The organism is Sphingomonas sp. Marseille-Q8236 (genome assembly GCF_965112005.1).
Genome location: NZ_CBCOPO010000001.1, coordinates 2,217,822 through 2,448,507, shown reverse-complemented (window position 1 = coordinate 2,448,507; position 230,686 = coordinate 2,217,822). Strand labels below are relative to the sequence as shown.

Here is a 230,686-nt window from a genome sequence, read left to right as displayed (position 1 = left end):
TCGGGAAGCCCTGCATCACGCGATCAACCCAAAATGGCCCAGGTGACGGCCGCGGTCAGGCCGATCAACATGACGAAGGCATAGCTGTAGAGGTATCCCGTCTGGAAGCGCGCCGCACCCTTGCTGCCTTGCTGGATAAGCCAGGCAACGCCGTTGGGGCCGAAGCGGTCGATCGTCTTCTCGTCGCCACGGTGCCACAGGAACCGGCCGATCGCGAAAGCGGGGCGCACGAAGAGGAATTGGTAGATCTCGTCGAAATACCATTTGTTGAGGAGGAAGCGGTACAGGATGCGGAACTGGTCCGCGAACTTGGCCGGGGATTCCGGCGCACGGATATAGGTCAGATACGCGGTCAGCAGACCGAGCAGCATCACCACCGTCGCCGACAGCTTCACCCACACCGGCACGCCGTGCATCGAGTGCATGAGGTGCTCGTTGAAGGCGATCGCGCCCTTCCAATAGCTCTCGCCCGACTCCGGCTCGATGAACCAGCCGTGGAAGACGAAGCCCGCCGCGATCGCGCCGATTGACAGGACGATCAGCGGGATCAGCATGACCAGCGGGCTCTCATGCGGATGATAGCCACCCGTGCCCTCGGGCAGTTCCTCCTGCGACGGACCATGGACGTGCGGCTCGTCGCCGGCATCCTCGTTCGCCGGGTGCGGATCATGGGTATGCTCATGATCGCCATGCCCGTGCGCGTCGTGCAGCGCGTGCTGGATATGCTCCGACGCGACCCAGCGCGGCTTGCCCCAGAAGGTCAGGAACATCAGGCGCCACGAATAGAAGCTGGTCAGCAGCGCGGCGATCACGCCCGCCCAGAAGGCGAAGCCCGAACCACCCGCATAGGCGACCTCGATGATCGCGTCCTTCGAGTGGAAGCCCGCAAAACCGAACGCCATCGGATTGCCGAACAGAGCCGGGATACCGACGCCGGTGATCGCCAGCGTACCCATCATCATCGCCCAGAAGGTGAGCGGGATGTGGCGACGCAGGCCGCCATAGTAACGCATGTCCTGCTCGTGGTGCATCGCATGGATCACCGAGCCCGCACCCAGGAACAGCAGCGCCTTGAAGAAGGCGTGGGTGAACAGGTGGAACATCGCCGCGCCGTACGCGCCGACGCCGGCCGCGAAGAACATATAGCCGAGCTGCGAACAGGTCGAATAGGCGATGACGCGCTTGATGTCGGTCTGCACCGTGCCGACGGTGGCGGCAAAGAAGCAGGTGCAGGCGCCAATCACGGTGATGACAGCCAATGCGGTCGGCGACGTTTCGAACATCGGCGACAGGCGGCACACCATGAACACGCCCGCGGTCACCATGGTCGCGGCGTGGATCAACGCCGACACTGGGGTCGGGCCTTCCATCGCGTCCGGCAGCCAGGTGTGGAGGCCGAGCTGCGCCGACTTGCCCATCGCGCCGACGAACAGCAGCAGGCAGAGCACGGTCATCGTGTCGAAACGATAGCCCAGGAAGCCGATGGTCGAACCGGCCATGCCGGGGGCCGCCGCCAGGATCGCCGGGATCGAGACGGTCCCGAACACCAGGAAGGTGCCGAAGATGCCGAGCATGAAGCCGAGGTCGCCGACGCGGTTGACGACGAACGCCTTGATCGCGGCGGCATTGGCCGAGGGCTTGCGGAACCAGAAGCCGATCAGCAGGTAGGACGCGAGACCCACGCCTTCCCAGCCGAAGAACATCTGGACCAGATTGTCCGCCGTCACGAGCATCAGCATCGCGAAAGTGAAGAGGCAGAGATAGGCGAAGAAGCGCGGCTGATCCGGCTCCTCGCTCATATAGCCCCAGCTATAAAGGTGGACGAGCGCCGAGACGCTGGTGATGACCACCAGCATGATCGCCGTCAGCGAGTCGACGCGCAGCGCCCAGTCGACCGACATGGTGCCGCTGGTGATCCAATGGAGCACCGGCGTAACCGTCGCGACATTGGCGCCCGACAGATAGCCGATGAAGATCGGCCAGGACAGCGCACAGGAAATGAGCAGCGCGCCGGTCGTGACGACCTTGGCGGGCACGTTCCCGATGGCCTTGTTGCCGAACCCCGCAATGGCGGCGGCCAGCAACGGCAGGAAGACGATAGCGAGGATCAACCCGATTACCCCTTCATCCGGTTGACATCGTCGACCGCGATGGTGCCGCGGCCACGGAAATAGATGACCAGGATCGCCAGACCGATCGCCGATTCACCGGCGGCCACGGTCAGCACGAACATGGCGAAGACCTGTCCCACCAGATCCTGAAGCGCGGCCGAAAAGGCGACCAGGTTCAGGTTCACGGCGAGCAGGATGAGCTCGATCGCCATGAGGATGACGATCAGGTTCTTCCGGTTGAGGAAGATACCCAGCACCCCCATGGTGAACAGGATCGCTGCAACGACCAGATAATGGACGAGACCGATCGTCACAGTTCCACCCCCTGCCCGATGGGCTGATTGATGTTGCGGATCGCCTCATGCGGCTGACGCGCATTCTGCTTGGCGATGTTCTGCGGACGGACGCCGCCGCGCTTGCGATGCGTGAGCACGATCGCGCCGATCATCGCGACGAGCAGGACCAGGCCCGCACCCTCGAAGATGAACAGATAGCGCATGTACAGCAGGTTGCCGATCGCCTGGATGTTGGACACCTCCGGCGCGATCGGGGCCGCACGGGCCGCCAGTTGCACGCCGCCGACGCTCCACGCCTGGAAGGCGATGATGACCTCGGCCAGCAGGGCGATGGCGAGTGCCAGGCCCAGCGGCAGATAGCGCGCAAAGCCCGCCCGCATCGCCGCGACCTCGATATCGAGCATCATGACGACGAAGAGGAACAACACCGCGACCGCGCCCACATAGACGATGACGAGCAGCATCGCGATGAACTCGGCCCCGCACAGCACCATGAGGCCCGCAGCGTTGAAGAACGCCAGGATCAGCCACATGACCGAGTGCACCGGATTGCGCGACGCGATCGTGAGCCCTGCGGACACGATCACCACGGTCGCGAAAATATAGAAGGCGATAGCCTGTATCACTGCCTGTCAGGCCCCTTTTCTGTCCGCCCCGAACCGTTGGTCGCGGGCTTTAACGGTACGGCGCATCGGCGGCAAGGTTCGCCGCGATCGCGCTTTCCCAGCGGTCACCGTTATCGAGCAACTTCGACTTGTCGTAGATCAGCTCTTCGCGGGTCTCGGTCGAAAATTCGAAGTTCGGACCCTCGACAATGGCGTCCACGGGGCAGGCCTCCTGGCACAGCCCGCAATAGATGCACTTGGTCATGTCGATGTCATAGCGCGTCGTGCGGCGGCTGCCGTCGTCGCGGGGTTCCGCCTCGATCGTAATCGCCTGGGCGGGGCAGATCGCCTCGCACAGCTTGCACGCGATGCACCGCTCCTCGCCATTGGGGTAGCGACGCAGCGCGTGCTCACCCCGGAAGCGCGGAGAGATCGGGTTCTTCTCGAACGGATAGTTGATCGTCGCCTTCGGCTTGAAGAAGTAGCGAAGGGTCAGCGCATGGCCCTTCACGAACTCCCACAGCGTAAAAGCCTTGACGTACTGAGCGACGCTCATGCCGGAACTCCCACGCGCGCATACATCAGCACGCCAGACACCAAGAATACCCAGAACAGCGACACCGGCAGGAACACCTTCCAGCCCAGCCGCATCAGCTGGTCGTACCGATAGCGCGGTACGGTCGCCTTCACCCAGGAAAACACGAAGAAGAAGAAGCACATCTTCAAGAGCAGCCAGACGATACCCGGCACGGCATAAAGCGGTGCCCAGTCGAGCGGCGGCAGATAGCCACCCCAGAACAGGATCGCGTTCAGCGCGCACATCAGGATGACGTTGGCATACTCACCCAGCCAGAACAGCGCGAACGACATCGAGCTATATTCGGTCTGGTAACCCGCGACGAGCTCCGACTCCGCTTCGGTCAGGTCGAACGGTGCGCGCTGCGTCTCGGCCAGCGCCGAGATGAAGAACATCACCGCCATCGGGAACAGCAGCGGGTTGAGGAAGAAGCCGTTGACCGGAATCCCCAGCACGCTCTTCTGCGCCTCGACGATGTCGGTCAGGTTGAAGCTGCCCGACCACATCACGACCGAAATCAGGATGAAGCCGATCGCGACCTCATAGGACACCATCTGCGCGGCCGCACGAAGCGCCGAGTAGAAGGGATATTTCGAGTTCGAGGCCCAGCCCGACAGGATCACGCCGTACACGCCCAGCGACGAGGCGGCGAGGACGTACAGCAGGCCGACATTGATGTTGGCGACGACCACGCCCGGCTGGAACGGCACCACCGCCCAGACGATCAGCGCGACCGTGAAGGTGATGATCGGCGCCAGCAGGAACAGCCCGCGATTGGCGGCGGCCGGAACGATGGTTTCCTGAAGGAAAACCTTCAGACCGTCGGCGAAGGACTGGAGCAGACCGAAGGGGCCGACCACGTTCGGACCACGGCGCAGCGCCATCGCCGCCCAGATCTTGCGGTCGACATAGATGACCATCGCCACCGCCAGCATCAGCGGCAGCGCGATCGCCAGGATCCCGACCAAAGTCGCGATCGTCCAGGCCCAGCCATAAGGAAGGCCAAGCGTCGTGTTGAAAAACGCGGTCACTCCGCTGCCTCCGCATAGCTTTCACCATGGACCAGTTCGGCCGAGCAGCGCTGCATCGTCGGGCTGGCGCGGCAGATCGCGTTGGTGAGGTAGAAGTCCTTGATCGGATAGCCCTCGATCGTGCCCGACGCGGTCGCGTTCAGCGACGGCGCGGCCCAGTCGAAGGTGACGAGACCGACCTGGCCCAGCGCGGGAACCTCGGCCGCCATCGCGGCGCGGAGTTCATCGAGCGTGTCGAACTGCAGCGTCTGGCCCAGAACCTCGGACAGCGCGCGGAAGATGGTCCAGTCGTCGCGCGCGTCGCCCGGTGCGAACACCGCGCGCTCGCCACGCTGCACCCGGCCTTCGAGGTTGACCCAGGTGCCCGACTTCTCGGCATAGGTCGCGCCCGGCAGGATGACATCGGCGTGATGCGCACCCTTGTCGCCATGATGGCCGACGAACACCTTGAAGCTGCTGCCGAACTTGGCGAAATCGACCTCGTCGGCGCCCAGGAAGAAGGCGAGCTTCGGCGCGGCCGCGACCACGTCGGCGATGCCGCCCTTCTGCGCATAGCCGAGCATCAGACCACCCATGCGCGCGGCCGCCATATGGACGACATTATAGCCGTTCCAGGCCGAACCGTCTTCCAGCGTGCGCACCAGATTGAACTGGTCGACCAGCTTCAGGCTCGCGCCATGCGCGCCCTTGATCGCACCGCCACCGACGACGACCATCGGACGCGCGGCCTTGCCGAACAACTCGGTCACTGCCTCGGGCAGGTTGCCCAGCACCGACAGGTCGGCGCCCAGCCACTCGACCTTGTAGGTCAGGTCGGTTTCGGGGCCGATGGCGAAGACCTTCGCGCCCTTCTTGATCGCCTTGCGGATACGGGTGTTCACCAGCGGCGCTTCCCAGCGCAGATTGGTGCCGATCAGCAGGATCGCGTCGGCGCGCTCGACGCCCGCGATGGTCGTGTTGAAGTTGACCGCGGCCAGGCTCGACGTGTCGTAATCCATGCCGGTCTGACGGCCTTCGAGCAGGCTCGAGCCCATCTTGGCCAGCAGCGCCTTGGCGGCGAACATCGTCTCGCAATCGACCTGATCGCCAGCGATCGCGGCAACGCTCGAACCGGCGTTCACGTCACGGATCGCGGCGAAGGCCTCGTCCCAGGTGGCGGGCACCAGCTTGCCGTCGCGGCGAATGAACGGTCGGTCGAGACGACGACGGACCAAGCCGTCGATCGCATGACGCGTCTTGTCGCTCGCCCACTCCTCGTTCACTTCGTCATTGATGCGCGGCACGCAGCGCAGCACCTGACGACCACGGCTGTCGAGGCGGATGTTGGTGCCGACCGCGTCCATCACGTCGATGGCGAGCGACTTCTTCAGCTCCCAGGGACGCGCCTCGAACGCATAGGGCTTGGACGTCAGCGCGCCCACCGGGCACAGGTCGACGACATTGCCCGACAGTTCGCTCGACACGGCCTGTTCGAGATAGGACGTGATCTGCATATTCTCGCCGCGATAAATCGCGCCGATTTCCTCCACGCCCGCGACCTCTTCCGCGAAGCGGACGCAGCGGGTGCACTGGATGCAGCGGGTCATGACCGTCTTGACGATCGGACCCATGTACTTCTCGGTGACGGCCCGCTTGTTCTCGTCATAGCGGCTATGGCCCTTGCCATAGGCCATGGACTGATCCTGCAGGTCGCACTCGCCGCCCTGATCGCAGATCGGGCAGTCCAGCGGGTGATTGATCAGCAGGAATTCCATCACGCCTTCGCGCGCGGCCTTCACCATCGGGGTGGTGGTGAAGATTTCCTGATTCTCGGCCGCCGGAAGCGCACACGACGCCTGCGGCTTGGGGGGCCCAGGCTTCACCTCGACCAGGCACATGCGGCAATTGCCCGCGATGGACAGCCGCTCATGATAGCAGAAGCGCGGGATTTCCTTGCCCGCAAGCTCGCAGGCCTGCAGCACGGTGGCGCCCTGGGGCACCTCGATCTCGACGCCGTCGACTTTGACCTTAGGCATTATTCGGCAGCTTCCATCATCGGGGCGTTGCCGCCCGTCTCGCCTTTGCGTTCGCGGATCCGGCGTTCCATCTCCGGGCGGAAGTGGCGGATCAGGCCCTGGATCGGCCAGGCCGCCGCGTCGCCGAGCGCGCAGATGGTGTGGCCTTCGACCTGCTTCGTCACCTGGAACAACGTGTCGATCTCGGAGACGTCGGCATCGCCGGTGCGCATCCGCTCCATCACGCGCCACATCCAGCCGGTGCCTTCACGGCACGGCGTGCACTGGCCACAGCTTTCATGCTTGTAGAAATAGGACAGACGGCTGATCGCGCGGACGATGTCGGTCGACTTGTCCATGACGATCACGGCCGCCGTGCCCAGGCCCGATCCGACCGCCTTCAGGCCGTCGAAATCCATCGGCGCGTCCATGATCTCGGCGGCGGGCACCAGCGGCACCGACGAACCGCCCGGGATCACCGCGAGCAGATTGTCCCAGCCGCCGCGAATGCCGCCGCAATGCTTCTCGATCAGCTCACGGAAGCTGATCGACATGCTTTCCTCGACCACGCAGGGGCGATCGACATGGCCGGAGATCTGGAAAAGCTTGGTGCCCTTGTTGTTCTCGCGCCCGAAGGAGGAGAACCACTCAGCGCCGCGCCGCAGGATCGTCGGGGCGACCGCGATCGACTCGACATTGTTGACCGTGGTCGGGCAGCCATAGAGGCCCGCACCCGCCGGGAAAGGCGGCTTCAGGCGCGGCTGGCCCTTCTTGCCCTCCAGGCTTTCGATCATCGCGGTCTCTTCGCCGCAGATGTAAGCGCCAGCGCCGCGATGGACGAAGACGTCGAAGTCATAGCCCGAGCCACAGGCATTCTTGCCCAGGAAACCCCGGTCATACGCCTCGGCCACGGCTGCGAACAGCGTCTCGGCCTCGCGGATATATTCGCCGCGAATATAGATATAGGCCGCCCGCGCGCGCATCGCGAAGCCCGCGACCAGCGCGCCCTCGATCAGCTTGTGCGGATCGTGGCGGATGATTTCGCGGTCCTTACACGAACCCGGCTCGGACTCGTCGGCGTTGATGACCAGGAAGCTCGGCCGGTCGGGACGCGGTTCCTTGGGCATGAAGCTCCACTTCATGCCGGTCGGGAAGCCCGCACCGCCGCGCCCGCGCAGACCCGACGCCTTGATGACGTCGATGATCTTGTCCTGGCCGAGCTCCAGCAGCGCCTTGGTATTGTCCCAATCGCCGCGCTTCATCGCCGCGTCGACGTTCCACGGCTGATAGCCGTAGAGATTGGTGAAAATGCGGTCCTTGTCAGCGAGCATTATGCGCCCCACTCCCCGCGATAGTCGTGATTGTCGCCGACCATGGCGGTCAGCGTGGTCGGACCGCCGATCGGCTCGACCGTGTGACGACCTGGCTCCTGCGTGCCGGTCTTGGGGCTCTCGCCGCGTGCCAGCGCTTCCAGGATCGAGACCGTGCGGTCGTAATCCAGATCCTCGAAATTGTCGTCATTGATCTGGACCATCGGCGCGGAGGCGCAATTGCCCATGCACTCGACCTCGGTCAGCGTGAACAGGCCGTCGGGCGTGGTCTTGCCCTTGATCAGCCCCTTGTTCTTGCACGCCGCCAGCACGTCGTCCGACCCGCGCAACATGCACGGCGTCGTGCCGCAAACCTGGACGTGATAGCGACCGACCGGCGCCAGGTTGAACATCGTGTAGAAGGTCGCGACCTCATAGATGCGCATGTACGCGACACCCAGCTGGCGCGCGACGAACTCGATCACCGGCACGGGCAGCCAGCCCTGGGTATGCGTCTCCGCGCCCACCTGGCGCTGCGCCAGATCAAGGAACGGGATCGAGCAGGACTGTTCGCGGCCCTTGGGATAGCGCGCGAGGATCTCGTTCGCCTTCTTCTGGTTCTCGTCCGTCCAGGCGAAATTGCCCCAGCGGGCGCGGACTTCGGCCTCGTCGGGAATGATGGCTGCGTCGGCCATTAGCGAATGAACTCCACGCGCGACACCTTGTCGTTCTCGAAGGAATAGATGGACATGACCTCGAACGCCTCGCCACCCGGCGCGCGTTCGACCTTTTCATGCAGCAGCACGGTCTGACCGAACGCCTGGTCGGCCACGATCTCGGCGCGGTTCTGCGGGAACTGCGCGAACATCGCCTTCAGCCCCGAACGAACGCCCTCGCGACCGTCGCGCAGGACGGCGCCGCGATAGCCCGCCTCGCAGGCATCTTCGGTCATCAGCGCGACATAGGCGTCGGCGTCCTGTGCATTGTAATGCGCGACCATCTGGCGGCCGATCGCGATGCGCGCAGGCGTGTCGATCGCGCTCAACGGTCGCACTCCCCGAACACGATGTCCATCGCGCCCAGGATCGCGGTCGTGTCGGCCAGCATATGCCCCTTGGACATGAATTCCATGGCCTGGAGATGGCTGAATGCGGTCGGCCGGATCTTGCAGCGATAGGGTTTGTTCGATCCGTCGGAGACGAGATACACGCCGAACTCGCCCTTGGGGCTTTCGGTCGCGACATACACCTCACCGGCGGGGACGTGATACCCTTCGGTATAGAGCTTGAAGTGGTGGATCAGCGCTTCCATCGAGCGCTTCATCTCACCGCGCTTGGGCGGCGTGACCTTGCGGTCGGTGGCGAGCACCGGCCCCTCGGGCATCTGCGCCAGGCACTGCTTCATGATGCGGGCCGACTGGCGCACTTCCTCGACGCGCACCATGAACCGGTCATAGCAGTCGCCGCTGGTGCCCACCGGCACGTCGAAGTCCACCTTGTCGTAGGCGTCATAGGGCTGCGACTTGCGCAGGTCCCACGGAATGCCCGAGCCGCGGATCATCGGGCCGGAGAAGCCCCACTTGATCGCGTCCTCACGGTTCACCACCGCGATGTCGACATTGCGCTGCTTGAAGATGCGGTTGTTGGCGACCAGACCGATCGCATCCTCGAACAGCTGCGGCAGACGGGTATCGAGCCAGTCGGCGATATCAGTCAACAGCTTGAGCGGCACGTCCTGGTGGACGCCACCGACGCGGAAGTAATTCGCATGCATGCGCGCGCCCGAGGCGCGCTCATAGAAGTTCATGCAGTCTTCGCGGATTTCGAACATCCACAGGTTCGGCGTCATCGCGCCGACGTCCATCACATGGCTGCCCAGATTGAGCATGTGGTTCGAAATACGCGTCAGCTCGGCAAAGAACGTCCGCAGATATTGCGCACGCAGCGGCACTTCGAGGTCGAGCAGTTTCTCGACCGCGAGCACATAGCTGTGCTCCATGCACATCGGCGAGCAGTAATCGAGGCGATCGAAATAGGGCAGCGCCTGCGAATAGGTCTTGTACTCGATCAGCTTCTCGGTGCCGCGATGCAGCAGGCCGACATGCGGATCGACCCGTTCGACGATCTCGCCGTCCAGCTCCATGACAAGGCGAAGCACGCCGTGCGCCGCCGGATGCTGCGGACCGAAGTTGATCGTATAGTTCTGGATCGACACGTCGCCCGTGGTCGGGTCGACGGCATCGGTCTTGTGGAGCAGTTCGTCGACATAGTCGCTCACTGGTTCTGTCCTCCGCCCTTGCTCGGCACGACGTCCGGATCCTGGGGCTTGTCCTCGGCCTTGTTGCCCGGATGCGGCTGACCCGCGCCCGTCTGCTTGGGGCTCTCGGTGGTCTTGGTTTCGGGCGCGTTGGCGGCGGCCGTCTTGTCCGGCGCGGCATCGGCCTTCTTCACCGCATCCGCACTTGCTGGGGTTTGCGCGCCCTTGCCCTGCGGCTGGGCGCCCTTCTCGTCGCCCGGCAGGACGTATTCGGCGCCTTCCCACGGGCTCTGGAAGTCGAAATTGCGAAAATCCTGGGCCAGCTTCACCGGCTCGTAGACGACGCGCTTTTCCTCTTCCGAGTAACGCAGCTCGGTATAGCCGGTCAGCGGGAAGTCCTTGCGCAGCGGATGGCCGCGGAAGCCGTAATCGGTCAGGATGCGACGCAGGTCGCTATTGCCCGAGAACAGAACGCCGTACAGGTCATAGACCTCACGCTCTAGCCAGCCCGCGACCGGCCACAGGCCCGTCACCGACGGCACCGGCTTGTCCTCGTCGGTCGAGACATGGACGTGCAGGCGGTGGTTGCGGGTCAGCGACAACAGGCAATAGACCACCTCGAAACGCTCGTCGCGTTCCGGATAGTCGACACCGGCGATCTCCATGAGCTGCTGATATTCCAGCCCCTTGGCGTCGCGAAGCGCGGTCATCGCCGAAACGAGGTTCGCACGGTCCACGACCAGCGCGACTTCGCCGACATGATCGCGCGCATCGAGCAACCATGGCCCGAGAGCAGCGCGGGCCGCATCGATCACGCCATCGTTCGAGGCGAAACGGGGAGCAGGCGCCCTCACCGTTCGATGCTCCCGGCGCGGCGGATCTTCCGCTGCAACTGCATCACGCCGTACAGCAGCGCTTCGGCGGTCGGCGGGCAGCCGGGGACATAGATGTCCACGGGCACGATCCGGTCACAGCCGCGCACCACCGAATAGCTGTAATGATAATAGCCGCCGCCATTGGCGCAGCTTCCCATCGAGATGACATATTTCGGGTTCGACATCTGGTCGTACACACGACGCAGCGCCGGGGCCATCTTGTTGCACAGCGTACCCGCGACGATCATCACGTCCGACTGGCGCGGAGACGCGCGCGGCGCGGCACCGAAGCGCTCCATGTCGTAACGCGGCATGTTGACGTGGATCATCTCCACCGCGCAGCATGCCAGACCAAAGGTCATCCACCAGAGCGAGCCGGTGCGCGCCCATTGGAAAAGCTCCTCGGTCGAGGTGACGAGGAAGCCCTTGTCGGTCAGTTCGCCGTTCAGCCCGTCGAAAAAGCCCTGATCGGGCTGAATGACGGCCTGGCCATCATGGACGACTCCGCCATGGGCCTGCGGCTTGAACTCAACCGGACCGGAGTGAAGATTTACTCCCAATCCAACGCTCCCTTCTTCCACGCATAGACGAGACCCAGCGCGAGCTCGCCGATGAAGATCATCATCGAAAACCAGGCGGTCCAGCCGAGGCTGAAGACGCTCACCGCCCAGGGGTACAGAAACGCCGCTTCCAGATCGAAGATGATGAACAGGATCGCGACGAGGTAGAAACGCACGTCGAACTGGCTGCGCGGGTCTTCGAACGCGGGGAAGCCGCATTCATATTCGGACAGCTTCTGCTCGTTGGGCTTATGCGCACCGGTGAGGCGCGCCACGAGCATCGGCAGAAACACAAAGGCCGTCGACAGTGCCAGGGCAACGCCCAGGAACAGGAGGATCGGCAGATATTGCGACAGATCGACCAAGTTTTCTCTCGCAGATGCGGAACTGGATGCGGATGGCTTTAGGCCGATGAACCCGCCGGAGCAAGCCAGCGGAGGCATGAGAATGAATCGCAACTGAACGGTGCCATTCACCCCATTCGACAGATTTTTACATGGGAATTGAGAGGTTTAAGCGCAATAGCTGCAAGCGATTGCGCTTAAAATCCCTTCATTCGTCAACGCAGCGCGTTCGCCAGAAGCTTGTGGAGCTTGGAATGCAGCCCCTCATTGGCCGCCAGATACTCGCCACGTTCGAGCGACTTGTCGCTGCCCCGGAAGTCGCTGACGAAACCGCCCGCTTCTCGCACCAGCAGCATGCCAGCCGCCGCGTCCCAGGGCTTGAGGCCCGATTCCCAGAAACCGTCATAACGGCCCGCAGCAACCCAGGCGAGGTCGAGCGCGGCCGAGCCGAAGCGGCGGATGCCGGCGACCTGCGGCGCGATCGCACCAAAAATGCGACTCCACTGGACGAAATCGCCATGCCCCAGGAACGGGATGCCGGTGGAGATCAACGCCTCGGACAGATCGCGGCGCGATGACACGCGCAGGCGACCGTCCTGCAACCACGCGCCCCGGCCCTTCTCTGCCCAGAAGCTTTCATCGGTCAGCGGCTGATAGATCAGGCCCGTCGTGACCTCACGCTTGCCGTTCGCCAGCGGCTCCTCGACCGCGATCGAGATGGCGAAATGCGGGATGCCGTGCAGGAAGTTGGAAGTGCCGTCGAGCGGATCGATGATGAAGCGCGGCTTGGACGGATCGCCTTTGACCTCGCCGCCCTCTTCCATCAGGAAGTTCCAATCGGGGCGCGCCTTCTTCAGCTCTTCGAAGACGGTTTCCTCGGCGCGCTTGTCGGCCATCGAGACGAAGTCGGCGGGCCCCTTGCGGCTGACCTGGAGGTGCTGGACCTCGTTGAAGTCGCGGCGGAGACGCGGGGCGGCCTTGCGCGCGGCGCGTTCCATGATGGTGAGAAGCCCGGAGTGCGAGGCCATGATCGTCCTTTCGGTCGCGCCGCTGCATCTCGGGCGCTGCAAGTGAAAAGGCCCGCCGCGAACGACGGGCCGGGACGGCGGATGACGGGGTCGCGCTCAAGCCGCGCCGGTCATCCACCGATACCGATTAGTCCGCGCGGCGGACGTAGGTCTGTTCGTACACGTCGACCACGATACGCGTGCCGCTGGCGATGTGCGGCGGCACCATCACGCGGACGCCATTGTCGAGGATGGCGGGCTTGTACGACGAGGAGGCGGTCTGCCCCTTCACCACGGCGTCGGCCTCGACGATCGTCGCTTCGATCTGGTCGGGAAGCTGGACCGAGATCGGCTTTTCCTCGTGCAGTTCCATCACGACGTCCATGCCGTCCTGAAGGAATGCGGCGGCGTCACCCAGCAGGTCGCGCGGCAGCGTGATCTGCTCATAGCTTTCCTTGTCCATGAAGGTCAGGTCGTCACCCTCGGCGAACAGGAACTGGAAGTCCTTGGTGTCCAGACGGACGCGCTCGACCGTCTCGGCGGAGCGGAAGCGGACGTTCGTCTTGCGGCCGTCGATGAGGTTCTTCATCTCGACCTGCATATACGCACCGCCCTTGCCGGGCTGGGTGTGCTGAATCTTCACGGCGCGCCAGATGCCGCCTTCATACTCGATGATGTTGCCGGGACGAATGTCCACGCCGCTGATCTTCATGGGTCTTCAACCTGCTGGAAAGAGCGAAGGATGCCGGGGCGAAAACGCAGCCCGGCGGTCCGTGTCGGCCGCTTTAGCTCGAAGCGGTCTTTCCGGCAAGCAGCGGATAGGGATCGACCGGCTCCCCCTGGTACCAGGCGTCGCCAGCGCGCATCCAGCTCACTCCGAAATGCAGATGGGTGTTGCCCGCCCCCGCATTGCCGCTGTCCCCGACATAGCCGACGACCTGCCCCTGCCGCACACGCTGCCCCTCGGCGATGTCCGCCGCATAGCCTTGCAGATGCGCGTAATAGAGGCTCCAGCGGCGATCGATAGAGCGGATATAGAGGGTGTGACCTCCACGGTCGCTGTCGAACAGCTTTTCGATCGTTCCCGGCAAGGCGGCGACGACCGGCGTGCCCGCAGGGGCCATCAGGTCCAGCCCCTGATGCTTCCGCGCCCCACCCTCGCGCGGGTCGCCCCAGTCCTGATGCAAAGAGGCCACGGGATAATCGGCGATCGGCATGGCCAGCGCCGCCGCGCTTCCCGCCGCCGCCTGTTTTTCGGGCGCTGCGACCTCGGGTACGACAACGTCGCCCGAACCGAAGGACAGCATCGACAGAAAGCCACCGACCCCGATCACGATCAGGGCCAGCATCACCCAGCCGAAACGCGACAGCGGCCCCCTGCCCCCGCCACGCCTCATCGTGCTAGGGTCGCCGGGCCGTCGGAGGATGCCTGCGCCGCCGGGGCGGGCGACGGGTGGGTTGCAACCGCGACCAACGCCATCAACACGCCGCCGCCCATCGCGATTGCCAGTCTCTTCACGCCCGCTCCTCAGGTCAGTGGATCGATCCCGAAGTAAACGCAGGCCATGGCCGCTTGTTTCCGTTGCGCAACGGATGACGCCGCGGGCGTCAGCGCAAGACCTCGCCAAAGGCTTTGATCGCCGCCGCTTCGTCGCCGTTCCACACTGCGCCCGAGACAGCGAGGAAATCCGCTCCCGCCTTGACCAACGGCGCCGCATTGGCGGGCGTGATCCCGCCGATCGCGACGCAGGGCAGTTCGAACAGCGCGGACCACCAGGACAGCACCACCGGTTCGGGGCGATGCTTCGTTTCCTTGGTCGTGGTCGGGTAAAAGGCCCCGAAGGCGACATAGTCCGCTCCGGCCTCGCCCGCCTCCATCGCCAGATGGCGGCTGTCATGGCAGGTCACGCCGATCTGGACCGAGGGGCCCAGCACATCGCGGGCTTCGCGCGCGTCGCCATCCTCCTGGCCAAGATGCACCCCGTCCGCACCCAGCCGCTTGGCGAGGCTGATGCTGTCATTGACGATGAACGCCACCTCGCGATCGGCACAAATGCGCTGAAGCGGTTCGGCCAGCTTGGCGGCGCTATGCTGATCCACATCCTTCACGCGGAACTGAAAGGCCGCGACCGGCCCGGCGTCGAGCGCGCGTGCGAGACGATCGGCGAAACCGCCGGTCACGTCGAGCGGCGAGATCAGGTAAAGCTGGCAAGGGGGCCGCCGCACATCGCGGGTGAAGGCCGCGGCAAAATTGGGATCGAGCGGGCCTAGGGGATCATCATCAAGCGTCATGGCGCTCTCCCTAGCGCCTGTCGCCCCCGCCGTCACCTGTGACGAGCGGAGGGAATGGGCGTCCCGGTTCCCCAACCGGAACGCCCAAACCTGCCAAGAACTTATTCTTCGTTCTTGTAGATCGCGACCAGCTTGTCGAGCATCGCCAACGCCTCGTCGCGCGGGCGCTGGAAGGTGTTGCGGCCGATGATCGAGCCGTTGCCGCCGCCATCGCGAATGTCTCGCGCATCCTGATAGACGGCGTCCGCGCCCTTCGCCGCACCGCCCGAGAAGACGACGATCCGACGGCCCGCAAAGCTCGACTCGACGACATGGCGCACGCGGTCGGCCTGGTTGGACCAATCGGTGCCTTCATAGGCGGACTTCGCCTCGGCCTGTTCGATATGGGCGGTGGGCAGCTTTACCTTGATGATATGCGCGCCGAGTTGCGCCGCCATGTGCGCGGCATAGGCCCCGACATCGAGCGCCAGTTCGCCGTCCTTGGTCAGCTTGCCGCCACGCGGATAGCTCCAGATGACGGTGGCCAGACCCGCCTCGCGCGCCTCGGCCGACAGGATCGCGATCTGGTCCATCGCGTCGAAAATGCCGTCCGAGCCCGGATAGATGGTGAAGCCGATCGCCGCGCAGCCCAGCCGCACCGCGTCCTGCACGCTGCCCGTCACGGCTTGCGTGATCGAAGTGCCCCAGCTGTTCGAGCTGTTGATCTTCAGGATGGTCGGGATCTGGCCCGCGAACGTGTCCGCCCCGGCCTCCAGCATCCCCAGCGGCGCGGCATAGGCCGACAGCCCGGCGTCGATCGCCAGTTGGAAATGGTAGTGCGGGTCATAGGCGGGCGGGTTGATCGCGAAGCTGCGCGCGGGGCCATGCTCGAAACCCTGGTCGACCGGCAGGATGATCAGCTTGCCGGTGCCCCCCAGCCGTCCCTGCATCAGGATGCGCGCCAGATTGGCCTTCACGGCCGCGGGCGTGGCTTCATATTTGTCGAGAATGGCCTTCACGGTCGGGGTCATCGATTCTCTCCAGATTGGGTTTGGGGAACGGGTCAGAGCATCAGCCAGCGGCGCAGGGCCTGATCGACCTGCTCCATCCGGGTGGGCGAGGCATGGCCGAGCAGTTTGACGATATGATTGCGCGGGATGGACAGGATCTTGTCGACCTGCACTTCGCACTCGACGGTCAGCCCGGTATGCTCGCGTGGGGAAAAGGCGACGCGGAACAGCGCCTCGCCCCCCACGACCGAGGTCATCGGACAGACGGTGATCGTGTTGTGGGTTTCGTTGTAAAGGTCGGACTGGACGACCAGAAACGGGCGATGATCGCCCCCTTCTCCCGTCGTCGCGAGCACGATGGCGGCGTGCGAAATCTTCATGCATCCGCCTCCTGTGCCAGCGCGTTCCAAAAGGCGAAATCCTCCGGCGTGTCGCGCTTCGACGCGCGGGTCGACTGGCGACGGGCCTCGCGGCGATACGCCTCGTCATGCAGGTCGACATAGCGCCGCACCGCTTCGCGCGCGATGTCGCTCTTGCTGCGGCCCTGCGTCCGCGCCACGGCCGCCAGCCGTTCTTCCAATTCGGTGTCGAGACGGACGCCGAGCATCGCCACTCCTTCGTTTAACACGTTCAACGTAGCAAGTCCGACAAGTCGGATCAAGCGCCCTTGACGGCACAAAGTGCACGGGATCATTCTGATGCAGGGCAGATTGGGGAGAAGATCGGGATGAACGGATTTCGCTGGGCGCTGGCCGCCATGCTGGCCGTGACGCCCGCCGCATCCCCGGTCGTCGCCAAATCCGCACCCCAGGTCGGCGAAATGGCACCCGATTTCGAGCTGACGCTGATCGACGGCAGCCATGTCCGGCTGGCGGATCTGCGCGGACAGGTGGTGGTGCTGAACTTCTGGGCGACATGGTGCGGACCGTGCCGGGCAGAACTGCCGCTGCTCGACCAATATTATCGCATCCAGGCGCCGCATGGCCTGAAGGTCTTTGCGATCGCCACCGAGGACTCGCTGCCGCTCTACAAGCTGAAGCCGTTGTTCGCCGCGATGACGATGCCATCGGCGCGACGGATCAAGGGGCCCTATGCCACGTTGGGCGCGGTGCCAACCAATTACATCATCGATCGCAGCGGGCGGGTCCGCTACGCCAAGGCCGCCGCGTTCGGACTGAGCGACCTTAACCAGTTGCTGGTGCCGCTTCTAAAGGAAACCCCGCCGCCAGCGGCGACGGGGTCGTAAAGACCAATCTTAGCACCACCCCGGCGAAGGCCGGGGTCTAGTTTCGGCGGACGATGTGGCGCGCGGTCCGCAAAGGACTTTGTCACAAACGCCTAGCAACTGGACCCCGGCCTTCGCCGGGGTGGACACATCCATTAATGAACGCGTCCCACTTACTCGCTTATGTCAAACGTCACGCGATCAGCGCGGCGACGCCCGGCAGGTCCTGGCCTTCCATCCATTCCAGGAACGCGCCGCCCGCGGTCGAGACGAAGCTGAACTGCGTCCCCACGCCCGCCTGGTTGAGCGCGGCGACGGTGTCGCCACCGCCCGCGACCGAAACGAGGCTGCCATCCTGGGTCAGCGCCGCCGCCGTCTTGGCGAGCGCGACGGTCGCCATGTCGAAGGGCGGCGTCTCGAACGCGCCGAGCGGGCCGTTCCAGACGAGCGTGCGGCAGTTCTTCAGCACATCGCCCAGCGCCTCGACCGCATTGGGGCCCAGGTCGAGGATCATCTCGTCGGCGGCGACCTCGTGCACGTTGACGGTGCGCGTCGCGGGGTTCGGCTTGAACTCCTTGGCGACCACCACGTCATAAGGCAGGTGGACGGTGCAGCCCGCCTTGTCGGCGGCGTCGAGGATCTCCTCGGCGGTGCCGGTCAGGTCATGCTCGCACAGCGACTTGCCCACATCGACCCCACGCGCGGCGAGGAAGGTGTTGGCCATGCCGCCGCCGATGATGAGGTGGTCGACCTTGCCGACCAGATGCTTGAGGACCGCGAGCTTGGTCGAGACCTTGGCTCCGCCGACCACCGCCGCGACCGGATGCTGCGGATTGCCCAGCGCCTTTTCCAGTGCGTCGAGTTCGGCCTCCATCGCGCGGCCCGCGAACGCCGGAAGCTGGCGCGCCAGTCCCTCGGTCGAGACATGCGCGCGGTGCGCCGCCGAGAAGGCGTCGTTGACGTAGAAGTCGCCCAGCCTGGCGATCTGCGCCGCCAGTTCGGGATCGTTCTTTTCCTCACCGGCATGGAAGCGCGTATTCTCAAGGATCGCGATATCGCCGGGGTTCAGCGTCGCGACCGCCGCTTCCGCCGCCTCACCCGCGACATCGTCGATGAAGCGGACCGGACGGCCCAGCACGTCGCTATAGGGCTGGGTCAGCATCGCCAGCGAATAGTCGGGGTTACGCTGCCCCTTGGGGCGGCCGAAATGGGCGAGGACCAGGACGATCGCGCCCTTGTCGGCCAGTTCGGTCACGGTCGCGATCGTCGCGCGCAGGCGGGTGTCGTCGGTCACGCGGCCATCGGCCATAGGCACGTTCAGATCCTCGCGGACCAGCACGCGCTTGCCCTGGACATCGCCCATATCGTCGAGCGTCTTGAAGGCCTTGGTCATGATTCCTCGATCCTGATGTTATCGCCGATGCGGATCGTGCCACCCTCGATCACGCGGGTGCATACGCCACCGCGCCAGTCGGGCCTGAGGGCCGCCTGCAATCCGTCGGCGATCGCGTCCATGCGGTGGCACGGATCGCATTCCATGGTGATTTCCAGAAGGACGGGCCCGATACGCAGCCGGGTACCCGGAATTTGGGGAAGGTCGAAATCCTCGACCAGCAGATTCGCACGGCGCGCCTGCCAGGGGATGTCGCGGTCGATCTCGGCAAGTGCGGCGTCCCAGTCGGCCCGCTCGATCAGCGTCACCTGACGCCGCCCGCGCCCGCCAGGCTTCACCCGGCCGCGACAGTCACCTTCGATGCCGCCCGCCAGGGTGACGATGGCGGCATCGATCACCTCCATCGGCCCCTTCGGCACGGCATGGCGGGCGATGCCGGTCAGACGCCCGGTCATCGCCCGCCCGTCGGTCATTAGAGGAACTTCGCCATCGCGGTCGCGGTATCGACCATGCGGTTCGAGAAGCCCCATTCATTGTCGTACCACGACACGACGCGCACCAGCTTGCCGTCGATCACCGCCGTCTCCAGGCTGTCGACGGTCGAGGACTGCGGCGAGTGCATCAGGTCGATCGACACCAGCGGCTCGTCCGAGAAGACCAGCACGCCCTTCAGCGGACCGTCTTCCGACGCCGCCTTCAGGATCGCGTTGACCTCTTCCTTGGTCGTGTCGCGCGCCGGGGTGAAGGTCAGGTCGACCAGGCTGACGTCGGGCACCGGCACGCGGATGGCCGAGCCGTCCAGCTTGCCCTTCAGTTCCGGCAGAACCTCGCCCACCGCGCGGGCAGCACCCGTGGTGGTCGGGATCATCGACATGGCGGCGGCGCGGGCGCGACGCAGATCGGGGTGGATCTGGTCGAGGATCTTCTGGTCGTTGGTATAGGCGTGGACCGTCGTCATCAGGCCACGCTCGATCCCGATCGCATCGTTCAGCACCTTGGCGACCGGCGCCAGGCAGTTGGTGGTGCACGAGGCGTTCGACACGATGGTGTGGTCGGCGGTCAGCTTGTCATGGTTGACGCCGTAGACGACGGTCAGGTCAACATTCTTGCCGGGGGCCGAGATCAGCACCTTCTTCGCGCCCGCCGCGATATGCTTCTCGCACGACGCCTTGTCGGTGAAGAAGCCGGTGCACTCCAGGACCAGGTCGACGCCCAGTTCCTTGTGCGGCAGGTTCGCGGGGTCGCGCTCGGCGGTGACGCGGATGCGCTTACCGTCGATCACGATGTCGTTGCCGTCGGCCGACACCTCGCCCGGATAGCGGCCATGGACGCTGTCGCGGCTGAACAGCCAGGCGTTGGACTTGGCGTCGGCGAGATCGTTGATCGCGACGAGTTCCAAGGCGTCGCTACCACGCTCCAGGATGGCGCGCGCGACCAGTCGACCGATGCGGCCGAAACCATTGATTGCAACCTTGACCGTCATGCCAGCAAGCTCCTGTCTCATACGGGCACTGCCTGGACGGCACCGCCCCCGGTTGGATGGTGAAAACGGGCACATCCCGCGATTCCATCGTTCACGCCACGCCTTTCGGAGCCGATGGGTTCGCTGTCAACCGCCCGGCGACCTCCGATCGTCCAATTGCGGGTTGCCGCGTCAAGCCATCCTGCTAAGCCGCTCTTATGCCCGAACCCATTGCCGACGATGTCCTCTCCTCCGTCGAGCGGATCGACCGCGCGATCGCCCGCATCGAACAGGCGATCCGTACGCGCGCGGCCAAGGAGGATGCCCTTGCCCGCCGCCACGCCGCGCTCAAGGCGCGCATGGCCGACGCCGTGTCCGCACTCGACGACGTGATCAGCCGGGGGAGCGCCGCCTGATGGCCGAAGTCACGATCATGATCGGCGACCGTCCCCACACCGTCTATTGCCAGGACGGCGGCGAGGCGCGTGTCCATATGCTGGGCCAGATGCTCGACCAGCGCTGGCCGGCGGCACTGCGCGCGTCGGGGGGCCATAATGGCGAGCGCGCGCTGCTGTTCGTCGCGTTGATGCTGGCCGACGCGCTGGAAGAGGCGGAGCGCCGCCCCCCCGCCGGCGCCGCCGTCAGCGAGGCCGCCCTCGCCCGCATTGCCGAACGGTTGGAAGGGCTGGCCGATGCGCTGGATCCCGAAGGACGCGGGGACGCCCTTGAGTAACGCGTCGCCAGCGACTACATGGGTCGGCGGCGGGCTCTGCCCGGTACGAGCCACGATAATCCCTGAGGCTATTCTTCATCCAAGGGGGCTGTCCCTGCCCGGATCCTGGTCCGACGTACATGGTCCCCACCTGACGTATTGGGCGTCAGTGGATATTACGGCAAACGGCCATGGCGGTCCCGCCACCCGCCCCTTTTCGACATGACCGACAAACGCGCCCTCCGCGCCCGGATGCGGGCGATACGCGATGCGCACGGCCCCGGCCTGCTGCCGGTGGCGCGGCCCTTTCTGGACCGCCTTCTCCCCCATCAGATCGTCGCGGCCTATCGCCCCCTGGGGGCGGAGGCGGACCCGGCGCTGTGGGTCGAGGCGGCGCTGCATGCCGGAGCGACGATCGCCCTTCCTCATGTGACCGACCGGGACAGCCCGATCCGCTTCCTGCGATGGGCGGACGGGGAGCATTTGAGCGTCGGCGCCTTCGGCCTTCACCAGCCCTCCCCCGATGCCCCGGAATGCGCCCCCGACATCATCCTGACGCCGCTGGTCGGCTTCGATCGGCGTGGCAACCGACTGGGCCAAGGTGCCGGCCATTATGATCGCGCCTTCGCCGCCCATCCGGGTGCCTGGAGGGTCGGCATCGCCTGGAGCGTGCAGGAGGCCGAAGCGCTGACGCCGGATCCCTGGGACGTGCCGCTGCACGCTATCGCGACAGAGTCGGAATGGATCGTCCCATGACCCCCAGTTGGCGCAAACCCGCCGGAATGCTGTTGATCGTTGCAATCATCATCGTCTGGGCGATGCTGGTCGCCAGCCTGTCGGCGGTGGTCGGTCAGTGGCATTGGGTGCTGCAACTGGCCTTTTATATCGTCGCCGGGATCGTCTGGATCACGCCGATGAAGCCGCTGCTGCGTTGGATGGAGGGGGGCCGGGGTTAGGGTTTCCCTTGGCCTTCGACTGCGCTCGGGCTGAACGGCTGTTTTGGCATGGCTGGTCCCAGACTCCGCTCAGCCTGAGTGAAGTCGAAGGCCACGAGCCATCACCAAATATGCAGCCATCACCAAATATGCAGGCTGATAACGAAAACGCCATCCCGAAGGATGGCGCGAGTGACGGGGCTCGAACCCGCGACCTCCGGCGTGACAGGCCGGCGCTCTAACCAACTGAGCTACACCCGCTTGAAAGCCATATGACGCTAAACAGATTAGCATCGGCCCTTTCGGGGATTTCGACATTTTCAGCCATTCCGGTGAGGGAATGGCGCGAGTGACGGGGCTCGAACCCGCGACCTCCGGCGTGACAGGCCGGCGCTCTAACCAACTGAGCTACACCCGCTGAAAGCGTCGAGGCGCGCCAACTAGGCGAGCCTCCCGAACCTGTCAACGCCTCATTTTCAACTTTCTTGCGGAACGTCTTCCGGGTCGCTGTCGCGGTCGAGATAGGTCAGCGTGCCGTGCTCGAACAGGAAGCCCGCAATATCGGGCTTGCCCGCCGCCTTGAGCACGGTCTGCAGGATGATCAGCAGCGGCACGGCCAGCAATGCCCCTGCCGTTCCCCACACCCATCCCCAGAAGCTGAGGGAGACCAAGATCAGGATCGGGCTGATGGTCAGGCGATGCCCGACGACCAGCGGGGTAATCAGATTCGCCTCGACCAGATGCATGCCATACATGATCGCGGGCGGCGCCAGCGCGACCCAGATGTCGCTGAACGTCATCAGCCCCCCGACCGCCAGCAGCAGCGCACCGATCACCGGCCCGAAATAGGGGATGTAGTTGAGCAGCGCGACGATACCGCCCCACATCAGCGGATAGGGCATGCCGAACAGCGACAAGGCGCCCGCCACCGCGCCGCCCAGCGCGAGGTTGATGATGGTGATGGTGCCCAGATAGGCCGACACATCGTCCACCACGTCCTGGATCACCCGCGCGGTCGCCATCGCGCCGTCGAAGCTGGTCCGCCCGCGAATCGTCTCGCGCCGCATCCGCGTCCAGCCCGACAGGACGAAGAAGACGACGAGGACGCCGAACAGGAACTGGACGATCAGCGTCGGGGCCGAGGTCGCGGCAAGCTCCAGGATCGAACTGGGCGGCGACACCGCGCTGGTCTGGGGCTGGCGGATCGGGGTCGAGGCGACCTGCCGCAGCGCCTTGTTCACATAGCGCTCGAGATTGGAATAGAGGTCGAGCAGCGGCGCCAGATTGTCCTGGATGCGCCCGATCCGGCTGGGCAGCAGGCGGAAGAAGTCGGTCGCGGGCACGATGATCGCCGCCAGCGCGATATTGGCGACGATCAGGAACAGCAGGACGCACATCAGCGCGGCCAGTGGCGACGGCACCCGCCGTCGCTCCAGCCATTCGAGAATGGGAACAAGCGCGATCGCGATGACCAGTGCGGTGGTCAGCGGCAGGAAGAATTCCGCCCCCTCCTTCAACGCAAAGGGCAGCGCCAGCGTGAACCCAGCCCCCGCCGTCAGGGTCAGCCCGGCGAGCAGACGATCACGACGCATCGCGATCCGCATCGCCTCGCGCGAGCCCATGCCTGCGGGGGTTCCCAGGATCGAATCGCCGGCGATCGGCCCCTTGGCGGTCGCGTCATCGTGAACGTCACTCATGACGTCACGTTAGCGGCTTTCCCCTCTTAGAAAAGCCGCTAACGCCCAAGCGAGATGACGTTTGTGTCATGTGGCGCACCATGGCCGATGCGCAGGGGCTTACCAGGCGCGGGGGATCCCGCCGGTCCGCTCCGCCACCGCATTTTCGATGGACTGAAGCTGTGTGCGGGTCAGCACCCCCGCCTCCATCAAATGACGCATCAGTTCCTCGGTCAACGCCGCCAGAAAGTGCAGCTCCGCGCGCTCCGACGCCCCATCTTCGTTCAATGCGTCCATCACCAACTCCCGGATCCGATCGTCGGGGACTGTGTAACCGCGCGCCCGCGACCGTCAAAGTATCTTTTCGGCAAGAGGCATGAGCGGTTGACGTTTACGTCAAGGATAACCATCACCGCCGGATGGATCATCGAACGCCCCCCTCCCCCGAAAGGCTCGCCCAGGGCCTGGTCGCGCTTCTGGATGTCGAGGAGATCGATACCGACCTGTACCGCGGCGCTCGCCGCCCCGGTGGCGAAGGGCGGGTGTTCGGGGGGCAGGTGATCGCGCAGGCGCTTCAGGCGGCGCAGCGTTCGACGGATGCCCCGCGCACCGCCCATTCGCTCCATGCCTATTTCATGCGGCCGGGCGACGAGCGCTATCCGATCATCTACCGCGTGGAGCGCGATTTCGAGGGGCGCAGCTTTGCGACGCGGCGCGTGATCGCGATGCAGAAGGGCAAGCCGATCCTCAATATGGCCTGCTCCTTCCAGACGCCGGAGGACGGGCTGCATCATCAGGACGCGATGCCCGATGTGCCCGCGCCCGACACCTTGACGCCCGAAGCGGCGTTGCTCGATGAACTCGGGGACCAGATACCCGCCCCGCTTCATGCCTTTCTGTCCCGTCCTCGCCCGATCGAGCTCCGCCCCGTCGACCCGCGCCAATTGCTCCAGCCCGAGCCGCGCGCGCCCCGTCAGTCGATCTGGTTCCGGGTGGTCGCCCCGGTCGGCGACGATCCGACGCTGCACCGGGCGATCCTGGCCTATGCCAGCGACTTCGCGCTGCTGGGCACCTCGACCCTGCCGCACGGCGTCCACTGGCTGATCGATGACATGCAGACGGCCAGCCTCGATCACGCGCTGTGGCTGCACGAACCGTTCCGTGCGGACGAATGGCTGCTCTACACGACCGACAGCCCTTGGGCGGGGCATGCGCGTGGGTTCAACCGCGGACGCATCTTTGCGGCCGACGGCCGATTGGTCGCCAGCGTCGCGCAGGAAGGATTGATCCGCCTCCGCTCGCCCAAGACCGGCGATTAACCGCGCTGCATCTTACGCGCCGTCCGGGCGGCGCCGCTCATCCCCTCCTCCGGGGCAAAGGAAGAAATGGGGTTTGTCGACCTTCGTAACAACGGTGACGCGATCCAAGGCGCAATCGACTCCAGTCCGGCCATACCCCGAATTGGATTGCGCAGGGGCAATGGGCCGCACCGGTTCCGAATGTCGCAAAAGGGCGATGACCGGGGGCGCTTTTCGCTTTAAGCTCTGCCGGTCCCTCGCCGATGGAGCATGCGACGGACGGGTATCGAGAGGGTGGCGGGAATGACGGCGACGTCCGTCGACGAAGGGCAGAGCACCGAGCGCTATAAGCAAAAGCGGGACGCCATTCTGGCGGCGGCGGCGCAGGCGATCAACGAGCAGTCGGCCAAGGGCATGACCTTTGCCGATGTCGCGCAGCGTGTGGGGCTGAACACCACCAGCGTCACCTATTATTTCCGCCGCAAGGACGAGCTGGCGGCGGCGGCGTTCGAACATACGCTGGACCGACTGCTCGACATGCTGGGGCAAGCCGCCAAGGCCCCGACGCCGCAGGCCCGCGTCGCACGCTATCTGGCGATCAACATGGAACGGCTCGCCCGGATCGAACGCGGCGAGGAAGCGCCCTTTGCCGTGCTGTCCGACCTGCGCGCCATGGAAGAGCCGATCCGCGGCCGGTTGATGGCGGGCTGGCAAAAGGTGTTCCGCGCGACCCGGAGCCTATGGGGCCCCGCGGCCAGCCGCGCGCAGACCGACCTGTACGGCGCGCGCGCCCATGTCCTGTTGGAAAACACCTTCTGGCTGCCGATCTGGCTGGTCCGGTACGAACTGGACCAGTTCCCGCGTGTCGAGGAACGGCTGCTCGACGTGTTGACCCATGGCATCGCGGCCCAGGGATCGACCTGGTCTCCCGCCATGCTCGACCTGGACGAGCGGATGGCCCAGCGGACCGAGCCGGGGCGCGAGGCGTTTCTGCTGGCGGCGACCCGGCTGATCAACCAGCTCGGCTATCGCGGGGCGAGCGTGCAGCGGATCGCCAGCGAGCTGAACGTCACCAAGGGCAGCTTCTACCACCATCTCGACGCGAAGGACGATCTGGTCGCGGCCTGTTACCGCCGCAGCTTCGACACGATCACCGCCGCGCAGCAGCTTGCCGATGCGGCGGGGGGCAGTCACTGGCACCGGCTGTCCAGCGCCATCGCGACGCTGCTCGACGTGCAGTTCGCCGAGCGGGGGCCGCTGCTGCGCACCACCGCGCTCGCCAGCCTGCCGGGCGATGTACGCGCCGCGATGGTCGAACGCTCCAACCGGATCGCCCGGCGCTATGCGGGCACGATCATGGACGGCGTGGCGGAAGGATCGATGCGCGCGGTCGATGCGCTGATCGCGGCGCAGGCATTGATGGCGATCCAGAACGCGGCGTTCGACATGCGCAAATGGGCGGGCACGATGGAGCGGCCCCATGCCATCGCGCTGTACGCCTCGACCATCCTCTATGGCATGTTCGACGACCGCTTCCTGACCTGACCGGGTGTGAAACCCGCACAATTTGCGACAATTGGACCGCACCGCCGACATGATCGGGCGACAGCGATCCGCGAAAAGGGGCATCGACCGGAAGGGCGTTTCCCCTTCCCTTCGCAAAGGACATGCCACCATGCGAAAGACCCTGATCGGCCTTTCCCTCGCCACGTTGCTGACCGCCACAGCCGCACAGGCGCAGACGGATGCGCCCCCACCTCCGCCGCGCGGCCATATGGGCGGCGGCATGATGGGACTGCGCCCCGATGCATCGGGCAACATCACCCGCGCCGCCGCCATCGCCGCCGCCGACCAGCGCTTTGCCGCGATGGATGCCAATCACGACGGCACCGTCACTCCGGACGAGATGCGGGCCTATCGCGATCAGCGTCGCGCCGAGTGGCAGCAGCGCCGCCCCGATGGCGACCGCCCCGACCGGGCGGGCCGTCCCGAGCGCCCCGCGCCCCAGCCCATCACGGCCGAGGCCTTCCGCGCCCGCGCCGTCGCAATGTTCGACCGTCTCGACACCAATCATGACGGCCGTATCGACGCGGCCGAACGCGCCGCCGCTCCCAGGTTCGGAGGCCGCCGCCATCACGGCGACATGGCCCCCGGCGCTCAGCCGGCCCCGCAGGACGACTGAGCCGACAGGCGGGGCGACCGGCCCTCCCACCGGCCGCCCCGCTTGCGAGGCTCGCCTGCCATGCTAGACCCTTCCCCCATGTCCGACACGCCGCACCTGCTGCTCGTCGATGACGAGCGTTCGATCCGCGAACCGCTCGCCGTCTATTTGACCAAACAGGGGTTCCGCGTGACCCAGGCGGGCGATGCCGCCTCGGCCCGTACCCGGCTGGCCGCCTATGCGATCGACCTCGTCATCCTCGACATCATGATGCCGGGAGAGGACGGCCTGTCGCTGTGCCGCCATATCGCGGCGACCAGCGAAGTGCCCGTCATCCTCCTGACCGCGCGGGCCGAGGAGACCGATCGCATCGTCGGGCTGGAAATGGGCGCGGACGATTATGTTGTGAAGCCCTTTTCGCCGCGCGAACTGGCGACCCGGGCCAAGGTCGTGCTGCGTCGAACCCAGGCCGGCGGCGCGCGGCTCCATGCGCCGGATAGCGGCTCCTATGCCTTTGCGGGCTGGGTGCTGAAATCGGGCGAGCGGTCGCTGGTCGATCGGGAAGGCGTGTCGGTGATGCTGTCGACCGGGGAATATAACCTCCTCCTCGCGCTGGTCAGCCGCCCGCGCCAGGTGCTGACCCGCGACCAGTTGCTCGACCTGACCCAGGGGCGCGAGGCCGCCGCCTTCGACCGCGCGATCGACAATCAGGTCAGCCGTCTGCGCCGCAAGATCGAGGCGGACCCCAAATCGCCCGAGATCATCAAGACGGTCTGGGGCGGCGGCTATACGCTCGCCGCGGAGGTCACCCGCCTGTGAGGCCGAGCAAGTCCATGAGCCCGACCCCGTGACGCTGCGTTTCTGGCCGCGTCGGCTGGCCGCGCAGATGGCACTGCTGCTCGCCATAGCCTTGTTTGTGGCGCAGGCGATCAGCTTCACGCTGCTGCTGCGCGAGCGGCGCAGCCTGTTGCTCGAACAGACATCCGGGCCCGCCATCGCCCGGCTGAACGACGCGATCGAGCGGGCGGCGAGCGGCAAGGCCTTGTCCCCCGATCGTGGCCGCGTGCGGGCGTCGCTGAACAATCCGATCCACCCCCGGTTGCCGCGCGTGCCCGAGGTGGAGACGCTGATCCGCGAGGGGCTGTCCGAATCCGGGCATCCGGTCGTCCGTGTCGTCACCGGCGTCCGCCCCTTCAAGCCGGAGGATTTCGACTGGCCGCGCCGCAAGTTCGACCGGCGGCGTATACCGGCCGAGGAGCTGTTGATCGCCGTCCAGCGAAAGGACGGTAGCTGGCTGGTGACGCGATCCTTCTGGCCGCGCGACGGCCTCTACCTGGTCTGGCGACTGATCGCGCAGACGCTGATCCTCTACGGCGTCATCCTATTGCCGGTGTTGTGGATCGGACGGCGCATCTCCCGCCCGTTGCGCGACCTGACCCGTGCGGCGGAGCGATTCGACCCGCGCGAACCGGGCGCACCCATCCCCGAACAGGGGCCGCTCGACGTGTCGGGCCTGATCGCCGCGTTCAACGCGCTGCGCCTGCGGATCGGCGCGATGCTGGAGGAAAAGGACCGGATGCTAGGCGCGATCGGCCATGACCTGCGCACGCCGCTCGCCGCGCTGCGCGTCCGCATCGAATCGGTCGAGGACGAGCAGGACCGGCTGCGCATGGCGGACACCATCGCCGAGATGAACAAGACGCTGGAGGACATCCTGTCGCTCGCGCGCGTCGGGCGGCCCAGCGAGGCGGAGACCGATGTCGACCTGAACGCGCTGGTCGATGCGGTGGTCGCGGACTTTCACGATCTGGGACAGGATGTGACTTTCGAGGAGGGCGGGCGTCTGCGGCTGAAGCTGCGTCCTTCGTTGATGCGGCGGGCGGTGCGCAACCTGATCGAGAATGCCGTCAAATATGGCCATGCCGCCGATGTCCGCATCGATGCCCAGGCCGATCACGTCGCGATCATCGTCGCCGATCAGGGCCCCGGCATCGCGCCCGATCAGTGGGAGACGGTATTCGATCCCTTCATCCGCCTGGAAAACTCGCGCAATCGCGATACAGGCGGGATCGGGCTGGGTCTGGCGCTCGCCCGTTCGATCGTGCGCGAGGCGGGAGGCGACGTTCGCCTCGCCAACCGGGCCGAGGGTGGTCTGGCTGCGACGATCACCCTCCCCCGTTGATCAGGCGTCTCGCGCCACCCGCAGCATGGCAAGCGCCGCCAGCCCCATCACCGCCGCCGCAATCGCCATCGCCCAAACCAGATTGTCGGGGAAGAAATGGCCGACGACCGCACCCATGATCGATGACACGATCAGTTGCGGCAGGACGATAAAGATATTGAACAACCCCATGTAAATGCCAAGCTTTTCGGCCGGCAGCGCCGCCGACAGCATGGCATAGGGCATGGTCAGGATCGAGGCCCAGGCAATACCGACCAGCACCATCGAACCGATCAGCAGCCAAGCATCGTCGATGAACAGGAACGAGGCGAACCCCGCCGCGCCGCATAGCAGCCCCAGAACATGGGTATTGCGCCGCCCGACAGCCCGAGCCAGCGGCGGCAAGGCGAAGGCCCAGAGCGTCGCGACACCGCTATAGACCGCGAAGAGCACGCCCACCCAGTTCGCACCCTCGTTGAACGCCGCGCTGCTCGGGTCGCTGGTATGGAACACCCGCGCCGCGACGATCGGCGTGGTGTAGATCCACATGATGAACAGCGCCGACCAGGTGAAGAACTGGACCAGCGCCAGCCGCTTCATCGTCGCGGGCATGGCGGCGAGATCGGCGAGGATCTGGCTGAGCGCATTGCCGCCCCGCCCACCCCGGACGAACGCCGCGCTGACGATTTGCGCCAGCCCGAATGCGATCAGACCGCCGCCGAGCAGATAGACCGGCTTGTCCAGCCCGAACGCGCTTACTGCCACGCTGATCGCCACGCCCGCGAGGATCCATAAAGGCGCAGCACCGATCCGGTCCGAGGGGACGGCATCGCTCCGCGTCGCCTGCCCTTCGTCGCGATCGGCAAAGGCGGCGATCTGCTCGGGCGAATATTCGCGCGTGGTCAGCACCGTCCACAGCACCGCTAGGAACAGCGCCGCCGCGCCGATATAGAAACCATAGCGAACAGAAGGCGGCACCTCCCCCGGTGCCGCGACATTGGCGACATGGAAGACATCGGTCAGCACCATCGGCGCCAGCGACCCCAGCACCGCGCCTGCGCCGATGAACCCGGTCTGGAAGGCATAGCCCGCCGTCCGCTGGCGGCTGGGTAGCATATCGCCGACAAAGGCGCGGAACGGCTCCATCGAGACGTTGAGCGAAGCGTCGAGCAGCCATAGCAGCATCGCCGCCGCGACCAGCCCGCCCGCATTGGGCATGCCCAGCAGCGCCAGCGTCGCCAGCACCGCGCCCGCCAGAAAATAGGGCCGCCGCCGCCCGAAACGTCCCCAAGTCCGGTCGCTATAATGGCCGATCACCGGCTGGACGAGCAGCCCGGTCAGCGGCGCGGCGATCCACAGGAACGCCAGGTCCTTCTCCGCCGTCCCCAGCGACTGGAAGATGCGGCTGACATTGGCGTTCTGCAGCGCGAAGCCGATCTGTATCCCGAAAAAGCCGAAGGAGGTGTTCCACAGCCCCCGAAAGCCCTGACGCGGCTTTTCCATAACCCCTCCTCGTCGTTCTGATTATTATTGTCGTCGTTACGGCCGCACGCTCGATCCGCGTACGACCAGCGTGGCGGGCAACAGCATCGCGGTGCGCGGTTTGCCCGCAATTTCCGCGAGTAGCGCGCGGACCAGCAACCGCCCGGCGGCCGCGGCGTCCTGCACCACCGTGGTCAGCGGCGGATGCGCGAAGCTGGCCGCCGGAATATCGTCGAAGCCCACCACCGAGACATCGCCCGGCACGCGCAATCCCGCCTCCGCCAGCACCCGCATCGCCGCCAGCGCGATCAGGTCGCTGGCCGCCATGATCCCGTCGAACGCGTGGCCCCGCGCCAGCAATTGCCGCGCGGCCCGCTCGCCCTCTTCCTCGCTGGAGATCGCGCCGACCTGCAAACCGGGATCGCAGACCAGATCGGCCTCGGCCAGCGCATCGCGATAGCCGCGATAGCGGTCGTGAAATTCGGGGTAGTGATCGGTCGCATCGCCCAGAAACGCGATCCGCCTGCGCCCCTGCGCCACCAGATGCCGCGTCGCCGCCAGCGCGCCCGCATGATTGTCGCAGCCGATGGTCAGCCCCGGCTGCCCCGGTGCGACCGAGCCCCAACGCACGAAATGGGTGCCCCGCGCGACCAATTGTTCGAGCTGCTCTCGATAATCGGCATAGTCGCCATAGCCGAGCAGGATCAGCCCGTCGGCGCGGTGGCTGTCCTCATATTCGGCCTGCCAGTCGCTCTCGCCATTCTGGAACGAGACGAGCAGGTCGTAACCGACCTCGGCGCAGCTCTCCATGATCGAGCCCAACATGCCAAGAAAGAAGGGATTGATCAGCGTCTGCCCCGGCGAAGGATCGCGGAACAGCAGCAGCGCCAGCGTGCGCGTCTGCCCGCTGCGCAGATTGGAGGCGGCACGATCGACCGTATAGTTCAGCGTCTTGGCGATCGCCTCGATCCGGGCACGCGTGGCGGCGCTGACCGAGGGGCTGCCGCGCAGCGCACGGCTGACCGTCGGCTGCGACACGCCCGCCAGTTGCGCGATATCGAACGATGTGGGCTTTCGCTGGCCGACCAAGATCAGGGCATCCTCCTCGCCCCCGCATACCGGCTTTGTCCATCCGGGTTAAGCGCGAGCCCTGTCGTAATAATGCAACAGGCCGATATGGCCGCATTGAATACGTATGCGGCTTTGTTGGCTTTCTCCGTCATCGATTTCACAGGGGGGCAACAACCATACCCGTTCGTCGAACAGAGACGGGGTTTCCTGGAGGGGATTTCATGACGGTTCGCCTTGTGGCGCCGGCCGATGCCGCGCGCTCGTTCCTGAAGCTCGGCGTCAGCACGCTGGCCATGGTCATCGCCGCACCCGCATTCGCGCAGGCCTCGACCACGCTGCCCGACCCGGCCGCCAGCACCACCGCCGCCAATCCCAATGACGGGGCCGCCGCCGATCCGCAGGCGCAGGATGGCGCGGGCTCGGGCGACATCGTCGTCACCGGCTTTCGCGCCGCGCTGGAAAACGCCGTCGCCGAGAAGAAGAACCGCGACCTCGTCGTCGAGTCCGTCTCGGCGGAGGATATCGGCAAGCTGCCCGACGCCTCGATCGCGGAATCCATCGCCCGCTTGCCCGGTGTGACGTCGCAGCGGGTCAATGGCCGCTCCAACGCCATTTCGATCCGCGGCTTCGCGCCCGATTTCTCGACCACCCTGCTCAACGGCCGCGAGCAGACCTCCACCGGCGACAATCGCGCGGTCGAATATGACCAGTACCCCGCCGAAGTCGTCAACCAGGTGCTGATCTACAAGACCGCCAATGCCGGGCTGATCGGCCAGGGCCTGTCGGGCACGGTCGACCTGCGGACCATCCGCCCGCTCGACTATGGCAAGCGCGTCTTCTCGGTCGGCGCGCGCGGCACCTATGCCGATATCGGCAAGCTGAACGCCGGATCGAAGGACTTCGGCTATCGCGCCTCGGCCACCTATGTCGACCAGTTCGCCGACGACACGATCGGCGTGGCGCTGTCCGCCAGCTATCTGAACGAGCCGTACCAGATTCAGGAAGGCAATGCCTGGGGCTATGCGCCGGTCACGGTGAACGGCGCCTCGGCCAATGTCATCGGCGGCTCCAAATCCTATGTCACCTCGACCACGCTGAAGCGCCTGGGCCTTTCGGGCACGCTCCAGTGGAAAATGAGCGACACCTTCACCAGCACGCTCGACGGTTTCTATTCCGACTTCAACGACGATCAGATCAAGCGCGGCATCGAGCTGCCGCTGGCCTGGGGCAGCGGCACGACGCTGACCAATCCGACCGTCAGCAACGGCCTCGTCACCTCAGGCACGTTCAACAATGTCGAGGGCGTGGTCCGCAACGACTCGTTCCAGCGTACCGCCAAGCTCTATTCGTTCGGCTATAACGGCAAGTATAAGGGCGATGACGGCTGGAGCGCGTTCATCGACCTCAGCTATTCGCGCACCGATCGCGACGAGGTGACGCTGGAAACCTATAGCGGCACCGGATACGGCCAGGGCAGTGGCGCGACCGATACGATCGGTTTCACCACCGGACGCAACGGCACGGTCTTCAAGCCGACGCTGAACTATTCCGACCCCAATCTGATCCAGCTGACCGATCCGCTGGGTTGGGGCGGCACGACGCGGCAGGCGGGCTATTTCAACGACCGCAAGATCACCGATGAGATCAAGCAATACCGGGTCGAGATCGAACGCGAGGTCGAAACGCCGATCATCCACGCCATCCGCTTCGGCCTGAACTATACCGACCACAGCAAATCGCTGGCGCCCAACGAATCCTTCGTCACGCTGCCGAACGGGGCGACCATCGCGCCGCTGCCCCAGCAATATCGCCAGACGCCGACCGACCTGACCTATCTGGGTCTGGGACCGATGCTCAGCTATGATCCGCGTGCGCTGCTGGCGGGCGGGGTCTACACGCTGACGCCCAATACCAGCGCGGACGTCCCCGCCAAGGCGTACACCACGACCGAACATCTGATGACCGCCTATCTCCAGACCGATCTGCGCGCGCAGATCGGCGCAGCGGAGCTGACCGGCAATATCGGCGTGCAGGCGGTCGGGACCGAGCAGAAGTCGCGCGGCCTGATCTATAACGGATCGGGCTATACCAACATCGTCCAGGGCGACGATTATTGGGACATCCTGCCCAGCGCGAACCTGTCGCTCCGTTTGCCCAGCGACTGGGTGTTCCGCGTTGCCGCCGCGCGCCAGATGATGCGGCCGCGCTTCGACGACATGCGCGTCGCCCTGTCCTATGGCTTCGACGCGGCGCAGGGAATCATCTCGGGCAATGGCGGCAATCCCTATCTCCGCCCGATCCGTTCCAACTCGTTCGACGTCACGGTCGAGAAGTATTTCGGCACGCGCGGCTATCTGGCGGCACAGGGATTCTACAAGGATCTCAAGAGCTTCGTTTACAATCTTGAGCAGCCTTACAACTATGCCGGCCTCCCCCTGCCCGCCGCCGTGCCCGTCGGCACGCCGACCCAGGGGCGTATCACTCAGCCGATCAACGGCACGGGCGGCACCATCTATGGCGTAGAACTGGCGGGCACCTTGCCGCTCGGCCAGGTGGCCAGCTTCCTCGATGGCTTCGGCCTGACGGGCGGCGGCTCCTATACCAAGACGGAGATCGTACCGACCCCAGGCGGCGAGCCCGAGGACATTCCCGGCTATTCGCGCTGGGTAGCGAACGGCACCGCCTTTTTCGAGAAATGGGGCCTGAATATCCGTGGGTCGGTCCGCTACCGCTCAACCTTCGTGGGTGAACTGTCGGGCTTCGGCGCCAACCGCGTCCGCCGCCGCGCCATCGACGAGACGATCGTCGACGGGCAGATCGGCTATGACTTCCAGGATGGCACCTTCAAGGGCCTGTCGCTGTTCGTCCAGGGCCAGAACCTGACCGACACGCCGTTCGTCACCACCAATGGCGGACAGCGCGATCAGGTGATCGACTATCAGAGCTATGGCCGCCGGTTCCTGGCCGGGTTTACCTATCGCTTCTGATGCCCCGAGCCCCGCGCCGGCACTGCCCGGCGCGGGACGCCCGAATGTGAGACGCCCCATGGACGCCGCCTCTTCCGCAGACCGTATCGCCCGCCGGGTCGTGATCGTCGGCGGCGGCACCGCCGGATGGATGGCTGCGGCGGCGCTGGCGCGGTTCGTGCCCGCCTCCACGCGTATCACCCTGATCGAATCCGAGGCGATCGGCACGGTCGGCGTGGGCGAGGCGACGATCCCCGGCATCCGCCTATTCAACCAGATGCTGGGTCTGAACGAAGCCGCCTTCCTTCGCGAGACGAACGGCAGCTTCAAGCTGGGCATAAGGTTCGAAGGCTGGTCGGGCGAGGGCAGCGGCTATCTCCATGCCTTTGGCAGCATCGGGCGCGGGCTGGGGCTGGTGCCTTTCCATCATTACTGGCTGCGGGGCGGCGGGGCGGCGAACCCCGCCTCGCTCTGGGGTCACATGCCGAGCGCGCAAGCCGCAATGGCGGGCCGCTTCGCCCCCGATCCCGGCCGCCCCGAACTGCCGAGCGGCCTGGCCTGGGCCTATCATTTCGACGCCAGCCTCTATGCCGCGCTGCTCCGCCGTCATGCGGAGGCGGCGGGGGTGGTGCGGATCGAAGGCAGGATCGGGTCGGTCGCACGCGATACGGGCGGACGGATCGACCATGTCGTTCTGGAGGGCGGCCACCGCGAGGCGGGCGACCTGTTCATCGACTGCACCGGCTTTCGCGCGCTACTGATCGGCGAGACGCTGGCCGAGCCGTTCGAGGACTGGTCCGAGCTGCTGCCGTGCGACCGCGCGCTGGCGGTGGCGGGCGAGCGGAGCAGTCCCCTGCCCCCTTATACCCGCGCCATCGCGCATGGCGCGGGGTGGCGCTGGCGCATTCCGCTTCAGCATCGGACCGGCAATGGACTGGTCTATGACAGCCGCCATCTGTCGGACGACGAGGCGGCCGACCGGCTGCTCTCGGCGCTCCATGGCGAGGCGGTGGGGGAGCCGCGCCTGCTGGCCTTCACGACCGGACGGCGGCGGCGCGCCTGGGTGGGCAATTGCGTCGCGCTCGGACTGGCGGCGGGGTTTCTGGAGCCGCTGGAATCGACCAGCATCCACCTGATTCAATCGGGCATCGCCCGGCTATTGGAATTCTGGCCGGGGGCGACGCTCCAGCCTATCGAGATCGACGCCTATAATCGTCTGACCGAGGCCGAATGGCTGGGGATCCGCGACATGCTGATCCTCCATTACCATGCCAATGCCCGCTCCGAGCCCTTCTGGACCGAGCGGCGGGCGGTGCCCCTTCCGGACGGCCTGGCCGCGCGGATCGCCTTATTCCGAACCAGTGGCCGCGTGCTTCGCGATGCCGAAGAGCTGTTTGCCGAACCCGCCTGGGTCCAGGTGCTGGTCGGTCAGGGCATTTTGCCCTCCGGCCATCACGCGCTGGCCGATGCGCTGTCCACAGATGAGCTGGACGACTTCCTGACCCTCACCCGGCGTCACGCCGCGCAGGTGGCTGCTCGGCTGCCCGCGCACGACGCCTTGTTCGCCGCCCATTGCGCCGCCCCCGTCCAAAAGGTCTGCCCATGAAAAAGCTCCTGCTCGCCTTGCTTGCCACCGCCACGCCCTTGGCGGCGCAGGATTATCGCCAGCGTCTGCCACAGGACGAAGTGATCTATTTCGTCCTGCCGGACCGGTTCGAGAATGGCGATCCGTCGAACGATCGCGGCGGCCTGAAAGGCGGGCCGCTGACCACCGGTTTCGATCCGACGCATAAGGGCTTCTACCATGGCGGCGACCTGAAAGGGCTGACCCGGCGGCTCGACTATATTCAGGGGCTGGGCGCGACCGCGATCTGGCTCGGGCCGATCTTCAAGAACAAGGCCGTGCAGGGCGCAAAGGGGCGGGAAAGCGCCGGCTATCACGGCTACTGGATCACCGACTTCACCACGGTCGATCCGCACCTGGGAAGCGAAGCCGATCTGCACGCCTTTGTCGATGCCGCGCATGCGCGGGGGATGAAGGTCTATATGGATATCATCGTCAACCACACGGCCGACGTGATCCAGTATCGCGAATGCGCGGAAGGCTCGCCCTGTCCGTATCGCGACCGTGCGACCTGGCCCTATCAGCGACGCGGCGGCGTGAAGGGAGCGGCGATCAATTCCGGCTTCGTCGGTGACGATGTGCAGTCGGCGGCGAACTTTACGAAGCTGACCGACCCGACCTATGCCTATACCCCGTATGTCCCGGCGGGCGAGAAGAATGCCAAGACGCCCGCCTGGCTGAACGATCCGATCTATTACCACAATCGTGGCAACACGACCTTCGAGGACGAAAGCGCCACGACCGGCGATTTCTCGGGCCTGGACGATCTCTACACCGAGAATCCGCGCGTGATCGCGGGGATGATCGACATTTACGGCAGCTGGATCGACCGGTTCGGCATCGACGGCTACCGCATCGACACCGCCAAGCATGTGAACCCCGAATTCTGGCGCAGCTTCGTCCCCGCCATGCTGGATCGCGCCAAGGCCAAAGGGATTCCGAACTTCCACATCTTCGGCGAGGTGACGGCGGGCATGGAGCCCGGCTATCTCGCGCGCTGGACCAAGATCGCCGATTATCCGGCGGTCCTCGACTTCGCCTTCATGAATGCGGTGATCCAGACGGTCGCGGAGAACAAGCCGACCCGCACGCTCGCCAGCCTGTTCGAAGGCGACGTCCTCTATGCCAAGGGCGAGGCGACGGCAGACATATTGCCGACCTTCCTCGGCAATCACGATCATGGCCGCTTCGCGCGCGACGTGCGGGTCGCCAACCCCAATGCCTCGGAGGAGGAAATCCTGAAGCGCGTCGAACTGGGCCATGCGATGTTGCTGACCCTGCGCGGGGTGCCGACCATCTATTCGGGCGACGAACAGGGTTTCGCGGGCGACGGCAATGACCAGGATTCGCGCGAGGACATGTTCGCCAGCAAGGTCGCCAGCTATAATGACAACCGGCTGGTCGGTACGACCAAGACGACCGCGACCGACAGCTTCGTGCTCGGCCATCCGCTGTATCGTGAGATCGCCACCCTTGCCCGCCTGCGCACCGCCAACCCGGCTTTGACGAGGGGGCGGCAGGTCATCCGCGCGCGCGGCGATGCGCCGGGGCTGTTCGCGGTCTCACGCTTCGATCCCGACACGGGGCGCGAATATGTGATCGCCTTCAACACCTCGGCCAAGCCCATCGCGCAGGCCGTACAGGTCGAAACGGCATCGCAACGTTTCGTGACCATGGCTGGCACCTGTGCCCCGGCTGCCGCCGCACCGGGGAGCCTGATGTTGGAATTGCCCGCCTTCGGCTATGCCGTCTGTGCGGCGGAGACCCGTTGATGACCGAGACTGCCCGCATCGCTCCGCGCCCCTGGTGGAAGGGCGCGGTGATCTATCAGATTTACCCCCGCAGCTTTGCCGACAGCAATGGCGACGGCATCGGCGACCTGCCGGGCATCACTGCCCGGCTGGACCATGTCGCCAGCCTGGGCGTCGATGCGATCTGGCTGTCGCCCTTCTTCACCTCGCCGATGAAGGATTTCGGCTATGACGTGGCCGATTATCGCGACGTCGATCCGATCTTCGGCACGCTTCGCGATTTCGACGCGCTGGTCGCCCGCGCGCACGAACTGGGGCTGAAGGTCGTCATCGACCAGGTGTACAGCCACACTTCCGACGAACATCCCTGGTTCACCGAAAGCCGGTCCAGCTGCACCAATGCGCGCGCCGACTGGTATGTCTGGGCCGATCCCAAGCCCGACGGCTCGCCGCCGTCCAACTGGCAGTCGGTGTTCGGCGGCCCCGCCTGGACCTGGGACGCGCGGCGCGGGCAATATTATCTGCACAATTTCCTGAAGGAGCAGCCACAGCTTCACGTCCACCATCCGGACGTGCAGGCCGAATTGCTGGCAACCGCGCGTTTCTGGCTTGACCGGGGCGTGGACGGCTTCCGGCTGGATGCGATCAACTTCATGATGCACGAGCCGACCCTGCGGGATAACCCGCCCGCACCCGACACGGGCAAGACGCGGACCCGGCCGTTCGACTTCCAGCTAAAGCTCTACAACCAGAGCCATGCCGATATCGTGCCCTTCCTGGAGCGGATCCGCGCCACGCTGGACGGCTATGGCGACCGCTTCACCGTGGCCGAGGTCGGCGGTGACGAGGCCGAACTCGAGATGAAGCTGTTCACCGCCGGAGATCACCGGCTGAACACCGCCTATGGCTTCGATTTCCTCTATGCCGACCGGCTGACCCCGCGCATCGTCGCCGAGGCGGTCGCGAAATGGCCCGCCGAGCCGGGGGTGGGCTGGCCGAGCTGGGCGTTCGAGAACCATGACGCGCCGCGCGCCGTGTCGCGCTGGACCACGCCGGAGCATCGCGACGCGTTCGCTCGGATGAAGATGCTGTTGCTGCTGTCCCTGCGCGGCAATGCCTTTGTCTATCAAGGCGAAGAGCTGGGGCTGACTCAGGTGGATGTCCCCTTCGAGCGGTTGGTCGACCCGGAAGCCATCGCCAACTGGCCGCTGACCCTGTCGCGCGATGGCGTGCGCACGCCGATGCCGTGGAGCAGCAATGCGATCAACGGCGGCTTCTCGGATGCCGAACCATGGTTGCCGGTCGGGCCGGATCACGCCGCGCTGGCGGTCAACCGACAGGATGGCGATCCGGACTCGCTGCTGAACCTCACCCGCCGCCTCGTCCGCTTGCGCGCCGACACACCCGCTTTGGCGGTCGGCGACCTGACGGTGCTGCATGCCGACGACCAGCTACTCGCCTTCGAGCGGCGCGAGGGCGACCAGCACCTGCTCTGCCTGTTCAATCTGGGCGACACGCCTGTCCAGCTTCCCGCCGCCCTGCCACGGGGCGGGCGGGTACTGGTCCAGATCAATAACGCCACCGACGAACGCCTGGGTGCGTTCGGGGCGGCGATCCGGGAGATGACTGCATGAAGACGACCATTGCCTTGGGGCTCGGCCTGATCGCCGGAGCGGCGCAGGCCCAGAACGGCCCCGCCGATCCGGCGGTCAACGAGACGTTCAAATTCGCCAAGCCCGCCGGACAGCCCGACGCGATCGAAACCTCGCCGAACGGACAGATCACCGTGCAGGTGTCGACCGACAATGACGGGCGCGCAGTCTATATGATCGCCAGGGCCGGCAAGACGATCGTCGCCCCCTCACGGCTGGGGATGATGTTCACCGACGCGCCCAAGATCGAGCGGGGGCTGAAGATCGAGACCGTCACCCATGCCAAGTCGGACACGAGTTGGACCCAGCCTTGGGGCGAGTGGCGCACCATCCGCGACAACCACCGCGAGATGCGCGTCCGCCTGATGGAGTCGAGCGCGCTCCATCGCCGCTATGACGTGGTGTTCCGGGTGCAGGACGACGGTGTCGGCTTCCGCTACGAATTTCCCGAGCAGCAGGCGCTCCCCAAGGCGAACATCGCCGAGGAACTGACCGAGTTCAACATCGCCCAGGGCGGCACCGCCTGGTGGAAGCCCGCCTTCCTGTGGAACCGCGAGGAATATCTCTACAACCGCACGCCCATTACCGCGGTCGGCACGGCGGCGACGCCGATCACCATGAAGCTCGACGACGGCACGCACATCGCCATCCATGAGGCGGCGCTGGTCGACTATGCCAGTATGGCGGTGATGAAGACCGAGGGGAACGGGTTCAAGGCGGTCCTCACTCCCGGCTCGGGCGCGCCCAAGGTGATAAAGACCGGCGCGTGGACGACGCCGTGGCGGACCTTCCTGATCGCACCCGATGCGGGCGGCCTCTATATGAGCCACCTGATGCTCAACCTGAACGAGCCCAACAGGCTGGGCGACGTGTCCTGGGTGAAGCCGGGCAAGTTCGTCGGCGTCTGGTGGAAGATGATCAAGGGCGAATGGAGCTGGGCGCGCGGGCCGCGCCACGGTGCCACCACCGCCAATGTGAAGACCTATATCGACTTCGCGTCGAAATACGGCATCCCCGGCGTTCTGGTCGAGGGATGGAATATCGGCTGGGACGGCGACTGGGCGGGCAATGGCTCGGCGATGCAGTTCGCCACCCCGGCGGAGGACTTCGACGCCGACGCGCTGGCGAAATATGCGAAATCCAAGGGCGTCTCGCTGATCGGCCATCACGAGACCGGCGGCGCGGCCAGCCATTATGAGAGCCAGTTCGACCCGGCCTTCAAATTCGCCGCCGATCATGGCGAGCATGTCGTCAAGACGGGCTATGTCGCCGATGCCGGGCAGATCGAGCGGATGAACGCGGACGGCTCGGTGTCGCGCGAGTGGCATGAGGGCCAGTGGATGGTGAACCACCATCTCCGCGTTCTTCAGGCAGCCGCGAAGTACAAGGTGTCGATCGACAGCCACGAACCGGTCAAGGATACGGGTCTGCGCCGCACCTATCCCAACTGGCTGGCGCGCGAGGGTTCGCGGGGCATGGAATATAATGCCTGGCCCGGCAAGAACCCGCCCGAGCATGAGGCGAACCTGGCCTTCACCCGGATGCTGGAAGGGCCGATGGACTTCACGCCCGGCGTGCTGAGCCTGACGGGCAGCGACAACAGCCCGATCCAGTCGACCATCGCCAAGCAGCTGGCACTGTATGTGGTGCTCTACTCGCCGGTGCAGATGGCGGCCGACACGCCGGAGAATTACGCGAAATATCCGGAAGCCTTCCGCTTCATCGCGGATGTGCCGGTGGACTGGGAGGACAGCCGCGTGCTGAACGGCGAAGTCGGCGATTACGTAACCTTCGCACGGCGCGACCGTAAAAGCCGCGACTGGTATATCGGGTCGATCACCGACGAGAATGCACGTGAGCTGACCGTCACGCTCGACTTCCTCGATCCGGGCAAGTCCTATGAGGCAAAGGTCTATAAGGACGGCCCCGGCGCGACCTATGCAACCGATGCGCGGCACTCGATCGCGTTCGAGACCAAGTGGGTGAAGAAGGGCGACACGCTGACCCTGTCGCTGGCCCCCGGCGGCGGCCAGGCGATCCGGTTGAAAGCGCTTTGATACGGCAAGGCCCCTCCATCGTTTGATGGAGGGGCCTCCCTTTCTCAACCGTCGCCCCAGCGCAGGCTGGGGCCTTCCTCGATGCGATGTCCAACGTCGAAAAAGATCCCAGCCTTCGCTGGGATGACGGGTACGGTTACTTCGTCGGGAAGCCGCGCTGCTTGAGCAGCGCATTCACATCCGGGTCACGGCCCCGGAACGCGCGATAGGCCTCGGCGCGGTCGGTCTCGTTCCCCGTCGACAACAGCACCCGCGCAAAGCGGTCTGCCGTCGCCTTGTCCCACGGGCTGCCCGCTTCCTCGAACGCGGCGAAGGTGTCGGCGTCCATCGTCTCCGACCAGAGATAGCTGTAATAGCCCGCCGAATAGCTGTCGGACGAGAACAGGTGATTGAACTGCGGCAGGCGGTGCCGCATCACCAGCTCCTTCGGCATCCCGATCTCGCGCAGCGTCGTCGCCTCGAACACCGCCGGATCGACCACGCCGTCGGGCACGGTGTGCAGCTTCATGTCGACGATCGCCGAGGACAGATATTCGGTCGTCGCAAAGCCCTGGTTGAAGGTCTCCGACGCCTTGATCTTGTCGAGCAGCGCCTGCGGCATGGGCTGGCCGGTCTTGTAGTGGCGGGCGTACTTGTCCAGCACGTCGCGGGTCAGCAGCCAATGCTCGTTCACCTGGCTGGGATATTCCACGAAGTCGCGCGGCGTGCCCGCCAGCCCCGGATAGGTGACGTTCTGGAGCATCGCATGGATCGCGTGGCCGAATTCGTGGAACAGCGTCTCGGCATCGTCCAGGCTGATGAGGACCGGCTCGCCGGGCGCGCCCTTGGCGAAATTATTGTTGTTGGACGACAGGACATTCTGCACCGGCGGCAGGTTGCGCTGGCCGCGATAGGTGTTGGCCCAGGCGCCCGAACGCTTGCCGGTCCGCGCGAAATCGTCGCGGTAGAACAGGCCGACTTCCTTGCCATTCCGCGTCACATGCCAGACGCGCATGTTCGGCTCGAACACCGGCACCGTGCCGGTGATCTCCTGGAACTCCAGCCCATAGAGCCGGTTCGCGGCGTAGAGCGAACCCTGGATGATATTGTTCAGCTCGAAATAGGGCTTTAGCTCGGCCTGATCGAGGTCATAGCGGCTCTTGCGGACCTTCTCCTGATAGAAGCGATAGTCCCAGGGCTCGATGGTGATCTTGGCGCCGTCCTTATCCGCGATCGCCTGCATGTCGCGAACCTCTTCGGCGACGCGCGCCTTGGCGGCGGGCCAGACGCGCATCATCAGGTCCATCGCGGCGGCCGGGGTCTTGGCCATGGTGTCCTGCATTCGCCAGTCGGCATGCGTCTTGAAGCCCAGCAGGTGCGCACGGTTGGCACGCAGCCGGACGATACGGGCGATGGTCGCCTTGGTATCGTTGATGTCGCCATTGTCGCCGCGCTTGGTGAAGGCGCGCCACACCTGCTCACGCAGCGCCCGGTCGGTGGCGAAGGTCAGCACCGGGTCGACCGCCGAGCGGGTGTTGACGATCGCCCAGCCCTGCTGCCCGCGCTCGGCCGCCGCGGCCTTGGCGACCGCCTTCACGCTGTCGGGCAGCCCCGCAAGGCGCGCCTCGTCGGTGACGATGATCGCGGTGCCTTCGTCCGCCAGCAGTCGCTGCGAGAACTCGCTGAAATTGATCGCCAGATTCTGGTTGAAGGCGGACAACTCGGCCTTTTGCGCCGGGGTCAGCTTCGCCCCCTGCCGCACGAAGCTGTCATAGGTGCGCGTGACCAGCCGCTTCTGCTGCGCGTCCAGCCCGGACGTGTTGCGTGTCCGGTAGATCGCCTCGATCCGGGCGAACAGCTTGGGGTTGAAGGTGATCTCGTCCGACGCCTTGGACAGTTTGGGCGACCATTCGCGGTCCAGCGCTTGGTAGGCCGGATTGTTCATGTTGCCGGTCATCACCCCGAACAGCGTCATCACGCGGTTCAGCGTCTGTCCGGCATTCTGCATCGGCACAAAGGTATTGGCGAAAGTTGGCTTGGCGGGATTGTTGGCGATCCGGTCATATTCCTGCCTGCGCTCGGCCAGCGCCGCCTCGAACGCCGCCGGGAACAGCTCGGGCTTTACCTTGTCCCAGGGCGGCACCCCGCCATAGGGGCCGGTCCAGGGAGCGATCAGGGGATTGGAAGCGGTGGCCTGGGTGGCTTGCGGCGGCTGGGCGATGGCGGATGTGGTCATTAGAGCCGCCAAGGCGGCGGCAAGGGACAGGTGACGCAAAGTGAACTCCCGGTCATGACAAACGCGTCATCACCATAAGCCACGGAACAGTCGGGTAAAAGTCCGCCACGGTCCTAAGCGCGTCAACGCTTGACCTGCTTCTCCGCCAGAAGCGCCGCGGCCACCAGCCCCTCCCCCGTCGCGCGCGCCGCCGTCGGGGTCATCGAAACTGCCACGCCATTGGGACCGTCGAGCATGACGATCCCACACTCGGCCGTCGCCAGCCCGGCATCCTCGTGCACATTGGACATGTCCGAGGTCTCCGTCATGCCCCCGGCCCTTCCAGGGTCGGCCCGCCCCCATAAAGATAGGCAGGATCGAAATCGGCCAACGCGGTCAGCGCCTCGATATCGCGGATATGCACCTCCCCGCTGCGGAAGATCATTAGCCCACGCTCGCGCACCGACCGCAACACGCGGTTCAGGTGGACCGGCGTCACGCCCGCCGCTTCCGCCAGATCAATCTGGGTGACCGGAAAACGAAACAGACCATCGTTCACCAAGCCGACCATCGAGAGCCGAGCATGAAGCTCGCAAAAGAGATGCGCGACCCGGCCATCGGCCTCCAGCCGGCCGAGCCGGAACACCCATTCGCGGTGCATCGCCGCGTCGAGAAGCGTCGAGAACCACAATAGCCGCGTCAGCCGGGGGTAATGTGCGACAATCTGCTCCAGCCGATCATGGCCGACCAGCGCCACTCGTGCCGGCGTCAATGTCGCAACGTCATGGTCCAGATGGCGCATGGCAAAGCCGTGCAGATCGACAAAATCGCCGGGTACATGAAAGGCGACGATCTGCCGATTGCCCTGGCGATCGTCCATGTAACGGCACATCACGCCTTCGAGCAGCAGGCTGCTGTGGCGAACACGCTCGTCCCGGCGGACGACGATGGTGCGCGCAGGAATATCGCGCACCTCATCGACGCTATTCTCCAGCGTCACGACTTCGTCGGGCGTCATCGCCTCGCGCCCGCGTTCCTTCAGGAACAGGCCGGTCAGCGAAGGACGATCAATACTCGGCCTTGGCTGTCTCAGCGTATCGATGGCGGACACCGACATGGCGCGATCCCTCCCGTGGCAGACGGAAAGCAAATCCACGGCCGGGGCAAAGGGTTCCGTCCCCTTCCGGAGTGATTACCCGCCGGTCGGCCTGCCCGTCGGATGAACCGGCCGTGCCTCCTCCAGAGGCTGGTCGGGATGATGGCGGTTGCTGCGCACCGATGCCCAGAAGGACAGGCCGATCAGCGTCGCCCCGATCAGCCCGGTGATCGTCTCGGGGATATGGAACCGCACCGACAGCAGCATGATCGCGGCCAGCGCGACGATCGCGTAGAAGGCGCCATGCTCCAGATAGCGATACTGGGTCAGCGTTCCCTTATCGACCAGCATGATGGTCATCGACCGGACGAACATCGCTCCGATGCCCAGGCCCAGCGCGATGATGAACAGGTTGTTCGAAAGAGCGAACGCGCCGATCACGCCGTCGAAGGAAAAGCTGGCGTCCAGCACCTCCAGATACAGGAAGGCGGCAAAGCCCGAACGTGCGGCGGCCCCGGCCAAGGCATCGCCATCCCCTTCCAGCAGCACGCCGATCGCATGGACCGCGATATAGGTCAGCAGGCCGAAGATACCGGAGGTCAGGAAGGTCATCGCGTCTTCGGCCGGAATGAACTGGCCGATACCGTATAGCGCGAGCAAGACGATGCCCATCGCCAGCCCCGAAATGTCGCGAAGTGCGGCCAGTGGACGCTCGATCGGGCCGATCCAATGCTCCTTCTTCTCGTCATCGAGGAAGAAATTGAGCCCGACCATCGCCAGGAAGCTGCCGCCAAAGCCCGAAATGCCGACATGGGCGGAGGTGATGATCTGTTCGTAACGAACCGGGTCTCCGGCGGCGAGCTTCACCGCCTCGACCGGTCCCATATGCGCGGCGATGGCGACGATGGCGAGCGGAAAGACGATCCGCATGCCGAAGACCGCGATCAAAATGCCCCAGGTCAGGAAGCGGTGACGCCATTTGTCGTCCATGTCGCGCAGGACCGTGGCGTTGACGACCGCATTGTCGAAGGACAGCGAGACTTCCAGCACGCCCAGCACCAGCACGATCCACAACACGCCCAGCGTGCCGGGCAGGCTTCCCGTACTCTGGAACCCCAGCCAGGCGGCTATCGCCAGGCAGAGCGCCGTGAAGAGAAACGAACCCTTATAATATTTCAGCAGCACACACGGCTCCCTGTCGCTGACGCCCCGATCTATCGCCCGGCCCGCATGGCTTCCGACACGCGCAACGCGATCCAGCGGTCGGACGGTAAAGTCCGGACCACTGGATTGGTTCAATCGGGCAGAGGCTCTATCGTCGCGAACGGGGATCGCGACAAGCGCCGATCAGATGCGCAGGTCGTCGCCCATAAGCTGTTCCGAAATCTGTCCGGCGATACGGCGCAGTTCGGCCAATGCCTCTTCCTGGGTGGCGAGACCATCGACGATCCGGACGAAGGGGACCGTCAGCACGGCACAGGCGCACGTGCTCCGCACGATCGGCGCGGCCAGCTCGACCATGCCGAGCAGTTCGCCGCTTTCGGACTGGGCAAAGCCCTGCCGCTTCAGGGTGTCCGCTTTCTCGCGCAATTGTCCGAGAGCCCGCTCGGACAGGGGGGGATCGAAAAGCCCTTCCCATTCGCGGCGGGTCGCTTCCGGCTGAAACGCGTAAAGCAGGATCCCTGAGGGCGTTTCATGCATTGCGCGGCGATAACCGACACGAACCGAAACGCCGACCACCGTGTCCGCCTCCATACGGGCGATCACCGACGAACAAGACCCCGAGGGTATGGCGAGGTAGCAGGATTGGCCGATACGGTCGGCCAGCAGCCGCATCGGCGGAAGAGCCTGTTCCATCAGGCTGCGGACCGGCGGCCGCTTCAGGCCGAGATGGAACAGGCGCGAGGTCATGACATAACCATCGGGCCCCTGCGTCACGTAACCGCGATGTTCGAGCACCTGAATCATCCGGAACAACTCGCCGGTCGAGCGCCCCAGCCGGTTGACGATCGCGCTCATCGTCAGGGGATTTTCCTCGGCGGAGAGCAGTTCGAGGATATCGAGTCCCTTTTCCAGCGCCGGCGCGCGGTAAAGGCGCTTATCGTCGACGGTGCCAACCGTATCCGTACTCAACTACACTTCTCCACGACGATGGAACGACCATCGGTCGAAATCGCCTGAAATGACTTTTTGTGCCGCTTACTCCGATCTTTCAAAGAGGGTCAATATCGTTAACCTTTGAGTTTAAACGATTAACCGACCAGCAGATGGACGACATTTTTTCCAGCGCGCGCCAGACCACGCACGGCCGGCGGAAGATCGGGCGCCAACCTGCCCTCGTCCCTCAATTCGACACGCCAGCGCCCGGCATAATGGGCCGACGCAACGATATTCTCCGCGCCGCCAACCGCCTTGACCAAGACATCGGGCAGGGTTGCCGATGCCGCAACGGCGGCAGGCTCCGTGCTGGTGACGATCGGCGACGGCACGGCGCGGTCGGCGGAGGCTGGGATTGGCCCGGAATCGATGGCGGCGCGCATCTCCATCGCCACCGTGTCGGCCACCGGGCCCAGCACCACCTGGACGCCATTGGCGGACGGACGCAGGATTCCCCGCGCGCCGAGACGCTTCAGTCCGGGCTCATCGACCTTGGCGGGATCGGACACGATCAGGCGCAGGCGGGTGGTGCAGGCCGCCACCTCGGTCAGATTGGCGCTGCCACCCATCGCGGCGACGAAGGATGCGCCCCGTCCGCCCGCGACCTGAGCAGCCGCCACCTCGCCCTGGTCGCCTTCGACCGCAGCGTCCACGTCACGCCCCGGCGTCTGGAGGTTCCAACGGCGGATGGCGAAGCGGAACACGGCATAATAGAGGATCGCATACACCGCGCCGATCGGGATCAGCAGCAGCGGCTTGGTCGCCTTGCCGAAATTGATGACATAGTCGAACAGACCGGCCGAGAAGGTATAGCCCAGCCGCACGCCCAGCGCGTTCATCACCGCTTCCGACACGCCGGTCAGGATCGCATGGAAGGCGTAGAGGACCGGGGCCAGGAACATGAAGCTGAACTCGATCGGCTCGGTCACGCCGGTCAGGAACGACATCAGCGCCAGGCTGAAGAGCATGCCGCCCACGGCCTTCTTCCGCTCCGGCAGCGCCTCATGATACATGGCGAGGCAGGCGGCGGGCAGGCCGAACATCATGACGGGAAAGAAGCCGCTCATGAACGCGCCCGCCGTCGGATCGCCCGCGAAGAAGCGGGTCAGATCGCCGGTCTTGCCCTGATAATCGCCCACGACGAAATAGGCGACGGTGTTCAGGATATGGTGCAGGCCGGTGACGACCAGCAGACGGTTGAGCACACCAAAGGCGAACAGCCCCAGCCCGCCCGCCTGGACGATACCCTGGCTCATCGCATCGATGCCCGCATTGACGGGACCGAACGCCACGCCCAGCAACGCCGCCAGCCCCAGTCCGGCAATGCCCGAGATGATCGGGACGAACCGGCGACCACCGAAAAAGGCCAGATATTCCGGCATCTTGATCGCGGCGAAGCGGTTGTAGAAGCTGCCGCCGATCAGACCGGCGACGATCCCGACCGGCACGTCGAAACGGTGGACCGACTTGGTCCGCCACGCCGCCTCGACGGTCGCGGCGATGTCCTTGGCCAGCCCCGCCCCGGTTCCCGCAGGCGGCACGACCAGCGTCTCGGCGCCCTTGATGGTGACCAGATAGCAGGTAATCCCCGCCAGTGCCGCCGCGCCATTGCCGTCGCGGGCAAAGGCGGTGGCGACGCCGACCGCGAACAACAGACCCAGATTGTCGAAGATCGCATTGCCCGCATTCGCCATGAAGGCGATGTTCAGCATGTCCGGCTGGCCGAGGCGCAGCAGCAGCCCCGCCACCGGCAGGACCGCGATGGGCAGCATCAGCGCCCGCCCGAGCGATTGAAGCGAGGCCATGGGCGAGCTCATGCGCCGATCTCCTGAAGCATCTTGGTGATATGCGCGCGAACCGCCGCGGCAGAGGGCAGCGCCAGCGCCTGCATCGCCGCCGCACGACAACGGGCAAGATCGAGTTTGCCGACCAGCGCCTTGATCGCGGCGACCCGCGCGGGGGGCACCGACAATTCGGTCACGCCCAGCCCCAGCAGGATCGGCACCGCCAACCGGTCGGCAGCCAGCGACCCGCACACCCCGACCGGCGTGTCATGCCGCCCTGCCCCGTCACAGGTCGCGCTGATCAACCGCAGCACCGCCGGATGGAGCCCATCGACCCCCGCCGCCACCGCCGCGTTGCCGCGATCCATGGCCAGCGTATATTGCGTCAGGTCGTTGGTGCCGATCGAAAAGAAATCGGCCTTGCGCGCAAGAATATCGGCGGAGATCGCCGCTGCCGGGGTCTCGATCATGACGCCGACCTCGGCCTTGCCGCCCTGTCGCTCAACGACCGCGCGAACCGCCTCCAGTTCGGACAGGCTGGCGACCATCGGGGCCATGATCCGGCATGGCTGGCGCACCGACAGGATCGCGCCGACCTGATCCTCCAGCAATTGCGGATCGGCTAGCGCAACGCGGATGCCGCGCAGGCCCAGCGCCGGATTTTCCTCGATGGGCAGGTCCATATAGGGCGCGGGCTTGTCGCCACCGACATCGAGCAGCCGGACGATCATCGGCCGATCGCCCAGCGCGTCGGCGATCGCCTGATAATCGCGCGCCTGCTCCTCGCGGGTCGGCGCGGTCGCGCGTTCCAGAAAGAGGAATTCCGTGCGCAGCAGGCCACAGCCCTCCGCGCCTTCCTTCACCGCCGCCTCGGCATCGCCGACCGAGCCCAGATTGGCGAACATCTCGATCCGCGTACCGTCCAGCGTGCGGCAGGGCCCCTGCGCGGCGCGCGCGGCCTCCATCTCGGCCTTGCGGCGGGCGATCGTGTCGCGCACCTGGCTTTGCGCATCCTGATCGGGTTCGGGGTCGATCAACCCGCGATCGGCGTCGAGGACGATGACGCGGCCATCCTCCAGCGTCACCAGAGGATCGCCGAACGCCACCGCCATGGGCAGGCCCATGCCCGCCGCCAATATGGCCGCGTGCGAGGTCGGCCCGCCCTTGACCAGCGCGATCCCCGCGACCTTTTCGGCATCGAGCGCCGCGACCTGACTGGGGAGCAGGTCCTCCGCGACCAGAATCGCGCCTACGGGAACGCTCGGGCCCTCAATCGGCAATCCCGCCAGCGCGGCGAGGACATGGCGTTCCAGATCGCGCAGATCGTCGGCGCGCTCGGCAATGCGTCGGTCGCCACTCGACATCAGGACCGCGACCTGTTCGGCAATAGCCTCCTGCCAGGCGACACCGGCGCTGAGGCCCCGACCGATGGCAGCGAGCGCCGCCTCGGTCAGTGTGGGATCGGCCAGCATCGCGCCATGCGCCGCCATCACGCCGCCCCGTGCACCACCGGCCGCCGCCGCCTGCACCAGCCCTTCTCGAACCCGCGTCAGCGCGTCGGTCAGCTTGGCGGTTTCCTCCTCCGGCGAACCGGCCAGCGTCTCGACCGGAATGGCGGCGCGGGTCAGCCGATGGATTGGGCCCACCGCCAACCCCGGCGCGGCGGGAACACCGCCCAGCCCCGGCCCTTCGGCACGGGCGGGCTCGGGCGCGTCGACCGGTGTCTCCTCCGGCGTGGCGTCACCCAGAAACGCGATGACATCGGCCATTGCGGCGGCGGCCTGCGTACCCGTCGCCTCTATCCGAACAGTCGTACCGTGGCTCAGGCCCAGGCCGAGCAAGCCGACCGCGCTGAGCGCGGAGGCGTGGCGATCGCCATGGAACAGCGTGACCTTCGCCTCATGCCGCCGCACCGCCTCGACCAATCGCGCGGCGGGGCGGGCATGGAGGCCGTGCGACAGCGCGACGACCGTCTCCTGAACCAGAGCCTCGCCATCTTCCTGGGCCTCCGCAGCCTGCACGGCCAGCGGTACGACGCGCAACAGGGGATCGCCGACCGCAACCAGACCTTGCGCGATCGGCTCGACGCCATAACGCGTGGCATCGGCGACGATGATCGGCGTCACCACGGCGGGCGCGTTCCGAACCAGATGGTCGAGGTCGAAGCGGATCAGCGGCTGTCCCGCCAGCACCTTCGCCCCCGCCTGCACCTGCGGCGTCAGCCCCTTGCCGCCCAGCGACACGGTGTCGATCCCGATATGGCAGATCAGCTCGAACCCTTCGGTGCTGCGCAGCGTCACCGCGTGTCCCGCCTCGTGCACGGTCAGCACGACGGCATCGCAGGGGGCGCACAGCGCATCGTTCACCGGATCGATCGCGATCCCGTCGCCCAGCATCTTTTCGGCGAAAACCGGGTCAGGCACCTGCGCCAGCGGCGTCACCCAACCCGACAGAGGGGCAAAAATGGTCAGGTCACTCATTGCACGTCACTTTCGCCAAATCGCATCCCTTTGTCGGTAAAGCGCGCGCCGCCAATCAGCGGTCGCGCACCGACACCCGGCCCAATAGACCGCTTTCGACATTGCCCAGCGCGGCCACGATCAGGACGATCGTCCGCTTGCCCGGTCCCGGCGCCAGTGGCGCGACCAGCGGGCCGGGCTGCGGATCACGCTTCTCGGCGACCATCACTCCATCGACCCACAGGCTGGCCATGCCGCCGACCGAGCCGAAGCGGATCTCCCCGCCCCGCGCCGCCACCGCATGGCGCGGCGTGACGATGGTGCGATAGACGCGGTAACCCGCCGCCTCCGCCGGGGTGGGCGTACCCGCCCGGACAAAGGCCCAACCATTATTGTCGTTCGACGCAGGCGCGAAATCGGGCGAGGGCTTGGCATCCTGCCGCTTCGACCGGCGCCAGTCGCGCAGGTCCATATCGCCTGCAGCCAGCGGCACCTGCGCGCGCGGGGCCACACCCAGTCGGTCGAGCCGCAGGCTGGCAGGCCTCAACCCGTCCGCCGTCGCGCGGATCGTGATCCGCCCGCGCCCGGCATCGGGCCGCACGATCATCTGCGCCAGACCATTGAACAGCGAGCGCTGAAGGCCCTTTTCCGGCTCGTGGCTGTTCGGATCGCCATTGCCCACACCGATGATCGCGCCGCCGTCGATGGTGAAGCGGGTCATGAGATTGGCGGTGGGAACATGACGCCCCTTGGCGTCGACCGCGTCGATGGTGATCGCCTGCGCATCCTCGGTATCGCCCGCCATCACTGTCCGCGCGGGAGTCAGGCGGAGCGCGACCGGTGCGCCGGTGGTCTCATGCGCGGCGCGTGCCACCTCGCGCCCGCCGCGATAGGCGATCGCCTCGATCCGGCCGGGCGCATAGGGCACGGTCCATTCATTGCCCATCAGCCGGTCGACCGCCGCCTCACCCACCGTCTTGCCGTTCAGGCGCAGGACGACGCGTTCGGCATTGGACAGGACCATGACCTTGGTCGGCCTGCCCTCGCGCCCCGGCCAGGTCCAGTGCGGCGCGATCGCCACGACGGCCTCGTCATCGACCCAGGCGGCGCGGTGGATGTCGAACGCGGTCTTGGGGAAACCGCAAAGGTCCATGATGCCGAAGAAGCTGGCGATGGTCGGCCATTCATAGGGCGTCGGCTCGCCATGATAGTCGAAGCCGGTCCAGACGAACCCGCCCGCGACATAGGGCCGGTCGGCGATCTTCTTCCACGCGACACGGTGCGTCGCGCCCCAGCTCGCCGCCTCGTCGTCATAGCTCGACGCGATATGGCGGGCGGGATCGCTTTCGAACGCCCCGCGCGTCATGAAGGCGCTGGTATCCTCCGAGCTGGTCGTCGGCTTGGTCGGATTGAGCTGATGATAGCGGTCGTAGTCGCCCTGGTAATAGTTGAACCCGGTCACATCGACGACCTGCGCGACGTTTACGGGATTGAAGAACGCACCGTTCATCGCCGCCGTCACCGGGCGGCTGTCGTCCAGCGCGCGCACCCAGTGCGCCATGCGCTTGACCATCTCGACGCCCGAGGGCGTGCCCTGCATCGGTTCCTCGTTGAACACCGACCACAGGATGACGCTGGGATGGTTGCGGTCGCGGCGGACCAGCCATTCGAGCTGGGCACGGAATTCGGGGGCCGGATTGAACTGCCGGTTCTCGTCCATCACCACCAGGCCGAGGCGATCGCACCAATCAAGCAGTTCGGGCGTCGGCGCATTGTGGCTGGACCGGACCGCGTTGCAGCCCATCGCCTTCAACCGCTCCAGTCGCCAGCCGATCAGCGCGTCGGGGATCGCGGTACCCACACCCGCATGATCCTGATGCAGGCAGACGCCCTTTAGCTTGACCGGCTTGTCGTTGAGGAAAAAGCCCTTGTCCGCATCGAAGCGGATGGTGCGGAACCCGATGGGCACGCGCCGCTGATCGACCATCCCTCCATCACGCATCAGCCGTACGTCGAGCGTGTAGAGCGTCGGCCGCTCGATCGACCACAGTGCGGGGTCGGCGACCGGCAGGTCGAGGCCCGCCGTCCCTTCCTCCAGCGACGCCACGCTGGCCTGCGCCTGGCCCTGGGCGACGACGCGACCTTGCGGATCGAGCAGCCGCGCTTCGACCGTGACCTTGGTTTCGGTGGGGGCGATGCTGGTCAGGGTGGTGGTGACGGGGACGTGCCAGCTGCCGTCGGCGCGGCGGCGGGGGTCGCCATGCACGCCATCGGTCGCGATCGATACCGGTGCGTAATCGCCCAGCCAGACATGGCGGTAGAGCCCGGCGCCCTCATACCACCAACCCTCCATGGCGTTGGCGTCCACCCGGACCGCGACGACGTTGGCCTCATCACCAAAGCGGGCGAACGGCGTCAGGTCGATGCGCACCGCGCTATAGCCCGAGAAGTTGTGCGAAACGACGCTGCCATTGACCCAGATGGTCGCGTTGGTCGCGATGCCGCCGAATTCCAGTTCGATCCGGCGTCCGCGAAGCGCGGGGTCGAGACGGAAGGTGCGCCGATACCAGCCGATCCCGCGCGGGCGATAGCCTTGCGCGACATTGGCGGTCTTTTCGAACGGCTGGAACGAGGCCCAGTCGTGCGGCAGATCGACCGACTGCCATTCGCTGTCGTCATAATCGACCGCCGCCGCACCGCGCGCATTGCCCGCCTTGACCGAGGCATAGGTCGCGTCATGCGTCTCCAGCGGCGCGGGTTCGACCTCCCCTTCATGGAACAGCCAGCCCCGATCCATCAGTACACGAGCAGGGTCCTGCATCGGCAGCGCGGCGGGCAAGGCGTTCACCGGCGTCGGCATCGGAAGCGCGCCGGCACCGTCCGCCGGGCGGCGCTGTGCGGCGAAGACCGGGACGGGCGCGATGCCGCCGACCAGTCCTACGACGGCGCTGCTCAGCAGCAGCTCGCGGCGCGCGATCGTCATGCCGCGACGGTCTCGGCGCTGGCGATCCGCGTTTCGACGGGTTTGAGCGCGGCGTCGAGCACCACCCAATCGGCCCGCAGCCCCGCTCGAAGCGCGCCCCGCTCATGCGACAGCCCCAGGAACGCGGCCGGATGGGTCGCGGCCATGGCGGCGGCCTGATCGACCGTGATCCGCAACTGTTCGACCGCATTGGCGACCGCAGACCCCATGTCGAGATCGGAGCCCGCCAGCGTGCCATCGGCATAGGTGCACTTGCCGCCGGACACATCGATATGGCGACCGTGCAGCACGAAGTCCTTTTCGACCGCTCCGACCGACGACATGGCGTCGGTGACCAGCATCAGCCGGTCGAACGGACGTGCCTTCAACGCCAGTCGGAGCATAGGCGCGGCGACGTGGAAACCGTCGATGATGAGGCCGCTATAGGGGCGCGGATCGTCGAGCGTCGCGCCCGCAAGGCCGGGCACCCGCTGCTGCATCGCGGGCATGGCGTTGAACAAATGGGTGATGCCCGACAGGCCGACATCGAACGCCGCCATCGCCTGCTCATAGCTGGCTTCGCTATGCCCCGCGCTGACCAGGACGCCCGCCTGGACCAGCCGCTCGACCGTCGAGACCGGCACGCGTTCGGGGGCGATGGTGAGCATCACCTTGCCACGGCGCGGGCGGGTCAGGACCGCGACCATCTCTTCGTCCAGATCGCGGAAGCGGCTCGGGTCATGAATGCCCTTGCGCGCCGGATTGAGCACCGGCCCCTCGACATGGATGCCGACGATGCCGAGCACCTTGGCTTCGATCGCTTCATCGATGGCGTCGAGCGCACGGGCAATCTTGTCGGGCGTCTCGCTGACCAGGGTCGGCAGCATCGCGGTGGTGCCATAGACGGCGTGCGCCGCCGCCATGGCCGCGATGCCGTCCACGTCGAGCCGGTCGTTGAACAGCACGCCGCCGCCGCCATTGACCTGGGTGTCGATATAACCCGGGACGACCCAGCCGCCATTCAGGTCGATCGCGTCGCCCGAACCCTCGACCGCGCCGATGGCGGCGATCCGGTCGCCCTCCACCACGATCTCCACACCCGGCAGGACACCGCCCGAAGTCGCGACATGGCCGTTGATGAAGCGGAAGCGGGTCATAGCGTGCGGGTCACTTTCTGCAGATGCGGCGGGGAGTCGGGGTCCATGCCACGGGCAAGGGCCAGAGCCTCGACCATGCGGTAGAAGCTGGCGAGCATCGCGATCGGCTCCAGTGCGGGGTGGCCCGCGACCATCGGCAACGCGCCTCCCTGCCCCGCGACGAACGGCTTGGCGCCGCGCTGCTCGAACTGGTCGGCAACCGCGCGCACATCTTCGCCCGCGATGTCGGAGGTGGCGAAGCCCAGCACCGAATAGCCTGGCTCCACGATCCGCATCGGGCCGTGGCGGACTTCGGCGGCGCTGAACGGCTCGGCCTGAATCGAACAGGTTTCCTTCAGCTTCAGCGCGGCTTCCTGCGCCACGCCGTAACCATAGCCGCGCCCCAGCACGAACATCTGGCTGACCTCGCGCAGGCCGTCCACGGCAGCCGACCAGTCGAGGCCGAGCGCCTGTTCGACCTGCCCCGGCAGATCGGCGAGCGCGGCTTCCAGCGTCTCGTCACCGGCCCAGGCGGCGGCCAGCTGCGCCAGACCCGCCAGCGCGGTCAGGCAGGACTTGGTGGCGGCGACGGCCTTTTCGGGACCGGCCGACAGCGGCAGGAAGGTATCGGCGCCGGTCGCCAGCGGCGATTCCTCGTCATTGACCAGCGCAACGATGTGCGCGCCGCCCGCGCGATACGCCTCGACCGTCGCCAGCAGGTCCGGGCTGCGACCCGATTGCGAGATGGCGATGACCAGCGCGCCCTGCACCTTCATGGTCGTCTCGAAGATCGACGCGACAGAGGGAGCGGCGGAGGAGACCGGTACACCCGTCTTGGTCTCCAATATATATTTGCCATAGGTCGCGGCGTGATCCGACGACCCACGGGCGATGGTGATGATCACCGGCGGCGGGGCGGCACGCAGCCGCTCGGCCAGCGCCCTGACGGTCGGCGCATTGCGCGCGAGCAGCCGGGCGATCGCCTCCGGCGCCTCGCCCGCTTCCGCTCCCATCAGGGTGCCGGCATCCGCACTTCCGGCGGTCATCACATCAGACATCGGTTAACTCCGCGACGAAATCATAGGCATCACCGCGATAGAAGGACTGGGTATATTCCACCGCCCGTCCATCGCGCAGGAATCCGCGCCGCTCGATCAATAGGCCCGCATGGCCCGGATCGACGTTCAGCATCTTGGCATGGTCCGCCCCGAACGGCACCGCACGCAGCCTTTGCAGTGCGCGCACCGGCCGGTGCCCCGCCCGCTCCAGCGCGGCGTAGAGTGACCGGTCCACCGCCTCGATCGATGGCAAGGCAAAGCCCGCAATGGCCGACAATTCGATCGCCATCGGCACCTCGTCGGCGAAGCGCACACGCTGGAACCGATAGACCGGCGCGCCCGGCGACAGCCCCAGCGACATCGCCTCTTCGGGCGTGACGGTGCCGGGTGCGCGGCTGACCCATTGGCTGCTCGGGGTACGGCCCCGCGCGATCATGTCCTCCGAGAAGGAAGACAGCTTGGAAAAGCTCTTTTCGACGCGACCGGCGACGAAGGTGCCCGCACCGCGCCGCCGCGTCAGAAGCCCCTCCTCGACGAGACCGCCGATCGCCTTGCGCACCGTGATCCGCGACACGTCATATTCGATCGCCAGATCGCGTTCGGCGGGAATGGCATCATCCTCGGCCAGCACATTGCCGTTGATCGCATCGCGCAACAACTGCTGAAGCTGAAGGTATAACGGCGCGGGGTTCCCCTTTCGGAAAGAGCCGACCTGCGCCGAGAATGTCATGGCCGCGCCATCCCCCTTTGCCCTCGCGTCACTCATGCCGCGCACCGCTTCGACGACTGGTCTATCGCAGCCCCATCGACCGGGCAATAGGTATTATATATGGCATACATTGGATTTTACCCTCTCTCGATAGCCTGACGGATGGCGGTGATGCGGGCGGGGTCGGTTCGACGCCGTTGACCCGATGCGAAACCCATCGCTTCGATCCGCGAATCCCCCCATGGTTCGCGAATACTGGCGGAGGCATGGACCGCATCGACGCCGGTCCTGGCGATCAGTTGCGCCGCATTGTCCGCCGAAACCCCCGACCCGGCGATGATCGCAACGCGGCCATTCGCCGCCGCGACCATGTCTGCGATCACGGCAGCACCCTGCTCCGCCGTCGCTGCGCCGCCTGAGGTGAGAATATGATCATAGCCCAGACCAGCCGCCGCCTCGACCGCAGCGACCGGATCGGCGACCAGATCGACCGCGCGATGGAGCACGATCGCCACGTCCTTCGCCACGTCGCGCCAGCGGGCCAATATGTCGAGGTCGAGCCGGTGGTCGTCCGCCATCGCTCCGACCACGACGCCAGCAACACCCTGCGCCACCATGCGCCGGATTTCCTCGGTCGCCACGGCGACATCACCCGCGTCATAGCGAAAGTCGCCGTCGCGGGGGCGCACCATCGCATGAACCGGAACGCCGGAGTCCACCGCACAGGCGACCAGCGCCGCCGACGGGGTCAACCCACCCAGTGCAAGCGCACCGCATAGCTCGATCCGGTCGCCCCCGGCCGCCGCCACGGCGGCAATGCCGTCAGCATCGTCGACGCAAATTTCCAACAGCGTCGATCCACATCGCGACAATGGTGTCGCCATCGTCTGCATCCCCCAGAAAATTCTTCAGCCGCCGCTCCGCCCCTCGCCACGGCAGACGCCAGGATTCTGTCATTTAAGCAGCCCAAGACGCAATGCGCCAGTATAATGGTCTCATAAGGTCGACGACAAACTTTTCCCGTTTTCGGACCAATGTCATTTTGGTTACAGACTGGTATGATTGAAATATAAGGCAGACTCTCGACCAAGTGGGATACTCCACCCTCTCATCTTGTAACGCACATCGCCTCGCTGCGCGGCGTAACGCACATAAGAGGGGATTTCGGCATGTCGGGCGCTCGCACCATCATCCTGAACGACGATGCGTCGAGCCGATCCTGTCAAGAGGGCAGCCCGTGCGGCACCCAGGATTGCGCCCCTGCTGTCCGCCGGACCAAGCTGACCGACTACGCAGAGAAGCCGCACGACAAGACCTACTGCCAGATCGAGGCAAGCAGACACCGTCTGGCCGTCTTCTATAAGAATGATCGGACCTATACAGCGTCGGTGAGCGTACGTTTCCAGGGGAACGCTTTCCCACGACGATGCGAGACAGCCCCGTCGACCATGGGACTGACGGGCTTTTCATCTGCGTGACTTGAAGGAGTCATCGAAATGCTGCGCGTCTGTCACCGATCTGCGACGCGGGCGTAACAGATGACGGGCATGACAGGCGGGACGCCAAGCGTGGGGAACGCCGATGCCGATGACCAGCATAACGATGGATGGTTCGCTGCACGAAGACGCCGCCATTCTCGACTTCATCCCTCGCGCGCCGGTGACGCCCGAACCCGAAGGCCATGAGCGCCGCCGGTATCGCACCATCTGGATCTCGGACGTCCATCTCGGCACGCGGGGCTGCAATGCGGAGATGCTGATCGACTTTCTCGACCATGTCGATAGCGAGACCATGTATCTGGTCGGCGACATGATCGACGGCTGGCGGCTGAAGAAGAAATTCTACTGGCCCGCCGCGCATAATGACGTGGTGTGGCGGCTGCTCAAGCGCGCCAAGCGGGGCACCCGCGTCGTCTATATTCCCGGCAATCACGACGAGATCTTCCGCCAGTTCACCGGCATGGATTTCGGCGGCATCGCCATCTGCCGCAAGGCGATCCACGAGACGGCGGATGGCCGCCGCCTGCTGATCCTGCACGGCGACGAGTTCGACGCGATCACGCTGGCGCATCGCTGGCTCGCCCATGTCGGAGACTTCGCCTATACTGCGCTGATGGAGGTGAACCGCTGGGTCAACATCGTCCGCCGGTGGATGAAGCGCCCCTATTGGTCGTTGTCGAAGCACGCCAAGGCCAAGGTGAAGAACGCCGTCGCCTTCATCTCGCATTTCGAGGAGGTCGTCGCCCATGCGGCGGGTGCGCGCGGCGTCGACGGCGTGGTGTGCGGGCATATCCACACCGCGGAAATTCGCGAGATCGGCGGCGTTACCTATTATAATGACGGCGACTGGGTGGAAGGCTGCACCGCACTGGTCGAGCATTTCGACGGCACGATGGAAATCCTCCATTGGGGCGACGAGATGGAGGCTCGCCGCCAGCAGCCCATGGCGGCCGCCATCGCCGCCTGAGCGAAGGGAAACGGCATGCGCATTGCGATCGTCACCGATGCCTGGTCCCCACAGGTGAATGGCGTGGTCCGCACGCTGCAGTCGGTGACGGCGGAGCTGCGGGCAATGGGCCATGATCTGTCGATCATCTCGCCCGATCTCTACGCCTCGGTGCCCTGCCCCACCTATTCCGAGATACGGCTGGCGATGCCGGGCCCGGGCGTGGTCGGGCGGACGCTGGGCGCGTTTCGCCCCGATGCGATCCATATCGCGACCGAGGGACCATTGGGGCTGCGCGCACGGCGATGGTGCCTGTCTCGCGGTCTGCCCTTCACCACCGCCTATCACACCCAGTTCCCCGAATATGTCGCCGCGCGGATCAGGGCGATCAGCCCCGAACTGGTATGGCGCTATGTCCGCTGGTTCCATGCGCCCTCGTCCGCGATCCTGGCCTCGACGCCCAGCGTGGCGGCGGCGCTGGCCGCGCATGACCTGCCGCAAAGTCGCCATTGGGGGCGCGGGGTCGATACTGCCCTTTTCCGCCCCGATGGTCCGCGCGACGCGTTCGTCCGCGCATTGCCCGATCCGGTACAGCTTTATGCGGGGCGGGTCGCGGTGGAGAAGAACATCGCCGCCTTCCTGGCGACCGATGCGCCGGGCTCCAAGGTCGTGGTCGGGGATGGTCCGGCGCGCGCTACGCTGGCTGCGGAATATCCGCACGTGCATTTCCTGGGTGCGAAATTCGGCGAGGAACTGGCGGCGATCTACCGTGCTGCCGATGTGTTCGTCTTTCCCAGCCGTACCGACACATTCGGGCTGGTGATGATCGAGGCGCTGGCCTGCGGCACGCCGGTCGCCGCGCTGCCGGTCCAGGGGCCGCTCGACGTGCTCACCCCCGAAGTCGGCGTGATGGACGAAGCGCTGGACGTGGCCATTGCCGGGGCGCTGAGCCGTGATCGCGACACCTGCGCCGCTTATGGGCAGGGCTTCACCTGGCAGGCGAGCGCGGAGCAGTTCCTTGCGGCACTCGCCCCCATCAACCACCCCCTGCGCGCGGCGGCGTAGATCCTTCTCGGCATGGGTCATGGCGAAATTCGCCGCACCGTCCCGTTAAGGCCGAAATCCGTTGGGGAGGCGTCAGCCACTTCCCCCTCGTGGGCGTGCTTCGCCAGCTTTGCTGGGCTTCTTGCTCTGGGAAGGTCGGGCCGACACATGCATCAACTTGGAAAACCCGTTTAACGGGTTGAACCAGGCTTGCCGCCCATGTCATTCATGGGCCTCGCGCGATTCGGTGCGGGACTTGCCCGCCTGTCGCTGATCCGTTGGCCGTGCCGCTTGTCGCCATGGCCGCTCCAACCGCTGCACCCGAAAGGTCCCCGATTGGACGTCGTCACGCTTAGCCTTTTCCTCCTCCTCGCCGTGGTGTTGAGTGGGATCATCTCCCGCCTGCTGCCCTCGGCGCTGCCCCGCCCGCTGGTCCAGATCGCACTCGGCGCGGTGATCGGTGGCATCGCGCAGATCCGGGTGGAGCTCGATCCCGAAATCTTCTTCCTGCTGTTCGTGCCGCCTCTGCTGTTTCTCGATGGCTGGCGCATTCCGAAGGACGAACTGTTTCGCGACGCGGGGGCGGTGTTGGGACTGGCCCTGGGACTGGTGTTCCTGACCGTGCTGGGCATGGGTCTGTTCATCCACTGGATGATCCCGGCCATGCCCTATGCCGTCGCCTTCGCGCTGGCCGCCGTGGTGTCGCCGACCGATCCGATCGCGGTGTCGGCCATCGCGCAAAAGGCCCCCATTCCCAAGCGCATGATGCACATCCTCGAAGGGGAATCGCTGCTCAACGATGCGTCGGGTCTGGTCTGCCTGCGCTTCGCGGTGGCAGCCGCGCTGACGGGAGCGTTCTCGCTGACCGGAGCAGGGCTGACCTTCCTGTGGATGGCGATCTCCGGGGTCGGCCTGGGCGTGGGGATCGCCTGGGGCACGATCACCGCCAAGGGGCTGTTTGCGCGCCGGTTCGGCGACGACAGCGGATCGAACATTCTGGTCAGCCTGCTGATCCCCTTTGCCGCCTATCTGGTCGCCGAACATATCGAGAGTTCGGGCGTGCTGGCGGCGGCGGCGGCGGGTATTGCCATGTCGTTCACCAACGTGTCGTCGGGGGCCAAGGCCGCCACCCGCATCCGGCGGCAGGCGGTGTGGGACATGCTGCAATTCACGCTGAACGGCATCATCTTCGTGCTGCTGGGCGAGCAATTGCCGCAGGTCTTCGCCGGCGCGCGTGACACGGTGATGCTGACCGGGCATCACAGCATCTGGTGGCTGGGGCTGTATGTGCTGGCCATCGTCGCGGGCCTGGCGGCGTTGCGCTTCGCCTGGACCTGGGTCGCACTGCGCCTGACCCTGTTCCGACATCGCAACAATCCGCAGCATACCAGTCCGCCGCGCCGTGTCATCACCGCCATGTCGGTGGCGGGCGCGCGCGGCGCGATCACGCTGGCGGGCGCGCTGACCCTGCCGCTGACGCTGACCGACGGCACGCCTTTTCCCGCGCGTGATCTGGTCATTTTCCTGGCATGCGGGGTCATCCTCTCGTCGCTGGTCATCGCCAGCCTGACTTTGCCGCTGCTGTTGCGCGGCCTCGCCCTGCCCAATGAGGATGCCGCCAGCGAGCTCGACCGGACCCGGCTCGCTGCCGCCAAGGCCGCGATTGCGGAATTGGAGCGCCTCCAGCATGAAATGGCCGAGGGCCGCGACGATGCCGACCAATATGTCGAGATCGCCTCGCGCCTGATGGACGGCTATCGCAGCCGGATCGACACGCTGGAGGGCGATGTGGACCCCGATGCCCGCCGCTTCGAGGAGGTGGAGCGCAAGATGCGGTTGGCCGCGATCCGGGCTGAACGGCGGGTGGTGTTCGAACTGCTCAACGCCCGCATGATCGGTTCCGCCACCGCACAGCGACTGGGGCGCGAACTCGACCTGATCGATACCCGCCTGTCCGCCCAAAGCTGAGCCCGACCATCATCTTTGCGCTTGCGCTAAGGCGAAATTTATCGTGTCTCGCCAATGGATTTTGCATCAGGGGGGTGGGATGCACGGTAACGTCGGGGAAAGCTGCCTGAATTGTGGCGCGACGCTGGTCGGCCATTATTGCCACGCATGCGGCCAATCCTCGCATATCCATCGCACATTGGGCGCGTGGTGGCATGATTTCAGCCACGGCGTGCTGCATATCGAGGGGCAGGTCTGGCGCACCATCGCCTTCCTCGTCACCCGCCCGGGCGAGCTGACCCGCCGCTATATCGCGGGCGAGCGGCGGCGTTTCCTGTCACCATTGGCGCTGTATCTGTTCAGCGTCTTCCTGCTCTATATCGCCTATTCGATCCTGGGCGGCTTCGCGACGTTGAAAGCCCCCGATACGCAGGAGGCCGCGACCGAAATCCATGCCAAGGCGGTCGCCACCCAGGCGCAGATCGCCGCGCTCGATCGACAGCGTCCTGCCATTGTCGCCAACAAGGGCGATGTCGCCGCCATCGACAAGGAACGTGCGCGCCTGGCCGAACGCTATCGCCAGCTCGACCTGACCAGCGCCGCGCTCGGGAGCGGATCGGTCACCGGTGCGCCCACCGGCAACGCAGAACATCATGCCCCCGTCATGACCGGCTGGAAATCGCTCGACGAGAAGCTGGCCCATGCCGCGCGCGATCCGGAGTTCCTCCTCTTCAAGATGGAGGCAAATGGCTATAAATTCTCCTGGGCGCTAATCCTGCTGTCGATGCCGTTCATGGGGCTGTTCTTCATCTGGAAACGCGGCGTCGCGATGTTCGATCATGCCGTCTTCGTCACCTATTCGCTCAGCTTCGTCAGCCTGCTGACGGTGGTGATGATTCTGTGGGTGAAGCTGGCGCACCTGCCGGGGGAGGCGATGCTGATGCTCGCCTTTCCGGTGCATCTCTTCGCCCAGACGCGTGGCGCCTATGGTCTGGGATGGGTGACCAGCCTGTTCATGACGGTGGCGCTGTGCGTGATGGCGGCGACCGTTTTGCTGATCTGGGTGATCGGCTTGCTGGCGCTCGGCATCGCACACTGACACCGCCAATCGGTTGCAGCGCCGAGACGAATTGTTTGACACGATAAAAGGGTGGACGCCCCCGATCCGCCTTGTCATGATACCAAAACATACCATGAGAATACCGGCGCAAGATAAGCCGGTGGATTGAAGGGGACGCGGGGTGGCGAGGAAGAGCCTGACGATAGGGGGGATTTTGCCCATCGGCTTGGCGCGCCCCACTCCCTTCACCAGGCGCGATCGGCGCCCATCTTCCAAGGTCTTCGCCGCGTCGGACCGGCGCCCGCGAAGCCGCCAGCTTTCGGGGAAATCGTCTTGAAACATCGCCTCGGCCTGATCCTGGCCGCGCTCGCCCTCCCCTTCCCCGCGCTGGCCGCGCCCAAGACGGTGGCGACGCTCGACCATTGGCAGGTGCGGATCGACCCCAGCGATGCCGATGCCGCCCGCGCGCATCCACAGGCGGCGAACTGGCTGACCGCGACGGTCCCGGGCAGCGTGCAGCAGAACCTGATCGCCGCGCATATCGTCCCCGATCCCTATCAGGGCGCGAACGAAGCCCCGATCCAATGGGCGGGCCTGACCGGCTGGCAATATCGCACCACGCTGGACGTCACGCCGGAGATGCTGCGCCGCGATCATCTCGACCTGGTGTTCGACGGGCTGGACACCTTCGCGACCGTGACCGTCAACGGCCAGAAGCTGCTCTCCGCCGACAATGCCCATCGCCGCTGGCGCGCCGATGCCAAGCCGCTGCTCAAGGCCGGCGCGAACGAGGTGGTCGTGACCTTCGCCTCGCCGATCAAGACGCTCCAGCCGATGGTGCTAGCCGAGAAGAACCCGCTGCCCGGCGAATATGACTCCCCTTATGGCGACGAGCCTAAGGGCAAGCAGACCTCGCCCTATATCCGTAAACCCAAATATCAATATGGCTGGGACTGGGCGCCGCGCATCGTCGATGTGGGCATCTGGCGGCCCGCCCGGCTGGAGGCGTGGGACGCCGCGCGGATCGACAATCTGCGCATCGAGCAGGAGGCGCTGACCGATGCCGAGGCGCGCATCCTCGCCCGCGCCTCGGTGGTCGCCGACCGTGCGCAGACCGGCCGGATGGACGTGACCGTCACCGGCCCTGACGGCCGCCGTATCCGGGTAAAGCGCGATGTGGCGCTACAGCCGGGTGAGAACGATGTGGTCGTCCCCGTCTCGATCACCCGCCCACAGCGTTGGCAGCCGATCGGCTTCGGCGCACCTCCGCTCTACACGGTGGCCGCCACGCTGGCGGGCGCGGATTCGGTCGAGAAGCGCACCGGACTGCGCACCGTCGAGCTGGTCCGCAAGGACGGCAGCTTCGGGCTGAAGGTCAACGGCAACGTCATCTTCGCCAAGGGGACCAACGTCATCCCCTTCGACGCCTTCCCCGCGCGCGTCCCTGCCGCGACGGAGCGGGCTATGCTGGAGAAGGCCGCCAAGGCCAATATGAACATGGTCCGCGTCTGGGGCGGCGGCTATTATCCCGAACATAGCTTCTACGACGCCGCCGACGAGCTGGGCCTGATGGTCTGGCAGGACTTCATGTTCGGCGGCAGCGTGACGCCCCCCGACGCCCAGTTCCGCGAGAATGTTCGCATCGAGGCGGAAGAGCAGGTCGCGCGCCTGCAATCGCATCCCTCGCTGGTCATCTGGGCGGGCAATAACGAGGTGCTGTCGGGCTGGGAGAACTGGTCGGATCGCAAGGCGTTCAAGAAGGCGGTCGGCCCCGACGAGCAGGAGCGGATCGGCACCGGCATGGCCGTGCTGTTCGACCGCGTGCTGCGCGAGGCGGTGACGAAGAACTCGCCCGGCATCCCCTATTGGCCGGGCTCCCCCTCGACCGATTATGAAGCGCCGACCGACACCGACAAGGATGGCGACCGGCATTTCTGGGACGTCTGGTCGGGTTCCAAGCCGATCGAGCGCTACACGGATAGCTGCCCGCGCTTCATGTCCGAATATGGCTTTCAGGCCTTTCCCGACCTGTCGACCATCGCGACCTTCGCCGACCCCACCGATTTCCGCATCGACAGCCCGGTCATGAAGGCGCACCAGAAGTTCCTGGCGGGCGAAGGCAATGACCGCATCACCTTCTACCTGAAGCAGAATCTGCGCGATCCGCGCAACTTCGCCGATCTGGTCTATCTATCCCAGGCGATGCAGGCCCGCGCCATCGGTCTGGCCGCGCGCCATCACCGCGCCTGTCGTCCGGTGACGCTGGGTTCGCTCTATTGGCAGCTCAACGATAGCTGGCCCGCGATCAGTTGGTCGAGCATCGACTGGACCGGGCATGACAAGATGCTCCAGCATGAGGTCCGCCGCTTCTTCGCGCCCCAGACCATCGTTGCGGAGAGCAAGCCCGGGGTGACGCGGATCGCCCTGGTCTCCGACGCGACGACGCCCAAGCCGCTCGGCTGGCGCATCACCGGATATGGCATGGATGGCCGCAAGCTGGGCTCGCAATCGGGCAGCGTAACCATGGCCCCCGCCTCGGCCAGCGATGTCGCGATGATCCCCGACGCGACGCTGTTCGCCGGGGCAGCGCCGGAGAGCAGCTACGCCGTCGCCGAACTGTTCGACGGGGACACGGTGATCGCGCGCCAGATCGTCGAGCGGAAGGTGCCGCGCGACATGCTCTACCCCGCGCCGGGCATAACCGCGCGCTGGGCGGGCAAGCAACTGACGCTGACCGCGCGCAACCTCGCGCGCCAGGTGCAGGTCAATTTCGGCACCGTCGCCGCCGAGCCTTCCGACGACGGCTTCGACCTGTTGCCGGGCGAGAGCATCACGCTCACCATCCAGAGCGACGCGGACGCCGCCACCCTGGCGCGTACGCTTGCCATCTACACCCTCGGTCCGAAGGACGCCCAGTGATCCCCTTCCTTCTCCTTGCCGCCGCCGGTCAGGCCGCTGCCCCCGCTCCCGCCCTTCCCGAAGCCGCGCGCAAGCTGACCGTCGAGCAAAAGGCGGCGCAACTGGTCAACGAGGCCCCCGCCGAACCCGCGCTCGACCTGCCCGCCTATGACTGGTGGAGCGAGGGTCTGCACGGCATCGCACGCAACGGGCCGTCGACCGTCTTTCCGCAGGCGATGGGCATGGCCGCGACCTGGGATCCCGCGCTGATCCAGAAGGTCGGCGACGTCGTCGCGACCGAGGCCCGCGCCAAGTTCAACAGCCAGCCGCTGAACGCCGATCGCGGCCTCTATCAGGGGCTGACCATCTGGTCGCCCAATATCAACATCTTCCGCGATCCGCGCTGGGGCCGGGGCCAGGAAACCTATGGCGAGGACCCGTTCCTCACCAGCCGGATCGGCATCGCCTTCGTGCGTGGCCTGCAGGGACCGGACCTGAAACATCCCAAGGTCGTCGCGACCGTCAAGCATCTGGCGGTCCATTCGGGACCAGAGGGCGGTCGCGACAGCTTTGACGTGATGGTGTCCCCACGCGATCTGGAGGCGACCTACCTCCCCGCCTTCCGCGCGACGATCACCGAGGGGCAGGCGCTGTCGCTGATGTGCGCCTATAATGCGATCCACGGCACGCCGGTCTGCGCCAATCCGATGCTGCTGACCGAGCGCTTGCGCGGCGACTGGGGTTTCAACGGGCTGGTGGTGTCGGACTGCGACGCGGTCGGCAATATCTGGATGTTCCACCATGCCCAGCCCGATGCGCCTGCGGCGGCGGCGGCGGCCCTGCGCGCCGGAACAGACCTGAACTGCGGCAAGGCCTATCTCTCGCTACCGCAAGCGGTCACGCGCGGCCTGATTTCCGAAGGCGAGATCGACACCGCACTGGCTCGCGCGTTGGCAGTGCGGCGAATGCTGACGGTCGACAGCCCCTGGAGCCGGATCAAGCCCAACCAGCTCGGCACCGCCGCCAACCGTGCACTGGCGTTGGAGACGGCACGCAAGGGCATCATCCTGCTCGACAATCCGAACGACCTGTTGCCGCTCAAGGGCAAGCGGATCGCGGTCTTCGGGGCCAATGCCGATGATCTGGGCGTGCTGGAGGGCAATTATCACGGCACCGCGATCAACCCGGTGACGCCGCTCGAGGGCATTCGCGCGAAGTTCGGTCGCGACATCCGCTACGCCCAAGGATCGGTGCTGGCCGAGGGCGCCTTTGTGGGCGTGCCCGAGACGGCGCTGTCGAGCAACGGCAAGACCGGCCTGACGGTCGAGACGATGGGCGCGAACGGCCAATGGGCGGCCACCGGACAGGACCGCCGCATCGACTTCAACTATACCAAGACCGCGCCCTTCCAGCGCCGCTGGACCGGCACGCTGACCCCGCCGGGTCCCGGCCAGTATCGCTTGCGGCTCGATGGTCCGGCCTGCTGGCACGCCTGCCCCGCGCATGATGCGGTCAAGCTGTATGTCGACGATCAGCTGGTCATCGACGACGTGATCGGCGGCAAGAAGCTGGAAACCACGATCGACGGCACTGCGCCGCGCCGCATCCGGGTCGAGATCGATCACAAGGGCGGCGACGAAGGTTTCCGCCTGCAATGGCTCCCGCCCGCCGAAGCGCTTCAGGCCGAGGCGCTGAAGGTGGCGGGCGACGCCGATGTGCTGGTCGCGATAGTCGGCCTGTCGCCCGATCTGGAGGGCGAGGCACTGGGCGTCTCGGTCCCCGGCTTCGCAGGCGGCGACCGGACCGACATCGTGCTGCCCGAGATGCAGCGCAAGCTGCTCGCCGCGCTTCAGGCGACGGGCAAGCCGGTGGTCGCGGTGGTCGTCTCGGGCTCGGCGGTGTCGCTCGGTGACATCAAGCCCGCCGCGACGCTGGCCGCCTTCTATCCCGGCGCCGAGGGCGGTACCGCGCTGGCCGAGATCCTGGCGGGCGACGTGAACCCGTCGGGCCGTTTGCCGGTGACCATCTATCAATCGACCGCCGACCTGCCCGCCTTTGCCGATTACGGCATGAAGGAGCGGACCTATCGCTACTTCACCGGCAAGCCCGCCTGGGGCTTCGGCCATGGGCTCAGCTATACCCGGTTCGATTATGGCCAGCCGACCGTGACGGCGAGCGTCGCGGCGGGCCAGCCGGTCGAGGTTGCGGTGCAGCTTCGCAACACCGGCGCGCGAGCGGGTGAGGAAGTGACGCAGGCCTATCTCGTCCCGCCCGCCACGGGCGAGACGCTGGTGATGACCGACCCCGTGCTGCAACGCCAGTTGGTCGGCTTCACGCGCGTCGCGCTCAAGCCCGGTCAGGCGGGAACGGCGCGCTTCACCATCGATCCGCGCCTGATGAGCCAAGTTTGGCGCGACGGCAGCCGCCGTATCCTGCCGGGCACGTACAACCTCTATATCGGCGGCGGCCAGCCGGGTGACGGCGCGGGCCAGTGGACGCAGTTCACCGTGACAGGCAACGCTCAGGATCTGCCGAAATGACGCCCAACCGCCGCGAACTCATGGCTGGCGCCGCGGCCTTCGCCGCGACGCCGGCCTTCGCCGCCGCGCCCGGCTTCGTCAGCAAGCGTCCCCCGGTCGCCGAGCGCCGCTTCGTATCTAAGGCGGTCGAGGCGGAGATCACCCGCATCTCGAAGATGATCGCCGATCCCGAACTCCGCTGGATGTTCGGGAACTGCTATCCCAACACGCTCGACACCACCGTGCTGTCGCTGGGCGAGGTGAACGGCAAGCCGGACGCCTTCGTCATCACCGGCGACATTCCTTGCCTCTGGTTGCGGGATTCGGCGGCGCAGCTACGGCCCTATCTGCATCTGGTGAAGCGCGATCCCGCGCTCGGGCGGCTGTTCCGGGGGCTGATCGGGCGGCAGGCGCGGTCGATCCTGATCGACCCCTATGCCAATGCCTTCATGCAGGACCCGAACGCCAAGACGAACCTAAGCTGGGCGTTGAAGGACGATACCGAGATGAAGCCTGGCGTCGCCGAGCGGAAGTGGGAAATCGACTCGCTCTGCTACGCGATCCGGCTGGCGTACGGCTATTGGCGCGAGACGGGCGACACCACGCCGTTCGACGCGGAGTGGAAGGCCTCTGCGCGGTCGATCGTGAAGACCTTCCGCGAGCAGCAGCGCAAGGACGGCCTGGGCCCCTATCGCTTCCGCCGCTCCGCACCTGAGCCGACCGAGACGCTCTATCGCGGCTATGGCCTGCCGACCCGACCCAACGGCATGATCCATTCGGGCTTCCGCCCCTCGGACGATGCGTGTCTGTACGAACAGTTCGTGCCCGCCAACCTGTTCGCAATGACGACGCTGCGCGAACTGGCGGCCCTGTCGAATGCGGTCGGGGAGCCGACGCTGGCCCAGGATGCGACTGCGCTCGCCGGCGAAGTGGAAGCCGCGCTTAGGCAGCACGGCACCATGACGCTGCCGAACGGACAGACGGTCTGGGCCTATGAGGTCGATGGTTACGGCAATGCCGTCTTCATGGACGATGCCAATGTCCCCTCGCTTTCGGGGCTGGCCTATCTCGGCTGCGTCGACCCGGCCGATCCGCTTTGGCAACGTACCGTCTCCGCGTGTTGGAGCAAGGACAATCCCTGGTATTTCGAGGGGGCCGCGATCAGCGGGATCGGGGGTCCGCATACCGGGCCGGGACAGGTCTGGCCGATGTCGGTCATCACCCGCGCGCTGACCTCGACCGATCCGGCATTGCTGCGCGACAGCCTGGCGATGATCCGCCGGTCGCACGGCGGCACCGGCTTCATTCACGAGGGGGTCGATATCTACGATCCGACCAAATTCACGCGCGACTGGTTCGCCTGGGCCAATGGTCTGTTCGGCGAACTGATCGTCCACATCGCGGCGACCCGGCCGCAGGTACTTCGAGAGACGTTCGCATGATGTTCAGCCGCCGCTCGCTCCTTGCCGGGACCGCGCTCGCCGCGCTTCCCCTTCGCGGTGTCATGGCAAGCCTGCCCGCGCTGCCGACCCGGCCCAACCTGTTCGTCGGGACGGGCGGCGATGGCCATACCTATCCCGGCGCGGTCCTGCCCTTCGGCATGGTGCAGTTGAGTCCCGATACCGATGTCGAGCGCTGGGACACCTGCTCGGGCTATCACCATGGCGACAGCTCGATCATGGGGTTCAGCCATACCCATTTGTCGGGCACGGGCATCGGCGACATGCTGGACGTGCTGGTCGTGCCGACGCGCGGGGAGCTGAAACTGGTGCCGGGTCCGCTGTCCGACCCGGATGCGGGCTATCGCCAGCGTTACTCCGACGAGATGGCCGAGCCCGGCTATTACCGCGTCAAGCTGGAGTCCGGAGTGCTGGCCGAACTGACCGCGACGGCGCGGACCGGCTGGCATCGCTACACCTATCCCAAGGGCCCCGGGCATGTCCTGATCGACCTGTCGCATCTCGTCCTGGACAAGACCGACGAGAAGCCGCTGATCACCGATGCCGAGATCACCATCGAACCCGATGGCACGATCACCGGCACGCGCCGCGTGTTCCGCTGGGCCAAGGGGCGGCGCATCTTCTTTGCGATGCAATTGTCCAAGAAGCCGAGCAGGGTCCAGCTTTACGGCGACGGCGATACGCCCGCCACGGGCACCGCCGTCAAGGGCAACCGCCTGAAGGCCGCGCTGCATTTCGACGAATTGGGCGATGCGCCGCTGCTGATCCGATGCGGCATTTCGGCGGTCGATGTGGCAGGAGCCAAGGCCAATCTGGCGGCAGAGGCCTCGCATTGGGATTTCGGTCGCGTCCTGGAAACGGCGCAACGCCATTGGGCGACCGCGCTGGGCGGGGTCCGGGTCGAGGGCGGGACCGAGGATCAACGAACGATCCTGGCCTCCGCCAATTACCATACGCTGATCGCGCCGACGCTCTTTTCGGATGTGGACGGGCGCTATGTCGGGCTGGACGGACAGGTGCACAGGCTGCCCGCCGGGCAGTTCGCCTATAGCACCTTCTCCACCTGGGATACCTATCGCGCGCTGCATCCCTGGCTGATCCTGACCCAGCCCGAGCAGGCCAGGAAGCTGATCGAGGATGTGATCCGCCAGACCCAGCGCAGCGCCTATGGCCCGCCGGTCTGGACGCTCCAGGGCAAGGAGACGGGGATCATGATCGGCTGGCACGGCACGCCGATCATGGCCGAGGCGATGGTGAAGGGCATTCCGGCCGATTATGCCGCCGCCTGGCCCGGCATCGCCAAGCGCAGCTTCGACTTTTCCGCGCCCGATCTGGACAATAGCAAGGGCCGCGACCTGTATGACGCCAAGGGCTATGTCCCCGCCGACATCTGGTTCGAGAGCGTCAGCCGGACGCAGGAATATGCCTATGACGACTGGGCCGCGTCGCACATCGCACGCAAGGCGGGCGCCACCGCGCAAGCCGATCGGCTGCTCAAGCGCTCGGGCAATTGGCGCAACGTCATCGACCCGACGATCGGCTTCGCCCGCCCGCGCTTCAACGACGGCAGTTGGTGGAAGGATTACGACCCCATCCAGCTCGGCCATATGCCCAAGCCCTGGTGGCGCGACTATACCGAGGCCAATGGCTGGCAGGCGACGTTCCTCAACCAGCATGACGTCTATGGCCTGATCCGCCACATGGGCGGCGATGCGGAGTTCGAGGCCAAGCTCGACGGCCTGTTCAACGCGCCCTCGACCCTGCCCAAAAACGCGCCGCCAGACATTTCCGGACTGGTCGGCCAATATGCCCATGGCAACGAGCCCGACCAGCACGCCGCCTATCTCTATGCCTATGTCGGTGCGCCGTGGAAGACGCAGAGGATGGTCCGCCGCCTGCTGACCGAGATGTACAAGAACGCGCCCGACGGCATCATCGGCAATGACGATTGCGGCCAGATGAGCGCATGGTTCCTCTTCTCCTCGCTCGGCTTCTACCCGGTCGATCCGGTCAGCGGCGCCTATGTCTTCGGCGGACCGCTGTTCGACCGGGCGCAGGTGGCGATGGGCGGGGGCAGGACGCTGACGGTCGAGGCGAAGGGCAATGGCCCGGACGCGCCTTATGTGCAGTCGGTGACATGGAATGGCCGCCCCTGGACCAAGAGCTGGATCGACCATGCCACCCTGTCCAAAGGCGGCACCCTGTCCTTCACCATGGGCGCGCAGCCGAACCGCGCCTTTGGCCGCGATCCGAAGGATCGCCCGCCTTCCTTCGACCACAAGCCCGCCTGACCTTTCCCGGAGCCGCATTGAAGATGATCGATTTCTCCCGCCGCGCCGTCCTCGCCTCCGGGCTGGTCGCGTCCGCCACGCCCGCCATGGCGAAAGCCGGACCGGAAGCGCCCGCCCCCTATGGCGCCATCCCCTCGGCGCGGCAGTGGCGTTGGCATCAGCGCGAGCAATATGCGTTCATCCACTTCGCCATGAACACCTTCACCGACAAGGAATGGGGTTATGGCGACGAAGACCCCAAGACGTTCAATCCCAGTGATTTCAGCGCCGACCAGATCGTCGGAGCGGCCAAGGCAGGCAATTTGAAGGGCATCATCCTGACGGCGAAGCACCATGACGGCTTCTGCCTGTGGCCGACCCGGCTGACGGAGCATTGCATCCGCAACTCGCCGTACAAGGACGGAAAGGGCGATATCGTCCGCGAGATGTCGGACGCCTGCAAGCGCGCCGGGCTCGCCTTCGGCATCTATCTGTCGCCCTGGGACCGCAATCGGGCCGATTATGGCCGCCCGTCTTATGTGGAATATTTCCGCAAACAGGTGGTCGAACTCTGCACCGGTTATGGCGAGCTGTTCGAATTCTGGTTCGACGGCGCCAATGGCGGCGATGGCTATTATGGTGGTGCGCGCGAGACGCGGCAGATCGACGCGCCCAAATATTACAACTGGCCCTCGATCATCGCGCTGGTCCATCAATATCAGCCCATGGCGTGCACCTTCGATCCGCTGGGTGCCGATATTCGCTGGGTCGGCAGTGAGGACGGCATCGCGGGCGATCCCTGCTGGCCGACCATGCCGAACCACCCTTATGTCCAGTCGGAAGGCAATTCGGGCGTGCGCGGCGGCGCGCTGTGGTGGCCCGCCGAGACCAACACCTCGATCCGGCCCGGCTGGTTCTATCACGCCGACGAGGATTCCAAGGTCCGGTCGCCTGAGAATCTCATCGGCTATTTCGACACCTCGGTCGCGCGCGGCACCAATATGAACCTGAACCTGCCGCCCGACCGGCGCGGCCGCATCCCCGATCAGGACGTGAAGATCCTGAAGAGCTTCGGCGATGCGATCCGCGCCAGCTTCGCGGCCGACCTGGCGCAAGGCGCGGTGGCGAGCGCCAGCCATGTGCGCGGCAAGGGCTATGAAGCGACCAAGGTCCTCGACGGCAACCGCGACACCTATTGGTCGGCCCCCGATAGCGTGACCACCCCCAGCCTGACGCTCGACCTGCCGCCCGGTCGCAGCTTCGACCTGATCCGCATCCGCGAATATCTGCCGCTCGGCGTGCGGGTCACGCGCTTCGCGGTCGATGCCGAGGTGAACGGCCGGTGGCAGCAGCTTGCCGAGCATGAGTGCATCAGCGCGCAGCGGATCATCCGCCTGCCCGCCCCCGTCACCGCGCGCCGCGTCCGCCTGCGCATCGTCGAGGCGCCCGTCTGTCCGGCGATCAGCGAGGTCTCGCTGTTCCAAAGCGTCGCGCCGGTGCCCGTCCCCGCGATCGTCTCGAGCGACCCGACCGTGCTCGATACCAAGGGCTGGACCATCGTCTCGGCCAGTGCGCCGGGTGCGGAAAAGCTGCTCGACAATGACGCCAAGACCATCTGGATCCAGCCCGCGCCGACGCCGGGCAAGGCCGCCAGCGTCACGGTCGATATGGGTCAGGTCCGCGATGTCGCGGGCTTCAGCCTGACCCCCTCGCGCCAGGTCATGGTCGATGCCGCCCCGCCACGCGGCTATGTCGCGGAGACGAGCGTCGACGGAAAGAACTGGACCCCAGCGGGTTCGGGCGAATTTTCCAACATCGCCTATGCGCTCTCGACCCAGCGCCTGCCCTTCACCAGCGTCCGGCCGGTCCGCTATCTGCGGCTGACCTTCGCCGAAATGTCCAAGCCGGCCGAGAAGCTGGCGATCGCCGGGATCGGCGGTTTCACCAAGCGGTAAACCCACGCCGCTCATCATCCCATCCGCGAGGGCGGGGTGGCGAGCAGCACCATCCGGTGGGAGCCGCGTCGCAGCGGTTCGTCCGCGACTGCCCCATATTATTCGCCGATGTCATGACGCTACAGCGCGAGCCGGTCGCCCGGTTCGTGGAGCGCATCCCCCTTCGGTGCCGGGGGGATCTGAAGGCATTCGCGTATGACCGGCCCGCCGGCGAACAGGGATACGTCGGGAAAGCACGTACAATTGATAAAGATCAAGATTGGGATGGCCGGACCCGCCTTCCAGATGTCCTTTGATATTTCACGCCAAGTCCCGGGAGCTAATCAATATTAACAACGTTGTCGCTCCAAAACGAAAGGGGCGAGATTGTTCATCCTGCATTTGGCGCTTGGCGGCTGCCTGAAATCCCCGCCTGTCCATTATGGCATCACGGCCGACACGGGCGGACATATCGCCTATATCCTGGATGCAGCGCTCGCTCAGGCGGACAATATTGATGTTGATCAAGTTTCGATCGTCACCCGAATGTTTGCTGGCGATGGACTCGACCGCGAACATGGCCTGCCCAGTGAGCGCCTGTCGCCCAAGCTGACCATCGATCGGATCGCCACCGGCGATCATCGCTACCTGGAAAAGGAAGCGTTGGCGGACGACCTGTCCGCCTTTGCCGAGGCGTTCTGCGCGCATCTGGAACGGCTGCCCCGGCTGCCCGATGTGATCCACGCGCATTTCTCGGACGCGGCTGCGGTGGCGGCCGAAGCACCGCGGCGTTTCGCCATCCCCTTCGTCTACACGCCCCACGCTCTGGGGATCGACAAGCGCAAGCATCAGGGTCATTGCCCCGCGCTAGACGGGCGGATCGCCGCCGAACGCAGCGCCATCGCCGGAGCCGACGCGATCATCGTCTCGACCCGCGACGAAGCCGAGCGGCAGGTCCATGCCTATGCCGCCCCGGTCACGGGCCGAATCCACTGCATCCCGCCGGGGGTGCCCAGCCGCGATGCCAGCCCGATCAGCCGCCCCTCGCTGGCCGAGCGGCTCGACACGATGCTGCACGATCCGGCCAAGCCCATAATTCTGGCGATCGCGCGGCCGGTCGCCAAGAAGAATCTCGGGGGCCTCGCGCGCGCCTATGCCGCCTCGCCCGCGTTGCGCGAGGCCGCCAATCTCGTCATTCTGGCCGGACAGCATGACGGCCCCGGATCGCCCGAGGAACGCACCGTTCTGGCCGAGCTTCAGGCGCTGGCGCAAAGCGCCGAGCTTCAAGGACGCTTTGCCCTGCCCCCCGAACATGACGGTCATGACGTCGCGGCGCTATACGACCGCGCGGCACGCGGCGGCGTCTTCGTCAACGCGGCGCTTCACGAACCATTTGGCCTGACCCTGATCGAAGCCGCAGCGGCCGGCGTGCCGGTCGTCGCGACCCGGCATGGCGGCCCGAGCGAGATCGTGGGGTCCCTGGACCACGGACTGCTGATCGAGCCCACCGATGAACACGCCATTGCGCAGGCGTGCCTGACCATCCTGTCGGATCGCGAATGCCATGCCCGGATGAGCCAGGCCGGGCGTTCCGGTGCGGCACGTTACGACTGGGGTCGCTATGCCACCGAGTCCATCGCGCTCTATACCCGGTTGCCGCGCGCGCCGGGCCTGTTGGCGAGCGACATCGACCATACGCTGACCGGTTGCCCGGCGGGTGCGCATGGCTTTGCCGAATGGCGACGCGCGAGCGGCCTGCCCTTCGTGGTGGCGACGGGACGGTCCTTCGCCATGGCCCGCGCGATCCTGTCGCAATGGGGCCTGCCCGAACCCGATGCCTTCATCACCGATGTCGGTACGCGGATCATGCTGAAGGGTCCGCGCGGCTGGAGCGAGTGCCCGCTCTTTTCCGCCCGGCTCGATCAGGGATGGGATCGCAAGGCGGTGGTCGCCGCGCTCAAGCCGTTGCGCTTGCGGCCACAGCCACGCGATACCGCCGGTCCGCACAAGCTCAGCTTTTTCGGGACGGCGGAGGATGCCGCACGGGTCCGCGCCGCGCTGGCCGAACATGGTATCGCCGCCAAGACCGTCTTTTCGCATGGCCGGCTGATCGACGTGCTGGCCCCATTGGGGGGCAAGGCCGCGGCGGTCGCTGCCTATGCGCGGCGGTTGAACCTGCCGCTCGGTGCGTGCATCGCGGCGGGGGACAGTGGCAATGACGTCGACATGCTGGAGGCCTGTGGCCACGCTATCGTCGTCGGCAATGCCAGCGACGAGCTGGACGGACTGCCCCCGCGCGAAGGGCTGATGCGGGTCGCCGCCCATCACGCGCAGGGCGTGCTGGAAGGGTTGGAGCGGCTGGGTCTGGCCGATGCCAGGGCCGCCATCGGCACCAGCCGCACCCCGATACGGGCCAGCGCGGCATGACCCGACCCTTTGGCTATTTCGTCCATCATCAAGGGCGCGGTCATGCCGAACGCTGTGCCGCGATCCTGAACGCGCTGCCGCCCGAGCGGCCCGTGACGGTCTTTTGCGCACGCGACGACATTTTCCCAACACTGCCACCCCAGGCCGAGCTGATCGTCATCCCCTCGCTGTTCGAACCGACGGGGCTGGAGGCGCGGGGCATGGACGGGGTGCCGACCCCGGATACGTTGCACTGCGCACCGCTGGGGTGGCCGGGGATCCGGCATGCGATGGCGGTGATCGCGGGATGGTTCGACCGTGCCGACCCCGCACTCATGATCTGCGACGTGTCGGCGGAGATCGCGCAACTCGCGCGCATCTGTTCGGTGCCGCATGTGAAGGTGCTGCAACATGGCGACCGGAGCGATCCGGGCCACCGCGCCGCCTATGACGGAGCCGCCGGGCTGCTCGCGGCCTTTGACGAAGCGCTGGCCCAGCCCGAATGGGACGCCGCGATGCGCGCCAAGACCTGTTTCGCCGGAGGCCTTGGCGTCGATACCCGCGTGCCTGAGCGCGAGCTGGCGCGTCAGCGGATCGGCGTCGGTGCGGACGAAGAGGTGATATTGGTGCTGTCCGGCGGCGGCGGCGGCGGCTTTGCGCAGGCTCCCCTGGGCGTCGGCGCGCGCAGCCGCCCCGGTGCGCGCTGGATCACCATCGGCCCGGTAGTGCGCGACTGGCATGCGACCGAGCCCGCCAATATCGAACATCGCGGCTGGGTCGACAATCCGGCGGATCATGTCGCCGCCGCCGATCTCGTCATCGCCTCGACCGGCAACACCACCTGCCAGCAGATCCTGGCCGCCGCCCGCCCCTGGCTCGCCATCCCCGAATGGCGCTATTTCGACGAACAGCATCGCAAGGCCGAAGCGCTGGCAGCAGCGGGCGTCGCATGCGTCCGGCCGCACCTACCCTCTTCTGCGCAGAGCTGGTCCGCCGCTTTGGCCGAGACCCGCGCCGGTCATCGCCCCGCCGCTCAGCGCGCGATGATCGCCGACACGCCCGCGCAAGACGCCGCCGATTGGCTGGAGGCGCTGGCCGTGCGGCTATGGCCCACCGAACTCGATCTTTCCCCCGCCACCAATCCCGCCGGAGCCCGTTCATGATCTCGGTCGTCACTCTTGCCGGGGGACGCCCCGAACACCTGCGCAACGTCGTGCTGGGGCTCGGTCGTCAGACGCAACTGCCGACCGAACTGATCGTCGCGGTCATGCAGGACGACGCCTATGACCTTCCCGCCGCCCCCTTCCCCATTCGCCAGATGCGGGTGTCGGGCCCCCGACTCCCGCTGGCGCAGGCGCGCAACGCGGCGGCACGCGCCGCGGTCGGGGACAAGCTGGTCTTCCTCGATATGGATTGCATCCCGACGCCCGGCCTGATCGCGGAATATGACCGCTATCTGGACGAGATGGACGGGCTGATGATGGGTGAGGTCATGTATCTGCCAGGCGGCGCGACCCAAGGCGATTGGCAGTACGAGGACTTTGCCGCGCGCGCGGTCCGCCATTCCGACCGGCGCGGCCCCCCGCCCGAAGGGATTGAGCGGTGCGAGGATTATCGCTGCTTCTGGTCGCTCAATTTCGCGATGCGGCGCGACACCTTCCTGGCGACCGGCGGGTTCGACGAGCGCTATTCGGGCTATGGTGGCGAAGACACGGACTTCGGCAAGGTCGTGGACAAGGCTGGCGTGCCGATCGCCTGGATCAAGGGCGGCCTCGCCTATCACCAATACCATCCCCACCATATGCCGCCCGTCCACCATATCGACAGCGTGGTCCGCAATGCCGAGTTGTTCGAAGAGAAATGGGGATACCGGACCATGGGCCATTGGCTGCACGCCTTTCGCCTGATGGGGCTGATCGACGACACGCCGGGCCGCCCGATCCGCATCCTGCGCCAGCCGGATGCCGACGACCTGACCCTGACCGGGCAACAGAGCCATCAGCCCTATGCCAACACCGCCAGCGTCATCCGCCTGCTGGAGGAACGCGCCGCCAGCGCTCAGGTCGCGGCATGAGGATCGCGCTGCTCGCGCATGTCCGCCAGCCGATCCGCCAGCCCTTTCTGGGCGGGATGGAGGCACATGGCTGGTATCTGGCCGAGGGGCTGGCGGCGCGCGGGCATGAAGTGGTGCTGTTCGCCAGTGGCGACAGCGACCCGCGCTTCGCCATCGATCCGGTCCTGCCGGAGCATTATGAAGCGGTCTTCCCCTGGGCCGAGCATCGCGGCAAGCCCGAGCTGATCGCGCATGTCGATCGCGGCTATGCCGATGCCTGCGACCGGATCGCGCGCGGCGGGTTCGACGTGGTGCATAACAACAGCCTGCATCGCTTCCCCCTGGAGCCGCGCCGGACGGCGGTGACGCCGACCGTCACCTCGCTCCACGTCCCGCCCTATGATGCGCTTCACCATTTCGTCCGGGTCAGCCCGGCTCCGACCCACCGGCTGACCGTCACCTCGGCCAGCCAGTTGCGCGCCTGGTGGCCCGAGGACGCACCGCCGGAGGCATCGGTCCTGCACAATGCGATCGACCCCGCCGCCTGGCCCTTCGTCCCCGTCGGGAATGGAGAGGCGGTGTGGTGCGGCCGGATCACCCCGAATAAGGGCCCGCATCTGGCGATCGACGCCGCACGGATCGCGGGCCTGCCGCTGACCCTGTTCGGCGCGGTCGAGGACCCGGATTATTGGGCGGCGGAGGTCGAGCCCCGGCTGGGCGGCGCGATCCGCTATGGCGGGCATCTGGACGGTGCGCGGCTGGCGGCGGAACTGGGCCAAGCCTCCGTCTTCGTCTTCACGCCCTGCTGGGACGAGCCGTTCGGCCTGGTCGCGATCGAGGCGATGGCATGCGGCCTGCCCGTTGCGGCGTTCGATCAGGGCGCGGCGCGCGAAGTGGTCGGCGACGCCGGATGCATCGCGCCGGCGGGCGATGCGGCGGCGCTGGCACAGGCGATCCTCACCGCGACCGCCGTTCCGCGCCGCAACGCCCGCCGCCGGGTTGAGATGCATTTCGCCCGCGACCTGTGGCTCGATCGGTGCGAGGCGCTTTACGCCAGCGTCCGCAACGCTGCGCCGAGCGCTATCGCCGCATGACCACCGACGTCGTCGAACGCCAACGGACCCGATTACTTGACCTGTATCGCCGGCATGTCCGCCCCGGCGAACCCTATGCCCTGGTCGATTTCCCCGATCACCCCAATGTCGGCGACAGCGCGATCTGGCTGGGCGAGGTGACCTGCCTGCATGACATCGGTGCCGGCGATCCAGCCTATGTCTGCCGGTGGGACGATTTTGATGAGGACGCGTTACGCCGCGCCTGCCCCACCGGGCCGATCCTGATCCATGGCGGCGGCAATCTGGGCGACATCTGGCCGCATCACCAGCATTTTCGCGAAACGATCCTGACCCGTTTCCGCGACCGCCGGGTCATCCAGCTTCCCCAATCGATCCATTTCCGCGATCCTGGCCAGCGCGACCGTTTCGCGCGCGTGGCAGGCGGGCATCTCGACTTCCACCTTTATGTCCGCGACACGGCAAGCGTCGCCTTGGCGGAGCGTCATTTCGATTGCCCGGTGCAGCTCGCTCCCGACTCTGCCTTCGGGTTGGGCGCGTTGGTGCGGCCCGTCGATCCGGATTGTCGCCACCTGATGCTGTTGCGGTCCGATGCGGAACGGGTCGAGCGGGACGATGGGCCGCTGGCCGCGCTGGATGGAAGTGTCCTGCTCGATTGGCTGGACGAGCCGCCCGTTCTCTTAGCCGATCCGCTGGAGCGGGCGCGCATCCGGGTCGAGCGCGGCCTGCGCCTGTTGTCACGGGGCGAGAGGGTGGTGACCGATCGGCTGCATGGTCATATCCTGTCGCTGCTGCTCGGCATTACGCATGTCGTGATGGACAATGACTATGGAAAGGTCGGTGCCTATATTGCGACCTGGACGAGCGACAGTCCGCTCGTCCGCCAGGCCCAGGGCCCGCAGGAGGCGGCGGAGATGGTGGGGCGATGATCGACCTCAGCCTGTTGATCTGCACGCGCGATCGCCGCGACAGCCTGTCCGCGACGCTTGCCTCGATCGTCACAGCGGCGAACCATGGCGGAGCGGAACGGCTGGAATTGATCGTCGTCGACAACGGATCATCCGACGGGACGCCCGCGATGGTCCGGCAATGGGCGACCGAGCGCAGCTTCACCGTGCGCCTCTTGTCGGAGCCGCGCCCTGGCCTGTCGCGCGCGCGGAACATGGCGCTGGCGGCGGCGCGCGGCCGGATCATCGCGATGACCGATGACGACTGCGTCCTGCACCGCGATTACTTTGCCCGACTGGCTCAGGCCTTTGCGGCGATCCCGGCCCCGGTGGTCATTGGCGGGCGTATCCTGTTGGGCGATCCGGCGGACTTGCCCGTCACGGTCAAGCTGGAGGATCACCCGATGATGGCCGATCCGCAGGGCTTTCCTGGTGGTTTCGTCATGGGGGCTAATCTGGCCTTCACCGCCGATGTGCGGCGCCGGGTCGGGCGGTTCGACGAACGTTTCGGAGCGGGTGCGCCGTTTCGGGCGGCCGAAGATACCGATTTCCTGTTCCGCGCCCAGGCGGCGGGGATTCCCATCCGCTACGACCCCGGCTTCGTGGTCGATCATCACCATGGCCGGCGCTGCCAAGAAGAGGCGGTCTCACTGCTGGCGGGATACGGGTTCGGCGACGGCGCGCTCTATGCCAAGCATCTGCTGACCGACCGGCGGATCGGACGGTTGATCCGCGAAGATGTCCGAAACTTGCGGATGCGCTTTGTGGGGCCGGTCCCCGCCATTCGCCACTTCCATGCCTTTCGCCTGCGTCATGTGCTGGCGGGCTTTGCCGCCTATGGCCGCGCCGCGATCACAGGTCGACGCCCATCCGCACCCCGACCGTCCTCGGCCTGACCGGCGTCGATACGGTGCGCCGCCCCAGCAGGAAGGGATTGCCGAAGGCGAAGCGATTGCCCCGTTCGTCCAGCACATTGTCGAGCGTCGCGACCATGGTATAGCGGCCGGTGCGCGCGGTCAGCGCCAGATTGCCGATGCCATATCCGCCTTGGCGCACATCGAACATGTCGCCCACCCCCAATACCGAGGGACCGACGAATGCCGCCTCGGCCTTGGCGGACAGCGTCAGGTCCGGCGTGACGCGGAAATCGCGCACGACGCCCAGTCGCGCCGATATGCTGGGGGTCTCCGGCAAGCGGCGGTTGCGCGCCTTACTGAGCGCGGCGGTGGAGCCGGTCACTTCGTTATCCGTCGCGAAAAAGGCGCCCGTCAGATGCCAGTCGGCATGCGGCACCCATTCCGCCCACCCCTCCAGCGCATCGACCCGCGCATCGCCGATATTGCTGGTCACCGGCTGTCCCGACCGGTTGATCAGGTCCGCCTGGATCGCGGTCCAGCGTGCATGGGACAGGCTGATCGACGCCGACAGGCCGGTCGCGCCGCGCCGCAAATGGCGGATGCCGAGTTCCACCATCTGGATCGAGTCCGACTCGAAATTGGCGACCCGCCCCACCCCCGCCGCGACGGCAAGACCGCCGGTGCGAAACCCCGATTGATAGCGTCCGAACAGGCTCCAATGCGGGGCCAGCAGCCAGGATAAGCCGAAGGTCGGATCGACCCGCGTGGTCGAGCGTCCCCGGACATAATGGGGGCTTCGCGGCTTGATCGAGGGTTCGCCATCGACCCGCGCCGCCGTCACGCGCCCGCCCAGCGTCAGCGACAGGTGATCGCTGAGCGGATGCGTCGCCTCGACGAATATCGCGCCGCTCCGGGTGACGTTGGTCACTCCGATCACCGGCCGGACGCCTTGCTTGACGGTCAACGAGCGCGCCATCACCGACTGGTCGGAGACCAGATTGATGCCCACCACCCATGACCCGCCCCCCGGCAATCGCCGCGACAGGCGGCTTTCATGGGTGAACAGCGTCTTCGACCCATCAAGCTGATAGGATTGGTGCGCGCCCAGCACGCTGGCGTCGAACTGCTCGAACGAGGCACCCTGCACCAGTCCGGTCGCCGACACGAATTGCAGGCCATCCGCCCCGCTCTTAGACAGGAGCAGGCGGCCGAACGTCATGTCGCTCCAGGACGGCTGGGCGATTGCGGCTTGGCTGACCAGCACATCCTCGTTCATCACATATTGCGCATCGCGCGCGACGATCGACTGGGTGCCGCCCCCCAATTCGATCCGCCAGCCATCGCCCGGATCCCATCGCAAGGTGCCGCGCGCGCCGCTGGTCAGCACCCGGTTGATATCGGTCGCACCCGTCCGGCCATTGTCGATATAGCCGCCCTCGACGGCATGATAGCCGACCAGCCGGACGCCCAATGTCGAGGGCACGAGCATCACATTCGCCACCGCCGCGACATCGCCGCTCGGGGTTCCATGGGTGGTCAGCTCACCACCCCATTCCAGCCGCCCGCTATCGCGATCCAACATCACCGGGTTGGAGGTCAGCCGCACGATCCCCCCGATCGCGCCCGAGCCGTGCAGTGCGCCCTGCGGCCCCTCCGCAATCTCGACCTCGCCAATGTCATAGAACCGCAGACCCGGATCGGGCCCGGCAAAGGCGATCTGCACCTCGTCCAGATAGAGGCTGGCGGTCGACTCGGTCGCGCCGTTGAAGCTGCTGTCCGCGATGCCGCGAATGAACAGCTTGTTGCGCCCCGGCCCCAATGCGGTGGTCTGGAGAATGGGGGTCTGCGCCGCCACATCGCTGAGATCGACCGAGCCCGTGGGAATGGTGACCCCGCGCCCGATCACGGAGACGCTGCCCGGATAGCGAGCGAGTTCGGTGCCCTGTTTGCTGGCCGTGACGATGATGTCCTGCGCATTGCCGGACGGCGGTGGCGGTGGCGCTGGTCCGCGCTCGGGTGAGGCCTGTCGGGGCATGCGTGGCGAACCCACGATGCGGAAACTTTCCCCATCGATCGCCACCGCCCTATATCCGGTCCCCCGCAGCAATTGCGACAAGGCGCGCGCGGGTGGGGATTGGGTCGCAAGCGCCGGAGTGCGCACGCGGCGCAAGCGATCGTCGGTCGTGACGATGGTTATCCCGCCCTGTCGCGCCAGTTCGCGCAAGGCGATATCGAGCGTCGCGAATGGCAGGACGATGCGGCGCGCAACCGCTACGGGCCGCTCACGCGCCTGGACCGTAACGGGCAGGACGAGACAGAACGCGGCCCAAAGGCCGCGCTCAACGATCCCCGTCCGACGCCCGCAAAATCCAGTCCCCACCGCTCTGGCGCCACTCCGCTCCAATCAGCCTCGCGAGACGGGGAACATCCTTGCCGGCATCGCCCGTCATCCGGACGACACCCGTGACGTTGCGATCGACCAGTGGCCCCTCCACCGCGATGCGAACGCCATAGGCCGATTGCAATCGTGCAGCAATCGCCCCCACCGTCTCCCGGTCGAAATCGAGCAAGCCGCCGCGCCACCCCCCGATGGCGGACGGATCGATCGCAACGCGGCGCAGCCTATGGCGCGCTTCGTCCAGCCGGATTCCCTGCCCCGCGGTCAGTGCGACCTGCTGTCCCAGTGGAGCCAGTGACACCGATCCCTCGGCGACCGCGACGTCCAGCCGGGTTCCCGCACGGCGCACGTCGAACACCGTGCCCATGTCACGAATCACGACCGCGCCCGAATGGAGTTCGAACGGCGCGGACGGGTCGTGCCGGACATGGAATAGCGCTTGCCCCGCCTCCAGCGTGGCGAGGCGGGTATCGTTGCGATCGTAGCGAAGGCGCGATCCCCCGGCGAGCTCGATCCGGGTGCCGTCGTTGAGCGCGATCTGGCGCGTTTCCCCTGCCCGCGTCTGCTCGACCCGCATGTCGGGACCGCGGTTCAACATCGTCGGGCCGGCGACGAGAGCGACAGCCGCCGCCACCCCGCCGAGCAGCCACCAGCGTCCCCAGCCGGCATTGTCATTGGCCGTCTCGATCGGAGGATCGGGTTCCACGTCCGCCGTCGGCGGGACCAGCAACGCATCGGCCATCGCGACCGCGTCATAGGCGCGTGCGTTGGCCGGGCTTTCTTCCAGCCACGCGGCAAAGGCGTCCCATTCGGCGGCGCTCATGTCACGCTGCCGGATGTGCCAGTCGATCGCCTGTTCCTCACGCGTCACTCGTCCGCGCTCCTTTCGAGGATATGACGATGCGGTGACGTACGATCCGCACCCTCCATCTCCCGATTTTCCTGCAAAAAATGATAGGCCCGGCGCAACAGTTTCTCGACCGCGCTGACGGTGATGCCCATCCGGTCGGCGATCAACCGTTGCGGCTGATCCTCGAAGCGGAAAAGCGTGAAGGCCTGACGCATCCGCTCGGGCATTTGCGCGATCCGCGCCTGGGCCTGTGCCAGTTCGCCCCGCGCCGCGACGATGCGTTCTGGGTCGGCATATTCCTCCGATTGGGGCTGGACTTCTTCCCATGCCCCCTCGCGGGCACCGCGTCGGGCGGCGGCGATCCGGCGATCGGTGGCGAGGTTGGTCGCCATACGGCAGAAAAAGGGCATGGGCTGTTCGACATGCCCCCCCCTCCAGCGCAGCAATGCGCAGCCAGAGATCCTGAAGCGCGTCCTCGGCATCCTCCACCGAACCGAGCCGGGCCGCCAACAGGCGACGCAGCAGCGGCCGCGCCTCCATGAACTGGCCTTCCAGACCCGTATCGCCCAATCCACCGCCCTCTGGTCAGGCGGCGAAGGCCAGCCCGCGTTGCGCCGCCATGTCCGAAACCGAAACCCCGCGCAAGACATCGGCCTCGTCCCGCCGCGCCGCCGCGATGGCGTCACCCGGCCGCGTACCCGCGCCGGGGTGACACATGACCAGGTGAAAGCGCCCCGCCCGATCGAGAAAAGACGGAAGGGCCTGCGCAAAGCGGCCGTCAAAGCCATAATGCCCGGCAAAGCCGTCATTGCAGCGCAGCCCCGCCGCCTCCGCATCGCGGCGCAATCCACGCGAGTGAAAGGCGCTGCCGATCGCCTTGCCGCGCCAGGGCCGGCCGAGCAGCGCGGCGATTTTGTCCTCGCAGGTGCGAAGCCATGCGTCCGGCGCACGGCGACGCGTGATGGCCAGCACGATCGGGCGGATGCCGGGAAGCGCGTGCGAATGCTGATGCCCGTCGACAAAGGCGGGCGGACGCCCCATCGCCGACTCGAAACGGTCGAACTGCGCCTCGACCTCGCGGGCGATCTCCCCCGGATCCAGTCGCCCGCGCGCCGCCAGCCGGGTCAGCGGGTCGATCCCCGGCATCACCCCATCACGGGTAAAGCCATTGGGGTGGATCGGCGCCTCTTCGGTCAGCGTCAGGTGAAGCCCGATCTGCGCCGTGTCGGGCAGGTCGCGCAACATCGCGCTGTCCTCCGCCCAATTGGGGCGCAGCGTCATGCAACTCGTGGCGTTCAGCTTGCCGGCTTTCAGCAGTTCGGCGATGACCAGACTGTCCGCAGTGGAAAAGGCGAAATCGTCAGCGCATAGAATAAGCCGGTTCACCCACCACTCCCGCCAGATTCTGATAGGCCTTTTCGCGCATCCGCTCGGTGGTCAGCCGCCGGGCCGTCAGTCGGCGGGCCAGAAACGTGTAGAAGAACCAGTCCCCCGCGAACGGCGCGGCGATGCTGTAGAGCAGGCGCTCGCTGAAGGTCCAGCGGATCGATTCCCGGTCCCGCTCCCGGTCGGAGGGCGTGCACCAGAAGCCGTCGGCATAACGCATCGTGCCGTGGCGCAGCACCCGGTGGATCACCTCATGATCCTCCAGCACGTAATTCCAGCGGCGCGGATCGAAGCCGCCCGCCGCCTTCAGCGTCCTGGTGCAAAAGGCTTGCCCCGCACCGCCCGCATGGCATTGCCGAGGCAGCAGTCGCGCGGCCAGACGGATGGTCGCGGACTCGCGCCGACGCTCCGCTTCGCCATCACCCGGTGCGATGAAATAGGCCCCCGCGACGACGCATCCGGGTCGTTCCAGCAGCGCCTGCGCCTCGGCCAGATAGGTCTCCGGGTACCGCGTATCGGCGTCGCACGTCGCGACGAAGCGCGTATGGACATGGTCGAGGCCGAGGCGCAGCGCATTGATCTTGCCCGGCAATCCTTGATGCAGCAGGATATGGTCCAGGCCCAGCCGCTCGCACGCCTCCGCCGCTACCCTCGCGCTGGCGTCGAGCGAGCCATTGTCCACCAGCACCAGCCGAAAGCGCAGCCTCTGCCGCGCCAGACTTTCCAGCGTCGCCGCCAGTTCGGCCTCTTCGTTGAAGAAGGGCACGATCACCGTCCAACATGGCGCAACATATGCCGGTGCCTGTTCCGTCTTGCCGGCATTGGCGCAGGCCCTAACATTGCGCCAAGCCGCGCCTTCCGCATCGAGCAGCATCAACCCACCCCGCCCATGAAACCCAAAACAACCTCGTCGCCAAAGCCCCCGCCCGACAGCGTTTCCGCTCAAGTCGAGGTGTTTCATAAGCCTGACGTCGCCACCCCCGGCCGACCGGACATAGGTTAAGAAAAATTTTTCACCGGGCGGATGCCATGCCGATTTCCTTTGCGATCGGGCGACCGGCAATGACATGGGCGCTGCGAAGCCGGGGCCGCCGGCAGCACACCCGGAACGGATCGAAATGACGGATCTGACGTCGTCCCGCTTGAACGCCAGCCGCTTTGCCACGCTCCGCCTCCTCGACAGGCCGACGGTCGTGGCGTTCGCGCTGCTGATCTTCGCCGTGCTGGTCCGCGCGCGCGATTACGGCAATCCGGTCACGCATGTAGACGAGCAATATTATCTGCTGGTCGGCGATCGGCTGTTGCACGGCGCACGTCTCTATATCGATCTCTGGGATCGCAAGCCGCCGGGGCTGTTCCTGCTGTTCGCCGGTTTCCGCCTGCTGCCGGGGGATGGTTTCCTGGCCTATCAGCTGGTCGCCACGCTATGCGCCGCTGCGACGGGCTGGCTGATCTGGCTGGCGGCGCGGCGCATGACGCTGGCCCCGCCCGCCGGGCTGGCGGCGGGCGCAGCCTATATCCTTTGGCTGCCATTGCTCAGCGGCGGGAGCGGCCAGTCGCCGGTCTTCTACAATCTGGCGATGACGGCGGCGGCGGTTCTCACGCTGGAACTCCCCCGCCTGGCCGAGCGGCGCGCGGTGGGCGCGATCGTGGCGAGCGGTGCGGCGGCCTGCCTGCTGGCCGGTATCGCCATCCAGATCAAATATACTCCGTTGGTCGAAGGCGCGTTCTTCGGGCTTGCCCATCTCTTTTATCTCTGGCGGGCGCGAGCAAGCGTCCTCTCGCTGGGATTGGCGGCGCTGCTCTGGATGGCGCTGGGGTTGTTGCCGACGGCGTTGATCGTCCTGCAATATTGGATGAAGGGCCCGGCGGCGTTCGACGCCTTCTGGTTCGCCAACTTCACCTCGATCACGCTAAGACGCGGCTATCCCATGGCGAAGATCGTCGGACGACTGGCGGGAATCGGGGGCCAGTTGCTGCCGCTGATCGCCTGTGCCGTAGTCGCGTGGCGCAAGGGGCCGAAAAGCCCCGCCATGACCCTGACCCGCATCTGGCTGATTTTCGCGCTGGTCGCCTTTGCGATGATCGGCGCGTTCTTCGATCATTATGCCTTGCCGCTGGTCGCCCCGCTTTCGCTCGCCGCCGCGCCCGCCTTCAGCATGGGGCGAAAGGCGATCGTCCCGGTCTTCCTGATCGGCACCGGGTTGTTCATCTTCCACGCCGCCACCAACGACCCGAGCGAGGGCGATGGCATCCGTCGCATGGCCAGGATCATGGCGGCGGTCGATGGCGCCGAATGCCCCTATGTCTTTGCCGGGGATTCCAGCCTTTATCATCTGTCGGGTGGCTGCGCGCCGACCGCCTATGCCTTTCCCTCCTCGCTCGCCTATGAGGCGGAGCGCGGGGCGATCGGGGTGGACGAGACGGCGGAGGTCGCGCGTATCCTTGCCCGCCGCCCGCCCGCCATCGTGACGCTGGACGATCCTTTCTCGCCCTGGAACGTCGCGACGCAAAGGCTGATGATCCAGGCTCTCGCCCGCGACTATCGCCCGGTCATGGCGGTCCCGCGCGAAAGACGGCACGAAGTCCTGTATGTCCGCCGCGACCGGCTCGTTCCGCCTCTGAAATAAAAGCACGGTCGCGGTTGTTTTCGCTGACACCCCGCCCCATTTGCCGCGTCGAACCCCTTATGGAGCCGCAAGCGCATGAGTGACGACGCCTATACCCCGCCCGCCATCTGGACCTGGGACAAGGAGAGCGGCGGCCGCTTCGCCTCGATCAACCGGCCGATTGCGGGTCCGACGCACGACAAGCCCCTGCCCGTCGGTCGGCATCCGTTCCAGCTCTACTCGATGGGCACGCCCAACGGGGTGAAGGTCACGATCATGCTGGAGGAGTTGCTCGCCGCCGGTCATACGGATGCGGAATATGACGCTTGGTTGATCCGCATCGGCGAAGGCGACCAGTTCGGCAGCGGGTTCGTCGAGATCAATCCGAATTCGAAGATACCGGCGCTGGTCGACCATCGCGGCGACGAGCCGCTCGCCATCTTCGAATCCGGCGCGATCCTGACCCATCTGGCCGAGAGCTTCGGCGCCTTCCTGCCGACCGAGCCCGCCGCGCGGGCGCGGGTCCTGTCCTGGCTGTTCTGGCAGATGGGCAGCGCGCCATTCCTGGGCGGCGGCTTCGGCCATTTTTATGCCTATGCGCCGGTGAAGATCGAATATGCGATCAACCGCTATGCCATGGAGGCCAAGCGTCAGCTCGACGTGCTGAACCGGCAACTGGAACAGCACCGCTATGTTGCGGGCGATGACTATAGCATCGCCGACATGGCGATCTGGCCCTGGTACGGGCAGCTCGTGCTGGGCGATCTCTACGGCGCGGCCGAATTCCTGCAGGTGCAGGACTATGGCCATGTCGTGCGCTGGGCCCAGGAACTGGCCGCACGCCCGGCGGTCAAGCGCGGGCGGATGGTCAACCGCACCATGGGCGACCCCGCCGAGCAACTGCCCGAGCGGCACGATGCCAGCGATTTCGAGACGCGGACCGCCGACAAGATCGGCTGACCTGCCAATCCTCCCCATCGCTGATGGGGAGGATTGAAAATGACGGTCCGATGTCATCTGCCGCGAATGGGTTGATCCCTGCGGCCGTCTGCGCCTTAAGTCCTTGCCATGCTCCCCCGCTCCTTCCTCCCGCGCCCCCTTTTGACGCTGGCGCTGGCCGCCGCCGCTCTGGTCGAAAGCCCGCTCTGCGCGGCCGACCCGGCCCCCTTCGACCTGCCCGGCCCGGCCTTGCGGATCGCGGTGACGCGCGGCGACAAGACGCTGCCCATAGCCGAGGTGCCCAATCTCGCCGCGGGCGATCGCCTGACCATCGAGGCGGATCTGCCGAGCGACCAGCGGGCGCATTACATCCTCTTCTCCGCCTTTCTCAGCGGTGCGACCAATCCGCCGCCCAAGAATTGGGTCCAGTCCGCCGAGACCTGGAAGGCCAAGGACAAGGATCGCCGCCTGACCCTGACCGTGCCCAAGGGCGCGCGCCAGATGGCGCTGTTCCTGGTGCCGGAGACCGGCGGCGCATCGGGCACGATCGTCGATGCGGTGCGCGACCGTCCCGGCGAGTTCGTCCGCGCGGTACAGGATCTGAACCAGGCCTCGCTCGACCGCTCTCGCCTCAACGCCTTCGTCGCGGCGATCCGGGCGCAGGAAAACAGCCATCCCGAATTTCTGCGCACCCTCGCCCCGGCGCTGTCCAACAGCCTGGCGATCAAACTGAACCCCGATTGCCTGGCCCGCGTCATCGAGTTGCAGGCGGCCTGTCTTCTTGAAAATCGCGACTCGCTGGTGCTTGCAGATATTCACAGCAGCTCGATGACCGACACGCTGATCGGCGCACCGACCGACTTGGCATTGCAACTCAGCTATACACGCGAGGCCGGGCTGGGTTATTACAGCCCTTATATCGGTGTGATCCGCGACATTGCCCGCGTGTTCGGCGCGTTCGGCAATCCGCAATTCGGCTATCTGCCCACGCTCGCGACGCGCGAGGGGGATCGGCTGTCGCTGCTGCTTAACGCCGCACCGTCCTTCGCCAAGCCTAAATCGGTGCTGGTCGCCGCGATGCCGGCCATCGACGCGGTCAGCCCGCCGCGTCTGCGCGTGACCGGGGAACAGCCCCTCTGCGGTGCCCGCCCCGGCCTGGTCCTGCCGGTCGAGGGCGCGCCGCTCATCTATTCGACTGCCTTTGCCCGTAACATGACGGTGTCGCTGACCAGCGCGGACGGCAAGACGATCGACCTGCCCGTCCGGGCACGGGCGGACCGGGGCGGCTATGTGCTGACCGAACCGCTGCCCGCCGGTGGCCTGTCGGGCAAGGTCACCGCCAAGCTGCACGGCCAATGGGGTTTCGACGGGTTCGAGGGGCCCAGCTTTACCTTGCAATTCCCCGATGGCGGGGCATGGCGCGCGGGCGATGCGGGGCAGAGCCTGGTCGTCGGCCGCGACAATGCGGTGACGCTGACCGGCCCAGCCGCCGCCTGCGTCACCGGGGTCACCATGCGATCGCCCGGCGGCGCGGCGCAGCCCGTGTCCTTCACGCTTCGCGGCAATGACGGCATCGCGGTCACCCTGCCGTTGAAGAACGCGCGCGGCGGCGACGTCACGCTGGAGGTGCAGCAGATCGGCGATGCCGCTCCGCGCACCGTCACCTTGCGCGCCTATTCGCCCGCCAGCCGGATCGACACGGTGACGCTGGCCAAGGGGGACCGGTTCGTGACGCTGACCGGCCAGCGGCTGGACGAGATTGCCGGGGTCGAGGTGGGCGACGTGCGCTTGTCACCCGATCAGGTGACGCGCGCGGGGGATAGCGATCGGCTGATCGCGACCGCCGCCGACGGTCGCCTGCCCGATGGGAGCAGCGCCAGGATACGACTGGACGACGGCCGGACCCTGTCGGTGCCGATCACGCCCGTGCCGCCCCGCCCCGCCGCGACGCTGATCGCGCGCAGCCTGACGCCCAAGGATGCTGCGGGCGCCGTCACGCTCGCGACGCGGGACGAGGCCGTCCTGCCCGACCATAGCCGCCTGACCTTCTCGATCCGCGCCGCCGAGGGCACGCGGCTGGCCCCGACCGACGCGATCGAGGTCGCCACCGCCGATGGCAACACCAGCGTCATGCTGGAGGGCGGACGCGACGTTCGCCTGTCCTCGCCCGACATCGCGGTCGCGACGCTCGATCCGGCGCGACTGGGGCCGGCGGCGGCGGGCGCGCTCCGCTATCGGATCGTGCGTGGGGCCATCGGGGGTGACTGGGCACCGCTCGCCACGCTGGTGCGACTGCCGCGGATCGATGCTGTCGCCTGTACGACGGACGGTTGCCAGATGTCCGGCGGCGACCTTTTCCTGATCGAGCGGGTCGCGGCCAGCGCCGACATGACCGGGGCGATCGGCGTTCCGCCGGGCTTCACGGCGGCGCGGTTGACAGTGCCGCAGCCGCAGAATGGCGGGCTGAGCCTGACGCTGCGCGATGCGCCGGGGGTGGTGTTCGCCTTGTCGCAAAAGCCGTAAGGGGTTTATCTTGGCCGCCGCTCAGGCGTGACGGAGATTGGCAGGCGGCATCGCCGGACGGACCGAAAACCAAGGGACTATGCCATAGCCCGGTTCACCAGCTCAAAGGGCTGTCGGCGATCCCCTTTTCACGCCGCCTTCCCTTCGCCGCCCCCCTCTCGCTGTTCGAGCGCCAGACGCAATGCGCGCACTTCGCCGCGAAGTGCGGTCAGGTCGTCCATCGCCATCCCGGACCGGGCGATGATCTCCTCGCCCAGGCAGCCGCACTGGTCGCGCAGGGCATGGCCCGCCTGGGTCAGACGCACACGCACCTGACGCTCGTCCTGCGGATCGCGCTCGCGCACCAGTTGCCCGCTGGCCTCCAGCCGTTTGACCAGCGGCGTCACCGTGCTGGACTCAAGCCCCAACCGCTGGGCGATGGCACCGATGGTCCGGCCATCCTCTTCCCACAGGACGTGCAGCGCCAGATATTGCGGATAGGTCAGGCCAAGCTGGTCGAGCATCGGCTTATAGGTGCGCTGGACCGCCATATTGGCCGCGTACAGTGCGAAGCATAACTGATCGTCCAGTGGCCACGGCACCGACATCCACATTCTCCCAAAATCAAAAAATACATATCGCGATAAAAGAAGGGCTGGACAAGCCCGATCACTTGCGCCATTTATGTATCGCGATAAAGATTATTGGAGACCAGATGTGACGATCGACGTGAAGTACCAGACCCAGGCCAGCGCAACCGGTGGCCGTGAAGGCCATGCCCGGACCGAGGACGGCACGCTCGACGTCAAGCTGTCGACGCCCAAGGAATTGGGCGGCGCGGGCGGCGACGGCACCAATCCCGAACAGCTGTTCGCGGCGGGCTATTCTGCGTGCTTCATCGGCGCGCTGAAGGTCGCTGGCCAGCAGTTGAAGGTGAAGGTGCCCGACGACGTGTCGGTTTCCGCCAAAGTCGGTATCGGCCCGCGCGCGGCGGGCGGTTTCGGGATCACGGCAGACCTGACCGTCGCGCTGCCCGGCATCGACCGTGCCGAAGCAGAGAAACTGGTCGAAGCCGCGCACCAGATCTGCCCGTATTCCAATGCCACGCGCGGCAATGTGGATGTCGGCCTGACGCTGGCCTGACATCCATCCGTACTCCCTGACCCTACCGGCGCGGTCGATTCTTCCCTAAGACCGCGCCGTTCTTTTTTCCTCAGGCCGAATCCCGCACGATCAGGCGAGGCGGCATTTCCAGCCCCGGCGCCGCCTGTCCGTCCAGCCGCGCGAACAGCGCCTCGACCATGGCCTTCGCCCCCGCCTCCAGATCCTGTCGGATCGTGGTCAGCCGCGGCACCGCGCGTTCGGCCAGCGGCAGATCGTCGAACCCCGTGACCGCGACATCGCCCGGTACCGAAACGCCGGACGCGGCCAGCGCCGACATGGTCGCCACCGCGATCATGTCGGAGGCCGCGACGATACCGTCGATCCCCCGCCCCTCCCGCTGCAACCGCGACAGATTGGCGGCGATCTGATCGGGCATCAGGTCGGGCGCGAGCGCGACGTCCAGCTGATAGGGCGGCGGCAATCCCGCCTGCGCCAGCGCATCGCACAGCCCGGCATGGCGCTGCGCCAGTTCCAGGGTGCGGATTTCGCCCATGAAGGCGATATGACGGCGGCCCGTCGCGATCAGATGCTCCCCCGCCAGCCGTCCGCCCAGCCGATTGTCGACGCCGACCGCGCAGTGACGCTGCCCCGCCAGATTGCTGCCCCAGACGACGAGCGGTAGATAGGTTTGCGCGACCGCCTCGATCACGGCCAGCTGATCCGATTGGCCGATCAGCAATACGCCATCGGCCATGCCCGAACGGGTGATGCGCGACAGCCAGTCGTCATCATCCGGAATGATCCGCGACAGCATCACGTCATGGTCGCGGGCCGCCAATTCGTCCGCGAGATGGCCGAGCAGCGTCATGAAGAAGGGATCGGACAGGCGCTGCCGTCGCTCATGCCCCAGTGGAATGGCGAGGCCGATCACCCCCGTACGCTGGGCGCGCAGGCGACGGGCCATCTGGTTGATCTGGAAATTATGTTCCGCCGCCAGGGCCTCGATCCGCTGCCGCGTCTCGGCATTGACGACGCTCTTGCCCGCCAGGGCCCGGCTGACCGTGCCGGGCGACACGCCTGCCAGCCGGGCAATGTCCTTCAGGGTGCGGGCGGGTTGGGCCGTGTCGGTCATGGCCTGCCTCCTGAACGAAAAAAGGGGCGGATGCCATTGGCACCCGCCCCAAAGTTGTCTGTCGGTCAGAAGCGGTAACGGACCGATGCCGTTAGCGTTCGTCCATACAGCGCGGTATTGTTGAAGACCCCCTGGGTCGAGGACAGGATGGGGAACAGCCCGCCGCCGCCACGGAAACCCAGCTTGTCGAACAGGTTGTTGACGTTCAGGCCCAGTTCCAGCTTCTCCATCGGACGCACCGTCACGAAGCCGTTGACGAAGGTCGAGCCCTTGATCGTGTAGAGGTTGAAATCGTCCGACTTGGTGCTGGTCTGACCGTTCACGCTGACGCCGAAGGCGATCGGACCCGCATCGTAAGAGGGCGACACGACGAACAGGAAGTCGGGCAGGCCGCCGGGCTTCTTGCCGACCAGCCCCGCCGTCGCGCTGCTGGTGATCTTGGAATTCGCATAGGTCGCATCGGCGGACAGATGGAAATTGCCATAGCTCACCCGGCTGCTGAACTCGATACCCAGCGAGCGATAGCCGTTGGAGATGTTCGGGTTGTTGTTCGGCGCGGGGTTGTTGATCCGGGTGAAGTCGTAATTATTCTCGGTCAGCGTCGAGCGGAAGCCGGTGATTTCGACCGAATAGGACGCGCCGAAGATGCCGCCGCGCTGCTTCAGGCCGATTTCCTGCTGGTTGAGATAATTGACCGAGGTCGCCTGCCCCTGGCTGTTGAGCGAGCCATCGGCATTGAAATTGCCCGACAGGACACGGCGGTCGGCGTTGAAGCGGCCACCCCGGCTGGCGCGGGCAAAGACGCTGGTCTTGCTGTTGAACGCATAGAGGGCACCGACCGACCAGCTGACATAGCCATCGGTATAGTTGATCTTCTCGGCCGTCGGGTTGAGCACCAGCGAGGGGATCAGCGCCGAGCCCAGCGCATCCGACACGCGGGTATTCGGACCCGCGATACCGCCTTGCGCGGTGCCTTCCCCATGCACGCTGTCATAGCGGACCGAGGCGTCGAGGTTCAGGCCGCCGACTTCGTAACCCGCCTGAAGGAAGGGCGCGACGTCGGTATAGGTCAGGTCGACGCGGCGGGCGCAGCAGCTGCCCCAATTGTCGTTGAACCCGGCCTGGCCAGCGGCGGTCAGCTGCGTGCCGGTGGTCGAGAACAGGTCGAGCGGCGCGGCGTTGTTACCGTTCAGCTCGCTATACTGGCGATTGACATGCCAGTCCTGGACGATGTTCTGCCGCATCACGAACAGACCGGCGGTCAGGCGCGCCTTGCCCGGCCCGACCTGGAACTTGCCGTTCAGGGTCAGGTTGTTGGCGAAATTGTCCATGTTCTTCATGAACACGTTGATGTTCGGATTGTTGTTCACATAGCTTCCCGTGAACAACTGGCCCAGCTTCGGCCCAGCCGCATAGCGGACCGAACCCACCGTCTGGCCGTTGACGGTCGAGCCGATCAGGCCGCCGCTGCCGGTCAGCGTCTGGACATTGATGAACTGCGTCGTGAAATTCCCGCTGATCCACTGATAGCGCATCGTGTCGTCGAGCGAGATATTGTCGTTGAAGTCGTAGTGGATCTGGCCGCTGATGCCGGTGACGCGCGGGTGGATGCCCTGCACTTCTGCCGACTTCACGCCGCCATTGTCATAGTCCAGATACTGGAAGTTGCGGTTGTAGATCGTATAGGCCGAACCCGAACGCCCGTCGAAATTGGGCAGCGGGGTGAAGCCGGTCACGCGATTGCCGTCCAGCGTCGCCAGCGTCGGCGTGGTGGTGTTGGTCGGCGCCTGCTCGTCCAGCCGCTTGAAATACAGACGGATGAAGCCGCGATTGTCGGGCAGATCCTTGGTGATGTTCGCCTTGATCTGGTAGCCGCGCAGGATGTTGAAATTCTCGTTGGTGTAGCCGCCGCCGTTGCGCGCATAGCCGCCGATGTGGAAGCGCGTGCTGTCGTCGATCGGGCCACCATAGTCGAAGTCGACGCGATGTTCACGGAAGCCCAAGCCGTTGGAATAGGCGACCTGGCCGCCCTTGATGTCGCCGGTCTTGCTGATGAAGTTGATCACCGCACCCGGCGCCTGGCTGGCGAAGGTCGAGGCCGAACCGCCGCGCACCGCCTCGACCGTCTTGATGTTCTGGTCGAAGCGCAGCCAATAGTCGTTGTTGCCGAAGTTGATGTCGCCGAACAGGACGTCGGGCAAGCCGTCTTCCTGCAGCGAGACATATTCCGAGCCGCCGGTCGAAACGGGGATGCCGCGCACGCCGATATTGGCGTTGCCGCCCGGACCCGCGGTATCGCTGGGCTGAAGACCCGGGATGTTGCGCAGGATTTCCGCGGTCGAGCGCGGGGTGAAATTCTGGATGGCTTCCTGGCTGACCTGCGACACCGAGATCGAGCTGCGGAAGCGCGAGCGCTCGCCGCTGGTCGCGGTGACGACGATGTCTTCGCTCTGCACACCGGCGTCGGGGATGCTACCGGCCTGGGCTACGTTGCCCGAACCGGTCGGAGCCGGCTGCGCGGTCGTCGCCTGGGGATCATTGGTCTGCGCGAAGGCCGGGAAGCTCACCAGCGCCATCGCCAAAGCTGCCATCGATCCACAGGACCGCAGAACGCTCGTCTTCATTCACCCTCTCCTGATTCGCCCCGGTGTCCGGGATGTCGTGATTAAGGGTTAGCATACTCGCAATCGTTTGCAACACGACTTTTGCAAACCATTGCATAAAATCTGCATGACTGTGATCGAGAAAACACAGCATGACCGACGCCGTCATGGCGGTGGGATCGCAAACCTTTGCATGATATGCCAAGGGACAGGCGCGCGACCCGGACCGTCAGGATCAAGGCGTGAAGAAGAGGATGGCAGAATGAGCGATACTCCCCCCGATGCGATCCGGTCCGTCCTGATCGTCGGTGGCGGCACGGCGGGTTGGATGACCGCCGCCGTCCTCGCCCATGCCAGCCCACGCGGGCTGACCATCACGCTGGTCGAGTCGGACGCCATCGGCACGGTCGGCGTGGGCGAGGCGACCATCCCGCCGATCCGCCTGTTCAACCAGACGCTGGGCATCGACGAGGCCGAATTCCTGCGCGAGACCAAGGGCAGTTACAAGCTCGGCATCGAATTCGTCGGCTGGGGGCGCGAGGGGCATCGCTATTTCCACCCCTTCGGCACGCACGGCAAATCCTTCGATCTGGTCGCGGTGCATCAGCATTGGCTGGCGGCGGGAGGGCCGGACAGCGGCATCGCCTTCGACGACCTGTCCATGGCATGGGGTGCCGCCAAGCGCGGCCGGTTCGCCGCGCCGATGACCGACCCGCGCAGCGTCGCCTCGACCTTCGACTATGCCTATCATTTCGACGCAGGCCTCTATGCCCGTTTCCTGCGCCGCTATGCCGAGGCACGCGGGGTGATCCGGGTCGAGGGCAAGATCGCCGACCATCGCCTGGAGGGTTCGCGCGGCCATGTCGCCTCGGTCACGCTGGAGGATGGCCGGACGCTGGCGGCGGATATGTTCGTCGATTGCTCGGGCTTTCGCGGGCTGCTGATCGAAGAGGCGCTGGGCACGGGGTATGAGGATTGGACCCACTGGCTGCCCTGCGACCGGGCGGTGGCGGCGCCATGCGTCACCGGCGGCGACGGTCTGACGCCCTATACCCGTTCGACCGCGCGGGCGGCGGGATGGCAATGGCGCATTCCGCTCCAGCACCGCACGGGCAATGGCTATGTCTATTGCAGCCGCCACATCTCGGATGACGCAGCGGCCGCGACGCTGGTGGCCAATCTGGACGGAGAGGCATTGGGCGATCCGCGCTTCCTGCGCTTCACCACCGGTCGGCGCAAGCTGATGTGGAACCGCAATGTCGTGGCCATCGGCCTGTCGAGCGGCTTCATGGAGCCGCTGGAGTCGACCAGCATTCATCTAATCCAGGCGGGCATCGCCAAGCTGCTCGCCTATTTCCCCACCCGAGCCTTCGAGCCCGAGGCCATCACCGAATATAACCGCGTCGCGATCACCGAATATGAGCGGATCCGCGACTTTCTGATCCTGCACTACAAGCTGACCGAGCGACAGGATTCGGCCCTGTGGCGCGAATGCGCGGCGATGCCGATCCCGGAGACGCTGGCGATGAAGATCGCGCATTTCCGCACGGCTGGTCGTCTGGTCGCGCGCGACATGGACCTGTTCGGCCCGGCGAGTTGGGCGGCGGTGCATATCGGGCAGTTCAACATGCCCCAGGGACTTGACCCGCTGCTGGCCTATGGCGAGCCTGCACAGAGCCGGACCTTTGTCGGCAAGCTGGCGGGCGCGATCGGGCAGATGGCGGAATCGATGCCGGCCCATGCGGATTGGCTGAAACGGATCGGGGCCCTGGCCTGATTCTCTCCGGCGCGGGGGGATTTACAGCCCCTCACCGCCCACCCATTGGGCGTGCGCCAGCCGCCGTGCCAATTCCCAATTCTGTTGCCGCAGGTCCGGCACCGCCACCACTTCCCACAAACCGCCGCGCGTCATCGGGCCGATGCAATAGAGGCGGTCATCCACTCCGCCATCGCCCGCCACGACATGGCTCTGCGCATCGACCTCCAGCCCGATCCGTAGCGCATCCGGCCGGATCATGCCCTGGCTCAGCAATTGCCGGATCAGCGGCTCGCGCGATCGCAGCAAATCTCCCTGCGGCCCCGTGCAATTGACGATCCGCGCCACACGCATCGCCTCCACTTTGTCGGCCCCGCGCCGTCGCCAATGGACGAGGGCCCCGTCGCCATCGCACTCGACCCGCACCAGCTTGCCGCCCGCGATGGACAACCGCCCCGCCTCGACCAGCGCATCGACCCGATCGGCAACCGAAGGGGCCAACCGGTGCCGATGCACGTCCCAATAGGGGCGCAAATGCCGCAGAAAGCGGGCGCGGGTTGCGCCATCGGCGGCACCCCACATCATCTGGGTCACGGGCCGCAAGGCATCGACCGCCGCGCGCCAGCCCTGCTCGTCTGCGGCACAGCGCACATGCCGCACCAGCGCCGACAGGCTGGCGGCGGGCCGCTCTCGCAGCGGCATGGCGGGCGGCGTTTCGGCATGGCGACGCGGCGCCAGGCCCCGCCGCGACATGGCGGTAAGCCGCCCACCGAACCCGCTCGCATCCAGCAGCAGCGCCGCGTCGATCGCGGTCAACCCGCTGCCGACCAGCAAGACCCGGTCGTCCGGCCCCAGCCCTTCGGCAATATCGCCCGCCCAAGGGTCCTCCCGGTAGCAGCCCTCCACCAGCGCGGCCGGATCGATTCCCGGCGGACTGTGCGGCGGCAGGTTGCCGAGCGCCAGCACGACCGCGTCGGCGGACAGCGCGCGGCCCTCCATCGTCAGCCGATAGCCCGCCCCCTCCCGGTCGAGCGCCACCACCTCGCCCGAGGCAAGCGTCAACCGAGCCGGATCGGCGGCGATGGTCTCCATCAGCAGATCGCGGAGATAATCGCCATATACCCGGCGCGGCACGAAGGTCTTGGCATCCCCCGCCCCGCGCGCGACCAGCCAGCGGACGAAATGATCGGGATCGTCCCGCAGGGCGCTCATATTGCCTGCCCGGACGTTCAGCAGATGCTCGGCATGCGCGGCGCTATAGGCGACGCCCCGCGCCAATTGATTGGCCCGCCGTTCGATCAGCGTCGCCCGCGGCCCGCCATGGCGAACCAGATTGATGGCCAGCAGCGTCCCCGCAAAGCCGCCACCGATGATCGCGACATGATCGATCCCCGTCGTCATTGGTCCGCTCGTCCTTTTCCGCTGGCGTCGCCTCACCCTCTAATCGGATCGCGCCACCTCTTCACGCAGATTTCAGTATACGATTTTACATCCGAGCGTTACGCTATCGGCATCATCTCTGGGCAAGTGGACGTTTCGATGCGGTCGTGTTGGCGGATTTCCGATCTTTTGGTTTCCCTGTCGTCCATCGCGATGGCCGTCCCCCTCGCCGCTCAGACCCCCGCTGCCACCACAACGCCCGCCTCGACGGAAAGCCTGTCGGTTGAGGGCATTTTCGGCCCGAAGGCCGTCCGCACCGAATCCGTCCGCGAAAGCCGCTGGGGCAAGGACGGCGAAAGCTATCTCGCGCTCGAAAGCGCGGCCCAGGGCGGACAGGACATCGTCCGCTACGCGATCGCCGACGGAAAGCGACAGGTCGTGGTCGCCGCGTCCGATCTGGTGCCGCCGGGTGCAGGCGCCCCCTTGTCCATCGACAGCTATGAATGGTCGCCCGACAATCGCTGGCTGTTGATCCAGACCAACGGCCAGCGCTTCCGCCGGACCAACGCACTGTCCGATTACTGGCTGTACGACGTCGCCAACAAGCGGCTGCACAAGGTCGGCAAGGACGCCGCGCCCTCCACCCTGCTCTACGCCACGGTTTCCCCCGACAGCAGCCGCATCGCCTATGTCCGCGCGAACAACATCTATGTCGAACCGATCTCCGGCGGTGCGCCCACCGCGCTGACCAGGGACGGTGACGACTATGTCGTCAACGGCCTGGCCGACTGGGTCTATGAGGAGGAATTCTCGGTCCACCGCGCGTTCGAATGGAGCCCGGATTCCAAGCGTATCGCCTTTCTGCGCTTCGATACGAAGGGCGTCGGCACCTTCGACATGATCAAGAACACCGGCGGCCAATATTCCAAGGTCATTCCGCTGCAATATCCCAAGGCGGGCACGACCAACTCGGCGGTGACGGTCGGCGCGATCGACCTGGACGGCGGTGCGACCCGCTGGTTCAAGCTGTCTGGCGACCCGCGTCAGAATTACGTGCCGCAGATCAGCTGGGCGGGCGGACCGGAGGCGCTCTTCATCCAGCAGTCCAACCGGCTCCAGAACAGTTACAATGTCCTGCTCGGCGATCCCGCGACCGGTGCGGTGAAGCCGATCCTAGTCGAAAAGGACGCCGCCTGGGTCGAGGCGAATGCCGCGCCCGAATGGCTGAAGGGCGGCGGCGCCTTTACCTGGCTGTCCGAGCGGGACGGCTGGCGTCACCTCTACACCGTCGACCGGGCGACGGGCCGCGCGACGCTCCGTACGCCGGGCAAGTTCGACGTCGTCGATCTGCTCCATGTCGACGAGAAGGCGGGCTATGCTTGGTTCATCGCTTCGCCCGACAATCCGACCCAGCGCTATCTCTACCGCACCACGCTGTCCGGCCGCCCCAGGGTCGAGCGGCTGACCCCGGAGGACCAGCCGGGCACCCATAGCTACGACATTGCGCCCGGCGAACATTGGGCACTGCACACCGTCTCGCGCTTCGACGCGCCGCCGGTCACCGACATGCTCGACATGACCCGTCAGCAGCCGCTGCGTACCTTGGCCGCGAATGCGCCGCTGGCGAAGGAAGTCACCGACAGCGGCCTGCCCGCGACCGAATTCTTCCGCGTCGATATCGGCGGCGGGACGCAACTCGACGGATGGCTGATCAAGCCGCCCGGCTTCGATCCGGCCAAGCGCTATCCGATCCTCTACTTCGTCTATGGCGAACCCTGGGGCCAGACGGTCGCGGACCGCTGGGCGGGGGCACAGGGGCTGTGGCACCGGATGCTCGCGCAAAAGGGCTATCTGGTCGCCAGCCTCGATCCGCGTGGCACCGCCACCCCGCGCGGGCGCGATTGGCGCAAGAGCATCTATCGCCAGGTCGGTATCCTCGCCTCGGCCGATTATGCGGCAGGAGTACGCAAGATGCTGGCGACGCGGCCCTATATCGACCCCGCTCGGATCGGCATCTGGGGCTGGAGCGGCGGCGGCGCGATGACGCAGAACGCCTTGTTCCGCTATCCAGACCTCTACAAGACCGGCATTGCGATCGCCGGACCGACCGACATGAAGCTCTACGATACCATTTATCAGGAGCGGTATATGGGCCTGCCCGACGACAATGCCGAAGGGTATAAGAACGGCTCGCCCATAACCTTCGCCGACCGGCTGAAGGGCAATCTGCTGCTGATCCACGGCACGCTGGACGACAATGTCCATTACCAGAACCAGGATCAGTTGGTGGATCGCCTGATCCACTTCAACAAGCCCTTCACGATGATGGCCTATCCCGATCGCAGCCACGGCATCTATGAGGGCGAGAATACCAGCATCCACCTCTATTCGCTGATGACCCGCTATCTGGAGACCAACCTGCCCCCCGGCGGGCGATAAGCCGGGATCACGAAACCCATAGCGGGGATGGAGGGCCATCGCGTCGCCATCCCCGGCTCGTGCGGACATAGCGATAGAGCATTCCGCTGCCACACATTCCGGTACATTCGGTGGTGAGGGTCAGCTTGGCATGGCGCCCGTCCTTATCGATCTCCGGAAGACCGATCGTGTATAGAATGGCGACCGGCGGCCGGGGTCCCGCCAAGGGGGGCGCATGAATGCTGGCCCGCAAACGCGCATCCGCGTCTGCCGCCCGATAGCCGGCGGGCAGCTTTCCCGCCAATTCCGGGCATAGCGCCAGCAGACCGGCCTGCCCGGAATCCGTGTCGATATAGCGGCCCGCCTCCGACGTGATCGGCATGTCGGCAAGGACCGTCTTGCCCAGTTCGCACGACACTTTCCTCTCCGCCGCCGTCATGGCAGGCAAAGGGGTGAGCAGTGCCAATATTCCAAGATGGATCAATGCGTTTCTCCCTCCTGTCCGACTATCGTCGGGCTCCGCACCACAGGCAAGTCGCCACCGGTCGCATTCCTTGCAATCGTTTGTTGCATTCCTCTGAAAGCCACGGCATGATCGAGCCCGACGCGGCAAGCCAGCGATAGACCATGGCCCTTCCCCCGCGTGCGAGAGGATTCGCATGACCCCGTCCACCCCCGCCGCCGGAACCATGGCCCCGATCAAGCCCCGCCTGTCCCTGAGCCGCATTCTGGAAATGAATCTCGGCTTCCTCGGACTCCAATTCAGCTTTGGATTGCAACAGGGCAATATGGCGCCGATCTACAGCTATCTCGGCGCGTCGGAAGCGCAGATTCCGCTTCTTCAGCTTGCCGGGCCGATGACGGGGCTGCTGATCCAGCCGCTGATCGGTGCGATGAGCGACCGGACGGACAGTCGCTGGGGCCGCCGCACGCCCTATTTCGTGATCGGTGCGGTGCTTTGCGCCCTGGGCCTGTTCTTCATGCCGCTCAGTTCGTCGCTGCTGATGGCGGTGTCGCTGCTGTGGATTCTGGACGCGGGCAACAACATCACCATGGAGCCCTACCGCGCCTATGTCTCCGACCGGCTCGACGGGGCGCAGCATAATATCGGCTTCCTGACGCAGAGCGCCTTTACTGGGCTTGCCCAGATGCTTGCTTTCCTGACCCCCTCGATCCTGGTTTGGGCGGGAATGAACCCGGACTGGGTCGACGGGCATCATATTCCCTATACGGCACGCGTCGTGTTCATGATCGGCGCGGTCCTGTCCTTCGCCACGATCATCTGGTCGATCCGACGGGTGCCCGAACTCCCCCTCACGACCGAGGATCGCGCCCGTATCGCCGCCGCGCCCAAGGGGATCGGCGCGACGCTGAAGGAGATCGGCGACGCGATCCGCGCCATGCCGATGCCGATGCGCAAGCTGGCCCTGATGAGCCTGTTCCAATGGTATGCGATGATGGCCTATTGGAATTACGTCATCTATGCGATCGGCCGCTCAGTCTATGGCACCGCCGATGCCACTTCGTCGGGCTTTCACGCCGCCGTCCTGACCAATGGCGAGGTCGCGGCCTTCTATAACGGGGTGGCCTTCGTCGCCGCCTTCGCCATGGTGCCGCTCGCCAAGCGGATCGGTGCCGCACCGCTCCATGCACTGTGCCTGGTCATCACCGGCATCGGCATGATGACGATGCCCCATATGACCAGCAAGGCGATGCTGTTCCTCCCCGCCATAGGCATCGGGCTCGGCTGGGCGAGCATGATGGGCAACCCGTATGTCATTCTGGCGGGCTCGATCCCGCCCGAACGGACCGGCGTCTATATGGGCATCTTCAACATGATGATCGTCATTCCGATGCTGATCTTCGGCGTGACCCTGCCCCTTTTCTATCAAAGCTGGCTTGGCGGCGATCCGCGCAACGTCCTGACCCTGTGCGGCGTGCTGATGCTGTTCGCGGCGGCGTCGGTCTACTGGGTCCGCGCGCGCGGGCCGCAGGGGGTGCCGCTCGGCGCTGCATCGCAGGCCTGATCTCCCAATTCCTGCTCCCCTTTTCTGATCCCCCAAATCTGATCCCGAGGTATTATGACGACCACCCCCACCCATTGGTCGGCCGACGCGCTGGCCGGGATCGCCGCCCAGACGGATGCGCGCCTGCCCGTATTCACGGCCGCCGATGTCGTCCCGATCCTGCCCGACCATGATCTGTGGGACATGTGGCAGATCGCCTATGCCGACGGCCGCACCGCCTTTTTCGGGGAGCGGAGCTGGTGGTTCTTCCTGGCGACGCCGCGCTTCGACGACCCCGAAATGCGTCATGACGAAGCGCGCATCCGCCTGACCAGCTATGGTGCGGACGGCTGGCGCGATCATGGCGTGACCTTTCCCGACGGCTTCACGCCGGGCAGCCGCGAATGGTCGGGCTCGGCGGTGCTGGGCGAGGACGACACCACGCTGACCATGTATTTCACCGCCTCGGGACGGCGCGGCGGGCCCCGCACCTTCGAACAGCGACTGTTCGAGACGCAGGGCCGCTTCCTCGCCGATGAGGGGCGCTGCGAGGGCTGGAGCGAGCCGGTCGAGAGCGTTGTGGCGGACGGCCATCACTATATCGTCGCCAACCAGGCGGAACCCGAAAATGGCGGCATCAAGGGCTTTCGCGATCCGGGCTATTTCCGCGATCCGGCGGATGGGGCGGAATATCTGCTGTTCGTCGGATCGGCGGGCTGGGTGAACCAGGATGTCGACGGCGTCGTCGGGGTCGCCCGACGCACGGGCGACGGTTGGGCCATCCAGCCGCCGCTGATCGAGGCGCTGGGCGTCAACAGCGAGTTGGAGCGGCCGCACGTCATCCTACGCGACGGCCGCTATTATTGCTTCTGGTCGACGCAGGCAAAGCGCTTCGCCCCCAGCCTGGACGCACCGACCGGGCTCTATGCGATGGTCGCGGACCGTTTCGAAGGACCCTGGCGGCCGGTCAACGGCACCGGGCTGGTCGCGGGCAATCCGGTCGAGGAACCGACCCAGGCCTATTGCTGGTGGGTCACCTATGAGGGCGACGTGACCAGCTTCGTCGATTATTGGGGCCTGGCCGGGAGCGACGCCAGCGCCGATCCGGCGCTTCGTCGCGAACGCTTCGGCGGGACCGCCGCGCCCTGGTTCCGGCTGAACTTCGATGGCGACCGGGTGACGATCGCCTGATCCGCTATCAGGCCCGGTTCAAGCGGAGTCGCGGGCGATCAGTTCGGGGGTCAGGATCACCGAGCCCGCCTCTTCTCCGCCGATCCGGGCGAACAGCGCGTCGACCATCGCCCGCGCCCCCGCCGCAATGTCCTGACGAATGGTGGTGATGCGCGGCACCGCCTGCGCGGCGACGGGCAGATCGTCATAGCCGATGACGGGCAGCATGTCGGGCACCGCGATCGCCCGATCGGCCAGTACGCGAACGGCGGTCATGGCGATCATGTCGGACGCGGCGACGATCGCATCGATTGGCATGGTGCCACCGCCCTGCTCCAGCAGAGCGTCGATATGCGCCGCGATCTCCTGCTCCATCACGTCGGAGGCGAGGTGCGTGGAAAGCTGGATCAGCGCACCCTCCAGCCCTGCCTCCGCCATGGCGCGGGCTACGCCGTCATGGCGCAGGCGAATTTCGGGGGCGCTGACATCGCCCAGAAACGCGATACGGCGGCACCCCCGCTCGATCAGCCGTTGTCCCGCCAAACGCCCGCCCAGCGCATTATCGGTACCCACCGCAGTATGGACCTGATCGGGCAAGGTGACGCCCCAGGCGACCAGCGGGCGATAGCGGCGCGCGACCCGTTCGATCGCGTCATACTGGTCCGACTGGCCGATCAGCAGGACGCCATCGACCATGCCGCTGTCCACCACCCGGTCCAGCCAGTCGGTGGCGTCTGGAATGACCCGCGACAGCATGACGTCATAGCCATTCTCGGTCAGTCCATCGGCCAGATAGCCCAGCATGGTCATGAAGAAGGGGTCGGACAAGTGCTGGCGCCGTTCATGGCCCAGCGGCACGACGATGCCGATGACGCCGGTGCGACGGGTGCGCAACCGGCTGGCCATCTGGTTGGGGCGGAAACCATGTTGATCGGCCAGCGCCTGGATGCGCGCGCGCGTCTCGGCATTGACCAGCGACTTGCCCGCCAGTGCGCGCGAAACGGTGCCCGGCGACACCCCTGCCATCTGCGCCAGATCCGCGATCGTGCGAACGCGACGATCGCCTTCCCCCGTGAAATTTTCGGTCATGGGATAACGCTAACCGTAGGGGCCCATATCCGACAAGCGGGCTCGGAATTTTCCGTGCCAGAACTTACATGGATCAGGACGATCGTGTAACGGGCGGCCCTTCGGGCCATGTTGCCGCCGACAGACATTCCGCCATCCCGGCCCATGCCAGGATGACGGATATAGGCGGCTCAGACCTTCTCGGTCAGTTCGGGCACGACGGTGAAGAGGTCGCCGACCAGGCCGATATCGGCGACCTGGAAGATGGGGGCGTCCTCGTCCTTGTTGACCGCGACGATGACCTTGGAGTCCTTCATGCCCGCCAAATGCTGGATCGCGCCCGAGATGCCGACCGCGACATAGACTTCGGGTGCCACGATCTTGCCGGTCTGGCCGACCTGATAGTCGTTGGGGGCATAGCCCGCATCGACCGCCGCGCGGGATGCGCCAACGGCCGCGCCCAGCTTGTCGGCGAGCGGATCGATCAGCGCGTGGAATTGCTCTTCCGAGCCCAGCGCGCGGCCGCCCGAGACGATGACCTTGGCGCTGGTGAGTTCCGGCCGGGCATTCTCGGCCTTTTCCGCGCCGACGAAGCGGGACTTGGCCGCATCGCCGGTCGAGCCGACCGCCTCGATGGTGCCCGAGCCGCCCTCTGCCGCCGCCTTTTCGAAGGCGGTGGTGCGCACCGTCAGGACCAGCTTGGCGTCGCTGGTCTTCACGGTCGCAATCGCATTGCCCGCATAGATGGGCCGGGTGAAGCTGGCCGGCCCCTCGACCGACAGGATGTCCGAAATCTGCATCACGTCGATAAGGGCGGCGACGCGCGGCGCGATATTCTTGCCCGTCGTGGTCGAGGGGGCGAGGAAGGCGTCGTGATGCCCCATTAGCTCGGCCACCAGTGGCGCGACATTCTCGGCGAGCGCGTTGGCGTAGGCCGCGTCGTCGGCGACATGGACCTTGCCGACGCCTGCGATCTTCGCGGCGGCCTGCGCCACGCCGTCCACACCCTGACCGGCGACGATCAGGTGCACCTCGCCCAGCTTGGCCGCCGCCGTGACGGTCGCCAGCGTGGCATCCTTGACGGCCCCGCCGTCATGCTCGACCCAAACCAGCGTCTTCACTTGGCCACTCCCAGTGCTTTCAGTTTCTCGACCAGCTCGTCGACCGAGCCGACCTTGACGCCCGCCTGGCGCTTGCCCGGCTCGGCGACATGGGTGATCGTCAGCCGGGGCGCGATGTCGACGCCGTAATCGGCGGCGGTCTTGGTCGCCATCGGCTTGGACTTGGCCTTCATGATGTTGGGCAGCGAGGCATAGCGCGGCTCGTTGAGGCGCAGGTCGGTCGTCACGATCGCGGGCAGCGTCAGCGCCACCGTCTCCAGACCACCATCGACCTCGCGGGTGACGTCGGCGCTCTGTCCGTCGATCTCGACCTTGGACGCGAACGTGCCCTGCGCCCAGCCGAGCAGCCCGGCCAGCATCTGGCCGGTCTGGTTGTTGTCGCCGTCGATCGCCTGCTTGCCCAGGATCACCAGGCCGGGCTGCTCCTCTTCCACGACCTTGGCGAGCAGCTTGGCGACGCCCAGCGGCTCGGGCGCCTGATCGGCGGTGATGAGGATCGCCCGGTCCGCGCCCATCGCCAGCGCGGTGCGCAGCGTGTCCGCCGCCTTGGGCTCGCCGATCGAGACGACGACCACTTCGGTCGCCGCCCCCTTCTCCTTCAGCCGGATCGCCTCTTCCACCGCAATCTCGTCGAACGGGTTCATCGACATCTTCACGTTCGCCAGATCGACGCCCGTCCCGTCCGCCTTCACACGCGGCTTCACATTGTAATCCAACACCCGCTTCACGGGCACGACGATCTTCATAACCATTCTCTCAATCAGAAGCTGAAGCGGCCGCCGATCGACGCCACGAACGCGCGGGCGTTCTGCACCTGGCCCGAGGTCAGGATCGGCGTCTGCACCGCCGTGCCCGCATAGGCGGCGGTGCGGCGATCGATGCTGGCATTGGCGAAGTCGATATAGCTGCCCGCCGCGTCTAGCGTGAAGCGCGGGGTCAGCTTGTACGAACCGCCGATCGAGTAATTCCAGCGGTTCGCATCGGGCACACGTGCGTCGCGATTCCCATTCTGCGTCGGAGTGATGCCACGCTGTACACCGGCGCGTACGGTCAGTCGGTCATTGGCGGCGTAATCGAAGCCACCGGCCAACGAGAAGCTGTTCTTGTAATTCTCCGGGATCGCGGTGTTGATCGGCGCGCCCAGGCGGATCGCATCGAAATCAGCCCAGGTGAAGCGCACCGCCTGTGCGTTCAACGTCAGCTTATCGGTGGCGCGGAAGCGGCCCGCGACGATGATCTGGGCAGGCGTGTAGAATTCCGCCGTCGCGCCGTCGACCGTCCGGTTCTGCGCCGCGAGCGGGCCAAGCAGGCCCCCCACTTCCAGACTACCCTTCAACTGATGCTTGATCCGCGACTTGTAGCTGATGCCGACCGTCGCCCAGTCATTGTGAAGCTGCACACCAGCGGTCCAGCCGAGGTCCCAGCCATCGCCCTTCAACCGCTGATACCCATCGGCCAGCAGCGGCGACAAATTGGGGAGCGCGTTGCCCAGTTCGGCCTTGGTATATTCGACGTTCAGCGCGCCACCGACGCGCAGCCAGTCGAGCACCGCGATACCGACCGAGGGCTGGATGTCGATGGTCCGCAACTCGGTCTTGAGCGCGCTGTACCGTGCCCAGCTGTTCGCGTCATATTCGGTGGTGAAGCTGTACGGCGAGGTCACCGCCAGGCCGACGGCGACCCGGTCGTTGAGCGGATAGGCGACCGCACCCGACGGCACGATACCGCGATTGATCGGATCGCTGGAAACCCCATTGCCGCCGACGGGACGCGCCGGCTGGCCCGGACGCAGGATCACCGTGCCGGTGTCGACCACATCACCCTTCGGAATGATCGCGGAGGCGCCGATCACCGCCTCGCCACGCTCCATCCCTGCGATCGCGGCCGGGTTCCACCAGAGCGAGGACGCGCCGGTGTCGGCACCCTCACCCGAAAAGGCGCGACCCTGGCCACGCGTCGACTGTTCCTGAAGGTAGAAGGCCTGGCCGTGCGCCGCGCCCGCAAAGGCGAAGGAAGACGACAGGATGGCGGTGGACAGAAGCGAAGCCTTGAGGCCCTTGGTCATGATCTTACTCCCCGAATCATATGTTGGATGGCAACGCGTCAGATCAGCGGATCCGCGTCCAGGTCTGCGTCTTGCACAGCGGCACGAAGACGCAGCCGCGCACCTTCAGCGTGTCGGCCCCTTCGGGTGTCAGCTTGGCGCTATAGGTCTTGCCATCCTCGGCATTGTAGATGGTGCCACCGCCCCAGGCCGCACCATCCTGCGAAAAGCCCTGCAGGATCAGCAGGTTCTTCAGCGGACGGTTGCGCAGCTTGGGATCGCGGTTGTTCTGGTCGGTCAGTGCAGGGTTGGTCCGCAGCTTTTCCGAAGTCAGGATGCGCCCGCACACCGAATTGCCGCATTTCTGGATTTCGACCACGCCACCGCGGGTCTGAGTCTGCCAGCGGCCGATCACCGCGTCCGCATTGGCGCCGGCGCCGGCCAATGCCATGGCTGTCAGGGTCAACAACATGCCTCTTCTCCTCTCCATACCCGCTTGTTCGGGTAAGAACGCCGGCTTTTCCGGTCGCCCTCCAATTTCCCTATACGTTCACATACTGACGCATAGGATAATTACCTATCATGCCTACGATGCCGGTTGATCGCAATCAAGCGCAACCGGCATCGCGCCATCTCAAAACGCCTCCAATTCCAGCGCCATCGTCGAGCGCTTGCCCGACTTGATCGCCAGGAATGCCGCCGTCGCCTGGGGCAGGATGCGGTCGAAGAAGAAGCCGGCGGTGGCGAGCTTGGCCTTGTAGAAGCCCGCCTCGTCGGTGCCCCCAGCCAGCTTCTCGGTCGCGATCCGGGCCGACTTCAGGAAGCAATGCCCCATGCCGACCAGACCCAGCAGGCGGAGATAGTCGGTCGCGGCAGCACCCGCTTCCTCAGGGTCCTTCATCCCCTTTTGCGCGATCATGCCGGTGCTGAGCTGCAAAGCGCCAAACGCCTGCTGCATTCCCGCCGCCCAGCCGGTGATGGCCTTGTCGTCATGCTTCACCAGCGCCTCGACCTGTTCGGACACCGCGTGGAAGAAGGGACGCATGTAACGGCCCATATGCGCGGGCATCTTGCGGCCGACGAGGTCGAGCGCCTGGACGCCGTTGGTGCCTTCATAGATTTGGGCGATGCGGGCGTCGCGGACGAACTGCTCGATGCCATGATCGCGAACATAGCCGTGGCCGCCATGGACCTGCACCGCCATGTTCGCCGCATCGAAGGCGAGGTCGGTGAAAAGCGCCTTCACGACCGGGGTCATCAGCGCGACGAAATCCGAAGCACGCGACTTGTCAGCCGGATCGACCGCATTCGCCTCCGCGTCCAGACCCCGCGCTGCCCATTGCCCCAGCGCACGGCACCCTTCCGCATAGGCGCGCATGGTCATCAGCATCCGGCGCACGTCCGGGTGGACAATGATCGGGTCGGCGGGCAGGTCGGGGCGCTTGGCCCCGCCCAGCGCGCGGCCCTGCAGCCGGTCCTTGGCATAGGCGACAGCCGACTGATAGGCGATCTCATTGATGCCCAGGCCCTGGATGCCGACCGAGACGCGCTCGGTGTTCATCATGGTGAACATGGCGGCCAGGCCCTTGTTCAGCTCGCCCACGACCCAGCCCTTGGAGTCGTTGAACTCCAGCTGGCAGGTGGCCGACGCCTTCAGGCCCATCTTGTGCTCGATCGCTGCAACGCTGACGCCATTGGCCGGACCGACCGAGCCGTCATCCTTGGGCAGATATTTCGGCACCAGGAACAGGCTGATCCCCTTCACCCCCTTGGGCGCATCGGGCGTGCGCGCGAGGACGAGGTGGATGACATTGTCGGTCAGGTCATGGTCGCCAGCCGAGATGAAGATCTTGCCGCCGGTGATCGCATAGGAGCCATCCTCCTGCGGCTCGGCGCGGGTGCGCAGCAGGCCCAGATCGGTGCCGCAATGCGCCTCGGTCAGGCACATCGTCCCCGACCATTCGCCCGAGATCATCTTGGGCAGATAAAAGCTCTTCAGGTCCTCCGAGCCATGGCCCATCAGCGCGGTGGTGGCGCCGTGCGTCAGGCCGGGATAGAGGCTGAACGACAAATTGGTCGCGCAGATCATCTCCTCGACCAGCTTGTTCACCGCCTCGGGCAGCCCTTGCCCGCCATATTCGACCGGCGAGGCGAGCGCGGCCCAGCCGCCCTCGCAGAACTGGCTATAGGCGTCCTTGAAACCGGCGGGGGTACGGACGACGCCATTCTCCAGCTTGCAGCCCTCGATGTCGCCGGTGGCGTTGAGCGGCAGCAGGACCTCCTGGGTGACGCGCGCGGCTTCCTCAAGGATCGCGTCGTACAGCTCGGGGCCGAATTCGTCCTGCCCCGCGACGGGGCCGAACTCGTCCTCCTGAAACAGCTCGTGGAGGACGAAACGCATGTCGCGCAGCGGTGCGTTATAGACTTGCATGGGATTATCCTCTCCCGATCAATTGCGCAGCGGCTTGCCGGTTTCGAGCATATGCTCGACCCGCGCCTGGGTCCGCGCATCCTTGACGCTTTCCATGAAGGCGGCGCGTTCCAGCTTGAGCAGCTGATCCTCGCTCACCTCGTCGATGATATCGGCTTCGCCACCGGTGACGATGGTCGCCAGGCGGCCCGCCACCACCACGTCATACGGCGTGGCGACGCCCTTCTTGGCGAAGTCGGCGACCGCACCGTTGAACGCGACCCGCCCCGCCGCACCCGGCAGGCGGAAGACCGGCTTTTCGGGCGGCTGATAGCCCTCGACCAGCGACAGCGCCTTCTGCTTGGCATCGGCCAGCAGGCGGTCGCGGTTCATGGTGATGCCATCGTCCTTGCGCAGATAGCCGAGGTCCTTGGCCAAAGCCGCCGAGCGCGACACCTGCGCGGTCGAGATGGTCTCGAACGCCTTCATGACGGCGGGCATGGGACCTTTCGGCATCTTGGGCGACTTGGCGAGGCGGTCGATCAGTTCGCCATTGCCGCCCCAGCCGGGGACCAGACCGACGCCGGTCTCGACCAGGCCGATATAGCTTTCCGCATGGGCCTGGATCGCATCAGCATGGAGCAGAATCTCGCACCCACCGCCCAGTGCCATGCCCGCAGGCGCGGCGACCACCGGGAAGGACGCGTATTTCAGCGCCTTATATGCCTGCTGCCCTGCGACGACCAGCTTATCGACTTCGCCCCAGGCCGCAATGTTCACCGCGAACATGGCGAGACCCAGGTTCGCACCAGCCGAGAAGTTGCTGCCCTCATTATAGATAACCAGCGCCTTATACTGGCTCTTCACCAGTGCGATGGTCTTTTGCAGGAGCGACAGCACCTGCTCGTCGAGCGCATTCATCTTGCCGGTGAACTCGAACGCCACGACACCGTCGCCGACATCCCAGGCCGCCGCCGAACCATTCTTGAGCAGCGGCTCGGAGCGCAGCTTGATATCCTCGAGCAGCAGCACGCCGTCGGCGCGCACGACATCGGCATAGTCGCCGCCGAGCGTCAGATATTGTCGCTTGCCATCGACCACGCGGTAGAAGGGGCGATCACCCGCCGTCTCCAGCAGAGCCGGGACCGGCTTGCCCTCGGCACGCAGCCGCTCGGCCAGCTTGCCCGGGCCCATCCGGTCGATCAGTTCAAACGGGCCGAACTTCCAATTATAGCCCAGCTTCATCGCGTCATCGATCGCGACCACATCGTCCGCCGCCTCGCCGACCAGCCCGGCGGCATAGGACAGGACCGGACCCAGGATCGCCCACGCATAGTCGCCGACCTTGCCCGGCGTCGCGACGAGCGCGGCCAAGTCCTTTTCGGCGCGACCGGGCAGACGCTCGGGCTTCTTCTCGGCGCGATATTCGCCGGTCTTCAGGTCGATCGCCTGCTTGGCCTTGGTGCCGTCGGGCTTGCGGTCGAGGCGGTAGAAGCCGCCCTTGCCCTTGCGGCCCGTAAAGCCCTCCGCGATCATCTTGTCGACCAGCGGCAGCGGACGGATCGTGTCGAAATAGGCATCGCCCTCTGGTAGGGTCGAGGACAACGACTTGGCGAGCAGCGGCATCAGGTCGATACCGACCAGATCGATCAGCCCGAAAATGCCGGTCTTGGGCACGCCCATCGGACGGCCACCGATCTGGTCGGCCTCTTCGACGGTCAGCCCCTGGTCCATCGCCGCATTGATCGCGACCGCCAGCCAATAGGTGCCGATGCGGTTGGCGATGAAGCCCGGCGTGTCCTTGGCGCGGACGATCCGCTTGCCCATGCGGTGATCGACGAACTGATCGACCTTCGCCGCAACACCGGCATCGGTGTGCTTGGAGGTCACGATCTCGATCAGCCGCATATAGCGCGGCGGGTTGAAGAAGTGGGTGATGAGGAAGTCGCGCTTGAATTGCTCCGACCGCCCCTCGACCAGATGGCCGAGCGGGATGGTCGAGGTGTTGGACGACACCGCCGTGCCGGGGCGTTTCAGCGTCTCCAGCTTGGCATAGAGCGACTGCTTGATGTCCAGCCGCTCGACCACCGCCTCGACGATCCAGTCGCACTCGGCGACCTTGTCGAGGTGATCCTCGATATTGCCCGTTTCCACCAGCTTGGCGGCGGCAGGCGACATGAAGGGCGCGGGCTCGGTCTTGAGCATTTTCGCGACCGCGCCCTTGGCCACGGCGTCGCGGTCGCCGCCGTCCTTGGGCACGATGTCGAGCAGCAGGACGGGCACACCGGCATTGGCGACCTGCGCCGCGATGCCAGCCCCCATCACGCCTGCGCCGATCACGCAAACCTTGTTGATCGTGTCAGCCATCATGCACGCTCCAGCACAGTCGCGATGCCCTGCCCGCCGCCGATGCATTGGGTGGCGAGCGCATACTGACCACCGTCGCGCGCCAGCAACGCCGCCGCCTTGCCGACAATACGCGCTCCGGTCGCGCCCAGCGGATGGCCGATCGCGATCGCGCCGCCGTCCTTGTTGATTGTCTCGTCCTTCAGGCCGAGGTCACGGATGCAGGCGATGGCCTGGCTGGCAAAGGCCTCGTTGATCTCGACCACGTCGAGGTCGCCCGCCGAGATGCCCGCGCGCTCCAGCGCCTTCTTCGACGAGCCGATCGGGCCCAGGCCCATCGTCTCGGGTTCGCAGCCTGAAATGCCGACCGACTTGATGCGGGCGAGGATCTTCAGGCCGTGGCGATTGGCGAACTCCTCCGACGTGACCAGCACGGCCGCCGCGCCATCGGTCAGCGGCGAAGCGGTGCCCGCCGTGACGGTGCCCTCCTTGTCGAAGGCGGGCTTCAGGCCGGACAGCACCTCTTCGGTCGTGTCGGGACGGATCAGGCCGTCCTCGGTCACGTCACCCGCCTTGGTATGGATCGGCACGATCTCATCGGCCAGGCGACCGGCGGCGCGCGCCTCGGCGGCCTTCTTCTGGCTGGCGACCGCGAACTTTTCCTGCTCGGCGCGGGTGATCTGGTACTTGGTCGCGACATTCTCGGCGGTCTGGCCCATGCCCATATACGCACCCGGCCGCGCGGCGGCGAGTTCGGGGTTGGGCAGCGGGTTATAGCCGCCCATCGGCACCCGGCTCATCGACTCGATGCCCGCACAGATGAACGCCTCGCCCGCGCCGATCTGGATCTGGCCCATGGCGATATGAATGGCCGACATGGACGATCCGCAGAAGCGATTGACCGTCATGCCACCGACCGACAGCGGCAGGTCCGCCAACAAGCCGATCAGCCGCGCGACGTTCATGCCCTGCTCGCCTTCGGGGAAAGCGCAGCCAAGGATCACGTCCTCAATCTCAGCGGCATCGACGCCCGTCCGCTCGATCAGGCCGCGAATCACCTGCGCGGTCAGATCGTCGGGCCGAACCCGTGCGAGCGCGCCCTTGCCAGCCTGGGTGAAGGGAGAGCGGGCATAGCCTGCGATCACGATGTTGGTCATCCAATCCTCTCTTTATGGGCTTGCGGCCTAACGTTAAGGTGCGTTACCTACCCTATACGTCAACACAATAAGCAACTCGACCACAATCGACAACCGGGTATGGTCGAAAAATGATATAGGAGAGCGACGCGATGATGACCGGAGCCATCGGGGGCGGAGCGAATGCGACATCTGGCATGGCCGTACCGGGGCAGGCGACCGGACGCCCGCTTCTGTCCGAGCCTCGGCTGTTGTCTGATATGTTCGAGACTACGGTACGGCGACACGGACATCGTCCGGCGATCGATTTCATGGGCCGGATCACGCGTTACAGTGAATTATCGGATATGGTGGACCGTGCCGCCGCCGGTTTGCAGGCGCTCGGGGTGAAGCCGGGAACGCGGGTCGCGCTTTGCCTGCCCAATATCGTCTATTACCCGGTGCTGTTCTTCGCGACGCTCAAGGTCGGTGGCATCGTCGTCAACGTCAATCCGCTCTATGTCGAGCGCGAGCTTTGCCATCTGCTGGAGGATTCGGGCGCGGAGATCATCGCGACCTGCGACATTCCCGACATCTACACGCGGGTGAGCCATGTTGCTGAAAAGCTGGGGCTGCGCCATGTCATATCCTGCCCCGTGGCCGATGCCCTGCCGAAGGTGAAGGGGCTGGCCTATCGGCTGCTGAAGCGGTCGATGATCGCCGCGCCCGGCCCCTCGCCCCGCCACCTGAGCTTTGCGCAGATGATGAAGCGCGGCAGCACGCTGACCCCGGTATCGGCCAAGCCCGACGATGTGGCGGTGCTGCAATATACCGGCGGCACGACCGGCAGCCCCAAGGCGGCGATGCTGTCGCATGCCAACCTGATCGCCAATGCCGACGCCATGGTCATCCATACCGGCGGCGAGGAGATGATCGGAGAGGAACGCATCCTCGGCGTCCTGCCCCTCTTCCACGTCTTCGCGCTGACCACGGTGCTCAGCTTCGCGATCCGGGTCGGCGCCGAGATGATCCTGCTTCCCCGGTTCGAACTGGATCAGGTGCTCAAGACCATCGCGCGCAGCCAGCCGACCTATTTTCCCGCCGTGCCCACCATCTACAACGCGATCGCCAGCGTGGCGGAGGCGCGCAAGGTAGACCTGTCCGCGATCAAGGCCTGCATCTCGGGTGGCGCGCCCCTACCCGCAGAAGTCCGCATCGCGTTCGAGAACACGACGGGCGGCAAGCTGGTCGAGGGCTATGGCCTGTCCGAGGCATCGCCGATCATCACCTGCAACCCGATCATCGGTGAAAACAAGGGCGGCTCGGCGGGCCTTCCGTTCCCCGGAACGATCATCGAAATCCGCGACCGCGACAATCCCGACCGGCTGATGCCGCCGGGCGAGGTGGGCGAGATCTGCGCGCGCGGGCCGCAGGTCATGTCCGGCTATTGGAACAAGCCGACCGAGAGCGCGCAGGTCTTCGTCGATGGCGCGCTGCGGACCGGCGATGTCGGCTATCTGGACGAGGACGGCTATTTGTTCATCGTCGACCGGATCAAGGACGTCATTCTGTGCGGCGGCTATAATGTCTATCCGCGCATGATCGAGGAGGCGCTGTACGAGCATCCGGCGGTCGCCGAGGCGGTGGTGATCGGCATTCCCGATGCCTATCGCGGCCAGTCACCCAAGGCCTTCGTCAAGCTGGCCCCCGATCATCACGCCACTCCTGCGGAACTGCGTGCCTTTTTACAGGACAAGGTCAGCAAGATCGAACTTCCCCGCGAGGTCGAAATCCGCGAAAGCCTGCCCAAGACCCTGATCGGCAAATTGTCGAAAAAGGAACTGGTTGAGGAAGAAATGGCGAAGGCGGCGGCTACGGCGGCGCGGCCTGTGGGGGAATAGACGGTGGGGGACAATGAGGAGCTGCGCGGCATTCAGGAAGTCGCGAACAGCTTGGGCGTCACGACACGGACGCTGCGTTTCTATGAAGATCGCGGGCTGATCGAACCGCGCCGCGTCGGCACCGCGCGCGTTTATTCCAAGCGCGAGACGGGGCGGATGCAGCTTATCCTGCGCGGCAAAAGATTGGGCTTCTCGCTGCGCGAGATCGAGGAATTCCTGCGGCTCTACGACGCCGATCCGCAGCATGTCGAACAGATGCGCGTACTGGCCGAACGCTGTCGCGAGCGGGTCGACGAACTTCGCCAGCAGATGACCGCGCTGGTCCAGACGGTCGATGAGTTGGAGACGATCGAGCGCGAGGCACGGGAACGGATCGCCAAGGCGGGGGCCTGACCGCGTCCTGTTCCTCCCCTGCAAGGGAAGGTGGCAGTCCGCAGGACTGACGGAGGGGTGTCACCATTGGCGGCGAGCCCCCTCCACCAGTTTCGCTGGTCCCCCTTCCCCTTGCAAGGGAGGGAAATGCCCGTCTTATGACTGCGGCGCGCGCCAGCCCAAGCCGAGCGCCTTTTGCAACGCCACATAGTCGTTGGTCAGCCCGGCCACCGCCTGCGACAGCGATTGTTCGGCCGCCACCCGCTGCCGCTCGGCATCCAGCGTATCGATCAGGGTCGCCGCCCCCGCCCGATAGCGCTGCTGCATCAGCACCGCCGAGCGATCCGCCGACGCCTTGGCCCGCGCCAGCGTGGCGACCGTGTTGCGCCGCGCGCGGAAGCGCGACAGCGAGTCTTCCGCATCGCGCAGCGCCGCCAGCACCGCGCCGCGATAGCGCGCCTCCGCCTCGTCGCGAGCGCCCTCGGCCTGGCCGACCCGCGCATTGGCACGCCCGAAGTTCAGCACGTTCCATTGCAGCATCGGCGCGCCCAGCGTCACCAGATTGTCGAGATCGGTCAGCGCGTCGAGCGAGGTGCCGCCGATGCCGATAATCCCCATCAGGTTAAGGCGAGGGAATTTCGCCGCTTCCGCCACGCCGATCTTCGCGGTCTGCGCCGCCAGATTGCGCTCGGCGGCACGGATGTCCGGGCGGCGTTGCAGCAGCGCGGTCGGGTCGCCCACCGCCACTTGCGCGGGCGGCAACGGAACCGGCGCGGCCTGGCCCAGCCGCTGGTCGAGCGTGCCCGGCGCCTCGCCGATCAGGATCGCGAGCGCGTTGAGATAGGTCTCGACCGAAGCCGAGAGCGGCAGAATCTGCGCATCGGTGCTCTCCACCTGGTTGCGCAACCGCTCGACCTCCAGTTGCGACGCGGTGCCATTGGTAAAGCGCTGCTCGGTCAGCTTCAGCGTATCGCGCTGCATCCGCGACGCCTCGCGCGCCAGGATCAACCGCTGCTGCGCGTCGCGAAGCCCGACATAAGCCTGTGCGACATCAGCGCTGAGCGACACCTGCGCGTCGGCGACATTGGCCTCCGCCGCCGCCGCACTCGCGCGCGCCGCCTCGACGGTACGACGCCGTCCGCCGAACAGGTCGATTTCCCAACTGGCGTCGAAGCCCAGGTTGAAGAAGTCGACGCTCTGCCCGCCCGAGCTTCCGCCACCGGAGCCGCCCTCGGCCCCGCCCTGCCCTTCGCCGGACTGGCTGCCTCCCAGGTTCAGGCCGGGCAGATCGGCGTGAAGATAGGTCGCGCTGGCATTGGCATTGGGGGCCTGGTTGGCGCGCTCCAACCGGAGCGAGGCACGCGCCTGCTTCAACCGCGCCTGCGCCACCGCGACATTGGGATTGGCCTCCAGCGCGCGGTCTTCCAGCCAGGTCAGCATGGGATCGTTCAGCGTCGTCCACCAATCCGCCACGGCCGGCGCGGCGGTCGCCACCGTCGCATCGGCGCGGGCGAAGCCGGCGGGCGGCGTCGCGGCCGATCCGATGGCCTTGGGGGGCCCGGCATAATTCGGGCCCACGGTGCAGGCCCCCAGCAAAAGGAGCGGGATGAGGGAAAGCTTCTTGGCCATCATGAGCCTCAGTGCATCGCCACGGGGCCGCCCTTGGGCAGCGGGCGGAGGAACAGAACGAGCGGCATCACCATCAGGATGCCGACGCACAGGATGAAGAACAGGTCGTTGTAGGTCATGACCAACGCCTGTTGCCGGATCGTATTCCCGATCATGCGCAGCGCGGCATCGGCGCTGCCGAACTGCTGGGTCAACGCGTCGACCCAGCCTTGGGTCGATCCCGAATTGGCCGCCAGCGATTCCTCCAGGCGACGTTCGTGCAGGAAGCTGCGCTGATCCTGCACCGTCGCGATCCCGGCAAGCGCGAAGGAGCCGCCCAGATTGCGCGCCGCGCTGAACAGACCGGCGGCATCGCCTGCCTGCGACGGCGGCACGGAGGAGATCGCAGCCTGATTCAGGAACAACATGCCCAGGATCGTGCCGACGCCACGCAACAGCTGCGAGTCGGTGAAGGAGCTGCCGGTCGAGTCCGCCGTCAGCACCGTGTCGATCCCGGCGCTCAGCGCCATGATGCCCAGCCCCAACCCCACTGCGATACGGATGTCGACCTTTTTGATCAGGATCGGGGTGAACGGCATCATGATCAGGCTCGGAATGCCGCTCAGCAGCACGACCTTGCCCGCCTGATAGGCGTTGTAGCCAGCGATCGAGGCCAAGAACTGCGGGATCACATAAGAGGTGCCGTAGAGCACCATGCCCAGCACGATGCCCATGATGACGACACTGCCGAACTGACGGTCGAGGAGCAACTTCAGGCGGATGACCGGACGCGAGGCGACGAATTGCCCGGCGAACAACAGGGCGAAGCCGAAGATCGACAATATCGTCAGCTCGATGATCTCGCGCGATTCGAACCATTGCTCGCGTTGCCCTTCCTCAAGGACGACGGTTAGGCCGCCCAGTCCCAGGGCCAGTCCGGCGATGCCCAGCCAGTCCGCCTTGGCCAGTTCGGACAAATGCGGCTTCTGGTGCGGCAGACCGACCAGCAAAAGCGTGACCAGGATCGCGCCCACCGGCAGGTTGAGGAAGAAGGCATAGTGCCAGCTGACATTCTCGGTCAGCCAGCCGCCGATCAACGGCCCCATGACGGGACCCAAAATCGCGGTGACGCCGAAAAAGGCGGTGCCGATCGGCTGCTGCTCGCGCGGCAGGCGGGTGGCGATGATGGTCAGCGCGGTCGGGATGAGCGCGCCGCCGGTGATCCCCTGCCCTGCGCGTCCGACGATCATCATCGTCAGGCTGGTCGACAGGCCGCACACCACCGAAAACGCGGTGAACAGGATCGAGGCGATCAGCAGGAAGGTCCGCAGACCGAGCAGCCGCTCCAGCCACGCCGATAGCGGGATGATGATGATCTCCGCGACCAGATACGAGGTCGCGATCCACGTCCCCTCGGTGCCGCTGGCGCCAATCTCGCCCTGGATGGTCGGCAGTGCCGAATTGACGATCGAGATGTCGAGCGTCGCCATCAGCGCGCCGATGCTGCCCGCCGCGACGGCCAGCCAGGCGGTCAGGTCGGCCTTGGCCGGCGGACCGCCCGCCTGGGCGGCCGATCCGGCCTTCCCGCCCTTGGGCGAGGCGGCGGCAGCGGCGCTCACCGGCCCCGCGCCCCCGCCTGGGCGTCGTTATGCTGGTCCTGTTGCTCGGCGATCCGCTTCAGTGTGCCCTTGGCGGAACGGGTGTCGACCGTCACCTCGACCGACATGCCCGGCACCATCAGCGCGCGGGTCTGCGTATCGGCATCGACCGCGATACGAACGGGCACGCGCTGGACGATCTTGGTGAAGTTGCCGGTCGCGTTCTGCGGCGGCAGCAACGAGAATTGCGCGCCCGTGCCGGGTGCGACGCTCTCGACATGGCCATGGATTTTGACACCGGGCAACGCATCGACCTCGATCTTCACCGGCTGGCCAGGGCGCATCAGGCCCAGCTGCGTTTCCTTAAAGTTGGCGTTGATATAGAGCTGGTTGACCGGCACGACCGACATGGTCCGGGTCCCCGCCTGGACGAACTGGCCGACGCGTACCGTCTTGTTGCCGACGCGGCCCGCAATCGACGAACGGATCAGGGTCGAGCCCAGATTGACCTCGGCGGCATCCAGTTGCGCCTGCGCGGCCTGACCCTGCGAGCGGGCCTGACGCACCTGTGCATTGAGCGTCCCCACGCGGCGCTGCGCGGCGGCAAGCGCGGCGGAGGCGCTCGCGACACGGGCATTGGCCTGGCGCGCCTGGTTCTGAAGCTGCGACAGACGCTCGCGGCTTTCCGCCCCCGACGCGGCAAGCGGGGTGTAGCGGGTCACCTCGGCTTGGGCGAAGGCTGCATCGCTCTGCGCGGCGCGGAGTTCAGCCTGGGCGCGGTCGATCGCGGCCTGTTGCTCGCGGATCTGCGCCTGGACGCCCTGCGCATTGGCCTGGGCGACGCCGATCTGCGCCTCGATCTGCGCGGTCTGGGCGCGATAGTCGCGGGTATCGATCTGGAGCAGGGGCTGGCCGACCTGAACATTCTGGTTCTCGGCCACGAACACCTTGTCGACATAGCCCGACACCTTGGGCGCGATCGTCACCGCATCGGCCTGGATGAAGGCGTCGTTCGTCGCCTGCATATATTGGCCGACGCTCTTGTAGTTTGCGTACCAAAACACGCCGCCGATCACCGCGACCGCCGCGACGACCAGCAGGATGATGCGAATCCGCCGCTTCTTGCCGGGCGAAACGGGGGTCTTGTCTTCCGCTTCGGCGGCATCCTGCTCGCCCGCGTCCTGCCCCTGCACTTGGTTAGCGTCGGCCATCCAGGCCTCCCTGTCGATGGAATCAATAGAACTTGATGGTGCATTTGCTCGCACTTGCACAATAAGGCAAGACCATTTATTGAGTTACCTCATAATATGCCTGATCTCGACGCCTTGGTCCTTCGCTACAGCCGTATCTATCTGCGGCTCCATCGCCTGCTCGACCGACGCATGGCCGCGCAGGGCGCGTCGCTGGCGCGGACCAAGATGCTGCATTTCATCGCCAACAATGCGCCGGTGCGCGCGGCGGATGTCGCGGAATGGTTCGCGCTGGCCCCGCGCACGGTGACCCAGGCGATCGACACGATGGAGCGCGACGGGCTGGTGGTACGTGTGGCCGATCCGATCGATCGGCGGGCCAAGCGGCTGGACATCACCGATCTGGGGCGACAGGTCATCCTCCAGACCGAGCCGTTGCGCCGCGAGCTGGTGGAGCAGGCCTTCTGCCTGTTGTCGCCGGAAGATACCGATCAGTTCGGGCGAATTCTCGACAAGCTTGAACAGGCGATCGAGACGCGGATCGAAGGCCCATCGGACGCCGCGACGGTGGTGACATAGCGCCCGCGCACCCGATGGGGTCAGCGAACTTCGCCGTAGAATCTCAGGGCCGCCGGGGCCGCGGCGGGTGTTTGCCCCATCGCCACCTGATACGCCGCCCGAACCGCCGCTCCCAGGCTGCCCGCTCGAAAGGGTTTGGCGATACAACCGATGACTAGCGGATGGCCGCCGCGATCGGGGCAATTGCCGCTCAGGAAGATGCAGGGAATGCCGCGATCGGCGAGCAGTTGCGCGGCGGTCAGTCCGCTATCGCCATCGGCCAGCTTTACATCGCACAACACCAGGTCGGGGCGATCCTGCTCGGCCAGCGCCATGGCGGCCGCCACCGTATCGGCGATCCCGATCACCCGGTGGCCGTGAAGCGTCAACGCATCCTCGACCAGCATCGCGACCAAAGCCTCATCCTCGATCACCAGGAGGTTCAGCGGCTCGTCGGACGATGGATCGTCACTGATGTGCGCGGCGGTGCCCATATTCGCCGCCGTCATGCGGCATGACCAAGATCAGGCACCCGTCATCCTCGTTCGTCAACGTCGCTCGCAGTTGATGGCACAGCCGGGACACCAGCCGATTTCGTTCGACCAGGTCCGTGGCATTCCCCCAACCGGACGCCTGAAACGAGATACGCAGCATTTCGTTCCCATCGGCGCCTTCGGTTTTCAGCACGATCCGGGGCAGCGCTGCCCCATCCTCCAGAAGCGCGTCGAGCAACAGCGCCGCCGCCACCGCCCGTTCGATAGGAACGGCCAGAGGCAGGGGGGCGTGGATGGTCCCCGCCGGAACGTCGCCCCGCAACTGGGTGATCACATCGCCGAACAAGGCGGGCAGATCGATCAGCCCCGGATCGGCGGTGGCATAAAGCGGACGATGCGCACTCGCCAACACCTGCAATCGCTCCGCCGCACGCGACAAAGCCGTCCGGGCAGCGGGGTCGGCGGCCGAGCGCACCTCGTGCGACACCAGCGCGATCGCGACCTGCAAAGCGTTGCGAACGCGGTGGTTCAGCTCCGCCAGCAGCCGGGCCTGCGTATCGATGCCATGGCGCAGCGCCTCCTCGATCCGCAACCGATGCTGCGCCAGCGCGGCATAATGGCACAGCAGCAGGAGCAGCCGCCGCTCCTCCTCGTCGAAAGGCCGCAGCGTACGCCGACCGAAACCCAGCGAGCCCAGCACCTCGTCGCCGTGCAGCAACGGCATGCTGATATACACCTCGATCCCCAGCGACCGGACGAAGCCGGTACAGGGATCGTCTTTGTGCTGAACGTCGGTCAGGTGCAGCGTCCGCCGTTCGCGCATCACCTGTCCGCACACCGAGTCCTCGACGTCGAGCAGCGCAGCCTGATGCCGTTCGGCGCGAGTCAGCCCGCCCGATGTTTCCAGCCGGGTCGCGTCGCCATCGCGGCGGAAATGGAAGAATATGTCGAGGCGAAGCTCGTCCCGGATCAGCGCGAACAGCGAATCGATCATCGCCGCCGGATCGTCGGCGGTCATCAGCCGCTCGGTCGCCGCCGTCACCAGCGCCAGATAGCGCCGCAGATCGGCGGAATCGGTGCCCGCCGTCGCGATCGCATCACCGGTCAGGGGCAGTTGCGGGGTCAATGGCGGGGCAAGAACCACTTACCCAAGATAGCGCTCTCGGCAGAAGCCTCCAAGGGGCTTCTCGCTGATATGGGGCAAGTCGAAAGCCTGGGTGGCGACCGGGAGCCAATGCCCCCGGTCGCCGCCCGTCTGGATCAGCGCGCCATGACCGCCGATTGATCGACTGGGACCACCGGCAGCCACACACGGCTGGCATTGGCGCCACCGCGCTCGATCGTGATCGTCGCCTTCTTGTAATCGCCGGCCTTCGCCGTGAAGATATTCGGCACGAAGGTCTGCGGATTGCGGTCGTAGAGCGGGAACAGACTGGACTGAACCTGGATCATGATCCGGTGCCCCGGCTGGAACACATGGTTCACGGTCGGCAGGCGGAACTTATACTCCTGCACCTTGCCCGCCGGGATCGCGCTCGGATTGGCGAAGCTGTTGCGATAGCGGCCCCGGAAGATGTCGAGACTGATCGGCAGTTCATAGCCGCCCATTTTCGGATCGATCGCATTTTCCGAGGGCAGGACATCAATGATCTTCACGACAAAATCGCCGTCGGTGCCGGTCGTCCGCGCGAAGAGGTCGGCGATGGGAGCCCCCGACACCCGCACCGCCTTGGTCAGCACCGGCGTGGTGTAGGTGACGACATCGGTGCGGCCATCGGCATGACGCTGATCGCTGACCAGCCAATCGCCCCAGCGCCCGTCGTTGAAATTTACCGGGCGCGACAGATGCGGCACCGGGTTGGCGGGATCGGAGACATAGGCGTCCGCCCCCACCCCCGGCTTTTCGAAGCTCAGCCCCTTGTCATCCGCGAGATAGATCGGGGTCAGCGGCGCGGCGCATCCCGACTGGCAGGCCAGCGGCCATTGCGACAGCCTGTCCCAGTGATTCTCGCCGGTGTTGTAGATCGCCGCGCTGGGCAAATTGGCCGCCGGGCCGTCCTTCAGATACTGGTTGAACAGCGGCAGGACCATATCCTCGCGGAATTGCTTGGCGGTGTCGCCATTCCACTGGAACGGACCCAGGCTGGTGCCGGTCCGGTTGATCTGGCTGTGCCGCCACGGCCCCATCACCAGGAAATTATTGCCCAGCTTGCCCTTGGCCTTCAGCGCCTCCCAGGAGGTGATGGCGCCGTACATATCCTCCTGATCCCACAGGCCCTGTTCCCAGATGGTCGGGACGTTGGAGGGATTGGCCGCCAGCAGCTTGTCGAGCGCCTGGCCCTGCCAGTAGAAATCATAGGACGGGTGCTGGACGATACGCTGCCAGAAGGGGAGCTGATCATATCCCGACTTCTTCGCCCAGTCGTTCGCCGAGCCGGTGCGGAAATTCTCGTAATCGTCGAAGCCGCCGCTCGGCGGTGCCTTGCCTTCGCCCTTGTAGCCCGTCTGCGAACCGATCCAGCCGATATTGGCGTAGCGGAACGCGCCGTAATGGAACCAGTCGTCGCCCATCCAGCCATCGATCATCGGGCTTTCGGGCGCGGCGACCTTCAGCGCCGGATGCGGATGGAGCAGCGCCATGACGACCGTGAAGCCTTCATAGGAGGACCCGATCATCCCGACCCGGCCATTGGATTCGGGCAGATTGGCCTTGTTCACCAGCCAGTCGATCGTGTCATAGGCGTCGGTGGTGTGATCGACCTTGGTGGCGTTCAGCGGACCCATCACGGGGCGGGTCACGACATAATCACCCTCCGATCCATATTTGCCGCGAATGTCCTGATAGACGCGGATATAGCCCGCCTTGGTGAATTCCTCGTCGGCCAGCGGCAGCGCTTCGATCATCCGCGTGCTGTCCGAACGCTTGGCGCGACCGGCGGCGTTATACGGCGTGCGGGTCAGCACGAACGGCGCATTCACCGCGCCCTTGGGCACGACGATGACGGTGTAGAGCTTGGTCCCGTCACGCATCGGGATCATCACTTCGCGCTTGTCGTAATCGCGCTCGGCTATGTCGGTCGGGGGCGTGAAATGGGCGGGAATGTCGCTGACCGTGGAGTCGGTCACGACCTTGACCGGCGTCGACGCCTCGGTGCGCTGCTGCGCGGCGGCGGGAGTCAGGATCGCAAGCGCGCTGGCGGCAAGCAGAAGGTTACGCAACGTCATGAAAACGGATCCCCTCATGGATCGGTTGATGGCCCATCGTGCCGCGATCGATGCGTCAGGGCAACTGGCCGAATTTAATCTTGTTACATTATATCATTGACGCCACAAGTGCCGGAGCCCCGGTCGCCCACATGACGCCATGCTTTCCTTTCGCGATCATGGCCCATAGAAAGGTCTGACAAAGGCGCGCCCAAGCCCTTCCCTTCGGAGAGGAAACAGCCGAGTGACCACATTGAAGCGACGCGGACCCGCCCATAGCGCCCTGGCGCGGGATATCGGTGTCGCCATCGTGACCGGACGAATTCCCACCGGATCGACCCTGCCCGGCGAGGTCGAGATTGCCGAACAGCGCGGCATGTCCCGCTCGGTGGTGCGGGAAGCGCTGCGCATGTTGTCTGCCAAGGGACTGGTGGTCAGCAAGCCCAAGGCGGGGACGCGGGTTCGCGAGCGGCTGGAATGGAATCTGCTCGACCCCGAACTGCTCGCCTGGATGTTCGAAGGGGAACCCCCTGCGGGCTTCGTTCAGAGCCTCTTCCAGCTGCGCCTGATCGTCGAGCCCGCCGCCGCCGAACTGGCCGCCGTGAAGCGCGACACCCGCCAATTGTCACGCATGGGCGCCGCACTGGAGGCGATGGGCGACCATGGCCTGCACACCGAACAGGGCCGCGCCGCCGACCAGCTTTTCCACAACATCATATTGGAGGCGACCGGCAACGAATTGCTGATCAGCCTGTCGGGAAGCATCGGCGCCGCCGTCCGCTGGACCACGCTCTACAAGCATCGCGGTACCCGCCTGCCCCGCGACTCCATGCCCGAGCATCGCCAGCTCTTCGCCGCCATCGCGGACTCGGACGCCGCCGCCGCGCGCGCGGCGACGATCGTGCTGGTCGATCAGGCGCGAGAGGATACGGAGCGCGCGCTGGCGCGGTAATCGGCAGGCGCGGGGATTGGCGGACCGGCAATTCCGCCACGACGCAGCCGTCCGTCACTCTTCTTCTTGCCCCGACTTTTTGCCAGGTCCGAATTCGGTTCGCAGGCCAAAGCCACCGCCCCGCTGAAACCCGAATGATACCCCCGGCGCCAGTTGGACGCGGAGGGGACGGGATAAGAGTCCATCGGGCGGCGGCGCCGGAATAGGGCGAAGCCGAAACTGCTCATTGTCCTTGCGCCCACACACGATGATCTCGCCGTCCGCAGCTTGGGGAGGACATTGGCGCGGGATCGTCACCACCGGGCCGGCGACCGGTGCTGCGCCGGGCACGGTTGCGATCTCGGCCTGTTGAACGTCGATCATGGGACCTCACGGCAAGCGCCGTCACAGTAGCCAGCGACGCCGGACTCTTCAATCCCGTGGCGGAGGCCGCGTACCAGGCTCATGCTCCACTTGCCCCAGATAGTCGCGGCGATACCCTTTCAGGGCATTATGCATGCAATCCGCGCTGGGACGCTCATTCGGCCCCGTATCTATCTCCGACGCAGGGATCAGATAATCCCCATAAGGAAGTTTGCCCGTGCGCGAATAATGGACGCCCAGCGACTTCACATGGCATTTCGCTGCCGCGCGGCTCAAGGCGCGATTGGTCAGCAGGGGTTTTTCCCTGGTCGTCGTGGCGCATCCCGCCAGGAGCAGGCACGCCGTCACCACCATCCGGCCCGTCACTTTCATAAGCCCCCCGATCAGTTCACCGCCTCGAACACGAACGCCGCGCCGACATAATCGCCCTTTAGCGGCGCGCGAAGCCCACGGTTCATCCAATAGGCGCCCGAAGCCCGCTCCGGCACCCCCGCAGGCCGGGCCGAGCCGTCAAGCATCTTGACCGTATAGACCCGCGCCGGGTCCAGCCCCTGCGCATGAGTCGCCGCCGGATTGTCGCGCCACATCGACGAATGCAGCATCTGGAACAGCACCGCCTGCCGCCGGTCGCGACCGACATACATGGTGGCCGCGGTGGCATTGTCGCCGGTCGGAGACTCCAGCCGATAGAGCGCCCCACGCTGCACCGTCTCGCGGATCGTCTTGTAGGCGGACACCCATTTGGCGGCGGTCGCGAAGTCGGTAGGGTTCCACTTATCGAGGTTCGCGCCGATCCCCAGCCCTCCCTGCATCGACGACAGGAAGCGATAGTCCAGGCTCGTCACGCGGGTATTCGCCCAATTGGGGCTGTCCGTCACCCATGCCATCATCACCGCCACGGGATAGGCGCGGGTGAAGCCATCCTGGATGGTCAGCCGGTCGGCGGGGTCGGTGTTATCCGATGGCCAGACCTCGTCGGTCAGCCCGATGATGCCCAGATCGACACGGCCGCCGCCGCCCGAACATGCCTCGATCTCCAGCTTCGGGTGCCGCCGCCGCAATTCGGACAGGATGTAATAAAGGTTGCGGACATATTCGACATAGACGCGCTGCTGGTCGGCGACCGGCTGTTCGGGCCAGCCCGCCTCGGTCCAGTTGCGGTTATAATCCCACTTCAGGAACGCGATGTCGTTCTCGCCGACCAGCTTGTCGAGCACGGCCAGGAGGTGGTCTCTGACATCCGCACGCGCGAGGTTGAGGACGAGTTGGTTGCGCCCCTCCGTCCGGGGGCGATCGGGGAAGTTCAGCACCCAGTCGGGATGCGCGCGGTAGAGATCGCTGTCGACATTGACCATCTCGGGCTCGACCCACAGGCCGAAGTCCATGCCCAGGCCCTTCACCCGATCGATCAGCGGCTTGAGGCCGTTGGGGAATTTGGTCGGGTTCACCGTCCAGTCGCCCAGCCCCGCCTTGTCGCTGTTGCGCGCGCCGAACCAGCCGTCATCGACCACGAACCGCTCGACGCCGATCTTCGCGGCCTTCTCCGCCAGGGCCATCTGCCCCGCCTCGGTCACGTCGAAGGCGGTCGCTTCCCAGCTATTGTAGAGGACCGGGCGCAGGCGCGCCTTGTCCCCATGCGGCAGGATATGCGCAACCTCGAATCGGTGGAAGGTCCGCGACGCGCCGCCCAGCCCCTTGTCCGAATAGCCCGCATAGAAGACCGGCGTGTCAAGCGTCTCGCCCGGCTTCAACGTCCAGGAAAAGTCATAGGGGTTGTACCCGCCCGCGATCCGCACCCGGCCTAGATTGTCCGACGCCACGCTGATCCGGAACGACCCCGACCAGGCGAGTGCGCCATACCAGACCGGGCCATCGACCTCGCTGGTCAGCCCTTCGCGCCCGATCGCGAACCAGGGATTGTTGCCATGGCCGGTCGAGCCGCGACGGCTTTCCAGCACGGTCGCCGCCGCCTCGACGGGCACGGTCTTCTGCGTCCACTCCGCGGCGTGGCGCCCGGTCAGATAATGGAGCCGGTAGTCATCCCCAACCGGCAGCGACAGGACGGCCGCCGCCAATTGATCGACCTCCACCGGCCTGGCATCGCCGTTGCGCACCTTGGCCGAGCGCGCGACGATGCCGGTCTCGGGATCGATGCTATAGGTCAGGGTGACGAACAGGGGCCGACGAATATCCGCCAGTTCGACGGTCAGCGTCTCGCCGCTGGTCTTGTGGCTGCGATACTTTAAAACGAGGTCGCGATTGCCATCGGCGAACAGCGCCTTGACGCCCGGCTCGCTGACCAGCCCCTCCCCCTGCCCCGGATATTCCTGAAGCGTCACCGAACCGGCGGGGTCGAAGCCCGACAATTCGCCCGGCGCCTTCAGCACGATGGGATCGCCTGTCTTGACCGGATCCCCCGACACCAGTGGATCCCCATCCGCCAGCGATGCACCCCAATATAGCGGCTGGAGATAGCCCTTCTCGTCCACCCCCATGGCATAGGTCACCCCGCCGCCATCGAGGCGAAAGACCCTGGCGCCAGCAGGAGCCGTCACCTTCGCGGAAACCGGGGCTGCGAGCGCCACCAAACCCACGCCCGCCAGAATCGCATTGCGCCAGCGCATCAGACCTCTCCTGCAAACCTTTGCATTAAGTCTGACATAGCGATGCCCCGCCACGCAAGTGCTTGTTTGGAAACGTCAGGCGCTGGTTACCGGCCAGAGTGTCTTGAGCGGGCGGCCGGGGTCGGCCAGCGCCTCGACCGGCACGATCGCTCCGTCCGCGACCAGTGCCTTGCCCTGGACGAAGTCGCGCATGGCATTGACGCAATCCAGCGCGATCACCCGGCCTTGTCGCAGATAGACGACCGAGAAGCTGCAGGTCGCCGGATCGCCGCGCAATATCGCCTGGTCATGGCCCGCGGAGAGGCCCACCGTCTGCAATTTCAGGTCATATTGGTTCGACCAGAACCAGGGCACCGCATGATAGGCGACGTCCTTGCCCATCAGCGTCCGCGCGGCGATCGTCGCCTGGTCATGGGCGTTCTGCACCGACTCCAGCCGGATCACCGCGCCATCGGCGAAGTCATTGGCATGGGCCGCGCAATCGCCGATCGCAAAGACATGCGGCAGGCTGGTCCGACCCTGCGCATCGACGGTCACCCCATTCTGCCCGGTCGCTCCCGCCGCAACCAGCGGCTCGACCGAGGGGATGATGCCTATCCCGACGATCGCCATCTGCGCGGGCAGGACAGATCCGTCCGCCAACCGAACCCCGGTGACCGCGCCCTCCCCCTCGATGCAGGCTACGCTCTCGTTCAGCCGGACAGTCACCCCATGCGCACGATGCTCCGCCTCGTAGAAGCGCGACAGCGCCTCGCCCGCGACACGCGCCAGCACACGCGACTGCGCCTCGACGATCGTCACCGCCTTGCCGAACTTGGTCAGCACGGCCGCAGCCTCCAACCCGATATAGCCGCCGCCGATCACCACCACGTCGCGCACATCGGGCAATTCGGCGATCAGGCGATCGACATCGGCACGGGTCCGCACGCCATGCACGCCCTTCAGGTCATGGCCATCGCAGGAAAGCCGCCGAGCATGACCGCCAGCCGCCCAGATCAATGTGCCATATTCGATCGCGGCCCCCGCCTCGGTAGTCAGCAGCCGCGCTTCGGCATCAACCGCGACGATGCGTTCGCCGAGCCGTAGCACGACGTCGCGTTCCTCCCAGAAGCGCTCCGGACGGATCAGGATGCGCTCGAACGGCTTGTCCCCGGCCAGATATTCCTTGGACAATGGCGGGCGCTCATAGGGCGGATGACGTTCCTCCCCGATCATGGCGATCGTACCGTCAAAGCCCTCCTGGCGCAGGGCGATGGCGGCCTGTGCACCCGCATGGCCGGTGCCGATGATGACGATGTCGTAGGATGAGGTGAGGCTGTCGATCATCTGCACAACCTAGGATGGAAAGCCGCCTTCTGCCAATCACCATGACAAAGCGTTGCAAGCGCGAAACAGCGTCTTCAATCGGGCCCGCGTTGCCGCTAGGGAAAGGGCAAACCCTCAGGAGACACCATGAGCAAGCTGCACCTCGTGTTCGGCGGCCGCGTCAGCGACCCGCAGACCCTCGATTTCGTCGATCCCGCCGCGCTGGAAGTGGTCGGCGTCTTTCCCGACTATGCCAGCGCCGAAAAGGCCTGGCGCGCCGCCGCCCAGCGGACGGTCGACGATGCGGAGATGAAGTTCGTGGTGGTGCATCTGCACCGCCTGCTGGAGCCTTCGCTGGGTTGATGTCGCAACTGGGGCGAGGTCGGGGGCATGGCCTTCGACTTCGCTCAGGCTGAACCGGGTTGGGATAGCGTTCCACCCTTTGCTCGCCCCTGTCCTACATTCCGTTCGCCATCAGCAAAGTCGAAGTGCAGGGGTAGCCGACCCGCCTCAGGCGTTACGATAGTGCCACAAGAGCAGTGGCTTGGCGAAGACCAGTCCGGCGATGAATCCGCCGATATGCGCCGCCACCGCGATCGCGCCCATCCCCATGCCGGCATAGCCGATCAGCAACTGGATGCCGATCCATCCCGCCGCCAGCCACAGCACATGGGTCGCCTCGGCGGACAGTCCCGCCACGCCCTTCGCCGCGCGACGCCGTCCATAGAGAAGAGCATAGGCTCCCACGATCGCCGAAATCGCACCGCTCGCGCCGATCATCGGCATAGGCGAGCCGGGATCGGGAAAATATTGCGCGATCGCTGCCGCATAGGCCCCGACGACATAGAGCACCGCGATCCCGCGCGCCCCGATCGCGCGTTCGGTCTGCGCGCCGCAATAGACCAGCATGATCAGGTTGAATGCGATATGCGCCAGGCCGCCATGGACCAGGGTCGCGGTCAACGGGGTCAGCACGGTCGGTACCGCAAAACCGAAATCGGGGGGCAAAGCTGCCCCCTCGAAGCGCAACGGAATGAAACCCGCCGCAACCGCCGCTTCAGGCACCATAGCGCCCGCGATCAGGATCAGCGACACGATCGCCGTGACGGCCGCAATGGCCGTCGTCGCCCGTGCCGCTGCCCAATCCATGGGATCAGATGAATTCGATCTTGTTGACGACGTAATAACGGTCGCCCGACGGCACCGTCACCTCGACCTCTTCGTCCAGCTTGCGCCCGATGAGCGCGCGGCCCAGCGGAGAATTATAGCTGATCCGGCCGGTCTTGGCGTCCGCCTCGGTCTGGCCGACGATCTGATACTTGACCGGCTTGTCGTCCTCGTCGAGCAGCGTGACGGTCGCGCCGAACACGATCTTGTCACCCGACAAGTCCTTCGGGTCGATGATCTGCGCACGGCTCAGCTTGTCCTCGATATCGGCGATCGATGCCTCGATCTGGCCCTGACGCTCCTTGGCCGCGTGATACTCGGCGTTTTCGGAGAGGTCGCCATGCGCGCGCGCTTCCTCGATCGCGTCGACGATCTGCGGCCGTTCCTCTTTCAGACGCCGCAGGTCCTGGGTGAGCTTGTCATAGCCCTCCTGGAGCATCGGCATCTTTTCGACGGTCGCCATAATCCTTGTCCCCAATTCCATACGCATTCCCGGTACGGACCGCCCTCCCAACCGGGAGAGCGGTCCGCCAGCACATCATGTTCTCATGTCGGGATCAGTTGTGCGAACGCGAATAGTAGGATTGCAGGGGGCGTACTTCAAGACCACGGCTGCCAGCAGCGGCAATCGCCTTCGCCGCCTCGACGCTGGCGGGCGCCGTGGTGAAGTAGGGAATCTTCTGTCCCAGCGCCGCCTGACGGATCGGCTTGGAGTCCTTCAGGCTCTGCCACCCTTCGGTCGTGTTGAAGATCAGGGTGATGCCGCCGTCCTTGATCCGGTCCACGATATGCGGCCGTCCCTGCGCCACCTTGTTGATCTTCTCGACCGTGACCCCTGCGCGGTCGAGATAATCGGCGGTGCCGCCGGTCGCGACGATCGCGAAGCCCGCCTCCGCCAGCATCCGGGCGGCGGGAACGATCTGTTCCTTGTCGCCGTCCTTCAGGCTGATGAAGACCGCGCCGCTGGTCGGCAGGACGGTGCCCGCCCCCAGCTGCGACTTGGCGAAGGCCGTGGTGAAGTCGGGGTCGATGCCCATGACCTCGCCGGTCGACTTCATTTCGGGCGACAGCACCGGATCGACGCCGGGGAAGCGCGCGAAGGGGAAGACCGCTTCCTTGACCGCATAATAATCGATGTGGCGATCGATCTGCGGCAGGTCGGCCAGCTTCTCGCCCGCCATGACGCGTGCGGCGATCTTGGCGATGGGGGTGCCGATCGCCTTGGCGACGAAGGGCACGGTGCGGCTGGCGCGCGGGTTGACCTCGATCAGATAGACCTGGCCGTCCTTGACCGCGAACTGGATGTTCATCAGGCCGCGTACGTTCAGGCCGCGCGCGAGCGCCTCGGCCTGACGCTCGATCTCGGCGATGATCTCGGCCGACAGGCTGTAGGGCGGCAGCGAGCAGGCCGAGTCGCCCGAATGGACGCCCGCTTCCTCGATATGCTGGAGCACGCCCGCCACGACGACCTGGTCGCCGTCGCAGATCGCATCCACGTCCACCTCGATCGCATCGCGCAGATACTGGTCGATCAGGACCGGTGCATCACCCGACACCTGCACCGCCGTCTGGATATAATCCTCCAGCTGCTGCGGCCCGTCGACAATCTCCATGGCGCGGCCGCCCAGCACGAAGCTGGGGCGCATCAGCACCGGGTAGCCGACCCGCTCGGCGACGATCAGCGCTTCCTCACGGCTGCGCGCGATGCCGTTCTTGGGCTGGAGCAGCTTCAGCTTGTCGACCAGCGCCGCGAACTGCTCGCGGTCCTCGGCCAGGTCGATCGCGTCGGGGCTGGTGCCCAGGATCGGGATACCGGCCGATTCCAGCGCGCGGGCGAGGTTCAGCGGGGTCTGACCGCCGAACTGCACGATCACGCCGACCAGTTCGCCCTTCGACTTCTCGACGTCGAGAATGGCGAGGACGTCCTCGGCGGTCAGCGGCTCGAAATAGAGCCGGTCCGAGGTGTCATAGTCGGTGCTGACCGTTTCCGGGTTGCAGTTGACCATGATCGTCTCATAGCCCGCATCCGCCAGCGCGAAGCAGGCGTGGCAGCAGCAATAGTCGAACTCGATGCCCTGCCCGATCCGGTTCGGACCGCCGCCCAGGATCACGATCTTCTTGCGGTCGCTCGGCACCGCCTCGTCCTCGGGCTCGCCGAAGGTCGGGGCTTCATAGGTCGAGTACATATACGGCGTCTTGGCGTCGAACTCGGCCGCGCAGGTGTCGATCCGCTTGAAGACGGGCCGGACGCCCAGCTTCTGGCGATGCTCTCGCACCTCCTGCTCGGTCACGCCGCCGGTCATCATCTTGACGACCTCATGGATGAGGCCCGAGCCGCGCGCGATGCCGCGATCCATGCCGCGCAAATTAGCCGACTGCAGTGCCAGATAAGCCAGCCGCTTGTCGGAGAAGCCCATCGCCTTCAGGCGGCGCATTCCTGCCGCATCCTGTGGAAGGCCGTTCTGCATCACCTCGGCTTCGGCCGCGACGATCTCGGCGATCCGCTCCAGGAACCAGGGATCGTACTTGGCGATCGCATGGACCTCGGCGACGGTGAAGCCTTCGCGCAGCGCCTGGGCCGCGACCAGCAGCCGGTCCGGGGTCGCCTTGGCGAGCGCCGCCTCGATCTCGGCACGCGGCGCGCCGACGAGGTGTTCGACGTCATTGAAGCCGCTCAGGCCGGTCTCGAGCCCACGCAGCGCCTTCTGCATCGATTCATGGATGTTGCGGCCGATCGCCATCACCTCGCCGACCGACTTCATCGCGGTGGAGAGGACGGGCTCCGAGCCCTTGAACTTCTCGAAGGCGAAGCGCGGGATCTTGGTGACGACATAGTCGATCGTCGGTTCGAACGAAGCCGGGGTCGCGCCGGTGATGTCGTTCTCGATCTCGTCCAGCGTATAGCCGACCGCGAGCTTGGCCGCGACCTTGGCGATCGGGAAGCCGGTCGCCTTCGACGCCAGCGCCGAGGAGCGCGACACGCGCGGGTTCATCTCGATGACGATCAGGCGGCCGTCCTTCGGATTGACCGCGAACTGCACGTTCGAGCCGCCCGTCTCCACGCCGATCTCACGCAGCACCGCCAGGCTGGCGTTGCGCATGATCTGATATTCCTTGTCGGTCAGGGTCAGCGCGGGCGCGACGGTGATCGAGTCGCCGGTATGGACGCCCATCGGATCGATATTCTCGATCGAGCAGATGATGATGGAATTGTCGTTGCGATCGCGCACGACCTCCATCTCATATTCCTTCCAACCGAGGAGCGATTCCTCGATCAGCACCTCGGTCGTCGGCGAGGCGTCGAGCCCGGCGCGGACGATCGCGATGAACTCCTCGCGGTTATACGCGACGCCGCCGCCGGTGCCGCCCAGCGTGAAGCTGGGGCGGATGATCGCGGGCAGGCCGACCTTCTCCAGCCCCGCCAGCGCCTCCGCCTCGGTATGGGCGATTGCCGAGCGGGCCGATTCCAGCCCGATCTTGTCCATCGCCTGACGGAATTTCTGCCGGTCCTCGGCCTTGTCGATCGCCTCGGCATCGGCGCCGATCATCTGGACGCCGAACTTTTCCAGCGTGCCGTCATGGAACAGCGCCAGCGCGGTGTTCAGCGCAGTCTGGCCGCCCATGGTCGGCAGGACCGCGTCGGGGCGCTCCTTCTCGATGATCTTGGCGACGACCGCGGGCGTGATCGGCTCGACATAGGTCGCGTCGGCCAGCTCGGGATCGGTCATGATCGTCGCCGGGTTCGAATTGACCAGGACGATGCGATAGCCCTCTTCCTTCAAGGCCTTGATCGCCTGCGTGCCCGAATAGTCGAACTCGCACGCCTGACCGATGACGATCGGGCCAGCGCCGATGACGAGGATGGAGGAGATGTCGGTGCGTTTTGGCATTACTTTTCTTCCGAAGCTTGTGCGTTGCCGATGAAGCCGATCTTGTTCATCGGCACGACTGCGCTGACTTTTTTGAGCACGCACTCAATCTTGGCGAAATCGGCATTGGGGCTTCCCCGAAACACGACTTCACGGCCTTTCAGCACCAGCCAGCTACGCGGCGCGTGGCACGCGTCGGCCATGGCGTTCAGGTCAGCCTGACTCACCTGACGCTGGGGCCGGGTCGGTTGCGCCGCGACCTGCAAGGCAAGTGCGAGCAACAGGCTCATTTCCGAAGCGCCCCCACGAACCGCTCGAACAGATAGAAGCTGTCCTGCGGCCCCGGCGAGGCTTCGGGGTGGTACTGGACCGAGAAGGCCGGGCGGTCGGTCAGTTCCAGGCCCGCATTCGACCCGTCGAACAGCGACACATGCGTTTCGCGCGCATTCGCAGGGAGCGTCTCGCGCTCGACCGCGAAGCCGTGGTTCATGCTGGTGATCTCGACCAGACCGTCGGACAGGCGCTTGACCGGGTGGTTCGCGCCGCGATGGCCCTGGTGCATCTTGGTGGTCTTGGCGCCGACCGCCAGGCCCAGAAGCTGGTGGCCCAGGCAAATGCCGAACAGCGGCTTGCCCGTGTCGAGCAGCTGGCGGATCACCGGCACGGTATATTCGCCCGTTGCCGCCGGATCGCCGGGGCCGTTGGACAGGAAGATGCCGTCCGGGTTCAGCGCCATCACGTCTTCATAAGAGGCCGTGGCGGGGACCACCGACACCTTCGCTCCGGCCTGAACCAGATTGCGGAAGATGTTGTGCTTGCTGCCATAATCGATCGCGACGACGTGCGGGCGATCTTCGCCCTCCGCGCCTGCATAGCCGAAGCCCAGCCGCCACAACCCGCCCTCGCGGGTCTCGCCCCAGCCATAATGCAACTCGGTCGACACGTCCTTGGCGAGGTCCATGCCCTCCAGCCCCGGCCAGGCCTTCGCCTTTTCGAGCAGCGCGGCGATGTCGAACTCGCCCGAAGCCGAATGCGCAATCACGCCGTTGGGCGCGCCGCCAGCACGGATGCGGCGGGTCAGCGCGCGGGTGTCGATGCCCGCCAGGCCGATGCGGTTGTGCCGCGCCATCCATCCGGCGAGGTTCTCCATCGCGCGGAAGTTGGACGGGGCGGTCGGGTCCTCGCGGACGATCATGCCCAGCGCGTGCGGCGCGTCCGCCTCGATATCGTCGGGGTTCGCGCCGACGTTGCCGATATGCGGGAAGGTGAAGGTGATGATCTGCCCGGCGAAGGACGGATCGGTCATGATCTCCTGATAGCCGGTCATCGCGGTGTGGAAGCACACCTCGCCGACGGCATCACCCTCGACGCCGAAACCGCGCCCCCATAACACGTCTCCGTTCGCCAGAACGAGAACGCCCGTGGCGCCTTCAGGCTTTTCGGGCATGGCGAATGGCTTGGCGTCGGCCATGATCGGCGGGCACTCCTGCTAAAATGTCTGCAATGTCGCTAAGTGGCGTCCGCTAGACCCCGATGGACCATCCGTCAACCGGTTCACGGAATTGGTTCCATCGGCTATCGTCCCCGCCTTTCAGACAAGACGGAAAAAACATGATTCGCGACGACATCAAGGCCGCGCAGGTGGCCGCCATGAAAGCGGGCGACAAGGAAAGCCGCGCGGCGATCAGCCTGATTCAGGCCGCCATCAAGAACCGCGACATCGAACTCCGCACCGGCAAAGCGCCCGCCGATGACGACATGGTCGTGATCGAAGTGCTGCAGAAGATGGTCAAGCAGCGGCGCGAATCGATCGCCATGTACGAACAGGGCGGTCGCCAGGAACTGGCCGATCAGGAAAAGGCCGAGGTCGCGGTGATCGAGCGCTTCCTGCCGCAGACGCTGACCGAGGACGAAACCAAGGCCGCGATCGAGGCGATCAAGGCGGAGATCGGCGCGTCGGGCATGAAGGACATGGGCCGGGTGATGGCCGAGCTGAAGGCGCGGCACGCCGCGGTGCTCGACATGAGCAAGGCGAGCGGGCTGGTGAAGGCGGCGCTGGCTTAACTATGGTCGGGGAGCAGGCGAGCCACGCCGCTCCCCGCCCCATTTTCCTTGCCAAAACGGCCCCTTCGCGATAGGGTTTATAATCGCGAGGACGCCATGAGCCTGACCCCGCAATTCCTTGACGAGCTTCGTGCTCGGACCAGTCTGTCGGCACTGATCGGCAAGACGGTGAAGCTGCAAAAGGCAGGCCGCGAATATAAGGGCTGCTGCCCTTTCCATAACGAAAAGACGCCCAGCTTCTACGTCAACGACGACAAGGGCTTTTACCATTGTTTCGGCTGCTCGGCGCATGGCGATGCCATTCGCTGGATGACCGACCAGCGCGGCCTGCCCTTTATCGATGCGGTCAAGGAACTGGCGCAGGCGGCCGGGCTCGAAGTCCCCGCACAGGACCGCCGCGCCGCGCAAAAGGCGGAGCGGGCCAAAGGGCTGCACGATGCGATGGCAGACGCCGCCGCCTGGTTCTCCGAACAGCTGGGCGGCCTGTCGGGCGGTGACGCTCGGGAACTGCTGACCCGCCGCCGGGTCACGCCGGACACTGCCCGCGCCTTCGGGCTGGGATTCGCGCCAGACAGCCGGGGCAAACTCAAGGCCGCGCTCAAGGATTATGGCGACCCCGCGCTGATCGAGTGCGGTTTGCTGATCAAGGTTGACGGCAAGGACCCGTACGACCGCTTCCGCGGCCGGTTGATGATCCCGATCCGCGACGCGCGCGGACGGGTGATCGCGTTCGGCGGCCGGATCATCGGCGAGGGCGAGCCGAAATATCTGAACTCCCCCGATACCCCGCTCTTCGATAAGGGGCGCACGCTCTACAATCTCGACCGCGCCGCGCCTGCGGTGCGCAAATCCGGCCGGGTGCTGGTGGTCGAGGGCTATATGGACGTGATCGCCCTCGCCCAGGCCGGGATCGAGGAAGCGGTCGCGCCGCTGGGCACCGCGCTGACCGAGCATCAGATCGAACGGCTGTGGCGGATGGTCGATGTGCCCACGCTCTGCTTCGACGGCGATGCGGCCGGACAGAAGGCCGCGATCCGCGCCGCCCACCGCGCGCTACCGCTGCTCCAGCCGGGCAAGAGCCTGTCCTTCGTCACCCTGCCGCAAGGCCAGGATCCCGACGACCTCGTCCAGGAAAAGGGCGCGGCGGGCTTCGAGGCGGTGCTCACCCGCGCCATGCCGCTCAGCGATCTGCTCTGGCAGTCGGAGATCGCGCAGGCGCAGACCGACACGCCCGAAGGACGCGCGGCACTGAAGCAGCGGCTGGAGGAACTGGCGCAGCAGATCCCGCACAAGGATCTGGCCTACGAATATAAGCGCGCCATGATGTCGCGCTATTTCGACATCTTCGGCATCCGACGCGTCAATGCTGCGGCACTTCATGACGCGGTTTCGCAAGCCAATCGGCATGCCGGACGCGGCGTTGAATACGCCTTAATTCGCGCAATGCTCCTAGGGCTCATGCGTTATCCGCAGGTTCTCTATCGTTACATGGACGAAATCAGCCGACTTGATTTAAAAGATCGCTATTTAAAGAATTGGCAGAACCACCTTCTTGATATCGCGATTGAAAATCCAACTTGGTCAACTCAAGAATCGGCCTTAGTCGAAAGTTGGATTGAGCAAATTTTGGCTCAATCAGACGTCAACCCGATCGACGCGCGCGACTATACCCGCGACCTCGCCTTCAGCTTCTTCAGCAAGATGTCCGACCCCGCCATCGCCGTGCGCGATCTGGAAAAGGTCATCGAGGTGATGCTGGAGGAAAGCGAGACGCGCGCCAATCGCGAGCGCGCGGTCGAGGCGTTCCAGTCGGACATGACCGAGGATCGCTTCGCCGAACAGACGCGGTGCCACGCCGCGCATGCGCAGTCGCTCGACCAGCTCTATAGCTGGCTGGAGAATGTGCGCGACCTGGCGGACAGGCAAGCCGGGGAGGCCGCTTGATACAGGCAACCCCGCGCCCCATATCCGGGGCATATTGGGCGGATTGCGCCCACACTGGAAAATTACGCATGGCCCCCTCACCCGCTTGCCAAACCGGCGGCGTGCGTGAAAGAGGCCGGGCATTGAGACCCGAGGGCATTTGATGGCGAAGGCGAATATGGCGGCGGATACGACCGATACCACGGAAACGGGCGATGCGCCGCTGATCGACCTGAACGAGGCGTCGATCAAGAAGCTGATCGCGCGCGCCAAGAAGCGCGGCTACATCACGTACGACCAGCTCAACGAAGCGCTGCCGCAGGACCAGATGTCCTCGGATCAGCTTGAAGATATCATGGCCGCCCTCAACGAGATGGGCGTCAATATCGTCGAGAATGAGGAACAGGGCGAGGACGGCGAGACCGAGGAAGAGGCCGACGACGCCGATACCACGGATGGCGACGCCGATTCCGGTCCTCAGCCCGAGGCGAAGAAGAAGGAAACCGTCGATCGTACCGACGATCCGGTCCGCATGTACCTGCGCGAGATGGGCGCGGTGGAACTGCTGTCGCGCGAGGGCGAGATTGCCATCGCCAAGCGGATCGAGGCGGGTCGCGACACGATGATCCTGGGGCTGTGCGAAAGCCCGATCACCTTCAACGCGATCATCGACTGGTCGACCGCGCTGAACGAAGGCACGATGCAGCTTCGCGAGATCCTGGATCTCGACGCCATGCTGTCCAAGGACGCCGGCCCGGAAAATCTGGGCGAGGAGGACGAGGACGACAATGGCGAGATCAGCGCCAAGAACGCCGGTCCGCAGTTCAAGGAAGAAGAAGAGCCCGAGGAACCCTCGGTCGACGACGAGGATGGTGAGGGCGGCGAACGCCGTGGGCCCCGCGCCGAGGACGAGGAAGAGGATAACACCCTCAGCCTCGCCCAGATGGAGGAGACGCTCAAGCCGCAGGCGCTGGAGAAGTTTGCCAACATCACGAACATCTACAAGAAGTTCTCGAAGGTTCAGCAGCAGCGTCTGGAATCCATGGCGCTGGGCGGCGAATTGTCGGCGGCGGACGAGCGCAAATATCACAAGCTGCGCGAGGAGCTGACGGCCGAGGTCGAGAGCGTCCAGTTCCACAACGCCAAGATCGAATTCCTGGTCGACCAGCTCTACGCCTTCAACCGCCGCCTGACCGCGCTGGGCGGCCAGATGCTGCGCCTGGCCGAGCGGCACAAGGTCAACCGCAAGGACTTCCTCGACCGCTATCTGGGTCACGAGCTGGACGAGAACTGGCTCGACACGGTGCGCGGGCTCGACAAGAAGTGGGGCAATTTCGCGTCCAACGAGGCCGCCACCGTCGACCGCATCCGCAGCGAGATCGCCGAGATTTCGCAGCAGACCGGCATGGCGCTGACCGAATTCCGCCGCATCGTGAACATGGTGCAGAAGGGTGAGCGCGAGGCCCGCATCGCCAAGAAGGAAATGGTCGAGGCCAATCTGCGCCTCGTCATCTCGATCGCCAAGAAATACACCAATCGCGGCCTGCAATTCCTGGACCTGATCCAGGAGGGCAATATCGGCCTGATGAAGGCGGTCGATAAGTTCGAATATCGCCGCGGCTATAAGTTCAGCACCTATGCGACGTGGTGGATCCGGCAGGCGATCACCCGCTCGATCGCCGACCAGGCGCGGACCATCCGCATCCCGGTCCACATGATCGAGACGATCAACAAGCTGGTCCGCACCAGCCGCCAGTTCCTGCACGAGCAGGGCCGCGAGCCGACCCCGGAGGAGATGGCCGAGCGCCTCTCCATGCCGCTGGAGAAGGTGCGCAAGGTGATGAAGATCGCCAAGGAGCCGATCTCGCTCGAAACGCCGATCGGCGACGAGGAGGATTCGCATCTGGGCGACTTCATCGAGGACAAGAATGCGGTCATCCCGGTGGATGCGGCGATCCAGGCGAACCTGAAGGAAACGGTCACCCGCGTCCTGGCCAGCCTGACCCCGCGCGAGGAGCGCGTGCTGCGCATGCGCTTCGGCATCGGCATGAACACCGACCACACGCTGGAAGAGGTCGGCCAGCAATTCTCGGTGACGCGCGAGCGTATCCGCCAGATTGAGGCCAAGGCGCTTCGCAAGCTGAAGCATCCCAGCCGCAGCCGCAAGATGCGCAGCTTCCTGGATCAGTAAAGCCAGGCACGATGATGAGGCAAAGGGTCGCCGGTCGAAGGATCGGCGGCCCTTTTCGTATCGGCATCCGTAGCGCTGCCCCGGTCGCCGCATTCACGGTCGGGCCTCCCCCTCCACAAGCCGGGCGGAAAACGGTAAGCCGCCCACCATGAAGTATGCGTTGCCCCTCCTTGCGCTGCTGGTCGCCGCAGCCCCTGCCAACAATAATGTCCCCCGCCCCGGCTATGTCCGGGTCCAGTTGAATACCTCGGAAGGGCCGATCGTGATCGCGCTCGATACGCGCCATGCGCCCGCGACCAGTGCCAATTTCCTGGCCTATGTCGATGATGGCCGGTTCGACGGCACCAGCTTCTACCGGGCGGCCCGCGACAAGCGGAATCCGCGGCAAGGCTTCGTCCAGGGCGGCATCCGCACCGACGCGCGGCGCATCCTGCCGCCCTTCCCCCTGGAGACGACGGCGCAGACGGGGATCAAGCATCTCGACGCCACCATTTCGATGGCGCGGGGCCAGTCGCCCAAATCGGCCGGCGGCAATTTCTTCATCACCGTCGGCCCGACGCCGGGCATGGATGCCCGGCCGGGCTATCAGGGCTATGCCGCGTTCGGGCGGGTCGTTGCGGGCATGGATACGGTGAAGAAGATCCTCGCCAAGCCCTCGGGCGGCGGCATGGACGCGATGAAGGGGCAGATGATCCTGCAACCGGTCCGGCTGATCACCGCCAAGCGTCTGGACGGCAAGCCTCGGCCCACGGGCGAACCGAAGATGTGGCTGTACAATTTCGGGGGATAACGCCCCCTCCCCTCCGTTCGGCCTGGGCGAAGGCGAAGGGATACCCTCGCCCCATGATGTGGCGAGCGTTGAAGCGTGGCCTTCGACTTCGCTCAGGCCGAACGGGAGACAATATTTTGTCTCGCTGAGCGGTGGTTCGGAGCAAAGAAAAAGGGCGGCGACACCGATCGGTGCCACCGCCCCTTCCCTGTCGAACCGCTGGAGCGATCCGCCGCGCCGATTACTCGGCGGCCGCGGTGCCCTTGGCCGGACGCGTGTCGCGACGCTCGGCGATACGCGCCGACTTGCCGGTGCGGCCACGCAGATAATAGAGCTTCGCGCGACGCACGGCGCCCTTGCGAACGACCTCGATCGAGTCGACGTTCGGCGAGTAGAGCGGGAAGACGCGCTCCACACCCTCACCGAAGGAGATCTTGCGGACGGTGAACGACGAGCCCATGCCCTTGTTCGCGCGGGCGATGCAGACGCCCTCATAGAACTGGACGCGGGTGCGCTCGCCTTCGACGACCTTCACACCGACCTTCAGCGTGTCGCCGGGGCGGAATTCGGGGATCTTCTTCGTCTCGTTGAACTTGGCGATCTGCTCAGCTTCGATTTGCTGGATCACGTTCATGACACTATTCCTCAATCGTCGCCGCGCGCCAGAGGGCGACCGACCCGAACGCCCTCATGACGTTCCCAAAGGTCCGGCCGCCTTGACCGTGTATCCTCGCAAGCCCTGGCATGACGCCATTTTGCGATTTTCGCATGATCCCCCGATCGCAGCACTTCAGGGATCGTGCGCCCTTCCCACTCAGCAGGACGGGTATATTGCGGATATTCGAGGAGGCCGCTTTCGAAGCTTTCCTCGACTCCACTGGAAGCCGCGCCCATTACGCCGGGAAGCAGCCGAACGCAAGCGTCGAGCAGCACCAGCGCCCCCATCTCACCGCCCGACAGGATATAGTCGCCGATCGACACTTGTTCGATGCCGCGCGCCTCGAACAAGCGTTCGTCGAACCCCTCGAACCGGCCGCACAGCACGGTGACGCCCGGCCCCTCCGCCAGCTCGCGCACGCGCGGCTGGGTCAGCGGGCGCCCGCGCGGCGTCATCGCCAGCACGGGCCGGTCGTCCGCCACCGAGTCCACCGCCGCCGCCAGCACATCGGCGCGCAGCACCATGCCCGCGCCGCCGCCAGCGGGCGTATCGTCGACCGAGCGATGCTTGTCGGTGGCGAAGTCGCGGATCTGCACCGTCTCCAGCGCCCAGCGATCCTCGCGCAGCGCCCGCCCCGCCAGCGAAGCCCCGAGCGGTCCCGGAAACATCTCCGGATAGAGTGTCAATATCGTTGCGCGAAAGGTCACAGCGTCCAGTTCTCGATGGTCAGGCCGGGGATGTCGGCGAAGGCGGCCTCGTTGTTGGTCACCAGCGTCAGCCCGGTTGCCAGGGCGTGTGCGCCGATCAATCGATCGAACCGCCCCCGGCGGAATGGAATCGTCGCATAGGCAGATGCGGCACGCCGGTCGAACGGCAATATCGGCACGCGCTCGAAAAAGCGATCAAATGCCGCAATTGCCTCCGCACCATGACGCTCCAGCCCGCGCATGATCTCGGCATAAGTGATCGCCGATGCGACGGCACTGCCCGGCTCGCAGGTCGCCAGATGCTGGGCGGCCCTCCCCTCTGCATCGCGCAGAACATAGATGCAGATATTGGAGTCGAGCAGATAGCGCGGCTCAATCACGACCGAGCAGCTTTCCGTCCCAATCCAGCTCGCGCGGTTCCATTTCGAAATCCTCGCGCGTCAACGGCTCCAGCCACGGCATCGACCCGGCGATACCCGTCAGGTCGATCGTCTTTCGCGGCGCCTGAACGGGCTCGAACACATAGCGCCCCTGCTCTTCGCGGAGGATCATCTCGGTGCCCTCGGTAAGACCCAGCGCGGCGGGGAGGCGCAGCGCGAGCGAGTTGCCCGAGCGGAAGACCTTGGCCTGAAAGTCCTTACCCATAAAATCTCCGTATATACACCATGTATATACATCGAACCGCCCTGTCGGGCAAGGAACGTTGCGCAGGCTCGCGCTTTGCCTTCGCCATGGACGATTGCATCATCATCGGCGCAGGCCCGGCCGGACTGACGGCGGCGATCTATCTCGCCCGTTACCATCTCAAAATCCGGATGTTCGACAGCGGATCGAGCCGCGCGGCGATGATTCCCTGCACGCATAATCATGCCGGCTATCCCGAGGGGATCAGCGGAAAGGCGCTGCTGGCCCGAATGCACGAGCAGGCCAGGCGCTATGGCGCGCATTGCATTCCGCAACGCGTAACCGGCCTCCATCCCGAGGATGGGCATTTCCGCATCACCACCGCGCAGGGCGACCATCTCACCCGGACGGTGCTGCTGGCGACGGGTGTCGTCAACCACCGGCCCAAGCATCTGCTGCCCGAAGTCCATGATCCGGCGCTCCAGCGGGGTCTGCTGCGCTACTGCCCGGTGTGCGACGGCTATGAAGTGACCGACAAGCGTGTCGGTGTCATCGGCACCAGCGACCATGGCATGCGCGAGGCGCTGTTCCTGCGCGGCTTCACCCGCGACGTGACGTTGATCGCGCCGGATGCGGCACATGACCTCGATCCCCGCTGCGCCGCGGCGCTGGACGAAGCCGGTATCGCGCGCGTGGACGGACCCTGTGGCGGCTGGGCGATCGAGGGGGATTGTCTCGCGCTGGACACTGCGAACGGGCGGATGCGCTTCGACAGCGTCTATCCGGCGATGGGATCGCGCATCCGATCGGAACTGGCGGTATCGGCGGGGGCCAAGGCCGACCCGAGCGGTTGCCTGGAGGTGGACGACCATCAGCGCACGTCGATCCCCGGCCTGTTTGCGGCGGGGGATGTGGTGAAGGGGCTGGATCAGATCAGCCACGCGATGGGCGAGGCCGGGGTCGCCGCGACGACGATCCGTAACCTGCTCAATGAGCAGACGCCGATCAGGCGATGAAAGCGCGATCCACGATCAGGCGGTCCTGATTCCATTCGGGCACCGCCTCCGCCTTCATCGGCACCATGAAGCGGCGGCCATCGGGACGTTCGATTTCCAGCACGTCACCCGCGCCGAAATTCTCGATCAGCACGACCTGGCCCAGTGGCTCGCCATCGCTGGCGATCGCGGGAAGCCCGATGATGTCGGCATGATAATATTCCCCCTCTTCGAGCGGGGGGAGCGCCGAGCGTGGCACGGTCAATTCCGTACCGCGCAGCGCTTCGGCGGCATTGCGGTCGGTCACTTCGACCAGACGCGCGATGACGCCGTTCGAGCCTTCCCGCACCGATTTCAGGGTCAACGCCCCGTCATTGAAGGCGGAATAGCCCGACAGGTCTTCGGCGAAGACCTTGAGCCGAACCTCGCCCCCAATGCCATGCGCGCCGACGATCACCGCCAGCGTGACGCGGGGTTCACCCGGCTGGCGAGTCGGAGTCGCCATCGGGGGTGTCATCGCCGCCTTCGACGGGTTCTGGGGCGGAGACGCCTTGGTTGGTCGCGTCGTCATTATCGTCGGGTGCGGTCCGGGGATCGGGTTCGGTCGGCGGGGTCATGCGCTATTCTCCTGAAGCCAAGGGCTTCGGATAACGCATGGCCCCGCATTCCGATGCCTGGGACGGATCCGGTCGTGACCGACCGGTGCCCGTCCAGGATCAGAGGCGATCAGGCCTCGGCGGTTTCGGCCGGAGCGTTGGCGGCTTCCTCGGCGGCCTTCAGCTTCTCGGCACGCTCCTCGGCGCGCTCCTTGGCCTTGTCGCCCGGCTCGGCCTTCTTCGGGTTGTTGCGAGCAGCGCGCTCACGGACACCGGCGGCGTCCAGGAAGCGGGCGACGCGGTCGGTCGGCTGCGCGCCATTGGCCAGCCAGTGCTTGGCGCGCTCGGTGTCGAGCTGCACGCGCTGGTCGTTGTCCTTGGCGAGCAGCGGGTTGTAGTTGCCGATCTTCTCGATGAACTTGCCGTCGCGCGGCGCACGGGCGTCGGCCACCACGATGCGGTAGTAAGGGCGCTTCTTGGAGCCACCACGCGACAGACGAATGCTGAGAGCCATATTTCAGTCCTTGGAGTAAAAGTTCAAAATTACCGGCGTTCCGTCCGGCGCGGGGGTTATTTCTTCTTGAGAAGGTTCTCGAAGCCGGGGGGCAGCTTGGGCATCCCATCGGGCAGCTTGCCGCCGCCCAGACCACCCAGGCCGCCGCCGGGCAGGCCGTTGCTGCCCGCCTTATTGAGCATTTCGCCCATCTGCGGACCGCCCAGCGCATTGCCCAGACCGCCAAGGCCGCCCTTGCCGAGCATCGACATCATGCCCTTGATGCCGCCCATCTTCTTGATCTTCTTCATCGCCGTGGACATTTCCTGATGCATTTTCAGGAGCTTGTTCACGTCCTGCACCGTGGTGCCGGAACCCTTGGCGATGCGGATCTTGCGCTTGGCGTTGATCAGCTCGGGCTTGCCGCGCTCCTTGGGCGTCATCGAGGTGATGATCGCATCCATGCGGAGCAAGATCTTGTCGCCACCCGCATCGGCCAGCGCGTTCTGCGCCTTCTTCATGCCCGGCATCATGCCCGCCAGCGCGCCAAGTCCGCCCATGCGGCGCATCTGCTGAAGCTGGCCACGCAGGTCGTCCATGTCGAACTGACCCTTGGCCATCTTCTTGGCCATGCGCTCGGCGTCTTCCTGCTGGATCGACTCGGCGGCGCGCTCGACCAGCGACACGACGTCGCCCATGCCGAGGATGCGACCCGCGACCCGTTCAGGGTGGAAGGCTTCCAGCGCATCCATCTTTTCGCCGACGCCGGCGAACTTGATGGGCTTGCCCGTGACCGCCCGCATCGACAGCGCCGCACCACCGCGCGCATCGCCGTCCATACGGGTCAGCACCACGCCGGTCAGCGGCACCTGCTCCGAGAAGCTGGTCGCGACGTTTACCGCGTCCTGACCGGTCAGCGAGTCGACGACGAGCAGGATTTCCTGAGGCTGGGCGATCTCCGCCACCGCCTTCATCTCGTCCATCAGCGCCTGGTCGACGTGCAGACGACCGGCGGTGTCGAGCATCAGGACATCATAGCCCTGGAGCTTGGCTGCCTGCAGCGCGCGGCGGGCGATCTCGACGGGCTGCTGCCCGCTAATGATCGGCAGGGTCGACACCTCGACCTGCGTACCCAGCGTCGCCAACTGCTCCTGCGCGGCCGGGCGATTGACGTCGAGCGACGCCATCAGCACCTTCTTGCGCTCGCGACCCATCGCCCCGCTCGACAGCCGCTTGGCGATCTTCGCGGTGGTGGTGGTCTTACCCGAACCCTGAAGGCCGACCATCATCACGACGGCGGGCGGTGTCACGTCGAGCAGAAGCTCGCTGGCATCCGCGCCCAGCATCGCGACCAGCGCGTCATGGACGATCTTGACGACCTGCTGGCCCGGCGTGATCGAACGCAGGACGTTCTGGCCGACCGCCTGTTCGGTGACCTTGTCGACGAAGTCGCGCGCGACGGGCAGCGCGACGTCCGCCTCCAGCAGCGCGACGCGGACTTCGCGCATCGCGGTACGGACATCCGCCTCGGTCAGCGCACCACGGCCGCGGAGGCGGTCGAAAACGCCGCCAAGCCGATCGCTCAAGCTGTCGAACATCGCCTCACCTCAACAAAACCGGCCCGAAAGCCAACCCGATCCGTCCAAACACAAAAGCGCCGGCGGGCGAAACCTCGCCGGCCAGCGTGCACCCTTGGGCGCTTCACTTTCACATTCCGAAACGGAACTTGGTGTGGCTCTTATGGGAAAATGCCGTCCGGCGCAAGTCGGCCCAATTCGGGACGGCCGGCACCGGCGGGTCAGCGCATCGACGGGGCGGTCAGGCGCGGCGTTAATGGGTTGTACATAACTTACATGCGACCCATTTTCACATGTCCGGGTCGCACAGGAACGATGCCCACACCAATGTCCCCGCGCGCCTCGTCAGCGTGGCGGTGGGGGTCGGCACTCTTCTGCTCGCCGTCGCTATCCTTCTGATCGAGCTGGGATACGATCAGCCTGCCAAATTGCTGCTCTTTGCGACCGCGACGGCGTCCACCGTCGTTTACTGGCGCCTGCCCGCGCTTCACGCGCAAAAAAGGGCCGCCCCCGACCAGCGCGATCCTCTGACCGGACTGGCGAACCGGCGCTTCTTCCATGACAGCGGCCAGGTGATGGTGGAGGCGATGCGGCGCCGCAAACGCGGGGTCGCCCTGCTGCTGCTCGACATCGACCGGTTTCGTGCCTTTGCCGGGTCGCATGGGCATGAGGCCGGGGACAGCCTGCTGCAGCATGTCGCCAAGACGATCCGCGCGGAGGCCCCGTCCGAAGCAATCGTCGCGCGGTTCGAAAGCGACTGTTTCGGCTGCCTCGTCTCCTATGATCCGCGCGCGCGCGACCGGATCGACCGTCTGGCCGATCGTCTTGCCATCCGGCTGGGTCAGCCCATCCGCCTCGCCGATCAGGATTTCGCTCCCCGCACCGCCATCGCGATGGCCGCGGTCGAGGGTGGCACAGCGACGATCGACCAATTGATCCGCCAAGCCGATCTGGCACTGATCACCGCCAAGACGCGCGGCGACGGCAAGCCTTTATGGTTCGCCCCCGCGATGGAAGACGCCATGGCGGAGCGCAACCTGATCGTCACCGACCTTCGCACTGCGCTGGCCGATGGGCATATCCGCCCGCGTTTCCAGCCGCAGGTCGATCTGGGCACCGGTCGCCTGACCGGCTTCGAAGTATCGGGGCATTGGGAGCATCCCATGCTGGGCGCAATCACCGCCGATCGCTTCCTGCCGGTGGCGGAGGCATGCGGCCTGTCGGGTGAAGTCTCGCTCAGCCTGATGCGACAGGCGATGGCCGGTGCGCGCGACTGGGACCCGTCGATCACCCTGTCCGTGCCGATGGTCGCGTCGCAGTTCCAGGACGCCTGGCTGGCGCAGAAGATCATCAAGACGCTGACCGAGTGCGGTTTCCCGGCGCATCGGTTGGAAATCGAGATCACCGAGAACACGCTGTTCGCCAATCTGGCGTTGGCGCAATCGATCGTGATCAGCCTGAAGAATCAGGGGATCGCGCTGGCCCTGGACCATTTCGGCAGCGGCCATTCCAGCCTGGCGCATCTGCGCGTGCTGCCCTTCGACCGGGTACGGATCGACCCGGATTTCATCCGCAACATGACCGCCGATCCCGATTGCGGCGCGATCGTTTCCGCCATCATCCAGTTGGGCGACAATCTGCATTTGCCCATCGCCGCCAAGGGTCTTCGCGATGCCGAGACCGAGGCACGGCTGCGCGAGATGGGATGCTCGCATGGCCAGGGGCCGCTCTACGGCCCGCTGCTCGATCTGGCGCAGGTGCGTCAACTGCTGGCGGAAAAGCGGTTGCTGGCGGGCGTGGCCGCCGCGCCGATCACCAGCCCGCGTCTGGCCGGCTGAGATATATCCGCTCCTCCTCGGTAGAGGTACGGCCCAGCGCTTCGTTGCGGCTGGGAAAGCGGCCATATTGCCGGATCACTTCGCAATGATCGCGCGCGAAGGCAAGATTGTCGTCCAGGCCCATTTCGGCGAACTTCGCGACGCTCAAATCCTGCATGGCGCGGGATTCGGCGTGCATCAGCGGCATATAGACGAAGATCCGTCGCTCGGGCGGATAACGATCCTCCCATCCCGCATCGATCGCCGACAGGCAAAGATCGAGCGCCAGCGGATCGGCGGCATAGGCCTGCGCCGATCCCCGATGCAGATTGCGCGAAAACTGGTCGAGCAACAGGATCGCCGCCAGCAGCGTGTGGGGATCGTCGCGCCATCCGGCCGCATCCGTCGCCAGCACCTGATCGCGCAGACGACCGAACCGCTCCGCGATCACCCGGTCGAGCGCATCGTCCTTGGCAAAATGCTTTTCGGGTGGCAGCGCGAACCAGAAGTCGACTATGTCCCGCGCCTCCGCGTGGACACGTCGTTCATCCATCCCTAGATCAGCAATCATGTCGTCCCCCTCAGGGCCCGAGATCATCAGTCTGGGCTGTCGCCTCAACATCGCCGAAAGCGAAACGATCCGCGCGCTGGCCGCGGGGCGCGAGGACATGGTCGTCGTCAATAGCTGCGCCGTCACCAATGAGGCGGTGAAGCAGAGCCGCGCCGCGATCCGACGCGCGGCCAAGGCCCGGCCCGACGCCGAGATCGTCGTGACCGGATGCGCGGCCCAGATCGACCCCGCCAGCTTCGCCGCCATGCCAGAGGTCGCGCGCGTGCTGGGCAATGCCGACAAGCTGCGCCCCGAAAGCTGGGCCTCGGCCCAACCGATGCTGGTCACCGACCTGTCCCGGGTGGTGGAGACGGCGCCGCATCTGGCCGCCGCCTTTGCCGGGCATGCCCGCGCGTTCGTGGAAGTCCAGAATGGCTGCGACCATAGTTGCACCTTCTGCATCATCCCGACCGGGCGCGGCCCCAGCCGCTCGGTCCCCGCCGGGTTGGTGATCGAGCGTATTGCGCGCGCAGTCGAGCTGGGTCACCAGGAGGTCGTGCTGACCGGGGTAGACCTGACCAGCTATGGCCATGACCTGCCTGGGGCACCCAGCCTCGGCCAGTTGGTCGAGCGAATTCTGACGCACGTCCCTACCCTGCCCCGCCTTCGCCTGTCCTCGCTCGATTCGATCGAGATCGACGATAGGCTGTTCGAGCTGGTGACGGGCGAGCCGCGGGTGATGCCGCATCTCCATCTCTCGCTCCAGGCGGGCAATGACCTGATCCTCAAGCGGATGAAGCGCCGCCACAGCCGCGCGCAATCGGTCGCGATCGTCGAGCGACTGCTGACCGCGCGGCCGGACATCGCGATCGGTGCCGACCTGATCGCGGGCTTCCCAACCGAAGACGAAGCGATGGCGGCGGATACGCTGGCGCTGATCGACGATGCGCAGATCGTGCACGCCCATATCTTCCCCTATTCGGCGCGCGACGGCACCCCTGCCGCACGAATGCCGCAGGTGCCACACCCGCTGCGTCGCGAACGCGCGGCACGATTGCGCGAGGCAGCCGCCCGTCGCCGTCGCCACTGGCTGGCGGCGCAGGTCGGTCAAACCCGTGACGTTCTGGTCGAGCGGCCGGGCACGCGCGGCCACGCCCCCGACTTCGCCGACATTCATTTTTCCCCCGCCACCGAACCGGGCAGCATCGCCCGCGTTCGGGTCATGGCGGCGACCGAAACCCATCTGATCGGACAATTGGCATGAGTTCTTCCCCCTCCTGGCACGAAAAGCTGCTCGGCGGTTTCCGTCGCACATCGGACCGGCTGGTCGGCAATCTCGCCGGGCTCGGCACCGCACGGCTCGACGAGGAGACGCTGGACGAGATCGAGGAAGCGCTGATCGCCTCTGACCTGGGCCCCGAAACGGCCGGGCATATCCGTACCCGCCTGTCCGAAGGCAGCTTCGAGCGGAACATGGAAGACCTGGGCATTCGTCTGGTCGTCGCCGAGGAGGTGGAGAAGGCGCTTGCCAAGGTCGCCACGCCCTTAGAGATCGACGCCTTTCCCCGGCCGCAGGTGATCCTGGTCATCGGCGTCAACGGGTCGGGCAAGACCACGACGATCGCCAAGCTCGCGCATCTGTTCATAGAGCAGGATTACGGCGTGATGCTGGCCGCGGGCGACACCTTCCGCGCCGCCGCCATCGGCCAGCTCGCCACCTGGGCCGAGCGGGTCGGCGTGCCGATCGTGTCGGGCAAGGAAGGCGGCGACGCGGCGGGCATCGTCTATGAGGCGGTGAAGCAGGCGACCGCGACTGGCATCGACGTGCTGATCGTCGACACCGCCGGGCGCCTCCAGAACAAGCGCGAACTGATGGACGAGCTGTCCAAGATCCGCCGCGTGCTGGGCCGCCTGAACCCCGAGGCGCCGCATGACATCCTGCTGGTGCTCGACGCGACCACCGGCCAGAATGCGCTCAACCAGATCGAGGTGTTCAAGGACGTGGCGGGCGTCACCGGGCTGGTCATGACCAAGCTTGACGGCACCGCGCGCGGCGGCGTGCTGGTCGCGGCGGCGGAGAAATACGGCCTGCCCATCCATGCCATCGGCGTCGGCGAAGGCATGACCGACCTGCGTCCGTTCGACGCCAACGAAGTCAGCCGGATCATCGCCGGGATCGAGGGAGGCCGGAAGTGAGCGCGCCCGAGAAGGAAGCGAGTGCCGGTTTGAAGGCCGGGATCGAATATGGTCCGCTGATCCTGTTCTTCGCGGTCAACTTCCTGGCGCCGCTGGGGCCATTGACCCGCGTACTGGTCGCGACGGGCGTGTTCATGGCGGCGACCGTGGTGTCGATGATCGTCAGCAAGATGAAGCTGGGCCGCATCTCGCCGATGCTGTGGATGTCGGGAGCGCTGGTCGTCGTGTTCGGCGGGCTGACCCTGTATTTCCACGACGAGCGCTTCATCAAGATGAAGCCGACCATCGTCTATGCGATGTTCTCCGCGATCCTGTTCTTCGGGCTGGTGACCGGGCGGCCGTTGATCCAGATGGTGCTGGGCAGCGTCTATTCGGGTCTGACCCCCGAGGGATGGCAAAAGCTTACGCGCAATTGGGCGATCTTCTTCGCCTTCATGGCAGTGCTGAACGAAGCGGTCTGGCGCAATTCGACCTGGGATTTCTGGGTCGGGTTCAAGCTGTGGGGCGCGATGCCGCTGACGCTGGGCTTTGCGGTCGCGAATATCCCGATGCTATTGAAGCATGGGTTGAATACCGAAGAAGCGAAGGTCGAAGAACCGCCGGTGGAATGACGATCCTCCCCACTCCCGGCACGACACCGGCGAAGGCCGGGGCCCAGTTGCGGTGAGGTGGGAGGCGCGGTCAGACTTCGCGTGGGAAGCAATGGCGGCCGGTGGCATTTGCCTCCCCCTCGCCGCTCCAGCATAGCCTCGACTTGGTGGAGACTGGGCCCCGGCCTTTGCCGGGGTGGGGCACATTTTCAGCGTACAGGAATCAGAAAGGGCGGCCCCTCGCGGAGCCGCCCTTTCCCTTATCCGAACCGGATAGCCGCGAAATTACGCGACCGCCGCCTCGTACCGGCGACCGGCCTCGTCCCAGTTCACCACGTCCCACCAGGCCTTCAGATAGCCCGGACGGTCGTTCATGTAGGTCAGGTAATAGGCGTGCTCCCACACGTCGTTACCCAGGATCGGCGTGCCCTTGTCGGTGACGACGTCCATCAGGGGGTTGTCCTGGTTGGGGGTCGAAGTGACCTTCAGCTTGCCCTCGGCATCCGCGATCACCCAGGCCCAGCCCGAACCGAACTGGCCCGCGCCCTTGGTGTTGAACTCTTCCTTCAGCTTGTCGAGACCGCCGAACGCCTCGATCGCCTCGGCGAGCTTGCCAGAGGGCTGGGTCGTGCCGGGCTTGGTCATGATCTTCCAGAAGAAGTCATGGTTCCAGAAACCGCCGCCATTGTTGCGGACGACCGCCGGGGCGGACGAGATGGTGGCGAGGATGTCCTCGATCGACTTGCCCTGAAGCGACGAGTCCGCCTCGACCGCCTCGTTCAGCTTATTGGTATAGGCGGCGTGATGCTTGTCGTGGTGGAACGTCATCGTCTCCTTGGAGATGACCGGCTCCAGCGCGTCATAGTCGTACGGAAGGGGCGGCAGTTCGAAAGCCATCGTAAATGCTCCTTTGGGGTTTGCCGGTGGCAACGCCGGGGACCTCAAATGGCTCCCCGAACGGAGTTACGCAACCGTTCCGATCAGATCATGGCGACGAAGCGCGTGGCGAAGCTGGTCATAGCTCAACCCCAGCGACTCCGCCGTGGTCCGCTGGTTGAAGCGATTTTCCGCCAGCGCCTTGGTCAGCAACTCACGCTCGAACCGGGCGACGCGCGACTTGAAGTCGGAGGGCCCGACCTCGCACGCGGCCACCTCGTCGCCGTCGTTCATCGGCGCGGAGGTGGACAGGGGCGCGCCGGCCTGCTCGCTTCTCGCGGCGGCCGGCGACTGGCCCTGCGGCCGATAGGGCGAGCGAAAGGGGTCGATCTCGATCGCATCGACCGGCCCCTCGCGGTCCCAGCGATAGACGGCGCGCTCCACCACGTTGCGCAATTCGCGGACATTGCCCGGCCAGCGATGTTCCATCAGCGCATCGGTCGCAGTGGCGCCGAAGCCCGGCCAATCCTCCCACCCGATCTCCGCCGCCATGCGCCGCCCGAAATGATTGGCGAGCAGCATGATGTCGCTCTTGCGCGCGCGAAGCGGGGGCAGCGTCACCACCTCGAAGCACAGCCGGTCGAGCAGGTCGGCGCGGAATTGATGCGCCGCGACCTTGTCGGGCAGATGCTCGTTGGTCGCCGCGACGATGCGGACATCGACCCGTACGGGCCGCGACGAGCCGATCCGCGTCACCTCGCCATATTCGACCGCGCGGAGTAGCCGGTCCTGCGCCGCCATCGACAGCGTGCCCAGTTCGTCGAGGAAGAGCGTGCCGCCATTGGCCTCCTCGAACCGCCCGGCCCGCGCCTTGGTCGCGCCGGTGAAGGCCCCCGCCTCATGCCCGAACAATTCGGCCTCGATCAACGTCTCGGGCAGCGCGGCGCAGTTCATGATGACCAGGGGCTGGTCCCATCGCCCGCTCAGCCGGTGGAGACGCTCGGCGACCAGTTCCTTGCCGGTCCCGCGCTCGCCGATCACCAGCACCGGACGATCAAGCGCGGCCGCACGGCTGGCGCGTTCCAGCGTGTCGAGAAAGGCCCCCGACTGGCCGATAACCTGACTCGTACGCTCCATTCCCAACAGGTGGCGGATTTTCCCAAGCCTTGGCAAGGGCACAATCGTTCGCGCATCGCAACTATTTAGCAAGTCCTTGTATTTGCCTGGTTTTTGAAATTGGCACGCCTCCTGCAAAGCTTCTGGCATCCCGCCAACGAGCGGACCGAAACAAAGATATCAGGGAGTTTTCACCATGTTCGCCACCGCCTTCACCCGCCAGATCGCCGCCATCGCCTGCACCGTCGTGATGAGCGCTACCTGCCTGCTGGGCGCCCTCGCCCCCGCGCATGTCGCCACCACCACGGCCCCGGTTGCAGCGATCGAGGCGCCGATCGCATAATCACGCATTCCGCCATCAAGGAGTATCCGATGGGCATTTTCTCCCGCACCCGCGACATCGTCGCTGCCAATTTCGCCGACCTGCTGGACAAGGCGGAAGACCCCGCGAAGATGATCCGCATGATCATCCTCGAAATGGAGGAGACGCTTGTCGAGGTGCGCGCCTCTGCCGCCCGCACGATCGCCGACCAGAAGGAAATTCGTCGCCACATCATGAAGCTGGACCAGCTTCAGGATAGCTGGACCGAAAAGGCCGAGCTGGCGCTGTCGAAGGACCGCGAAGACCTCGCCAAGGCCGCGCTGATCGAGCGTCAGAAGGCGGCCGACATGGCCGACCAGTTGAAGGCCGAAGTCCAGGTGCTCGACGATGCGCTGCGCGCGTCGGAAGAGGACATCGCCAAGCTGCAGAACAAGCTGCGCGAGGCCCGGACCAAGCAGAATGCGGTCCAGACCCGTCTGGAAAGCGCCAACAACCGCTATCGCCTTCGCGAAATGTGGAACGGCCCCAAGACACACGACGCGTTCAGCCGCTTCGACATGCTGGAGCGCAAGGTGGACGAGGCCGAGGGCCGCGCGGAAGCGCTGGGCCTGGGCGCCAACCCCAAGACGCTTGAGGACGAGATCGCCGAACTGCGCGCCTCGGACCGGGTCGATGCCGAACTCGCCGCGCTCAAGGCGCGCCTGAACAAGGGGGAGTGAGATGGAGGATTTCTTCAACATCGCCCTCCCCATCGTCGCGATCTGCGTCGCGCTGCCCTGGCTGTTCCTCCACTATATGACCAAGTGGAAGCAGGCGCCGAAGATCACGCATGAGGACGAACAGCTGCTCGACGAGCTTCACCTGCTCGCCCGCCGCCTGGAGGATCGGCTGAACACGATCGAACGCATCGTCGCCGCCGACAATCCCGACTTCAAACCCCGCCTGTCGCAGCCCGAATGGCGTCCGGAAGGCCGCCTGAGCCAAACCGACTACAGCCTCGATCGGAGGAACTGACATGTCCGCCAGCCGCACCAATTTCTACCTCGACAAGCAGAATGCCAAGTTCAAGGGCGTGTGCTCCGGCATCGCCGACTATACCGGGGTGGATGTGATGTGGGTCCGCGTCGCCGCGGTCCTGCTGACCGTCACCGGGGTCGGTATGCCCTGGATCCCGGTCGCTTATATGCTGATCGCTTGGATGGCGACGGCCAAGCCGATCGGCCTGTATCAATCCGACGAGGACGCCAAATTCTGGCAGGGCGTGCGCAGCAACCCGCGCCGTTCGACCGCCGAGGTCCGCTCGACCTTCCGCGATCTTGATCGTCGCCTCGCCGATATCGAGCTGCATTACACCAGCCGCAACCGCCAGCTGGCCGACGAGATCGACAGCCTGCGCTGACGCCCGGCCGACCATCAATATCCGAGGGGAGTAAGGATCATGTCTTGGGGAGGACCCGGTTTCGTTCTGGCCATCATCGCAATGTCGACGATCGGCTGGGTGATGACCACCTGGATACGGGCCAAGCACGGCTATAGCCTGGAAAATGACTGGGGCGGCATGACGCACAAGGGCGACATGGCCGAGACCCGCAAGGTCGAATTGCTGACCGCCGAGAACCAGAAGCTGGTCGGCCAAGTCAGCCGGTTGGAAGAGCGGATCGCCGTCCTGGAGCGGATCGCCACCGACCCCGCCGAGCGGACCGCCCGCGAGATCGACAGCCTGCGCGATCGTTGAGGGAGAGAAGCGATGCATGATTTCGCTATCCTGATCCCGCTCTTCGGCATCAGCTGCGGCATGGTTGCGATCATCGGCGGCGTCGTCATCAAGCCCTGGTTCGCCTACCGCGAAAAGCGGCTGGCCACCGAAGCCTCGATGGTCGCGGAAAAGGCGGCGCAATATGCGGCCCAGACCGAACGGCTCGAACAGCGGGTCCGGGTGCTGGAGCGGATCGTCACCGATCGCGGCCTGGGCTTGAGCGATGAGATCGACGGCCTCCGCGCGCCCGGCGAAATGCCCGCCCGCATCGAACACTGACATAAAATCTAAAGGGGAGTTACCGCTATGTCCGGCGGACAGTTCATGGTCGTCATGATCGTCGCAATCGTGATGATCGCCAGCATCTTCAAGGCCAAGCACAAGCGCTCGCCCGGCCTCGACATCGTCGAGCATCTGCGCGGCGAAGGGGCCCGCGACACCCAGGCGCTGCGCGCCGAGGTTCAGCAGCTCAAGGAACGCATCCAGGTGCTGGAGCGCGTCATCACCGACCAGCACAAGAGCATCGACCTCGACCGCGAGATCGAGCGCCTGCGCGACCGCTGAACCACCATTGATACGGACAGGGAGCCCGGATCATGACCGACACCAATCTTTACATCGTGATTGCGACCGCCGGATTGGCCGGCCTGGCGATGATCGTCACCGCGGGCCTCGCCGGCTGGCGCGGCTGGTTGCAGCTGAAGAGCCGCGAGTTCGACCGCACCCATGACATGCCCTACCCGCCCGCCAGCTCGGCGGCGTCGCGCATCGAGATGGCGGACCTGAAGGAGCGCATCCGCAAGCTCGAAGCCATTGCGGCGGGCGTGGATCTCTGACCATGGCGCGTTCCGCCGCCCTTCGCCGCTGGGGCACCCGGATCGCCTGTGGCGGCGCGGTGATCGTCGCCGGGGTCGTCCATGTCCCCGCCGCGCTCGCCTTTCCCTATCGGGCCGATTTCGGATCGACGACTGTTCTCGCCGAACAGCCGATCGACCGTGCCGCGATGGGGCGCGTGCTCGCCCGCGCCGACACGCTGCTGGCGGCGAGCCCGCTCGATCGGCCAGGACTGACGCGAGAGCTCGTGCTGACCGATGGCGGCTGGCGCTGGGATGTGCTGTCGATCGGAGCACGGGGCTCGATCGCCTTTCGGCGGCCCTTCGGCCATGCGCTGATCTTCAACCGCAGCGTGATCGCGGCGGACCGCGTGACCAATGGCTCGGCTCTGGGCGGGGTGCGGACGCTGTCGGGCACCATCGCGCACGAGATGACCCACCGGCTGGTCGCGGACCATATCGGCGAATGGGCGGCGCTGCGCCTGCCCGCCTGGAAGCGCGAGGGCTATCCCGACTATGTCGCGCGCGAGACCAGCATTCACCCGGAGGACGAAGCGCGTATCCGCAAGCTGGATCCGAATGCCCGCATACTGACCTATTATGAAGGACGCCGCCGGGTCGCGGCCGAACTGGCGCGTAATGGCGGATCGGTGGACGCACTGCTCAAGGACTGACGGTTGTCGGCGCGCGCGAACCACGGTAGCGCGGGCGCCATGTCCGATCTTGCCGAAATCCGCGACGAATATGAATTCCTCGACGCCGACGATCGCTATCGCCTGCTGATCGACCTCGGCCGTGCGCTGGAACCGATGCCAGACGCGCTGAAGACGGACGCGACGCTGGTGCGCGGCTGTTCGGCCTCGGTCTGGGTCTACCCGACCAAGGGGGATAATGATGGCCTGCATTTCCTGGCGGACTCGAACGCGGCGATCACCAAGGGGATCATCGCGCTGGTCCTGAAGACCGTCCAGGACAGGACGCCCGCAGAGATACTGGCGACCGACATCGAGGGCGAGCTGGCGCCGTTCGACTTACGGAACCAGTTGAGCTCGAACCGGACCCAGGGGATTCCCAATATGATCGCGCTGATTCGCGAGACGGCAGGGCGGTATTGAGGGGCAGCCGCCTGGCCTTCGAATCCGTTCAGGCCGAACGGAGTGATGTGGGGGCCAACCGCTATAACCTCCGTTCAGCCTGAGCGAAGTCGAAGGCCACGCCCGAACGGCCGCCGATCAGGCTCCCCGTCCCAACCGCGCCGCAATCGCCTCCACATCCTCGTCCGGCGTCACGACCAGCCACTCGCCCGGCTTGCGCCCATCGACCAACGTCACCGCATTTTTCGGGCACAGCCCCAGGCACTTGGTCTCGATCACCCCGACCGACGCCTTGCGCCCCTTGCCGAATATCCGCCGGAGCGCCTTGGCAAGCGGCGTCTTGCCCTTCGGCCCGAACCCGCCGCCGACCTTCTTCGAACATTTGCCGCAGACCAGGACCGTCGTTTCCCAATCCGCCTTGGCGCGACGGATCATTCGGGCTTCCAGCTCCGCCGTTCCTCCGCCGCGCGCAGGACTTCATATGCCGCCTGCACCTGCTGGAACTTGGTCGCCGCTTCGGGATCGTTCGGACGGATATCGGGATGATTCGCCTTGGCCAGCCCGCGCCACGTCGCGCGGATCAGGTCGAACTCGGCATCGGGCTCCAGCCCCAGCGCGTCGAGCGCGCGCATCTCGTCGCGCGAGCGGGTGCCATCGCCGGGACCGGCCCAGGCCTGATGCTTCGATTGGGCATAGCCCGCGCTGGTCCGCCGTTCGGAGGCTTCCCGTGCGGCGGCCTCTTCGGCGCTCAGGCCCTGAAAATAGTCCCAGCCGCGATTATACTCGGCGGCGTGTGCCTCGCAGAAATACCAGCGGTCGGGGCTGTTGGGCGATTTGGGGGCCGGACAATTGCCGGGCTGGTCGCAACCATGCCGGTCGCAGATTCGCACGGGCTTGGCCTCCCGCGCCGCGCCATAGCTGCGCCAGCGAGGAAAGCCCCAGTCATTGGATCGGGTAGTAGAACGCGCCACGCGGCTCGATTTAAGCGACTTGGCTCGCGGTGCAAGCATTGACGCGATTGCTTTGTATCAGCAAGGCCCGAAATGGCCGCTGGAAACGCTTGACCGTCCGCCAGAACGTCGTTCATGACAACGGCGTCATCATATATTCATGTCCTTACCGGACATATGCGGACGCTAGCTTGTCGGGAGCCGTCGTGGCCCAAAACCGTTCTTTTCTGGCCACCGCGAGGGCGGACGTGCCAGCTTCGATCGTGGTGGCGCTGGTCGCCCTGCCGCTGTGTCTGGGCGTCGCGGTCGCATCCGGGGCACCGCCTTTCGCGGGGATGATCGCGGGTATCGCCGGTGGGCTGGTCGTCGGCTTTCTGTCCAAATCGCCGCTCTCGGTCGCGGGGCCTGCCGCGGGCCTGACCGTCATCGTGTTCGAGGCGATCGAGCGGTTGCCGAGTTTCCAGGTCTTTCTGCTTGCGGTGGTGCTGGCGGGCATCCTGCAACTCGCCTTCTCCTTCACGCGGGCCGGGGTGCTGGCGGAGTTCGTCCCCTCGTCGGTCATCACCGGCATGCTGGCGGCGATCGGCCTGATCCTGATCCTCAAGCAGATACCCCATGCCATCGGCTATGACGGCGATTTCGAGGGCAGCTTCGAATATGCCAGCCGGGCGGGCGGCAATACCTTCACCGATTTGTGGACCAGCGTCAGCAACGACATCGCACCCGGTGCGGTCCTGATCGGTGCGATCTCGCTCGCCTTCCTGTTCTGGTGGGATTACGCCAAGCCCAAACAGGGTCCGTTGCGGCTGTTGCCGGGCCCGCTGGTGGTCGTCGTGATCGGCGTGGTCGGCAACATGATCCTGGGCGCGCTCCGCCCCGACTGGAAACTGGTCGGCAGCCATCTGGTCCAGGTACCGGTGGCAGGCAGCGCGTCGGAATTCGTCGGCCAGTTCCAGCTCCCCGATTTCGCCGCGATCGGCACGGGCGCGGTGTGGACGACCGCCATCACCCTCGCCATCGTCGCCAGCCTGGAATCGCTGCTGAGCGTCAAGGCGGTGGACGAACTCGACCCGCGTCGCCGGACCACCGATAAGAATTGGGAGTTGATGGCGCAGGGCGGCGGCAACATCGTGTCCGGCCTGCTGGGCGGCCTGCCGGTCACTTCGGTGATCGTGCGTTCCTCGGCCAATGTCGATGCGGGTGCGGAAAGCAAGCTGTCGACGATGCTCCACGCGACCTGGCTGCTGTTGTCGGTCGCGTTGATCCCGGTGGTGCTGAACCAGATTCCGCTCGCCGCACTGGCCGCCGTGCTGATCGCGACCGGCTATAAGCTGTGCAAGCCCAAGCTCTTCACCGAGCGGTACAAGCAGGGCTGGACGCAGTTCATTCCCTTCATCGTCACCATCCTGGCGATCCTGCGCACCGACCTGCTGATCGGCATATTGGTCGGCCTGACCGTCGGTTTCGTCTTCGTCGTCGCGCGCAACTTCCGCCCCGCGCTGACCTTTGCCTGCGACGGCGAGGATTGCCTGATCCGCGCGCGGCGCAACCTGTACTTCATCCACAAATATGAATTGCAGAAGTCGCTGGCCAAGGTGCCGGACGGCGCCAACCTGCTGATCGACTTGTCATCCACCTCTTATGTCGATCTCGACAATGTCGACATCATCAACGCCTTCATCAAGGGCGCAGATTTCCGGGGCATCAGCGTGATCGTGCGCGGCGACATCGCCGAGCGGACCGCACCGATGATCAATGCCCCCTCGACCGGAGTGCGCTACGCATGAGGGAATATAAGCAACTCCTGCTCGCCAATAAGGCATGGGCCGCCGAACTGCTGGAGGAGAAGACCGACTTCTTCCAGCGCCAGACCGTGGGGCAGAAGCCGGACTTTCTGTGGATCGGTTGCTCCGACAGCCGGGTGACGCCAGAGCAGATGACCATGACCCCGCCGGGCGGCATGTTCCTGCACCGGAATATCGCCAATCTGGTGCATGACGACGACCTGAACCTGTTATCGGTCGTGCAATATGCGGTCGACGTGCTGCGCGTCCGCCACGTCATCCTGTGCGGCCATCATGGTTGCGGCGGGGTGCTGGCGACGCTGAACGGCGGCACCGAAGGGCCGGTCGACCAGTGGCTGGGCAATGCCCGCGACGTTCTTCACCGTCACCGGGACGAGATCGACGCTCAGCCCGACCAAGGCGCCAAGGTCAACCGTCTGGTCGAGGTAAATGTGATGGAGCAGCTGCGCCATCTCGCCCGGCTGGACACCATCCAGAAGGCCTTTGCCGAAAAGCGCGAGCTGTGGCTGCACGGCTGGGTCTATGACATTCGCGACGGGCATATCAAAACCCTGTTGGAGATCGATGCTGACACCGATCTCGACGGGCTGGAACGACCGGATAAGGTGCTGGTCTGACCGTGCTTGATCGCGCCCCTTTGACCGCCTAGCCTCGGCCCCGTCCATGGGGGGAGAACGATATGCGGTTTTGGTATGGCGCCGCGCTGGCGGCGGTCATGATGGCTGGCGCGGCGTCGGCGCGCGATCTGGCGGTGCCTGCTGACAAGGGTTGGATGCATGCCCAGACGCGGCTCATCGTCAGGCCCAACGTCGCCGGGCTGTCCCGCACCGCGATCACCGATGCGACGACGACCGAGCGGGACGTGGCGGTCAAGCTCGAGAGCGCGGACAAGTCCGTCTTCGCCACCCTGTTCCTCTTCCATCCGGCGGTGCCCAGCGTGCCCCTGTGGTTCGACCGGTCGCGCACCGCGATCGAGGAGCGCAAGGGTTTCGACAAGGGCGCGCCCGCCAGCGCGGACCCCGTCGCCTTCGCCCCCTCGGGCACCGGCCCGGCGGTCGCGCTGCGCCAGACCTATTCGTTGCTCAGCAGTCCCTATCGCAGCACCTCGCTGGCCGTCATGCCGATGGGCGAGTGGATGCTGGTCGTCCGGCTGACCGCCGAAAAGCTGAATGCGGATGCGCTCGACCGGACGATGAACGACCTCATCGCCGCGCTGAAGCCCGCCATCGCAACGACCGCCGCCTATCCGGGTCCGGCGGTGCCGATCAGCCCTTGCGCAATCCAGACTGACTTCGCGCATCTGCCCAAGGCCAAGGTGGAAAAGCCCAATGGTGTCGATGTGCTCGCCAATCTGTTGAGCAGCGCTGTTCTGGCCAATCGCAAGCCCGCCCCCTCGTCCGAACCCGAGAAGCCCGCCGCACCGCTATGCCGCGACGGCACGGCCCACACCGCCTATGGCGTCTATCGCAGGGAAGGATCGGACAGCAGCGGCTATATGATGGCGCTTTACGATGCCGGACGGACCATCGACGTCTTCCCCGGCATCATGAGCCAGATCGAGAAGCGCAAATCCATGTCCTATTCGGTCGTGCTCCATCATGTCGACGACAGTGCGGACAGCTTTCCCTCATTCAACGCCCTGCCCCGTCCCGAACAGCTATTCGACTTGATCGCCAAAGGCGCTCCTTCCGCCAAGGCACAGGGAAGCACGATATCCATCAACCCCCGCGCGATGGGGTCCTGACGGGACACCGCGCCCTTCGAGGGAATCAGCCAGAGGGCCTGTAAGCCGGGTTCTGTCCACCGGCGCAAAGGCCGGATGGGCGACCATTCTTCTAGGACGATGCTCGCACATCGCCTCAAGCAACCAACCCGGATAGCGGGCGGGAACACGCCCCGACGCTTTCGCGCCATGCCATCCCTATTCGGTCTTGCTCCCGGTGGGGTTTGCCATGCCGTTCCCGTTACCGGGACCGCGGTGCGCTTTTACCGCACCCTTTCACCCTGACCTGGCCGAAGCCGTGGCCGTCTGCTCTCTGTGGCACTGTCCCTAGGGTCACCCCCGCCGGGCGTTACCCGGCACCGTCGTTCCGTGGAGCCCGGACTTTCCTCGCCCCCGGTTTCCCGAGGCCGCGGCCGCCCGGCCCTCTGACTGCGGGCGGCTGTAGACGGATTGGGCGGGAGGGCAAGGGGTTTGTGGTTGATGGGGGGCGTTGGGGGCGTGGCCTTCGACTTCGCTCAGGCTGAACGGAGGTTGTCTCTAGCCCAGGAGCCGTTCAGGCTGAGCGAAGTCGAAGCCCAAGGGAAGCCCCCTCAATCATCCCCCTGTGGTCGGGGCAGCAGCAGCGCGAGCAGGATCATCCGGCATTCCGCGTCGATCTCACCATCGATCAATTCGGGGCGGAAGCGCCGCTGGAACGCCATGATCGCCGCCATCCGGTCGGTCACGTCATAACCGAACCGCTCCAGCGCCAAGCAGAAGCCCGCCTCGGTCCACATCGGGTCCATCAGATTCTTGGTTGGACGCGGCAGCGCCAGCCGCCGCCGGGCCAGTGCGCCCCAGGGGAAGAGTTCGCCAGGATCGCGCTTGCGGGCGGGCGCGATGTCGGAATGGCCGACGATATTGCCACGGGTGATGCCGTGCCGCTTCTGAATATCGGCGACCAATTCCATCACCGCCGCGATCTGTTCGTCGGGAAAGGGACGATAGCCCCATTCATGGCCGGGATTGACGATCTCGATCCCGATGCTGGCCGAATTCACGTCCTCGATCGCGCGCCAGTGCGAGCGGCCGGCATGCCAGGCCCGGTTCTCCTCATCGACCATGCGCAGGACGGTGCCGTCCTCGGCGACCAGATAATGGCAGGACACCTTGGCCTCGGGATCGCACAGGCGTGCGATCGCCGATTCCGCGTCCTGCATTCCCGTATAGTGCAATACGATCATCGTGATGGGCAGACTGCGCGCGTCGAAATTGGGTGACGGCGTTTCGACGATCGTCATGCAACCTCCTGAACGACCCCGGTTCGATGCCCCTGTTAGCGGCATCGCGGGCGCAAGGATATGCCCTCATGCGCGGCGAACGGGATCGTCCGGTATGCATTTCTCGTAAACGCCGCGCCCGATCGGGGCGAGCTGGAACAACTCGGTCTGGCCGATCACCGTCTCACCCGCGCCCAGGATCAATCCGGCCGACGGGCGCATGGCGTTGGCGATGGTCTGAAACGCGCGCCTTTTGGCCTCGGGGGACAAATAAAGCATGACGTTGCGACACAGGACCAGATCGAACGGGCCACCCGTTACGGGGTCGGTGACGAGGTTCATCTGGCGAAAGCTGATATGGCGGAGCAATTCGGGGCGAACGACCCATTCGCTTCCCGGCCGCCCCTCGAACCAGCGAACCAGATAACGGATGGGCAGGCCGCGCTGTACCTCGAACTGGGTGAAGCAGCCCGACCGCGCCCGCGCCAGCGCCGCATCGGATACATCGGTCGCGACGATCTCCGGCATCGGCAGGCCCGAGCCTTGCTGCCGCTCGGCAAAGAGCATCGCGATCGACAACGGCTCCTGCCCCGACGAGCATCCGGCGCACCAGATTCGCGGGCGTCGCCCGGCGCGCTCGACCTCCGCCACGACGGTAAGGATCTGGTCGAAGACATGCGGATCGCGGAAGAAGGAGGTCTCGCCATTGACCAGCGCATCGACCACCCGCCCCGCCAGCGAGGGATCGCGCCCGTCGAGCACCGCCGACACCAGCTGGTCCAGCGTGTCGAATCGCCGCTCGCGCATCAGGGGCACCAGAACCGTATCGACCCGGGCCGAGCGATGGCTGGCAATCTGCTGCCCGGTTCGCGCTTCCAACAGCGCGGCGAGCACGGTCAGCGCCTGCCCCGAGGCGGCGGGTGCGGAAACGGAGGCGGGCGCGACGGCACGGTCGGGAAAGGACGGCGACCAGGCCAGGCCCGGCATCGTCATGCCACGGCTCCGGATGCGATCATCGCGCCGATCGTATCGGGCGGCAGGACAAGGTCTGCCAGATCATGGGAGACGACCGCACCCGGCATGCCCCAGACGACCGAACTCTCCCGATCCTGCGCGATCATCATCGCTCCCGCCGCCTTCATCGCGCGCGCCCCCTCCATGCCGTCACGGCCCATGCCGGTCAGGACGATCCCCCAGGCACGATCACCCCATATCTGAGCGATCGAAGCGAACATCGGATCGACCGACGGCAAACAGCCGCTGCTCGCCCGGTCGTATCGCAACCGGATGGCGGCCCCGCCATCGCCAAGCTCGGCGAAGGTGATGTGGGCATCGCCCGGTGCGATGACGATCCGCCCCGGCCGCAAGCGCATCCGGTCCTCCGCCACGTCACAAGGGCGGCGTGCCATGGCGGTCAGTTGCGCCGCAAAGAAGGGCATGAAGGACGCGGGCAGGTGCTGCGTCACGACGATCGGCACGGTCATTGCGGAGGGGAGCGGCGCCAGCAATTTCGCCAGAGCATGGATGCCGCCCGTCGAGGCGCCGATCGCGATGATCTCGGGCTTGGCTTTCCCGATCATGGGCGGCGGAGCGCTCGGCGCTGCCATGACACGCTCGCCGCGCAGCGCCAGCGCATCGAGCTTGTGAAGCAGCGCGTCGGAGAATTCGGACAGGCCCTGGGGCCTGGGCTTCACCAGCGTGTCGGCGGCGCCGTGCGCCAGGGCCTGCACCGCCGCCGCTCCGCCGGTCGGGGTGGAGGAGGATACGATGATGATCCGTGCCCCCTGCCCCGCAGCCAAAAGGCTGGGCAACGCGGTGATCCCGTCCATGCCCGGCATCGCGACGTCGAGCAGGATGATGTCGGCACGGTCGGTCGCCAGAAAGGCCAGCGCGGCGTCGACATGGCTGACCGCACCGACCACGGCGAAGCGGACATGCGGCTCGATCTGACGCGCGATCAGGGCACGGGCGACGGCCGAATCGTCGACGATCAGGATTCGCGTGGGGCCGCCGCCGAAGGCGAACGCAACGTCCCCCGCTATGGGCTGCGACGTTACGCCACCTTGATCGCGGACAGACACCGACCCGACGGGATCAGATTATACCGACGAGCTGGAGCTTGCTCTCCAGCGTGTCGCGGTCGAACGGCTTCATGATATACTCGTCCGCACCCGCATCGATCGCCGCACGGATATGTGCCATGCCGTTTTCGGTGGTGCAGAAGACGATACGCGGGCGCTGCGGCAGATTGGCCTCGCGCAGGGCCCGCAGGAAATCCATGCCGCTCATGACCGGCATGTTCCAGTCGAGCAGGATGACGTCGGGCACCGATTCCAGACACGCCTCCAGCGCCTCGCGCCCGTCCCCGGCCTCGCGCACCTGAAGATCCAGCGTTTCCAATATGTGCCGAGCGACCTTTCGGATCACCTTGGAGTCATCGACGACGAGACAGGTTTTCATTCGGCACGCCTTGTTACTTCTGCGGTCCAAGCAGGACCTCAAAGTCGATGATAGCGCTTGAAAAGTAACAGCTGGGTTAATTGCCTAGGCGAGGATTGGGGTGGCGTGCGGCACCAGCCGCGACAGGTCGAGGATCAGCAATGGCTCGCCGTCGCGCACCACCATGCCATTCGCCGCGCGCGACCAGGCACCACGGCTGGCCGGCACGTGCGGCATGGGGCTCGTCTCGAACGTCTCGATATCGTCGAGCGCATCGACCAGCATGGCGTAATAATGGCCGTCCTGCTTGGTGATGACCGCACGACGAATGTGCGGCGGCATGGGCTCCAGCCCCAGCGCGCGTCGCGTATCGACGACCGTGACCACCCGGCTTCGCAAAGCCGTCAGCCCCCGGACCGAGGGGACTGCACGGGGCACGGCCACGACCTCGCCGATGTCCACCACCGAATCAACCTGATCGGCGTCGAAGACCACCCCCTGCCCGGCGAGACTGGCGATCAGGAACAGGGTCATCGGCCCCCTCCGCGACGGGCGTGACCCGCCAACGCCGCGATCAGCGCCGACCGGTCATAGCGATAGATGCTGTCGGGATCGGCAGGCGTATCGCGCTCGCGTCGCAACCGCACCACCGGCGCGCCGCCCCTCTCGTCGGCAGGCACATCGTCTTCCATCATCAGGCGAACGGCAGGCGACTCGTCCTTGGGCGGTTGCAGCACGCAGCGATAGCCATTGGCCTCCAGCACCGGACGCAGGAAGCGGTCCATCCAGGCCGCGCCCGTCCCGTCCAGCAGGCAGAGGGGCGATGCCGCCGCGTCCCCGATGGGCGCGGTATCGAGGAACAAGGCGAGCGGATCGAGGATCTCGATCGGCCGCCCCTCCCACACTGCGATCCCCAATATCGGCCCCGCACCGGGGGCGGGTGCGATGTCGGTCGGCAATTGGATGATCTCTGCCGCGCATCGCATGGCATAGGCGCATTCGCTCTCGCCATCGGTCAAGCGCATCACCTCTATCTCACCCCCCGACAGCAGATCGGTCGGGGCCACCGCGTCGTTGTGGTGAAGCGGGATCGTCATCTCGCCGACGACCAGCCGGACACGCCCGCCGGACAGGTGCACGGCATCCGCCGCAGCCTTTTCGACACGGTCGATCGCGCCCAGCGGGATGGCGCGGCGCAGGCCGTCCAGATCCTCGAACAGCAAAGCGGGAGATGTGGCCTCCACCTCGACCTCCGTGACGGCGGCGATCGCCGCCCGCTGGAAACGCAGCCCCGCCGCCTGCGCCAGCCCCCCGCCATCGAGCAACAGCATCGGCAGGCCGCTGTCGGGAAGCGTCTGTCCGGCGTAGAGCCCGGTCGCCATCACCGCCGGGGCGGCGGGCTTGACCACCACCTCCTCGGTGTCGAGCACATCGTCCACGCCCAGGGCATAATCGCCGTCGCGGGTCGCTACGATCACCAGCGTCGCCGGATCGCCCCCGCGCAGTTCCAGAAAAGCCCCCAGCGGCAGCATGGGCAGGCGCCGCCCGCGCACCGTCGCGACGCGAATGTCGCCGACCGGATCGATCCGCACCTGGTCGCCGCGAATCTTGACGATCTCCTCGATCGTCTGCCGTGCGATCGCGAAGCGCTGATCCCCCACCGAAACGACGATGGTCGACATGATCGACAGGGTCAGCGGCACCTGGACGGTGATGGTCAGCCCCTGCCCCGGCCGGTTGTCCAGCGCGACGCGACCGCCGACATGTTCGATATTGGCATGGACCACATCCATGCCGACGCCGCGCCCCGACGTGGCGGACACGGTGTCGCGGCTGGAAAGACCGGGCTCGAAGATCAGGCGCAACTTTTCCGCCGGCGACATGGCCGCGACCTCAGCAGCGCTACGCCGCTCACCCGCCACCGCCTTGGCCGCGATGCGTGCGACGTCGATGCCAGCGCCGTCATCCTCGACCTCGATCAGGATCTGGTTGCCCGACTGGCGTGCGCTGACCCGGATCTGGCCGGTGGGCGACTTGCCGAGCCGACGGCGTTCGGCAGGCGTCTCGATGCCGTGATCGATCGCGTTGCGGATGATGTGGACCATCGGGTCGCGCATCATCTCGATCATCTCGCGGTCCAGTTCGACATCGGCGCCCTCGATGCGCAGCGACACCGCCTTGCCCAGCTCGGCCGCCACGTCGCGCACCATGCGGGGCAGCGCGGAAAATAGCCCGTCGACCGTCTGCATCCGCGAGCGTGTCACCGTGTCGCGCATGTCGGCGACGGTCAGCGACAACCGGTCGAGCGCCGCCTCGACCCGGGGATCGAGCACATCGTCGCGCAGCCGCCGCGCCAGTTCGTTGCGCGCCAGCACCATGTCGGACATGCCGCTCATCATCCGGTCGAGCAGATCGACACTCAAGCGGACGCTGCGCGGCGCGATGCGCGGTGCGGCGACGGCGCGGAGCGCGGGGGCCACCGGGGCGGCGCTCTTTTCCGAAAGCGCGGCAATCAGCGCGGCATCGTCCGAATCGTCATGCGGCACGCCCGCCGCGATCGCCTCGACGATCGCCCCGATACGGTCGACGATCGCCAGCACGGCATCGACCAGGGCAGTGTCGGGCACGCGCTGGCCATCGCGCACGGCGGCCAGCACATCCTCGGCGGCATGGCTCAACCGGGCGAGACGCGGCAGGTCGAGGAAGCCGCAGCTTCCCTTCACGGTATGCACGAACCGGAAAATCGCATCCAGCCGCGCCCGGTCGGCGGGGGCGGCCTCCCACGCGACGATCTCGCCGGAAAGCGCCTCCAGCGTCTCGCGGGTCTCGGCAATGAATTCCTGCAGCAGCTCGTCCATAAATCCCCGAGGGAGCGGAAATTCCCACCCCCTCATGCCGCTACAAGATTAAAAGGGTGTTTACCCCGCGCGGATCGCCGCGCCCAGGATCATGGTATTGGGCGCAGGCTCGGTCACCAGCGTCATGCCGCCATGCTCGGTGGTCAGCGTATGTATCAGGAAAGCGGGGGCGGTGCGCGACCCCAGCGGCTCGATCCCCTGCCCCTCCATCAGGGTACGGCGGATTTCGGGGTCGAGCAGGATGCGCGGCCCCTCGATCCGGATCGCGATCTCGATCGCCTCGCGCCCTGCCTCGGCCCCGATGTCGATCGTGCCGCCCCGCGCCAACGCCTCGGTCGCGATCAGCGCCAGGTTCATCAGGATGCGAACGGCGGGCTTGGGCAGAGAGGGCGATTCGACCAGCCAGCCCAGCGTCGTGCGGCGATTGTCGGCCAACAGCCCCTCGATCGCGGCCTTCGCCTCGCCCGTGTCGATCCGATCGGTGAAACCGCCGCCCGCGCCGAACGCCAGCCGAAAGAATTTCAGCTTGTTGGCCGACGCCCGCGCGCTATCGGCCAGCAATTCCATGCAGCGTTCGCGCATCGCCGGATCGGTCTCGTCGGCGAGCAGTTCCAACCCGTTGTTGAGCGCCCCGACCGGCGACAAAAGATCGTGGCACAGTCGCGAACACAACAGGCTCGCGAAATCCACCGCGCTGACGTTCATGCAAAATCCCTCGACGAATCCTCCCCTTGTGGCGCGGCCATCCCATCGACGCAAGCAAGGTCGAGCGGATCGAACCGCCCATGACGCCGACCCGCCGCGACCGCGCGCCAGGCGGTGACCTGATTTCCGCCCGCGATCAGCCAGATCGAGCCGTCCGGCACCGCATCGGCGGCATCGCGGGGCGATGGCTCGGCCAGTCCGGTCGGGTGCGAGTGATAATGGCCGATAACGGCCGGGCCGCCCGATCGCGCCGCCCGGTGTGCCGCAATCAGCGCGGCCGGATCGATCTCGAACCGGTGCCAGGGCTCGGCAGCGACATTGGAGCAGGGCACAAGCCGCGCGATATGATCGCCCTCGCCCAGCACCAGCCCGCATATCTCGCGATCGGGCGAAGACTCGGCACTTATCAACAGGAAGTCCAGCGCATCGCTTGAAATCGTTACGGTCATGCCCAATTTACTAAGCCATGGACCGGGGGGTTTCCATCATCGATGCGCGGATCGCGCCCACAGCGGATGGCTGGCGGTTGGACCGTGCGCTGGCCGATGCGGTGCCGACTTTGTCGCGCGAGCGGCTGAAGGTGCTGATCGCCAGCGGCGCGGTGACGCGCGACGGCGTGATGGCGCGCGACCCCGCCAAGCGTGCGGCGGCAGGCGACCAGTTCCAGGTCGCCGTCCCCGCCCCCACGCCCGCGCATAACGAGGCGCAGGATATTCCGCTCGTCATCGCATACGAAGACGAGCATCTGATCGTCATCGACAAGCCCGCCGGGCTGGTCGTGCATCCGGCGGCGGGCAATCTGGACGGGACACTGGTCAACGCGCTGCTGCATCATTGCGGCGGATCGCTGTCGGGGATCGGCGGCGTCGCGCGACCGGGGATCGTCCACCGGATCGACAAGGACACCTCCGGCCTGATGGTCGCGGCCAAGACCGACCGCACCCATGAGGGGCTGGCCAAGCAGTTCGCGGCGCACTCGATCGACCGCCGCTACCGCGCGATCACCGGGGGCATTCCGCGCCCCGCCGACGGCAGCGTGGACGCACCGCTGGCGCGCAGTCCGCAGAACCGCAAGAAGGTGGCGATCGTGCCGGGCGGCAAGCGCGCCGTGACGCATTACCGCACCATCGAAAAGCTCAACAACGCCGCGCTGGTCGAATGCCGCCTGGAGACGGGGCGAACGCATCAGGTCCGCGTGCATATGCAATCGCTGGGTCACGCCTTGCTGGGCGACCCGGTTTATGGTAGAACAAAGGGTGCTCAAAAAGCCCTGCTCGATGAACTCGATTTCCGGCGCCAAGCCCTGCACGCGGCGCATCTGGGATTTATTCATCCCATAAGTGGTAACGCTTTGGCGTTTGAGAGCGCGATGCCGCCCGACATGCAGGAACTGTTCAGCCGGCTTCACGTATAGCAGAAGACCGCCTCGACCCGTGTGGTGGGCCGGACGGAATGACGCTCCAGAAAGGGAGATAAGGATCATGGCAAAAGGCAGCAACGTCCCGGCGACGATTCCTGCGCTCGGCGGGGAGCAATCGCTCAACCGCTATCTGGCCGAGATCAAGAAATTCCCGATCCTTGCCCCGGAGCAGGAATATATGCTCGCCAAGCGCTTTCAGGAGCATGGCGACCCGGAGGCGGCGGCGCAGCTCGTCACCTCGCACCTGCGTCTCGTGGCCAAGATCGCAATGGGTTATCGTGGCTATGGCCTGCCGACCTCCGAGCTGATCTCGGAGGGTAATATCGGCCTGATGCAGGGCGTGAAGAAGTTCGAGCCCGATCGCGGCTTCCGCCTCGCCACCTATGCGATGTGGTGGATTAGGGCTTCGATCCAGGAATATATCCTGCGCTCGTGGAGCCTCGTTAAGATGGGCACCACGGCGGCGCAGAAGAAGCTGTTCTTCAACCTGCGCCGGATGAAGTCGAAGCTCGATGCGTTTGAGGACGGCGACCTGCGGCCCGAGGACGTGACCAAGATCGCCACCGATCTGGGCGTCAACGAGGACGAGGTCATCAGCATGAACCGCCGCATGGCGATGGGGGGCGACACGTCGCTCAACGTCTCGATGCGCGAGGATGGCGAGGGCCAGTGGCAGGACTGGCTGGCCGATGACGCGCCGCTCCAGGACTCGGTCGTCGCCGAGCAGCAGGAGGCGGATGTCCGCCACGACATGCTGGTCAGCGCGATGGACGACCTGAACGACCGCGAGAAGCACATCCTGACCGAGCGTCGCCTGACCGACGATCCCAAGACGTTGGAGGAACTGAGCCAGGTTTACGGCGTCAGCCGCGAACGCGTCCGCCAGATCGAGGTGCGCGCGTTCGAGAAGCTGCAAAAGGCGATGATGCGCATCGCCGGTGAAAAGCGGTTGCTGGCGGCGGCCTGACCATGACCGGCCGCACCGTCGTCATCGGCGGCGGCGCGGCCGGGATCGCGGCGGCGCGGACGCTGCATGATGCAGGAAACGAGGTCCTGCTGATCGAGGCGGCGGACCATCTGGGCGGCCGGGCGCTTAGCAAGCGATTGCCGTCTGGCCATGTCGTCGATCACGGCTGCGGCTGGTTGCACTCCGCCCGACGCAATCGCTGGACCGCCATTGCCGAGCAGTCGGGTTTCACCATCGACCGCCGCTCCCCCAACTGGCAGGTCCAGTGGAACGACTTGCGCTTTCCCCCTGACGAGAAGCGCGCCTCGGGCAAGGCCTATGCCCGGTTCGAGGATGCCGCAATGGCGGCGCTCGACGGCCCCGATCGGCCGCTTTCCGATTTCGTGGCCAAGGACGATCCCTGGCGGCCGATGATCGACGCGATCTCGGGCTATGCCAATGGCGCCTCGCTGGCCAAGGTATCGCTGCACGACTGGGCGGCCTATGAGAATGCGGCAACCGACGACAATTGGGCGGTGGTCGAGGGCTATGGCACGGTCGTCGCGAACCACGCCGCCGGGCTGACCGTCCGCACCGGCGTGATGGCCACGCGGATCGACCATCGCGGCAAGACCATCCGTATCGAAACCTCGGCCGGTACAATCGAGGCGGATCACGTCATTGTCGCCGTGCCCACCACGGTGCTGGCGGAAGGTAATCTAACCTTCGACCCGCCTTTGCCCGCCAAGCAGGAGGCCGCCGCCGCGTTGCCGCTCGGGATCGCTGACAAGGTCTTCCTGTCGGTCGAGGGTCCCCTGCCCTGGCCCGCCCATGCGCATCTGACCGGTGATCCGCATAGCGCCTGCACCGCCAGCCACCGCCTGTCTCCTTTCGGCTGGCCCATCGTCGAGAGCTTCTTCGGCGGCCCCTGCGCCGAGGCGCTGGAGGAAGACGGCGCGGCGGCGGCCTTCGCGATCGACGAACTGGTGGCGCTGTTGGGCAGCGACTGGCGGCGACGCTTCACGCCGCTGGGCGCGACGCGCTGGCGACACGCCCCACTGATCGGAGGCAGCTATAGTCATGCCAGGGTCGGTCACGCGAACGCGCGGCAAGGATTGGCCGAGCCGGTAGACGGGCGGCTGTTCTTCGCGGGCGAGGCGTGCTCACGCGAGGATTTCTCCACCGCGCACGGCGCTTATGAAACCGGCCTTGCGGCGGCGCGGGCGATATTGGCATCCTCCTGATCCGCCCTTCCGGGTGGCAAGACATGCGAAAGGACCCTGATGGCGGCGCCCGACCTTCCCCCTGGCTATCGGTTGCGCCCCATTATCCCGGACGTCGCGGATTATCTCCGCCTTCGCCGGATCGCCGGACTGACCCCGCGCAGCGTCGCCGCCGCCGAGGCCGGATTGCCGCGAACGATCTTCGGCGTGACGATCGAGCGGGACGGGCGTGCGATCGGCATGGGCCGGATCATCGGCGACGGTGCGCTATGCCTGCACATCGCCGACATTGCGGTCGATCCTGAGCATCAGGGGCGTGGACTGGGCAAAGCGATCATGGCCGCGCTCATGGCCCATATCGCGGCAAACGTCCCCGCCGAGACCTATGTCAATCTGATCGCCGATGGCGAGGCGCACCGCCTCTATGGGCAATTCGGGTTCGAACCCGTCGCCCCCGCCTCGCAAGGCATGGCGGTGTGGATCACCCCGTCCTGACCCGCTCCGTCACAGGTGCCACCCACAATAAAAAGCCCCCGACTTTCGCCGGGGGCCTTTGATCGTCTTGTCCGAACCGGCTCAGCGGATCGGCGAGTTGGGGTCCAGCCGCATATCGAGATAGCGGTCCACCGACCCCATCAGCTCAGGCATCTCATGCTCGAAGAAATGGTTCGCCTTGGGGATGGTGTCGTGGTGGATGGTGATGTGCTTCTGGGTGCGCAGCTTGTCGACCAGCTTCTGGGTCGCCGCCGGGGTCGCGACCTCGTCCGCCTCGCCCTGGATGATGATGCCCGAGGAGGGGCACGGCGCCAGGAAGGTGAAGTCGTACATGTTGGCGGGCGCCGCCACCGAGATGAAACCGCGGATTTCGGGGCGGCGCATCAGCAACTGCATCCCGATCCATGCGCCGAAGCTGACGCCCGCGATCCAGGTGGTCGAGGCCTCCGGGTGGAAGCTCTGCACCCAGTCGAGCGCCGAGGCCGCATCGGACAGCTCGCCAATGCCGTTGTCGAACGTGCCCTGGCTCTTGCCCACGCCGCGGAAGTTGAAGCGGAGCGTGGCGAAGCCGCGCCGCTGGAAGGTCTTGTAGAGTTCCTGCACGATCCGGTTGTTCATCGTGCCGCCCGCATTGGGGTGCGGATGCAGGATCATCGCCACGGGCGCGCGGGGGCGCGGAGCGGGGGCGAAACGGCCTTCGAGACGGCCTTCGGGGCCAGGAAAAATGACTTCGGGCATCAAAACTCGCCGATCTGGAAGGGCGCTGGTGGAGCACCCGGAACGTTGCGCTATATAGGCCGACACGCCATTTTCGCAATTGTTCGATCATTCCAGCGACGGAACAAACCCTGTCCCATCCTATGCCCCCCCTGATGCAGCGCCTTTATCTCGACCATGCCGCGACCACGCCGATGACCGGGGCTTCGCGCGCCGCACTGGCGGAGGGTTGCGCAATCTGGGCCAACCCCTCCTCCCCCCATGCCGAGGGGCGCGCCGCCAAGCGTGCGCTGGAAGATGCGCGTGCCGCCATCGCCCGATCGCTGGGCTGGAAGCACCAGATCCTGTTCACCAGCGGGGCCAGCGAGTCGCTGTCGATCGCACTGACCCGTGCGATGGCGGCGCGGCGCTTCATCGGGGCGATCGACCATGACGCGGTGCTGCGCGCCGCCCCGGACGCGATCGTCATGCCGGTGGGACCGGATGGGATATTGCGCCTGCCCGACCTGACCGGCCCCCGCGCCGTGGTGACGGTGCAATGGGCCAATAGCGAGACTGGGGTGCGCCAGCCCGTCGCCGAACTGGCCGAGGCGATTCATGCCGCCGGACACATCATGCTGGTCGATGCCGCGCAAATGCCCGCCGGCGCCGACCCGCAAGTGATCGAACATGCCGATCTGGTCGCACTGTCGGCGCACAAGCGCGGTGGCCCGCCGGGGATCGGCGCGCTGCTGGTGCGCGACCTGGCGTTGCTGGCGCCGACCGGCGGGCAGGAGCGCGGCTACCGCCCCGGCACCGAGAATATGCCGGGCGTGCTGGGCTATGCCGCCGCGCTGGCCGAGCCGGAGCCCGATCACGCCGAACTGCGCGCATATTGCGACGATGCGATCCGGCGTTCCGGCGGCATCGTCGTGGCGGACGCCAGCCGCCGCCATCCCGCCATCGCCAGCTATCACATGCCGGGCAAGCCCTCCGCCGCGCAGTTGATCCAATTCGACCTGGCGCAGATTTCCGTTTCGGCGGGCAGCGCCTGTGCCAGCGGCAGCCTGAAGCCCAGCCACGTCCTCGCCGCGCTGGGGTGGAGCGTGGAGGCGGGGCGCGAGGTGGTGCGGGTCAGCTTAGGCCGGACGACGACGCGCGACGATGTCGACCGCTTCGTCGCCGCCTGGCGCGCCATATCGCGGGGCAAGCGGGCGGCATGATCTATCTCGACTATCAGGCGACGACCCCGCTCGCCCCCGAAGCGTTGAAGGCGATGCTCCCCTTGCTGGAGCAGGGGCACGCCAACCCTCACTCGCCGCATCGCGCCGGACGACAGGCCAAGGCCGCCGTCGAGGTCGCGCGGAACCAGGTCGCTTCGCTGCTGCCCCCCGGAGGGCGAGTGGTGTTTACCAGCGGTGCGACCGAGGCGCTCAACTGGGCGATCAAGGGTGCGAGCGGCGGCATCGTCACGACCGCGATCGAACATGCCGCTGTTCTCGATACCGCCGCCGCGACCGGACGTCCGCTGACCATCCTGCCGGTCGATGGTCAGGGCGTGGCGACGCCCGCACCGATCCCGAAAGGCGTCGGGCTGGTCGCTGCGATGCTGGTCAACAATGAGATCGGCACCATCCTCCCCATCGCCGCAATGGCCGACGACGCGCATCGGGCCGGGGCATGGATGCTGTGCGACGCTGTGCAGGGCTATGGCCGTATCCCCATTCCGAACGGCGTCGATATGGTCGCCTTGTCGGCGCACAAGATCCATGGTCCCAAGGGCATCGGCGCCTTGTGGATACGCGACGGCATCACCCTGCCCCCGCTGCTCCATGGCGGGGATCAGGAACTGGGACGCTCGGGCACGCTCAGTCCCGCGCTCTGCGCCGGGTTCGGCGCGGCGGCGAAGTTGATGGCCGCGCGAGCGGAGCAGGACCTCGCCCATGTCCAGCGGCTCTGGGCATTGGCGGTCGAGCGGCTGGGGCCGGACTGGATCGTCAATGGTTCGACCACCCATCGCTACCGGGGGAACCTCAACATCCGCCGCGACGAGCTGGATGTCGCGCGACTCATGTCCGATTGCCGCGACGTCGCCTTTTCGGCGGGCAGCGCGTGCGCCAGCGGATCGGGGCGGCCCAGCCATGTGCTGACCGCACTCGGCCTGACCGATCGTCAGGCCAAGTCCTCGATCCGGCTCGGCTTCGGACGTTACACGACGGAGGCGGAATTGACGGAGGCCATCGACCGGCTGACGGCGGCGGCCGGGGCGCAGCGGCGATGATCGCGCTGACCTTCATTCCCCATGACGGCCACGACGTCACGACCGAGGCGATGCCGGGCGAAACGCTGCTCCGCGCCGGACAGCGTGCGGGCCAAGCGATGGAGGGCACCTGCGGCGGGCAGATGGCCTGTGCGACCTGCCATGTGCTGATCGATGCCGCCTATCTCGATCGCCTCGCCCCGCCGTCCGTGGAGGAGGAGGATATGCTCGATCTCGTTCCCGATGCCACGCGCGCCAGCCGCCTCGCCTGCCAGATCATGCTGGACCAAAGCCTTGACGGATTGACCGTCCGGCTTCCCTGAACCTGCGATAACGAGTTGGTTCAGCACGCAATCATCGCCGATTCGGCAATCTCCCCTCATGCTCGCTGGAAGGCGGGCCTACCGGGAGTAAAGCGTTATGAAGATTCTTGCTGTCTTGGGCGCCGGCCTGATCGCTGTCAGTGGTATCGCCGCCGCCGCACCTGCCGAAGCCGCACCGCATGATCGCTGGGGCCGTGGCCCCGGCTGGGATCGCGGGCCGGGCTGGGATCATCGCGGACCGGGTTGGGATCGCGGCCGTGGCTGGGACCGCGGACCCGGCTGGCATCGCGGCGGCTATGATCGGGGTCCGGGCTGGCGTGGCTATGGCCGCCCCCGCGTGACCTGTCGCTGGGTGCGGACCTGGGACGGTCCGGTGCGCCAGTGCTTCCGCCGCTGACGCGCTGATACGAACGATGGGGCCGATGGGATAAGGACTTGATCCCCCGGCCCCGTTTCGCCATATGCGCGGCGGGAGTCGGGCGGACGTAGTCATCGCCAACCCGGTCAGGTCCTGACGGAAGCAGCCGCAACGATTCCGCTGCGGGTCGTCCCGGCTCCCACCTTTCCAGCATTTCGGAAACGCGCGACGCAGCGTCGCCCCAGCGCAGGCTGGGGCCTTTTCGTGTTGGTGGATGCACTCGCCAAGGGCCCCAGCCTATGCCGGGGCGACGGTTGTGTGTGTGTCTTAACACACGATTTGACCTGACGCGGCGCGCCCGAGCGCCTATGTTGGCCGGCGATGCTTTCCAACACCCCGACCACCCAGACCCGGCATGGCTGATTCGTTCGACCTGGGCGAACCGCCCCAGCCCGCCAAGGCGGAGGCGTATCGCGTCCTCGCGCGCAAATACCGGCCGCAGACCTTCGACGCGCTGATCGGGCAGGACGCGATGGTCCAGACGCTGGGCAACGCGATCAAGCGCGACCGGCTGGCGCATGCGTTCCTGATGACCGGCGTGCGCGGGGTCGGCAAGACCTCGACCGCGCGCCTGATCGCCAAGGCGCTGAACTGCGTCGGCCCGGACGGTAAGGGCGGCCCGACCATTTCCCCTTGCGGCGTATGCGAGCCGTGCCGCGCCATCGCCGAGGGCCGCCATATCGACGTGATCGAGATGGACGCCGCCAGCCATACCGGCGTGGACGACGTGCGCGAGATCATCGAGGCGTCGCGCTATGCCGCCGTCTCCGCGCGCTTCAAGATCTACATCGTCGACGAAGTCCATATGCTCTCCAAGAACGCCTTCAACGCGCTGTTGAAGACGCTGGAAGAGCCGCCCGCGCATGTGAAATTCCTGTTCGCCACCACCGAGGTGAACAAGGTCCCGATCACCGTCCTTTCGCGCTGTCAGCGTTTCGACCTGCGGCGGATCACGGCGGACAAGCTGGCGGCGCACTTCGCCGACATCTGTGTCAAGGAAGGCGTCACCGCCGAGGACGAGGCGCTGATGCTGGTCGCGCGCGCGGCGGAAGGCTCGGCGCGCGACGGCCTGTCGATCCTCGACCAGGCGATCGCCCATGCCGATCTGGAAGGAGGCGGCGTCACCGCGGCCGCCGTGCGCGAGATGCTGGGCCTGTCGGATCGCGGCGCGGTGCGCGACCTGCTCGGGCTGGTGCTGAACGGCGACGGGGCGGGGGCGCTCGCCTCGCTGCGGCGGCAATATGATTATGGCGTCGATCCGCAGTCGGTGCTGCGCTCGCTGCTGGAGACGGTGCACGGCATCACCCTGACCAAGGTCGGCACGCCGCCCGACGCCGCACAGCCGCTGGAAGAACGCGCCGCGCGCGAGGAATGGGCGAGATCGCTCAGCTTCCCGGCGCTGCATCGGCTGTGGCAGTTGTTCCTGAAGGGGCATGACGAGGTCGCCCGCGCCGCCCTGCCCATCGAGGCGGCGGAGATGGCGTTGCTTCGGGCGATCCATGCCTCGACCTTGCCCGATCCGGGCGAATTGGCGCGACAGATCCGTGACGGCGGCGTGCCGGCGGTCAGTGCTCCGGCGGTGACGCATCAACCTGCGCAAGCCGCTGCGCCCGTCGCCCTCGCCCCGCCCCTCCCCCGGCCGAGCCCGAGCCGCCCAAGCTGCCCGACAGCTTCGTCGCGATGATCGACCGGCTGGACGATATGGGGCAACTCGCGCTGGCCGCCCGCTTGCGGCATGGCGCGCGTCTCGTGCGTTATGCTCCCCCGGAAATGGTGTTCAGCGGATCGCGCCCGATCGCGGCCGATACGCTGAGCGAGCTGATCGCGGCGCTGAAGACGGCGACGGGCCAGGTCTGGCGCGTCACGCTGGAGGATGTGCCCGGTGAGCCGACGCTGCACGAGCAGCAGGTCGCCGCCGAGGAAGCGATCAAGACCGCCGCGTGGGAATCGGACATGGTCCGCGCCGCGCGCGAGGCTTTCCCCGAGGCCGAATTGATGGAATGGCCCGGCAAACGCAGTGTGAACGGAGCATGATGTGAAGAATCTCGACGAAATCCTGGCGATGGCCCAGAACGTCCAGAACGAGCTGGAAAAGGCGCAGGCCAATCTCGACACGATCGAGGTCGAAGGCGTCTCTGGCGGCGGTCTGGTCAAGGTGAAGGCGTCGGCCAAGGGCCGGATCATCGGCATCACCATCGACGACTCGCTGATGCAGCCCTCGGAGAAGGGGATGCTGGAGGACCTGCTGGCCGCCGCGATCAACGATGCGCGGACCAAGGCGGACAGCGCGTCGGGCGCGGAAATGTCGAAGATGACGAACGGCCTGCCGTTGCCGCCGGGCTTCAAGCTGCCCTTCTGATCAGGTTCCAGTCGTTTCGGGAACGGTATGGCGGTCATGGCGTTGCTTCCCCACCCATAAAGGAGGGAATGTCATGGCCGACGAACGTGTTACCGAAACCTATGGCAATCAGCAGCCCCACACCACGGTGATCGAGCGCCGCAGCGGCGGTGGCGGCATGGCGATCGCCATCGTCCTCTTGATCGCGGTGCTGGTCGGCGGCTTCTACCTGTTCAGCCGGGGTGGCGCGGAAAACCGTCGCGACGCCGCCGTGACCTCCGCCGCCAAGAGCGTGGGCGATACCGCCAAGAAAGCGGGCGACGCGATTTCGGGCGACGGCAAGTAATCTGGGACCCTAAACGGGGCTTCGTCGCATGCGGCGAAGCCCTCCCATCTTACCGGATACAGGTATCCAGATCCTGCCGTCGCACCACCCCCACATAACGCGCGATGACATTGCCGTGCCGCCGCACGAAGCCCGTCGGCGCCACCGCTGCGCGCTTCTTCGGTAGCGGGAGAACGGCCGCGATCCGCGCCGCCTCGGTGGGCGACAAATGCGAAGCGTCATGCCCGAAATAGCGCATCGCCCCGGCATTGGCCCCGTACGTCCCGATCCCGGTCTCGGCGATGTTGAGATAGACCTCCATGATCCGCCGCTTGCCCCACAGCGTTTCGATCAGGAAGGTGAACCAGGCCTCGAACGCCTTGCGGACATAGCCGCCGCCCTGGAACAGAAAGGCGTTCTTCGCCGTCTGCTGGCTGATCGTCGAGCCGCCGCGTATCCGCCCGCCCTTGGCATTGCGATAGGCAGCACTTGCCATCGCCTTGAAGTCGAAGCCGTTATGCGAACAGAAGCGCGCATCCTCGCCCGCGATCGCCGCGCGCGCCATGTCGGGGTCCATCTCGGACAGCGGCATCCAGTCCTTGGTCACCTCATGTCCGCCGACCGCGTCGCCCAGCATGGTGAAGGTGTAGGGCGGCGGCACGAAGCGATAGATGCCGACCCAGACGACACTGAGGATCACAAAGGCGAGCACGGCTTTCAGGGCCCAGCGAGCAATGCGGAACATGGGACCGGGCTTTAGCGGGGTTTGCGGCGCAGGTCACTTACCACCGCGCCCTGTTCCCCGGCGAAGGCCGGGGCGCAGTTACTTCACGGTGGAAGGTGCGCAAAACGGTGCGTGGGAAGCCGAAGCGCCCCGCTCAGAAATACCTCCCACGCCCATTCAGCCACCGCCCCGAACTCGATAGCGACGGGGCACCGGCCTTCGCCGGGGAACGGGTGAGAAACGGACGACGCTACATCGTCCAGATCACCACATTGCCGACCAGCACGACCGCCATCACCAGCATCAACACGCCCTTGCGACGATCCCCGCGCCGGATCGTCACCACCCCGCCCGCGACACAGGCAAAGGCGGCCAGCATCGCGATACCGGGCGCAGCCTGGGCGATACCCTCCATCAGCCCGCCAGCACCCGGGCATAGGCGGCGCGGTCGACATTGCCGCCCGACAGCAGGACGAGCATCCCATCCTCCGCCGCCACCTTGCCCGAGAGAAGCGCGGCGAGCGCCACCGCCCCACCCGGCTCGACCACCAGCCGCAACCGTTCCGCCGCGAAGCGCTGGGCCGCGGCGACCTCGGCCTCGCTGACCGCAACGCCCTCGGCCCCACGCCGGGCCAGCACCTCGAAGGTCAGCGGCGAGACTCGTGTGGTCTGGAGCGAGTCGCACGCGGTCGGCGGAGGGCTGTCGCCCACCGGCTCGATCCACCCCGCCTCCAGCGACCGGCGCATATCGTCCCAGCCCTCGGGCTCGACCACCGTCACCCTCGCATCGGGTAGCGCCAGGGCCACACCCGCCGCGAGACCGCCGCCACCACAGGGCGATACGACATGCGTCGGCGCGGCCATTCCCAGTGCGGCCATTCCCAGTGCGGCCATCTGAGCCGCCGCTTCGATCCCGGCTGAACCCTGTCCCTCGATCACCCAGGGGTCGTCGAAGCTCGGCACTAGCGTCGCGCCCCGTGCTTCGGCGAGTCGGCGCGCAATCAGCTCGCGGCTCTCGGTCGCACGGTCATAGTCGACGATCTCGGCCCCCAGCGCGAGCGTGCCCTCTCGCTTCGATGGCGGCGCATCCGCCGGCATCACGATGGTCGCCGCGATTCCCAGTCGCCGGGCGGCCCAGGCGATTCCCTGTGCATGATTGCCCGACGAAAAGGCGACCACGCCACGCGCACGAGCGGCCTCGTCCAACGCGGTTAATCGGTGCCATGCGCCGCGCAATTTGAAGGCGCCGATCGGCTGCAGGCATTCGGCCTTGAAAACTATCGTTTTCCCATTGATTAAAAATGGAAAAATGGGACTTGCCGGCAGCACTCGCGCGATCTTTTCGGCGGCGTCGCGGACCCCGGCTTTTGTCGGCTGTCTTAAGATTGTCACTTTTTATCTCCGACGGCCTTTCAACCGCTTTACATTCGAAAAAGCGAACCCTATTTCGCGCCTCCGCTGCCCCATGGGACTTCCAACCGCAAGGCAGCTTTTTGTCACCGTATGCCGTCAGGCAATTGGAGGTCCCTTGAGTTGCACCAGAATCATCGCGCGCTGGGGCTAGCTGCCCGTTCGACCGCCGTTCCCTCCAACCTGGAGCGCGGCATCGACATCGCCAAGCGTCGCCCGGCTGATCCGGTCACGCTCCTTCGCCCGCACGCCGCTGCGCGCGCCGCCCGATTCTTCGTCGAGAAGTTTCCGGGCCGCTCGATGTATGCGGTAAAGGCGAATCCGTCGCCGGATCTGATCCAGATCCTGTGGGACAATGGCATCACCCATTTCGACACCGCGTCCATCGCGGAAGTGCGGATGGTGAAGTCGGTCGTTCCCCAGGCCGTCTGCTGCTTCATGCATCCGGTGAAGTCGGAAGAGGCGATTGCCGAAGCCTATTTCACGCACGGCGTCCGCACCTATTCGCTCGACAGCCTGGAAGAGCTGGACAAGATCGTCCGCGCCACGAACGGCGCGACCGACCTGACCCTGTGCGTCCGCATGCGCGTGTCGTCCGAATATGCCAAGCTGAGCCTGGGATCGAAGTTCGGCGTCAGCCTGGAAGAGTCGAAGGACCTGCTGATCGCGACCCGCCAGGTCGCCGATGCGCTGGGCATCTGCTTCCATGTCGGCAGCCAGACCATGACCCCCGACGCCTATTCGGCGGCGATGGAGCGCGTGCGTGCGGCGATCGTCGCGGCGGCGGTTACGGTCGACGTGATCGATGTCGGCGGTGGCTTCCCCTCGGCCTATCCGGGCATGACCCCGCCGCCGCTGGAGCGTTTCTTCGAGACGATCCACCGCGCGTTCGAGAGCCTGCCGGTGTCCTATTCGGCCGAACTCTGGGCCGAGCCGGGCCGCGCGCTGTGCGCCGAATATTCGTCCGTCGTGGTGCGCGTCGAGCGTCGTCGCGGCAATGAGCTGTACATCAACGACGGCGCCTATGGCGCGCTGTTCGATGCGGCGCATATCGGGTGGAAGTACCCTGTCCAGTTGCTGCGCGAACCGGATTCCGACGCGCGGGACATGGACTTCAGCTTCTGGGGCCCGACCTGCGACGATCTCGACTATATGCAGGGTCCGTTCCCGCTGCCCGTGGATACGAACACCGGCGATTATTTCGAGATCGGCATGCTCGGTGCCTATGGCCAGGCGATGCGGACGCAATTCAACGGCTTCACCTGCCACGAATTCGTCGTGACCGACGATGAGCCGATGTTCTCGGTCTATCGCGACGAGGCCGAGCAGGCGCTGCCTGCCAACGTCGTCAAGCTGTAACCCAGCCCGACTAGCAAACTCTATAACCCTCCCGCTCCGGCGGGAGGGGAATGGGGTGGCATTGCGGGTTCGCCCACGATAAGGCCCCTTCCCATACCGGTCCTGCCGTTTGCGTAGAGCCGGGCCAGCCGGGTTACCGCGTCCCCAATAACGACGGCGGCTTCTCGATGATGATGGAACCATCATGACCGACACGATCAACGACAACCGCAAGGCCGAGCTGCTCTCCAGCGTGGTCGAGCATATCGACATCACCAAGTTCGACGCCCGCCCGATCATCGATTCGATGGGCAAGATGAGCTTCACCAGCCGCGACCTGGCGCGCGCGACCGGCATCTACAACCAGATGCTGGCCGACAAGGACTGCTCGATCTTCCTCGTCATCGCGGGTTCGACCTCGGCCGGCGGCTGCATGGATCTCTATGCCGAGCTGCTGCGCTCGAACATGATCGACGGCGTCGTCGCGACCGGCGCGTCGATCGTCGACATGGATTTCTTCGAGGGCCTGGGCCACAAGCATTACCAGGCGCTGGAAGTGCCGGACGACAACACGCTGCGTTCGCTCTACATCGACCGCATCTACGACACCTATATCGACGAAGAGCAGCTGCAGGACTGCGACCACACGATCGGCAAGATCGCCGACTCGCTGGAGCCCAAGCCCTATTCGAGCCGCGCCTTCATCCGCGAGATGGGCAAGTATCTGGCCGAGCATGGCAAGAAGGAAAACAGCCTGGTCAAGCTCGCCTATGAGCATGACGTGCCGATCTTCTGTCCGGCATTCGTCGACTCGTCGGCCGGCTTCGGACTGGTCAAGCACCAGGTCGAGCGCGCCAAGGAAGGCAAGCCGTACATGGTGCTCGACGCCATTGCCGACTTCCGCGAACTGACCGACATCAAGATCAAGGCGGGCACGACCGGTCTTTTGATGATCGGCGGTGGCGTGCCGAAGAATTTCATCCAAGACACGGTTGTCTGTGCTGAAATCCTGGGCCATGACGACGTCGAGATGCACAAATACGCGGTGCAGATCACGGTGGCTGATGTTCGGGACGGCGCCTGCTCGTCCTCGACGCTGAAGGAAGCGGCGAGCTGGGGCAAGGTCGATACCGCGCTTGAGCAGATGGTGTTTGCGGAAGCGGGCTCGGTCATGCCGCTGCTGGCTTCGGACGCCTATCATCGCGGCCACTGGCGGGAGCGCGTAAAGCGTCGTTGGGGAGCGATTTTCGACTAATGCTGGAATTTGTTGAACGCGAACAGCTGGCTTACATCATCATCGGCGTCGTTCTGATCGCCGGGCTGGCCTTCGCTGTCCCCTATTCCCGGCGACGCAAGCGCGAAAAGCTCCGCCGCCGCGGGATCAAGAAGTACGGGCATTGAAATGAGGGGCGGAACCGCAAAGGTTCCGCCCCTTTTCACTTGCCTGATGCAGGACAGCCCGGCACCCTCCGCACAATAGCGCTCCCATGCGCGACACGGAGGGGAAGAGAGTGATCGATCGACGCACCCTGATCGGGGCGATGGCCGCCGCGCCGCTGGCCACGAATGGCGCCGCGCAAGCCGGTTCCTCCACGACGGCAGGCACGATGACGCCCTGGCCACCCGCCGAGCATTTTTCCCTTTGGCCCGGACGCCCGCCGGGCGCGCTGGCCAAACTGCCCACCCCGAACCCATCGATGAACGGTCCTGCCGGGCAGCAGAATTTGTGGTTGCGGGGCACCGCCGATCCGATCGTCGCGGTCTTTCGCCCCGAACGCCCCGATGGCCGCGCCGTGCTGACCATTCCGGGGGGCGGTTATGGCTTCGTGTCGATCCAGAATGAGGGGATCGATGTCGCCCGAACGCTGAACCCGCATGGCATCACCGTCTTCGCCCTCTCCTATCGCCTGCCGTCCGAGGGGTGGGATCGTCAGGCGGACGTGCCGCTCCAGGATGCGCAGCGCGCGATGCGGCTGATCCGCGCCCAGGCCGGGCGCTATGGCATTGATGCGGCCAATCTGGGTATCGTCGGCTTTTCGGCGGGCGGACATCTCGCCGCATCGCTGACGGTGGGGTATGACGACAAGGTCTATACGGCGCTCGATGCGGCCGATCGTCAATCGGCACGCCCGCGTTTCTCCGGCCTGGTCTATCCGGTCGCGAGCCTGTCGACGCCGACCACCCATGCCGGGTCGCGCGACAATCTGCTTGGCCCCGAACCCGATCCTGCGACCAAGGCGCGTTATGATACGCCGCGTCGGATCGGCGCAAACACACCGCCGCTGTTCCTGGTCCATGCCGTCGATGACGGGCTGGTGTCGATCGACCAGTCAATCGACGTGCTGACCCAGGCTCGCGCCGCGAAAGTGCCGGTCGAGGCGCATTTCTTCGAACGAGGCGGTCACGGCTTCGGTGCCTTGAGTGCGCCCGAAGGGTCGCCCGAACGGCTCTGGCCCGATCTGTTCGATCGCTGGATCAGCCAGACGTTGCGGGGGTGATCCATTGCCTGCTTTCCAATGTAGGAAAACCGTCCCTAGACCGAGCCTGGGGGCGGGTCAGGCGAACAACCGCGTCAGGCTGCGCTCCAGCATCATCATCTGCCACAGCGTCCGGCCATGATCGGCCCGGCCCGATCGGTGGTCGGCGGTCATTCGACCCAGCTCCGCCAACTCGAACCACCCCGTCTCCCGCAGCAGCCCGCTATGCTCCAGACGGGCGGCATCGTCGGCCAAAGCGCCCCGGAACCAGGCGCTGATCGGCGTCACGAACCCCATTTTGGGGCGATAAAGAATGTCGCGCGGCAGATAGGGCTCCAGCGCCTTCTTCATCAGCCATTTGCCTTGTCCGCCCCTCACCCGCATGGCAGCGGGCAGGCGCGCGGCATATTCGACCAACCGGTGGTCGAGCAGCGGCTCCCGCGCCTCCAGTCCCACCGCCATCGAGGTGCGATCGGTCTTGGTCAGGATATCGCCGGGCAGCCATATCTTCAGATCGGCATATTGCGCCCGGTCCATCGCGTCGCGCGCTGGCGCCTGCCGCATCGCCGCGACATAGCGATCCTCGGCCCGGTGTCCGCCCAGCGCCCCCTTTGCCTCCGCCGAGAACAGACGGGCGCGCCATTCGGGACTGGTGACGCCGACGGCACGGGCATAGGCCTCCGCCCCGTCCATGCCGAGCGCCAGCAAGGTCGTCTTCGCACGAAGCGGACGCGGCGCCCAATCGGCCTTGGGACAGAGCCGCCCCAATGTGCCGAACAGCCCGGCGCGCAACTCCGCCGGGAACAGGCCCCGCACCCGTTCCTCCCCCGCATGGAAGACATGCCGGCGATAGCCCGCCAGCGCCTCGTCCGCGCCGTCGCCCGACAGCGCGACCGTGACATGTTCGCGCGCCAGCTGGCACAAGCGATAGGTTGCCAGTGCCGAGGCATCGGCAAAGGGCTCGTCGAAATGCGCGACCAGCGTATCGATCAGCGCGAAATCGTCCGCCCGGACGACGCGCTCGACATGATCGGTGGCAAAACGCCGGGCGATGGTCTGGGCATAGCCGCGCTCGTCATGCCCGGCTTCCTCGAAACCGATGGTGCAGGTGCGCACGGCGCGTGGCGAAGCCTCCGCCATCAACGCGACGACGCCCGAGCTGTCCACGCCCCCCGACAGGAACGCGCCCAGCGGCACATCGGCGACCATCCGGCTGGTGACGCCCTCGCGCATTCGCTGGAGCAGCCCTTCGCCCAGTTGCGCGACCGATCCGTTCTCGCGCTTGGAAAAATCGACGTCCCACCATTGCCGAGGCGTGGGGACGCCCCGCCCCCGCTCGATCAGCAGGAAATGTCCGGCGGCCAGCTTGTGGATTCCGGCAACCATGCTGGCGTCGTCCGGCACATATCCCAGCGCCAGATAATCTTCGACCGCGCGAATGTCGGGGCGGCGGCGGAACAGCGGATGCGCCAGCACCCCCTTCATCTCCGACGCGAAGGCGACCGCGCCGTCGGTCAGCTCCGCCCAGTGCAGCGGCTTCACCCCCAGCCGGTCGCGCGCCAGGAACAATGACCCCGCCCTGGCATCGTGGATGGCGAAGGCGAACATACCGACCAGCCGGTGAAGCATGGACGGGCCCCAATGCCGCCAGCCATGCAGCAGCACTTCGGTATCGCCATCGGTCCGGAACACCGCACCGCGCGCGCGCAATTCCTCACGCAACGCCCGGTAATTATAGATTTCACCGTTGAAGCAGACGGCGACCTCGTCCTCCACCATCGGCTGGGGCGAACCGGCCACGTCGATGATCGACAGCCGCGCATGGGCAAAGCCGACGCCCGGCGCGGTCCATATCCCCTGACCGTCCGGCCCGCGATGCGCCTGCACCCCGATCATCGCGCGCAGGCGGGCGGGGTCGACCGGCTTGGCCGTGGCGGGATGAAAAAGGCCGGCGATCCCGCACATGCGCGGTCAGTGCCGCCCGGTCAGACGGTCGGCAAAGTCCTCGACCGGGCCCAGCGCGTGGACAAAGGCCTGGATTGCGGCGGGATCATCGCCCTCGCTCGCCACATGGATGGCCATGGCGGTCTGGCGTTGGCCGAGCAGCCGGGCCTTCATCGTCTCGATCTTCACGCGTCGCATATCCGGGGTCAGCCTATCGCCGATCCGATACCATGTCGCAACGTCGCGCTGCACCGACCGGCCGTTCGCGCCGGTGGAGATGATCCGCATCGTGTCGCCCCCGGCGATCCGACCCAGATCGGCGACCCGGATCCAGCGATCATCCTCGTGCAGCACGCCGGTCCCGAACGCACCCAGCTTGCCCCCTTCGCGCTGGCGGGAAAAGACGGCGACGGCCAGATCGACCTGATGCCCGTCCCTATCGCTGTAGCTGCGCAGCAGAACCGCGTCCGCGCCGGGATAATAGGGCCGCCACGCGCTGACCTGCGGCGCGGTGGTCCAGCCCGGCACATCGGGCAGTGTCATTCGGCCGGGCAGGATCGCGGTACGCGATCCGGCAAAGCCGCTCCAGCTTGGATAGAGGGCGGTGATCGTCACCGCCAGGATCGCGGCCAGCAGCGGATCGATGCGATGCCCCGGCATGGCGGACAGGCAACGTGGGTCAAAGGCGGGATCGTCGGGCGAGCGATCGAAGAACTGCCACCCGATCGCCAGCACCGCCGCCATGACGGCCGCGAAGAACACCCAGCCGAAGATGATATGATCGACGCCCCCCGCCACCTCGATCGAGGTCTTGTCGGCGGCGAAAATCGTTCCCCAGGCGCGCACGCCATTGGCGAGCACCGGCACGATCAGCGACACGATCAGGAAGACGCCGCGCCGCCACGGCGACTTGAAACACAGATTGGCGACCAGCGTCGCGAAGGCGATCATGGCGAGGACGAATTTCGAACCCGAACAGGCCTCCGCCACCTCGAACCAATAGCGTCCGGCATGGATCAGCACCCCGTCGGCCGAGGCGGGAATGCCGCTCCAGTCGAGCAGCGGCATGACGATCGACACGGTGATCCGCTGAAGCGGCCTTTCGAGTTCCGCGCCGAAGGGCACCAGGAACCACGCATAGGCGAGCGGGAACAGGAGGCCGCGCGCGACCATGGGGCCGAGCAGGGTGAGGACCAGCCCCTCGATCACCGCGACCAGCCCCAATTGCCGGACCAGCGCGACCGTCGCGGATTCGCCCAGCAGCCAGAGCAACCCGCCGCCCGCCACCGCGATCAGGCCGGGCCACCATGCGACCGGGGTCAGTTGCGCCAGTTCGCCGCGACGCTGCCAGATCAGCCAGCCGACGACCGGCCCGATGAACAGGCAATGGCCATAGGTCGTGCTGGTCCACCAGATGTCGACCAGATGCGCCGCGTCGCGCCAGAACAGGAAAAGCACGATCAGCGCGGTCACGCCGAGCAGCGTCAGATGATAGGTCCAGCGCCCCGGCCTCATGCGCTCCGCCAGCGTCACGACAGCATGCCCTTCAACAACAGGTCCAGCGGGGCGAGCCGGGCCGCCCAGTCATAGCGCGCCAGCACCCGCGCGCGGGCGGCCGGATTGTCGGCCGGGCCGGTCAGCGCGGCAATCACCCGGTCGGCGAAGTCGCGGTCCCCCTCCGCCACGGCGATCGTGCCGCCATGGTCGATCCCCTCTGCCGCCGCAATCGAGGCGACCACGGGACGCGCCATCGCCATCGCCTCCAACAGCTTGTTCTGGATGCCGCGCGCCAGATCGAGCGGCGCGACACAGACCCGCGCCCGCGCCAGCCAGATGCGGGTATCGGGGACCTCGCCGGTGACGATCACCCCGTCTCCCGCCAAACGCCGCACCGCCGGGGTCGGCGCGCGTCCGACGATCGCGAAGCGTGCGGACGGACAGCAGGTCCGAACCATCGGCAGGATGCGCGTGGCGAAGCGCGTGACCGCGTCGACATTGGGGCGATAATCCATCTGCCCGGTGAAGACGATCAGCGGTTCTTCCGATTCGTTTCCCACGGCGACTTCGGGATCGTAATGATCGGCATCGATGCCGTTTTCGATCGCGACGATCCGCCCCCGGCCGCCGCTGTCGCGAAACAGCGAGGCCTCGGCTTCGCTGACGAACACCGTCGCTGCGACCTCACTGGCGATGCGGCGCTCGAAATCCCCCAGCCGCCGCGCCTCTCGCGCCAGCATCGCGCGCATCGGCCATCGCGTTTGGCGCGCCAGCGCGGCGAATTTGGCGGAGTCGACATCGACCATGTCCATGATGGTCGGCTCGGGCCCGCGATACTGCGCCATCTGGCCGGAGAAGATATAGCATGCCGCGATCGCGTGATCGGCGCGCACCCCTGCCACCGCGCGCCCCATCCGGGGATGCGCGAAGGCGGGCAGCGAGACCGGCTGCCCCCGGCCCAGCGCCTGAAGGGCCGCGACCGGCATCGGCTTGGTCCGCGGAATGATATGGCAACTGGCGAGCCCATCGCGCAGAGCGGGTGGCGGTTCGAAATCCCCCTCGCCCTCGCCGAACGCGCAGAGATGGACACGCCAGTCCCGCATCAGGTGGCGCAGCACATGATAGCTGCGGATCTTATCGCCCCGGTCGGGCGGGAAAGGCGCGCGGTGCGCCAGGAACAGCAGGTCCTTCACCCCAATCCCCGCGCGATCAGCGGGCCCGCCAGCCGCGCCGCCCAGACGGGCAGGCGTTTCCACACCGCGATCATCAGCGCATATTTGGGATTGAGCGGATTGATCGCGCGCGGGCCATCGACGCTGCGGCTGGCATAGACCAAGGGCCGCCCCTCAAAGCCCCAATTCTTCTTGAACGCCGCCGCGCCGGTGCCGACTTTCGATCGGCCGAAGTCGAAATGACGGCAACCACGCGCGCGGGCATGCCGCATCAGCGCGAAATACATCATGTCATTGGCGCGAAGCCCCCGCGCCGCCTGCGTCCCCCCGCCCCAATAGGGATAGACCGTGCCGCCATGATAAAGGCTCAGCACGCTCGCTACCGCGTCGCCGCCATGCCTTACGGTCAGAATATCGGCATCCAGCCGCGCCACCGCCTCGCGGAACAGGCGTGCGGGAAACACGGGCGTCCCCAGATTGCGGACCGACTCGGCATAGATACGGTAATGTTCGGCCAGCATCGCCGGGTCGCGACCCATGACGATCTCCCAGTCCTGCGACAGCGCCTTGCGGACCTCGGCGCGTTGCTTGCGGGGAATGGCCTTCAACTCGGCCTCGTCATCCGACGCAAGGGGACGGACGAAACCCAGATAGCTTTCGGCGTCCGCCGTCCACCCCTGGGGCACCGGCCCGCCGCGCAACTCGACCGAGCCGATGCGGCGCTCGTCCGCAAGCCTCCAGGCCACCTCCGCCAAGGCATCACCGCCCTGCCCCAGCACACCGCCATCGACCCCGAAGCCGGTCGAGACCATCGCCGCCCCGAACAAGGGCGATCGTATCTCGCTGAGCGGCAGGACGCCGATGATCGCGCCGGTCTCGTCCTCGGCCACCAGATAATGGGCCTTCTGCCGGCAACCCTCGGCCCCCGCCTTCGACCAGCCGGTGCGGTGGAAGGGCGTACCGTCCGGCTGTGCCGCCACGAAAGCATCGATCCGCGCACAGTCCGCCTCGCGCGCCAGATCGGCGACGCGGATCGTCGGCATCGGCGCGGTCATGCCAGCCGCGCCGCTTCCTCGGCCGCGACCTGATCGACCCGGCCCCAGTCATGCCGCGTCAACAGCCCGCGCAGCTTGCCCGCCATTGCCCCCAACCGGCTGTAATGGCGAATGCGCGAGCGCAGCGGCGCATGGGTTACGCGCGGCTGGCCCGGATCGACCTCCCAGGGGTGGAAGTAGAAGATCGCGCCATGCGCATCGCGCTGAACCTGTCCCACCGCGACATCGGTCAGCCTGGCGGGCAGCATTCGGAAGAATCCGCCCCCGGTCGCCAGCCGCCGCCTGCCGAACTGCGCGACCGTCACCGGCAATTCGACCAGATCGGAATCGTCCAATGGCCGCCATGCATAGCGCGGCGATTCGACCCAGCCATAATGGTCGTGACGAAGCGGCGCGACGCTGGAGGAATAGCGGTAACCCGCCTCCGCCAGCACCGGATGCGCCCAAGGGGTCCGCTGGTCGATCGAAAAACTCGGTGCGCGGTATCCGGTGACGGCCTGCCCGCCCGCATCCTCGATCGCGGCCTTGGCGCGGGCGAGGTCGGCGCGGAACTGGTCGGCGGTCATGGTGAAGACGCGTTGATGGTCCCAGCCATGGCTGGCCATCTCATGCCCCGCCGCGACGATGCGGCGGATCAGCGAGGGGTGACGATGCGCGACCCAACCCAGCGTGAAGAAGGTCGCGCGCGTCCCCGTGTCGGCAAACAGCGACAGCACGGCATCGGTATTGGCCTCCACCCGGCTGTCGAGACGATCCCAGTCGCTCTTGTCGATGGTCTTCTCGAACGCGCCCACCTGAAACCATTCCTCGACATCGACCGACATGCCGTTGATCGGCCGTGTCGTCGGCGAAACGCCCTCAGGCGGCATGGCCCCACGCCCCCGGCCGGATGGTGGAGACGTCTTCGCGTCGCGCTTCGCCGGCGCGATTGTCGATTTCCGACCAGTCGACCAACAGGGTCAGGACACGGCGAAGCGCCGCCTCCTGCTGCTCCAGCCGGGCTTCCAGTTGCGCCACCCGGTCTTCCATCGCGGACAGCATCGGGTTCTCGGCGGGCGGCTCGGCAGCCAGTGCGGGCTTCGGCCCGGGGCGGAGCGAAACGGGTTCGGGCGCAGGTGGCGGCGCGACGACGCGGTGGCGGGGCAGTTCGCCTTGCGGCATGGCCGGGGTGCGGACGATCGGATCGGCGGGACGAACCGGCGCGGCGGTATGCACACCCGCGCCGTTGCCGACATGGACGTTCGCGCCGTTCAGCTTGAAGGACTGCATGGTCGGACCGGCAAAGACCGGGCGATCGACAACCGGAGGCGTCGGCGGGACGGGCGGCTCTTCCACCGCAGCCGCCATAGGCCTTCCGCCCAGATCGGCGGCCATGTCGGCGGCAACGCTCTCGACCGTATCCTGGCCGATCAGTTCGATCCCCTCGATCGCCGCCTGCAACAGCACGCGTCCCGCCAGCACGTTCAGGCGACGCGGCACCCCGTTCGACACCGCATAGAGCGCGTCGAAGGCGTCGGCGGCGAAATCGGGGCGGCCGGTCCATCCCGCCACAGCCAGGCGATGCGCGATATAGTCGGGGACTTCCTCCGCCTCCATCGGGTCGAGATGATGGATGGCGATGACCCGCTGGCGAAGCTGCTCGACCGCAGCCGAGCCCAACAGGCGTTCGCGAAATTCGGGCTGTCCGACCAGCAGGATCTGGAGCAGCGCATGGCCCCCCGCCTGGAAATTGGACAGCATGCGCAATTCTTCGAGCGAGGCGAGCGGCAATGCCTGTGCTTCGTCGACGATCAGCAGGATGCGGCGACCGTCACGCGCCACGCCGTTCAACGCGCGTTCGATACCCGACAGCAGCGCCGCCTTGGACAGGCCCTGCGCGTCGACGTTCAACTGCTCGGCCAGGACGCGCAGCAGGTCGTGCGGCTCGACCGCCGTTGATACGACATGCAGCACCTTCAGGCGGCGGGGATCGAGCGTTTCGATCAGATGCCCGACCAGCGTCGTCTTGCCCGCACCGACATCGCCGGTGATGACAATGAAGCCCTCACCCTGCGCCAGACCATAGCCGAGATAGGCCATCGCCTTGCCATGGGTGGCGGTTTCGTACCAGAAACGCGGGTCCGGCGTCAGTTGAAACGGGCGTTCGCCCAGCCCGAAATGGGTCTCGTACATCATCGTGCCTTTCGGCCGGTCAGAATTGATACCGTGCGGCGATCAGGGCCTGCGCCGACAGGGCGTTGGTCAGGTCCCCGACCGTGAAATGGTACAATCCAACCGACGCGGTTGTTCCGAGCCGACCGAAGTTGCGGAAATAGCTGGCGGTCGTACCCAGCGATACCACGTCCTCGGCCCCCGCCAACCTACTGGCATAATAGTTAACGAAGCCATTCACGTTAAGCCCCGAATTCGGACTCAGCGCATGGCCGAAGAAAATCTGCGCGTAGTAGCTTTCGTCCTCCGCGCCATAGACGATGATGCCGGGCGAAGCATCGGGTGCGAACAACCGCCGGCTGGCATAGCCGAGGCCGAAACCGAGGGTGGACCGCCCCCGCGACAGCGACACGGTCGCATCCACGCCGCGCGCACGATAGACTGAGGTCTGCACCGATTGCAGCACGTCGTTCAGGCACCCCCCCGGCGTCGTCCCGGTGGCGGAGAAGACGCAGCCGTTGAATTGCTGCCCAAAGGCGTCGCGCGTTTCGATGAAGTTGGTTGGCAGGTTGGACAGGCCGTTGCGCAACTGGCGGCCAAAGGTCTGGATACCATCGTAGACCGATGCCTGGACCATGACGTCTCGCGACGCCTGATAGCGCGCAAGCCCGGTGACGCTGAGCGACCCGTAACGCTCGCCGACATGCCCCTCCACCGAGGTGCGACGATTGGGACGCCAGATCACGCCCGCATCATAATAGACACCCTGGGTGCGATAGGCGATGCGGCGCGGGCTGTCCGGATCGGTGACGAACCGGCCCCGGGCATCGAGCAGCGGCTGACCGGCGGCGTCCCGCTCGGCATCGCGCTGGCTGGTCTGGATTCGCTCGTAACCGGCTCCGGCAGTCAAGGCGACATAGGGGGAGATCGGCTTGAGCACGTCGCCACGGACGAACCACCCCTCGTAACGCTGCGCCAGTTGCCCCGCATCGTCGCGGTCATAGGCGGCGTTGAACGACAGGCCTACCGGCGCGACAGTCCCCGGCCGTGCCGTCGCGCTGAAGGTCGCAAGCTGGTTCAGGCTGTCGCTGAAATAGTCGAGGCGCGGCTGCCCCGGTGCCAACCCACCGAGGCCCGGCGTATCGGCCCGCGTAAAACCCAGCCGGTAATTGGCGCCGATCTGCACCGGTCCCGCCTGCGTCGCCAGCGAGGGGCCGATATAGGCGGAATAGACTTGCGAGATATTGCCGATGTCACCGACCAGCACGCCCGGGGCCGCCCCACGAATATCGGCGCGCGTCCGGGTCGCCAGCGCGCCGCCGTCGATGCTGAGCTCGTGCGTCAGGCGATAACTGCCGCGCGCCAGCCCGCTATGGATGTCCCCATCCCCGGCGCGGTCGCTCCACCCGATCCGCCGTTCGTAGCGATAGCTGACCTGCCCCTCGGCCCGCATGGTCTGGACGGCGGCGTTCACCCCCGCCGCCAGCGTCGTATAGGTCACGGCGTCGCCGCCATTGAGGTCGGCGCTGAAAAGCTGTCCCACCTCGACATAGGGGGTCAGCCGGGCCCGCGAGCGCGCCGGACGGGTCGCATCGTTGGATGCGGTGCCCTGTGTCCCGTTGCCCGGTGCCCCGTTGCCCCGTACCCCGTTGCCCGGAGCCGGGTCGGTACGGGCCGATCCGACGGAGGCCGCCGCTCCATTCTGTGCCTGCGCCGCAAGCGCGGTCGGCCATGCCGCCACCCCGCACAAGGCGCATGTCGGGATGAAGCGGCCGCGCCTCACAGGGCGCCGTCCTTCCCATATGTCCCGTAGAAGCCGAACCGGCGGCTGCCCGGCACAAAGGCCACGCTGTTCAGAACGAGCTGGATATTCTCACAAGCGTCGAGCAGCGCGACCGCCGCTGAGACTTCGCTTTCCGGGGTTCGGTCGGCGCGCACGACCATCATCACCTGCCCCGCCAGCATCGCCAGCACCGAGGCGGGCGATGCCACCAGCGCGGGCGGCGAGTCGAAAATCACCAGGCGGCGCGGGTTGGCGGACAGCAACCGCTGCACCACGGCGCGCGTCCGCGCCGAAGCGAGCAATTCGGTATCGCTGGCCTTGCGCGTCCCGCACGGCAGGACCGAAAGATGCGGAACATCGGTACGGATCACCAGCGATTCGACATCGATGCTGCTGTCGTCCAGCGCATCGAGCAGCCCCGGCCCCTCCACCAGCCCCAGCCGGGCGAGCACATCGGGCTTCGCGACATCGGCATCGACCAGCAGCACCTCGGTATCGCGCTCGGCCGCCAGCGACAGCGCGAGATTGACCGAACAGAAGGTCTTGCCGTCCTGCGGCCGGGCCGAACAGATCAGGATGACGCGCGCCTTGTCGTCGTCGCCGCCTTCGACCAGCCGCTGGCTGGTGATGATGAGCTGGCGTTTAACCAGCCGGAACTCCTCGGCCAGCGGACCGATCGGCGCGCCGGGCACGATCATCCCATTTTCCGCCAGCATCGCGCGGTCGACCATCGCAATGTCGGAAAAGCCGGGATTATATTCGCTCGCCAGAAATTCCTCATCCCCCGGCTGGGCCAGGAACTCGGCGGGAATGCCGCTGAGCGAGGCGGGGGCTTCGCCCGAGGCCATGGCGGGCGGCGCCGGCTCGGGTTCGTCGGGCGCGATGACCGAAGGCGGCGTCCAAACGGGTGGGGCAGGTTCGGGCGGCGGCGGGGGCACCGGCACGGCCTCTGCCTCGGGCGCATCCTCGACGGCCTTGGGCTCCGGCGCCTCGGAACCGGGGTCGCGGAAATAGGTCCGGAAGTCGTACACATTCGCCGCTCGTTCGAGCAGCGAGGGTTCGCGGCGGGGCTTGGGGTTTTTCACGCTTCCGTTCACGCGGCCATTCCCCGTTGTAATAGCTCGATCGCCAACACCATGACATAGGCGCCACCCAGCGCCGCCGTCCCGCCTAGGAACAGTTTCAGCCGCTGCGCCCGTGCCGTCGCCTGCGACCGCGTCACCACCTCTCCGATCGCACCGATCACCGGCATCCCCATGGTCCGCTGTAGCGATTGTGGCGTGGTGAAGGTCTGGCGCAGCTTCGACAGCGCGAAGGCCGAACCGATGCCCAGGCCGAGCCCGGCGGCGAAGACCATGCTGAGCAGCAGGATGCGATTGGGGGAGGTCGGCGCGCGCGGATAGGTTGGCGGGTCGATCAGCGAGAAGCGCATCGCGTCGGTCTGGTTCTGTGCCTGTCCCCGCAGGGCAACCTGTTCGCGCTGACGAAGCAGCTGGTCGTAACTGTCCTTCAGCACCTGATAGTCGCGGTCGTTCGCCCCTTGCTGTGCCGCCGCTTCGGGATCGCTCGACAGGCTGGCGTTCAGCCGGTCGAGATCGTTCTGCAGTTGCGACTTGCGGATCTTCAGGCTGGCGAGCTGTGCCTGTTTCTCAGCCGCCATCGACTGGAGCGACATGTAAAGCGGATTGGGCTGCCCGCCTGCCGCCGCGCCCGCCGGTTCGGCGCGGACCGCCGCCTGCGCCGCCGCCAGCTGGTTCTTCAGCGCGACGACATCGGGATGGTTTTCGGTATAGCCCCGCGCCCGTGCGTCGGCGAGCTGCCCCTGGATAGTCGCCAGCCGCGCACGGGCGGGACTGACCGCGACGCCGCCCCCGTCGCTGACGCTGCGCGGCGTCCCGGCCAGTTGTCCCTGTACCGCCGCGAAGCTGGACTGGGCGGCGGCGAGATCGCTGTCCACCTGCGCCATTTGCGACCGGGCCAGCCCGATCCGGTCCGCGACCGACCCCGTACCGGGCAGGCCGCCCAGAAACTGGTTCTGGTACTGGGCACGCCGCGCCTCGGCGATCTGAAGCTGTTTCTGGCGATCGGCCAGTTGCTTGTCGAGGAAAGCGAGGCTCTGGTTCGTGTTGTTGCGGTCGCCGACCAGGTTGGATTCGACGAAGATGTCGATCAGCTTCTGCGCCACCTGCTGCGCCAGCTTGGGGCTGCCTTGCGTGACGGTCAGCTGGAAGATGGTGTCCTGCTGGTTCTCGATCTTGATCGCCTGCGCCAGCGACGAGACGCGGGCGGCGACATCGGCATCGCTCGACACGGTGCTGGCGAGGTCGGTGCCACGCACCACCTTTTGCAGGTTGATCGCGGAGATCAGCGTCTGGCGCACCCGATCGACCGAACCCATGTCGTTCGGCTGACCATTGGTCATGCCGTCGGGCAGGATCTGCGAGTTCTGGACCGCGATGCGCGCGCGCGATTCATATTTGCTGGGAATCTGCGCGACGAACAGCCACCCCAGGATGCACACGACCCAGGCCACGGCCAGCGCCAGCCAGCGGCGAATCCATATGGCATGGAGCGCGATGCGGATTTCGTCCTGAATGGTCGACACCGGCGATCGGCCTCAGAACATCGATTCGGGGATGATGATGACGTCGCCCGGTTCCAGCCGGACATTGGCGCTGGAGTCGCCCTTTCTCAGCAGGTCGTTGATCTGCAGCGCATATTCCTGTTGCTTGCCGGTCTCGAGATTGGTGCGCACCAGCTTGGCCTTGTTGCCCGCCGCGAACTGGTTCAGCCCGCCCACCGCGATCATCGCATCGAGCAGCGTCATATTCGCGCGATAGGGGATGGAGGCAGGGCGCTCGGTCGCGCCGACGATCCGCACCTGCTGGCTATAGGTGCCGGAGAAATTCTCGACGATCACCGATACGATCGGATTGGAGACATATTCGGACAACGCCTTTTTCAGATCGTCCTGCAACATCGCGGGCGTCTTGCCGACGGCGGGCATGTCGTTGACCAGTGGCGTGGTGATACGGCCGTCGGGGCGCACCTGCACCTTGGTCGACAGGTCGGGATTGCGCCAGACGAAGATGTTGAGCGTGTCGAGCGGGCCGATCACATATTCCTCGCCCGGCTGCTCCTTGCGCGCGACATAGCCGGCCGAGGGCAGCTCGGACCTGGTCCCGCCCGTGGAACAGGCGGTCAGCGTCGAGGCGGCCATGCCTGCGAGCAGAAGGGGGCGGGCGAACGATGCCATGCGAACAAATCTCCTGAACCTCCCGCCCCGATCGGAGACGAAAGGCAAATTGCGCAGGATCGGCTATGCCCACCAATAGGTGAACATAGGGTTATGCCATTGTGCGCAGGCCCATCTCCTCCGCGGCGGGGGGATGTCCCAGAAACGCGGCAGGGCTGGCCGAGGCTCCATAGGCCCCCGCCAGGAAGATCGCGACGATGTCACCCACCCGTCCCGAAGGCAATGCCACCCGATCGCCCAGCCGGTCGAGCGGGGTGCAGAGCGGGCCGACCACCGATACCGTCTCCACCGGGTCGTCGCCCAACGCATGGGCCAGCGCCAGCGGATAGTTGCGCCGCACCACCGTGCCGAAATTGCCGCTGGCGGCGAGTTGATGGTTGAGCCCGCCGTCGAGGATCAGGAACGTCTCGCCCCCGCTCTCCTTCCGGTCGATCACGCGCGCCAGATACACCCCCGCCTCCGCCACCAGCCAACGGCCGAGTTCGATGGCGAAACGGCTATCGGCCAGGATGGCGGGTCGCGCCGCCAAGGCCTGCTCCAGCGCCTCGCCCACGCGTGCGATGTCGAGCGCGGTGTCGCCCGCAAAGTAAGGCACCCCGAATCCGCCGCCCAGATTGACCAGCGGCGGCGCCTGACCCGCCGCCTCCGCCAGCCGTGCGGCCAGCGCGATCGTCGCCGCCTGCGTATCGATGATCGCCTGGGGGTCGAGCGCCTGGCTGCCCGCATAGATATGAAAGCCGCGCCAGTCCGCCCCCGCCGCGACGATTTGCCGGACCAGCGCGGGCACCCGCTGCGCATCGATGCCGAAGGGCGATGGCCGTCCGCCCATCTTCATCCCCGATCCGCGCAACTCGACATCGGGATTCACCCGGACGGCGAGGCGCGGACGGGTGCCCAACCGTTCGGCAATGGCAAGCGCGCGGCTTGCCTCGCCCTCCGATTCCAGATTGAGCGTGATGCCGCCTTCGATCGCGGCGGCCAGTTCGGCGTCGCGCTTGCCCGGCCCGGCAAAGCTGATCGGCTTGCCCAGCCCCGCCACCTTGGCAAGTTCCCCAGCAGAGGCGACGTCGAACCCGTCCACCAGGTCCGCCATGGCCGCGAGCAGGGGCGGATGAGGATTGGCCTTGATCGCATAATGAAGGTCGATCGACGGAAAGGCCGCGCGGAACCGAGCGACCCGGCCGGCGACGATGGCGGGGTCATAGACGAACAGCGGACCGTCGCGCCCCTGCATCCAATCCTCGGCGCTTCGTCCGGCGATGGTCAGCACCCCTCGCTGTCCGGCGAATTCAGGAGGGATCGGGCCCATCGGCTTCATCGCGTCATATCCTTGTCGCACCCAGCCTCGACCAATGCGCGGCGGAGCGCGGCGCGGTCCAGCTTGCCATTGGCGTTGCGCGGCAGGTCTTCCCGCCAGTCATAGGCTGCGGGCTGCATGAAACCGGGCAGATCCCGCTTCAGCCGCGCGCGCAGGGCAGGTTCCATCGCGGGATCGCCCGCCAGCACCACGACGATCGCCTGCCCCTGCGCTTCGTCGGGAAGGCCGATCGCCACCGCCTCCCGCGCTTCGCCGCCCGCGAGCACCGCCTCCTCGACCTCTTGCGGGCTGATCCGGTTGCCCAACACCTTGATCATCTCGTCATCGCGCCCGACGAAGCGAAGGAGGCCGTCCGCCCCCTCGACCACCGTATCCCCCGACCAAACCGCGCAGGGCCAGCCCGGTGCCGGGCGGAAACGCTGCGCCGTCCGTTCCGCATCACGCCAATAGCCTTGCGCGACCAGCGGCCCGGCATGAACCAGCTCCCCCGGCTCGCCCGGCTCGGCGCGGCTGCCGTCCGGGCGCAACACCATGATCTCTGCAAAGGGGATCGCCCGGCCGATGGAATCGGGATGCGCGTCGATCAGCGCGGGGTCGAGATAGGTCGAGCGGAACGCCTCGGTCAGCCCGTACATCGCATAGAGATCGGCCGCCGGAAAACGATCTCGCAGCCCCCGAACCAGCCGCGGGGTCAGCGCGCCGCCGGAATTGGTCAGACGCCGGATCGGCGCCACCGCTTCCTCGGGCCAGGGGCTCGCCAGCAACTGCGTCCAGAGCGGCGGCACCCCCGCCAGCGTCGTCGCACCGACCCGCGCCACCGCCTTCACCACGTCGCGCGGGGTCAGATAGTCGAGCGGCGCGACCGCACCGCCCGCCACCCAGGTCGAGAAAAGCTGGTTCTGCCCATAGTCGAAGCTGAACGTCAGGACGGCCAGCACCCGGTCGTCCGGCGTCAGCCGCAGATAGTCGGCCACCGCGATCGCCCCGAACCACAAATTGGCATGGCTCAGCATCACACCCTTGGGCCGCCCCGTCGAACCGGAGGTATAAAGGATCGCCGCCAGCGCATCGGGATCGGCGGCGGACCGGGGCAGCGCATCGCCCTCCCCCGCCTCGGTGAACAGCCGCACGCCCTCACCCACATCGCCAGGCTCCAGCGTGGCGGCGCGGGGACCATGGGTCAGCAGCATCGCCGCGCCGCTGTCCGCCAGGATATGCGCGACCTGCGCGCGCTTGAGCAGCGGATTGACCGGCACATGGACCAGCCCGGCGCGCGGCGCGGCAAGCGGCATCAGCGCGGCGACCCGCGTCTTGGGTAGCCAGGTCGCCACCCGCGCGCCGGGCTCGAAACCCTGCATAGCCAACCACCCCGCCAGCCGGGCGACCGCCTGCTCGGCTTCGACAAAGCTCAGGCCGCCGTCCCGCTCGATCAGCGCCGGGGCATCGGGCGCTCCACGCAGGACATGGTCGATCGGATAGGCGGTCGGATCGAGGATCATCGGGCCATCTACAGGGCGGTGGGGGACAAAGTCGAGCGGCGGATGCGGGGTAAGCTTTCGCACGATCAGGGCCGCCCTGCCCACGCCACGGCCGGTTGCCGAAAGCCCCCCGCCGCTTTAACGCAGGTCCGCACGATACAGATAGCAAGGTGACAGGGTTTGGAACTCCAGACGGGTGGGAATGTCGAGGCGACGGTGCGCGGCGTGCTGGCCGATGTGCTGGGGCTGTCGCAGGAGCGCGTAGAGAGCTTCCAGGCCGACACGCCGCTGTTCGGCGCGCTGCCCGAACTGGATTCGATGGCGGTCGCGGGCGTGCTGACAGAGTTGGAGGACCGGCTGGGCATCCTGATCGAGGATGACGAGGTCGATGGCGAAATGCTGGAGACGTTCGGGCAACTCGTCGCCTTCGCCGACACCAAGGCGCGCGCTTGATCGACTATTATGACTGGCCCGGCGGGCGCGAGGCGATGGTGCGCTTCGGCCCCGCGCAAGGACCGGTCGTGTTGGTCGCGCTCCCCTTCTGGGAGGAGGCGAACCGGACGCGCAGCCTGGCGGTGGCGATGCTGCGGCGGCTGGCCGATCATGGCATTGGCGGCGCGCTGCCCGACTGGCCGGGTACGGGCGAAAGCCTGATCGACACCGAACAAGCCAGCCTGATCCAGTGGCGCAATGCGCATGAGGCGGCGGCGGAGGCGCTGGGCGACCGTCCCTGCTACGGCGTGTCGATCCGGGGCGGCACGCTGGTCGATGGCTTCGCGTTGTTGCTGGGGCGCTGGCATCTGGCACCGATGACCGGCGAAGCGGTGCTGCGCGACGTCATCCGCCTGCGCGCGGCGGCAGGATTGCATAGCGACCGCTATGGGCTGTTCGGCGCGGAGTCTCCGGTGCGGATTGCGGGCAATCGCGTCTCGCCGCATTTCCTGGCAGGGCTGGCGGGGGCCGAACCTTACGACCAGCCGGGCGTGCCGCGCCGGGTGGTGCGCCTGGGCCATGACCGCGCACCCGCCGACCGGACGATCGACGCCGTCCCCCCCTGGCGCCGTGCCGAGCCGCAGGAAGACCCCGACCTCGCCGCCACACTGGCGCAGGACATCGCGCAGTGGATCGCTTCGTGCGCAGGCTGATCTCCTTTCCCTGCGACGATACGACGCTGGTCGGGACGCTGGACGAAGGCAGGCGCGACACCGGCCTGCTGATCGTATCCGGCGGAAACGAGCCGCGCATGGGCGCGCATCGCGGGCAGGCGATACTCGCGGCACGGATCGCCGCACGAGGCTTTCCGGTGTTCCGCTTCGACCGACGCGGCGTGGGCGACAGCGAGGGTGCGAATGGCGGCTGGGAGTCGAGCGGCCCCGACATCGCCGCCGCCGTCGAGGCGTTCGTGCACGCGACAGGGGTGGCGCGCGTCATCGGCTTCGGCAATTGCGATGCCGCCACCGCGCTGGCGATGTTCGGCGCGGAGGCGCGACTGAGCGGGATGCTGCTGTCCAATCCCTGGCTGTCCGACGAGCCCGACACCCTGCCCCCCGCCGCTGCGATCCGCCGCCATTATGCCCGCAAGCTGGCCAATCCCGCCGAATGGATGCGGCTGGTGCGCGGTGCGGTCGACCTGACCAAGCTGCGGCAGGGGCTGACCAAGATCGCCGCCTCGCCCGCGCCGCTGAACGAGGCCGCGGCGCCGCTACTCCATGCCATCCATGCCTGGGGTGAGGATGCGGCGATCATCGTGGCGCGTGGCGATGCCACCGGGGTCGCCTTCCGCGCCGCCGCCCGCGGGCACGGCTTTCGCATCGAGACGCTGGCGACGGACTCGCACAGCTATGCCGATGCGCTCGACCAGTTGGAACGGGCGATCCTGAGTCGGCTCGCGGCGTTCGACTCGGACGAAGCGAGCGACGGACGGGACGACCTATCGGAACCGAAAAATATCGACTAACGCGTTTTAAGATAACAGTTTTTACCGGAACGCCTCTCCGCCCCGTTTATTGGTCCGGGCAAGGAGAGACGGTCCATGAACGAACGCCCCACCCCACCACAACCCGAACAGCAGCAGGACATGCCCGGCGAGACGGAGGCGATGACCCCCCGCCCCGATCATGGCGAGCACAGCTATGTCGGCCATGGCAAGCTGACCGACAAGAAAGCGATCATCACCGGTGCGGACAGCGGCATCGGTCGCGCGGTCGCCATCGCCTTCGCCCGTGAAGGCGCGGACGTTGTGATTTCCTACCTCTCGGAAGACGAGGACGCCGCCGAGACCCAGCGGTTGGTCGAACAGGCGGGTCGCAAGGCGCTGCTGATCCCCGGCGACGTCAGCGATCCGGCCCATTGCCGCACCATCGTCGAGCGCGCGGTCCAGACCTTCGGTCGGGTCGACATCCTTGTCAACAATGCCGCGCATCAGGCCACCTTCCAGACGGTGGAGGACATCAGCGACGAGGAATGGGAAGTCACCTTCGCCACCAACATCCATGCGATGTTCTATCTGGTGAAGGCCGCGCTGCCGCACATGGGCGAGGGGTCGTCGATCATCAACACGACCTCGATCAACGCCGACAAGCCCAACCAGCAACTGCTCGCCTATGCGACGACCAAGGGCGCGATCCACAATTTCACCGCAGGACTGGCGCAAATGCTGGCCGAGCGGAACATCCGGGTCAATGCGGTGGCGCCGGGGCCGGTCTGGACCCCGCTGATCCCCTCCACCATGCCGCCCGAGTCGGTGAAGAGCTTCGGCCAGCAGACGCCGATGGGCCGCGCCGCGCAACCCGCCGAACTCGCGCCCCCTTACGTCCTGCTGGCGAGCGGCGAGGCCAGCTACATCAGCGGCGCAACCATCCCCGTCACCGGCGGCACCCCCTTCCTCTGATCCTCAAGCGAAAGGAGCGATGATCCATGGCATCCCTACCCCATGACGTGGTCGCGGCGGTCTTCGTCGCCGGATTGAAGAACGCCCATGCCGTCGAGCATCAGGCCTTGGCGCTGATCGACCGGCAACTCGACCACCTAGCCAACTATCCCGACGTCGCCGACCGGCTTCGGTCGCACCGGGGCGAGACCGAGCAGCAGATCGTCCGGCTGGAGGACATACTCGATGGGTTCAACGAGAGCCGGTCGGTGCTGAAGGACGCCGCGCTGTCCTTCTCGGGCAACATGGCGGCGCTGGGCCACACCTTCGCGCCCGACGAAATCCTGAAGAACAGCTTCGCCAACTTCGCCTTCGAGAATTTCGAGGCGGCCAGTTACAAGTCGCTGATCACCATTGCGGACGTCGGCGGCTTCGCCAGCGCCGCGCCGCTGCTCACCCAGTCGCTGAACGAGGAACTCTCGATGGCGGCCTGGGTGGACGAGAACAATGCCGCGCTGACCCGCCGCTATCTCGAACGCCGGGCCGCCGGCGAAACCGCCAGCCACTAAATCCCGTCGACTCCGCCCGGCCGGCTCGCCGGCCGGAGCGGCCCCCTGTCCCCCCAGAAGCGAGGCCGACCATGTATTATCACGACAAACGCCTGCAATATCCCGTCCGGTGCGAGGCACCCGACCCCCTGTTCGCACGCATGCTGCAACAGGCGATCGGCGGCGTGGAGGGCGAGATCCGCGTCTGCATGCAGTATTTCTTCCAGGCATGGGGCAACCGCGCGCCGACGCCGAAATATCGCGACATGCTGCTCCACACCGCCACCGAGGAAATTGGCCATATCGAGATGCTGGCGACCGCGGTCGCGCTCAACCTCGACAAGGCCCCCGCCTCCTTGCAGGAAGAGGGTGCGGCGGACGGGATCGTCGGCGCGGTGATGGGCGGCGGCAATGCCCGTCATGCGATCGAAGGAACGCTGCACAAGCATATCCTGTCGACCGGGCTTGCCGCGCACCCCTCGGACTCGGACGGCGTACCGTTCGACATGAGCCATATCTATGCCAGCGGGAACATCGCCGCCGACATGTATTGCAATGTCGCCGCCGAGAGCACCGGCCGCGTGCTGGCGACCCGCCTCTACAACGCCGCGCACGACCAGGGCATGAAGGACATGCTGCACTTCATGATCGCGCGCGACACCATGCATCAGGAGCAATGGCTGGCCGTGATCGAGGAACTGGGTGCCGAGTCCTCCCTTCCCATCCCCAACTCCTTCCCGCAGTCGAAGGAGGATCAGGCCCACAATTACGACTTCTTCGTCACCTCGATAGACGGCACCTATCCCGAAGGACGCTGGACCAAGGGGCCGAGCACCGATGGCCGGGGCGAATTCACCGTATTCCGCAACGAACCGATGGGCGAGGAACCGGTCCTGGGCCCCGCCCGCCCGGACAGCAGCGCCCAGGCCGAACAGATCGGCGAGAAGCCGAAGGTCTGATTTCCAGGTCGACTCTCACGCGGGGCCGCTTCCTTTACCCCGCGTGAGGGGATCGGGCGGCCGGGTTTCGTGACGATCGCTTGGATGGGGATAGCGGGTGGATGTCATTCGACTTGGCGCTGCCCCTCAGGATGGGCGGCGACGATTTGACGGTCGTCCCCTCTCCATTTGTTCATTCCGAGTCCCTATGACAGCGGCATGCACAGCCGTTTCGAATCCCTGCCCAACCGCCGCGCCATCGTCGATCGCCGGGCCCTGGCCGAACAGGTCGCCGCGCTCGGCATCACCGGGCCGGAGGGACGGACCCACGTCACCCCAACCTTAAAGGCCGCACTGGAAGCCGGGCGGCAGGAAGTGGCGCGACGGCTGTCACTTCATCCGTCGCGCGGGTTGGAGGCAGCGGCAGCGCAGGCGTATCTGACCGACCAGATATTGAAGCTGCTGTTCGAATTCACCACCGAGACGCTCTATCCGCTGAGCAACCCGACGGCGGGCGAGCGGCTTACCCTGATTGCAGTGGGCGGCTATGGCCGGGGCGAGATGGCCCCCTATTCGGATGTCGATATCGGCTTCCTCACCCCCTTCAAGCAGACGCCCCATGCCGAACAGGTCATCGAGTCGATGCTCTATTCGCTCTGGGATCTGGGGTTGAAGGTCGGCCATTCCAGCCGTTCGATCGACGAGATGATCCGCCAGGCGCGCGCCGACGTGACGGTGCGCACCGCGCTGCTCGAAGGGAGGTTCCTGTGCGGCGATCAGGCACTGTACGAAGAGGCTTCGCGCCGCTTCAAGGCGGAAATCCAGACCGATACGCACCGCCAATTCATCGCCGACAAGCTGGCCGAGCGCGACCTGCGCCATCGCAAGATGGGCGACACCCGCTATGTCGTCGAACCGAACGTCAAGGAGGGCAAGGGCGGCCTGCGCGATCTGCACGCGCTCTTCTGGATCGGCAAATATGTCTATGACGTGGACCGCGCCGCCGATCTGATCGATCGCGGGCTGTTCACCCGCGAGGAATATCGGCAATTCCACCGCGCCGACAATTTCCTGTGGGCGGTACGCTGCCACCTCCACACCATCACGGGCCGCGCCGAGGACCGGCTGACCTTCGACGTGCAGCGCCAGATCGCCGAGCGGATGCGCTTCTCCGACCGGCCGGGCAAGGCCAAGGTCGAGCGGTTCATGCAGCTCTATTTCCTCCAAGTGAAGACGGTGGGCGCGCTGACGGGCGCGTTCCTGGCGCATCTGGACGAGCGGTTCGCGGCGCGCGGGCATCGCTTCGGCCTGCCCACAATCCGCCGCCGCCCGCGCCGATTGAACGGCTTCGTGCTGGATCGCGGACGCCTGGCGCTTCCCCGCGACGACTTCTTCCAGGAAGATCCGGTGCGGTTGATCGAGATCTTTCAGCTTGCCGACCGTTACGAGCTGGAGGTCCATCCGCTGGCGGTGCGGGCGGCGTCGCGCGACGCCAAGCTCGTCGATGACGTCCGCCGGGATCCGCGCGCCAACGCGCTGTTCCTGGACGTGCTGACCAGCCCCCGCGACCCCGAACTCGTTCTGCGCTGGATGAACGAAGCGGGCGTCTTCGGCCGTTTCGTGCCCGATTTCGGCCGGGTCGTCGCGCAGATGCAGTTCGACATGTATCATCATTATACGGTGGACGAGCACACCATCCGCGCGCTCGGCCTGCTCGCCCGGATCGAGCGGCAGGAACTGCTCGACGAACATCCCGTCGCTTCTGCAATCATCGGGCAGATCGTGTCGCGGCGCGTGCTTTATGTTGCGGTGCTGCTCCACGACATCGCCAAGGGACGCGGTGGCGATCACTCGATCCTGGGGGCGGAGGTGGCGGAGCGCCTCTGTCCGCGGCTGGGCCTGACCGATGCCGAGACGGAGACGGTCGCGTGGCTGGTCCGCTGGCACCTGCTGATGTCGGCGACCGCGTTCAAGCGCGACCTGTCGGACTTCAAGACGATCCTGGATTTCTGCGAAACGGTGCAAAGCCCAGAGCGCCTGAGGCTGTTGCTGGTCCTGACCATCGTCGACATTCGCGCGGTGGGGCCAGGCACTTGGAATGGCTGGAAGCGCCAGTTGCTTGCCGATCTGTACGAAGCGGCGGAGGAAGTCCTGCGGCTTGGCCACAAACAGCGCGGCCGGACCGAGCGGATCACCATCAAACAGGCGCGCCTGCGTGAAACGCTGGCCTGGCCGGAGGAACAGTTCGCTGCGCTGGTCCGGCGGCTGCCCGAAGCCTATTGGATCGCCGAGCCCGAGGATGTCCTGGCCCATAACGCCCGCCAGATGGCGGCCGCAGGCGATGCGCAACTGTCGATCGATGCGCAGGTCTATGGCGAACGCGGCGCGACTTTGGTGTCCATCTATGCCGCGGACCATCCGGGCCTGTTCTACCGCATCGCGGGTGCGATCCATGTCGCGGGCGGCAACATCATCGATGCGCGCATCCATACGACGCGGGACGGCATGGCGATCGACAATTTCCTAGTGCAGGATCCGCTGGGCCGCCCCTTCGACGATCCGGGCCAGCTTTCGCGCCTGCGCCGCGCGATCGAGGATGCGCTGGCCAATCGCAACAAGCTGTCGGACCGGCTGGTCGCCAAGCCCTCAGTCCGGCCCCGCGCCGACGCCTTCCCGATCGCACCCAATGTCCTGATCGACAATCGCGCGTCGAACCGCTTCACCGTGGTCGAGGTCCATGCGCGGGACCGCCCGGCGCTACTCAACCAGCTCGCCCATGCGCTGTTCCAGTCGAAGGTGACGATCCATTCGGCCCATGTCGCGACCTATGGCGAACGGGCGGTCGACGTCTTCTACCTAACCGACCTGACCGGCGACCAGATCACCAATGGCGGGCGGTTGAAGACGCTGGAGAAGCGCCTGCTGGGCGCCGCGGCGGGAGAGGCGATCGAGTTGGCCGCCTGATCCACTATTCGGTCGCCCGAAGAATAGCGGGCCGGGGCGAGCCATGTGTCGAGTTGATCGGATCAGACCGGAAATCCGACACTTGCCTCGCATTCCCGGCTCGGCCAGTCTGACGGCATGATCCTTCCTTTGCTTCTCGCCGCCGCCGCGACGCCGACCGCCGCCCCCTCCCCCGCCCGTCTGAAAGCCGATGTGGAGGCGCTGGTCGGCTTCGGCACGCGCCACACATTGTCGACCACGAACGATCCCAAGCGTGGCATCGGCGCGGCGCGCGACTGGGCAGCCCGCCAGTTCGAGACGATCGCGCAAGGCTGCAACGGCTGTATCTCCGTTGAGCGGATCAACCGCCGCTTCACCGGCCCGCGCGCGCCGAATGGCGTGATGGTGGAGGATGTGCTGGGCATTCAGCGCGGGCGCGATCCCTCGCGCGTGGTCATCGTCGGCGCGCATATCGACAGCCGGGTGACCGATGTGATGGACGCGACCTCCGACGCGCCGGGGGCCAATGACGATGCCTCGGGCGTCGCGCTGGTGCTGGAGGCCGCGCGCCAGCTGTCGAAACGACAGTTCGACGCGACCATCGTCTACGCGGTCTTCTCGGGCGAGGAACAGGGGCTATGGGGCGCGACCCTGCTCGCCGACACGGCCAAGGCCCGCAACTGGCGGGTCTCGGCGATGCTCAACAACGACATCGTGGGCAACACCATCGGCCAGGGCGGCGTGCGCGAGGCCCGGTGGGTGCGCGTCTTCTCCGAGGGCATTCGCTCGTCAGAGGACCTGCCCCAGCAGTTGCAACGGCGCGGCAATGGCGGCGAGGATGACGGCCCCAGCCGCGCGCTGGCCAAGGCGATTGACGGCGTCGCGGACAAGCTTGGCGGGCTGGACGTATTTCTCGATCGGCGCCCGGACCGGTTCGGGCGCGGCGGCGATCATGAGCCGTTCCTGAAGCTCGGCTATCCCGCCGTCCGCTTCTCGGTCGCGAACGAGGATTGGGACGCGCAGCATCAGAATCTGCGCAAGGAGGGCACGACGGCCTATGGCGATACGATCGACAAGATGGACTTTCCCTATCTGGCCAGGGTGACCGCGATCAACATCGCCACCCTGTCCCGCCTGGCCGCCGCGCCGCCCGCGCCCGAGAAGGTGACGATCAGCGGTGCCCTGTCCCGCGATACGACGGTGGAATGGGCGGCGGTGCCGGGCGCGGTCCGCTACCGCGTACACTGGCGGCGCAACGACTCGTCCGATTGGACCCAGTCGCGCGACGTGACCGAGACCAAGACGGTCCTCACCCAGATTCCGGTCGACGATCACTTCGTCGGCGTATCCGCCGTGGCGGCGGACGGGGCCGAAAGCCTCGTCACCTTCGGCGGGCGCTGATCGGATCAAGTGGGATGCCGCCCCGAGGGAGTGGGCGGAGCGGCATCCCGATTACAACCCGGCGTCTCTCGGGTTGAAATCCCCCCTGGGGGAAGGCGTCAGCGGCGAGTCGTTCGGCTCCGCACACGCGCACGGCGTGGCGTCGAGCGAACCTCCTCGGTCGTGGTTGTCGTCGTTGTCGTGGTAACCGGCGCGCCTTGTACCACAATCGTGGTCGTGGTGGGAGCGGGATAGTAGTAGCCGCCATCATAATAACCCGGCTGGCCCGATGCGAGCGTGCCGACGGTCGTGGTGGTGGTGACGGTGGTGCCGTCGCGCGTTACGATCCGGCGGCCCATGGCGGGCGGCGGCGGTGGCGGCGCATAGGCATAGGGATCGGAATAATCCGGGCGACCGTCATAGCCCTCGCCGTAATCGTCCCGACCCGGCGGCATGGATCGGCGCCGATCCTCCGCCCGGTCGATGGCATAGCCCGCCGCCGCGCCGACGCCCGCACCGATCAGCGTACCGCCCAGCCGGTTCCCGCGGCCGGCGACGACATGGCCCGCGACGCCGCCCGCGACCGCACCGATCGCCGCACCGCCCAATCCGTCGTCACCGCGCCCGTCGTACCGACGCGCATGCGGCGGCGGCGGGTATCCCGCCCCGGCATAGGCCCGTGCCCCGCTGCCATCCCAATCCACCCCCGCCACGCTGTCATACACGCCGCCGCGCGGATCGATCAGGACCGCATCGTCATAATAGCGCGACCAGCGATAGCCGACCGGCGGCTGCGGCAAGGGATAGTTCGCCCAATCCTCGACAGCGAAGCGCCGGTCGTTCCAGTAAGTGGGGACGACCATGCCGCGCACGGGACGGCGATAGGCCTGCCATCCGCCCGGCGCATTGGCCCCGCCCCACCAGCGACCGCCGACCCGGCTGCCCCAGCGGGCCGCGCGCGCGGGCGGGACACCCACCGTGCTGGTCGCGACGACGGGCCGCGCCGACGGGCCGGGGGCGGCGTCGATGGCGGGACGCGGATAACGCGCCCCCGCCTGCGCATCGGCCGGCGCGCTCGCCACCATAGCCATCGCCATGGCAGTCGACAGGGCGATCAGATGCGACGTTCTCCGCATGGCGCGACGTTATTCCCCTGTATCGAGACAAAGACGTCACCCGAAACGCCTTTGCCCAAACAAGGTTTATTACCAGCGCCATAGCCTTGCCGATAGCGCCTCATCACGTCCCGAAACGGGTCAGGCGGGATCAGCGTGGTCCGGCGGCGAGGCGGGGGGCGAGAAGCGTCATCAACGCCTCGCACCCGGCCTGATCCTCTGCATCGAACCGGTCGGGGATCGGGCTGTCGAGATCGAGCACGCCGATGACCTGGCCGTCATGCAGGATCGGCACCACCAATTCCGAACGGCTGGCCGCATCACAGGCAATATGCCCGGGAAAGGCATGGACATCCGCCACGCGCTGCGTCTGAGCGGTCGCCGCAGCAGCGCCGCACACCCCCTTGCCGACGGGAATGCGGATACAAGCCGCCTTGCCTTGGAACGGGCCGAGGACAAGCTCCCCCTCGACCATCCGGTAGAAGCCCGACCAGTTGAGATCGGGCAGATATTGCCCGATCAGCGCGGCGGCATTGGCCATGTTGGCGACCGCATCCGCCTCCCCGCTGGTCAGCGCATTGAGCGCGGCATGAAGATCATGATAAAGCTCCGCCTTCGATCCGGCGGCGATGTCAAACTCGTACATAGCCCGAGTGTAGGCCGCCGACGCGCGCCCGTCATCCCCCGCCGTCGCGCTTGCGCCGGGCATTTTATTGTCCTACAAATCGGGCAAGAAAATTCAGGAGAGGCCGTTCCCACCGTGCCATCAGAGATGACGCCCGCCTATATCGCGATCGACTGGGGCACCACCAATCGCCGAATCTACGTCCTCGCCGATGACGGCCGGATGCTGGACACGGCGCGCGATGAACGCGGCGTGCTGGCGATGCGGCAGGAGGATTATCCCAACGAGATCGCCGCAATCCGGGTACGGTTCGGGAATTTGCCGATCATCACCGCGGGCATGGTCGGATCGACGCGCGGCTGGCGAGAGGCCGCGTATGTCCCCGCCCCCGCCGACCTGCCCGCGCTGGCCCGCGCCGCGACCCGGATCGCGGATCATGACGTGGTGATCGTACCCGGCATATCCCTGCTCACCGACACCCGCGCCGATGTAATGCGCGGCGAGGAGGTGCAGGTGGTTGGCGCGATCGCGGCCGGGCTCGCCCCCGCTGACGCGCTGTTCGCGCAACCGGGGACCCACAATAAATGGGTCTATACGCAGGACGGCCGGATCACCGACTTCGCCACCACCATGACCGGCGAGCTGTTCGCGCTGGTCAAGGGACACGGCATATTGGCGGGGATGCTCGATGGCCCTGTGGCGGACGGCCCGGCCTTTCGCGACGGCCTGTCGCGGGGCAGTGGGGCGTGCGATCTGACCGCCGCCTTGTTCGGGGTGCGCGCCTCGGTCCTGCTCGGCCGGATCGCGGCGGAGGACGCCGCCGCCTATGCCAGCGGATTGCTAATCGGGTCCGACATCGGCGCGGTGCCGGACATGGAGGGCAAAGTCGTCCATCTCCTGTCGAGCGGGCTTCTCGCCGACCTTTACACCATCGGGATCGAGGCACGCGGCGGTCACGTCGTCGCGCTCGACAGCCATGCCGGTTTCCTTGCCGGACTTCACGCCATTCGGGAGCATTTGTCATGACCGACCCCGCCCAAAGTTCCGCAAAGGCGCGCTTCGCCGCCGCCTTCGCCGCCTGCCCGCTCGTCGCGATCCTGCGCGGCCTGACGCCCGACGAGGCGATCCCGGTCGCCGACGCATTGGTGGAGGCGGGCTTCACCCTGATCGAAGTGCCGCTGAACTCGCCCCAGCCCTATGACAGCATCGCTGCCATCGCGGCGCACGTCGGGGACAAGGCGATCGTCGGTGCGGGCACCGTGCTGACCACCGAGCAGGTCGATCGGGTGAAGGCGGCCGGCGGCACGCTGATCGTATCGCCCAACACCGATACCGATGTGATCGCACATAGCGTGGCGGAGGGGCTGATTTCGCTGCCCGGCTATTTCACGCCCTCCGAGGCCTTTGCCGCCCTGAAGGCGGGCGCGCACGGCCTGAAACTCTTCCCCGCCGAGGGCGCCTCGCCGACCTTCCTGAAGGCGCAGCGCGCCGTCCTGCCGCGCGAGGTCGCGGTGCTGGCGGTCGGCGGGATCACGCCCGACAACATGGCCGAATGGCGCGCCCATGGCGCGGACGGCTTCGGCCTGGGCTCCAACCTTTATCGCGCGGGCAAGCCGGCGGCGGATGTCGCCGTGTCGGCGCGCGCTTATGTCGAAAAGGCACGCTGATACCGATGACCGACACGATCCGCCTCGCGCTGGTCGGCATGGGCAAGATCGCCCATGACCAGCATGTCCCCGCCATTGCGGGCAATCCGGCCTTCGAACTGGTCGCCACCGTCAGCCGCTCGCCCAACGGGGTCGAGGGCGTGCCCCATTTCCACGACATTGATGAGCTCGCCCAGAGCGACGTGACGGTCGATGCGGTGGCGCTGTGCACGCCGCCGCAGGTCCGCCACGCCATTGCCGCCGCTGCGCTGGAAAACAACTGGCACGTCTTCCTCGAAAAGCCGCCGGGCGCGACGCTGGCCGAGGTGGCGGTGCTGGAGGAGCTGGCCGCCAAGGCGAATGTCACGCTCTTCGCCAGCTGGCACTCCCGCTATGCGCTGGGCGTCGAACCCGCGCGCGAATGGCTGTCCACCCGCAAAGTGACATCGGCGGCGATCACCTGGCGCGAGGATGTGCGGCAATGGCATCCGGGCCAGGCCTGGATCTGGGAAGCGGGCGGCTTCGGCGTGTTCGATCCGGGCATCAACGCGCTGTCGATCGCGACGCACATCATGCCCCAGCCCTTCTTCATCGAACGCGCGACACTGGACTTCCCCGCCAATCGCGACGCGCCGATCGCCGCCGACGTGGCGTTCCGGACGACCGACGGCACGCCGGTCACGCTCGACCTCGACTGGCGGCAGGAGGGGCATCAGAGCTGGGACATCATCGTCGAGACGACCGACGGCACGCTCAAGCTGGCCGAGGGCGGTGCGGTGCTGACCCTGCCCGACGGTTCGACCCCGCATCGCGAAGAGGGGCTGCACGGCGAATATCCCGGGCTCTACGCCCGCTTCGCCAAACTGGTGAAGGGCGGCCGCTCGGACGTTGACATCGCCCCGCTGCGCCACGTCGCCGACGCCTTCATGCGCGGCAAGCGGCGCGAGGTGGAAGCCTTCGTGGAATAAACAAATCTCGGTTCAGCCTGAGCCGAGGGGACGGGATAAAGGAAAGGCCGGTCGTCCACTGGGACGACCGGCCTTTTTCATTTGAGGATTGGCGGAGTGCCAGTGCACCCCGCCGGAGGGATGGGGTCAGAAGTTGATCGTCGTCCCGATCGCGATGTTGCGGCCCAGCGAGTCGTAACGCTGCGGGATGGTGTTGGTGCGTGCCAGGCTGATATTGTAGGAATCCGGCACGATCGGCGCGGCCCGGTCGAACAGGTTGTTCGCGATCAGGCGCAGCGAGAACTGCTTGGCGATCGCGAAGTTGAGCGCCAGGTCGAAATAGTTCTGCGGCGCCACGCGGTAGTAGTTGGTCAGCGCCCGCTCCGGCGTGCCGCCGATCGCCGAGTCGCCCGAATTATTGGCGTTGGTCAGCGAACCGACATAGCGCCAGTTGAACGATGCGCTGAACTTCTTGTCGACCGTGGTGTAGGTCGTGCGCAGGCCATGGCTCCACTTCGGGATCAGCTGGCCGCAGCCATTGCCGTAATAGCCCGCGCAGTTGCGCTCCGGCTGGAGCGGCGAGTCCTGGCCACCGGCGGCGGTGGTTAGCGAGCCGTTGAAGCCGAAGTCCAGACGGCCGATCGATTCCAGCGTCAGCGCATATTGCGCCTGGAAGTCCCAGCCCTGCGCGATCGAGGTGTAGTAGTTGGTCGTGCCCTGGCGGATATAGCCGCCGTTGAACAGCTGGCCGGTGGTGGAGTTGCGGACGAGGCCCTGGCAGAAGAACTGGTCGCCGCCCGAACGCAGACAGCCATCGGTGTAATAGCTATAGTCGTTATAGCCGAGCGAGTTGTCGATCTTGATGCGATAGCGATCGACCGAGAAGACCAGCCCCTTGATGAAGCGCGGCTTCACCACCAGGCCGTAGGTCTGGGTGTAGGCGGTTTCCGGATCGGCGGTGAAGCCGCCCGAGCGGACCGCGCAGGCGCTGCTGCCGTTCGGCGTGGTCCCGTTGCTGCACAGCAGGTCGCGGCTGCCATAGAGTGCGTCGGACAGGCCCGTCGCGCGGCAGACTTCGCGCGATGCGATCGGCGCGCCATAGGAGACGCCGTTGGCACCATTGGTCACGGTCGGGGCGCAGAAGTCGGTGAAGGTGCCCGATCCGCCCCCGGCAAGCTCGATATTGCTCGCCTGGCGGATCTCGACCACGGTCGGCGCCCGCTGCGCCTTGTTGAACGAGGCGCGGAAGGTCAGGTCGCTGACCGGGGCATAGACGCCCTCGATCTTCCAGGTGTTGAACGCCTTGGGATTGCTGCTGTACTTCGACACGCGATAGCCGCCATTAACCTGCACCAGCTCGGCAAAGGGCTTGTGCTCGATCAGCGGGGCCTGCACCTCGACATTGGCTTCCCACACGTCCTGGCTGAGATAGGTGTCGGTACCGCCCAGCGCGTTGCGATAGGCGCTGTCCGCACGCGACTTTAGCGTGTCCTTGCGGTATTCGGTGCCCAGCGCGATCGCCAGACCCTGTTCGGCAAAGGGAGACGTGATGCCGTACTTGCCGAGGTCGCCGGTGACATTGGCCTGTACGTCATACAGCGTACCGGTGGTCTCCGAGGTGCCATAGCCGAACAGATAGTTGATCAATGCCGGGTTGTTGGCACCGGCGCTGAAGATGTCGAAGGGCACGCAGCCCGCCGCGCCGCTGGCGCAGACCGGGTTGGCCGCCGTGCCGCCGACATTCACCGCATTCTGCAGCGTGCCGGGAACGCGGAAGCCGGGCGTATAGTCCTGATGGTTGCGGGCATAGACGCCGCCGACATCATAGGTCCAGGCGTCGCCCACCTTGCCACGGACGCCGCCGGTCAGGCGAACGCCGGTGTTGATGAAGGTGTCGGGACGATCGTTATTCTCGCCCAGGCGATAGGCGAGCGTGACCGGCACGCTGGTCACCCCGGTGCCGCACCCGATCGCGGTCGCCTGCGTTCCCGACAGATAGGGGTTGCTGCAATTGACGTTGACGGTGCCGCTCGCGATCGTCGGATAGTTGGTGTACGACTTGTCGCGGAACCAGATGCCCGAGGCATAGAGCTCGGCTTCTGGCGCGAGGTCGAGCGTGGCGAAGCCGCCCGCATTCACCCGCTCCGAAGGACGCTGATAGGCATAGCCGCTGAAATAGTTGGACGCATTGCCCTGCCCCGCGCCGAACGGCACGAAGCTGCGCGTTCCGTCCGGATTGTTGACATATTGCGCGCCTGCGTTCGGGCCGGACTGCGGCGTGATGAGGCCGCTGGTCGAGCTGCTGGGCGTCAGGCCGCAGGACAGCGGACCGTTGAGCTGCAACTGGGTGAGATAGCAACCCGCATTCGAGCGCGAGGTCAGCGCGATCTCGTCCGTGTGGCGATAGTTGACGAAGCCACTGACGTGCAGCTTGTCGTCGAACAGCTTGGTGCCGGCGGTCAGCGTCAGGTCGGCACGGCCGCCGTCATTGGTCAGGCCCCGCGCGCTGCCGAAGCCCGCCGCGCGGGCCAGCGGCGACACGATGGTGTCCTTGTTGTAATGGTTGAAGAAATTGTAATTGGCGTCGAGCTGAACGCCCTCGAAATCCTTGCGCAGGACGAAGTTGACCACGCCGGCGACCGCGTCCGAGCCATAGACGGACGAGGCGCCGCCGGTCAGCACGTCGACGCGCTGCAGCAGCGAGGTCGGGATGATGCCCACGTCTTGGCCGTTCTGCGTGCCGAGGCGCTTGCCGTCGATCAGGACGAGCGTCCGTTCGAAACCCAGGCTGCGCAGCTTGATGCGCTGGCGGCCGTCGGAATCATTATAGGTCTGCTGGCTGTCGGGCGCGACCTGCGGCAGGCGGTTGAGCACGTCCTCGACATTGACCGCGGCCTGCGCCTGGATGTCCTGGCGCGTGACCGAGGTGATCGGCGCGGCGGAGGCGAGGTTGGGACGGGTGATGCGCGTGCCGGTCACGACGACATCGCCGCCGTTCGGGCTGGCCTGCGGAGTACCGGTGATCGCGGCGGAACGGGTGGCGGCGGCATCGGCGCTCAGGTTACCCGGATTCTGGTCAGTACCGCTTTGCGGCGCGTCCGCCTGGGCACCGGTGGTTCCGGTCTGCTGCGCAATGGCGGGCGCCGCGAGCATCATCGACGCGGCCGACAGGGCCAACCATGATGCGGACTGCTGGATTCTCATACATCTCCCCTTCGTCCCGGTTGATGGGTGACCGGGTGCGCGGAAATGACAATTGTTTTTCGGTATTTGGTCAATACCTAATGCATACCTATGCGCTACCCATCACGACATTAGGTCGATACTGTAACCGTAAAGACACAAATTCAAACGTTTTCATGTTTTTGCGTTCATCTGCGCGCACCGTCGCGTGTCGTCGCCCTTCCGAACGACCAGTTCCCACCGCGCCATTGATCCAATGAGTCGCATTATTGGTTCTAGATAGGTTCGGGCGGGCTTGCGAGTTCGGCTTTCCGCCCGCACAATCGCCACCGGTATCAGCAGCGCGATACGACAGATGGGGTACAGTCGAATGCAGAACGGGCGGCGGGGATTTCTGGGCGGCATGGCGTCGATCGTGGGGATCGGTGCGGGATGGGCCGTGGCTCCGGCGCGCGCCTTCGCCCAGGCGGCGGGCCCGCGCGCGACGATCGTCTCCACCTGGGATTTCGGCGCGCCAGCCAACGACGCCGCCTTTGCCGCGGGCCGGGCGGGCGGATCGCTGATCGACATGGTCGAGGCAGGCGTGAAGGTGCCCGAGGCCGATCCGAACAATCATTCGGTGGGTTATAGCGGCTATCCCGACCGCGACGGGCGCGTGACGCTGGACGCAGTCATCATGGACGATGCGGGCGGCGTCGGCGCGGTCGCCGCGCTCGAGGATACGGTCCACGCCATCTCGGTCGCACGGGCGGTGATGGAGCATACGCCACACACCTTCCTGGTCGGCGAGGGTGCGACCCGTTTCGCGCGGGACCGGGGCTTTCCGCGCGTCAACCTGCTGACCCCGGAGGCGGAAAAGGCGTGGCGCGACTGGCTGAAGACCCAGAATTATCGCCCCGTCGCCAATAGCGAGACGGGCACCTATGGCGCGGGCCGCCCGGGTACGCCCGGCGGTGCGCTCGACCATGACACGATCGGGATGCTGGCGCGCGATGCACAGGGCCGAATGGCGGGGGCGTGCACCACATCGGGCATGGCGTTCAAGATGCGCGGGCGCGTCGGGGATTCGCCGCAGGTCGGATCGGGCCTTTATGTCGAGCGCGGCGTGGGCGGCGCGACCTCGACCGGGCTGGGCGAGGAAGTCACCCGCACCGTCGGCACCGCGCGGGTCGTCGCCTCGATGCGCCACGGCATGAGCCCACAGGCGGCTTGCGAAGAGGCGGCCCGCCATATCGCCAGCCTGCGCGGCGATGCCATCAAGGGCGTGCAGGTCGGCTTCCTCGCCATGGACACGGCGGGGCGGATCGGTGCCTTCTGCCTGTTGCCGGGCTTTACCTATGCCGTGACGGACGCTGCCGGACGGACGCGCGTCGAAAAGGCGCCTTCGCTTTTCAAGGCTTAACCATCTTCACCGGCACGGGGAGGGGGACCGCCGCAAGGCGGTGGTGGAGGGGGATCGCCACACAGGAGGTCCTTGTGGAAGCCCCCCTCCGTCAGGCCTTCGCCCTGCCGCCTCCTCGTGCCGGGAAGGATTTACCCCTCCCCCCCATCGGCAATCAGCGCGTTCAGGTCGCGCAGCGCCTTGACCAGACCCAGCCCGCGCGGCCCGGCGATATAGCGCGGCGCCCAATCCGGCTGGAACTTCTCCTTATACGCCCGCAACCCCCGGAAACCGTAGAAGCGCTCGCCATGGCGGAACACCAGCGCGGCGACCTTGGCCCAGGTCGGGGCCATGCGCCGCCCGCCGACGCCGGACAACGGCGCCAGCCCGAGCGCGAACCGGGCATAACCTTCTGCCTGCCCCCACAGCATCAACTCAACGAACAGATAGTCCATCACCCCGCCGGGGGCATCCTCGACATGGCGCATCAGGTCGACCGACAGTTCGCGCTTCTCTCCGGCTTTCCAGATATTGGCGAAGGCGACGATCCGCCCCTCGACCCGCACCACCGCGCAATCGGTCAGCGCCAGATAAGCGGGGTCGAACCGCCCCAAGCTGAACCCCTTTTCGCCATGCCCCTTGGCCAGCAGCCAGTCGTCGGACACCCCCTTTAGATCGGGCAGAATCGCGGGTACCTCCGCGGCGGGCAGGATCGCGAAGCTGGCATTCTCGCGCGTACGGAAGCGGTTCAGCGTCTGGCGAAGCCCGCGCATCCGCCCACCCTCCAGCGCGAAGCCGGGCAGGTCGATCAGGGCCTCCTCGCCATATTTGATGATCTGCAAGCCCATCTCGATCGCGATCTCGAGCGTGTCCGGGGTGATCTGATACAGCATCAGCCGCCCCTGCGCGGCATCGGCCAGCGTGCGAAGCTGCCAGAGCAGATCGGCCCAGGCCGGGCGCGGGCCGACCGGATCGCCCATCGCGATCCAGCTCGTGCCGCGCACCTGATACATGACGAAGGCATCCCCTTCGGGCGAGAAGAGGAACCGCTTGTCGCCAAGCAGCGCGAGCGCGGCGTCGGTCCGCTCGGCCTGTTCGACCACCGGCAGCACCTGCGCCATGGCGGGGTGATCGGCCTCTCCCGGCGGCGCGGCGAGGAACAGCCGCCAGAGCCCCGCCGCCGCCAGCATCACCGCCACGCCCAGGCCCGCACGCAGGAAGCGCGAGGCGTCGTCGGATAGCGCGAAACGCCACCACAGCGCTTCCTGATAATCGACATGCTTATAGGCGAAAAAGCCGATCCAGCCGGTCCCGACGATCACCACCGCGACGCTGAACAGCCAGGCGGGCGACAAGGGTCGCGCGACCAGCGAGGTGCGCCGGTAGAAGGCGCGGCGGCTCATCTGAAGAAGCAGCGCGATGGTCAGGCAGACCGCCGCCTCCTCGTAATCAATGCCCTTGGCCAGCGAGAAAACCGCCCCCGCGACCAGCAGCGCGCGTGCCGCCAGGCTGGCCCCGTCGAGCCGCCGGTACAGGCCCGGCGCAAGCAGCAGCAGCCCCGTGCCGACCAGGCTGGCGGCAAAATGCGACGCCTCGATAAAGGGCAGCGGCACGATGTGGACGAGCTGGTGGACGCGCTGCGGGATGGCGGGCAGCGATCCCGACAGCAACAGGATCGCCCCACCCCCGAAACAGGCGGCGCTGAGCAGGGTCGGCGCGACGTTCAGCAGCACCCGGCGAAGATCGGTCAGCGCCTTGATCGGCCGCCGCCGCGCTTCGTCCCACGCCAATAGCGCGATGCCGAGTGCGAGCGGCACCAGATAATAAAGGACGCGGTAAGCGATCAGCGCGGCGAACAATTCGGTACGATTGGCGGGCACCGTCGCCAGCACCACAGCTTCGAACACGCCGATCCCGCCCGGCACATGGCTGACCAGCGCGACGATGATCGCCAGCGCATAGGCCAGGATGAAGGCGGGCAGCAGCTCTGGTGCCGCGCCCGGCAGCAGGACGAACAGCGCCGTGCTGGCGCAGCCCAGATCCAACGTCGCGATGCCGATCTGCGCGACCGCCTGGGCCGGGGTGGGGAGCGGCACGCTCCAGGCGCGCCAGCCCACACGCTGTCCGGGCCGCAAGGCGCAGAGCAGGATCAGCAGCAACGCCCCCGCCACCACCGCCCCGCCCAGCCAGCGGACCACCCCCTGCCCCAGCACCAGCGCATCGAGCGTGATCGGTCCGTCGTGGAACAACAAACCCAATCCGGTGACGGTGAACACTCCGAACCAGAAGGTCGCACTGGCGATCGCCACCACCCGCGCGATGTCCGGCCCGTCCAGCCCGGCGGCGGCATAGACGCGGTAGCGTGCCGACCCGCCGGTCAGCAGGGCCAGTCCCAGATTGTGGCTGAGCGTATAGCTGGTGAACGAAGCCATGGCCGCGGTCCGCCAGCGCAGCGGCCGCCCGATGACGCGAAGCGCGATCACGTCGTAAAAGGTCAGCGCGATATAGCTGGCGATGGTGAAGGCAATCGACAGCATGATCTGATGCGGATCGATCGCGTAGAAGGCCGCCCGGACGTCGGCCAACCTGATCTGCCGCGTCAGGTGATGCAACGCCGACAGGCCCAGCGCGACCAGCAGGACGACCGCGGCGACCGCCAGATAGCCGCGCCGCGCCCTGGCATAGGCGACGATCCGATCGAGCAAATGGGCCGGGCGGGATATATCCTTCACGACCTGAACCCTGTCACGACCGTCATGGCCGGATCACGCGTCATCATCTCCCCGCTCACGCACATATTCGTTTAAGGTCCAATCGTTCCGCGGTGGCGTCGCGGGACATAGAACCGGCGTCGCCCTCACCGCCTTACGGTCGCATGACAAGTTCGTCATCCCGCCTGACGGCGCCTTGATGACAGAAGCGTCATGCTTCGCCCACCCTTCGCTTATGTGGTTCAAGTTACACGGAGAGGGTGAAAGGATCGACCATGCCCGCTGTCCCAGATGCCGTGCCGCCCCGTGCGTGTCGCGTGTCCGGTTCGCCGTTCCGGTGAAGGGGCTGCGGATCGTGGGCTGGGGCGCGGGGCTGACCGCGCTGATCGGCGGGGCGGCGGTTGCGCTGCTCATGGGGCATATGCCGCTCCATGCCGGGTCGCCTGCCGCTTCGATGCTCTACGGTGCCACCTTCGCCCCGGTCGGCAACGACAGGCCGGGCCTCGTCGTCACCAGCCTGCGCAGCGAGGTGGACGATGCCGGCCTGCGCAGCGCTGTGGACAAGGATCGAGCGGCGGCGGTCAGGCCTCCCCTGCATGTCGGGGATACCATCCTTGCGGTCGACGACCGGCCCGCCACCTCCTTTTCCCTGCTACGCGAGGAAGCCTCGCGCGCAGGCGACGCGCCGGTGCGCCTGCGCGTTGCGCGCGACCATGGCTTGATCACGATCACGCTGCTAAGGAGCGGGTCGGGAGGACTGCGTGGCCAACAGGATTTTGCTGATCGAAGATGATCGCTCGACGGCGGACTATATCGCCAACGGGTTGCGGGAAGAGGGGTACCTGATCGATCATGCCGCCAACGGACGCGATGGCCTGTTCCATGCGACGGACGGCACCTATGATTGCATCATCCTCGACCGGATGCTGCCCGGCATGGACGGCATGTCGGTGCTGGCCGCGATCCGTGCGGCGGGAATCGAATCGCCGGTTCTGATCCTGTCCGCTTTGTCCTCGCCGGAGGACCGGGTCGCCGGGCTGACCTCGGGCTCCGACGATTATCTGACCAAGCCCTTCGTCTTCGCCGAGTTGCTGGCGCGGGTCCGCCTGCTGATCCGGCGCGGCGGCACGACGGGCAATGCGGTTCAGACCAAGCTGATATGCGACGATCTGGAGATGGACCTGCTCGCCCACCGGGTACGCCGCGCGGGCAAGTCGATCGACCTGCAACCGCGCGAGTATCGGCTGCTCGAATATCTGCTCCAGCATGTCGATCAGGTGGTCACGCGCACCATGTTGCTGGAGGGGGTATGGGATTTCCATTTCGACCCCAACACCAACGTCACCGACGTGCATATCAGCCGGCTGCGCAAGAAGATCGACGAAGGCTTTGCCCGCCCGCTGCTCCATACGGTGCGGGGTTCGGGCTATAAGCTGGGGGTCGAGAAATAACGCCCGCCTTCCTCCGTTCGACCACGCTGCGCTTCGCGCTTCTGGTCTTTGCGCTGCAGCTGGTCGGCGCGGGTGCGATGGTGGCGATGGTGCGCCACCTGACGCGCGGCGAGATCGCCGCGCAGGCGGAGGATGCGGCCGGCGACCTGCGCGACGAACTGGCGAGCATGTGGCTTTCGGGGGGGCAGGAGGCGGTTCGCGCCGCGGTCGACCGGCGGCTGACCACCGATCGCCTGCCGCTCTCGGTCATCTTGCTGACCGATCCCAACGGGCGCTTCGTGGCGGGCAATATCGCCGAATGGCCGCCCAATGTACCCAGCCCGGGCGCCGCCACGATCGAGATATTCCGCATCGGCCATTCGCAGCCCGAGCGGATGCGCGTGATGGCGATGCGCCTGCCCGATGGATCGCGGATCCTGGCCGGTCATGTCGTCGAGAGCGAGTTGCGCGTCGCGCGGGCGATGGAAGAGGCGATGGCGGTCGGCATGGCGGCGGCGATCGTATTGGCCGCGCTGGCCGCCTGGGCCGCGGCCCGGATGATCGAACGGCGGCTGCAGGGCACCGTCGCCACCGCCCATGCCGTTGCAGGCGGGGACCTGTCGCGCCGTGTCGTGCCCAGCGGCGGCGACGATGCGTTCGACGCGCTGGCGCAGGCGGTAAACGCGATGCTCGACCGCATCGCATTGCTGATGACCGAGTTGAAGGTCGCCACCGACGGGCTGGCGCACGACCTGCGTTCGCCGCTGACCCGGTTGCGCGCGACGCTGGACCGGGCGCTGGCGGAATGCCGGGACGAGAATGCGCGGGTCGCGGTGGCGCGGGCGCTCGACGAGGGCGACCGGCTGCTGGCGATGCTCGACACTGCGCTGCGTATCAGCCGCGCCGAGGCGGGGCTGGGTCGCGACGCCTTTGTCGAGACCGATCTGGCGGAAATGATCCGCGACGTCGCCGACATGTTCGAGCCGCTGGCCGAGGATCGCGGCATGACGATCCGCGCCGATGGGCCAAAGGCGCTGGTCGCGACGGTGCACCGCGAGTTGCTGGGCCAGGCGGTGGCGAACCTGATCGACAATGCGCTGAAATATGGCGCGGGCGAGGTCGTCGTCCGGGTCGAACCGGGTCCAGTGCTGGTCGTCGCGGACGACGGCCCCGGCATTCCCGCAGATCGCCGGGACGAGGCGTTGAAGCGCTTTGGACGATTGGATGCCGCGCGGACCGAGAGCGGTGCGGGCCTGGGGCTGTCGCTCGCCATGGCGGTCGCGCATCTGCACGGCGGCATGGTGACGCTGGAGGATAACGCGCCGGGGTTGCGGGTTCGCCTGACGCTTGCGCCGGATGTCCGTTCCGCCTGAGCGCAGCCGCAGGCAATGCCCGGCGCAATCTCCGGGCATGCGTTTCGACTTCGGTCAGCGCGAACGGAGGTTGAGGTAAAGCCCCCCTCGCCCTTGAAGAAGGGGGCCGGGACTATCCCCTACGCCCCGACATTCCCGGTCCGCTCCAGCTTGCCCCAACCGACGATCCAGCCGCCGATCGCCGAACTGATCGCGCGGAGCACGACCCAGTACATGATCTGGCGGTAGACCAGCCGCTGCGCGACCAGCAGATGCGCCGGATAGCGCACCCGGTTGCCGTCCAGGCGGTAGGCCATCCACCCGCACAGCACGTCGACCGAGGTAAAGACCAGCCAATAGGCCCCCATCTGGAACACATCGGTGTGCGTCTGTGCCCAGCCATGCTGCGCGACCCGGACCGAGGTGCCGATGATCGACAGGATCAGCGACAGGTCGATCAGCGGCGAGATGGCGGCGAACAGGATCTGAAACAGCCACGCCTGCGGCAGGCCGACCCGCGCCAGCCCCTTGGGCCGTCCGGTGCGCAGCACCGCGCGGTGCTTCCACAAGCATTGCAGCGTGCCGAACGCCCAGCGATAGCGCTGCTTGGCGAGTGCGCGGAACGTCTCGGGCGCTTCGGTCCAGGCGACGGCGCGCGGGTCATAGGTGACGCGCCAGCCCGCCCGCTGGATCGCGATGGTCAGGTCCTGATCCTCCGCCAGCGTATCCTCGGGATAGCCGCCGACCGCGTCCAGCGCGGCACGACGCCATGCGCCGACCGCGCCCGGCACCACCGTCATCGCATCGAACCCCGCCAGTGCGCGCCGTTCGAGATTCTGCGCGGTGATATATTCGACCGCCTGCCAGCGGGTGACCAGATTGACCCGGTTGCCCACCCGCGCATCGCCCGCCACCGCACCCAGCCTGGGATCGGCGAACCAGCGGGCGAGCTTGGTGATCGTCTCCGGCTCGAATTGGGTATCGGCGTCGAGCGCGATCAGAACCTCTCCCGTCGCTTCGCGCAACGCGCGGTTGAGCGCCGCCGCCTTGCCACCATTGGGCAAGGTCAGCAGCTGGACGCGCGGCTCCCCGGCAAAGGCTTCGCGCACCACCGCGCTGGTCGCATCCTTCGACCCGTCGTCCACCACGATGACCTGAAGCCCCGGATAGTCGCTGGCGAGTACGCGCGCGACCGACTGGGCGATCACCCGCTCCTCGTTATAGGCGGGAATGATGACCGAGACGCTGGGGGTGAATTCGGGCGGCACCGGCTTGGATCGGCGGCCCTGGAACCAGGCGAGCCCCGCCATCACCACCGCCCGCGCGATACCGAGCGCGATGGCCAGGTAGAAGAGCCAGGCAAGCCCCGCCGACAAGGTCGCGAGGATGACGAAGATCGCCACGTCGGTCCGCACCGCCAGCAGGTCCTTGCCCTCGACCAGCGGCATCGCCTGGTCGCGGCTGACCCCGACCAGCTGCGAGGCGGCGACGAAGCGATAGCCCTCGGCACGCAGCGTATCGATGATGCGGGGAAGCGCCTCCACCGTCTGCTCGCGATTGCCGCCGCCATCGTGCAGCAGGACGACATTGGCCGAATTGTCGGGTGTCGCGCCGTGCACCTGCTCGATCACTTCATGGACGATCTTGTCGGTGCCGGGCGTCTGCCAGTCATTGGGATCGACATGCAGTCCGACCACCGTATAGCCAAGATTCTGCGCGACCAGCGCCGGGCCGATCTCGTCGCCCGTGGTGGGCTCGGCGTCGCCGAAATAGGGCGCGCGGAACAGCGTCGTGGAACGGCCGGTATAGGCCTGGATCAACCGCTTGGTCGCGTTCAGTTCCAGCTTGATCGTCCGCTCGCCCGTCGTCGCCATATTGGGGTGGGTATAGCTGTGATTGCCGATCTCGCTGCCGTCGGCGACGATCCGGCGCAAAAGCTGGGGATGCTGAAGCGCGTTTTCGCCGATGACGAAGAAGGTGGCGGGCACATGCTCGCGCTCCAGCACGTCGAGGATCTTGGGCGTCCATTCGGCATCGGGCCCGTCGTCGAAGGTCAGCGCGATGGTCTTGGGCAACGCACCGGCCCGCTGTACGACATAGGGCGTCGGAAAGGCCTGATAGACCTCGTTCCGGATGATGCCGTCCTTGTCATATTGCATGACCCGCCGCCCCTCGGTGGGCT

The 230,686-nt window shown here is 66.1% G+C and carries 209 protein-coding genes, 2 tRNA genes, 2 other RNA genes and 2 pseudogenes (2 of these 215 only partly in view); 96 read left to right on the top strand and 119 right to left on the bottom strand.

Annotated features, from left to right (window positions below; translation table 11 throughout):
- The 22 genes from ACWPWT_RS11725 to ACWPWT_RS11620 form a co-directional block, all read right to left on the bottom strand.
- Positions 1-16, bottom strand: the beginning of a protein-coding gene (locus ACWPWT_RS11725) for an NADH-quinone oxidoreductase subunit M (RefSeq protein ID WP_454279926.1). It extends 1,535 nt beyond the left edge of the window; only the first 16 of its 1,551 coding nucleotides appear in the window; it begins with the start codon at positions 14-16; its stop codon lies off the left edge, out of view.
- A gap of 7 nt (positions 17-23) precedes the next feature.
- Complete coding sequence (gene nuoL / locus ACWPWT_RS11720; protein ID WP_454279749.1) at positions 24-2,111, bottom strand: NADH-quinone oxidoreductase subunit L; 2,088 nt, start codon at positions 2,109-2,111, stop codon at positions 24-26.
- A gap of 5 nt (positions 2,112-2,116) precedes the next feature.
- Positions 2,117-2,425 (bottom strand): NADH-quinone oxidoreductase subunit NuoK, encoded by a 309-nt coding sequence (nuoK, locus tag ACWPWT_RS11715; RefSeq protein WP_007404079.1) that lies wholly within the window; start codon positions 2,423-2,425, stop codon positions 2,117-2,119.
- A complete protein-coding gene (locus tag ACWPWT_RS11710) occupies positions 2,422-3,033 on the bottom strand; it encodes an NADH-quinone oxidoreductase subunit J (protein WP_454279748.1) in 612 nt (203 codons plus the stop codon). Before ACWPWT_RS11710 ends, nuoK begins: the two co-directional genes overlap by 4 nt.
- A 49-nt stretch (positions 3,034-3,082) precedes the next feature.
- The gene (gene nuoI, locus ACWPWT_RS11705) at positions 3,083-3,568 is read right to left on the bottom strand and encodes an NADH-quinone oxidoreductase subunit NuoI (protein ID WP_042483186.1); all 486 of its coding nucleotides are present in this window, start codon (positions 3,566-3,568) and stop codon (positions 3,083-3,085) included.
- Positions 3,565-4,620 (bottom strand): NADH-quinone oxidoreductase subunit NuoH, encoded by a 1,056-nt coding sequence (gene nuoH, locus ACWPWT_RS11700; protein ID WP_307099710.1) that lies wholly within the window; start codon positions 4,618-4,620, stop codon positions 3,565-3,567. Before nuoH ends, nuoI begins: the two co-directional genes overlap by 4 nt.
- Positions 4,617-6,635, bottom strand: coding sequence for an NADH-quinone oxidoreductase subunit NuoG (gene nuoG, locus ACWPWT_RS11695; protein ID WP_454279747.1), 2,019 nt, complete (start codon positions 6,633-6,635; stop codon positions 4,617-4,619). Before nuoG ends, nuoH begins: the two co-directional genes overlap by 4 nt.
- Entirely contained in the window at positions 6,635-7,945 is a 1,311-nt protein-coding gene (gene nuoF / locus ACWPWT_RS11690) for an NADH-quinone oxidoreductase subunit NuoF (protein WP_042483195.1), read from the bottom strand. Before nuoF ends, nuoG begins: the two co-directional genes overlap by 1 nt.
- Complete coding sequence (locus ACWPWT_RS11685) at positions 7,945-8,619, bottom strand: complex I 24 kDa subunit family protein (RefSeq protein WP_261268141.1); 675 nt, start codon at positions 8,617-8,619, stop codon at positions 7,945-7,947. Before ACWPWT_RS11685 ends, nuoF begins: the two co-directional genes overlap by 1 nt.
- Positions 8,619-8,924, bottom strand: coding sequence for a nuclear transport factor 2 family protein (locus ACWPWT_RS11680; RefSeq protein ID WP_454279925.1), 306 nt, complete (start codon positions 8,922-8,924; stop codon positions 8,619-8,621). The genes ACWPWT_RS11685 and ACWPWT_RS11680 overlap by 1 nt, the downstream gene beginning before the upstream one ends.
- A gap of 41 nt (positions 8,925-8,965) precedes the next feature.
- A complete protein-coding gene (locus tag ACWPWT_RS11675; RefSeq protein ID WP_261268142.1) occupies positions 8,966-10,201 on the bottom strand; it encodes an NADH-quinone oxidoreductase subunit D in 1,236 nt (411 codons plus the stop codon).
- Entirely contained in the window at positions 10,198-11,034 is an 837-nt protein-coding gene (locus ACWPWT_RS11670; RefSeq protein WP_454279746.1) for an NADH-quinone oxidoreductase subunit C, read from the bottom strand. Before ACWPWT_RS11670 ends, ACWPWT_RS11675 begins: the two co-directional genes overlap by 4 nt.
- Positions 11,031-11,615, bottom strand: coding sequence for a NuoB/complex I 20 kDa subunit family protein (locus ACWPWT_RS11665; RefSeq protein ID WP_373461756.1), 585 nt, complete (start codon positions 11,613-11,615; stop codon positions 11,031-11,033). The genes ACWPWT_RS11670 and ACWPWT_RS11665 overlap by 4 nt, the downstream gene beginning before the upstream one ends.
- On the bottom strand, positions 11,606-11,980 hold the full coding sequence (gene ndhC / locus ACWPWT_RS11660) for an NADH-quinone oxidoreductase subunit A (RefSeq protein WP_294200152.1): 375 nt from the start codon (positions 11,978-11,980) through the stop codon (positions 11,606-11,608). The genes ACWPWT_RS11665 and ndhC overlap by 10 nt, the downstream gene beginning before the upstream one ends.
- Positions 11,981-12,174: 194 nt before the next feature.
- On the bottom strand, positions 12,175-12,987 hold the full coding sequence (locus ACWPWT_RS11655; RefSeq protein WP_261268145.1) for an inositol monophosphatase family protein: 813 nt from the start codon (positions 12,985-12,987) through the stop codon (positions 12,175-12,177).
- 127 nt (positions 12,988-13,114) lie between these two features.
- Positions 13,115-13,678, bottom strand: coding sequence for an elongation factor P (efp, locus tag ACWPWT_RS11650; RefSeq protein WP_007403968.1), 564 nt, complete (start codon positions 13,676-13,678; stop codon positions 13,115-13,117).
- Between the two features lie 73 nt (positions 13,679-13,751).
- Positions 13,752-14,315 (bottom strand): M23 family metallopeptidase, encoded by a 564-nt coding sequence (locus ACWPWT_RS11645; RefSeq protein ID WP_454279745.1) that lies wholly within the window; start codon positions 14,313-14,315, stop codon positions 13,752-13,754.
- 44 nt (positions 14,316-14,359) lie between these two features.
- Complete coding sequence (locus ACWPWT_RS11640; protein ID WP_261268147.1) at positions 14,360-14,485, bottom strand: hypothetical protein; 126 nt, start codon at positions 14,483-14,485, stop codon at positions 14,360-14,362.
- Between the two features lie 89 nt (positions 14,486-14,574).
- Positions 14,575-15,258, bottom strand: a complete 684-nt coding sequence (gene thiE / locus ACWPWT_RS11635) for a thiamine phosphate synthase (protein ID WP_454279744.1) — start codon at positions 15,256-15,258, stop codon at positions 14,575-14,577.
- 101 nt (positions 15,259-15,359) lie between these two features.
- Positions 15,360-16,268 carry a class I fructose-bisphosphate aldolase gene (locus tag ACWPWT_RS11630; RefSeq protein WP_261268149.1) on the bottom strand — a complete coding sequence of 303 codons (909 nt, stop codon included), beginning with the start codon at positions 16,266-16,268 and terminating at the stop codon, positions 15,360-15,362.
- Between the two features lie 32 nt (positions 16,269-16,300).
- Complete coding sequence (locus ACWPWT_RS11625; RefSeq protein WP_261268150.1) at positions 16,301-16,627, bottom strand: type II toxin-antitoxin system PemK/MazF family toxin; 327 nt, start codon at positions 16,625-16,627, stop codon at positions 16,301-16,303.
- The gene (locus ACWPWT_RS11620; protein ID WP_309696361.1) at positions 16,624-16,854 is read right to left on the bottom strand and encodes a ribbon-helix-helix protein, CopG family; all 231 of its coding nucleotides are present in this window, start codon (positions 16,852-16,854) and stop codon (positions 16,624-16,626) included. The genes ACWPWT_RS11625 and ACWPWT_RS11620 overlap by 4 nt, the downstream gene beginning before the upstream one ends.
- Positions 16,855-16,974: 120 nt before the next feature.
- On the opposite strand from ACWPWT_RS11620, the gene ACWPWT_RS11615 reads away from it, so the two are divergent.
- On the top strand, positions 16,975-17,493 hold the full coding sequence (locus tag ACWPWT_RS11615) for a TlpA family protein disulfide reductase (protein ID WP_454279743.1): 519 nt from the start codon (positions 16,975-16,977) through the stop codon (positions 17,491-17,493).
- Positions 17,494-17,665: 172 nt separating this feature from the next.
- Here the strand turns inward: ACWPWT_RS11615 and ACWPWT_RS11610 are convergent, their stop codons facing one another.
- The 3 genes from ACWPWT_RS11610 to gap are packed head-to-tail and all read right to left on the bottom strand — an operon-like array spanning position 17,666 to position 20,348.
- Complete coding sequence (locus ACWPWT_RS11610; RefSeq protein WP_309701837.1) at positions 17,666-18,865, bottom strand: phosphoglycerate kinase; 1,200 nt, start codon at positions 18,863-18,865, stop codon at positions 17,666-17,668.
- Positions 18,862-19,320, bottom strand: coding sequence for an MOSC domain-containing protein (locus tag ACWPWT_RS11605; RefSeq protein ID WP_454279742.1), 459 nt, complete (start codon positions 19,318-19,320; stop codon positions 18,862-18,864). Before ACWPWT_RS11605 ends, ACWPWT_RS11610 begins: the two co-directional genes overlap by 4 nt.
- A 17-nt stretch (positions 19,321-19,337) precedes the next feature.
- A complete protein-coding gene (gene gap, locus ACWPWT_RS11600; protein ID WP_454279741.1) occupies positions 19,338-20,348 on the bottom strand; it encodes a type I glyceraldehyde-3-phosphate dehydrogenase in 1,011 nt (336 codons plus the stop codon).
- A 197-nt stretch (positions 20,349-20,545) separates the two neighbouring features.
- On the opposite strand from gap, the gene ACWPWT_RS11595 reads away from it, so the two are divergent.
- The 4 genes from ACWPWT_RS11595 (at position 20,546) to ACWPWT_RS11580 (ending at position 21,995) form a co-directional block, all read left to right on the top strand.
- On the top strand, positions 20,546-20,743 hold the full coding sequence (locus ACWPWT_RS11595) for a hypothetical protein (protein ID WP_261268155.1): 198 nt from the start codon (positions 20,546-20,548) through the stop codon (positions 20,741-20,743).
- Complete coding sequence (locus ACWPWT_RS11590; RefSeq protein WP_261268156.1) at positions 20,743-21,060, top strand: cell division protein ZapA; 318 nt, start codon at positions 20,743-20,745, stop codon at positions 21,058-21,060. Before ACWPWT_RS11595 ends, ACWPWT_RS11590 begins: the two co-directional genes overlap by 1 nt.
- A gap of 201 nt (positions 21,061-21,261) precedes the next feature.
- Positions 21,262-21,795, top strand: a complete 534-nt coding sequence (locus tag ACWPWT_RS11585; RefSeq protein WP_454279740.1) for a 5-formyltetrahydrofolate cyclo-ligase — start codon at positions 21,262-21,264, stop codon at positions 21,793-21,795.
- The gene (locus ACWPWT_RS11580; RefSeq protein ID WP_261268158.1) at positions 21,792-21,995 is read left to right on the top strand and encodes a DUF2842 domain-containing protein; all 204 of its coding nucleotides are present in this window, start codon (positions 21,792-21,794) and stop codon (positions 21,993-21,995) included. Before ACWPWT_RS11585 ends, ACWPWT_RS11580 begins: the two co-directional genes overlap by 4 nt.
- A 163-nt stretch (positions 21,996-22,158) precedes the next feature.
- Here the strand turns inward: ACWPWT_RS11580 and ACWPWT_RS11575 are convergent.
- The 4 genes from ACWPWT_RS11575 to ACWPWT_RS11560 all read right to left on the bottom strand — a co-directional run bounded on the left by ACWPWT_RS11575 (position 22,159) and on the right by ACWPWT_RS11560 (position 23,947).
- Positions 22,159-22,235 (bottom strand) — tRNA-Asp (locus tag ACWPWT_RS11575).
- Between the two features lie 80 nt (positions 22,236-22,315).
- Positions 22,316-22,392 (bottom strand) — tRNA-Asp (locus ACWPWT_RS11570).
- A 58-nt stretch (positions 22,393-22,450) separates the two neighbouring features.
- Positions 22,451-23,671, bottom strand: coding sequence for an AI-2E family transporter (locus ACWPWT_RS11565; RefSeq protein WP_405051334.1), 1,221 nt, complete (start codon positions 23,669-23,671; stop codon positions 22,451-22,453).
- 99 nt (positions 23,672-23,770) lie between these two features.
- The gene (locus tag ACWPWT_RS11560; protein WP_261268159.1) at positions 23,771-23,947 is read right to left on the bottom strand and encodes a hypothetical protein; all 177 of its coding nucleotides are present in this window, start codon (positions 23,945-23,947) and stop codon (positions 23,771-23,773) included.
- Between the two features lie 122 nt (positions 23,948-24,069).
- On the opposite strand from ACWPWT_RS11560, the gene ACWPWT_RS11555 reads away from it, so the two are divergent.
- The 5 genes from ACWPWT_RS11555 (at position 24,070) to ACWPWT_RS11535 (ending at position 29,291) form a co-directional block, all read left to right on the top strand.
- The gene (locus ACWPWT_RS11555; protein ID WP_454279739.1) at positions 24,070-24,969 is read left to right on the top strand and encodes an acyl-CoA thioesterase; all 900 of its coding nucleotides are present in this window, start codon (positions 24,070-24,072) and stop codon (positions 24,967-24,969) included.
- A gap of 282 nt (positions 24,970-25,251) precedes the next feature.
- The gene (locus ACWPWT_RS11550; protein ID WP_261268161.1) at positions 25,252-26,493 is read left to right on the top strand and encodes a TetR/AcrR family transcriptional regulator; all 1,242 of its coding nucleotides are present in this window, start codon (positions 25,252-25,254) and stop codon (positions 26,491-26,493) included.
- Positions 26,494-26,623: 130 nt separating this feature from the next.
- Positions 26,624-27,130 (top strand): hypothetical protein, encoded by a 507-nt coding sequence (locus ACWPWT_RS11545; protein ID WP_454279738.1) that lies wholly within the window; start codon positions 26,624-26,626, stop codon positions 27,128-27,130.
- A 78-nt stretch (positions 27,131-27,208) separates the two neighbouring features.
- A complete protein-coding gene (locus ACWPWT_RS11540) occupies positions 27,209-27,928 on the top strand; it encodes a response regulator (RefSeq protein ID WP_261268163.1) in 720 nt (239 codons plus the stop codon).
- A gap of 67 nt (positions 27,929-27,995) precedes the next feature.
- The gene (locus ACWPWT_RS11535) at positions 27,996-29,291 is read left to right on the top strand and encodes a sensor histidine kinase (RefSeq protein WP_454279924.1); all 1,296 of its coding nucleotides are present in this window, start codon (positions 27,996-27,998) and stop codon (positions 29,289-29,291) included.
- Here the strand turns inward: ACWPWT_RS11535 and ACWPWT_RS11530 are convergent, their stop codons facing one another.
- Both ACWPWT_RS11530 and ACWPWT_RS11525 read right to left on the bottom strand, forming a co-directional pair.
- A complete protein-coding gene (locus ACWPWT_RS11530) occupies positions 29,292-30,773 on the bottom strand; it encodes an MFS transporter (RefSeq protein ID WP_454279737.1) in 1,482 nt (493 codons plus the stop codon).
- A 36-nt stretch (positions 30,774-30,809) separates the two neighbouring features.
- Positions 30,810-31,841, bottom strand: a complete 1,032-nt coding sequence (locus tag ACWPWT_RS11525; RefSeq protein ID WP_454279736.1) for a LacI family DNA-binding transcriptional regulator — start codon at positions 31,839-31,841, stop codon at positions 30,810-30,812.
- A gap of 203 nt (positions 31,842-32,044) precedes the next feature.
- Here ACWPWT_RS11525 and ACWPWT_RS11520 point away from each other — a divergent pair, with 203 nt between their 5' ends.
- The 5 genes from ACWPWT_RS11520 to ACWPWT_RS11500 are packed head-to-tail and all read left to right on the top strand — an operon-like array spanning position 32,045 to position 41,873.
- A complete protein-coding gene (locus ACWPWT_RS11520; RefSeq protein ID WP_454279735.1) occupies positions 32,045-34,810 on the top strand; it encodes a TonB-dependent receptor in 2,766 nt (921 codons plus the stop codon).
- A gap of 58 nt (positions 34,811-34,868) precedes the next feature.
- A complete protein-coding gene (locus ACWPWT_RS11515) occupies positions 34,869-36,395 on the top strand; it encodes a tryptophan halogenase family protein (protein WP_454279734.1) in 1,527 nt (508 codons plus the stop codon).
- Positions 36,392-38,185: an alpha-amylase family glycosyl hydrolase gene (locus tag ACWPWT_RS11510; protein ID WP_454279733.1), complete on the top strand. Its 1,794-nt coding sequence runs from the start codon at positions 36,392-36,394 to the stop codon at positions 38,183-38,185. Before ACWPWT_RS11515 ends, ACWPWT_RS11510 begins: the two co-directional genes overlap by 4 nt.
- Positions 38,185-39,798 (top strand): alpha-glucosidase family protein, encoded by a 1,614-nt coding sequence (locus tag ACWPWT_RS11505; RefSeq protein WP_454279732.1) that lies wholly within the window; start codon positions 38,185-38,187, stop codon positions 39,796-39,798. The genes ACWPWT_RS11510 and ACWPWT_RS11505 overlap by 1 nt, the downstream gene beginning before the upstream one ends.
- On the top strand, positions 39,795-41,873 hold the full coding sequence (locus ACWPWT_RS11500; RefSeq protein ID WP_454279731.1) for a glycoside hydrolase family 97 protein: 2,079 nt from the start codon (positions 39,795-39,797) through the stop codon (positions 41,871-41,873). Before ACWPWT_RS11505 ends, ACWPWT_RS11500 begins: the two co-directional genes overlap by 4 nt.
- Before the next feature lie 136 nt (positions 41,874-42,009).
- Here the strand turns inward: ACWPWT_RS11500 and ACWPWT_RS11495 are convergent, their stop codons facing one another.
- The 12 genes from ACWPWT_RS11495 to ACWPWT_RS11440 form a co-directional block, all read right to left on the bottom strand.
- Complete coding sequence (locus tag ACWPWT_RS11495) at positions 42,010-44,088, bottom strand: M3 family metallopeptidase (RefSeq protein WP_454279730.1); 2,079 nt, start codon at positions 44,086-44,088, stop codon at positions 42,010-42,012.
- Positions 44,089-44,210: 122 nt separating this feature from the next.
- Positions 44,211-44,396 carry a hypothetical protein gene (locus ACWPWT_RS11490; RefSeq protein WP_261268173.1) on the bottom strand — a complete coding sequence of 62 codons (186 nt, stop codon included), beginning with the start codon at positions 44,394-44,396 and terminating at the stop codon, positions 44,211-44,213.
- Positions 44,393-45,184, bottom strand: a complete 792-nt coding sequence (locus ACWPWT_RS11485; RefSeq protein ID WP_454279729.1) for a Crp/Fnr family transcriptional regulator — start codon at positions 45,182-45,184, stop codon at positions 44,393-44,395. Before ACWPWT_RS11485 ends, ACWPWT_RS11490 begins: the two co-directional genes overlap by 4 nt.
- A gap of 75 nt (positions 45,185-45,259) precedes the next feature.
- Positions 45,260-46,345 carry a DUF475 domain-containing protein gene (locus ACWPWT_RS11480; protein WP_454279923.1) on the bottom strand — a complete coding sequence of 362 codons (1,086 nt, stop codon included), beginning with the start codon at positions 46,343-46,345 and terminating at the stop codon, positions 45,260-45,262.
- 165 nt (positions 46,346-46,510) lie between these two features.
- Complete coding sequence (locus ACWPWT_RS11475; protein WP_454279728.1) at positions 46,511-47,296, bottom strand: IclR family transcriptional regulator; 786 nt, start codon at positions 47,294-47,296, stop codon at positions 46,511-46,513.
- A 119-nt stretch (positions 47,297-47,415) separates the two neighbouring features.
- A complete protein-coding gene (gene nagE, locus ACWPWT_RS11470; protein ID WP_454279727.1) occupies positions 47,416-49,137 on the bottom strand; it encodes an N-acetylglucosamine-specific PTS transporter subunit IIBC in 1,722 nt (573 codons plus the stop codon).
- Positions 49,134-51,584 carry a phosphoenolpyruvate--protein phosphotransferase gene (gene ptsP, locus ACWPWT_RS11465; protein ID WP_454279726.1) on the bottom strand — a complete coding sequence of 817 codons (2,451 nt, stop codon included), beginning with the start codon at positions 51,582-51,584 and terminating at the stop codon, positions 49,134-49,136. The genes nagE and ptsP overlap by 4 nt, the downstream gene beginning before the upstream one ends.
- A 55-nt stretch (positions 51,585-51,639) precedes the next feature.
- Entirely contained in the window at positions 51,640-54,546 is a 2,907-nt protein-coding gene (galA, locus tag ACWPWT_RS11460; RefSeq protein WP_454279725.1) for a beta-galactosidase GalA, read from the bottom strand.
- A complete protein-coding gene (gene nagA / locus ACWPWT_RS11455) occupies positions 54,543-55,682 on the bottom strand; it encodes an N-acetylglucosamine-6-phosphate deacetylase (RefSeq protein WP_454279724.1) in 1,140 nt (379 codons plus the stop codon). The genes galA and nagA overlap by 4 nt, the downstream gene beginning before the upstream one ends.
- Positions 55,679-56,719, bottom strand: a complete 1,041-nt coding sequence (locus tag ACWPWT_RS11450; RefSeq protein WP_454279723.1) for an SIS domain-containing protein — start codon at positions 56,717-56,719, stop codon at positions 55,679-55,681. Before ACWPWT_RS11450 ends, nagA begins: the two co-directional genes overlap by 4 nt.
- Positions 56,712-57,449, bottom strand: coding sequence for a GntR family transcriptional regulator (locus ACWPWT_RS11445; protein WP_261268239.1), 738 nt, complete (start codon positions 57,447-57,449; stop codon positions 56,712-56,714). Before ACWPWT_RS11445 ends, ACWPWT_RS11450 begins: the two co-directional genes overlap by 8 nt.
- 116 nt (positions 57,450-57,565) lie before the next feature.
- On the bottom strand, positions 57,566-58,312 hold the full coding sequence (locus ACWPWT_RS11440) for a copper homeostasis protein CutC (protein ID WP_454279722.1): 747 nt from the start codon (positions 58,310-58,312) through the stop codon (positions 57,566-57,568).
- A gap of 697 nt (positions 58,313-59,009) precedes the next feature.
- Here ACWPWT_RS11440 and ACWPWT_RS11435 point away from each other — a divergent pair.
- The 15 genes from ACWPWT_RS11435 (at position 59,010) to ACWPWT_RS11365 (ending at position 82,380) form a co-directional block, all read left to right on the top strand.
- Positions 59,010-59,894 carry a UDP-2,3-diacylglucosamine diphosphatase gene (locus tag ACWPWT_RS11435; protein ID WP_454279721.1) on the top strand — a complete coding sequence of 295 codons (885 nt, stop codon included), beginning with the start codon at positions 59,010-59,012 and terminating at the stop codon, positions 59,892-59,894.
- A gap of 15 nt (positions 59,895-59,909) precedes the next feature.
- Positions 59,910-60,938 (top strand): glycosyltransferase family 4 protein, encoded by a 1,029-nt coding sequence (locus ACWPWT_RS11430; RefSeq protein ID WP_454279720.1) that lies wholly within the window; start codon positions 59,910-59,912, stop codon positions 60,936-60,938.
- Positions 60,939-61,253: 315 nt separating this feature from the next.
- Positions 61,254-62,885 (top strand): Na+/H+ antiporter, encoded by a 1,632-nt coding sequence (locus ACWPWT_RS11425; protein ID WP_261268240.1) that lies wholly within the window; start codon positions 61,254-61,256, stop codon positions 62,883-62,885.
- Positions 62,886-62,964: 79 nt separating this feature from the next.
- Positions 62,965-63,963 (top strand): DUF3667 domain-containing protein, encoded by a 999-nt coding sequence (locus ACWPWT_RS11420; RefSeq protein WP_454279719.1) that lies wholly within the window; start codon positions 62,965-62,967, stop codon positions 63,961-63,963.
- A gap of 294 nt (positions 63,964-64,257) precedes the next feature.
- Positions 64,258-66,843, top strand: a complete 2,586-nt coding sequence (locus tag ACWPWT_RS11415) for a beta-mannosidase (protein ID WP_454279718.1) — start codon at positions 64,258-64,260, stop codon at positions 66,841-66,843.
- A complete protein-coding gene (locus ACWPWT_RS11410; protein WP_454279717.1) occupies positions 66,840-69,362 on the top strand; it encodes a glycoside hydrolase family 3 C-terminal domain-containing protein in 2,523 nt (840 codons plus the stop codon). Before ACWPWT_RS11415 ends, ACWPWT_RS11410 begins: the two co-directional genes overlap by 4 nt.
- Positions 69,359-70,783 carry a glycoside hydrolase family 125 protein gene (locus ACWPWT_RS11405; RefSeq protein WP_454279716.1) on the top strand — a complete coding sequence of 475 codons (1,425 nt, stop codon included), beginning with the start codon at positions 69,359-69,361 and terminating at the stop codon, positions 70,781-70,783. Before ACWPWT_RS11410 ends, ACWPWT_RS11405 begins: the two co-directional genes overlap by 4 nt.
- The gene (locus ACWPWT_RS11400) at positions 70,780-73,092 is read left to right on the top strand and encodes a GH92 family glycosyl hydrolase (protein WP_454279715.1); all 2,313 of its coding nucleotides are present in this window, start codon (positions 70,780-70,782) and stop codon (positions 73,090-73,092) included. Before ACWPWT_RS11405 ends, ACWPWT_RS11400 begins: the two co-directional genes overlap by 4 nt.
- Positions 73,093-73,115: 23 nt before the next feature.
- Entirely contained in the window at positions 73,116-75,026 is a 1,911-nt protein-coding gene (locus ACWPWT_RS11395) for an alpha-L-fucosidase (protein WP_454279714.1), read from the top strand.
- Between the two features lie 366 nt (positions 75,027-75,392).
- On the top strand, positions 75,393-77,432 hold the full coding sequence (locus ACWPWT_RS11390) for an HAD-IIB family hydrolase (RefSeq protein WP_454279713.1): 2,040 nt from the start codon (positions 75,393-75,395) through the stop codon (positions 77,430-77,432).
- A complete protein-coding gene (locus ACWPWT_RS11385; RefSeq protein WP_454279712.1) occupies positions 77,429-78,574 on the top strand; it encodes a glycosyltransferase in 1,146 nt (381 codons plus the stop codon). The genes ACWPWT_RS11390 and ACWPWT_RS11385 overlap by 4 nt, the downstream gene beginning before the upstream one ends.
- Positions 78,571-79,485: a galactosyltransferase-related protein gene (locus ACWPWT_RS11380; protein ID WP_454279711.1), complete on the top strand. Its 915-nt coding sequence runs from the start codon at positions 78,571-78,573 to the stop codon at positions 79,483-79,485. Before ACWPWT_RS11385 ends, ACWPWT_RS11380 begins: the two co-directional genes overlap by 4 nt.
- Positions 79,482-80,558, top strand: coding sequence for a glycosyltransferase (locus tag ACWPWT_RS11375; protein ID WP_454279710.1), 1,077 nt, complete (start codon positions 79,482-79,484; stop codon positions 80,556-80,558). The genes ACWPWT_RS11380 and ACWPWT_RS11375 overlap by 4 nt, the downstream gene beginning before the upstream one ends.
- Positions 80,555-81,466 carry a polysaccharide pyruvyl transferase family protein gene (locus ACWPWT_RS11370; protein ID WP_454279709.1) on the top strand — a complete coding sequence of 304 codons (912 nt, stop codon included), beginning with the start codon at positions 80,555-80,557 and terminating at the stop codon, positions 81,464-81,466. The genes ACWPWT_RS11375 and ACWPWT_RS11370 overlap by 4 nt, the downstream gene beginning before the upstream one ends.
- On the top strand, positions 81,463-82,380 hold the full coding sequence (locus ACWPWT_RS11365; RefSeq protein WP_454279708.1) for a glycosyltransferase family 2 protein: 918 nt from the start codon (positions 81,463-81,465) through the stop codon (positions 82,378-82,380). The genes ACWPWT_RS11370 and ACWPWT_RS11365 overlap by 4 nt, the downstream gene beginning before the upstream one ends.
- Here the strand turns inward: ACWPWT_RS11365 and ACWPWT_RS11360 are convergent.
- The 5 genes from ACWPWT_RS11360 to ACWPWT_RS11340 all read right to left on the bottom strand — a co-directional run bounded on the left by ACWPWT_RS11360 (position 82,337) and on the right by ACWPWT_RS11340 (position 87,849).
- On the bottom strand, positions 82,337-84,721 hold the full coding sequence (locus tag ACWPWT_RS11360) for a TonB-dependent receptor domain-containing protein (protein ID WP_454279707.1): 2,385 nt from the start codon (positions 84,719-84,721) through the stop codon (positions 82,337-82,339). The genes ACWPWT_RS11365 and ACWPWT_RS11360 overlap by 44 nt on opposite strands.
- Positions 84,681-85,610 carry a FecR family protein gene (locus tag ACWPWT_RS11355; RefSeq protein ID WP_454279706.1) on the bottom strand — a complete coding sequence of 310 codons (930 nt, stop codon included), beginning with the start codon at positions 85,608-85,610 and terminating at the stop codon, positions 84,681-84,683. Before ACWPWT_RS11355 ends, ACWPWT_RS11360 begins: the two co-directional genes overlap by 41 nt.
- Positions 85,607-85,999 carry an RNA polymerase sigma factor gene (locus ACWPWT_RS11350; RefSeq protein WP_454279705.1) on the bottom strand — a complete coding sequence of 131 codons (393 nt, stop codon included), beginning with the start codon at positions 85,997-85,999 and terminating at the stop codon, positions 85,607-85,609. Before ACWPWT_RS11350 ends, ACWPWT_RS11355 begins: the two co-directional genes overlap by 4 nt.
- Positions 86,000-86,174: 175 nt before the next feature.
- Positions 86,175-86,975, bottom strand: coding sequence for a ChbG/HpnK family deacetylase (locus ACWPWT_RS11345; protein WP_454279704.1), 801 nt, complete (start codon positions 86,973-86,975; stop codon positions 86,175-86,177).
- A complete protein-coding gene (locus ACWPWT_RS11340) occupies positions 86,950-87,849 on the bottom strand; it encodes a glycosyltransferase family 2 protein (protein WP_454279703.1) in 900 nt (299 codons plus the stop codon). Before ACWPWT_RS11340 ends, ACWPWT_RS11345 begins: the two co-directional genes overlap by 26 nt.
- A 244-nt stretch (positions 87,850-88,093) precedes the next feature.
- On the opposite strand from ACWPWT_RS11340, the gene ACWPWT_RS11335 reads away from it, so the two are divergent.
- From ACWPWT_RS11335 to ACWPWT_RS11325, 3 genes are all read left to right on the top strand, one after another.
- Positions 88,094-89,605 carry an ArnT family glycosyltransferase gene (locus ACWPWT_RS11335; RefSeq protein WP_454279702.1) on the top strand — a complete coding sequence of 504 codons (1,512 nt, stop codon included), beginning with the start codon at positions 88,094-88,096 and terminating at the stop codon, positions 89,603-89,605.
- A gap of 75 nt (positions 89,606-89,680) precedes the next feature.
- Complete coding sequence (gene yghU, locus ACWPWT_RS11330; protein WP_454279701.1) at positions 89,681-90,544, top strand: glutathione-dependent disulfide-bond oxidoreductase; 864 nt, start codon at positions 89,681-89,683, stop codon at positions 90,542-90,544.
- A gap of 108 nt (positions 90,545-90,652) precedes the next feature.
- Positions 90,653-93,046 (top strand): hypothetical protein, encoded by a 2,394-nt coding sequence (locus tag ACWPWT_RS11325; protein WP_454279700.1) that lies wholly within the window; start codon positions 90,653-90,655, stop codon positions 93,044-93,046.
- Between the two features lie 128 nt (positions 93,047-93,174).
- On the opposite strand, the gene ACWPWT_RS11320 is transcribed toward ACWPWT_RS11325, so the two are convergent.
- Positions 93,175-93,633, bottom strand: a complete 459-nt coding sequence (locus ACWPWT_RS11320; RefSeq protein WP_454279699.1) for a MarR family winged helix-turn-helix transcriptional regulator — start codon at positions 93,631-93,633, stop codon at positions 93,175-93,177.
- A gap of 109 nt (positions 93,634-93,742) precedes the next feature.
- Here ACWPWT_RS11320 and ACWPWT_RS11315 point away from each other — a divergent pair, with 109 nt between their 5' ends.
- Positions 93,743-94,168: an organic hydroperoxide resistance protein gene (locus ACWPWT_RS11315; protein WP_454279698.1), complete on the top strand. Its 426-nt coding sequence runs from the start codon at positions 93,743-93,745 to the stop codon at positions 94,166-94,168.
- Positions 94,169-94,238: 70 nt separating this feature from the next.
- On the opposite strand, the gene ACWPWT_RS11310 is transcribed toward ACWPWT_RS11315, so the two are convergent.
- Both ACWPWT_RS11310 and ACWPWT_RS11305 read right to left on the bottom strand, forming a co-directional pair.
- Complete coding sequence (locus tag ACWPWT_RS11310; protein WP_454279697.1) at positions 94,239-95,261, bottom strand: LacI family DNA-binding transcriptional regulator; 1,023 nt, start codon at positions 95,259-95,261, stop codon at positions 94,239-94,241.
- A gap of 65 nt (positions 95,262-95,326) precedes the next feature.
- Positions 95,327-97,885, bottom strand: coding sequence for a TonB-dependent receptor domain-containing protein (locus ACWPWT_RS11305; RefSeq protein ID WP_454279696.1), 2,559 nt, complete (start codon positions 97,883-97,885; stop codon positions 95,327-95,329).
- 241 nt (positions 97,886-98,126) lie between these two features.
- Here ACWPWT_RS11305 and ACWPWT_RS11300 point away from each other — a divergent pair, with 241 nt between their 5' ends.
- Entirely contained in the window at positions 98,127-99,641 is a 1,515-nt protein-coding gene (locus tag ACWPWT_RS11300) for a tryptophan halogenase family protein (protein ID WP_454279695.1), read from the top strand.
- A 21-nt stretch (positions 99,642-99,662) separates the two neighbouring features.
- On the opposite strand, the gene ACWPWT_RS11295 is transcribed toward ACWPWT_RS11300, so the two are convergent.
- Positions 99,663-101,021: an FAD/NAD(P)-binding protein gene (locus ACWPWT_RS11295; protein WP_454279694.1), complete on the bottom strand. Its 1,359-nt coding sequence runs from the start codon at positions 101,019-101,021 to the stop codon at positions 99,663-99,665.
- Between the two features lie 192 nt (positions 101,022-101,213).
- On the opposite strand from ACWPWT_RS11295, the gene ACWPWT_RS11290 reads away from it, so the two are divergent.
- Positions 101,214-103,439 carry a S9 family peptidase gene (locus ACWPWT_RS11290; RefSeq protein ID WP_454279693.1) on the top strand — a complete coding sequence of 742 codons (2,226 nt, stop codon included), beginning with the start codon at positions 101,214-101,216 and terminating at the stop codon, positions 103,437-103,439.
- A gap of 7 nt (positions 103,440-103,446) precedes the next feature.
- On the opposite strand, the gene ACWPWT_RS11285 is transcribed toward ACWPWT_RS11290, so the two are convergent.
- Positions 103,447-103,902 (bottom strand): hypothetical protein, encoded by a 456-nt coding sequence (locus ACWPWT_RS11285; protein WP_261268211.1) that lies wholly within the window; start codon positions 103,900-103,902, stop codon positions 103,447-103,449.
- A 175-nt stretch (positions 103,903-104,077) separates the two neighbouring features.
- Between ACWPWT_RS11285 and ACWPWT_RS11280 the strand changes: the two genes are divergently transcribed.
- Entirely contained in the window at positions 104,078-105,445 is a 1,368-nt protein-coding gene (locus ACWPWT_RS11280; RefSeq protein WP_454279692.1) for an MFS transporter, read from the top strand.
- Between the two features lie 54 nt (positions 105,446-105,499).
- Positions 105,500-106,615 (top strand): glycoside hydrolase family 68 protein, encoded by a 1,116-nt coding sequence (locus tag ACWPWT_RS11275; protein ID WP_454279691.1) that lies wholly within the window; start codon positions 105,500-105,502, stop codon positions 106,613-106,615.
- Positions 106,616-106,633: 18 nt separating this feature from the next.
- Here the strand turns inward: ACWPWT_RS11275 and ACWPWT_RS11270 are convergent, their stop codons facing one another.
- The 8 genes from ACWPWT_RS11270 to ACWPWT_RS11235 all read right to left on the bottom strand — a co-directional run bounded on the left by ACWPWT_RS11270 (position 106,634) and on the right by ACWPWT_RS11235 (position 116,740).
- Positions 106,634-107,683: a LacI family DNA-binding transcriptional regulator gene (locus tag ACWPWT_RS11270; protein ID WP_454279690.1), complete on the bottom strand. Its 1,050-nt coding sequence runs from the start codon at positions 107,681-107,683 to the stop codon at positions 106,634-106,636.
- Positions 107,684-107,853: 170 nt separating this feature from the next.
- Complete coding sequence (locus tag ACWPWT_RS11265; RefSeq protein WP_454279689.1) at positions 107,854-108,783, bottom strand: electron transfer flavoprotein subunit alpha/FixB family protein; 930 nt, start codon at positions 108,781-108,783, stop codon at positions 107,854-107,856.
- Positions 108,780-109,529, bottom strand: coding sequence for an electron transfer flavoprotein subunit beta/FixA family protein (locus ACWPWT_RS11260; RefSeq protein WP_454278709.1), 750 nt, complete (start codon positions 109,527-109,529; stop codon positions 108,780-108,782). Before ACWPWT_RS11260 ends, ACWPWT_RS11265 begins: the two co-directional genes overlap by 4 nt.
- A 14-nt stretch (positions 109,530-109,543) precedes the next feature.
- Entirely contained in the window at positions 109,544-110,848 is a 1,305-nt protein-coding gene (locus ACWPWT_RS11255; RefSeq protein ID WP_454279688.1) for an OmpP1/FadL family transporter, read from the bottom strand.
- 43 nt (positions 110,849-110,891) lie between these two features.
- On the bottom strand, positions 110,892-111,299 hold the full coding sequence (locus ACWPWT_RS11250; RefSeq protein ID WP_261268217.1) for a DUF2147 domain-containing protein: 408 nt from the start codon (positions 111,297-111,299) through the stop codon (positions 110,892-110,894).
- 162 nt (positions 111,300-111,461) lie between these two features.
- Positions 111,462-113,258: an acyl-CoA dehydrogenase C-terminal domain-containing protein gene (locus ACWPWT_RS11245; protein WP_454279687.1), complete on the bottom strand. Its 1,797-nt coding sequence runs from the start codon at positions 113,256-113,258 to the stop codon at positions 111,462-111,464.
- 18 nt (positions 113,259-113,276) lie between these two features.
- Entirely contained in the window at positions 113,277-115,604 is a 2,328-nt protein-coding gene (locus ACWPWT_RS11240; protein WP_454279686.1) for a 3-hydroxyacyl-CoA dehydrogenase NAD-binding domain-containing protein, read from the bottom strand.
- Positions 115,604-116,740: a thiolase family protein gene (locus ACWPWT_RS11235; RefSeq protein WP_454279685.1), complete on the bottom strand. Its 1,137-nt coding sequence runs from the start codon at positions 116,738-116,740 to the stop codon at positions 115,604-115,606. Before ACWPWT_RS11235 ends, ACWPWT_RS11240 begins: the two co-directional genes overlap by 1 nt.
- Before the next feature lie 134 nt (positions 116,741-116,874).
- On the opposite strand from ACWPWT_RS11235, the gene ACWPWT_RS11230 reads away from it, so the two are divergent.
- Positions 116,875-118,599: a long-chain-fatty-acid--CoA ligase gene (locus ACWPWT_RS11230; RefSeq protein WP_454279922.1), complete on the top strand. Its 1,725-nt coding sequence runs from the start codon at positions 116,875-116,877 to the stop codon at positions 118,597-118,599.
- 3 nt (positions 118,600-118,602) lie between these two features.
- Positions 118,603-118,992 (top strand): MerR family transcriptional regulator, encoded by a 390-nt coding sequence (locus ACWPWT_RS11225; RefSeq protein WP_261270919.1) that lies wholly within the window; start codon positions 118,603-118,605, stop codon positions 118,990-118,992.
- 135 nt (positions 118,993-119,127) lie between these two features.
- On the opposite strand, the gene ACWPWT_RS11220 is transcribed toward ACWPWT_RS11225, so the two are convergent.
- Genes ACWPWT_RS11220 through ACWPWT_RS11210 form a run of 3 tightly spaced genes read right to left on the bottom strand, consistent with a single transcriptional unit; the run spans position 119,128 to position 123,388 of the window.
- Entirely contained in the window at positions 119,128-120,600 is a 1,473-nt protein-coding gene (locus ACWPWT_RS11220; RefSeq protein WP_454279684.1) for an efflux transporter outer membrane subunit, read from the bottom strand.
- A gap of 8 nt (positions 120,601-120,608) precedes the next feature.
- Positions 120,609-122,198, bottom strand: coding sequence for an MDR family MFS transporter (locus tag ACWPWT_RS11215; protein ID WP_405051387.1), 1,590 nt, complete (start codon positions 122,196-122,198; stop codon positions 120,609-120,611).
- Positions 122,195-123,388 carry an HlyD family secretion protein gene (locus ACWPWT_RS11210; protein ID WP_454279683.1) on the bottom strand — a complete coding sequence of 398 codons (1,194 nt, stop codon included), beginning with the start codon at positions 123,386-123,388 and terminating at the stop codon, positions 122,195-122,197. The genes ACWPWT_RS11215 and ACWPWT_RS11210 overlap by 4 nt, the downstream gene beginning before the upstream one ends.
- A 96-nt stretch (positions 123,389-123,484) precedes the next feature.
- Between ACWPWT_RS11210 and ACWPWT_RS11205 the strand changes: the two genes are divergently transcribed.
- Entirely contained in the window at positions 123,485-123,946 is a 462-nt protein-coding gene (locus ACWPWT_RS11205; RefSeq protein ID WP_454279682.1) for a MarR family winged helix-turn-helix transcriptional regulator, read from the top strand.
- Between the two features lie 20 nt (positions 123,947-123,966).
- Here ACWPWT_RS11205 and ACWPWT_RS11200 read toward each other — a convergent pair whose 3' ends face one another.
- The 3 genes from ACWPWT_RS11200 to ACWPWT_RS11190 all read right to left on the bottom strand — a co-directional run bounded on the left by ACWPWT_RS11200 (position 123,967) and on the right by ACWPWT_RS11190 (position 127,644).
- Positions 123,967-124,434: a response regulator gene (locus ACWPWT_RS11200; protein WP_454279681.1), complete on the bottom strand. Its 468-nt coding sequence runs from the start codon at positions 124,432-124,434 to the stop codon at positions 123,967-123,969.
- A complete protein-coding gene (locus tag ACWPWT_RS11195; RefSeq protein WP_454279680.1) occupies positions 124,394-125,563 on the bottom strand; it encodes a GAF domain-containing protein in 1,170 nt (389 codons plus the stop codon). Before ACWPWT_RS11195 ends, ACWPWT_RS11200 begins: the two co-directional genes overlap by 41 nt.
- A gap of 116 nt (positions 125,564-125,679) precedes the next feature.
- The gene (locus tag ACWPWT_RS11190; RefSeq protein ID WP_454279679.1) at positions 125,680-127,644 is read right to left on the bottom strand and encodes a CocE/NonD family hydrolase; all 1,965 of its coding nucleotides are present in this window, start codon (positions 127,642-127,644) and stop codon (positions 125,680-125,682) included.
- Between the two features lie 223 nt (positions 127,645-127,867).
- Between ACWPWT_RS11190 and ACWPWT_RS11185 the strand changes: the two genes are divergently transcribed.
- Entirely contained in the window at positions 127,868-128,575 is a 708-nt protein-coding gene (locus tag ACWPWT_RS11185; RefSeq protein WP_261270912.1) for a FadR/GntR family transcriptional regulator, read from the top strand.
- A gap of 54 nt (positions 128,576-128,629) precedes the next feature.
- Here ACWPWT_RS11185 and ACWPWT_RS11180 read toward each other — a convergent pair whose 3' ends face one another.
- The 4 genes from ACWPWT_RS11180 to ACWPWT_RS11165 form a co-directional block, all read right to left on the bottom strand.
- Positions 128,630-128,938, bottom strand: a complete 309-nt coding sequence (locus ACWPWT_RS11180) for a hypothetical protein (protein WP_454279678.1) — start codon at positions 128,936-128,938, stop codon at positions 128,630-128,632.
- A gap of 48 nt (positions 128,939-128,986) precedes the next feature.
- Positions 128,987-129,310 carry a hypothetical protein gene (locus ACWPWT_RS11175; RefSeq protein ID WP_454279677.1) on the bottom strand — a complete coding sequence of 108 codons (324 nt, stop codon included), beginning with the start codon at positions 129,308-129,310 and terminating at the stop codon, positions 128,987-128,989.
- An 11-nt stretch (positions 129,311-129,321) separates the two neighbouring features.
- The gene (locus tag ACWPWT_RS11170; RefSeq protein ID WP_454279676.1) at positions 129,322-131,562 is read right to left on the bottom strand and encodes an alpha-galactosidase; all 2,241 of its coding nucleotides are present in this window, start codon (positions 131,560-131,562) and stop codon (positions 129,322-129,324) included.
- Between the two features lie 75 nt (positions 131,563-131,637).
- Positions 131,638-132,888, bottom strand: coding sequence for an NAD(P)/FAD-dependent oxidoreductase (locus ACWPWT_RS11165; protein ID WP_454279675.1), 1,251 nt, complete (start codon positions 132,886-132,888; stop codon positions 131,638-131,640).
- A 126-nt stretch (positions 132,889-133,014) separates the two neighbouring features.
- Here ACWPWT_RS11165 and ACWPWT_RS11160 point away from each other — a divergent pair, with 126 nt between their 5' ends.
- On the top strand, positions 133,015-133,230 hold the full coding sequence (locus ACWPWT_RS11160; protein WP_261270907.1) for a DUF4170 domain-containing protein: 216 nt from the start codon (positions 133,015-133,017) through the stop codon (positions 133,228-133,230).
- A gap of 147 nt (positions 133,231-133,377) precedes the next feature.
- Here the strand turns inward: ACWPWT_RS11160 and ACWPWT_RS11155 are convergent, their stop codons facing one another.
- From ACWPWT_RS11155 to carA, 5 genes are all read right to left on the bottom strand, one after another.
- Positions 133,378-134,016 carry a rhomboid family intramembrane serine protease gene (locus tag ACWPWT_RS11155; RefSeq protein WP_454279674.1) on the bottom strand — a complete coding sequence of 213 codons (639 nt, stop codon included), beginning with the start codon at positions 134,014-134,016 and terminating at the stop codon, positions 133,378-133,380.
- Positions 134,017-134,020: 4 nt separating this feature from the next.
- Positions 134,021-134,497, bottom strand: coding sequence for a transcription elongation factor GreA (gene greA, locus ACWPWT_RS11150; protein ID WP_261270905.1), 477 nt, complete (start codon positions 134,495-134,497; stop codon positions 134,021-134,023).
- 94 nt (positions 134,498-134,591) lie between these two features.
- Positions 134,592-137,924: a carbamoyl-phosphate synthase large subunit gene (gene carB / locus ACWPWT_RS11145; protein WP_454279673.1), complete on the bottom strand. Its 3,333-nt coding sequence runs from the start codon at positions 137,922-137,924 to the stop codon at positions 134,592-134,594.
- Positions 137,924-138,193, bottom strand: coding sequence for a hypothetical protein (locus tag ACWPWT_RS11140; RefSeq protein ID WP_454279672.1), 270 nt, complete (start codon positions 138,191-138,193; stop codon positions 137,924-137,926). Before ACWPWT_RS11140 ends, carB begins: the two co-directional genes overlap by 1 nt.
- Positions 138,190-139,374, bottom strand: a complete 1,185-nt coding sequence (gene carA, locus ACWPWT_RS11135) for a glutamine-hydrolyzing carbamoyl-phosphate synthase small subunit (protein WP_454279671.1) — start codon at positions 139,372-139,374, stop codon at positions 138,190-138,192. Before carA ends, ACWPWT_RS11140 begins: the two co-directional genes overlap by 4 nt.
- Before the next feature lie 140 nt (positions 139,375-139,514).
- Here carA and ACWPWT_RS11130 point away from each other — a divergent pair, with 140 nt between their 5' ends.
- The 4 genes from ACWPWT_RS11130 to ACWPWT_RS11115 all read left to right on the top strand — a co-directional run bounded on the left by ACWPWT_RS11130 (position 139,515) and on the right by ACWPWT_RS11115 (position 144,871).
- Entirely contained in the window at positions 139,515-139,967 is a 453-nt protein-coding gene (locus ACWPWT_RS11130; protein ID WP_454279670.1) for a GatB/YqeY domain-containing protein, read from the top strand.
- Between the two features lie 96 nt (positions 139,968-140,063).
- Positions 140,064-141,911, top strand: a complete 1,848-nt coding sequence (gene dnaG, locus ACWPWT_RS11125) for a DNA primase (protein WP_454279669.1) — start codon at positions 140,064-140,066, stop codon at positions 141,909-141,911.
- A 142-nt stretch (positions 141,912-142,053) separates the two neighbouring features.
- Positions 142,054-144,081, top strand: a complete 2,028-nt coding sequence (gene rpoD, locus ACWPWT_RS11120) for an RNA polymerase sigma factor RpoD (protein ID WP_454279668.1) — start codon at positions 142,054-142,056, stop codon at positions 144,079-144,081.
- 148 nt (positions 144,082-144,229) lie between these two features.
- Positions 144,230-144,871 carry a peptidylprolyl isomerase gene (locus ACWPWT_RS11115; RefSeq protein ID WP_454279667.1) on the top strand — a complete coding sequence of 214 codons (642 nt, stop codon included), beginning with the start codon at positions 144,230-144,232 and terminating at the stop codon, positions 144,869-144,871.
- Between the two features lie 220 nt (positions 144,872-145,091).
- On the opposite strand, the gene rplS is transcribed toward ACWPWT_RS11115, so the two are convergent.
- From rplS to ACWPWT_RS11095, 4 genes and pseudogenes are all read right to left on the bottom strand, one after another.
- Positions 145,092-145,484, bottom strand: a complete 393-nt coding sequence (gene rplS / locus ACWPWT_RS11110) for a 50S ribosomal protein L19 (protein WP_230481476.1) — start codon at positions 145,482-145,484, stop codon at positions 145,092-145,094.
- A 15-nt stretch (positions 145,485-145,499) separates the two neighbouring features.
- Positions 145,500-146,215, bottom strand: a pseudogene (gene trmD, locus ACWPWT_RS11105) (tRNA (guanosine(37)-N1)-methyltransferase TrmD); the annotation flags it as partial.
- Positions 146,212-146,595, bottom strand: coding sequence for a PIN domain-containing protein (locus tag ACWPWT_RS11100; RefSeq protein ID WP_454279666.1), 384 nt, complete (start codon positions 146,593-146,595; stop codon positions 146,212-146,214). The pseudogene trmD and the gene ACWPWT_RS11100, both read right to left, overlap by 4 nt.
- A complete protein-coding gene (locus ACWPWT_RS11095; protein WP_454279665.1) occupies positions 146,588-146,860 on the bottom strand; it encodes an AbrB/MazE/SpoVT family DNA-binding domain-containing protein in 273 nt (90 codons plus the stop codon). Before ACWPWT_RS11095 ends, ACWPWT_RS11100 begins: the two co-directional genes overlap by 8 nt.
- A gap of 86 nt (positions 146,861-146,946) precedes the next feature.
- On the opposite strand from ACWPWT_RS11095, the gene ACWPWT_RS11090 reads away from it, so the two are divergent.
- On the top strand, positions 146,947-147,855 hold the full coding sequence (locus ACWPWT_RS11090; protein ID WP_454279921.1) for an NAD(P)/FAD-dependent oxidoreductase: 909 nt from the start codon (positions 146,947-146,949) through the stop codon (positions 147,853-147,855).
- On the opposite strand, the gene rimM is transcribed toward ACWPWT_RS11090, so the two are convergent.
- The 4 genes from rimM to ffh all read right to left on the bottom strand — a co-directional run bounded on the left by rimM (position 147,845) and on the right by ffh (position 150,521).
- Positions 147,845-148,339 carry a ribosome maturation factor RimM gene (gene rimM, locus ACWPWT_RS11085; RefSeq protein ID WP_454279664.1) on the bottom strand — a complete coding sequence of 165 codons (495 nt, stop codon included), beginning with the start codon at positions 148,337-148,339 and terminating at the stop codon, positions 147,845-147,847. The genes ACWPWT_RS11090 and rimM overlap by 11 nt on opposite strands.
- Complete coding sequence (locus ACWPWT_RS11080) at positions 148,311-148,451, bottom strand: hypothetical protein (protein ID WP_261270894.1); 141 nt, start codon at positions 148,449-148,451, stop codon at positions 148,311-148,313. Before ACWPWT_RS11080 ends, rimM begins: the two co-directional genes overlap by 29 nt.
- A 109-nt stretch (positions 148,452-148,560) precedes the next feature.
- Positions 148,561-148,944, bottom strand: a complete 384-nt coding sequence (gene rpsP, locus ACWPWT_RS11075; RefSeq protein WP_261270893.1) for a 30S ribosomal protein S16 — start codon at positions 148,942-148,944, stop codon at positions 148,561-148,563.
- Between the two features lie 56 nt (positions 148,945-149,000).
- On the bottom strand, positions 149,001-150,521 hold the full coding sequence (gene ffh, locus ACWPWT_RS11070; protein WP_261270892.1) for a signal recognition particle protein: 1,521 nt from the start codon (positions 150,519-150,521) through the stop codon (positions 149,001-149,003).
- Between the two features lie 272 nt (positions 150,522-150,793).
- Here ffh and ACWPWT_RS11065 point away from each other — a divergent pair, with 272 nt between their 5' ends.
- Positions 150,794-152,338 carry a putative bifunctional diguanylate cyclase/phosphodiesterase gene (locus ACWPWT_RS11065; protein WP_454279663.1) on the top strand — a complete coding sequence of 515 codons (1,545 nt, stop codon included), beginning with the start codon at positions 150,794-150,796 and terminating at the stop codon, positions 152,336-152,338.
- Here the strand turns inward: ACWPWT_RS11065 and ACWPWT_RS11060 are convergent.
- Complete coding sequence (locus tag ACWPWT_RS11060) at positions 152,313-152,888, bottom strand: DUF924 family protein (RefSeq protein WP_454279662.1); 576 nt, start codon at positions 152,886-152,888, stop codon at positions 152,313-152,315. The genes ACWPWT_RS11065 and ACWPWT_RS11060 overlap by 26 nt on opposite strands.
- On the opposite strand from ACWPWT_RS11060, the gene mtaB reads away from it, so the two are divergent.
- Genes mtaB through ACWPWT_RS11045 form a run of 3 tightly spaced genes read left to right on the top strand, consistent with a single transcriptional unit; the run spans position 152,887 to position 155,674 of the window.
- Positions 152,887-154,131: a tRNA (N(6)-L-threonylcarbamoyladenosine(37)-C(2))-methylthiotransferase MtaB gene (gene mtaB, locus ACWPWT_RS11055; protein ID WP_454279661.1), complete on the top strand. Its 1,245-nt coding sequence runs from the start codon at positions 152,887-152,889 to the stop codon at positions 154,129-154,131. The two genes, ACWPWT_RS11060 and mtaB, sit on opposite strands and share 2 nt — an antisense overlap.
- Positions 154,128-155,063, top strand: a complete 936-nt coding sequence (gene ftsY / locus ACWPWT_RS11050; protein ID WP_454279660.1) for a signal recognition particle-docking protein FtsY — start codon at positions 154,128-154,130, stop codon at positions 155,061-155,063. Before mtaB ends, ftsY begins: the two co-directional genes overlap by 4 nt.
- Positions 155,060-155,674 (top strand): septation protein A, encoded by a 615-nt coding sequence (locus ACWPWT_RS11045; protein WP_454279659.1) that lies wholly within the window; start codon positions 155,060-155,062, stop codon positions 155,672-155,674. The genes ftsY and ACWPWT_RS11045 overlap by 4 nt, the downstream gene beginning before the upstream one ends.
- Positions 155,675-155,938: 264 nt before the next feature.
- Here the strand turns inward: ACWPWT_RS11045 and ACWPWT_RS11040 are convergent, their stop codons facing one another.
- Positions 155,939-156,550, bottom strand: a complete 612-nt coding sequence (locus ACWPWT_RS11040) for a superoxide dismutase (protein WP_261270886.1) — start codon at positions 156,548-156,550, stop codon at positions 155,939-155,941.
- A gap of 66 nt (positions 156,551-156,616) precedes the next feature.
- A complete protein-coding gene (gene pspF / locus ACWPWT_RS11035; RefSeq protein WP_454279658.1) occupies positions 156,617-157,666 on the bottom strand; it encodes a phage shock protein operon transcriptional activator in 1,050 nt (349 codons plus the stop codon).
- Positions 157,667-157,841: 175 nt separating this feature from the next.
- Here pspF and ACWPWT_RS11030 point away from each other — a divergent pair, with 175 nt between their 5' ends.
- Genes ACWPWT_RS11030 through ACWPWT_RS10985 form a run of 10 tightly spaced genes read left to right on the top strand, consistent with a single transcriptional unit; the run spans position 157,842 to position 161,671 of the window.
- Positions 157,842-157,988, top strand: a complete 147-nt coding sequence (locus tag ACWPWT_RS11030) for a hypothetical protein (protein WP_454279657.1) — start codon at positions 157,842-157,844, stop codon at positions 157,986-157,988.
- Between the two features lie 29 nt (positions 157,989-158,017).
- Positions 158,018-158,686 (top strand): phage shock protein PspA, encoded by a 669-nt coding sequence (pspA, locus tag ACWPWT_RS11025; RefSeq protein WP_056433933.1) that lies wholly within the window; start codon positions 158,018-158,020, stop codon positions 158,684-158,686.
- A gap of 1 nt (position 158,687) precedes the next feature.
- A complete protein-coding gene (gene pspB / locus ACWPWT_RS11020; protein ID WP_454279656.1) occupies positions 158,688-158,981 on the top strand; it encodes an envelope stress response membrane protein PspB in 294 nt (97 codons plus the stop codon).
- Position 158,982: 1 nt separating this feature from the next.
- Positions 158,983-159,366, top strand: a complete 384-nt coding sequence (gene pspC, locus ACWPWT_RS11015; RefSeq protein WP_454279655.1) for an envelope stress response membrane protein PspC — start codon at positions 158,983-158,985, stop codon at positions 159,364-159,366.
- A 39-nt stretch (positions 159,367-159,405) separates the two neighbouring features.
- Positions 159,406-159,702 (top strand): hypothetical protein, encoded by a 297-nt coding sequence (locus ACWPWT_RS11010; protein WP_454279654.1) that lies wholly within the window; start codon positions 159,406-159,408, stop codon positions 159,700-159,702.
- Between the two features lie 12 nt (positions 159,703-159,714).
- Positions 159,715-160,002 (top strand): hypothetical protein, encoded by a 288-nt coding sequence (locus ACWPWT_RS11005; protein WP_454279653.1) that lies wholly within the window; start codon positions 159,715-159,717, stop codon positions 160,000-160,002.
- A gap of 27 nt (positions 160,003-160,029) precedes the next feature.
- Positions 160,030-160,287: a hypothetical protein gene (locus ACWPWT_RS11000; RefSeq protein WP_261270879.1), complete on the top strand. Its 258-nt coding sequence runs from the start codon at positions 160,030-160,032 to the stop codon at positions 160,285-160,287.
- 32 nt (positions 160,288-160,319) lie between these two features.
- The gene (locus tag ACWPWT_RS10995; protein ID WP_261270878.1) at positions 160,320-160,559 is read left to right on the top strand and encodes a hypothetical protein; all 240 of its coding nucleotides are present in this window, start codon (positions 160,320-160,322) and stop codon (positions 160,557-160,559) included.
- Positions 160,560-160,561: 2 nt separating this feature from the next.
- Positions 160,562-161,230: a hypothetical protein gene (locus tag ACWPWT_RS10990; protein ID WP_454279652.1), complete on the top strand. Its 669-nt coding sequence runs from the start codon at positions 160,562-160,564 to the stop codon at positions 161,228-161,230.
- A gap of 39 nt (positions 161,231-161,269) precedes the next feature.
- Entirely contained in the window at positions 161,270-161,671 is a 402-nt protein-coding gene (locus tag ACWPWT_RS10985) for a SufE family protein (RefSeq protein WP_261270876.1), read from the top strand.
- Positions 161,672-161,788: 117 nt separating this feature from the next.
- Here the strand turns inward: ACWPWT_RS10985 and ACWPWT_RS10980 are convergent, their stop codons facing one another.
- Entirely contained in the window at positions 161,789-162,085 is a 297-nt protein-coding gene (locus tag ACWPWT_RS10980; protein WP_261270875.1) for a (2Fe-2S) ferredoxin domain-containing protein, read from the bottom strand.
- Complete coding sequence (locus ACWPWT_RS10975) at positions 162,082-162,621, bottom strand: J domain-containing protein (protein ID WP_261270874.1); 540 nt, start codon at positions 162,619-162,621, stop codon at positions 162,082-162,084. Before ACWPWT_RS10975 ends, ACWPWT_RS10980 begins: the two co-directional genes overlap by 4 nt.
- Before the next feature lie 227 nt (positions 162,622-162,848).
- On the opposite strand from ACWPWT_RS10975, the gene ACWPWT_RS10970 reads away from it, so the two are divergent.
- The 3 genes from ACWPWT_RS10970 to ACWPWT_RS10960 all read left to right on the top strand — a co-directional run bounded on the left by ACWPWT_RS10970 (position 162,849) and on the right by ACWPWT_RS10960 (position 166,149).
- Positions 162,849-164,387 carry a SulP family inorganic anion transporter gene (locus tag ACWPWT_RS10970; protein WP_454279651.1) on the top strand — a complete coding sequence of 513 codons (1,539 nt, stop codon included), beginning with the start codon at positions 162,849-162,851 and terminating at the stop codon, positions 164,385-164,387.
- Entirely contained in the window at positions 164,384-165,022 is a 639-nt protein-coding gene (locus ACWPWT_RS10965; RefSeq protein WP_261270872.1) for a carbonic anhydrase, read from the top strand. The genes ACWPWT_RS10970 and ACWPWT_RS10965 overlap by 4 nt, the downstream gene beginning before the upstream one ends.
- Positions 165,023-165,084: 62 nt before the next feature.
- Positions 165,085-166,149, top strand: coding sequence for a hypothetical protein (locus ACWPWT_RS10960; RefSeq protein ID WP_454279650.1), 1,065 nt, complete (start codon positions 165,085-165,087; stop codon positions 166,147-166,149).
- 25 nt (positions 166,150-166,174) lie between these two features.
- Here ACWPWT_RS10960 and rnpB read toward each other — a convergent pair.
- The 9 genes from rnpB to ACWPWT_RS10915 all read right to left on the bottom strand — a co-directional run bounded on the left by rnpB (position 166,175) and on the right by ACWPWT_RS10915 (position 173,838).
- An RNA gene (gene rnpB, locus ACWPWT_RS10955) (RNase P RNA component class A) lies at positions 166,175-166,557 on the bottom strand.
- A gap of 161 nt (positions 166,558-166,718) precedes the next feature.
- Positions 166,719-167,408, bottom strand: a complete 690-nt coding sequence (locus ACWPWT_RS10950; protein ID WP_261270870.1) for an N-acetylmuramoyl-L-alanine amidase — start codon at positions 167,406-167,408, stop codon at positions 166,719-166,721.
- A 66-nt stretch (positions 167,409-167,474) separates the two neighbouring features.
- Positions 167,475-168,380, bottom strand: a complete 906-nt coding sequence (locus ACWPWT_RS10945) for a CheR family methyltransferase (protein ID WP_454279649.1) — start codon at positions 168,378-168,380, stop codon at positions 167,475-167,477.
- On the bottom strand, positions 168,377-169,384 hold the full coding sequence (cheB, locus tag ACWPWT_RS10940) for a chemotaxis-specific protein-glutamate methyltransferase CheB (protein WP_454279920.1): 1,008 nt from the start codon (positions 169,382-169,384) through the stop codon (positions 168,377-168,379). Before cheB ends, ACWPWT_RS10945 begins: the two co-directional genes overlap by 4 nt.
- Before the next feature lie 97 nt (positions 169,385-169,481).
- Positions 169,482-169,847: a response regulator gene (locus ACWPWT_RS10935; protein ID WP_261270868.1), complete on the bottom strand. Its 366-nt coding sequence runs from the start codon at positions 169,845-169,847 to the stop codon at positions 169,482-169,484.
- Positions 169,848-169,931: 84 nt separating this feature from the next.
- On the bottom strand, positions 169,932-170,360 hold the full coding sequence (locus ACWPWT_RS10930; protein ID WP_454279648.1) for a chemotaxis protein CheW: 429 nt from the start codon (positions 170,358-170,360) through the stop codon (positions 169,932-169,934).
- A complete protein-coding gene (locus ACWPWT_RS10925) occupies positions 170,357-172,684 on the bottom strand; it encodes a chemotaxis protein CheA (RefSeq protein ID WP_454279647.1) in 2,328 nt (775 codons plus the stop codon). The genes ACWPWT_RS10930 and ACWPWT_RS10925 overlap by 4 nt, the downstream gene beginning before the upstream one ends.
- 60 nt (positions 172,685-172,744) lie before the next feature.
- The gene (locus ACWPWT_RS10920) at positions 172,745-173,389 is read right to left on the bottom strand and encodes a histidine phosphotransferase family protein (protein WP_454279646.1); all 645 of its coding nucleotides are present in this window, start codon (positions 173,387-173,389) and stop codon (positions 172,745-172,747) included.
- Positions 173,386-173,838: a M67 family metallopeptidase gene (locus tag ACWPWT_RS10915; RefSeq protein ID WP_454279645.1), complete on the bottom strand. Its 453-nt coding sequence runs from the start codon at positions 173,836-173,838 to the stop codon at positions 173,386-173,388. The genes ACWPWT_RS10920 and ACWPWT_RS10915 overlap by 4 nt, the downstream gene beginning before the upstream one ends.
- Positions 173,839-173,855: 17 nt before the next feature.
- On the opposite strand from ACWPWT_RS10915, the gene ACWPWT_RS10910 reads away from it, so the two are divergent.
- From ACWPWT_RS10910 to ACWPWT_RS10895, 4 genes are all read left to right on the top strand, one after another.
- A complete protein-coding gene (locus ACWPWT_RS10910) occupies positions 173,856-174,803 on the top strand; it encodes an RluA family pseudouridine synthase (RefSeq protein WP_261270863.1) in 948 nt (315 codons plus the stop codon).
- Between the two features lie 67 nt (positions 174,804-174,870).
- Complete coding sequence (gene rpoH, locus ACWPWT_RS10905; RefSeq protein ID WP_007404166.1) at positions 174,871-175,776, top strand: RNA polymerase sigma factor RpoH; 906 nt, start codon at positions 174,871-174,873, stop codon at positions 175,774-175,776.
- A gap of 2 nt (positions 175,777-175,778) precedes the next feature.
- A complete protein-coding gene (locus ACWPWT_RS10900; protein ID WP_454279644.1) occupies positions 175,779-176,999 on the top strand; it encodes a flavin monoamine oxidase family protein in 1,221 nt (406 codons plus the stop codon).
- A 39-nt stretch (positions 177,000-177,038) separates the two neighbouring features.
- A complete protein-coding gene (locus ACWPWT_RS10895; protein WP_261270861.1) occupies positions 177,039-177,473 on the top strand; it encodes a GNAT family N-acetyltransferase in 435 nt (144 codons plus the stop codon).
- 81 nt (positions 177,474-177,554) lie between these two features.
- On the opposite strand, the gene ACWPWT_RS10890 is transcribed toward ACWPWT_RS10895, so the two are convergent.
- Positions 177,555-178,211, bottom strand: coding sequence for an alpha/beta hydrolase (locus tag ACWPWT_RS10890; protein WP_454279643.1), 657 nt, complete (start codon positions 178,209-178,211; stop codon positions 177,555-177,557).
- A 134-nt stretch (positions 178,212-178,345) separates the two neighbouring features.
- Between ACWPWT_RS10890 and ACWPWT_RS10885 the strand changes: the two genes are divergently transcribed.
- From ACWPWT_RS10885 to ACWPWT_RS10850, 8 genes and pseudogenes are all read left to right on the top strand, one after another.
- Positions 178,346-179,392, top strand: a complete 1,047-nt coding sequence (locus tag ACWPWT_RS10885; RefSeq protein WP_454279642.1) for a cysteine desulfurase family protein — start codon at positions 178,346-178,348, stop codon at positions 179,390-179,392.
- On the top strand, positions 179,389-180,450 hold the full coding sequence (locus ACWPWT_RS10880) for a cysteine desulfurase family protein (protein ID WP_454279641.1): 1,062 nt from the start codon (positions 179,389-179,391) through the stop codon (positions 180,448-180,450). The genes ACWPWT_RS10885 and ACWPWT_RS10880 overlap by 4 nt, the downstream gene beginning before the upstream one ends.
- The gene (locus ACWPWT_RS10875) at positions 180,447-180,752 is read left to right on the top strand and encodes a 2Fe-2S iron-sulfur cluster-binding protein (RefSeq protein ID WP_261270858.1); all 306 of its coding nucleotides are present in this window, start codon (positions 180,447-180,449) and stop codon (positions 180,750-180,752) included. Before ACWPWT_RS10880 ends, ACWPWT_RS10875 begins: the two co-directional genes overlap by 4 nt.
- A gap of 97 nt (positions 180,753-180,849) precedes the next feature.
- On the top strand, positions 180,850-181,149 hold the full coding sequence (locus ACWPWT_RS10870; RefSeq protein ID WP_261270857.1) for a hypothetical protein: 300 nt from the start codon (positions 180,850-180,852) through the stop codon (positions 181,147-181,149).
- 70 nt (positions 181,150-181,219) lie between these two features.
- An RNA gene (gene ffs / locus ACWPWT_RS10865) (signal recognition particle sRNA small type) lies at positions 181,220-181,317 on the top strand.
- A 208-nt stretch (positions 181,318-181,525) separates the two neighbouring features.
- Positions 181,526-183,204: pseudogene (locus tag ACWPWT_RS10860) on the top strand (DNA polymerase III subunit gamma/tau).
- 1 nt (position 183,205) lies between these two features.
- Positions 183,206-183,529, top strand: a complete 324-nt coding sequence (locus ACWPWT_RS10855) for a YbaB/EbfC family nucleoid-associated protein (RefSeq protein ID WP_261270855.1) — start codon at positions 183,206-183,208, stop codon at positions 183,527-183,529.
- A gap of 73 nt (positions 183,530-183,602) precedes the next feature.
- Positions 183,603-183,854 (top strand): hypothetical protein, encoded by a 252-nt coding sequence (locus tag ACWPWT_RS10850; protein WP_454279640.1) that lies wholly within the window; start codon positions 183,603-183,605, stop codon positions 183,852-183,854.
- A 49-nt stretch (positions 183,855-183,903) separates the two neighbouring features.
- On the opposite strand, the gene mtgA is transcribed toward ACWPWT_RS10850, so the two are convergent.
- From mtgA to ACWPWT_RS10835, 3 genes are all read right to left on the bottom strand, one after another.
- Positions 183,904-184,578 carry a monofunctional biosynthetic peptidoglycan transglycosylase gene (gene mtgA, locus ACWPWT_RS10845; RefSeq protein ID WP_454279639.1) on the bottom strand — a complete coding sequence of 225 codons (675 nt, stop codon included), beginning with the start codon at positions 184,576-184,578 and terminating at the stop codon, positions 183,904-183,906.
- Positions 184,579-184,807: 229 nt separating this feature from the next.
- Complete coding sequence (locus ACWPWT_RS10840; protein ID WP_454279638.1) at positions 184,808-184,972, bottom strand: hypothetical protein; 165 nt, start codon at positions 184,970-184,972, stop codon at positions 184,808-184,810.
- Positions 184,972-185,895 (bottom strand): threonine ammonia-lyase, encoded by a 924-nt coding sequence (locus ACWPWT_RS10835; RefSeq protein ID WP_454279919.1) that lies wholly within the window; start codon positions 185,893-185,895, stop codon positions 184,972-184,974. Before ACWPWT_RS10835 ends, ACWPWT_RS10840 begins: the two co-directional genes overlap by 1 nt.
- Before the next feature lie 195 nt (positions 185,896-186,090).
- On the opposite strand from ACWPWT_RS10835, the gene ACWPWT_RS10830 reads away from it, so the two are divergent.
- The 4 genes from ACWPWT_RS10830 (at position 186,091) to ACWPWT_RS10815 (ending at position 189,803) form a co-directional block, all read left to right on the top strand.
- Positions 186,091-187,326, top strand: a complete 1,236-nt coding sequence (locus ACWPWT_RS10830) for a type III PLP-dependent enzyme (RefSeq protein ID WP_454279637.1) — start codon at positions 186,091-186,093, stop codon at positions 187,324-187,326.
- Positions 187,327-187,510: 184 nt separating this feature from the next.
- Positions 187,511-188,560 carry a 1,9-bis(guanidino)-5-aza-nonane synthase gene (locus ACWPWT_RS10825; RefSeq protein ID WP_007404219.1) on the top strand — a complete coding sequence of 350 codons (1,050 nt, stop codon included), beginning with the start codon at positions 187,511-187,513 and terminating at the stop codon, positions 188,558-188,560.
- Complete coding sequence (locus tag ACWPWT_RS10820) at positions 188,560-188,706, top strand: hypothetical protein (protein ID WP_454279636.1); 147 nt, start codon at positions 188,560-188,562, stop codon at positions 188,704-188,706. The genes ACWPWT_RS10825 and ACWPWT_RS10820 overlap by 1 nt, the downstream gene beginning before the upstream one ends.
- A gap of 110 nt (positions 188,707-188,816) precedes the next feature.
- Positions 188,817-189,803 carry an alpha/beta hydrolase gene (locus tag ACWPWT_RS10815; protein ID WP_454279635.1) on the top strand — a complete coding sequence of 329 codons (987 nt, stop codon included), beginning with the start codon at positions 188,817-188,819 and terminating at the stop codon, positions 189,801-189,803.
- A gap of 57 nt (positions 189,804-189,860) precedes the next feature.
- Here the strand turns inward: ACWPWT_RS10815 and ACWPWT_RS10810 are convergent, their stop codons facing one another.
- The 12 genes from ACWPWT_RS10810 to ACWPWT_RS10755 form a co-directional block, all read right to left on the bottom strand.
- On the bottom strand, positions 189,861-191,747 hold the full coding sequence (locus ACWPWT_RS10810; protein ID WP_454279634.1) for an XrtA/PEP-CTERM system amidotransferase: 1,887 nt from the start codon (positions 191,745-191,747) through the stop codon (positions 189,861-189,863).
- Positions 191,748-191,753: 6 nt separating this feature from the next.
- Positions 191,754-193,259: an exosortase A gene (xrtA, locus tag ACWPWT_RS10805; RefSeq protein WP_454279633.1), complete on the bottom strand. Its 1,506-nt coding sequence runs from the start codon at positions 193,257-193,259 to the stop codon at positions 191,754-191,756.
- Positions 193,256-194,416: a TIGR03087 family PEP-CTERM/XrtA system glycosyltransferase gene (locus ACWPWT_RS10800; protein WP_454279918.1), complete on the bottom strand. Its 1,161-nt coding sequence runs from the start codon at positions 194,414-194,416 to the stop codon at positions 193,256-193,258. The genes xrtA and ACWPWT_RS10800 overlap by 4 nt, the downstream gene beginning before the upstream one ends.
- Positions 194,413-195,450 carry a FemAB family XrtA/PEP-CTERM system-associated protein gene (locus ACWPWT_RS10795; RefSeq protein WP_454279632.1) on the bottom strand — a complete coding sequence of 346 codons (1,038 nt, stop codon included), beginning with the start codon at positions 195,448-195,450 and terminating at the stop codon, positions 194,413-194,415. The genes ACWPWT_RS10800 and ACWPWT_RS10795 overlap by 4 nt, the downstream gene beginning before the upstream one ends.
- Positions 195,447-196,319, bottom strand: a complete 873-nt coding sequence (locus tag ACWPWT_RS10790; protein ID WP_454279631.1) for an XrtA system polysaccharide deacetylase — start codon at positions 196,317-196,319, stop codon at positions 195,447-195,449. The genes ACWPWT_RS10795 and ACWPWT_RS10790 overlap by 4 nt, the downstream gene beginning before the upstream one ends.
- The gene (locus ACWPWT_RS10785; protein WP_454279917.1) at positions 196,309-197,622 is read right to left on the bottom strand and encodes an ExeA family protein; all 1,314 of its coding nucleotides are present in this window, start codon (positions 197,620-197,622) and stop codon (positions 196,309-196,311) included. Before ACWPWT_RS10785 ends, ACWPWT_RS10790 begins: the two co-directional genes overlap by 11 nt.
- 19 nt (positions 197,623-197,641) lie before the next feature.
- Complete coding sequence (locus tag ACWPWT_RS10780) at positions 197,642-199,384, bottom strand: hypothetical protein (protein WP_454279630.1); 1,743 nt, start codon at positions 199,382-199,384, stop codon at positions 197,642-197,644.
- Positions 199,381-200,469, bottom strand: a complete 1,089-nt coding sequence (locus tag ACWPWT_RS10775; RefSeq protein WP_454279629.1) for an AAA family ATPase — start codon at positions 200,467-200,469, stop codon at positions 199,381-199,383. The genes ACWPWT_RS10780 and ACWPWT_RS10775 overlap by 4 nt, the downstream gene beginning before the upstream one ends.
- Positions 200,470-200,477: 8 nt before the next feature.
- Positions 200,478-201,989 carry an XrtA system polysaccharide chain length determinant gene (locus ACWPWT_RS10770; RefSeq protein WP_454279628.1) on the bottom strand — a complete coding sequence of 504 codons (1,512 nt, stop codon included), beginning with the start codon at positions 201,987-201,989 and terminating at the stop codon, positions 200,478-200,480.
- 12 nt (positions 201,990-202,001) lie between these two features.
- On the bottom strand, positions 202,002-202,640 hold the full coding sequence (locus ACWPWT_RS10765; RefSeq protein WP_454279627.1) for an XrtA/PEP-CTERM system exopolysaccharide export protein: 639 nt from the start codon (positions 202,638-202,640) through the stop codon (positions 202,002-202,004).
- Positions 202,641-202,731: 91 nt separating this feature from the next.
- Positions 202,732-203,958, bottom strand: coding sequence for a pyridoxal-dependent decarboxylase, exosortase A system-associated (locus ACWPWT_RS10760; protein WP_454279626.1), 1,227 nt, complete (start codon positions 203,956-203,958; stop codon positions 202,732-202,734).
- Positions 203,955-205,457, bottom strand: coding sequence for an AMP-binding protein (locus ACWPWT_RS10755; protein ID WP_454279625.1), 1,503 nt, complete (start codon positions 205,455-205,457; stop codon positions 203,955-203,957). The genes ACWPWT_RS10760 and ACWPWT_RS10755 overlap by 4 nt, the downstream gene beginning before the upstream one ends.
- Before the next feature lie 159 nt (positions 205,458-205,616).
- Between ACWPWT_RS10755 and ACWPWT_RS10750 the strand changes: the two genes are divergently transcribed.
- The 8 genes from ACWPWT_RS10750 (at position 205,617) to ACWPWT_RS10715 (ending at position 214,135) form a co-directional block, all read left to right on the top strand.
- Positions 205,617-205,889 (top strand): acyl carrier protein, encoded by a 273-nt coding sequence (locus tag ACWPWT_RS10750; protein WP_454279624.1) that lies wholly within the window; start codon positions 205,617-205,619, stop codon positions 205,887-205,889.
- Positions 205,886-206,581: a hypothetical protein gene (locus ACWPWT_RS10745; protein ID WP_454279623.1), complete on the top strand. Its 696-nt coding sequence runs from the start codon at positions 205,886-205,888 to the stop codon at positions 206,579-206,581. The genes ACWPWT_RS10750 and ACWPWT_RS10745 overlap by 4 nt, the downstream gene beginning before the upstream one ends.
- The gene (locus ACWPWT_RS10740) at positions 206,557-207,393 is read left to right on the top strand and encodes a hydrolase 1, exosortase A system-associated (protein WP_454279622.1); all 837 of its coding nucleotides are present in this window, start codon (positions 206,557-206,559) and stop codon (positions 207,391-207,393) included. Before ACWPWT_RS10745 ends, ACWPWT_RS10740 begins: the two co-directional genes overlap by 25 nt.
- A 75-nt stretch (positions 207,394-207,468) precedes the next feature.
- Positions 207,469-208,326, top strand: coding sequence for an SDR family oxidoreductase (locus ACWPWT_RS10735; protein WP_454279621.1), 858 nt, complete (start codon positions 207,469-207,471; stop codon positions 208,324-208,326).
- 26 nt (positions 208,327-208,352) lie between these two features.
- Positions 208,353-208,874 carry a ferritin-like domain-containing protein gene (locus ACWPWT_RS10730; protein WP_454279620.1) on the top strand — a complete coding sequence of 174 codons (522 nt, stop codon included), beginning with the start codon at positions 208,353-208,355 and terminating at the stop codon, positions 208,872-208,874.
- Between the two features lie 71 nt (positions 208,875-208,945).
- Positions 208,946-209,812, top strand: a complete 867-nt coding sequence (locus tag ACWPWT_RS10725) for a manganese catalase family protein (RefSeq protein ID WP_261270832.1) — start codon at positions 208,946-208,948, stop codon at positions 209,810-209,812.
- A gap of 198 nt (positions 209,813-210,010) precedes the next feature.
- The gene (locus ACWPWT_RS10720; protein WP_454279619.1) at positions 210,011-212,755 is read left to right on the top strand and encodes a [protein-PII] uridylyltransferase; all 2,745 of its coding nucleotides are present in this window, start codon (positions 210,011-210,013) and stop codon (positions 212,753-212,755) included.
- A 117-nt stretch (positions 212,756-212,872) separates the two neighbouring features.
- The gene (locus tag ACWPWT_RS10715; protein WP_454279618.1) at positions 212,873-214,135 is read left to right on the top strand and encodes a M20/M25/M40 family metallo-hydrolase; all 1,263 of its coding nucleotides are present in this window, start codon (positions 212,873-212,875) and stop codon (positions 214,133-214,135) included.
- Positions 214,136-214,233: 98 nt separating this feature from the next.
- Here the strand turns inward: ACWPWT_RS10715 and ACWPWT_RS10710 are convergent, their stop codons facing one another.
- On the bottom strand, positions 214,234-215,250 hold the full coding sequence (locus ACWPWT_RS10710; protein ID WP_454279617.1) for an RcnB family protein: 1,017 nt from the start codon (positions 215,248-215,250) through the stop codon (positions 214,234-214,236).
- Positions 215,251-215,380: 130 nt separating this feature from the next.
- The gene (locus tag ACWPWT_RS10705) at positions 215,381-215,875 is read right to left on the bottom strand and encodes a GAF domain-containing protein (RefSeq protein WP_454279916.1); all 495 of its coding nucleotides are present in this window, start codon (positions 215,873-215,875) and stop codon (positions 215,381-215,383) included.
- A gap of 114 nt (positions 215,876-215,989) precedes the next feature.
- Here ACWPWT_RS10705 and ACWPWT_RS10700 point away from each other — a divergent pair, with 114 nt between their 5' ends.
- The 3 genes from ACWPWT_RS10700 to ACWPWT_RS10690 are packed head-to-tail and all read left to right on the top strand — an operon-like array spanning position 215,990 to position 218,468.
- Positions 215,990-216,880, top strand: a complete 891-nt coding sequence (locus ACWPWT_RS10700) for a 2-dehydro-3-deoxygalactonokinase (protein WP_454279616.1) — start codon at positions 215,990-215,992, stop codon at positions 216,878-216,880.
- A complete protein-coding gene (locus ACWPWT_RS10695) occupies positions 216,877-217,521 on the top strand; it encodes a 2-dehydro-3-deoxy-6-phosphogalactonate aldolase (RefSeq protein ID WP_454279615.1) in 645 nt (214 codons plus the stop codon). The genes ACWPWT_RS10700 and ACWPWT_RS10695 overlap by 4 nt, the downstream gene beginning before the upstream one ends.
- 5 nt (positions 217,522-217,526) lie before the next feature.
- Entirely contained in the window at positions 217,527-218,468 is a 942-nt protein-coding gene (locus ACWPWT_RS10690) for a Gfo/Idh/MocA family protein (RefSeq protein ID WP_454279614.1), read from the top strand.
- Between the two features lie 126 nt (positions 218,469-218,594).
- Here ACWPWT_RS10690 and ACWPWT_RS10685 read toward each other — a convergent pair whose 3' ends face one another.
- Positions 218,595-221,651, bottom strand: a complete 3,057-nt coding sequence (locus ACWPWT_RS10685; protein ID WP_454279613.1) for a TonB-dependent receptor domain-containing protein — start codon at positions 221,649-221,651, stop codon at positions 218,595-218,597.
- A gap of 349 nt (positions 221,652-222,000) precedes the next feature.
- Here ACWPWT_RS10685 and ACWPWT_RS10680 point away from each other — a divergent pair, with 349 nt between their 5' ends.
- Positions 222,001-223,032, top strand: a complete 1,032-nt coding sequence (locus ACWPWT_RS10680) for a N(4)-(beta-N-acetylglucosaminyl)-L-asparaginase (RefSeq protein ID WP_454279612.1) — start codon at positions 222,001-222,003, stop codon at positions 223,030-223,032.
- Between the two features lie 131 nt (positions 223,033-223,163).
- On the opposite strand, the gene mprF is transcribed toward ACWPWT_RS10680, so the two are convergent.
- Positions 223,164-225,743 carry a bifunctional lysylphosphatidylglycerol flippase/synthetase MprF gene (mprF, locus tag ACWPWT_RS10675; protein WP_454279611.1) on the bottom strand — a complete coding sequence of 860 codons (2,580 nt, stop codon included), beginning with the start codon at positions 225,741-225,743 and terminating at the stop codon, positions 223,164-223,166.
- 289 nt (positions 225,744-226,032) lie between these two features.
- Here mprF and ACWPWT_RS10670 point away from each other — a divergent pair, with 289 nt between their 5' ends.
- The 3 genes from ACWPWT_RS10670 (at position 226,033) to ACWPWT_RS10660 (ending at position 228,525) form a co-directional block, all read left to right on the top strand.
- The gene (locus tag ACWPWT_RS10670; protein WP_454279610.1) at positions 226,033-226,515 is read left to right on the top strand and encodes a hypothetical protein; all 483 of its coding nucleotides are present in this window, start codon (positions 226,033-226,035) and stop codon (positions 226,513-226,515) included.
- A complete protein-coding gene (locus ACWPWT_RS10665; protein WP_454279609.1) occupies positions 226,484-227,173 on the top strand; it encodes a winged helix-turn-helix domain-containing protein in 690 nt (229 codons plus the stop codon). The genes ACWPWT_RS10670 and ACWPWT_RS10665 overlap by 32 nt, the downstream gene beginning before the upstream one ends.
- Before the next feature lie 86 nt (positions 227,174-227,259).
- Positions 227,260-228,525, top strand: coding sequence for a sensor histidine kinase (locus ACWPWT_RS10660; RefSeq protein WP_454279608.1), 1,266 nt, complete (start codon positions 227,260-227,262; stop codon positions 228,523-228,525).
- Between the two features lie 119 nt (positions 228,526-228,644).
- On the opposite strand, the gene ACWPWT_RS10655 is transcribed toward ACWPWT_RS10660, so the two are convergent.
- Positions 228,645-230,686, bottom strand: the 3' portion of a protein-coding gene (locus ACWPWT_RS10655) for a glycosyltransferase (protein ID WP_454279607.1). It continues 1,276 nt past the right edge of the window; 2,042 of the gene's 3,318 nt are visible here — the last part of the coding sequence; its start codon lies off the right edge, out of view; its stop codon occupies positions 228,645-228,647.

Bases quoted from the DNA above. Each gene is read 5' to 3' on its own strand.
- nuoI (WP_042483186.1), bottom strand. From the start codon at position 3,568: ATGAGCGTCGCTCAGTACGTCAAGGCTTTTACGCTGTGGGAGTTCGTG.
- nuoG (WP_454279747.1), bottom strand. From the start codon at position 6,635: ATGCCTAAGGTCAAAGTCGACGGCGTCGAGATCGAGGTGCCCCAGGGC.
- nuoF (WP_042483195.1), bottom strand. From the start codon at position 7,945: ATGCTCGCTGACAAGGACCGCATTTTCACCAATCTCTACGGCTATCAG.
- ACWPWT_RS11685 (WP_261268141.1), bottom strand. From the start codon at position 8,619: ATGGCCGACGCAGCCATCATTCCCGACGAGGCCGAAGTCCGCGCCCGC.
- ACWPWT_RS11680 (WP_454279925.1), bottom strand. From the start codon at position 8,924: ATGGTCGCGCATTACAATGCACAGGACGCCGACGCCTATGTCGCGCTG.
- ACWPWT_RS11655 (WP_261268145.1), bottom strand. From the start codon at position 12,987: ATGGCCTCGCACTCCGGGCTTCTCACCATCATGGAACGCGCCGCGCGC.
- efp (WP_007403968.1), bottom strand. From the start codon at position 13,678: ATGAAGATCAGCGGCGTGGACATTCGTCCCGGCAACATCATCGAGTAT.
- ACWPWT_RS11645 (WP_454279745.1), bottom strand. From the start codon at position 14,315: ATGCTGGCCCTGATCGTGATCGGGGTCGGTGGCTTTCTGTCGATGCTG.
- thiE (WP_454279744.1), bottom strand. From the start codon at position 15,258: ATGACGCTTGATGATGATCCCCTAGGCCCGCTCGATCCCAATTTTGCC.
- ACWPWT_RS11630 (WP_261268149.1), bottom strand. From the start codon at position 16,268: ATGACCCCGACCGTGAAGGCCATTCTCGACAAATATGAAGCCACGCCC.
- ACWPWT_RS11625 (WP_261268150.1), bottom strand. From the start codon at position 16,627: ATGAAGATTTCGCACGCCGCCATCGTGCTCGCGACGACGGGAGAAGGG.
- ACWPWT_RS11620 (WP_309696361.1), bottom strand. From the start codon at position 16,854: ATGCTCGGCGTCCGTCTCGACACCGAATTGGAAGAACGGCTGGCGGCC.
- ACWPWT_RS11615 (WP_454279743.1), top strand. From the start codon at position 16,975: ATGAACGGATTTCGCTGGGCGCTGGCCGCCATGCTGGCCGTGACGCCC.
- ACWPWT_RS11610 (WP_309701837.1), bottom strand. From the start codon at position 18,865: ATGACCAAGGCCTTCAAGACGCTCGACGATATGGGCGATGTCCAGGGC.
- ACWPWT_RS11605 (WP_454279742.1), bottom strand. From the start codon at position 19,320: ATGACCGGGCGTCTGACCGGCATCGCCCGCCATGCCGTGCCGAAGGGG.
- gap (WP_454279741.1), bottom strand. From the start codon at position 20,348: ATGACGGTCAAGGTTGCAATCAATGGTTTCGGCCGCATCGGTCGACTG.
- ACWPWT_RS11595 (WP_261268155.1), top strand. From the start codon at position 20,546: ATGCCCGAACCCATTGCCGACGATGTCCTCTCCTCCGTCGAGCGGATC.
- ACWPWT_RS11590 (WP_261268156.1), top strand. From the start codon at position 20,743: ATGGCCGAAGTCACGATCATGATCGGCGACCGTCCCCACACCGTCTAT.
- ACWPWT_RS11585 (WP_454279740.1), top strand. From the start codon at position 21,262: ATGACCGACAAACGCGCCCTCCGCGCCCGGATGCGGGCGATACGCGAT.
- ACWPWT_RS11580 (WP_261268158.1), top strand. From the start codon at position 21,792: ATGACCCCCAGTTGGCGCAAACCCGCCGGAATGCTGTTGATCGTTGCA.
- ACWPWT_RS11565 (WP_405051334.1), bottom strand. From the start codon at position 23,671: ATGAGTGACGTTCACGATGACGCGACCGCCAAGGGGCCGATCGCCGGC.
- ACWPWT_RS11560 (WP_261268159.1), bottom strand. From the start codon at position 23,947: ATGGACGCATTGAACGAAGATGGGGCGTCGGAGCGCGCGGAGCTGCAC.
- ACWPWT_RS11555 (WP_454279739.1), top strand. From the start codon at position 24,070: ATGGATCATCGAACGCCCCCCTCCCCCGAAAGGCTCGCCCAGGGCCTG.
- ACWPWT_RS11550 (WP_261268161.1), top strand. From the start codon at position 25,252: ATGACGGCGACGTCCGTCGACGAAGGGCAGAGCACCGAGCGCTATAAG.
- ACWPWT_RS11545 (WP_454279738.1), top strand. From the start codon at position 26,624: ATGCGAAAGACCCTGATCGGCCTTTCCCTCGCCACGTTGCTGACCGCC.
- ACWPWT_RS11540 (WP_261268163.1), top strand. From the start codon at position 27,209: ATGTCCGACACGCCGCACCTGCTGCTCGTCGATGACGAGCGTTCGATC.
- ACWPWT_RS11535 (WP_454279924.1), top strand. From the start codon at position 27,996: ATGGCACTGCTGCTCGCCATAGCCTTGTTTGTGGCGCAGGCGATCAGC.
- ACWPWT_RS11530 (WP_454279737.1), bottom strand. From the start codon at position 30,773: ATGGAAAAGCCGCGTCAGGGCTTTCGGGGGCTGTGGAACACCTCCTTC.
- ACWPWT_RS11520 (WP_454279735.1), top strand. From the start codon at position 32,045: ATGACGGTTCGCCTTGTGGCGCCGGCCGATGCCGCGCGCTCGTTCCTG.
- ACWPWT_RS11515 (WP_454279734.1), top strand. From the start codon at position 34,869: ATGGACGCCGCCTCTTCCGCAGACCGTATCGCCCGCCGGGTCGTGATC.
- ACWPWT_RS11510 (WP_454279733.1), top strand. From the start codon at position 36,392: ATGAAAAAGCTCCTGCTCGCCTTGCTTGCCACCGCCACGCCCTTGGCG.
- ACWPWT_RS11505 (WP_454279732.1), top strand. From the start codon at position 38,185: ATGACCGAGACTGCCCGCATCGCTCCGCGCCCCTGGTGGAAGGGCGCG.
- ACWPWT_RS11500 (WP_454279731.1), top strand. From the start codon at position 39,795: ATGAAGACGACCATTGCCTTGGGGCTCGGCCTGATCGCCGGAGCGGCG.
- ACWPWT_RS11495 (WP_454279730.1), bottom strand. From the start codon at position 44,088: ATGACCACATCCGCCATCGCCCAGCCGCCGCAAGCCACCCAGGCCACC.
- ACWPWT_RS11490 (WP_261268173.1), bottom strand. From the start codon at position 44,396: ATGACGGAGACCTCGGACATGTCCAATGTGCACGAGGATGCCGGGCTG.
- ACWPWT_RS11485 (WP_454279729.1), bottom strand. From the start codon at position 45,184: ATGTCGGTGTCCGCCATCGATACGCTGAGACAGCCAAGGCCGAGTATT.
- nagE (WP_454279727.1), bottom strand. From the start codon at position 49,137: ATGAGCTCGCCCATGGCCTCGCTTCAATCGCTCGGGCGGGCGCTGATG.
- ptsP (WP_454279726.1), bottom strand. From the start codon at position 51,584: ATGAGTGACCTGACCATTTTTGCCCCTCTGTCGGGTTGGGTGACGCCG.
- galA (WP_454279725.1), bottom strand. From the start codon at position 54,546: ATGACGATCGCGCGCCGCGAGCTGCTGCTGAGCAGCGCCGTCGTAGGA.
- nagA (WP_454279724.1), bottom strand. From the start codon at position 55,682: ATGACCCGCTTCCGCTTCATCAACGGCCATGTCGCGACTTCGGGCGGT.
- ACWPWT_RS11450 (WP_454279723.1), bottom strand. From the start codon at position 56,719: ATGTCTGATGTGATGACCGCCGGAAGTGCGGATGCCGGCACCCTGATG.
- ACWPWT_RS11445 (WP_261268239.1), bottom strand. From the start codon at position 57,449: ATGACATTCTCGGCGCAGGTCGGCTCTTTCCGAAAGGGGAACCCCGCG.
- ACWPWT_RS11440 (WP_454279722.1), bottom strand. From the start codon at position 58,312: ATGGCGACACCATTGTCGCGATGTGGATCGACGCTGTTGGAAATTTGC.
- ACWPWT_RS11435 (WP_454279721.1), top strand. From the start codon at position 59,010: ATGCCGATGACCAGCATAACGATGGATGGTTCGCTGCACGAAGACGCC.
- ACWPWT_RS11430 (WP_454279720.1), top strand. From the start codon at position 59,910: ATGCGCATTGCGATCGTCACCGATGCCTGGTCCCCACAGGTGAATGGC.
- ACWPWT_RS11420 (WP_454279719.1), top strand. From the start codon at position 62,965: ATGCACGGTAACGTCGGGGAAAGCTGCCTGAATTGTGGCGCGACGCTG.
- ACWPWT_RS11405 (WP_454279716.1), top strand. From the start codon at position 69,359: ATGACGCCCAACCGCCGCGAACTCATGGCTGGCGCCGCGGCCTTCGCC.
- ACWPWT_RS11400 (WP_454279715.1), top strand. From the start codon at position 70,780: ATGATGTTCAGCCGCCGCTCGCTCCTTGCCGGGACCGCGCTCGCCGCG.
- ACWPWT_RS11395 (WP_454279714.1), top strand. From the start codon at position 73,116: ATGATCGATTTCTCCCGCCGCGCCGTCCTCGCCTCCGGGCTGGTCGCG.
- ACWPWT_RS11385 (WP_454279712.1), top strand. From the start codon at position 77,429: ATGACCCGACCCTTTGGCTATTTCGTCCATCATCAAGGGCGCGGTCAT.
- ACWPWT_RS11380 (WP_454279711.1), top strand. From the start codon at position 78,571: ATGATCTCGGTCGTCACTCTTGCCGGGGGACGCCCCGAACACCTGCGC.
- ACWPWT_RS11375 (WP_454279710.1), top strand. From the start codon at position 79,482: ATGAGGATCGCGCTGCTCGCGCATGTCCGCCAGCCGATCCGCCAGCCC.
- ACWPWT_RS11370 (WP_454279709.1), top strand. From the start codon at position 80,555: ATGACCACCGACGTCGTCGAACGCCAACGGACCCGATTACTTGACCTG.
- ACWPWT_RS11365 (WP_454279708.1), top strand. From the start codon at position 81,463: ATGATCGACCTCAGCCTGTTGATCTGCACGCGCGATCGCCGCGACAGC.
- ACWPWT_RS11350 (WP_454279705.1), bottom strand. From the start codon at position 85,999: ATGCCCTTTTTCTGCCGTATGGCGACCAACCTCGCCACCGATCGCCGG.
- ACWPWT_RS11340 (WP_454279703.1), bottom strand. From the start codon at position 87,849: ATGCTGCTCGATGCGGAAGGCGCGGCTTGGCGCAATGTTAGGGCCTGC.
- ACWPWT_RS11335 (WP_454279702.1), top strand. From the start codon at position 88,094: ATGACGGATCTGACGTCGTCCCGCTTGAACGCCAGCCGCTTTGCCACG.
- yghU (WP_454279701.1), top strand. From the start codon at position 89,681: ATGAGTGACGACGCCTATACCCCGCCCGCCATCTGGACCTGGGACAAG.
- ACWPWT_RS11325 (WP_454279700.1), top strand. From the start codon at position 90,653: ATGCTCCCCCGCTCCTTCCTCCCGCGCCCCCTTTTGACGCTGGCGCTG.
- ACWPWT_RS11320 (WP_454279699.1), bottom strand. From the start codon at position 93,633: ATGTCGGTGCCGTGGCCACTGGACGATCAGTTATGCTTCGCACTGTAC.
- ACWPWT_RS11310 (WP_454279697.1), bottom strand. From the start codon at position 95,261: ATGACCGACACGGCCCAACCCGCCCGCACCCTGAAGGACATTGCCCGG.
- ACWPWT_RS11305 (WP_454279696.1), bottom strand. From the start codon at position 97,885: ATGAAGACGAGCGTTCTGCGGTCCTGTGGATCGATGGCAGCTTTGGCG.
- ACWPWT_RS11300 (WP_454279695.1), top strand. From the start codon at position 98,127: ATGAGCGATACTCCCCCCGATGCGATCCGGTCCGTCCTGATCGTCGGT.
- ACWPWT_RS11295 (WP_454279694.1), bottom strand. From the start codon at position 101,021: ATGACGACGGGGATCGATCATGTCGCGATCATCGGTGGCGGCTTTGCG.
- ACWPWT_RS11290 (WP_454279693.1), top strand. From the start codon at position 101,214: ATGGCCGTCCCCCTCGCCGCTCAGACCCCCGCTGCCACCACAACGCCC.
- ACWPWT_RS11280 (WP_454279692.1), top strand. From the start codon at position 104,078: ATGACCCCGTCCACCCCCGCCGCCGGAACCATGGCCCCGATCAAGCCC.
- ACWPWT_RS11275 (WP_454279691.1), top strand. From the start codon at position 105,500: ATGACGACCACCCCCACCCATTGGTCGGCCGACGCGCTGGCCGGGATC.
- ACWPWT_RS11270 (WP_454279690.1), bottom strand. From the start codon at position 107,683: ATGACCGAAAATTTCACGGGGGAAGGCGATCGTCGCGTTCGCACGATC.
- ACWPWT_RS11260 (WP_454278709.1), bottom strand. From the start codon at position 109,529: ATGAAGATCGTCGTGCCCGTGAAGCGGGTGTTGGATTACAATGTGAAG.
- ACWPWT_RS11255 (WP_454279688.1), bottom strand. From the start codon at position 110,848: ATGACCAAGGGCCTCAAGGCTTCGCTTCTGTCCACCGCCATCCTGTCG.
- ACWPWT_RS11250 (WP_261268217.1), bottom strand. From the start codon at position 111,299: ATGTTGTTGACCCTGACAGCCATGGCATTGGCCGGCGCCGGCGCCAAT.
- ACWPWT_RS11245 (WP_454279687.1), bottom strand. From the start codon at position 113,258: ATGCAAGTCTATAACGCACCGCTGCGCGACATGCGTTTCGTCCTCCAC.
- ACWPWT_RS11240 (WP_454279686.1), bottom strand. From the start codon at position 115,604: ATGGCTGACACGATCAACAAGGTTTGCGTGATCGGCGCAGGCGTGATG.
- ACWPWT_RS11235 (WP_454279685.1), bottom strand. From the start codon at position 116,740: ATGACCAACATCGTGATCGCAGGCTATGCCCGCTCTCCCTTCACCCAG.
- ACWPWT_RS11230 (WP_454279922.1), top strand. From the start codon at position 116,875: ATGACCGGAGCCATCGGGGGCGGAGCGAATGCGACATCTGGCATGGCC.
- ACWPWT_RS11220 (WP_454279684.1), bottom strand. From the start codon at position 120,600: ATGGCCAAGAAGCTTTCCCTCATCCCGCTCCTTTTGCTGGGGGCCTGC.
- ACWPWT_RS11210 (WP_454279683.1), bottom strand. From the start codon at position 123,388: ATGGCCGACGCTAACCAAGTGCAGGGGCAGGACGCGGGCGAGCAGGAT.
- ACWPWT_RS11205 (WP_454279682.1), top strand. From the start codon at position 123,485: ATGCCTGATCTCGACGCCTTGGTCCTTCGCTACAGCCGTATCTATCTG.
- ACWPWT_RS11200 (WP_454279681.1), bottom strand. From the start codon at position 124,434: ATGACGGCGGCGAATATGGGCACCGCCGCGCACATCAGTGACGATCCA.
- ACWPWT_RS11190 (WP_454279679.1), bottom strand. From the start codon at position 127,644: ATGACGTTGCGTAACCTTCTGCTTGCCGCCAGCGCGCTTGCGATCCTG.
- ACWPWT_RS11180 (WP_454279678.1), bottom strand. From the start codon at position 128,938: ATGATCGACGTTCAACAGGCCGAGATCGCAACCGTGCCCGGCGCAGCA.
- ACWPWT_RS11175 (WP_454279677.1), bottom strand. From the start codon at position 129,310: ATGAAAGTGACGGGCCGGATGGTGGTGACGGCGTGCCTGCTCCTGGCG.
- ACWPWT_RS11170 (WP_454279676.1), bottom strand. From the start codon at position 131,562: ATGCGCTGGCGCAATGCGATTCTGGCGGGCGTGGGTTTGGTGGCGCTC.
- ACWPWT_RS11165 (WP_454279675.1), bottom strand. From the start codon at position 132,888: ATGATCGACAGCCTCACCTCATCCTACGACATCGTCATCATCGGCACC.
- ACWPWT_RS11160 (WP_261270907.1), top strand. From the start codon at position 133,015: ATGAGCAAGCTGCACCTCGTGTTCGGCGGCCGCGTCAGCGACCCGCAG.
- ACWPWT_RS11155 (WP_454279674.1), bottom strand. From the start codon at position 134,016: ATGGATTGGGCAGCGGCACGGGCGACGACGGCCATTGCGGCCGTCACG.
- greA (WP_261270905.1), bottom strand. From the start codon at position 134,497: ATGGCGACCGTCGAAAAGATGCCGATGCTCCAGGAGGGCTATGACAAG.
- carB (WP_454279673.1), bottom strand. From the start codon at position 137,924: ATGCCAAAACGCACCGACATCTCCTCCATCCTCGTCATCGGCGCTGGC.
- ACWPWT_RS11140 (WP_454279672.1), bottom strand. From the start codon at position 138,193: ATGAGCCTGTTGCTCGCACTTGCCTTGCAGGTCGCGGCGCAACCGACC.
- carA (WP_454279671.1), bottom strand. From the start codon at position 139,374: ATGGCCGACGCCAAGCCATTCGCCATGCCCGAAAAGCCTGAAGGCGCC.
- ACWPWT_RS11130 (WP_454279670.1), top strand. From the start codon at position 139,515: ATGATTCGCGACGACATCAAGGCCGCGCAGGTGGCCGCCATGAAAGCG.
- dnaG (WP_454279669.1), top strand. From the start codon at position 140,064: ATGAGCCTGACCCCGCAATTCCTTGACGAGCTTCGTGCTCGGACCAGT.
- rpoD (WP_454279668.1), top strand. From the start codon at position 142,054: ATGGCGAAGGCGAATATGGCGGCGGATACGACCGATACCACGGAAACG.
- ACWPWT_RS11115 (WP_454279667.1), top strand. From the start codon at position 144,230: ATGAAGTATGCGTTGCCCCTCCTTGCGCTGCTGGTCGCCGCAGCCCCT.
- rplS (WP_230481476.1), bottom strand. From the start codon at position 145,484: ATGAACGTGATCCAGCAAATCGAAGCTGAGCAGATCGCCAAGTTCAAC.
- ACWPWT_RS11095 (WP_454279665.1), bottom strand. From the start codon at position 146,860: ATGGGTAAGGACTTTCAGGCCAAGGTCTTCCGCTCGGGCAACTCGCTC.
- ACWPWT_RS11090 (WP_454279921.1), top strand. From the start codon at position 146,947: ATGGACGATTGCATCATCATCGGCGCAGGCCCGGCCGGACTGACGGCG.
- rimM (WP_454279664.1), bottom strand. From the start codon at position 148,339: ATGGCGACTCCGACTCGCCAGCCGGGTGAACCCCGCGTCACGCTGGCG.
- ACWPWT_RS11080 (WP_261270894.1), bottom strand. From the start codon at position 148,451: ATGACCCCGCCGACCGAACCCGATCCCCGGACCGCACCCGACGATAAT.
- rpsP (WP_261270893.1), bottom strand. From the start codon at position 148,944: ATGGCTCTCAGCATTCGTCTGTCGCGTGGTGGCTCCAAGAAGCGCCCT.
- ffh (WP_261270892.1), bottom strand. From the start codon at position 150,521: ATGTTCGACAGCTTGAGCGATCGGCTTGGCGGCGTTTTCGACCGCCTC.
- ACWPWT_RS11065 (WP_454279663.1), top strand. From the start codon at position 150,794: ATGTCCGGGTCGCACAGGAACGATGCCCACACCAATGTCCCCGCGCGC.
- mtaB (WP_454279661.1), top strand. From the start codon at position 152,887: ATGTCGTCCCCCTCAGGGCCCGAGATCATCAGTCTGGGCTGTCGCCTC.
- ACWPWT_RS11060 (WP_454279662.1), bottom strand. From the start codon at position 152,888: ATGATTGCTGATCTAGGGATGGATGAACGACGTGTCCACGCGGAGGCG.
- ftsY (WP_454279660.1), top strand. From the start codon at position 154,128: ATGAGTTCTTCCCCCTCCTGGCACGAAAAGCTGCTCGGCGGTTTCCGT.
- ACWPWT_RS11040 (WP_261270886.1), bottom strand. From the start codon at position 156,550: ATGGCTTTCGAACTGCCGCCCCTTCCGTACGACTATGACGCGCTGGAG.
- pspF (WP_454279658.1), bottom strand. From the start codon at position 157,666: ATGGAGCGTACGAGTCAGGTTATCGGCCAGTCGGGGGCCTTTCTCGAC.
- ACWPWT_RS11030 (WP_454279657.1), top strand. From the start codon at position 157,842: ATGTTCGCCACCGCCTTCACCCGCCAGATCGCCGCCATCGCCTGCACC.
- pspA (WP_056433933.1), top strand. From the start codon at position 158,018: ATGGGCATTTTCTCCCGCACCCGCGACATCGTCGCTGCCAATTTCGCC.
- pspB (WP_454279656.1), top strand. From the start codon at position 158,688: ATGGAGGATTTCTTCAACATCGCCCTCCCCATCGTCGCGATCTGCGTC.
- pspC (WP_454279655.1), top strand. From the start codon at position 158,983: ATGTCCGCCAGCCGCACCAATTTCTACCTCGACAAGCAGAATGCCAAG.
- ACWPWT_RS11010 (WP_454279654.1), top strand. From the start codon at position 159,406: ATGTCTTGGGGAGGACCCGGTTTCGTTCTGGCCATCATCGCAATGTCG.
- ACWPWT_RS11005 (WP_454279653.1), top strand. From the start codon at position 159,715: ATGCATGATTTCGCTATCCTGATCCCGCTCTTCGGCATCAGCTGCGGC.
- ACWPWT_RS11000 (WP_261270879.1), top strand. From the start codon at position 160,030: ATGTCCGGCGGACAGTTCATGGTCGTCATGATCGTCGCAATCGTGATG.
- ACWPWT_RS10995 (WP_261270878.1), top strand. From the start codon at position 160,320: ATGACCGACACCAATCTTTACATCGTGATTGCGACCGCCGGATTGGCC.
- ACWPWT_RS10990 (WP_454279652.1), top strand. From the start codon at position 160,562: ATGGCGCGTTCCGCCGCCCTTCGCCGCTGGGGCACCCGGATCGCCTGT.
- ACWPWT_RS10985 (WP_261270876.1), top strand. From the start codon at position 161,270: ATGTCCGATCTTGCCGAAATCCGCGACGAATATGAATTCCTCGACGCC.
- ACWPWT_RS10980 (WP_261270875.1), bottom strand. From the start codon at position 162,085: ATGATCCGTCGCGCCAAGGCGGATTGGGAAACGACGGTCCTGGTCTGC.
- ACWPWT_RS10965 (WP_261270872.1), top strand. From the start codon at position 164,384: ATGAGGGAATATAAGCAACTCCTGCTCGCCAATAAGGCATGGGCCGCC.
- ACWPWT_RS10960 (WP_454279650.1), top strand. From the start codon at position 165,085: ATGCGGTTTTGGTATGGCGCCGCGCTGGCGGCGGTCATGATGGCTGGC.
- ACWPWT_RS10950 (WP_261270870.1), bottom strand. From the start codon at position 167,408: ATGACGATCGTCGAAACGCCGTCACCCAATTTCGACGCGCGCAGTCTG.
- ACWPWT_RS10945 (WP_454279649.1), bottom strand. From the start codon at position 168,380: ATGACGATGCCGGGCCTGGCCTGGTCGCCGTCCTTTCCCGACCGTGCC.
- ACWPWT_RS10935 (WP_261270868.1), bottom strand. From the start codon at position 169,847: ATGAAAACCTGTCTCGTCGTCGATGACTCCAAGGTGATCCGAAAGGTC.
- ACWPWT_RS10930 (WP_454279648.1), bottom strand. From the start codon at position 170,360: ATGACCCTGTTCCTGATCGCCAGTCTCGCCGGGCAGGGGGTGGTCTTC.
- ACWPWT_RS10925 (WP_454279647.1), bottom strand. From the start codon at position 172,684: ATGGACGAGCTGCTGCAGGAATTCATTGCCGAGACCCGCGAGACGCTG.
- ACWPWT_RS10920 (WP_454279646.1), bottom strand. From the start codon at position 173,389: ATGAACGTCAGCGCGGTGGATTTCGCGAGCCTGTTGTGTTCGCGACTG.
- ACWPWT_RS10915 (WP_454279645.1), bottom strand. From the start codon at position 173,838: ATGACCGTAACGATTTCAAGCGATGCGCTGGACTTCCTGTTGATAAGT.
- ACWPWT_RS10910 (WP_261270863.1), top strand. From the start codon at position 173,856: ATGGACCGGGGGGTTTCCATCATCGATGCGCGGATCGCGCCCACAGCG.
- rpoH (WP_007404166.1), top strand. From the start codon at position 174,871: ATGGCAAAAGGCAGCAACGTCCCGGCGACGATTCCTGCGCTCGGCGGG.
- ACWPWT_RS10900 (WP_454279644.1), top strand. From the start codon at position 175,779: ATGACCGGCCGCACCGTCGTCATCGGCGGCGGCGCGGCCGGGATCGCG.
- ACWPWT_RS10895 (WP_261270861.1), top strand. From the start codon at position 177,039: ATGGCGGCGCCCGACCTTCCCCCTGGCTATCGGTTGCGCCCCATTATC.
- ACWPWT_RS10890 (WP_454279643.1), bottom strand. From the start codon at position 178,211: ATGCCCGAAGTCATTTTTCCTGGCCCCGAAGGCCGTCTCGAAGGCCGT.
- ACWPWT_RS10885 (WP_454279642.1), top strand. From the start codon at position 178,346: ATGCAGCGCCTTTATCTCGACCATGCCGCGACCACGCCGATGACCGGG.
- ACWPWT_RS10880 (WP_454279641.1), top strand. From the start codon at position 179,389: ATGATCTATCTCGACTATCAGGCGACGACCCCGCTCGCCCCCGAAGCG.
- ACWPWT_RS10875 (WP_261270858.1), top strand. From the start codon at position 180,447: ATGATCGCGCTGACCTTCATTCCCCATGACGGCCACGACGTCACGACC.
- ACWPWT_RS10870 (WP_261270857.1), top strand. From the start codon at position 180,850: ATGAAGATTCTTGCTGTCTTGGGCGCCGGCCTGATCGCTGTCAGTGGT.
- ACWPWT_RS10850 (WP_454279640.1), top strand. From the start codon at position 183,603: ATGGCCGACGAACGTGTTACCGAAACCTATGGCAATCAGCAGCCCCAC.
- mtgA (WP_454279639.1), bottom strand. From the start codon at position 184,578: ATGTTCCGCATTGCTCGCTGGGCCCTGAAAGCCGTGCTCGCCTTTGTG.
- ACWPWT_RS10840 (WP_454279638.1), bottom strand. From the start codon at position 184,972: ATGGAGGGTATCGCCCAGGCTGCGCCCGGTATCGCGATGCTGGCCGCC.
- ACWPWT_RS10825 (WP_007404219.1), top strand. From the start codon at position 187,511: ATGACCGACACGATCAACGACAACCGCAAGGCCGAGCTGCTCTCCAGC.
- ACWPWT_RS10820 (WP_454279636.1), top strand. From the start codon at position 188,560: ATGCTGGAATTTGTTGAACGCGAACAGCTGGCTTACATCATCATCGGC.
- ACWPWT_RS10810 (WP_454279634.1), bottom strand. From the start codon at position 191,747: ATGTGCGGGATCGCCGGCCTTTTTCATCCCGCCACGGCCAAGCCGGTC.
- ACWPWT_RS10795 (WP_454279632.1), bottom strand. From the start codon at position 195,450: ATGACCGCGCCGATGCCGACGATCCGCGTCGCCGATCTGGCGCGCGAG.
- ACWPWT_RS10790 (WP_454279631.1), bottom strand. From the start codon at position 196,319: ATGCCGCCTGAGGGCGTTTCGCCGACGACACGGCCGATCAACGGCATG.
- ACWPWT_RS10785 (WP_454279917.1), bottom strand. From the start codon at position 197,622: ATGTACGAGACCCATTTCGGGCTGGGCGAACGCCCGTTTCAACTGACG.
- ACWPWT_RS10765 (WP_454279627.1), bottom strand. From the start codon at position 202,640: ATGGCATCGTTCGCCCGCCCCCTTCTGCTCGCAGGCATGGCCGCCTCG.
- ACWPWT_RS10760 (WP_454279626.1), bottom strand. From the start codon at position 203,958: ATGAAGCCGATGGGCCCGATCCCTCCTGAATTCGCCGGACAGCGAGGG.
- ACWPWT_RS10755 (WP_454279625.1), bottom strand. From the start codon at position 205,457: ATGATCCTCGATCCGACCGCCTATCCGATCGACCATGTCCTGCGTGGA.
- ACWPWT_RS10735 (WP_454279621.1), top strand. From the start codon at position 207,469: ATGAACGAACGCCCCACCCCACCACAACCCGAACAGCAGCAGGACATG.
- ACWPWT_RS10730 (WP_454279620.1), top strand. From the start codon at position 208,353: ATGGCATCCCTACCCCATGACGTGGTCGCGGCGGTCTTCGTCGCCGGA.
- ACWPWT_RS10725 (WP_261270832.1), top strand. From the start codon at position 208,946: ATGTATTATCACGACAAACGCCTGCAATATCCCGTCCGGTGCGAGGCA.
- ACWPWT_RS10720 (WP_454279619.1), top strand. From the start codon at position 210,011: ATGCACAGCCGTTTCGAATCCCTGCCCAACCGCCGCGCCATCGTCGAT.
- ACWPWT_RS10715 (WP_454279618.1), top strand. From the start codon at position 212,873: ATGATCCTTCCTTTGCTTCTCGCCGCCGCCGCGACGCCGACCGCCGCC.
- ACWPWT_RS10710 (WP_454279617.1), bottom strand. From the start codon at position 215,250: ATGCGGAGAACGTCGCATCTGATCGCCCTGTCGACTGCCATGGCGATG.
- ACWPWT_RS10705 (WP_454279916.1), bottom strand. From the start codon at position 215,875: ATGTACGAGTTTGACATCGCCGCCGGATCGAAGGCGGAGCTTTATCAT.
- ACWPWT_RS10695 (WP_454279615.1), top strand. From the start codon at position 216,877: ATGACCGACCCCGCCCAAAGTTCCGCAAAGGCGCGCTTCGCCGCCGCC.
- ACWPWT_RS10690 (WP_454279614.1), top strand. From the start codon at position 217,527: ATGACCGACACGATCCGCCTCGCGCTGGTCGGCATGGGCAAGATCGCC.
- ACWPWT_RS10685 (WP_454279613.1), bottom strand. From the start codon at position 221,651: ATGAGAATCCAGCAGTCCGCATCATGGTTGGCCCTGTCGGCCGCGTCG.
- ACWPWT_RS10680 (WP_454279612.1), top strand. From the start codon at position 222,001: ATGCAGAACGGGCGGCGGGGATTTCTGGGCGGCATGGCGTCGATCGTG.
- ACWPWT_RS10660 (WP_454279608.1), top strand. From the start codon at position 227,260: ATGGTGCGCCACCTGACGCGCGGCGAGATCGCCGCGCAGGCGGAGGAT.